The sequence below is a fragment of the Variovorax defluvii genome, from assembly GCF_039541515.1.
Classification (GTDB): Bacteria; Pseudomonadota; Gammaproteobacteria; order Burkholderiales; family Burkholderiaceae_C; genus Variovorax; species Variovorax defluvii.
Genome location: NZ_BAABGJ010000012.1, coordinates 1 through 165,456 on the forward strand (window position 1 = coordinate 1; position 165,456 = coordinate 165,456).

At 67.2% G+C, this 165,456-nt stretch carries 156 protein-coding genes and 3 pseudogenes; 89 read left to right on the plus strand and 70 right to left on the minus strand.

The window, feature by feature from the left end; all coding sequences use genetic code 11:
- Window positions 1-215: 215 nt before the first annotated feature.
- The 5 genes from ABEA07_RS07640 to ABEA07_RS07660 form a co-directional block, all read right to left on the minus strand.
- Window positions 216-1,160 carry a branched-chain amino acid ABC transporter permease gene (locus ABEA07_RS07640; RefSeq protein WP_345536951.1) on the minus strand — a complete coding sequence of 315 codons (945 nt, stop codon included), beginning with the start codon at window positions 1,158-1,160 and terminating at the stop codon, window positions 216-218.
- Window positions 1,157-2,440 carry a metal-dependent hydrolase family protein gene (locus tag ABEA07_RS07645; protein WP_345536952.1) on the minus strand — a complete coding sequence of 428 codons (1,284 nt, stop codon included), beginning with the start codon at window positions 2,438-2,440 and terminating at the stop codon, window positions 1,157-1,159. The genes ABEA07_RS07640 and ABEA07_RS07645 overlap by 4 nt, the downstream gene beginning before the upstream one ends.
- A 104-nt stretch (window positions 2,441-2,544) precedes the next feature.
- Window positions 2,545-3,834 (minus strand): metal-dependent hydrolase family protein, encoded by a 1,290-nt coding sequence (locus tag ABEA07_RS07650; protein ID WP_345536953.1) that lies wholly within the window; start codon window positions 3,832-3,834, stop codon window positions 2,545-2,547.
- 1 nt (window position 3,835) lies between these two features.
- Complete coding sequence (locus ABEA07_RS07655; RefSeq protein WP_345536954.1) at window positions 3,836-4,633, minus strand: alpha/beta fold hydrolase; 798 nt, start codon at window positions 4,631-4,633, stop codon at window positions 3,836-3,838.
- A 6-nt stretch (window positions 4,634-4,639) separates the two neighbouring features.
- On the minus strand, window positions 4,640-5,506 hold the full coding sequence (locus tag ABEA07_RS07660; RefSeq protein ID WP_345536955.1) for a fumarylacetoacetate hydrolase family protein: 867 nt from the start codon (window positions 5,504-5,506) through the stop codon (window positions 4,640-4,642).
- Between the two features lie 180 nt (window positions 5,507-5,686).
- On the opposite strand from ABEA07_RS07660, the gene ABEA07_RS07665 reads away from it, so the two are divergent.
- The 4 genes from ABEA07_RS07665 to ABEA07_RS07680 are packed head-to-tail and all read left to right on the plus strand — an operon-like array spanning window position 5,687 to window position 8,372.
- Window positions 5,687-6,397, plus strand: coding sequence for a TetR/AcrR family transcriptional regulator (locus tag ABEA07_RS07665; protein WP_345536956.1), 711 nt, complete (start codon window positions 5,687-5,689; stop codon window positions 6,395-6,397).
- Between the two features lie 35 nt (window positions 6,398-6,432).
- A complete protein-coding gene (locus ABEA07_RS07670) occupies window positions 6,433-7,296 on the plus strand; it encodes an alpha/beta hydrolase (protein ID WP_345536958.1) in 864 nt (287 codons plus the stop codon).
- A 36-nt stretch (window positions 7,297-7,332) separates the two neighbouring features.
- Window positions 7,333-7,797, plus strand: a complete 465-nt coding sequence (locus ABEA07_RS07675) for a type II toxin-antitoxin system Phd/YefM family antitoxin (protein ID WP_345536959.1) — start codon at window positions 7,333-7,335, stop codon at window positions 7,795-7,797.
- A gap of 20 nt (window positions 7,798-7,817) precedes the next feature.
- Entirely contained in the window at window positions 7,818-8,372 is a 555-nt protein-coding gene (locus ABEA07_RS07680; RefSeq protein WP_345536960.1) for a DUF6036 family nucleotidyltransferase, read from the plus strand.
- 69 nt (window positions 8,373-8,441) lie between these two features.
- On the opposite strand, the gene ABEA07_RS07685 is transcribed toward ABEA07_RS07680, so the two are convergent.
- The 4 genes from ABEA07_RS07685 to ABEA07_RS07700 form a co-directional block, all read right to left on the minus strand.
- Window positions 8,442-9,953: a tripartite tricarboxylate transporter permease gene (locus ABEA07_RS07685; RefSeq protein WP_345536961.1), complete on the minus strand. Its 1,512-nt coding sequence runs from the start codon at window positions 9,951-9,953 to the stop codon at window positions 8,442-8,444.
- Between the two features lie 17 nt (window positions 9,954-9,970).
- Window positions 9,971-10,459, minus strand: coding sequence for a tripartite tricarboxylate transporter TctB family protein (locus ABEA07_RS07690; RefSeq protein ID WP_345536962.1), 489 nt, complete (start codon window positions 10,457-10,459; stop codon window positions 9,971-9,973).
- 145 nt (window positions 10,460-10,604) lie between these two features.
- The gene (locus ABEA07_RS07695; protein WP_345536963.1) at window positions 10,605-11,765 is read right to left on the minus strand and encodes an acyl-CoA dehydrogenase family protein; all 1,161 of its coding nucleotides are present in this window, start codon (window positions 11,763-11,765) and stop codon (window positions 10,605-10,607) included.
- A 6-nt stretch (window positions 11,766-11,771) separates the two neighbouring features.
- The gene (locus ABEA07_RS07700; protein ID WP_345536964.1) at window positions 11,772-12,545 is read right to left on the minus strand and encodes a type III pantothenate kinase; all 774 of its coding nucleotides are present in this window, start codon (window positions 12,543-12,545) and stop codon (window positions 11,772-11,774) included.
- A 140-nt stretch (window positions 12,546-12,685) separates the two neighbouring features.
- Here ABEA07_RS07700 and lysM point away from each other — a divergent pair, with 140 nt between their 5' ends.
- The gene (gene lysM, locus ABEA07_RS07705; RefSeq protein ID WP_345536965.1) at window positions 12,686-13,147 is read left to right on the plus strand and encodes a peptidoglycan-binding protein LysM; all 462 of its coding nucleotides are present in this window, start codon (window positions 12,686-12,688) and stop codon (window positions 13,145-13,147) included.
- 136 nt (window positions 13,148-13,283) lie between these two features.
- Here the strand turns inward: lysM and ABEA07_RS07710 are convergent, their stop codons facing one another.
- Window positions 13,284-13,754 carry a rhodanese-like domain-containing protein gene (locus tag ABEA07_RS07710; RefSeq protein ID WP_345536966.1) on the minus strand — a complete coding sequence of 157 codons (471 nt, stop codon included), beginning with the start codon at window positions 13,752-13,754 and terminating at the stop codon, window positions 13,284-13,286.
- Window positions 13,755-13,915: 161 nt separating this feature from the next.
- Between ABEA07_RS07710 and ABEA07_RS07715 the strand changes: the two genes are divergently transcribed.
- The 6 genes from ABEA07_RS07715 (at window position 13,916) to gorA (ending at window position 22,240) form a co-directional block, all read left to right on the plus strand.
- Window positions 13,916-15,031 (plus strand): TRAP transporter substrate-binding protein, encoded by a 1,116-nt coding sequence (locus ABEA07_RS07715; protein ID WP_345536967.1) that lies wholly within the window; start codon window positions 13,916-13,918, stop codon window positions 15,029-15,031.
- Between the two features lie 69 nt (window positions 15,032-15,100).
- Window positions 15,101-15,721, plus strand: coding sequence for a TRAP transporter small permease subunit (locus ABEA07_RS07720; RefSeq protein WP_345536968.1), 621 nt, complete (start codon window positions 15,101-15,103; stop codon window positions 15,719-15,721).
- Window positions 15,718-17,673: a TRAP transporter large permease gene (locus ABEA07_RS07725; RefSeq protein ID WP_345536969.1), complete on the plus strand. Its 1,956-nt coding sequence runs from the start codon at window positions 15,718-15,720 to the stop codon at window positions 17,671-17,673. Before ABEA07_RS07720 ends, ABEA07_RS07725 begins: the two co-directional genes overlap by 4 nt.
- Before the next feature lie 107 nt (window positions 17,674-17,780).
- Window positions 17,781-18,698, plus strand: coding sequence for an extracellular catalytic domain type 1 short-chain-length polyhydroxyalkanoate depolymerase (locus ABEA07_RS07730; RefSeq protein ID WP_345536970.1), 918 nt, complete (start codon window positions 17,781-17,783; stop codon window positions 18,696-18,698).
- Window positions 18,699-18,816: 118 nt separating this feature from the next.
- Window positions 18,817-20,820 (plus strand): DUF6600 domain-containing protein, encoded by a 2,004-nt coding sequence (locus ABEA07_RS07735; protein WP_345536972.1) that lies wholly within the window; start codon window positions 18,817-18,819, stop codon window positions 20,818-20,820.
- A gap of 61 nt (window positions 20,821-20,881) precedes the next feature.
- Window positions 20,882-22,240 (plus strand): glutathione-disulfide reductase, encoded by a 1,359-nt coding sequence (gene gorA / locus ABEA07_RS07740; protein WP_345536974.1) that lies wholly within the window; start codon window positions 20,882-20,884, stop codon window positions 22,238-22,240.
- Between the two features lie 125 nt (window positions 22,241-22,365).
- Here gorA and ABEA07_RS07745 read toward each other — a convergent pair whose 3' ends face one another.
- Window positions 22,366-23,274 carry a LysR substrate-binding domain-containing protein gene (locus ABEA07_RS07745; protein WP_345536976.1) on the minus strand — a complete coding sequence of 303 codons (909 nt, stop codon included), beginning with the start codon at window positions 23,272-23,274 and terminating at the stop codon, window positions 22,366-22,368.
- Between the two features lie 198 nt (window positions 23,275-23,472).
- Between ABEA07_RS07745 and ABEA07_RS07750 the strand changes: the two genes are divergently transcribed.
- The 7 genes from ABEA07_RS07750 to ABEA07_RS07780 all read left to right on the plus strand — a co-directional run bounded on the left by ABEA07_RS07750 (window position 23,473) and on the right by ABEA07_RS07780 (window position 30,384).
- Window positions 23,473-24,240, plus strand: a complete 768-nt coding sequence (locus ABEA07_RS07750) for an ABC transporter permease (RefSeq protein ID WP_425584085.1) — start codon at window positions 23,473-23,475, stop codon at window positions 24,238-24,240.
- Window positions 24,237-25,265, plus strand: a complete 1,029-nt coding sequence (locus ABEA07_RS07755) for an ABC transporter ATP-binding protein (protein ID WP_345536978.1) — start codon at window positions 24,237-24,239, stop codon at window positions 25,263-25,265. Before ABEA07_RS07750 ends, ABEA07_RS07755 begins: the two co-directional genes overlap by 4 nt.
- Window positions 25,266-25,324: 59 nt before the next feature.
- Complete coding sequence (locus ABEA07_RS07760; protein WP_345536979.1) at window positions 25,325-26,413, plus strand: extracellular solute-binding protein; 1,089 nt, start codon at window positions 25,325-25,327, stop codon at window positions 26,411-26,413.
- Between the two features lie 12 nt (window positions 26,414-26,425).
- Window positions 26,426-27,247: an ABC transporter permease gene (locus ABEA07_RS07765; protein ID WP_345536980.1), complete on the plus strand. Its 822-nt coding sequence runs from the start codon at window positions 26,426-26,428 to the stop codon at window positions 27,245-27,247.
- On the plus strand, window positions 27,198-27,746 hold the full coding sequence (locus tag ABEA07_RS07770; RefSeq protein WP_345536982.1) for a TIGR00725 family protein: 549 nt from the start codon (window positions 27,198-27,200) through the stop codon (window positions 27,744-27,746). Before ABEA07_RS07765 ends, ABEA07_RS07770 begins: the two co-directional genes overlap by 50 nt.
- A gap of 13 nt (window positions 27,747-27,759) precedes the next feature.
- A complete protein-coding gene (locus ABEA07_RS07775; RefSeq protein ID WP_345536983.1) occupies window positions 27,760-29,277 on the plus strand; it encodes an AMP nucleosidase in 1,518 nt (505 codons plus the stop codon).
- A 123-nt stretch (window positions 29,278-29,400) separates the two neighbouring features.
- On the plus strand, window positions 29,401-30,384 hold the full coding sequence (locus ABEA07_RS07780; RefSeq protein WP_345536984.1) for a Bug family tripartite tricarboxylate transporter substrate binding protein: 984 nt from the start codon (window positions 29,401-29,403) through the stop codon (window positions 30,382-30,384).
- A gap of 44 nt (window positions 30,385-30,428) precedes the next feature.
- Here the strand turns inward: ABEA07_RS07780 and ABEA07_RS07785 are convergent, their stop codons facing one another.
- On the minus strand, window positions 30,429-31,388 hold the full coding sequence (locus tag ABEA07_RS07785) for a pyridoxamine 5'-phosphate oxidase family protein (protein ID WP_345536985.1): 960 nt from the start codon (window positions 31,386-31,388) through the stop codon (window positions 30,429-30,431).
- A complete protein-coding gene (locus tag ABEA07_RS07790; protein WP_345536986.1) occupies window positions 31,385-32,029 on the minus strand; it encodes a glutathione S-transferase family protein in 645 nt (214 codons plus the stop codon). Before ABEA07_RS07790 ends, ABEA07_RS07785 begins: the two co-directional genes overlap by 4 nt.
- Before the next feature lie 119 nt (window positions 32,030-32,148).
- Here ABEA07_RS07790 and ABEA07_RS07795 point away from each other — a divergent pair, with 119 nt between their 5' ends.
- The 3 genes from ABEA07_RS07795 to ABEA07_RS07805 are packed head-to-tail and all read left to right on the plus strand — an operon-like array spanning window position 32,149 to window position 34,838.
- Window positions 32,149-33,033, plus strand: a complete 885-nt coding sequence (locus ABEA07_RS07795) for a LysR family transcriptional regulator (protein ID WP_345536988.1) — start codon at window positions 32,149-32,151, stop codon at window positions 33,031-33,033.
- A 17-nt stretch (window positions 33,034-33,050) separates the two neighbouring features.
- Window positions 33,051-34,010 carry an ATP-binding cassette domain-containing protein gene (locus tag ABEA07_RS07800; RefSeq protein WP_345536990.1) on the plus strand — a complete coding sequence of 320 codons (960 nt, stop codon included), beginning with the start codon at window positions 33,051-33,053 and terminating at the stop codon, window positions 34,008-34,010.
- Window positions 34,011-34,838 (plus strand): ABC transporter permease, encoded by an 828-nt coding sequence (locus ABEA07_RS07805; RefSeq protein ID WP_345536991.1) that lies wholly within the window; start codon window positions 34,011-34,013, stop codon window positions 34,836-34,838.
- A gap of 36 nt (window positions 34,839-34,874) precedes the next feature.
- On the opposite strand, the gene ABEA07_RS07810 is transcribed toward ABEA07_RS07805, so the two are convergent.
- From ABEA07_RS07810 to argE, 4 genes are all read right to left on the minus strand, one after another.
- The gene (locus ABEA07_RS07810; RefSeq protein ID WP_345536992.1) at window positions 34,875-35,060 is read right to left on the minus strand and encodes a hypothetical protein; all 186 of its coding nucleotides are present in this window, start codon (window positions 35,058-35,060) and stop codon (window positions 34,875-34,877) included.
- Between the two features lie 211 nt (window positions 35,061-35,271).
- Window positions 35,272-35,769, minus strand: coding sequence for a hypothetical protein (locus ABEA07_RS07815; protein ID WP_345536993.1), 498 nt, complete (start codon window positions 35,767-35,769; stop codon window positions 35,272-35,274).
- Window positions 35,770-35,868: 99 nt separating this feature from the next.
- Entirely contained in the window at window positions 35,869-36,996 is a 1,128-nt protein-coding gene (locus ABEA07_RS07820; protein ID WP_345536994.1) for a DUF445 domain-containing protein, read from the minus strand.
- A gap of 89 nt (window positions 36,997-37,085) precedes the next feature.
- The gene (gene argE / locus ABEA07_RS07825) at window positions 37,086-38,294 is read right to left on the minus strand and encodes an acetylornithine deacetylase (RefSeq protein ID WP_345536996.1); all 1,209 of its coding nucleotides are present in this window, start codon (window positions 38,292-38,294) and stop codon (window positions 37,086-37,088) included.
- Window positions 38,295-38,375: 81 nt separating this feature from the next.
- On the opposite strand from argE, the gene ABEA07_RS07830 reads away from it, so the two are divergent.
- The 5 genes from ABEA07_RS07830 (at window position 38,376) to ABEA07_RS07850 (ending at window position 44,368) form a co-directional block, all read left to right on the plus strand.
- On the plus strand, window positions 38,376-39,593 hold the full coding sequence (locus tag ABEA07_RS07830) for a M20 aminoacylase family protein (protein ID WP_345536997.1): 1,218 nt from the start codon (window positions 38,376-38,378) through the stop codon (window positions 39,591-39,593).
- Window positions 39,590-40,708, plus strand: a complete 1,119-nt coding sequence (locus tag ABEA07_RS07835) for a M14 family metallopeptidase (RefSeq protein ID WP_345536998.1) — start codon at window positions 39,590-39,592, stop codon at window positions 40,706-40,708. The genes ABEA07_RS07830 and ABEA07_RS07835 overlap by 4 nt, the downstream gene beginning before the upstream one ends.
- Window positions 40,709-40,843: 135 nt before the next feature.
- Entirely contained in the window at window positions 40,844-42,868 is a 2,025-nt protein-coding gene (locus ABEA07_RS07840) for a molybdopterin-containing oxidoreductase family protein (RefSeq protein WP_345536999.1), read from the plus strand.
- Entirely contained in the window at window positions 42,865-44,040 is a 1,176-nt protein-coding gene (locus ABEA07_RS07845; protein ID WP_345537000.1) for an aminopeptidase, read from the plus strand. The genes ABEA07_RS07840 and ABEA07_RS07845 overlap by 4 nt, the downstream gene beginning before the upstream one ends.
- The gene (locus ABEA07_RS07850) at window positions 44,033-44,368 is read left to right on the plus strand and encodes a polyhydroxyalkanoic acid system family protein (protein ID WP_345537001.1); all 336 of its coding nucleotides are present in this window, start codon (window positions 44,033-44,035) and stop codon (window positions 44,366-44,368) included. The genes ABEA07_RS07845 and ABEA07_RS07850 overlap by 8 nt, the downstream gene beginning before the upstream one ends.
- Before the next feature lie 18 nt (window positions 44,369-44,386).
- Here ABEA07_RS07850 and ABEA07_RS07855 read toward each other — a convergent pair whose 3' ends face one another.
- The 4 genes from ABEA07_RS07855 to ABEA07_RS07870 all read right to left on the minus strand — a co-directional run bounded on the left by ABEA07_RS07855 (window position 44,387) and on the right by ABEA07_RS07870 (window position 46,835).
- Window positions 44,387-44,641 (minus strand): acyl-CoA-binding protein, encoded by a 255-nt coding sequence (locus ABEA07_RS07855; protein ID WP_345537002.1) that lies wholly within the window; start codon window positions 44,639-44,641, stop codon window positions 44,387-44,389.
- Window positions 44,642-44,685: 44 nt separating this feature from the next.
- Complete coding sequence (locus ABEA07_RS07860) at window positions 44,686-45,516, minus strand: tetratricopeptide repeat protein (protein WP_345537004.1); 831 nt, start codon at window positions 45,514-45,516, stop codon at window positions 44,686-44,688.
- A 33-nt stretch (window positions 45,517-45,549) separates the two neighbouring features.
- Window positions 45,550-46,224: a TetR/AcrR family transcriptional regulator gene (locus ABEA07_RS07865; RefSeq protein WP_345537006.1), complete on the minus strand. Its 675-nt coding sequence runs from the start codon at window positions 46,222-46,224 to the stop codon at window positions 45,550-45,552.
- A gap of 134 nt (window positions 46,225-46,358) precedes the next feature.
- A complete protein-coding gene (locus ABEA07_RS07870; protein WP_345537007.1) occupies window positions 46,359-46,835 on the minus strand; it encodes a phasin family protein in 477 nt (158 codons plus the stop codon).
- Window positions 46,836-46,987: 152 nt separating this feature from the next.
- On the opposite strand from ABEA07_RS07870, the gene rfbB reads away from it, so the two are divergent.
- Genes rfbB through ABEA07_RS07960 form a run of 18 tightly spaced genes read left to right on the plus strand, consistent with a single transcriptional unit; the run spans window position 46,988 to window position 62,487 of the window.
- A complete protein-coding gene (gene rfbB / locus ABEA07_RS07875) occupies window positions 46,988-48,052 on the plus strand; it encodes a dTDP-glucose 4,6-dehydratase (RefSeq protein ID WP_345537009.1) in 1,065 nt (354 codons plus the stop codon).
- On the plus strand, window positions 48,049-48,939 hold the full coding sequence (rfbD, locus tag ABEA07_RS07880; protein ID WP_345537011.1) for a dTDP-4-dehydrorhamnose reductase: 891 nt from the start codon (window positions 48,049-48,051) through the stop codon (window positions 48,937-48,939). Before rfbB ends, rfbD begins: the two co-directional genes overlap by 4 nt.
- Window positions 48,940-48,955: 16 nt before the next feature.
- Window positions 48,956-49,843, plus strand: a complete 888-nt coding sequence (gene rfbA, locus ABEA07_RS07885; protein WP_345537012.1) for a glucose-1-phosphate thymidylyltransferase RfbA — start codon at window positions 48,956-48,958, stop codon at window positions 49,841-49,843.
- The gene (rfbC, locus tag ABEA07_RS07890; RefSeq protein WP_345537013.1) at window positions 49,840-50,388 is read left to right on the plus strand and encodes a dTDP-4-dehydrorhamnose 3,5-epimerase; all 549 of its coding nucleotides are present in this window, start codon (window positions 49,840-49,842) and stop codon (window positions 50,386-50,388) included. Before rfbA ends, rfbC begins: the two co-directional genes overlap by 4 nt.
- The gene (gene rfbG / locus ABEA07_RS07895; protein ID WP_345537014.1) at window positions 50,385-51,470 is read left to right on the plus strand and encodes a CDP-glucose 4,6-dehydratase; all 1,086 of its coding nucleotides are present in this window, start codon (window positions 50,385-50,387) and stop codon (window positions 51,468-51,470) included. The genes rfbC and rfbG overlap by 4 nt, the downstream gene beginning before the upstream one ends.
- Window positions 51,467-52,300 carry an NAD-dependent epimerase/dehydratase family protein gene (locus tag ABEA07_RS07900; protein ID WP_345537016.1) on the plus strand — a complete coding sequence of 278 codons (834 nt, stop codon included), beginning with the start codon at window positions 51,467-51,469 and terminating at the stop codon, window positions 52,298-52,300. Before rfbG ends, ABEA07_RS07900 begins: the two co-directional genes overlap by 4 nt.
- Complete coding sequence (locus tag ABEA07_RS07905) at window positions 52,297-53,280, plus strand: glycosyltransferase family 2 protein (protein WP_345537018.1); 984 nt, start codon at window positions 52,297-52,299, stop codon at window positions 53,278-53,280. The genes ABEA07_RS07900 and ABEA07_RS07905 overlap by 4 nt, the downstream gene beginning before the upstream one ends.
- 17 nt (window positions 53,281-53,297) lie before the next feature.
- Window positions 53,298-54,068, plus strand: a complete 771-nt coding sequence (rfbF, locus tag ABEA07_RS07910) for a glucose-1-phosphate cytidylyltransferase (RefSeq protein ID WP_345537019.1) — start codon at window positions 53,298-53,300, stop codon at window positions 54,066-54,068.
- Window positions 54,058-54,816: a class I SAM-dependent methyltransferase gene (locus tag ABEA07_RS07915; protein WP_345537021.1), complete on the plus strand. Its 759-nt coding sequence runs from the start codon at window positions 54,058-54,060 to the stop codon at window positions 54,814-54,816. Before rfbF ends, ABEA07_RS07915 begins: the two co-directional genes overlap by 11 nt.
- Window positions 54,813-55,220, plus strand: a complete 408-nt coding sequence (locus ABEA07_RS07920; RefSeq protein ID WP_345537022.1) for a GtrA family protein — start codon at window positions 54,813-54,815, stop codon at window positions 55,218-55,220. The genes ABEA07_RS07915 and ABEA07_RS07920 overlap by 4 nt, the downstream gene beginning before the upstream one ends.
- Window positions 55,180-57,393 (plus strand): hypothetical protein, encoded by a 2,214-nt coding sequence (locus tag ABEA07_RS07925; protein ID WP_345537023.1) that lies wholly within the window; start codon window positions 55,180-55,182, stop codon window positions 57,391-57,393. Before ABEA07_RS07920 ends, ABEA07_RS07925 begins: the two co-directional genes overlap by 41 nt.
- A gap of 27 nt (window positions 57,394-57,420) precedes the next feature.
- Window positions 57,421-58,116: a WbqC family protein gene (locus ABEA07_RS07930; protein WP_345537024.1), complete on the plus strand. Its 696-nt coding sequence runs from the start codon at window positions 57,421-57,423 to the stop codon at window positions 58,114-58,116.
- Window positions 58,113-59,057: a glycosyltransferase family 2 protein gene (locus ABEA07_RS07935; RefSeq protein WP_345537026.1), complete on the plus strand. Its 945-nt coding sequence runs from the start codon at window positions 58,113-58,115 to the stop codon at window positions 59,055-59,057. Before ABEA07_RS07930 ends, ABEA07_RS07935 begins: the two co-directional genes overlap by 4 nt.
- Window positions 59,054-59,878, plus strand: a complete 825-nt coding sequence (locus tag ABEA07_RS07940; RefSeq protein ID WP_345537027.1) for a phytanoyl-CoA dioxygenase family protein — start codon at window positions 59,054-59,056, stop codon at window positions 59,876-59,878. Before ABEA07_RS07935 ends, ABEA07_RS07940 begins: the two co-directional genes overlap by 4 nt.
- The gene (locus ABEA07_RS07945; RefSeq protein WP_345537149.1) at window positions 59,878-60,516 is read left to right on the plus strand and encodes a methyltransferase domain-containing protein; all 639 of its coding nucleotides are present in this window, start codon (window positions 59,878-59,880) and stop codon (window positions 60,514-60,516) included. Before ABEA07_RS07940 ends, ABEA07_RS07945 begins: the two co-directional genes overlap by 1 nt.
- Complete coding sequence (locus tag ABEA07_RS07950; protein WP_345537028.1) at window positions 60,513-61,178, plus strand: acetyltransferase; 666 nt, start codon at window positions 60,513-60,515, stop codon at window positions 61,176-61,178. The genes ABEA07_RS07945 and ABEA07_RS07950 overlap by 4 nt, the downstream gene beginning before the upstream one ends.
- Window positions 61,175-61,612, plus strand: coding sequence for a GtrA family protein (locus ABEA07_RS07955; protein WP_345537029.1), 438 nt, complete (start codon window positions 61,175-61,177; stop codon window positions 61,610-61,612). Before ABEA07_RS07950 ends, ABEA07_RS07955 begins: the two co-directional genes overlap by 4 nt.
- Complete coding sequence (locus ABEA07_RS07960) at window positions 61,609-62,487, plus strand: methyltransferase (RefSeq protein ID WP_345537031.1); 879 nt, start codon at window positions 61,609-61,611, stop codon at window positions 62,485-62,487. The genes ABEA07_RS07955 and ABEA07_RS07960 overlap by 4 nt, the downstream gene beginning before the upstream one ends.
- Window positions 62,488-62,491: 4 nt before the next feature.
- Here the strand turns inward: ABEA07_RS07960 and ABEA07_RS07965 are convergent, their stop codons facing one another.
- The gene (locus ABEA07_RS07965) at window positions 62,492-63,427 is read right to left on the minus strand and encodes a glycoside hydrolase family protein (RefSeq protein ID WP_345537032.1); all 936 of its coding nucleotides are present in this window, start codon (window positions 63,425-63,427) and stop codon (window positions 62,492-62,494) included.
- Entirely contained in the window at window positions 63,427-64,443 is a 1,017-nt protein-coding gene (locus tag ABEA07_RS07970) for a class I SAM-dependent methyltransferase (RefSeq protein ID WP_345537033.1), read from the minus strand. The genes ABEA07_RS07965 and ABEA07_RS07970 overlap by 1 nt, the downstream gene beginning before the upstream one ends.
- Window positions 64,444-64,578: 135 nt before the next feature.
- On the opposite strand from ABEA07_RS07970, the gene rffA reads away from it, so the two are divergent.
- The 6 genes from rffA (at window position 64,579) to ABEA07_RS08000 (ending at window position 73,801) form a co-directional block, all read left to right on the plus strand.
- Complete coding sequence (gene rffA / locus ABEA07_RS07975) at window positions 64,579-65,724, plus strand: dTDP-4-amino-4,6-dideoxygalactose transaminase (RefSeq protein WP_345537034.1); 1,146 nt, start codon at window positions 64,579-64,581, stop codon at window positions 65,722-65,724.
- 147 nt (window positions 65,725-65,871) lie between these two features.
- Window positions 65,872-66,924: a polysaccharide biosynthesis protein gene (locus tag ABEA07_RS07980; RefSeq protein WP_345537035.1), complete on the plus strand. Its 1,053-nt coding sequence runs from the start codon at window positions 65,872-65,874 to the stop codon at window positions 66,922-66,924.
- A 4-nt stretch (window positions 66,925-66,928) separates the two neighbouring features.
- Window positions 66,929-68,056 carry a UDP-2-acetamido-2,6-beta-L-arabino-hexul-4-ose reductase gene (gene wbjC / locus ABEA07_RS07985; RefSeq protein WP_345537036.1) on the plus strand — a complete coding sequence of 376 codons (1,128 nt, stop codon included), beginning with the start codon at window positions 66,929-66,931 and terminating at the stop codon, window positions 68,054-68,056.
- 3 nt (window positions 68,057-68,059) lie between these two features.
- Entirely contained in the window at window positions 68,060-69,196 is a 1,137-nt protein-coding gene (wecB, locus tag ABEA07_RS07990) for a non-hydrolyzing UDP-N-acetylglucosamine 2-epimerase (RefSeq protein WP_345537037.1), read from the plus strand.
- Between the two features lie 4 nt (window positions 69,197-69,200).
- A complete protein-coding gene (locus ABEA07_RS07995; protein ID WP_345537039.1) occupies window positions 69,201-72,137 on the plus strand; it encodes a tetratricopeptide repeat protein in 2,937 nt (978 codons plus the stop codon).
- Window positions 72,138-72,163: 26 nt separating this feature from the next.
- Entirely contained in the window at window positions 72,164-73,801 is a 1,638-nt protein-coding gene (locus ABEA07_RS08000; RefSeq protein ID WP_345537040.1) for a hypothetical protein, read from the plus strand.
- A gap of 10 nt (window positions 73,802-73,811) precedes the next feature.
- Here the strand turns inward: ABEA07_RS08000 and ABEA07_RS08005 are convergent, their stop codons facing one another.
- The 7 genes from ABEA07_RS08005 to gmd all read right to left on the minus strand — a co-directional run bounded on the left by ABEA07_RS08005 (window position 73,812) and on the right by gmd (window position 80,891).
- Entirely contained in the window at window positions 73,812-75,161 is a 1,350-nt protein-coding gene (locus ABEA07_RS08005; protein ID WP_345537042.1) for a glycosyltransferase, read from the minus strand.
- Window positions 75,158-76,195 (minus strand): glycosyltransferase family 4 protein, encoded by a 1,038-nt coding sequence (locus ABEA07_RS08010; protein WP_345537044.1) that lies wholly within the window; start codon window positions 76,193-76,195, stop codon window positions 75,158-75,160. Before ABEA07_RS08010 ends, ABEA07_RS08005 begins: the two co-directional genes overlap by 4 nt.
- On the minus strand, window positions 76,192-77,223 hold the full coding sequence (locus ABEA07_RS08015) for a glycosyltransferase family 4 protein (RefSeq protein ID WP_345537046.1): 1,032 nt from the start codon (window positions 77,221-77,223) through the stop codon (window positions 76,192-76,194). Before ABEA07_RS08015 ends, ABEA07_RS08010 begins: the two co-directional genes overlap by 4 nt.
- Window positions 77,220-78,323, minus strand: coding sequence for a DegT/DnrJ/EryC1/StrS family aminotransferase (locus ABEA07_RS08020; RefSeq protein ID WP_345537047.1), 1,104 nt, complete (start codon window positions 78,321-78,323; stop codon window positions 77,220-77,222). Before ABEA07_RS08020 ends, ABEA07_RS08015 begins: the two co-directional genes overlap by 4 nt.
- On the minus strand, window positions 78,320-78,955 hold the full coding sequence (locus ABEA07_RS08025) for an acetyltransferase (protein ID WP_345537048.1): 636 nt from the start codon (window positions 78,953-78,955) through the stop codon (window positions 78,320-78,322). The genes ABEA07_RS08020 and ABEA07_RS08025 overlap by 4 nt, the downstream gene beginning before the upstream one ends.
- Entirely contained in the window at window positions 78,952-79,647 is a 696-nt protein-coding gene (locus ABEA07_RS08030; RefSeq protein WP_345537049.1) for a hypothetical protein, read from the minus strand. Before ABEA07_RS08030 ends, ABEA07_RS08025 begins: the two co-directional genes overlap by 4 nt.
- Before the next feature lie 206 nt (window positions 79,648-79,853).
- Window positions 79,854-80,891 carry a GDP-mannose 4,6-dehydratase gene (gene gmd, locus ABEA07_RS08035; protein ID WP_345537050.1) on the minus strand — a complete coding sequence of 346 codons (1,038 nt, stop codon included), beginning with the start codon at window positions 80,889-80,891 and terminating at the stop codon, window positions 79,854-79,856.
- 245 nt (window positions 80,892-81,136) lie between these two features.
- Here gmd and ABEA07_RS08040 point away from each other — a divergent pair, with 245 nt between their 5' ends.
- From ABEA07_RS08040 to ABEA07_RS08050, 3 genes are read left to right on the plus strand one after another with little or no spacing between them, the layout of a single operon-like run.
- Window positions 81,137-83,644 (plus strand): glycosyltransferase, encoded by a 2,508-nt coding sequence (locus tag ABEA07_RS08040; protein WP_345537051.1) that lies wholly within the window; start codon window positions 81,137-81,139, stop codon window positions 83,642-83,644.
- Between the two features lie 4 nt (window positions 83,645-83,648).
- Window positions 83,649-84,782 (plus strand): glycosyltransferase, encoded by a 1,134-nt coding sequence (locus ABEA07_RS08045; protein WP_345537053.1) that lies wholly within the window; start codon window positions 83,649-83,651, stop codon window positions 84,780-84,782.
- Window positions 84,775-86,925 carry a glycosyltransferase family 4 protein gene (locus ABEA07_RS08050; RefSeq protein ID WP_345537054.1) on the plus strand — a complete coding sequence of 717 codons (2,151 nt, stop codon included), beginning with the start codon at window positions 84,775-84,777 and terminating at the stop codon, window positions 86,923-86,925. Before ABEA07_RS08045 ends, ABEA07_RS08050 begins: the two co-directional genes overlap by 8 nt.
- 18 nt (window positions 86,926-86,943) lie before the next feature.
- Here the strand turns inward: ABEA07_RS08050 and ABEA07_RS08055 are convergent, their stop codons facing one another.
- The 3 genes from ABEA07_RS08055 to ABEA07_RS08065 are packed head-to-tail and all read right to left on the minus strand — an operon-like array spanning window position 86,944 to window position 89,880.
- Entirely contained in the window at window positions 86,944-87,651 is a 708-nt protein-coding gene (locus tag ABEA07_RS08055; protein WP_345537056.1) for an ABC transporter ATP-binding protein, read from the minus strand.
- A 7-nt stretch (window positions 87,652-87,658) separates the two neighbouring features.
- The gene (locus ABEA07_RS08060; RefSeq protein WP_345537058.1) at window positions 87,659-88,462 is read right to left on the minus strand and encodes an ABC transporter permease; all 804 of its coding nucleotides are present in this window, start codon (window positions 88,460-88,462) and stop codon (window positions 87,659-87,661) included.
- Window positions 88,459-89,880 (minus strand): mannose-1-phosphate guanylyltransferase/mannose-6-phosphate isomerase, encoded by a 1,422-nt coding sequence (locus ABEA07_RS08065; protein WP_345537059.1) that lies wholly within the window; start codon window positions 89,878-89,880, stop codon window positions 88,459-88,461. The genes ABEA07_RS08060 and ABEA07_RS08065 overlap by 4 nt, the downstream gene beginning before the upstream one ends.
- A 164-nt stretch (window positions 89,881-90,044) precedes the next feature.
- Between ABEA07_RS08065 and ABEA07_RS08070 the strand changes: the two genes are divergently transcribed.
- The 3 genes from ABEA07_RS08070 to ABEA07_RS08080 are packed head-to-tail and all read left to right on the plus strand — an operon-like array spanning window position 90,045 to window position 94,937.
- Window positions 90,045-92,063: an acyltransferase family protein gene (locus ABEA07_RS08070; RefSeq protein WP_345537060.1), complete on the plus strand. Its 2,019-nt coding sequence runs from the start codon at window positions 90,045-90,047 to the stop codon at window positions 92,061-92,063.
- A gap of 28 nt (window positions 92,064-92,091) precedes the next feature.
- Window positions 92,092-93,954 (plus strand): glycosyltransferase family 2 protein, encoded by a 1,863-nt coding sequence (locus ABEA07_RS08075; RefSeq protein WP_345537061.1) that lies wholly within the window; start codon window positions 92,092-92,094, stop codon window positions 93,952-93,954.
- Window positions 93,954-94,937 (plus strand): glycosyltransferase, encoded by a 984-nt coding sequence (locus tag ABEA07_RS08080; protein WP_345537063.1) that lies wholly within the window; start codon window positions 93,954-93,956, stop codon window positions 94,935-94,937. The genes ABEA07_RS08075 and ABEA07_RS08080 overlap by 1 nt, the downstream gene beginning before the upstream one ends.
- A gap of 25 nt (window positions 94,938-94,962) precedes the next feature.
- On the opposite strand, the gene ABEA07_RS08085 is transcribed toward ABEA07_RS08080, so the two are convergent.
- Window positions 94,963-95,739 (minus strand): glycosyltransferase family 2 protein, encoded by a 777-nt coding sequence (locus ABEA07_RS08085; protein WP_345537065.1) that lies wholly within the window; start codon window positions 95,737-95,739, stop codon window positions 94,963-94,965.
- A 54-nt stretch (window positions 95,740-95,793) separates the two neighbouring features.
- On the opposite strand from ABEA07_RS08085, the gene ABEA07_RS08090 reads away from it, so the two are divergent.
- Both ABEA07_RS08090 and argB read left to right on the plus strand, forming a co-directional pair.
- On the plus strand, window positions 95,794-96,888 hold the full coding sequence (locus tag ABEA07_RS08090; protein WP_345537067.1) for a glycosyltransferase family 4 protein: 1,095 nt from the start codon (window positions 95,794-95,796) through the stop codon (window positions 96,886-96,888).
- Window positions 96,889-96,942: 54 nt separating this feature from the next.
- Window positions 96,943-97,836: an acetylglutamate kinase gene (argB, locus tag ABEA07_RS08095; RefSeq protein WP_345537068.1), complete on the plus strand. Its 894-nt coding sequence runs from the start codon at window positions 96,943-96,945 to the stop codon at window positions 97,834-97,836.
- 13 nt (window positions 97,837-97,849) lie between these two features.
- Here the strand turns inward: argB and galE are convergent, their stop codons facing one another.
- The gene (gene galE / locus ABEA07_RS08100; RefSeq protein WP_345537070.1) at window positions 97,850-98,878 is read right to left on the minus strand and encodes a UDP-glucose 4-epimerase GalE; all 1,029 of its coding nucleotides are present in this window, start codon (window positions 98,876-98,878) and stop codon (window positions 97,850-97,852) included.
- A gap of 127 nt (window positions 98,879-99,005) precedes the next feature.
- Here galE and slmA point away from each other — a divergent pair, with 127 nt between their 5' ends.
- Window positions 99,006-99,659, plus strand: a complete 654-nt coding sequence (gene slmA, locus ABEA07_RS08105) for a nucleoid occlusion factor SlmA (RefSeq protein WP_425584089.1) — start codon at window positions 99,006-99,008, stop codon at window positions 99,657-99,659.
- A 20-nt stretch (window positions 99,660-99,679) separates the two neighbouring features.
- On the opposite strand, the gene ABEA07_RS08110 is transcribed toward slmA, so the two are convergent.
- From ABEA07_RS08110 to fusA, 3 genes are all read right to left on the minus strand, one after another.
- Complete coding sequence (locus tag ABEA07_RS08110; protein WP_345537072.1) at window positions 99,680-100,258, minus strand: BON domain-containing protein; 579 nt, start codon at window positions 100,256-100,258, stop codon at window positions 99,680-99,682.
- On the minus strand, window positions 100,255-100,530 hold the full coding sequence (locus tag ABEA07_RS08115; RefSeq protein WP_345537074.1) for a hypothetical protein: 276 nt from the start codon (window positions 100,528-100,530) through the stop codon (window positions 100,255-100,257). The genes ABEA07_RS08110 and ABEA07_RS08115 overlap by 4 nt, the downstream gene beginning before the upstream one ends.
- Window positions 100,531-100,646: 116 nt before the next feature.
- Entirely contained in the window at window positions 100,647-102,707 is a 2,061-nt protein-coding gene (gene fusA, locus ABEA07_RS08120; protein WP_345537075.1) for an elongation factor G, read from the minus strand.
- Between the two features lie 426 nt (window positions 102,708-103,133).
- Between fusA and ABEA07_RS08125 the strand changes: the two genes are divergently transcribed.
- Complete coding sequence (locus tag ABEA07_RS08125) at window positions 103,134-103,439, plus strand: hypothetical protein (RefSeq protein ID WP_345537076.1); 306 nt, start codon at window positions 103,134-103,136, stop codon at window positions 103,437-103,439.
- A 70-nt stretch (window positions 103,440-103,509) separates the two neighbouring features.
- Here ABEA07_RS08125 and ydiK read toward each other — a convergent pair whose 3' ends face one another.
- Window positions 103,510-104,589 carry an AI-2E family transporter YdiK gene (gene ydiK, locus ABEA07_RS08130; protein ID WP_345537078.1) on the minus strand — a complete coding sequence of 360 codons (1,080 nt, stop codon included), beginning with the start codon at window positions 104,587-104,589 and terminating at the stop codon, window positions 103,510-103,512.
- Between the two features lie 176 nt (window positions 104,590-104,765).
- Here ydiK and ku point away from each other — a divergent pair, with 176 nt between their 5' ends.
- From ku to ligD, 3 genes are read left to right on the plus strand one after another with little or no spacing between them, the layout of a single operon-like run.
- Window positions 104,766-105,668, plus strand: coding sequence for a non-homologous end joining protein Ku (ku, locus tag ABEA07_RS08135; RefSeq protein WP_345537079.1), 903 nt, complete (start codon window positions 104,766-104,768; stop codon window positions 105,666-105,668).
- Window positions 105,665-106,525, plus strand: coding sequence for a tetratricopeptide repeat protein (locus ABEA07_RS08140; protein ID WP_345537080.1), 861 nt, complete (start codon window positions 105,665-105,667; stop codon window positions 106,523-106,525). Before ku ends, ABEA07_RS08140 begins: the two co-directional genes overlap by 4 nt.
- Before the next feature lie 6 nt (window positions 106,526-106,531).
- Window positions 106,532-109,057, plus strand: a complete 2,526-nt coding sequence (gene ligD / locus ABEA07_RS08145) for a DNA ligase D (RefSeq protein WP_345537081.1) — start codon at window positions 106,532-106,534, stop codon at window positions 109,055-109,057.
- Window positions 109,058-109,090: 33 nt separating this feature from the next.
- Here the strand turns inward: ligD and ABEA07_RS08150 are convergent, their stop codons facing one another.
- Window positions 109,091-109,459, minus strand: coding sequence for a hypothetical protein (locus ABEA07_RS08150; RefSeq protein WP_345537082.1), 369 nt, complete (start codon window positions 109,457-109,459; stop codon window positions 109,091-109,093).
- A gap of 218 nt (window positions 109,460-109,677) precedes the next feature.
- Here ABEA07_RS08150 and ABEA07_RS08155 point away from each other — a divergent pair, with 218 nt between their 5' ends.
- Window positions 109,678-110,619 carry a D-2-hydroxyacid dehydrogenase family protein gene (locus ABEA07_RS08155; protein ID WP_345537084.1) on the plus strand — a complete coding sequence of 314 codons (942 nt, stop codon included), beginning with the start codon at window positions 109,678-109,680 and terminating at the stop codon, window positions 110,617-110,619.
- A gap of 82 nt (window positions 110,620-110,701) precedes the next feature.
- Here the strand turns inward: ABEA07_RS08155 and ABEA07_RS08160 are convergent, their stop codons facing one another.
- The 4 genes and pseudogenes from ABEA07_RS08160 to ABEA07_RS08175 form a co-directional block, all read right to left on the minus strand.
- Window positions 110,702-112,051: a M16 family metallopeptidase gene (locus tag ABEA07_RS08160; protein WP_345537085.1), complete on the minus strand. Its 1,350-nt coding sequence runs from the start codon at window positions 112,049-112,051 to the stop codon at window positions 110,702-110,704.
- Between the two features lie 56 nt (window positions 112,052-112,107).
- Window positions 112,108-112,272 carry a hypothetical protein gene (locus ABEA07_RS08165; protein ID WP_345537086.1) on the minus strand — a complete coding sequence of 55 codons (165 nt, stop codon included), beginning with the start codon at window positions 112,270-112,272 and terminating at the stop codon, window positions 112,108-112,110.
- Window positions 112,273-112,343: 71 nt separating this feature from the next.
- Window positions 112,344-113,318, minus strand: a pseudogene (locus ABEA07_RS08170) (acetyl-CoA C-acyltransferase); the annotation flags it as partial.
- Window positions 113,315-113,599: a tripartite tricarboxylate transporter substrate-binding protein gene (locus ABEA07_RS08175; RefSeq protein WP_345537087.1), complete on the minus strand. Its 285-nt coding sequence runs from the start codon at window positions 113,597-113,599 to the stop codon at window positions 113,315-113,317. The gene ABEA07_RS08175 and the pseudogene ABEA07_RS08170, both read right to left, overlap by 4 nt.
- Window positions 113,600-113,675: 76 nt before the next feature.
- Between ABEA07_RS08175 and ABEA07_RS08180 the strand changes: the two genes are divergently transcribed.
- On the plus strand, window positions 113,676-114,575 hold the full coding sequence (locus tag ABEA07_RS08180; RefSeq protein ID WP_345537089.1) for a LysR substrate-binding domain-containing protein: 900 nt from the start codon (window positions 113,676-113,678) through the stop codon (window positions 114,573-114,575).
- Window positions 114,576-114,719: 144 nt separating this feature from the next.
- Here ABEA07_RS08180 and ABEA07_RS08185 read toward each other — a convergent pair whose 3' ends face one another.
- From ABEA07_RS08185 to ABEA07_RS08230, 10 genes and pseudogenes are all read right to left on the minus strand, one after another.
- On the minus strand, window positions 114,720-115,505 hold the full coding sequence (locus tag ABEA07_RS08185) for a class II aldolase/adducin family protein (RefSeq protein ID WP_345537090.1): 786 nt from the start codon (window positions 115,503-115,505) through the stop codon (window positions 114,720-114,722).
- Window positions 115,502-116,479 (minus strand): NAD(P)-dependent oxidoreductase, encoded by a 978-nt coding sequence (locus ABEA07_RS08190; RefSeq protein ID WP_345537091.1) that lies wholly within the window; start codon window positions 116,477-116,479, stop codon window positions 115,502-115,504. The genes ABEA07_RS08185 and ABEA07_RS08190 overlap by 4 nt, the downstream gene beginning before the upstream one ends.
- Window positions 116,480-116,512: 33 nt before the next feature.
- Window positions 116,513-116,821 carry a Clp protease/crotonase-like domain-containing protein gene (locus ABEA07_RS08195; RefSeq protein ID WP_345537092.1) on the minus strand — a complete coding sequence of 103 codons (309 nt, stop codon included), beginning with the start codon at window positions 116,819-116,821 and terminating at the stop codon, window positions 116,513-116,515.
- Between the two features lie 65 nt (window positions 116,822-116,886).
- Window positions 116,887-117,276 (minus strand): annotated as a pseudogene (locus ABEA07_RS08200) (adenine nucleotide alpha hydrolase family protein); the annotation flags it as partial.
- A gap of 14 nt (window positions 117,277-117,290) precedes the next feature.
- Window positions 117,291-117,732: pseudogene (locus ABEA07_RS08205) on the minus strand (electron transfer flavoprotein subunit beta/FixA family protein).
- A 53-nt stretch (window positions 117,733-117,785) separates the two neighbouring features.
- Window positions 117,786-118,658, minus strand: coding sequence for an alpha/beta fold hydrolase (locus ABEA07_RS08210; RefSeq protein ID WP_345537095.1), 873 nt, complete (start codon window positions 118,656-118,658; stop codon window positions 117,786-117,788).
- A gap of 1 nt (window position 118,659) precedes the next feature.
- Window positions 118,660-120,747 carry an acetate--CoA ligase family protein gene (locus ABEA07_RS08215; protein ID WP_345537096.1) on the minus strand — a complete coding sequence of 696 codons (2,088 nt, stop codon included), beginning with the start codon at window positions 120,745-120,747 and terminating at the stop codon, window positions 118,660-118,662.
- A 2-nt stretch (window positions 120,748-120,749) separates the two neighbouring features.
- Entirely contained in the window at window positions 120,750-121,718 is a 969-nt protein-coding gene (locus ABEA07_RS08220) for a Bug family tripartite tricarboxylate transporter substrate binding protein (RefSeq protein ID WP_345537097.1), read from the minus strand.
- A 31-nt stretch (window positions 121,719-121,749) separates the two neighbouring features.
- Window positions 121,750-122,709 (minus strand): Bug family tripartite tricarboxylate transporter substrate binding protein, encoded by a 960-nt coding sequence (locus ABEA07_RS08225; protein WP_345537098.1) that lies wholly within the window; start codon window positions 122,707-122,709, stop codon window positions 121,750-121,752.
- Window positions 122,710-122,755: 46 nt separating this feature from the next.
- Window positions 122,756-123,913 carry an acyl-CoA dehydrogenase family protein gene (locus ABEA07_RS08230; protein WP_345537099.1) on the minus strand — a complete coding sequence of 386 codons (1,158 nt, stop codon included), beginning with the start codon at window positions 123,911-123,913 and terminating at the stop codon, window positions 122,756-122,758.
- 121 nt (window positions 123,914-124,034) lie between these two features.
- Here ABEA07_RS08230 and ABEA07_RS08235 point away from each other — a divergent pair, with 121 nt between their 5' ends.
- Window positions 124,035-124,979 (plus strand): amidohydrolase family protein, encoded by a 945-nt coding sequence (locus ABEA07_RS08235; RefSeq protein WP_345537100.1) that lies wholly within the window; start codon window positions 124,035-124,037, stop codon window positions 124,977-124,979.
- 694 nt (window positions 124,980-125,673) lie between these two features.
- The gene (locus tag ABEA07_RS08240) at window positions 125,674-125,976 is read left to right on the plus strand and encodes a hypothetical protein (RefSeq protein WP_345537101.1); all 303 of its coding nucleotides are present in this window, start codon (window positions 125,674-125,676) and stop codon (window positions 125,974-125,976) included.
- Between the two features lie 175 nt (window positions 125,977-126,151).
- Here the strand turns inward: ABEA07_RS08240 and ABEA07_RS08245 are convergent, their stop codons facing one another.
- From ABEA07_RS08245 to ABEA07_RS08255, 3 genes are all read right to left on the minus strand, one after another.
- Window positions 126,152-126,469, minus strand: coding sequence for a helix-turn-helix domain-containing protein (locus ABEA07_RS08245; protein ID WP_345537102.1), 318 nt, complete (start codon window positions 126,467-126,469; stop codon window positions 126,152-126,154).
- A 113-nt stretch (window positions 126,470-126,582) separates the two neighbouring features.
- Window positions 126,583-127,479: a DUF72 domain-containing protein gene (locus ABEA07_RS08250; RefSeq protein ID WP_345537104.1), complete on the minus strand. Its 897-nt coding sequence runs from the start codon at window positions 127,477-127,479 to the stop codon at window positions 126,583-126,585.
- 211 nt (window positions 127,480-127,690) lie between these two features.
- The gene (locus ABEA07_RS08255; RefSeq protein WP_345537106.1) at window positions 127,691-127,894 is read right to left on the minus strand and encodes a hypothetical protein; all 204 of its coding nucleotides are present in this window, start codon (window positions 127,892-127,894) and stop codon (window positions 127,691-127,693) included.
- 74 nt (window positions 127,895-127,968) lie between these two features.
- Between ABEA07_RS08255 and ABEA07_RS08260 the strand changes: the two genes are divergently transcribed.
- Entirely contained in the window at window positions 127,969-128,355 is a 387-nt protein-coding gene (locus ABEA07_RS08260) for a hypothetical protein (RefSeq protein ID WP_345537107.1), read from the plus strand.
- A 19-nt stretch (window positions 128,356-128,374) separates the two neighbouring features.
- On the opposite strand, the gene ABEA07_RS08265 is transcribed toward ABEA07_RS08260, so the two are convergent.
- On the minus strand, window positions 128,375-128,749 hold the full coding sequence (locus ABEA07_RS08265; protein WP_345537109.1) for a hydroxyisourate hydrolase: 375 nt from the start codon (window positions 128,747-128,749) through the stop codon (window positions 128,375-128,377).
- 339 nt (window positions 128,750-129,088) lie between these two features.
- On the opposite strand from ABEA07_RS08265, the gene ABEA07_RS08270 reads away from it, so the two are divergent.
- The 6 genes from ABEA07_RS08270 to ABEA07_RS08295 all read left to right on the plus strand — a co-directional run bounded on the left by ABEA07_RS08270 (window position 129,089) and on the right by ABEA07_RS08295 (window position 134,307).
- Window positions 129,089-131,314, plus strand: coding sequence for a TonB-dependent receptor (locus ABEA07_RS08270; protein ID WP_345537111.1), 2,226 nt, complete (start codon window positions 129,089-129,091; stop codon window positions 131,312-131,314).
- A 12-nt stretch (window positions 131,315-131,326) separates the two neighbouring features.
- Window positions 131,327-132,013, plus strand: a complete 687-nt coding sequence (locus ABEA07_RS08275; RefSeq protein WP_345537112.1) for a Fe2+-dependent dioxygenase — start codon at window positions 131,327-131,329, stop codon at window positions 132,011-132,013.
- A 36-nt stretch (window positions 132,014-132,049) separates the two neighbouring features.
- Window positions 132,050-132,355 carry a PepSY domain-containing protein gene (locus tag ABEA07_RS08280; RefSeq protein WP_345537113.1) on the plus strand — a complete coding sequence of 102 codons (306 nt, stop codon included), beginning with the start codon at window positions 132,050-132,052 and terminating at the stop codon, window positions 132,353-132,355.
- Between the two features lie 10 nt (window positions 132,356-132,365).
- Window positions 132,366-132,911 carry a cytochrome b/b6 domain-containing protein gene (locus ABEA07_RS08285; RefSeq protein ID WP_345537114.1) on the plus strand — a complete coding sequence of 182 codons (546 nt, stop codon included), beginning with the start codon at window positions 132,366-132,368 and terminating at the stop codon, window positions 132,909-132,911.
- Window positions 132,912-133,116: 205 nt separating this feature from the next.
- The gene (locus ABEA07_RS08290; RefSeq protein WP_345537115.1) at window positions 133,117-134,031 is read left to right on the plus strand and encodes a hypothetical protein; all 915 of its coding nucleotides are present in this window, start codon (window positions 133,117-133,119) and stop codon (window positions 134,029-134,031) included.
- A 3-nt stretch (window positions 134,032-134,034) separates the two neighbouring features.
- On the plus strand, window positions 134,035-134,307 hold the full coding sequence (locus tag ABEA07_RS08295) for a hypothetical protein (RefSeq protein WP_345537116.1): 273 nt from the start codon (window positions 134,035-134,037) through the stop codon (window positions 134,305-134,307).
- On the opposite strand, the gene ABEA07_RS08300 is transcribed toward ABEA07_RS08295, so the two are convergent.
- From ABEA07_RS08300 to ABEA07_RS08315, 4 genes are read right to left on the minus strand one after another with little or no spacing between them, the layout of a single operon-like run.
- The gene (locus ABEA07_RS08300) at window positions 134,304-135,533 is read right to left on the minus strand and encodes a hybrid sensor histidine kinase/response regulator (protein ID WP_345537117.1); all 1,230 of its coding nucleotides are present in this window, start codon (window positions 135,531-135,533) and stop codon (window positions 134,304-134,306) included. The two genes, ABEA07_RS08295 and ABEA07_RS08300, sit on opposite strands and share 4 nt — an antisense overlap.
- Complete coding sequence (locus ABEA07_RS08305) at window positions 135,523-136,134, minus strand: chemotaxis protein CheB (RefSeq protein WP_345537119.1); 612 nt, start codon at window positions 136,132-136,134, stop codon at window positions 135,523-135,525. The genes ABEA07_RS08300 and ABEA07_RS08305 overlap by 11 nt, the downstream gene beginning before the upstream one ends.
- The gene (locus ABEA07_RS08310) at window positions 136,131-136,955 is read right to left on the minus strand and encodes a CheR family methyltransferase (protein ID WP_345537150.1); all 825 of its coding nucleotides are present in this window, start codon (window positions 136,953-136,955) and stop codon (window positions 136,131-136,133) included. Before ABEA07_RS08310 ends, ABEA07_RS08305 begins: the two co-directional genes overlap by 4 nt.
- Before the next feature lie 17 nt (window positions 136,956-136,972).
- Window positions 136,973-140,425 carry a response regulator gene (locus tag ABEA07_RS08315; RefSeq protein ID WP_345537120.1) on the minus strand — a complete coding sequence of 1,151 codons (3,453 nt, stop codon included), beginning with the start codon at window positions 140,423-140,425 and terminating at the stop codon, window positions 136,973-136,975.
- A gap of 467 nt (window positions 140,426-140,892) precedes the next feature.
- Here ABEA07_RS08315 and ABEA07_RS08320 point away from each other — a divergent pair, with 467 nt between their 5' ends.
- On the plus strand, window positions 140,893-141,294 hold the full coding sequence (locus ABEA07_RS08320) for a hypothetical protein (RefSeq protein ID WP_345537121.1): 402 nt from the start codon (window positions 140,893-140,895) through the stop codon (window positions 141,292-141,294).
- Between the two features lie 167 nt (window positions 141,295-141,461).
- Here ABEA07_RS08320 and ABEA07_RS08325 read toward each other — a convergent pair whose 3' ends face one another.
- Window positions 141,462-142,247 (minus strand): phosphatase PAP2 family protein, encoded by a 786-nt coding sequence (locus tag ABEA07_RS08325; RefSeq protein ID WP_345537122.1) that lies wholly within the window; start codon window positions 142,245-142,247, stop codon window positions 141,462-141,464.
- A 227-nt stretch (window positions 142,248-142,474) separates the two neighbouring features.
- Between ABEA07_RS08325 and ABEA07_RS08330 the strand changes: the two genes are divergently transcribed.
- Together ABEA07_RS08330 and ABEA07_RS08335 are read left to right on the plus strand one after the other, a co-directional pair.
- A complete protein-coding gene (locus ABEA07_RS08330; protein WP_345537123.1) occupies window positions 142,475-143,983 on the plus strand; it encodes an ATPase domain-containing protein in 1,509 nt (502 codons plus the stop codon).
- Window positions 143,980-145,515, plus strand: coding sequence for a hybrid sensor histidine kinase/response regulator (locus ABEA07_RS08335; RefSeq protein WP_345537125.1), 1,536 nt, complete (start codon window positions 143,980-143,982; stop codon window positions 145,513-145,515). The genes ABEA07_RS08330 and ABEA07_RS08335 overlap by 4 nt, the downstream gene beginning before the upstream one ends.
- A 23-nt stretch (window positions 145,516-145,538) precedes the next feature.
- Here the strand turns inward: ABEA07_RS08335 and ABEA07_RS08340 are convergent, their stop codons facing one another.
- From ABEA07_RS08340 to ABEA07_RS08365, 6 genes are read right to left on the minus strand one after another with little or no spacing between them, the layout of a single operon-like run.
- The gene (locus ABEA07_RS08340) at window positions 145,539-146,597 is read right to left on the minus strand and encodes a malate/lactate/ureidoglycolate dehydrogenase (RefSeq protein ID WP_345537126.1); all 1,059 of its coding nucleotides are present in this window, start codon (window positions 146,595-146,597) and stop codon (window positions 145,539-145,541) included.
- A gap of 57 nt (window positions 146,598-146,654) precedes the next feature.
- Window positions 146,655-148,181, minus strand: coding sequence for a UxaA family hydrolase (locus ABEA07_RS08345; protein WP_345537127.1), 1,527 nt, complete (start codon window positions 148,179-148,181; stop codon window positions 146,655-146,657).
- Between the two features lie 19 nt (window positions 148,182-148,200).
- Window positions 148,201-149,595 carry a TRAP transporter large permease gene (locus ABEA07_RS08350; RefSeq protein WP_345537128.1) on the minus strand — a complete coding sequence of 465 codons (1,395 nt, stop codon included), beginning with the start codon at window positions 149,593-149,595 and terminating at the stop codon, window positions 148,201-148,203.
- 29 nt (window positions 149,596-149,624) lie between these two features.
- The gene (locus ABEA07_RS08355) at window positions 149,625-150,182 is read right to left on the minus strand and encodes a TRAP transporter small permease (protein ID WP_345537129.1); all 558 of its coding nucleotides are present in this window, start codon (window positions 150,180-150,182) and stop codon (window positions 149,625-149,627) included.
- A gap of 7 nt (window positions 150,183-150,189) precedes the next feature.
- Window positions 150,190-151,212 carry a sialic acid TRAP transporter substrate-binding protein SiaP gene (locus ABEA07_RS08360; RefSeq protein ID WP_345537131.1) on the minus strand — a complete coding sequence of 341 codons (1,023 nt, stop codon included), beginning with the start codon at window positions 151,210-151,212 and terminating at the stop codon, window positions 150,190-150,192.
- On the minus strand, window positions 151,209-151,952 hold the full coding sequence (locus ABEA07_RS08365) for a FadR/GntR family transcriptional regulator (protein ID WP_345537133.1): 744 nt from the start codon (window positions 151,950-151,952) through the stop codon (window positions 151,209-151,211). The genes ABEA07_RS08360 and ABEA07_RS08365 overlap by 4 nt, the downstream gene beginning before the upstream one ends.
- A gap of 137 nt (window positions 151,953-152,089) precedes the next feature.
- Between ABEA07_RS08365 and ABEA07_RS08370 the strand changes: the two genes are divergently transcribed.
- The 3 genes from ABEA07_RS08370 to ABEA07_RS08380 are packed head-to-tail and all read left to right on the plus strand — an operon-like array spanning window position 152,090 to window position 154,435.
- Window positions 152,090-152,824 carry an SDR family oxidoreductase gene (locus ABEA07_RS08370; protein WP_345537134.1) on the plus strand — a complete coding sequence of 245 codons (735 nt, stop codon included), beginning with the start codon at window positions 152,090-152,092 and terminating at the stop codon, window positions 152,822-152,824.
- Window positions 152,821-153,567, plus strand: a complete 747-nt coding sequence (locus tag ABEA07_RS08375; RefSeq protein ID WP_345537135.1) for an SDR family NAD(P)-dependent oxidoreductase — start codon at window positions 152,821-152,823, stop codon at window positions 153,565-153,567. Before ABEA07_RS08370 ends, ABEA07_RS08375 begins: the two co-directional genes overlap by 4 nt.
- Before the next feature lie 19 nt (window positions 153,568-153,586).
- Window positions 153,587-154,435 carry a fumarylacetoacetate hydrolase family protein gene (locus ABEA07_RS08380; RefSeq protein ID WP_345537136.1) on the plus strand — a complete coding sequence of 283 codons (849 nt, stop codon included), beginning with the start codon at window positions 153,587-153,589 and terminating at the stop codon, window positions 154,433-154,435.
- Between the two features lie 227 nt (window positions 154,436-154,662).
- Here the strand turns inward: ABEA07_RS08380 and ABEA07_RS08385 are convergent, their stop codons facing one another.
- On the minus strand, window positions 154,663-156,180 hold the full coding sequence (locus tag ABEA07_RS08385) for a CoA-acylating methylmalonate-semialdehyde dehydrogenase (RefSeq protein ID WP_345537137.1): 1,518 nt from the start codon (window positions 156,178-156,180) through the stop codon (window positions 154,663-154,665).
- 120 nt (window positions 156,181-156,300) lie between these two features.
- On the opposite strand from ABEA07_RS08385, the gene ABEA07_RS08390 reads away from it, so the two are divergent.
- The 9 genes from ABEA07_RS08390 to ABEA07_RS08430 all read left to right on the plus strand — a co-directional run bounded on the left by ABEA07_RS08390 (window position 156,301) and on the right by ABEA07_RS08430 (window position 165,182).
- Window positions 156,301-157,239: a LysR family transcriptional regulator gene (locus tag ABEA07_RS08390; RefSeq protein ID WP_345537138.1), complete on the plus strand. Its 939-nt coding sequence runs from the start codon at window positions 156,301-156,303 to the stop codon at window positions 157,237-157,239.
- A 297-nt stretch (window positions 157,240-157,536) separates the two neighbouring features.
- Window positions 157,537-158,319 carry a GntR family transcriptional regulator gene (locus tag ABEA07_RS08395; protein ID WP_345537151.1) on the plus strand — a complete coding sequence of 261 codons (783 nt, stop codon included), beginning with the start codon at window positions 157,537-157,539 and terminating at the stop codon, window positions 158,317-158,319.
- Window positions 158,320-158,334: 15 nt separating this feature from the next.
- The gene (locus ABEA07_RS08400) at window positions 158,335-159,540 is read left to right on the plus strand and encodes an ABC transporter substrate-binding protein (protein WP_345537139.1); all 1,206 of its coding nucleotides are present in this window, start codon (window positions 158,335-158,337) and stop codon (window positions 159,538-159,540) included.
- 20 nt (window positions 159,541-159,560) lie between these two features.
- Window positions 159,561-160,433: a branched-chain amino acid ABC transporter permease gene (locus ABEA07_RS08405; protein WP_345537141.1), complete on the plus strand. Its 873-nt coding sequence runs from the start codon at window positions 159,561-159,563 to the stop codon at window positions 160,431-160,433.
- The gene (locus ABEA07_RS08410; protein WP_345537142.1) at window positions 160,430-161,407 is read left to right on the plus strand and encodes a branched-chain amino acid ABC transporter permease; all 978 of its coding nucleotides are present in this window, start codon (window positions 160,430-160,432) and stop codon (window positions 161,405-161,407) included. Before ABEA07_RS08405 ends, ABEA07_RS08410 begins: the two co-directional genes overlap by 4 nt.
- Window positions 161,400-162,155, plus strand: a complete 756-nt coding sequence (locus ABEA07_RS08415) for an ABC transporter ATP-binding protein (protein WP_345537144.1) — start codon at window positions 161,400-161,402, stop codon at window positions 162,153-162,155. Before ABEA07_RS08410 ends, ABEA07_RS08415 begins: the two co-directional genes overlap by 8 nt.
- Before the next feature lie 34 nt (window positions 162,156-162,189).
- On the plus strand, window positions 162,190-162,900 hold the full coding sequence (locus ABEA07_RS08420) for an ABC transporter ATP-binding protein (RefSeq protein WP_345537146.1): 711 nt from the start codon (window positions 162,190-162,192) through the stop codon (window positions 162,898-162,900).
- Window positions 162,901-162,963: 63 nt separating this feature from the next.
- Window positions 162,964-163,920 carry a tripartite tricarboxylate transporter substrate binding protein gene (locus ABEA07_RS08425; RefSeq protein ID WP_345537153.1) on the plus strand — a complete coding sequence of 319 codons (957 nt, stop codon included), beginning with the start codon at window positions 162,964-162,966 and terminating at the stop codon, window positions 163,918-163,920.
- Entirely contained in the window at window positions 163,917-165,182 is a 1,266-nt protein-coding gene (locus tag ABEA07_RS08430) for a 3-isopropylmalate dehydratase large subunit (protein ID WP_345537148.1), read from the plus strand. The genes ABEA07_RS08425 and ABEA07_RS08430 overlap by 4 nt, the downstream gene beginning before the upstream one ends.
- Window positions 165,183-165,456 lie beyond the last annotated feature (274 nt).

Below are 165,456 nucleotides of genomic sequence, written 5' to 3' on the forward strand. Positions count from 1 at the left end.
ACTCGCCCGCCGGGGCGAATTCCCGGCTCCTGCGCCAAACAACAGGCAAGGCCAAAACAAGGGCCCAAGAAGCGAATTCCCGGCTCCTGCGCCACACAACCAGCAAGGCCAAAACAAAGCCCCCCGTGGCAAGCCACACCAAGAGCAACCCCAAACCAAAGGCCGCCCAGAGCCCTCACCCCTACCCAGAGGAAGCCATCCCGAGCAAGCGCCTCTCATGCGACCGCCTTCCCCATAATCCCCCGAGGCCGAAACGCCAGCACCAGAATCAGGATCACGAAGGTAAACACCACGCTGTAAGTCGGCGCATAAGCCAAGCCGTAGGTCTCCGCCAACCCGAGGATGGCCGACCCGATCGCCGCCCCCGGCACGCTGCCCATCCCCCCCACGATCACCACGATCAGCGAGGCCAGCAGGAGCCGCGTGTCCTCCCCCGGCACCATCGACAGCTCCACGGCACCGATCACGCCCCCCAGCCCCGCCAGGCCCGCGCCGAGCATGAAGGTGATGGCAAACACCATGTTCACGTTCACGCCCGAAGCGGACAGCATCCCGCGATCGTCCACGCCCGCGCGAATCATCATCCCCACCCGCGTGCGCGTCAGCAGCCACCACAGCCCCAGCCCGATCACGACGCCGAAGCCGAGCAGGGAAAGCCGGTACGCCGAATAGGCGCGAATCAGCGGAAGGTCGCGAATCGGCCCCTGCAGCCATGCCGGGGCCTCCATCTGATGCACCTGCCCGGTAAAGGTCCACAGCAGCAGATCGGCAATGACGATCGACAGCGCGATCGTCACCAGTGTCTGCCGCAGTTCCTGCCCCTGCATGTGCCGCAGCACCAGCAGCTGGATCAGCAGCCCCCCCAGCGCCGCCACCGCGAAGCCGGCGGCCAGCGCGAGGATCCACCAGCCGGTGCGATCCGCGACCACGTAGGCGACGTAGCCCCCCAGCAGATAGAGCGAGCCGTGCGCGAGGTTGACGTTGCGCATCAGGCCGAACACCAGGGTGAAGCCGCTGGCCACGATGAAGTAGAGCGAAGCCAGGGTCAGGCCGTTGAGCAGGGTGATCACGTACAGGCGCGCGTTGTCCACCAGCGCCCAGATGGAAAACACCGCGATCGGCCCGCCGACCAGCAGCCACAGCAGCCATCGCCATTTCATGCGGCGTGCTCCCAGGCCCGCTGCGACGCGATCTCCGGCGCCTTGGCGAACTCGCCGTCCTTCATCACCGCGAGGATGCGCTTCGGGTCCCGCAGGATGGCGATGTTGGCCAGCGGATCTCCGTCGACCAGCAGCAGGTCGGCGAGATGGCCGTCCTGGATGGTGCCCAGCTCGTGGCCCCGCATCATGATCTGGCCACCGTAGAGCGTGGCACTGCGGATCGCCTCCATCGGCGTGAAGCCCAGGTACTTCACGAAGAACTCCAGGTCGCGCGCGTTCTGGCAATGCGGCGTGAAGGCGAAGCCGTAGTCGCCCCCGGGCAGGATGCGCACGCCGCGCCGGTGCATGGCCTGGAGCGATTCGAGGGCCGCGTCCCATTCGATCTGGTAGCCCATCGCCACCGCCTTCTCGTGGGTGATGCCGTAGGGCTCGGCCTCGTGCAGCATGGCGTAGAGGATCGCGATGCCCGGCGCGACGAAGATGCGGTCCTTCGCGGCCTCCAGCATGTCCAGCGTCTCCTCGTCGGTGAAGCTGGCGTGGTAGATGACGTCGATGCCGTGGCGCAGCGCCTGCCTGACGGAGGCCGCCGAGCGCGCATGCGCGGTGCCGCGCTTGCCGCGCACGCGCACCTCGCGCATGGCAGCGTCGACCTCTTCGTCGCTCATCCAGGTGGTCTCGGCCGGCGAGTCGGGCGTGAAGTTGTCGCCCGAGAGGTTGAGCTTGATCGAATCGACGCCGTACTTGAGGAACATGCGCACCACCTTGCGCATCTCGTCGGCGGAGTTCACGTTCACGCCGAAGCTGAACTCGGGGAAGGGCAGGTGCGGCAGGGTCTCGTCGCCCAAGCCGCCGGGCACGGTGATCTCCTGGCTCGCCGCGAGGTAGCGCGGGCCGGGGATCTGGCCGGCATTGATCGCGTTGCGGATCACCACGTCCAGCCGCGGCTTGGCGCAGGCCGCGCCCACGCAGGAGGTGAAGCCGGCCTGCAGGTAGCGCTTCGCCACCTTGGCGCACCACAGCACGTGCTCTTCCAGCGGCATGCGCTGGATGGCGGAGAGGGTGGCCGCGTCGTTCCACGAGAAGTGCGTGTGGGCCTCGCACATGCCGGGCATCAGCGTGGCGCCGGCGCCGTCGACCACCATCGCGCCGCCGGGTGCGATCGGCGCCGTGCTGCGGCCCACCTGGCGGATGCGGTTGCCGCGCACCAGCACGCTGCCGGCGTAGGGGTTCTGGCCCGTGCCGTCGAGGATGCGGACGTTGGTGAACACGACGTCACTCATGGGCTTCTCCTGTGGGACGCACAGTTCGGGGAACACCGCGGAACCGGCCCCCGGGGAGGGGGTTGGCGGACCACACGGAGTGGCGGAGCCCGGGGGTGAACATGTCAGGCTGCCCAGCGCGTGGTGTGCGACCGGCGCACCGGCGGCGCGCGATGGAACTCGCCGTCCTTCATCACGGCCAGGATGCGCGTCTTGTCCTGCAGCACGGTGATGTCGGCCAGCGGGTCGCCGTCGATCAGCAGCAGGTCGGCCAGGTACCCCTCGCGCACGTAGCCCAGCACCTTGCCCATGCGCATCATCGGCCCGCCCCAGGCGGTGGCCGAGAGCAGGGCCTCCATGGTGCTCATGCCGATGTACTTGACGAAGTACTCCAGGTCCTTCGCATTGGTGCCGTGCGGCGTCCAGGCGAAGCCGTAGTCGCCGCCGGGCAGGATGCGGATGCCGCGCCGGCGCATGGCGCGCATGCTCTCGATCGCGGCCTCCAGCTCGCGGTGGTAGCCCATGCGGCGCGTCACCTCCGGCGTCAGGCCCCATTCGCTCGCGTGGTGGCAGGTGTTGATCAGCCAGGCCAGCCCGGGCGCGACGAAGTGCTCGAACTTGTGCGCCTCGAGCATGTCGAGCGCCTCTTCGTCGGTGAAGCTGGCGTGGTAGATCACCTCGATGCCCTGCTTCACGCATTGCTTGATCGACCAGGTCGAGCGCGCATGCGCGGCCACCCGCTTGCCCCAGGCCTTGGCCTCCTGCACGCAGACGGCGATCTCCTCCTCGGTGAACTGGCTCATCTCGCTGGGCATGCCGGTGATGGATTCGCCCGAGAGGTTGATCTTCAGCGAGTCGACGCCGTACTTGGCGAACATGCGCACGCAGCGCCGCATCTCCTCCGCGCCGCTGACCACGGCGCCGAAGGCGAACTCGGGCTGCGGCAGGTGCGGCTGGGTGGTGTCGCCCAGGCCGCCGGGCACGGTGATCTCCTGGCTGGCCGCGAGGTAGCGCGGGCCGACGATGGTGCCGTCGTTGATGGCGTTGCGGATCACCACGTCCAGCCGCGGCTTGGCGGTGGCGGCGCCGACACAGCTGGTCCAGCCCATGTCGAGGTAGCGCCGGGCCACCTCGGCGCACCAGAGGATGTGCTCCTCGGGCGGCATGCGCTGGATGGCGTCGAGGCTGGGCTGGTCGTTCCACGAGAAATGCGTGTGCGCCTCCACCATGCCTGGCATCAGGAAGGCGCCGGCGCCGTCGATCAGCTGCGCGCCCATGACCGGCGCGGCGCGGCCGCCGTAGCCGGTCTTCACCACGCGGGCGATCTTGTTGCCCTCCACCAGCACGTCGCCGGTGAAGGGCGCCTCGCCCCCGCCGTCGAAGACACGCACGTTGGTGAAGAGCACATCCGCCATGTCATCTCCTCGCGGTCTCGGCCAGGAAGTCGCGCAGTTCGCGCTGGCATTCCTCCGGCCGTTCGATGGGCGTCCAGTGGCCGCAGCGCGGCAGCACCACCACCCGCTTGCTCGCGGCCTGGTGCAGCCGGTCGGCCATGGCGCGCACCGCCTGCGGCGGCGCCACGCCGTCCTCGTCCCCGCTGACCAGCAGCACCGGGGCCTCGATGCGCTCCACCGCTGCCGCGGGCGCGCCGGCCAGTGCCTCGCAGCTGCGCGCATAAGCCTCGCCATCCTGTCGCATCAGGCTCTCGCGCACGAAGGCCACGGCCAGCGGCAGGCGCTGGCGCGTATCGGCCGAGATGGCGGTCTGCAGCAGGCCCTGAACGATCTCCTGCATGCCGGCCGCACCTTCCCGTGCCTTGGCGGCGCGCGCTCGCATCGCCGCACGGGCCGCGTCCGGCGGCGCGATCAGCGGGCCGAAGAGGGCGAGGCTGGCCGTGCGCTTCGGATGGTCGGCCGCGATGTGCTGGCAGACGATGGTGCCCATCGAGTGGCCGATCCAGTGCGCGCGCTCCACGCCCAGGCGCTCGCAGACGCGCAGCAGCGTGTCCACGTAGCGTTCGATCGAAAGCGCCCCCTCCGCCCGCTGCGAGCGCCCGCTGCCGGGCAGGTCCACCCGGATCACCCGGTGCCGTGCCAGCGCGGGCATGAGCGGCGTGAAAGTGTTGGCGCTGCCGCCCAGGCCGTGCACGCAGACCACGGCGGGGCCCTCGCCTTCCTCTTCCACCGCGACGCGGTCGATCGTCTGGAATGCCATGGCCGCCTACTCGAAGGGGTTCTCGATCACGCCGATGCCATCGATCTCGATGCGCACCACGTCGCCCGGGCGCAGCCACTGCGGCGGGTCCATGCCCATGCCGACGCCGGCCGGCGTGCCGGTGGCGATCACGTCGCCGGGAAAAAGGGTGATGCCGCGCGAGCAGGTCTCGATCAGCGTGGGGATGTCGAAGATCATGTCCTTCGTCAGCCCGTCCTGGCGCAGCGCGCCGTTGACCCAGCCGCGCACGCGGGTGGCGCGGCCGTCCATCTCGTCGGCCGTCACGATCCACGGGCCCATCGGGCAGAAGCCGTCGAAGCTCTTGCCCAGCTCCCACTGCTGGTGGCGCATCTGCACGTCGCGGGCGGTCAGGTCGTTGACGATGGTGTAGCCGAACACGTGGTCCATCGCGCGCGAGCGCGGGATGTCGCGCCCGCCGCGGCCGATCACCACCGCCAGCTCCGATTCGTAGTCGATCTGCACCGTGGTGGCGGGCGAGGGCAGTCGCACCGCGTCGCGCGGCCCGACCACGCATTCGCCCAGCTTGCCGAAGACGATCGGCCAGGGGTCGCTCTGCGGCATGCTGTCGCGGAACACCGTGCCGGCCAGCTCGTTCGCGTGCGCGCGGTAGTTGCGGCCGACGCAGAACAGGCTGCGCAAGGGGCGCGGCAAGGGCGCACGCAGCGACAGCACTTCGACGGGAAGCCGCGCGCCGGAAGGGGAAGGAAGGGGGTCGCCCTGCGCCAGGGCCTGGATCAACGGCAGCACGCCGGCGGAAGCATCGCGCAGCGCGAGGGGCGTGGCCTCGCGCCCGTCGGCCGAGATCGTGCCGACGTGCTCGCGTCCACCCCAACTCCAGCTGGCCAAGCGCATCGCCTTTGTCTCCGTCTTGTCCTGCGGTCACGCGCCGCTCGTGCCGGCCGCCGCAGGATCGATCGAGGAACTGTCGTCATGCTTTGAGACTTGCGTCTCAAATCGGGATCGGTGCATCATACGTTCCGACCTTGTCCCACCACAAGAAGACCCAGGGCCTTCCGAACCCGTAGAAACCCCATGGCGCGACTGAAGCACAAGCTGAGCGAAGCGCCCGCGCCGCCCGAGCGCGGCGTCAAGGCGGCGACCTTCAAGCTGCTGCTCGACACCGCCATGGACATCATTCGCCAGAGCGGCCACATTCCCTCGGTGGCCGAGGCGGCGGCCCGTGCCAAGGTCTCGCGCGCGACCGCCTACCGCTACTTTCCCAGCCGCAGCGCGCTGATCACCGCCGTGGTCGACAGCTCGCTCGGCCCGGTGCGGCGGCTGGCGTCGGACAACCCGAACGGGCGCGAGCGCGTGCACGAGCTGTTCGTGCGGACTTTCCCGCGCTTCAAGGAGTTCGAGGCGCAGATGCGTGCGGCGGCGCAGCTGTCGCTGGAGCAATGGGGCCTGGAGCGCGCCGGTCTGCTGGAGGAGGAGCCCTACCGGCGCGGCCACCGCGTGCGCATCCTCGAACACGCGATCGAGCCGCTGGCGCCGCAGCTGAGCGCCACGGTGCGCAAGCGGCTGCACCATGCGCTGTCGGTGGTGTACGGCATCGAGCCCTACGTGATCCTCAAGGACATCTGGGGCCTGGGCGACCGCGAGGTGGAGCGCACCGCGCTGTGGATGGCCGATGCGCTGATCGACGCGGCCCTGCGGGAATCGGAGCAGAAGCAGTCGGCGCGCGGGCGGCCGAAGCCCAACGGCACGCGGGTCGCCGCAGCGGCGGCGGCGAAGCGGCGCTGAGGCCGGCCGAAGTTCCGCCGAAGCTGGACCTGCGAATGGCCGAAGCATCCCGTTCGCCTGCCTGGTACGACGCGCAATACAACAACCGCGCCCGCATTCCGGAGCATCCCGCCATCCTGGCGCATTGGGCGGAAGCGTCGGCACGCGCCTACGAGCGCCCGGGCTGGGTGCTCGACGTGGCCTACGGCGGAGGCGCGGGTGAGCAACTGGATCTTCTGCCGGCCGGCCGCGCCGGCGCGCCGGTGCTGGTCTACATCCACGGCGGCTACTGGCGCGCGCTCGGCAAGCGCGACCAGAGTTTCGTGGCGCCGCCCTTCGCGGACGCCGGTGCGCTGGTCGTGCTGCTGGACTATGCGCTGTGCCCGGCCGTGAGCATCGAGCACATCGTGCTGCAGACGGTGAGGGCGCTGGCCTGGGTGCATGCGAATGCCGCCGCGCACGGCGGCGATCCGGCGCGCATCGTGGTGGCCGGCCATTCCGCGGGCGGGCACCTGGCGACGATGCTGCTGGCCTGCGACTGGCCGGCGGTGGCGCCGGGCCTGCCGCCGGACCTGGTCAAGGGCGCGCTGTCGATCTCCGGCCTGTACGAGCTGGAGCCGCTGCGGCATGCGCCTTTCCTGGCGGCCGACATCGGCCTGAGCGCTGCGTCCGCGCTGCGCTTGAGCCCCGCGGCGATGCCCGTGCCGGAGCGTGGCGAACTGGCAGTCGTGGTCGGCGGCGAAGAGAGCGAGGAGTTTCTGCGCCAGGCTGAACTGATCGCGCAGGCATGGGCCCCGCGCATCATGGACACCGAGCGGGTACAGGGTTGCAACCATATGGATGTGCTGCACGAGCTGGCGGATCCGGGGTCCAGGACGCACCGGCTGGGCCTGGCGCTTTTGAGGTTGCCTGAGAGCTAGTTTGTCCAAAATGGACAAATTGGTATATTGCGCCCCATGCAACAGGTAACGTCCAGCTACGCCAAACAAAACTTTGGCGCACTGCTCGAATCCCTCGCTCAGGGTCCGGTGGTCATCGAACGGCACAAGAAGATCAGGGCCATCGTGTGTTCGCCAGAGATGTTCCGGGATCAGTCGTCAGCGGACCGCGTCCTGGCCGAACGACGTGCCGCACGGGCTGCGCAACTGCTGGTCGAGAAGGATCGCCTCATCAAGCATCAGAAGGTGGCGATCGACTTGCTGCTGATGCCCAAGGCGAAGCGTGTTGAACTCATTCGGCGCGCGCGTGCCGAGGTGGCGAGGTGGCGCCGCGACCGTCTCTGCAGTCCCGAATACGCGGATCGCTGGGACGATTTGCTTAGCCGCCCCGTCGAGGAATTGGCCAGGGCCATGGGTTCCGATTCGCTCGATTGGGGCCCCGCGCTGCGGCAGAACTCTCCATGGCATGTGGTGGTGCCATGAAGCGCGCGTACCTTTTCAAGTTGTTCGAGGAAGCCCGCCGGCTGACCGGCCACGAGAACTACGTCGTCATCGGCAGTCTCTCGATTCTCGGGACCCAGGACGAGGACGAACTGCCGACGGAAATGTCCATGTCGAACGACATCGACTGCTACACCAAGGCCGATCCGGCACGCATCAACGACGCGAAGAATGCGCTGGGCGAAGGCTCGGAGTTTCACCGAGCCAACGGCTACTTCCTGGATCCGGTCTCGCCCAGCCTCCCCAGCCTGCCCGACGGCTGGGAAGCCAGGATGACGTGCATCGAGCAGGACAAGGTCCGCGTCTGGTTCTTGGACCCGGACGATGCCGCCGTTTCGAAATATGCCCGAAGCCAACCCAACGATCTTCGCTGGATTCGCTCCGGCATCCTGTCAGGGCACATATCGCTGCCCAAGGTCAAGGCCAGGATCGCTTCCACTCTCTTCCTCGATGCCGAAGAAGAGGCACGGGTCAGGACGCAGGTCGACGCGGATGTGTCCTGGTTCGGGACCGTGAAGGGTCGCCGCAAGAAAACGGTAAAGCCCGAACGCTCTTGAGCTTGTGGTGTGCGGGCGCACAAAAAAAAAGCCGCCCTCTCGGGCGGCTTTCTTGTCCCTTGCGAATACTCAATCCTCGACGAAGGCTTCCTCCCGCTTCGACTTCACCGCCGGCAGCAGCACGATCCCCAGCAGCAGCACCGCGCCCACCAGCAGCCCGGCCGAGAGCGGCCGCGTGACGAACACGCTCCACGAGCCGCGCGACAGCAGCAGCGCGCGTCGCAGGTTCTCTTCCATCATCGGCCCCAGGATGAAGCCCAGCAGCAGCGGGGCCGGTTCGGCGCGCAGCTTGATGAAGAGGTAGCCGACGAAGCCGAAGATCGCCACCATCCACACGTCGAAGGTGTTGTTGTTGGTCGAGTACACGCCGATGGCGCAGAACAGCACGATCGCCGGGAACAGGAACTTGTAGGGCACCGTCAGCAGCTTGATCCACATGCCGATCAGCGGCAGGTTCAGGATGATCAGCATCGCATTGCCGATCCACATCGAGGCGATCAGGCCCCAGAACAGTTCCGGGTTGCTGGTCATCACCTGCGGGCCGGGCTGGATGTTGTGGATGGTCATCGCGCCCACCATCAGCGCCATCACGGCGTTGGGCGGGATGCCCAGCGTCAGCAGCGGGATGAAGGAGGTCTGGGCGCCGGCGTTGTTGGCCGACTCGGGGGAGGCCACGCCGCGGATGTTGCCCTTGCCGAAGGCGGTCTCGCCCGGGCGCATCTTGATCTTCTTCTCCAGCGCGTAGGCCGCAAAAGCCGCCAGCAGCGCGCCGCCGCCGGGCAGGATGCCCAGGGCCGAACCCAGCGTGGTGCCGCGCAGCACGGCGGGCGCCATGTTCCGGAAGTCTTCCTTCGTCGGCCACAGGCCCTTGACCTTGTTGGTGAAGACCTCGCGCTCGTCGTCCGGGTGCGAGAGGTTGCCGATGATTTCGCCGTAGCCGAACACGCCCATGGCGATCACCACGAAGCCGATGCCGTCGGTGAGTTCCGGGATGTCGAAGGAGAAGCGCGCCACGCCGGAGTTGACGTCGGTGCCGACGATGCCCAGCAGCAGGCCCAGCACGATCATCGCCACCGCCTTCAGCAGCGAGCCGGAGGCCAGCACCACGGCGCCGATCAGGCCCAGCACCATCAGCGAGAAGTACTCGGCCGGGCCGAACTTGAAGGCCAGCTCGGTCAGGGGCGGCGCGAAGGCGGCCAGGATCAGCGTGCCCACGCAGCCGGCGAAGAAGGAGCCCAGGCCGGCGGCCGCCAGGGCGGGACCTGCCCGTCCCTGCCTGGCCATCTGGTAGCCGTCGATACAGGTCACGACCGAGGACGATTCGCCCGGCAGGTTGACCAGGATGGCGGTGGTGGAGCCGCCGTACTGGGCCCCGTAGTAGATGCCCGCGAGCATGATCAGGGCCGACACCGGCGGCAGCGCGTAGGTGGCCGGCAGCAGCATCGCGATGGTCGCGACCGGGCCGATGCCCGGCAGCACGCCGATCAGCGTGCCCAGGATGCAGCCGATCAGGCAGTACAGCAGGTTGGTGAAGGTGAAGGCGACGCCGAAGCCGGTCGCCAGGTTGTGAAACAGTTCCATGATGTCCTGGCCTTCTTTCAGCCCGAGATGAAGGTCGGCCAGACCTGGATCTGCAGCTTGAGCGCCCAGATGAAGGCCACGTAGCTGCCCACCGCGAGGATGGTGGCGAGGATCAGCACGTCACGCAGGTTGAAGTGCTCGCCCGCCATGCTGGAGATGATGGTCAGCGCGTAGATCGCGATGATCATGCCCATGGCCGGCAGCCCGATCGAGGGCAGGCCCCCCAGCAGCACGCCGAAGGCCAGGTTGGCCCCCAGCACGAAGGCCAGCGGCTTCCAGGCCCACTTGCCGATCTTCTCGCCGTCGACCGTCTCGACCACCAGGCCCTGGAACATGATGAACACGCCCAGAAGGGCCAGCAGAATGCCCAGCATGAGGGGGAAGTAGCCGGGACCCATGCGGGCCCCATCGCCAATGTTGTAGTTGGTGGCGCCGATGGCGAACACGCCCCCCACCACCGTGAACATGACTCCCGAATAGAAGTCGGCCTGACTCTTGATACGCATCGTCTCGATCCTCGTTGTGAACATCCGAGGGTCGTTTCCGGCGCCTGACCGCTGGCTGACCAGGGCTGTACGGACTACCACGTAAATGCGGTGCGAGCTCCTGGTTTTCCCTGATGAAAAGGGGGGTGGAGGTGCCGGGCGAAGCTCAGTTCCTGGTCGGCCGCCTCGCGATGCCCATCGTCTTGGCCAGGATGCCCAGCATCACCTCGTCGGCCCCGCCGCCGATCGAGGCCAGGCGGCCGTCGCGGTAGAGGCGCGACACCCGGTTGTCCCAGGTGAAGCCCATGCCGCCCCAGAACTGCAGGCAGGTGTCGGCCACCTCGCGCGTGAGGCGCCCGCACTTGAGCTTGGCCATCGACGCCAGGGTGGTCACGTCCTGCCCCTGGACGTAGAGCTCGCAGGCGCGGTAGGCGAGGGCGCGCAGGGCCTCCACCTCGGTCTGCAGCTCGGCCAGCTTGAACTGCACCCATTGCTGGTCGGCCAGGGTGCCGCCGAAGAGCTGCCGCTGCTGCGCCCACTCGATGGTGTCGCGGATGCAGGCTTCCATCGGCTCCAGCGAGCTGGCGGCGCACCACAGGCGCTCCTCCTGGAACTGCTGCATCTGGTAGATGAAGCCCTGGCCCTCCTCGCCGATGCGAAAGCGCTGCGGCACGCGCACCTCGTCGAAGTGGATCAGGCCGGTGTCGCTGGAATGCATGCCGATCTTGCGGATCTTCTTCGCCTTCTCGACGCCGGGGCTGTCCATGGGCACGATGACCAGCGACTTGTTGCGGTGCGCGGGACCGTCGCCGGTGTTCACCAGCATGCACATCCAGTCGGCCTGCAGGCTGTTGGTGATCCACATCTTCTGGCCGCTGATGAGGTAGTCGCCGCCGTCCTTGCGCGCACGGCTCTTGAGGCCGGCCACGTCGCTGCCGGCGCCCGGTTCGCTCACGCCGATGCAGCCCACCGCCTCGCCGGCGATCGCGGGCGCGAGGAACTCGCGGCACAGTTCGTCGCTGCCGAAGCGGGCCAGCGCCGGCGTGCACATGTCGGTCTGCACGCCGATGGCCATGGGCACGCCCCCGCATCGCACGTGGCCCAGGGCCTCGGCCATCGCCATCGAATAGGAGTAGTCCAGCCCGCCGCCGCCATAGGCCTCGGGCTTGTTCAGGCCCAGCAGGCCCAGGGCACCCAGCTTCGGGAAGATGGCGTGGGCGGGGAAGGCCTCCGCGGTCTCCCATTCGTCCACGCGCGGGTTGATTTCCTCGTCGATGAAGCGCCGCAGGGTCTTCTGGATCTCGAGGTGTTCGTGCGTGTATTCCATGCGTTGCTAGGACGCCAGCAGGCGCTCCTGCGCGATGACCAGCAGGCCGTCCATGATCAGCCCGTCCACCAGCTCGAAGTTGCCGTTCATGCTCGGCGCCATCTTCCAGGCCGCGCCGCCGGTCATGTAGCAGGCGGGCTCGGCGCCTTCGTGGGCGCGGACGTGCTGCACCATGCGCTCGATGGCGCCGGCGATGGCGTAGGTGCCGCCGCTGGTGAGGGCGTCGCTGGTGTTGGTGGGGAACTCGCGCACCTCGCCGGTCGGCACGTGCAGGCCGGCGGTGCCCGACTCCAGGGCGCGCAGCATGATGCCGTGGCCCGGAAGGATCAGCCCGCCGAGGAAGCGGCCGTGCACGTCCACCGCCTCCACCGTGACCGCGGTGCCGATCATCACCACCACCATCGGCCGCGCAGGGCCTTGGGACAGCATGCGGTGGCGCGCACCGATCATCGCGACCCAGCGGTCGGCGCCCAGGCGGGTGGGGTGGTCGTAGCCGTTGACGATGCCGGCCTCCGCGGCGCTGGAAACCACCCAGCGCGGCGAGCAGTCGAAGCGCTCGGTCACCTGCTCCTCGGCGCGGCGCCGCACGGCGTCGCCGGCCACCACGCAGCCGAGCATGGAGCTGGGCGCCGGCAGTTCCGCCCAGGGGCCGTCGGCCAGCCGCTCGATGTGGTCGAGGAACTCGGCGCCGTGGGCCAGCAACTGCGCGCCGGGACGGGCCGCGTCGAAGAGAGACCACTTGAGCCGCGTGTTGCCGATGTCGATCGCGAGGAATGCCATGCGCGGCATTATTGCCAGTTGCGTTCGCCGGTGCTCGCCATGGCGCGTGGGTGCCGGTTGTAATCGCGATGGGCGCCTACGCGGGGCCCGGCGTGCGCCCGTTAAATTCGCGCTTCCATCCACCGCACAAGGAGAAAACCATGGGTTTGCTGAGTTTCATCAAGGAAGCGGGAGAAAAGCTGTTCGGCGGCTCTTCGGCCCAGGCCGCCGAGCCGGACGCGAACAAGGTGGCGGGCGACGCCATCAAGACGTACATCGAAACGCAGAACCTGGGCCTGACCAACCTGGAGGTGAGCTACACCGCCGCGGACGGGCTGGTCACGCTGAAGGGCAACGCGCCGTCGCAGGAGGCCAGCGAAAAGGCCTTGCTCGCCGCCGGCAACGTGGCCAACGTGACCAAGGTGGACAACCAGCTGGTCGCGCCCGCGGCCGATCCCGCCCAGTACCACGACGTGGTCAAGGGCGACACGCTGTCGGCGATCTCGAAGAAGTACTACGGCGACCCGAACAAGTACAACGCGATCTTCGAGGCCAACAAGCCGATGCTGACGCATCCGGACAAGATCTATCCCGGTCAGAAGCTTCGTATCCCGAAGATTTAGCTCTCCCCCAGGCTCCCCCACTTCGTGTGGTCCGCCAACCCCCTTCCGGGGGCGACACCAGCGGCCCGGCAAAGCCGGTTCCGCGGTGTCTCCCGAACAGTCGGCCCGCCTTTGGCGGGCCTTCTATTTTTGTGGGTTAGTTTTGTTTCCAAGGGAGGCCGCGCAGGCGCCAGCCGCCTTTGCGGCCGCGGTGGCCTTCCGCGTCGGCGTCGCCCTCGAAGCCCTCAAGGATGTTGTAGGCCTCCACGCCCAGCGCCGCGGCGCGGCGGGCGGCGGCGATCGAGCGCACGCCGCTGCGGCACAGCAGCACCGCCTTCTTGCCGGCCGGCACCGCCTGGCGCAGGCCCTCGTCGAAGTCGGGATTGAGCGCCATGCCGGGCCATTGCTTCCAGGCCAGGCCGACGGCGCCGGGCACGTAGCCCACCCATTCGCGCTCGGCGTCGCTGCGCACGTCGATCAGCACCGCCTCGCCGTTCGTCATCCAGGCATGGGCCAACTCGGGTAGCACGTCGCCTGCGTAACCCTCGGCGGGGCGCACGCCCTCCGGCTGCTGGCCACCACCCGGCGCATGGGGTGCCACCGTCGGGCTCGAATCCACTTTGCTCATCGCTCGATCTTTCAATTCAGGGTAAATGCGGAGGGATTGCGGTCATTCGCTTCAATGATTTTTCACCAGTTCGTGAAAACCCTCTTTGTGACGTTTGTTCACGTGTCAAAGATCGGAAGTCTGGACTTTCCAGAGTCAGCTTAACGATGGAGACACACGCAATGACCGAGAACAAACCGAACCGCCGCCGCAGCCTGCTCAAAGGTGCCGCCGTGGCGGCCGGTGCCATGTCCGCACCCATGGTCAGCATGGCGCAGACCACGACGCTTCGCTTCCAGAGCACCTGGCCTGCGAAGGACATCTTCCACGAATATGCGCAGGACTTTGCCAAGAAGGTGAACGACATGGCCGGCGGCCGCCTCAAGATCGACGTGCTGGCCGCCGGGTCCGTGGTGCCGGCCTTCCAGCTGCTGGACGCAGTCGCCAAGGGCACGCTCGACGGCGGCCACGGCGTGGTGGCCTACTGGTACGGCAAGAACTCCGCACTGGCGCTGTGGGGCTCGGGCCCGGGCTACGGCATGGACGCCAACATGGTGCTGGCCTGGCACAACTACGGCGGCGGCAAGGCGCTGCTGGATGAGATCTACAAGGGGCTGAACCTCGACGTGGCCTCCTACCTCTACGGCCCGATGCCGACGCAGCCGCTGGGCTGGTTCAAGAAGCCGGTGGCGAAGGTCGAGGACATGAAGGGCCTCAAGTTCCGCACCGTCGGCCTGGCGGTGGACGTGTTCACCGACATGGGCACGGCCGTCAACCCGCTGCCCGGCGGCGAGATCGTGCCGGCGCTGGACCGCGGGCTGATCGACGCGGCCGAGTTCAACAACGCCTCCAGCGACCGCGTGCTGGGCTTCCCGGACGTGGCGAAGAACTGCATGCTGCAGAGCTTCCACCAGTCGGGCGAGCAGTTCGAGATCCTGTTCAACCGCGGCAAGCTCAATGCACTGCCGGCCGAGTTGAAGGCGATCATCGAGTATGGCGTGCAGGCGGCCAGCGCCGACATGAGCTGGAAGGCCATCGAGCGCAATTCCGCGGACTACATCGAGCTGAAGAAAGCCGGCGTCAAGTTCTACAAGACCCCTGATGCCATCCTGCGCGCGCAGTTGGCTTCGTGGGACAAGACGGTGGCCAAGAAGTCGACCGAGAACCCGATGTTCAAGAAGGTGCTCGATTCGCAGCGTGCCTTCGCCGAGCGGGCCGGCCAGTGGCAGAACGACTACAGCGTCGATTTCAAGATGGCCTACAACCACTACTTCGGACGGCAGGCCAAGAAGTCCTGACCATTCCAGCAGGGAGGGGCACCACGGTGCCCCTTCTTTTTTCTCATGCCCTGCACGGCAGGATTCCCGATGCAATCTCTTCTTCTGGCGGTCGACCGTTTCTCGACCTGGGTCGGCAAGACCTTCGCCTGGTGCGCGGTGCTGCTGACGCTCCTCATCAGCTGGGAGGTGTTCTCCCGCTACGCGCTCAACCGGCCGCATGCCTGGGTGCTCGACATGCAGATCATGCTGTACGGCACGCTTTTCATGACCGCCGGCGCCTACACGCTGGCCAAGAACGGCCATGTGCGCGGCGACGTGCTCTACGGTTTCTTCCGTCCGCGCACGCAGGCCAGCTTCGACCTGCTGCTCTACATCCTCTTCTTCCTGCCCGGCATCGTGGCGCTGACCTGGGCCGGCTGGGTCTATGCGGGCGAGTCGCTGGCGATTCGCGAGCAGACCTTCTCGGCCGAGCCGCTGCCGCTCTATCCCTTCAAGTACGTCATTCCTCTGGCCGGCGTCACGCTGATGCTGCAAGGACTGGTGGAGATCGTGCGCTGCGTGCAATGCATCCGCGACGGCGCCTGGCCCTCGCGCGAGGAAGACGTGGAGGAAGTCGACGTCGAGAAGCTCAAGGAGATGGTGCACGTGGACGACGCCGACATCCAGGCGCTGGACGCCGTGGTGGTCTCGAAGGAGCACAAGGCATGATCCGGCGCGAACTGTGGTTCGGCCTGAGCTTCATGGCGCTGATCGTGATCGCGGCCACCGTGATGCTGCTGCGCGTGGAAACGATCACCAACGGCCACCTCGGCCTGCTCATGCTGACACTGGTGGTGGTCGCGATCATGCTGGGCTTTCCCACGGCGTTCACGCTGATGGGCATGGGCATGATCTTCACCTGGTTCGCCTACGACCGGAACACCACGCACACGCTCGACCTGATGGTGCAGGCCGCCTACAAGACCATGGCGAACGACGTGCTGATCGCGGTACCGCTGTTCGTCTTCATGGGCTACCTGGTCGAGCGTGCCAACCTGATCGAGACGCTGTTCAAGAGCCTTCACCTGGCGCTGGCACGGCTGCCGGGCGCGCTGGCGGTGGCCACGCTGGTCACCTGCACGGTGTTCGCCACCGCCACCGGCATCGTCGGCGCGGTGGTCACGCTGATGGGCCTGCTGGCACTGCCGGCCATGCTGCGCGCGGGCTACAGCATTCCGCTCGCGGCGGGCTCGATCACGGCCGGCGGTTGCCTGGGCATCCTGATCCCGCCCTCGGTGCTGCTGATCGTCTACGGTGCCACGGCGGGGGTGTCGGTGGTGCAGCTCTATGCGGGCGCCTTCTTTCCCGGCGTGATGCTGGCCTCGCTCTACGTGGCGTACGTGATCCTGGTGGCGAAGCTCAAGCCGGACTGGGCGCCGCCGCTGTCGGCGGCGGACCGCGCGGTGAAGCTGCCTGCGCAGACGCAACGGCTGACCGCCGACGCCGGGCGCCACGCCTTCGCCGGGTTGATCGGTGCGCTCAAGGGCCGGCGCAATGCCGACGTGTCGACCGGCTTCCTGCTGCGGCAGCTGTTCATCGTGCTGCTGCCGGGCGTGCTGTTCGCCCTGCTGGCGTACACCAGCTATCGGGCCGTGACCACGGTGGCGGCGGTGGAGCAGTACGAGATCCAGGAGATCGGCAGTGCCCGCGGCGGCGCGGGCGAGGCCGCCAGCAGCGGTGTGCAGGAGCCGCCGGCGGAAAGCGAGGGTGGGCTCCAGGAGCCTGCGTCGCAAGGCCAGGGCGGCCTGGCCGAGCCGCCCGGCGCGGGCGCGGTGCAGGAGCCGCCGGGCGCTGAAACCAAGGCCGCGCCAGCGGGGGGCGCTGTCAAGTCCGAGGCCGCGGCGGCACCCGAGGAGGCAACGACCCGCCCGGCGCCCACCTGGTGGTGGGTCTGCTTCGCCGTGTTCGGCGCCATCGTCGCGCTGTTCTATCTGTTCCTGAGCTTCGCCAGGCTCGAGATCTTCAAGATGCTGCTGGCGTCCTTCTTCCCGCTGATGATCCTGATCCTCGCCGTGCTGGGGTCCATCGTGCTGGGGCTGGCGACGCCGACGGAGGCGGCGGCCATGGGCGCCCTGGGCGGCTTCCTGCTGGCGGCGGCCTACCGGCGGCTGACGCTCGGGGTGCTGAAGGAATCGGTGTTCCTCACCGCGAAAACGTCGGCCATGGTGTGCTGGCTGTTCGTCGGCTCGGCCATCTTCTCGGCCGCCTTCGCGCTGCTCGGCGGGCAGCAACTGGTCGAGGAGTGGGTCCTCGGCATGAACCTCACGAAGATCCAGTTCCTGGTGCTGAGCCAGGTGATCATCTTCATCCTGGGCTGGCCGCTGGAGTGGACCGAGATCATCGTGATCTTCATGCCCATCTTCATTCCGCTGCTGGACAACTTCGGCGTCGACCCGCTGTTCTTCGGGCTGCTGGTCGCACTGAACCTGCAGACGGCCTTCCTCTCGCCGCCGGTGGCGATGGCGGCCTTCTACCTCAAGGGCGTGAGTCCGCCGCACGTGACGCTGAACCAGATCTTCCTGGGCATGCTGCCCTTCATGGGGATCCAGGTGCTGGCGATCCTGTTGCTGTACATGTGGCCGCAAATCGGGCTGTGGCTGCCGCAGCTGCTCTACAAATAGGGTCGGGCCACCGGGAGGGCTTGTAGCGCGGGGAAGGGCGCAGAGGGGCGACGTGTCGCGGCGGCCGCCGACAATCGGCCGTTTCCGCCGACCCGAGCCCCGCCGCGATGCCCCCGATCGATCTGCTGTCCCGCCTGACACGCGCCCTGCGGCGCGTCGGCTTGCTGAAGCCCGCCACGGGGCGGTGGACGGCCGGCCGCTTCGAGCACCGGCACCGGCCCATCGACTACAGGCTCTTCGTGCCCGCGCGCAGCGTGCGCGGCCGGCGGCCGCTGCTGCTGATGCTGCACGGATGCACGCAGGACCCGGAAGATTTCGCGGCCGGCACGCGCATGAACATGCTCGCGGCCGAGCATGGCGTGCTCGTCCTCTACCCGACCCAGACGGAGACGGAGAACGCGGCACGGTGCTGGAACTGGTTCCTGCCCCAGAACCAGCGGCGCGAGCGCGGTGAGGCCGCCCTGTTGGCGGCGCTCGCACAGGCGATGGTGGACGAACACGACGCCGATCCGGCGCGTGTCTATGTCGCTGGCCTCTCGGCCGGCGGCGCGATGGCGGACATCCTGGGGCGCACGCACCCCGAGCTCTTCGCCGCCGTGGGCGTGCATTCCGGCGTGCCCCATGGCGCGGCGCGCGACCTGTTTTCAGGCATCGCGGTGATGAAGAGCGGTCCCGGTGCCCACCATGCGCCGGCGGGGCCGATGCCGCCCGTCATCGTCTTCCACGGCGACGCCGACGAGATCGTGCATCCGCGCAACGGCGAGCAACTGGTGGCCGATGCGCTGGCCGGCGGCGGCCTGCGGCCGGCCGGCGAGACGCGAGGGCTTTCGAAGGGCGGCCGGGCGTTCACGCGCCGCAGCTACGCCGATGCCCATGGCCGCCCGAGGGTCGAGCACTGGGTGGTGCATGGCGGCGGGCATGCCTGGGCGGGCGGCAGTGCGGAAGGGTCTTTTGCCGATCCGGCGGGGCCGGATGCGAGCGCCGAGATGCTGCGCTTCTTCCTCGCGCATCCGGGGCAGCCCTGAGTCCCTGGCTTACACATGGTTGCGCCGCTGGCGCGATAGTTCCAGAACTTTGCAATGCAGAAGCCGACGTGCGCCAGGGCTGGCGCGTTGGAAGGGGAGTTTGCCCCGAGGACCGATCATGACCCGACCCCACCTGCATCCCGCCGCTGCGCGCCGCGCCGGCGGCTGGCTGACGCGCCTGCTGATGCTGTCGATGCTGCTGCTGGCCGGCGCCGCCGCCCGGGCCCAGGAAGACCCGCCGGGCCGCGTGGCCCGCCTCAACGAGCAGCAGGGCGCCGTCAGCTTCTCGCCCGCCGGCGACGACGGCTGGTACGACGCGGTACCCAACCGCCCGATCACCACCGGCGACCGGCTCTGGACCGACCGCAACGCGCGCGCCGAATTGCAGGTGGACGCCGCCGCGCTGCGGATGGACGAGCAGACCCAGCTCGCGGTGTCCGAGCTCGACGACGAAGCCGCCCGCTTCACCCTGAGCCAGGGCCGCGTTCAACTGAGCGTGCCCGAGCTGCCCGACGGGCAGCGCCTGGAGATCGGCACCGCCAACGCGGCGGTCGTCGTCGAGACGCCGGGCGACCTGCGCATCGAGACCGATCCGGCCGCCGGCACCACCCGCGTGGCGGTGGCGGAGGGCAGCGTCACGCTCTATGGCGAGAACGGCGAATCGGTGGCGCTGGGCGCTCATCAGCAGCTGACCGTCTCGGGGCGTCAGCTCGCCGCGGTGAGCGGCGCACCGGTGCGCGCCGGCGACGCCGCCTTCGATCGCTGGGTGGCGGAGCGCGAGCGGCTGGCGGAGCAGTCCGTCGCGGCGCGCTACGTCCCGCGCGAAGTGCCGGGCTACCAGCAGCTCGATCGCTACGGCGACTGGCAGAACGATTCGACCTACGGTGCCGTCTGGTATCCGCGCAGCGTCGATCCCGACTGGGCGCCCTACCGGGACGGCCAGTGGGCCGAGATCGCGCCCTGGGGCTGGACCTGGATCGATGCGGCACCCTGGGGCTTCGCCACCTCCCACTACGGGCGCTGGGCGCGCGTCGGGCCGCGCTGGGGCTGGGTGCCGGGGCGCATCGGCCGGCGACCGGTCTATGCGCCGGCGCTGGTCGGCTTCGTCGGGGGTGGCGGCGCGCATGGCGACGTGGTGGCCGGCGGCCGCCCCGGCGTGGGCTGGTTTCCGCTCGCGCCCGGCGAGGCCTGGCGGCCCGGCTACCGCGCCAGCCAGCGCTACGTCGACGAGGTCAATCGGGCCATCGCCTACCAGCGTCAGCTCGCGCGCGCGGACTACCTGCACCGCAACACGCCGGGCGCGCTCTCGCTGGTGCCGGTGGACATCTTCGGCCGTGGTCCGATCGCGCGACGCGACTTCCTGCGCGTGCCGGAAGACCGGGTCGCCCAGATGCAGATCGCGCCGGCGGTGCCGGTGCCGTTGCGCGGTGACCGGCACTTCGGCGGCTTCGGCCGCTCGGCCTCGGCGCTGCCGCCGGCGGACCTGCGGCCGCGGCAGATCCAGGACCTGGAAGCGCGGCGGATGCAGCAGGGGCAACTGGCCCAGCAGCAGCTCCAGTTCCAGCAGCGGGCGGTGCAGGCCCAGCCGCAGATGCAATGGCAGCAGGCGCAGCGCCTCCGGGAGGCCCAGCAGATGCAACAAATGCAGCAGATGCAGCAGATGCAGCAACGGGATGCATGGCGCCAGCAGCAGGAAATGCAGCAGCGTGCCGCTCAGGCACAGGCCGAGCAGCAGATGCGCATGCAGCAACAGATGCAGATGCAGCAACAGCAGCAGCAACAACAGCAGCAGGCCCTGCGCGCCCAGCAGGAGATGCAGCAGCGCGCGGCCCAGGCCCGGCAACTCCAGATGCAGCAACTGCAACTGCAGCAGGCACAACAGGCACAGCAGGCACAACAGGCACAGCAGATGCAGCAAGTCCAGCAGATGCAGCGCTTGCAGCAGATGCAGGCCCAGCAACAGCAGGCCCAGCAACAGCAAATGCAGCAGCACAACGCACTGCGCCAGTCGCAGGAGATCCAGCAGCGCACCATGCAGCAGATGCAGCAGCGCGCCGCTGACGCGCGGGCGCAGCAGATGCAGCGCGCCATGCGGGATCCGCAGGGCGGCGACAGGCCCTGAAGGCCCGCGCCAGCAGTCCGTCCTTCGGCCGGCTAAAGTCGGCCGCAAGGAGCGGACACCCATGCGCACATTCGACTTCGACCTTTTCGTGATCGGCGGCGGCAGCGGCGGCGTGCGCGCCGCGCGCATGGCGGCCCAGCGCGGCGCCCGCGTGGCGCTGGCGGAATGCGCCGAACTCGGCGGCACCTGCGTCAATGTCGGCTGCATTCCCAAGAAGCTCTACAGCTACGCGGCCGGCTATGCCGAGTCCTTCGAGGAGGCCGCGGGCTTCGGCTGGCAGCTCGCGGGCGCGCCGCGCTTCGACTGGAATGTGCTCAAGGCCAACCGGGCGAGGGAGATCACGCGCCTGAACGGCATCTACAAGAGCCTGCTCGAAGGCGCGGGTGTGACCCTCATCCAGGGCTGGGCCCAGCTGGCCGACGCGAACACGGTGCAGATCGGCGAGCAGCGCCGCACGGCCCGGCACATCCTGGTCGCCACCGGCGGCATGCCCTTCCTGCCCGAGTTGGCGGGGCGCGAGCACGTGGTGGTGTCGGACGCGATGTTCGACCTCGACCCCTTTCCGAAGCGCCTGCTGGTGGTGGGCGGCGGCTACATCGCCTGCGAGTTCGCTTCCATCTTCAACGGCCTGGGCGCCCAGGTCACGCAACTGCACCGCAGCGCGCACCTGCTCAACGGCTTCGACGAGGACCTGCGCCAGTTCCTGGCCAAGGAGATGACGCGTTCGGGCGTCGACATCCGCTTCAACAGCGAGATCGGGATGATCACCCGCCAGGACAGCGGCCTGTGCGCGCTGCTCTCGCGCGGCCAGCGGGTCGAAGCGGACACCATCCTCTACGCCACCGGCCGCATCCCCAACACCCAGGGGCTCGGGCTGGAGGCGGCCGGCGTCGCGCTGGACGAGCGCGGCGGCGTGGTGGTCGATGCGCACTACCGCAGCTCGGTGCCTTCCATCTTTGCCGTGGGCGATGTCTCGACCCGCCAGCAGCTCACGCCGGTGGCGCTGGCCGAGGCCATGGCGGTGGTCGACGCCCTGTTCGGCGCCGGCCCGCGCGAACTGGACTACGAATTCACGCCGACAGCGGTCTTCACCCATCCCAACATCGGCACCTGCGGCTACACCGAGGCCGAGGCGCGTTCGAAGTTCGGCAAGCTCGACATCTACAACAGCGAGTTCAAGGCCCTGCGCCACACGCTCTCGGGCAGCGGCGAGCGCACCTTCATGAAGGTCATCGTCGAACGCAAGACCGATCGCGTGATCGGCCTGCACATGGTGGGGCCGGACGCAGGCGAGGTGGTGCAGGGCTTTGCAGTGGCGATGCGCGCCGGGGCCACCAAGAAGGTGTTCGACAGAACCATCGGCATCCATCCGACCGTCGCGGAAGAGTTCGTGACGATGCGTCAGCCGATGCCGGGCTGAGCGAGTCGGCCGCCAGCGGAATCAGCCGGTGCGAAGGTGGTCGTTGGGCGCGTTGCCTGAAAAACAGCAACTGTCGAATTGACAGCAACGAACTACCAAGGGTCGTGCCGGCGCCCGCGAGTGCTTCATCCTTCCGCCCCGCGCGACCGGTGCCCCTCCGCCAGCACCCAGTCCCGGAAGGCCGCGAAGCCCGGCATCTCCAGCCGGTCCGGCCGGTAGCAGAGGTAGTGGCCCTGGTCCACGCTGACGGGCGTGCCGCAGGGGCTGGCCAGCGCCCCGTCGGCGAACTCCGCCTGCACCAGCAGGCGCGGCACCAGGCCGATGCCCAGGCCGTTGAGCGCGGCCTGGATGAGGGCCGAGTACTGTGCGAAGCGTGGCCCGGCCACGGTGTGCACTTCCGGCACGCCGTGCTGCGCGGCCCATTGGCGCCAGGCCGTGGGCGCGCCCTCGTGGTGCAGCAGCGTGTGGCCCACGATGTCGGCCGGCCGGCCAATGCGGTGTGGGCCGGCCAGCAGCGCGGGTGAGGCGATCAGCACGAACTCTCGCCCGGCGATGTACTCGGAGACCACGCCCGGCCAGCCGTCCGGCCCATAGCGGATCGCGGCATCCACGCCGGCCGGAATGCCGTCGGTGGGCTCCAGGTGGCGGCTGAAGCTCAGCGTCACGTGGCGGCTCTTGCGGCTGAAGTCCGGCAGGCGCGGGATCAGCCACTTGGTCAGGAAGGTGGGCACGCTCGCCAGCGTGAGCAGGCCCGCGCCGGCATCGCCCGAGCGGGCCTCGAAGGTGGCGGTCTCGATGGCCCGCAAGCCGCCCGCGATCTTCTGCCAGTAGACCCGGCCCTGGGGCGTGAGCTGCACGCCGCGGCCGTTCTTCTGCAGCAGCTCGCGGCCGAGGAAGGACTCGAGCCCGGCGATCTGCTTGCTGACCGCGCTGACAGTGATGCACAGGGCCCCGGCGGCCAGCGTGATGCTCTGGTGGCGCGCCACCGCGTCGAAGGCCAGCAGTTCCTGGATGGTGGGGCAGTCACGCTTCATGCAGGGCCTCCGATCATGAAAGCTCGATGAAAAACAGTTTCCAAATGCTCAAGCGATCTCATCCAACTTTCACCCATCCGTGCGAAGCCGCTTTCTAGAATCCAGCCCGGAAGGCGGCACACGGCCGCCAAGACGCCAGAGACACTGGCGCATCCGGAAAGTATGCCGGGTGATCACGATGCTTCGGAGACATTCCACTTGATCCGCGCCCTCGCGCTCGTCTACGGCCTGTACCTGCTGCTGCCCATCGCCCTGCTGGCGATCGGCAGCGTGGGCGGCAGCTGGACCAACACGTTGCTGCCCAGCGGCGTCACCGGCCAGTGGTACCTCGACCTCTGGCAGGACACCTCCTTCCGAAAGGCCTTCGCCAGCAGCCTCGTGGTGGCGCTGTCGGCGTGCGCGATCAACACCGTGCTGGCGCTGCCGCTGGCCTATGCGCTCTACCACGGCGCGCGGCGCGGCAGCGGGCTGGCTTCGCGCATCGTCAGCGCGATGCCGATCGCGGTGCCCACGATCACGCTGGGCTTCGGCTACATGATCGTGTTCAACACCGACTGGATGCCCTGGCTGGGCTCGATGCCGCTGCTGATCGCCGCGCACGCGATCCATACCCTGCCTTACCTGACCAACACGCTGCTGACCGATCTGCGCCACCTCGGGCTGGAGCGCCTGGAGCAGGCGGCTTCCACGCTCGGCGCCTCGGGGTGGCAGCAGTTCACCGGCATCGTGCTGCCCAGCCTGCGCCAGAGCCTGGTCAGCGGGCTGGTGATGGTGGCGGCGATCTCGGTCGGCGAGTTCGGCCTGTCCAACCTGCTGACCAGCTTCCAGAACCGCACCTACCCGGTGGTGCTGCTGCAGGCCTTCTACGGCGCCACCGGCTTCGCCTGCGCGGCGACGGTGATCCTGCTGGTGCTGGCGAGCGCCTCGGCCCTTCTGTCTTCCTCTCTCGTCAGGCAACGCTCATGAGTCTCGTCCTGGACAACGTCAGCTACAGCTACCCCGGCAGCACGCAGGGGCTGCACGAGGTCTCGCTGGACGTGCGGACCGGCGAACTGGTGGCGGTGATCGGTCCGAGCGGCTCGGGCAAATCGACGCTGCTCAAGCTGGTCTCGGGCCTGGAAACCGGGCACGCCGGCCGCATCGCCCTCGATGGCGAGGACCTCTCGCACACGCCGGTGCACCGCCGCCACATCGGCATGGTGTTCCAGAGCTACGCGCTGTTCCCGCACCTGGACGTGCTGGACAACGTGGCTTACGGCCTCAAGCTGCGCAAGGTGCCGGCCGAGGCGCGGCGCCGGCGTGCGCGCGAACTGCTGGAGCTGGTCGGCCTGGGCGAATTCGCCGCACGCGCGGTGGCTCGCCTGTCGGGCGGGCAGCAGCAGCGGGTGGCGTTGGCGCGCGCCCTGGCCATCGATCCGCGCGCCTTGCTGCTCGACGAGCCGCTGTCGGCGCTGGACGCCAGCGTGCGCGGCCACCTGCGCGACCAGATCCGCGCCATCCAGCAGCGCTTCAACGCGACCACGCTGCTGGTCACCCACGACCAGGAAGAGGCGCTCACCATGGCCGACCGCGTGGCGGTGCTCAAGGACGGCCGGCTGCTGCAGATCGCCGCGCCGCGCGAGATCTACGAGCGCCCGGCCAGCCGCGCGGTGGCCGAGTTCGTCGGCCTCTCGACCCTGCTGCCGGCCAAGGTGGCGGCGCCCGGCCGGCTGGACCTCGGCTTCGCGGAACTGGCCGCGCCCACCGGGCAGCGCGCCGCCGGCGCGGCGGTGCACCTGTTGGTGCGGCCCGAGCACATCCGGCCCGACCCGCCGCCGGGCAGCCCCAACCGCCTGCCGGGCCGCGCCGGCGCGCAGCGCTACCTGGGCGCGCTCACGCGCTACGACTTCGAGGTGGCGGGCGCGCCCCGGCCCTTCCTGGCCGAGTCGGCGGCGCCGGCCGCCGAGACCATCGGCATCCCGCCGGAACACATCCGCCTGCTCGACGACTGAGCAGCTGATTCATTCACAGCTTTCGCGCGTCCTTCAACCATCCACCCGAGGAGCCCACCATGCAACGCAGACAACTGATCCAGGCCGCCGGCGTCCTGCCGCTGGCCACGCTGAGCACGCTCGCGGCACGCACCGCCTTCGCCTTCGACGGCCCCGAACTCTATGCCGGCGAGAAGGCGCTCTACGCCGAGGCGCAGAAGGAGGGTCTGTGCGTGTCCTTCGACACCGGGCCCGAGTGGGCCAACTGGAAGTCGCTGTTCCGTGACTTCAAGAAGCGCTATCCGGAGATCGAACTCACCTACAACGACATCGGCTCGGCCGCCACCGTGGTCGCCCTGGAGAAGACGCGGCGCCGCCCCCAGGCCGACACGGCCTATTACTTCGCGGCCTCGGCCGTCGATGCCGCGAAGAAGGACGTGGTCGCGCCCTTCAAGCCGGTGAACTTCGACAAGCTGCCGGAGGTCTTCCGCGAGGCCGAGGGCCGCTGGTTCACCATCCATACCCTCAACATCGCCTTCCTGGTCAACAGGAAGCTGGTCAAGAACGTGCCGGCGGGGTGGGCCGACCTGCTCAAGCCCGAATACAAGAGCACGGTGGTCTACCTCGATCCGCGCTCCACCGGCATCGGCCAGGTGCTGACCTTCGCGGCGGCCTATGCCAACGGCGGCGGCGTGGACAACGTGAAGCCGGGCACCGATTACCTCGGCAAGCTGCATGCGGCCGGCAACATGCTGCGGGTGGAGGGCACCACGCCCTACGCGAAGTTTCTCAAGGGTGAGATCCCGATCTGGATCAGCTACGAGAACGACGGCCTCAAGGCCCGGCACGTGGACGGCATGGGCGACGCCGTCGAGGTGGTGATCCCCAAGGAGGCCAGCGTGGCCGCGCCCTATGCGATCAGCCTGGTCAAGAACGGGCCCAACCCGAACGCCGGCAAGCTGTGGCTCAACTTCATCATGAGCGAAGCGGGCCAGTCGCTGTTCGCGCAGGGCTTCGTGCGGCCGGCCGTGCCCGGCACGCCGCTGGCCGCCGACGTGGCCGCGAAGATGCCGGCGGCGCCGCAGATCCGCCCGCTCGACGTGGTCAAGGCCTCGGAGCGCAAGGCCGAGGTCGACCGGCTCTGGGCGCAGGCCGCGCTCGGCAAGTAAGGCAGGCCCGGCATGCGACGCTTCGGTGCCTGGCCCGCATGGGTCTTCATGGCTCTGTTCTTCGTCGCGCCCCTGGCCGCGCTGCTGCCTGAGGCCTTCGGTGCGGGCGGACAGGCCTTCGCGCGCCTGGCGGGCAATCCGCTCTTCGGCGCGGCGCTGCGCAATACCCTCGTGCTCGGCCTGTCGGCGGGCGCGCTGTCGGCGCTGGTGGGCACCTGCATCGCGATCGAGCTGGCCCGCCAGCCCGCCTCGCGGCGGCAGTGGATGATGACCTTGCTGGGCTTGCCGCTGGCCTTCTCCGGCCTGGTGATCGCCTACGGCTTCATCCTGGCTTTCGGCCGCGCCGGCTTCGTGACGCAGTTGCTGGCGGGCCTGGGCGCGGACCCGGCGGCCATCGGCAGCTGGATCTACAGCGTTTCGGGGCTGGGCTTCGCCTATGCCTACTACCTGATCCCGCGGGTGGCGCTCTCGCTCTACCCCGTGTTCGCCAACCTGGACTTGCGCCCGCTGCTGGCCGCGCGCACGCTGGGTGCCTCGCGTGCGCGGGCCTTCTGGGACACGGTGGTGCCGGAAGTCGCGCCCTCGGTCTTCGCCAGCGCCTGCCTGGTCGCGGCGATCGCCATGGGCACCTACGGCACGGCGCTGGCGCTGGTGGGCACGCAGCTCAACATCCTGCCGCTGATGCTGCTGGCGCAGGTGAGCGACGGAGGCTCGGATTTCGCCGTGGCAGCGGCGCTGTCGCTGGTGCTGATGGTGCTCTGCGTGATCGTGATGGGAGTAGGCGATGTCGTTACGCGCAAGCGCGAACGCGGCGCTGTCGGCGCCGGTCATTGAGGCGCTGCAGCGCCTCGCGCAGCGGCAGCAGGGGCCGCGGCGGCACCGGCAGCCGGTGGGCATCATCGGGCCGGGCGACGGCGGGCCGCTCGAATGCGAGGCCGCGTACGCAGTCGCCGCCGCGCTGGCCGGCGCCGGCATGGCCGTCATCTGCGGCGGCCGCGGCGGCGTGATGGCCGCCGCCTCGCGCGGCGCCACCGAGGCCGGCGGCGTGGCCGTGGGCATCCTGCCCGAGGAGGACGACCGCAACGCCAACGAATGGCTCACCGTGGCGGTGCCCACCGGCATGGGCGAGATGCGCAACGCCATCATCGCCCGCAGCGCGGTGTGCCTGGTCGCCATCGGCGGCAACATGGGCACGCTCTCGGAGATGGCGCTCGGGCTCAAGTGGGGCAAGCCGGTGTTCGTGATGCACGGCGACGTGGCGCTGCCCGGCGCGGTGCAGGTCGGCGGCGTGGACGAGATGCTGGCGCGGGTGCTGGCGGTGCTTCTCGCATAGCACAATGTCGGACATGCCCTACATGCCCACCTTCGTCGCCCCGGCCCGCTTCAACGATCCCGTCGCCGCTCTCGAACAGGTGCGGCTGATCTACGACGGCGGCCTGACGCACCTGCGCGACGCCATGGCGCGCTTCGTCGCCGGGGAAAGCCTGCCGGGCCGGGTGCGGGCCTGCTACCCCTTCGTGCGGGTGCACACGCACACCGTCTCGCGCCGCACGCCGGCGGCCAACGCCTGGTTGAGCTACGGCTTCGTGGCCGGCCCCGGCCGCTACGAGACCACGCTGACGCGGCCGGACCTCTTCGAGCGCTACTTCCGGGACCAATTCCGGCTGCTGCTGGAGAACCACGACGTCGAGCTGGAGATCGGCACCAGCACCCAGCCGATCCCGATCCACTTCTCCTTCGCCGAGAACGATCACATCGAGGGCGACCTGAGCCCCGAGCGGCGCGCTTTGATGCGGGACGTGTTCGACCTGCCCGACCTGGCCGCCATGGACGACGGCATCGCCAATGGGACCTTCGAAGCCCGGCCGGGCGAGGCGCAGCCGCTGGCGCTCTTCACCGCGGCCCGCGTGGACTACTCGCTGCACCGCCTGCGCCACTACACCGGCACCGCGCCGGAGTGGTTCCAGAACTTCGTGCTGTTCACCAACTACCAGTTCTACATCGACGAGTTCGTGCGGCTGGGCCGTGAGGCCATGGCCGACGAGAAGAGCGAGTACATCGCCTTCATCGAGCCGGGCAACGTGGTCACGCGCCGGCGCGGGCTGGCCGCGGGTTCGAGCGCCGTTTACGGCTCGCTGCTCGACGGCTCGCAGGGCACGCCCCCCGGCCGCCTGCCGCAGATGCCGGCCTACCACCTGGTGCGCGAGGACTGCAGCGGCATCACGATGGTCAACATCGGCGTCGGCCCGGCCAACGCCAAGACCATCACCGACCACGTGGCGGTGCTGCGCCCGCATGCCTGGATGATGCTGGGCCACTGCGCCGGCCTGCGCCAGGGGCAGCAGCTGGGCGATTACGTGCTGGCGCACGCCTATGTGCGCGAGGACCACGTTCTGGACGAGGAGCTGCCCCTGTGGGTGCCGATCCCGGCGCTGTCGGAGATCCAGCTCGCGCTGGAGAAGGCCGTGGCCGACGTCACCGGCATGGAAGGCCCGGCGCTCAAGAAGATCATGCGCACCGGCACCGTCGCCAGCACCGACAACCGCAACTGGGAGTTGCTGCCGGGCAACCAGCCGCAGCGCCGCTTCAGCCAGAGCCGCGCGGTGGCGCTGGACATGGAGAGCGCCACCATCGCGGCCAACGGCTTCCGCTTCCGCGTGCCCTACGGCACCCTGCTGTGCGTCAGCGACAAGCCGCTGCATGGCGAGATCAAGCTGCCGGGCATGGCCAACCACTTCTACCGCGAGCGGGTCGAGCAGCACCTGCGCATCGGCATGGCGGCCATCGATGTGCTGCGCAGCGAGGGCAGCACGCGGCTGCACAGCCGGAAGCTGCGCAGCTTCGCGGAGGTGGCGTTTCAGTAGGCGCTTTCGCCGCGTTTCGTGAATTCCTGGGGCCGGCCTGACATTTCTTCGCCCCGGGCCTCACCCCATCTCCGGGCGCCCTGGCTACGATCGATGCCGGTCGGCAAGCATTGGAGATACCTCATGGTTCAAACGACGCGGCGCACCTTCACCTCGTGGCTTGCCGCCATGGCTGCCGGCGCCCTGCCGGCCTCGGGCCGGGCCCAGGCGACGCGTTCGGCGCCCGCCATCCCGAAGCTGCGCATCGTCATCCCCGCCAACGAGGGCGGCGGCTGGGACCAGACCGGCCGCGCCCTCGGTGCCGCCATGACGGCCGCAGGCGCGGTGGGTCAGGTCGAGTACGAGAACATCGGCGGCAAGGGCGGCACCATCGGCCTGGCGCGCTACGTCGAGAAGTACGACGCAGACCCCGACACCGTGCTGATCAGCGGCATGGTGATGGTCGGCGCAGTCGCGCTGCAGAGGCCGGCGGTCGACATGAGCCGCATCGCGCCGCTGGCGCGCCTGACCAGCGACTACGAGATGGTGGTGGTCAAGGCCGACTCCCCGATCGTCACGGCCAGGGACCTGATCGCGAAGCTGCGCAGCGACGCGGCCGGCACGGCCATCGCCGGCGGCTCTGCGGGCGGCGTCGACCATATGTTCGCCGGCATGCTGGCGCGCGCGGCCGGCAACGCCGCGGGCCTGGTCTACCAGCCCTTCGCTGGCGGTGCGCAGGTCGTGTCGGCGGTGGAGTCGGGCAAGGCGCTGGCCGGCGTGTCGGGCTACAGCGAATTCAGCGAGCACATCGCCAGCGGCAATCTGCGCGCCATCGGCGTGTCGTCGAAGAACCCCTTCCTCGGCGTGCCCTCGGTGCGGCAGCAAGGCGTGGATGCGGACCTGGCGAACTGGCGCGGCGTCTTCACCGGCAAGGCCGTGCCGGCGCAGCGCCAGGCCGTGCTGCTCGACGCCGCTCGGCGTGCGGTGGCGACGGAGGTCTGGCAGAAGACCGTCAAGCGCAGCAACTGGGACAACTACTGGATGGAGGGCAAAGACTTCCAGTCCTTCCTCGAGTTGAACCAGGCGATGGCGGGCGCGCTGACCTACATCCTCAAGCTGAAGGCTTGATCCGGGCGTTCACACTTTCTCGGGCCAGCCCGAAGCGCTCCCGATCACGGCGTCGCGCCCGCCTCGGGACAGCACACCAGGAAGGGCGAGAGGCTCGCTCGACCGAAGCGCAGCGGTAGCGCGTTCGGCGCCATCCGGGCCGCGACAACCTGCATGCGCAGCAGCCGTTCGGCACCGTCGAAGGACGCGAGTTCCGGACCGTCCCACAGCACCTGCGCCTTCACTGCGACCTGGAGCAGGTCGCCGCGGTCGAAGTCCACGAACAGCAGTCCGGCCACCGGGTTCACCGCGATGTTGCCCAGCGTGTTGAAGAAGAAGTTGCCGATGAACTCCGGTGCCGTCAGCGTGCCGTCACCGTCCAGGCGCACGAAGCCCGGCCGGCCGCCGCGGTGCGAGACGTCGACGCCCTGGGCTGGCTCGCCGGCCTCGCCAGCGGACGGGTGCGCGGTGGCGATGAAGAAGGTGTCGGCGGCTCGGACCATGGCCTGTGCCCGCGCGTCCAGCCTGTCCGCGAGCGGCCCGAAATGCGCGGCCTCCCCACCGCCCACGAACACTGGCTCGCGCGCCTGGATGTACTTGGGGCAGTTGCCGAAGCTCTGGCCGACCTCGACCGAGAAGCCGCGGCCGTCGAGCGCATCGACCGTGCCGTTCATGCGATTGCGCCGGCGCGTGTGCGGCTCGATGCCCAGCAGGGCGACCGGGGCGCCCGGGGCCAGCGCGCCGGCCAGCGGATCGCCCGGCATCGGCAGGGCGTCGATGCGCAGGTGGCGCGGATCGGGCGAATGCGCGAAGCCGGGCGGGGCCGCCAGCATGCTGGCCCAGGGCTGGCGCTCGTCGTCGAGGCTGCCCGTGACCAGGAAGGGCAGTTGCGCGAAGAAGCTGCGATGCTGGTCCGGCATGAAGTCGCGCAGCACGCGCGGCCCGATCTCGGCCATGCGCCCGGCGACGCCGGCGCGTGCCTGCAGCTGCCGCTCGCCTTCGTGCCAGGCTTGCGCGGTGCTCATGCTGCCAACCCGATCGGTGAACGCACCATGGGCACGAAGCCGGGCAGCGCCTCGACGCGCGCCAGCCATTCGCGCACCTTCGGATAAGGGGCGAGCGACACGTTGCCCTCGGGGACGTGGGCGACGTAGCTGTAGTTGGCGATGTCCGCCAGCGTCACGCTGTCGCCGGCAAGGAAAGGCCGGTCGGCGAGTTCCCGCTCCATCACCGTCAACAGGCTGTGGGAGCGCGCGATCACGTCCGACGGGTCGGTGGCCAGGCCCAAGAGCACGATGATGCGGGCCATCGACGGCCCCTGCGCGAGCGGACCTGCGGCCACCGACAGCCAGCGCTGCACGCGGGCCGCGCCCAGCGGGTCGCGCGGCAGCCAGCGCGCCGGGTCGGGGGCGTAACGTTCGTTGAGGTAGAGCAGGATCGCGTTCGAATCCGCGAGCGTCACCTCGCCGTCCTGGATCACCGGGACCTGGCCGAAGGCGTTGAGCGCAAGGAACCGGGGGCTGCGCTGTTCTCCGGCGCGCAGGTCCACCTCGACGGTCTCGAAGGGCAGGTCCAGCAGCGAGAGGAACAGGCGCACGCGGTGGCAATGGCCCGAAATGGTCGAGTTGTAAACAGTGATCGGGTGCGCGGGGTGTGCAGCGGACATCGGCTTTCTCCGGTGGGATGTGGAACGGATTGCAGTGAGGGCTATTGTTCTTTGTTGCCTGCGTTGGAGTAATGGGGTGGATCGAACTTCACTCCTGCGATTTCCGGTTTAATCGCGCCATGGACCGCCTCAAAGCCATGCACACCTTCGTGCAGATCGCCGACCACGGCAGCCTGACCCGCGCGGCCGATGCCATGGACAGCTCCCTGCCCGCCGTGGTGCGCTCGCTGGCGGCGCTCGAGGCGCACCTGGGCGTGCGGCTGTTCCACCGCACCACGCGCCGCATCACCTTGACCGAAGAGGGGCGCCAGTACCTGGCGAGTGCGCGGGAGATCCTGTCCGCGGCCGATGCGGCCGACCGCGCGCTCTCGGTGGAGGCGGCCGAACCGGCCGGGCAGCTCACCATCACCGCGCCCGTGCTGTTCGGCCACATGTACGTGGCGCCGGCGATCGTGCGTTTCCTGAAGCGCTACGACAAGATGCGCTGCAGCGTGCTGCTGCACGACCGCACGGTGAACCTGCTGGAGGAGGGCATCGACGTGGGCATCCGCATCAGCCCGCTGGAAGATTCGTCACTGGTCGCGCAGCAGCTGGGCAGCATTCGCCGCGTGGTGGTGGCGAGCCCGCAGTACCTTCGCGCGCACGGCGTGCCGCGCCATCCGCGCGAGCTGCTCGATGCCAACTGCGTGCGCGTGATGCCCGGCGCGCCCGTGTCGTTCCGCGAGAACGGCCGCAGCTTCACGGTCGCGGCGCGCGGCAACCTGGAGTTCAACCACATCGCGCCGGCGGTGGAGTCCTGCGCGGCGGGCGTGGGCTTCGGCATCTTTTTCTCCTACCAGGTGTTGCCGCTGGTGCGGGAGGGGCGGCTTCGCATCGTGCTGGAAGACTTCGAGCCGGCCCCGCGGCCGGTGAGCGTGATCTACCCGCACGCCCGCCTGCTGCCGGCGCGCACGCGCGCTTTCATCGACTGGATGAAGGACGAATTCCAGGGCTTGAAGCTGTGAGGCGCCCGCCGTCGGCCTTGAGCCACAATGCCCAGGTGCCTTCATCTGCCACGCCCTCTCCACTCTTCCAGGCCAGCCACCTCTTCAAGCGCTATGGCGACGCCACGGTCGTCAACGATCTTTCCTTCGCCATCGCGCCGGGCGAATGCCTGGGCGTGATCGGCCCCAACGGCGCGGGCAAGACCACCACCATCCGCATGTGCCTCGGACTCACCGCGCCGGACAGCGGCAGCATCGAGGCGCTGGGCGGGCTTTCGATGCCGCGCGACGGGCGCGCGATCAAGGCGCAACTGGGTGTGGTGAGCCAGTTCGACACGCTGGACCCGGACTTCAGCTGCGCCGAGAACCTGATGGTGTACGCGCGCTACTTCGGCATGAGCCGGCGCGAGATCACGCCGCGCATCCCTCAACTGCTGGATTTCGCGGCCCTGTCGCACAAGGCCGATGCGAAGCCGGGCGAGCTGTCGGGCGGGATGCGCCGCCGGTTGTCGCTGGCGCGGGCACTGGTCAACGACCCCAAGCTCCTGATGCTCGACGAGCCGACGACCGGGCTCGATCCGCAGGCACGGCACCTGATGTGGGAGCGCTTGCAGCTGTTGCTGCAGCAGGGCAAGTCGATCCTGCTGACCACGCACTTCATGGACGAGGCCGAGCGCCTGTGTTCGCGGCTGATCGTGATCGACCACGGCCGCAAGATCGCCGAAGGCCGGCCGCGCGACCTGATCGCCGAGCACCTGGAGCCCGATGTGGTCGAGGTGTATGGCAACGGTGCGCTGTCGCTGGCGGAGTCGCCGCTCAAGGCCTTTGCCGCGCGCGTGGAGGTGAGCGGCGAGACGGTCTTCTTCTACACGCAGGATGCGCGCGGCCTGCTGAATGCGCTCGATGCGCACAAGGGCCTGCGCACCTTCCACCGGCCGGCCAACCTGGAGGACTTGTTCCTCAAGTTGACGGGCCGCCAGATCCGGGAGGACGGCTGAATGAGCACGATGGTCCATGACACACCACCGCCCGCGCCCTCGGTGTGGCGTCCGCCCGAGCTGTCGATGCGCTGGTGGCCGGTTTTCCTGCGCAACCTGCTGGTGTGGCGCAAGCTCGCCATTCCCAGCCTGATCGGCAACATCGCCGAGCCGCTGATCTGGCTGGTGGCTTTCGGCTACGGCATGGGTGCGCTGGTCGGGCAGGTGGAGGTGGCGGGCACCGCCGTGCCCTACATCCTGTTCCTCGCCAGCGGCTCGATCTGCATGAGTTCGATGAACGCGGCCTCTTTCGAGGCGCTGTATTCGGCCTTCTCGCGCATGCATGTGCAGAAGACCTGGGACGGCATCATGAACGCGCCGGTGGGGCTGGACGACGTCGTCATGGCCGAGATGCTCTGGGCCGCCTTCAAGGCGATCTTCACCACCACCGCGATTCTCTTCGTGATGCTGGGGCTGGGCATCAGCCACAGCCCCAAGCTGCTGGTGGCCTGGCTGGTGCTGGCGGGCGTGGGCGTGACCTTCTCATGCATCGCGCTGATCTTCAACGCGCTGGCCAAGGGCTACGACTTCTTCACCTACTACTTCACGCTCTTCATGACGCCGATGATGTTCCTGTCGGGCGTGTTCTTTCCGCTGGAGCAGCTGCCCGAGGTGATCCACCGGATCGCGAACTGGCTGCCGCTGGCCAACGCCGTGGCGTTGGTGCGGCCCCTGTTCATGGACCAGTGGCCGGCCGATTGGTGGCTGCATGCGGCCGTGCTGGCGGGCTACACGGTGGCGGCGTACTGGGTGGCGCTCGCGCTGACGCGGCGGCGCTTCCGGAGCTGATGAGACGCTGTGCACGAACCTGCCGCGGTCGAAGCTTCAGCTCTGATGCGCCAGGGCGCTGATCGCTGCGTTCACGATGAGGCTCGTGGAAATGCCGGCGGGCGCGCCCTCCACGCCGCCGGCCAGCGCGTCGGTGACCATGGCGTCCAGGTCCGGAGTGCCGAGCCGGGATGGGCGCAGGGCCGGCGCTGCTGCCGCTGCCGCTGCCGCTGCCTCTTTCATGTGCCCGAGGGCCTCGCCGGCGATTCGGGCCGCTTCGGCGGGCGGGAGCCTGTGGGTGCTGCTGCGCGTTTCGAGGGGTTGATCGCGCGACAGAGGCTGGCCTCGCCAGGTGTCGCCCGAGGATGCCGGAGCACTCTCTTTCGAGGTGGACGAAAAAGCGTTGTGCGGGCGTGAGGGGGGTGTCAGTCGGTTCATGGGGCTCGTGGATCGGTCACATCGTCGAGCGCAGCCGCTCGATGGCCTGCGTTGCGTGGTCCTGCAACTGGCGGTAGTGTTCTTCGCCCCGTGCCAGGTCGAAGGCCGAATCGAAGAATCGGAGGGCTGTTTCGGCCTGGCCGAGCCCGGCCAGGCATTCGCCCAGCCGGTACAGCGTGGTCGGCGTTCGTTGCTGCTGCAGACTCAGGCAGTACAGCATGGCCGCCACATTGAAGATGGCCAGCCGCTGGAAGGCGAGGCCCGCCGTGAAGGCATAGCGGCTGTCCTTCGGATGATGAACCGCGAGCTGCAGCGCGAGAGGTGCAGCCTGCAGGAAGCGCCCTTCGTCGTTCAGCTGCTGGACGATCTGGAAGAGTGCGTCCTGTTGCACGTCGGAGAGCACGCACGACTCCTGCGGCACGAAGCCGGCTTCGAGCGCCCTGTGGAGTTGCGGCAGGCTGGTCGCAGCGGAGCGGGCCAGCGCGTCGATCATCGGGTCGGGGTGGTGTTTCAACGTCAAGCTCCCTGGTGAGCGCCCGTGTCGGGCCTGGATCGGTAACGGGGGTCTCGCCAAAGTTCCAAAATGTTCTGGCCATTCGACAAATGGCGGAGATCAGCCCAGCGCCTGCGTGACGGCGTGGATCGCGAGCCCGACCAGGCCGCCCACCAGCGTGCCGTTGATCCGGATGAACTGCAGGTCGCGGCCGATGTGCTTCTCCAGCTCGATGCTCATCTCTTGCGCATTCCACTGGCCGACCCGCTCCACGATGTAGCGGCGGATGTCCTCTCGGTAACGTTCGATGGCGCGGGGTGCAGCGTCGATCAGTTGTTCGTTGATCCAGCGCCGCATCGCCTCGTCGGCCGACAGCCGGTCACCCAGCCCTCCGGCCAGCTCGACGATGCGCTGACGGATGCCCGATTCGCTGCTGGCCAGGTCTTTGTTCAGCCAGGCCAGCACTTCGCTCCACAGCCCGTGCAGGTAGTCGGCGATGGCCGGGTGGGCCTGCAGCTCGGCGCGGATGGCCTCGCCACGGCGCTGGAACTCGGGGTCGGTCTTGAGCCGGTCGACGAACTCGCGCACGAAGGCGTCGAAGCGCAGCCGCATCGGGTGGGCGGGGTCGCCCGCCATTTCGGCGACCGTGCGCGCCGCCGCCGCCACCACCTTGCGCGTCGCCAGCCGGGCCGTGACCTGGTCCAGGCCCACGTAGCGCAGGGCGCGGATCTCGCGGGCGATGGCCTCGGTGATCTGCTCCTGCACTTCCTCGCCCTCGACCGCGGCGGCGACCTGGGCCAGCACGTCGTCCAGCAGCGCCTGGTGGCGCCCGTGCGCGGTCAGCGCGTCCAGCGCCTGGCCGGCCAGCCGCGCGATGTCGAGCCGCGCCAGGCCGGCCGTCGCCATGCGACCGAGGAAGTCGCGCACCCGCGCGTCGTCGAAGGCCGCCAGGCCATAGCGCGCCGCCGCCACCAGGTGCTCGCCGACGCGAGCCGCATGGGCGGGCTGCGAGAGCCAATGGGCCAGCCGCGCGGCCGGGTCGAACTGCTCGAGCTTGGCCAGCACCTGCGGCGTCGCCAGGAAGTTGTTGCAGATGAAGCCGGCCAGCCGCGCGCCGATGCGGTCCTTGTTGGAAGGGATGATGGCGGTGTGCGGGATCGGAAGCCCCAGCGGATGCCGGAACAGCGCGACCACCGCGAACCAGTCGGCGATCGCGCCCACCATCGCCGCCTCGGCGAAGGCGGCCACGTAGCCCCAGGCCGGGTGCCGGGCCGCGAGCGCCGTCGCCGCCGCGTAGAGCAGGGCGGCGGCGCCGAGCAGGCCGAGGGCGACGCGCTTCAGCGGATCTCCCGGGTGGCGGCCAGCCCCAGCAGGAATTGCTCGCAGCGCGCGAGCTGGGCCAGTGTGACGTACTCGTCGGGCTGGTGCGCCTGTGTGATGCTGCCGGGGCCGCACACCACCGTCGGGATGCCGGCCTGCTTGAAGAGCCCGGCCTCGGTGCCGAAGGCGACCAGCGCGGTGCCCGCCTCGCCGGACAGGCGCTGCGCCAGCCGCGTGACGGGGTCGTCGGCGCGGGTCAGGAAGCTGGGGATCTCACAGATGGTCTCGAAGCTGAAGCCGGCCTCCGGCGCGATCTTCTTCATGCCGGCCTCGAGACGGTTGGCGTGCAGGCGCATCTCCTTCTGCATGCGCTGCGCGTCGGCCGTGGGCAGGTCGCGGAATTCGTAGCGGAACTCGGCGTCGCGCGGCACCACGTTGTCGGCGATGCCACCGTGGAACTGGCCGACGCTGGCGGTGCTGTAGGGCACGTCGAAGCCGGCGTAGCGCGGCTCTTCGCGCTCGAAACCGTCGGCCATGTCGCGCAGCTTGCCGATCAGGCGCGCCGCCATTTCGATGGCGTTGACCGATCGCGGGGTCAGCGAGGAATGTGCCTCCTTGCCGCGCACGCAGCAGCGGTAGCGGTACACACCCTTGTGGGCGATGGCGGGGACCATCATGGTCGGCTCGCCCACGATGCAGGCCAGGGGCCGGATGTCCTGCTCCTTCATGTCCGCGATCAGCTCGCGCACGCCGAAGCAGCCGACCTCCTCGTCGTAGCTGAAGGCGAAGTGCACCGCGAACGGGGAACTGCTTTCGAGGAAGTGCTCTGCGTTGGCCAGGGCAATGGCGATGAAGCTCTTCATGTCGGCCGAGCCGCGGCCGTAGAGCCGGGGCTCGACCTGCATGGCCTGGCCGTCGTGCTCGTCCTGCGGCCAGTCCTGCACGATGGCCGAGAGCGGGTCCACGCTCCAGGCCTGGCCATCCCAGGGCACGGTGTCGGTGTGGCCCGAGACGATCACCCCCGCCGGTTTGCCCGCCCCCAGAGTGGCGAACAGGTTGGCCTTGGTCTTGTCGGCGTTGTAGGTCAGGCGGCTGCGAACCCCGAGGCCGGCCAGGTGATCGCGAGCGAAGGCGATCAGTTCCAGGTTGCTGCGGTGGCTGACGGTGTTCATGCGCACCAGCGTCTGCGCGAAATCGAGGCTGCGGGTGGAAAGCGGTGGGGGCATTCGATGATTGTGAGGGATGTTGTTCTCCGCATCCTTCCGTTCGAAGAGCATTTTCTTCCGGGTGCGCCTAGACTCGCCTTCATGAAACTCATCGACTCCCTGGTCACCCAAGCGGCCGGCATCGCGGCCGTCCGGCGTGACCTTCATGCCCATCCGGAACTCTGTTTCCAGGAAGTGCGCACCGCCGACGTGGTGGCGGCCAAGCTGACCGAGTGGGGCATCCCCGTTCACCGCGGCCTGGGCACCACCGGCGTCGTCGGCATCGTCAGGAACGGCACCAGCACCCGCGCAGTCGGACTGCGCGCCGACATCGACGCCTTGCCCGTCACCGAGCTGAACACCTTCGCGCATGCGAGCAAGCACCCCGGCAGGATGCACGCCTGCGGTCACGACGGCCACACGGCCATGCTGCTTGCGGCGGCGCAGCATCTGGCCAGGCACCGCAACTTCGACGGCACGGTCTACCTGATCTTCCAGCCCGCGGAGGAGGGCGGCGGCGGCGCGCGCGAGATGATCAAGGAAGGACTGTTCGAGCAGTTCCCGATGGAAGCCGTGTTCGGCATGCACAACTGGCCGGGCATGAAGGTCGGCCAGTTCGCGGTCAGCCCCGGGCCGGCGATGGCCTCGAGCAACGAGTTCACCATCACCATCCGCGGCAAGGGCGGCCATGCGGCGCTGCCGCACACCGGCATCGACCCGGTGCCGGTCGCCTGCGAGATGGTGCAGGCCTTCCAGACCATCCTCACCCGCAACAAGAAGCCCAGCGACGCCGGCGTGATCTCGGTCACCATGGTCCATGCGGGCGAGGCCAGCAACGTGATCCCCGACACCTGCGAGCTCAAGGGCACGGTGCGCACCTTCACGCTGGAAGTGCTGGACCTGATCGAGGCGCGCATGCGGAAGATCGCCGAGCACGTGAGCGCTGCCCACGACGCGCAGTGCGACTTCCACTTCCACCGCAACTACCCGCCCACCATCAACACGGCGGACGAGGCGAACTTCGCCCGCCGGGTGATGGCCGACATCGTCGGCGAGGACAACGTGCTGGTGCAGGAGCCCGCCATGACTGCCGAGGACTTCGCCTTCATGCTGCAGGCCAGGCCGGGCGCCTATGCCTTCATCGGCAACGGCGACGGCAGCCACCGCGACCTGCACCATGGCGGCGGCCCGTGCATGCTGCACAACGCGAGCTACGACTTCAACGACGATCTGATTCCGCTGGGCGCGACCTGCTGGGTGCGGCTGGCCGAGGAATTCCTGCGCAGCAGCCCCGGCACGGCCGAGGGGCGCTCCGCATGATCGGGGTCGGCGAGGCCTTCGCACCTCGCTACGCCGAAGCCCGACGCAGGTTCCTCGAAGGCTGCGCGGCGGCAGGGCTGGCCGTGCAGTCCCACGTGCATCCGCTGCACGGGCGCGACGGCGAGGAGTTGGCGCTGGACGTGGCGCTCGACGGTGCGCCGGATGCGCAAGCCCTGCTGATCGTCAGCAGCGGCTGCCATGGCATCGAGGGCCATTGCGGCAGCGGCGTGCAGGTGTTCGCCCTGCACGACGCCGAGTGGCGCGAGCTGGCGCGGGACCGGGGCGTCGCGGTGCTGTACCTCCATGCACTCAACCCGCACGGCTTCTCGCACGGCCGGCGGGTCACGCAGGAGAACGTGGACCTGAACCGCAACTTCCTCGATTTCTCGAAGCCTTTGCCGGTCAACGCGGCCTACGCCAGCCTGCATGCCCTGCTGCTGCCCGAGACCTGGCCGCCGACCGTGGTCAACCAGGCCGAGATCGACGCCCTGATCGCGCGCGAGGGTCTGGACTTCTATCAGGCGGCCGTCAGCCGCGGGCAATACCAGTACGCCGACGGGCTGTTCTACGGCGGTGCCGCACCGACCTGGAGCAACCGGACCGTGCGCGAGGTGCTGCGCACCCACGCCGGCCGCGCACGCTGCGTCGGCTGGATCGACATCCACACGGGACTGGGGCCGAACGGCATCGGCGAGCGCATCTTCGCCTGCCGCGACGATGCCGCGGCCTATGCGCGCGCCAATGCCTGGTGGGGTGCGCCGGGCGCGCCGGTGACCTCGATGTACGACGGGTCCTCCACCTCGGCCTTCCTGACCGGCCTGATGGCCTTCGCGCTGGAAGAAGAATGCCCGCAGGCGGAGTACACCGCGATCGCGCTGGAATACGGCACCGAGCCGATGCTGGAGGTGATGTCGGCGTTGCGCGGGGACCATTGGCTGCACCGGCATCCCGGGGCGCCGGCCGAGCTGGCGCAGGCGATCCGGGCGCGGATGATGGCCGCCTTCTACAGCGACACCGACGCCTGGCGCGGCCAGGTGATCAGCCAGGCGCGGCAGGCGATGTTCCAGGCGGCGGATGGACTCTCTCCCTCTTTCTCCGGGAGAGGGCAGGGGTGAGGGCATCGGGCGATCGGTCGAGCGCAGCGCGTCATCGAAGCTTGCGTGCCCTCACCCCGACCCTGTGACAAGCTCTTCAGCGCATCGTCGGCGCAGAACTTAGACTTGGCCGGATTCCTGCTCCCCAGCCAACCCATGAATTCGCCCTCTCAGGTGCTCGGCGCCTGCCCTCACGACTGCCCCGACACCTGTTCCTTCGTGACCACCGTCGAGGACGGGCGGGCCGTGAAGCTGCAGGGCAATCCGGACCATCCGCATACCGCCGGCGCGCTGTGCACCAAGGTCTCCCGCTACATCGAGCGCAACGCGCACCCCGAGCGCCTGGTGCAGCCACTGAGGCGGATCGGGCCCAAGGGCAGCGGACGCTTCGAACCTGTCAGTTGGAACGCTGCCCTCGATGACATTGCCCGCCGCCTGAGTGTGTTCAAAAGTAACGATCCGGAGGGCATTCTGCCCTACAGCTACGCCGGCACCATGGGCTTGGTGCAGGGCGAATCGATGGATCGTCGTTTCTTTCACAAGCTCGGCGCGTCGCTGCTGGACCGCACCATCTGCTCGACCGCGGGCAGTGAGGCCTTGGGCTTCACTTTGGGCGGCAAGGTCGGCATGCGGGTCCAATTCTTCGCCGAGGCGAAGCTGATCCTGATCTGGGGCAGCAACTCGATCGCGAGCAACCTGCATTTCTGGCGCCATGCCCAGGCCGCCAAGCGGGCCGGCGCCCGGCTGGTGTGCATCGATCCGCGCCGCACCGAGACGGCCGACAAGTGCGACGAGCACGTTGCGCTGCTGCCGGGCACCGATGCCGCCCTGGCCCTCGCGCTGATGCACGAGCTGATCGTGCACGACTGGCTGGACCAAGACTACATAGAGCGTCGCACCCTTGGCTGGGAGGCGCTGCGCGAGCGCGCCCTGCAATGGCCGCCTTCGCGCGCCGCCGCGGTGTGCGGCGTGCCGGAGGCGCAGATCGTCGCGCTGGCGCAGGCATACGGGACGACACGGCCGGCCGCCATTCGCCTCAACTACGGCATGCAGCGGGTGCACGGCGGCGGCAACGCGGCGCGCGCCATCGCCTGCCTGCCGGCGCTGGTCGGCGCCTGGCGCGAGCGCGCGGGAGGTCTGCTGCTGAGCAGCTCGAGCCTGTTCCCGGTGGACCGCGCCGCGCTGCAGCGGCCGGACCTGCTGGCGGGGCGGCGGCCGCGCACCATCAACATGAGCACCATCGGCGATGCGCTGCTCGACAAGGCCCGGCCCGTCCAGGCCCTGATCGTCTACAACAGCAACCCGGTCGCGGTCGCGCCGGAGTCGGGCAAGGTGGTGGCGGGCTTCGCGCGCGAGGACCTGTTCACCGTGGTGCTGGAGCAGTTCCAGACCGACACCGCCGACTATGCCGACTACCTGCTGCCGGCCACCACCCAGCTCGAGCACTGGGACATCCACACCAGTTACGGCCACACCGACGTCCTGCTGAACCGGCCCGCCCTGCCGCCGCGCGGCGAAGCGCGCAGCAACGCCTGGGTGTTCCGCGAGCTCGCGCGCCGCATGGGCTTCGACGAGCCCTGCTTCTCGGACGAGGACGAGGCGCTGTGCCGCCAGGCCTTCGCGCCCGGCGTGATCGACTTCGAGCAACTGCAGGCACAGGGCTTCACCAGCCTGAAGCTGCCCGATGCGCCCTATGCCGAGGGCAACTTCCCCACGCCCTCGGGCCGCTGCGAGTTCTTCAGCGCGCGCCTGGCGGCGCTGGGGCAGGACGGCCTGCCCGACCATGTGCCCAACCACGAGCCGGCCGGCAGCTCGGCCGAGTTTCCGCTCGCGATGATCTCGCCGCCGGCACGCAACTTCCTCAACTCCACGTTCGTCAACGTGAAGAGCCTGCGCGCCATCGAGGGCGAGCCGCTGCTCGAGATCCACGAGAGCGACGCCGCCGCGCGCGGCATCGTCGACGGCGCCATGGTGCGCGTCTTCAACCGCCGCGGCGAGCACCGCTGCCGTGCCCAGGTCTCGCGCCGCGCGCGGCCGGGCGTGGTGCACGGCCTGGGTATCTGGTGGCGCAAGCTGGGCGTGGACGGCACCAACGTCAACCAGCTCACCAGCCAGCGCTTGACCGACATCGGCCGCGGGCCCACCTTCTACGACTGCCTGGTCGAGGTGGCGCCGGCATGAAGCCCAGCCGGGTCCGCCGCCTGTCGCGCGTGGGCCTGACCCTGGCCGGATCGGCCGCACTTGCCTTGCTGGCCGGCTGCGCCGACCTGCGTTACTACTGGCAGTCGGCCAGCGGCCACCTGGGCCTGATGCGCGCGGCGCGCCCGGTGCCGGAATGGCTGCACGACTCCGGCACATCCGAGGCGCTCAAGGCCAAGCTGGAACTGGCCCAGCGCATCCGCCGCTTCGCGGTGACCGAGCTCGGCCTGCCCGACAACCCCAGTTACACGGCCTATGCGGACCTGCACCGCAGCGCCGCCATCTGGAACGTGGTGGCGGCGCCGCCGTATTCGCTCACCCTCAAGACCTGGTGCTTCCCGGTTGCCGGCTGCGTGGGCTATCGCGGCTACTACGACGAGGCCGCGGCGCGGGCGGAGGCGGGTGCCCTGCGTGAGCAGGGGCTGGAGGCGGCGGCCTATCCGGTCCCTGCCTATTCCACCCTGGGCTGGATGAACTGGGCCGGCGGCGATCCGCTGCTGTCCACCTTCATCGGCTACCCGGAGGGCGAACTGGCCCGCATCGTGTTCCACGAACTGGCCCACCAGGTTGTCTACGTGGCCGGCGACACCATGTTCAACGAGTCCTTCGCCACCGCCGTGGAGCGCCTTGGCGGCGCGCGCTGGCTGCGGACGCAGGCCGGCGCGGCGGCGCGCGAGGAGTACGCGCAGTTCGACGCCCGGCGCCAGCAGTTTCGCGCCCTGACCGCACGCACGCGGCGGGTCCTCACGGACGTCTACGCCTCCAAGGCGGCGCAGGAGCAGGACTGGGCGACGGTCGACGCGCAGAAGAACGCGGCAATGGACGACTTCAGGCGCCGCTATGCCGAACTGCGTGCCGGCTGGAGCGGGCCGCGCCAGGGCGCCTACGACGGCTGGGTGGCGCGGGCCAACAACGCGCTCTTCGGCGCTCAGGCCGCCTACGACCATCTGGTGCCCGGCTTCGAGGCCCTGTTCGAACGCGAGGGCCGGGACTGGCCGCGCTTCTACGCCGCGGTGAAACGCCTGGCCGCGCTGCCGCAGGACCAGCGCCTGCAGGCGCTGCGCGCGGACGAGGCGCCACCGGCCGCGGCCGGCCTGCCCGCCGCCGCGCCCCCACATCCACAGCAGCAACAACAAGGAGGGCCCGGTGCCTGACATCCAGATCGAACGCCGCCATGAACTGGGCCTGAAGGCCGCGCGTGACATCGCGCGCCGATGGGTCCGGCAGGTCGAAGAGGACTACGGGCTCAGCTGCAGCTACCAGGAGGGGGAGACGCAGGATCTCGGCCTCTTCAGCCGTGCCGGCGTCGAGGGCCGCGTCGAGGTCAGTGCGGACCGTTTCCGCCTGCACGCCACCCTGGGCGGCCTGTTCGGCGGCTTCAGCGAGCAGCTCGAGCAGCGCCTGCGCAAGAAGCTCGACGAACTTCTGGGCGGGGCCGGGGACGAGGAAGACGACGCCTACAACGACAAGGACTGGTTGTAGGGCGTAGCCCGGCCTGCTTCAGCGCAGGGATTCGATCAGGTCGATGTATTTCTGCTTGGCCTCGTCGGAGCCCAGGCCCTTCTGGGCCGTCCAGGCGTCCCACTTGGCCCGCGCGACGATGTCGCTGAAGCTGGGCTTCTTCTCGGTGTTGTCGCCCACGGTCGCCTGCTTGAACAGGCCGTAGATCTTCAGCAGGGTCGGATTGTCGGGGCGCTCGGGGAGCAGGCGCGAATTGGCTTGGGCGGCTTCGAACTGGGCGTTCAGGTCTGACATGGCAGGCGTTGTATTGCGAAGCGCCGCATCTTAAGTCTCGCGGGTCAGTCCGAGAGACCGGCCCGCGCGAGTTCGACGTCCAGGCGCTCGCGGGCATCGACCGGATCGATGCTGGCCGCGCGTTCGTACAGGCGGGTGGCATCGGCCGTGCGTGCCTCGCCTTCCAGCATCAGCAGCCCGCGTGCGTATTCCATCAGGGCGCTGGCCGAACGGGGGTGCAGCGACAGGCCGCGCTCGAAGAGCTCGATCGCGGTCTCGGCCCGCACGCCATAGGTCATGCGCCCCACCAGCGCGCCCACCTTGTCGATCACCTCGGCATGGAAGGCGGCGAGCGCCACGTGGGCGGCGGCGTGCTGCGGCTGCAGCTCGATCACGTGCTCCAGCGCGCCCTTGAGCTTGCTGCCCAGGCCTTGCGCCAGCGCCCGGGCAACGCTGATGCCCTGGCTGTAGCGGCCCAGCGCGTAGGCTTGCCAGAAGAGGGCCTGGCAGTCGTCCGGCTCCTCGTCGATCTGCGCGCCGGCACGCTCGGCCACCTGCTTGAAGAGGGCTTGCCGGGTGGCTTCCCGCGGTTCCAGGTAGGTGGCGTAGATGGCGGTGGCCTGGTTGGCCAGCACCAGCCCCTCGCGGCCGAGGCGAAGGCCCAGGTTCGCGGCCCGCTCGAATTCGCCGCTGTGGTAGTGCGCCCAGCCGTCCGCCAGCGGGCCGGGCGCAGGCGGCGGCATGCCTTGGCCCACGTGCAGCCTGTCCCATTGCCTGATCACCTTGGCGGCGTCGTAATGCGGGGCGTCCCGATAGGGCATCTGGGTCCAGGGCACCGAGGCGGACACCGTGCCGCCGGCCATCAGCGAAAGGGGGTGAAGGTCGGGAGGGGCCATGTGAACTGGTGTTCTTGTCTTCGGCACTGTCTTTCAGACTGTTGCAGTCTGGTCTTCGCCGGCGTAGGCACTGCTGAGCGTCAGCAAATGCCGCCGCTGCTCGGGTGCCAGGTAGGGCGCGAGCAGGTGCAGCGTGTGATGCGCCCCGCGCAGCAGCGCGCCCTGCGCATGGCCGGGCTCGAGGGCTTCGCGCGGGTTGCGCACGTACTCGTAGTTCAGCCAGTAGGTCAGCACCACCACCATGCTGCGGGCCAGCGGGTCCAGCTCGCGCTCGTCGATGCTCAGGTGCCCGGCGCGGCTCATCCCGGTGAGCAGGGCGCGGATGGCCCTGGCCTTGTTGTGCAGCACCAGCTGGAACTGCGTCTCGAGGTGGCGGTTCTTCGAGAGCAGGTCGTTGAGGTCGCGGTAGAGGAAGCGGTAGCGCCAGATCAGCTCGAACAGGCTGTGCATGAAGAACCAGGCGTCCTCCACGTCGCGCACGCCCTCGCTCGCATGCAGCAGCTCGTTGAGCTCGACCTCGTAGCTCTCGTAGAGCTTGTTGATCAGCTCGTCCTTGGCGGGGTAGTGGTAGTAGAGGTTGCCGGGGCTGATGTTGAGTTCGCCCGCCACGAGTGTGGTCGACACATTGGGTTCCCCGAACCGGTTGAACAGGTCCAGAGCGGCTTCGAGGATGCGTTGAGCAGTGCGGCGTGGCGCTTTCTTGGCCATGAACTCGTGGCCTCCGGTTTGTCTCTGGAGGCCACTCTAACGCAAGTCCCGTGCCGTGGGGCGATTGCTGCGCTGCGGCGATGCGTCGATCCGGGCTGATGCGGCGATGCGGCCGCGCGCCGGTCAGGTGCAGGTCAGGTGGCGGCCGGCGGCTTGCGCCGGCGCGAAGGTTTGGCTGCGGCCTCGCCCGGATGGCGCGCGGCCGTCTTGCGTGGGGCGCGGGCGGATCGCACCGCACCATCCTTGCGCTTGAGCTGCGCCTCGAGCGCCTCTACACGGGCCTGCAGCGCCGCGACCTCGTGGGCGGAGGGCATGCCGAGCTTTTCGAGCGCGCGGGCCACGCGCTCCTCGAAGATCGACTCCAGCTTGCCCCAGCCGCCCGCGGCCCGGCTGCCGAACTCGCTCGCGAAGCCGGCCATGCGGGCCTGGGCCTGGGACAGCGTCTCTTCGGCGGCCTGCTGGGTCTTCTTCTGGACACCGAGGCCGTCCTTCACCAGCGCCTCGAAGGCCTTGCTGCCTTCCTGCTGCATCTTGGCGAAGGCGCCGAGGCCGGCGAGCCAGATCTGCTGGGCGGAGTCCTTGATGCGGTCGGTCTTGTCGTCGTCGGGCATGGGAGTGAGTCCTTGGGGGCTATCGATCGGAAGCACTCTAGCGGGGCCCGGGCCGATCCGTTAGGCGCGGGTCTCTAGCCGCAGACGCAGGATGGGATAATCAGGCCGCGACCGCCTCGAGGCGGTTTTTTTCCATTGCAGAGAAGACCCCCATGATCCTCGTTACCGGCGGCGCCGGCTTCATCGGCGCCAATTTCGTTCTGGATTGGCTGGCTCAGGTCGACGAGGCCGTGGTCAATATCGACAAGCTGACTTACGCCGGCAACCTCGAAACCCTGGCCTCGCTCAAGGGCAATCCCCAACACATCTTCGTGCAAGGCGACATCGGCGACAGCGCTCTGGTCGACCGCCTGCTCGCCGAGCACCAGCCGCGCGCGGTGCTCAACTTCGCGGCCGAATCGCATGTGGACCGGTCGATCCATGGCCCCGAGGACTTCATCCAGACCAACGTGCTCGGCACCTTCCGCCTGCTGGAGTCCGTGCGGGGCTACTGGAATGGCTTGCCGGCCGACCGGAAAGCGGCTTTTCGTTTCCTCCATGTTTCGACCGACGAGGTCTACGGCTCCCTGGCGCCCACCGATCCGGCCTTCACCGAAGAGAACAAGTACGAGCCCAACAGCCCGTACTCCGCCAGCAAGGCCGCCAGCGACCACCTGGTGCGGGCCTGGCACCACACCTACGGCTTGCCGGTGCTGACCACCAACTGCTCGAACAACTACGGTCCCTTCCATTTCCCGGAGAAGCTGATCCCGCTGATGATCGTCAATGCGCTGGCCGGCAAGCCCCTGCCCGTATACGGCGACGGCATGCAGGTGCGCGACTGGCTTTATGTGAAGGACCATTGCAGCGCCATCCGCCGCGTGCTCGAGGCCGGCAAGCTGGGCGAGACCTACAACGTGGGCGGCTGGAACGAGAAGCCCAACATCGAGATCGTCAACACCGTGTGTGCGCTGCTCGACGAACTGCGCCCGCGTGCCGACGGCCGCAGCTACCGCGAGCAGATCAGCTACGTGACCGACCGCCCCGGCCACGATCGCCGCTACGCCATCGACGCGCGCAAGCTGGAGCGCGAGCTCGGCTGGAAGCCGGCCGAGACCTTCGACAGCGGCATACGCAAGACGGTCGAGTGGTACCTCGACCATGCCGAATGGGTGCGCAACGTGCAAAGCGGCGCATACCGCGACTGGGTCAGGAAGCAGTACGAGGCCGGCGCATGAAGCTGCTTCTGCTGGGCAAGGGTGGCCAGGTGGGCTGGGAGCTGCAGCGCAGCCTGGCGCCCCTGGGCGAGCTGGTGGCGCTCGACTTCGACAGCACCGATTTCCATGCGGACTTCAGCCAGCCCGAGCGGCTGGCGGACACCGTGCTTCAGGTCAAGCCCGACGTCATCGTCAATGCAGCCGCCCACACGGCGGTGGACAAGGCCGAGAGCGAACCCGAGCTGGCGCGCAAGCTGAACGCGAGCTCGCCCGGCGTGGTGGCGAAAGCGGCGCAGCAGATCGGCGCGCTCATGGTCCACTACTCGACCGACTATGTGTTCGACGGCAGCGGCAGCCAGCCCCGGCGGGAAGACGATCCCACCGGCCCGCTCAGCGTCTATGGCCAGACCAAGCTCGAGGGCGAGCAACTGGTGGCTTCGAATTGCAGGCGCCACCTGATCTTTCGCACGAGCTGGGTCTATGCGGCCCGTGGCGGCAATTTCGCCAAGACCATGCTGCGCCTGGCCAGGGAGCGCGATCGCCTGACGGTGATCGATGACCAGTTCGGTGCGCCGACGGGGGCCGAGCTCCTGGCCGACGTGACGGCGCATGCGATCCGCGAGACGGTGCGCGACCCGTCGAAGGCCGGTCTGTACCATGTGGTGGCCGGCGGCGAAACCACCTGGCACGGCTATGCACGCTTCGTGCTGGAGCAGGCCCTGGCAGCCGGCGTCGCACTGAAGGCGCAACCGGCAGCCGTGGAGGCGGTGCCGACCAGTGCCTTCCCGACGCCGGCACGCCGCCCCCACAACTCACGCCTGGACACCGGCAAGCTGCGTACCGCGTTCGGGCTGGTACTGCCCGACTGGCGGATCGGCGTCGCCCGCATGCTCCAAGAGACGCTCTGACTCGACAAGGGACGACATGACACAACGAAAAGGCATCATCCTCGCCGGTGGCTCGGGCACCCGCCTGCACCCGGCCACGCTGGCGATCAGCAAGCAGTTGCTGCCGGTGTACGACAAGCCGATGATTTACTACCCGCTGAGCACGCTCATGCTGGGCGGCATGCGCGACATCCTGGTCATCAGCACGCCGCAGGACACGCCGCGCTTCCAGCAGTTGCTGGGAGATGGCAGCCAGTGGGGCATCCACCTGCAGTACGCGGTGCAGCCCAGTCCCGACGGGCTGGCGCAAGCCTTCATCATCGGCGACAAGTTCATCGGGAATGCGCCGAGTGCGCTGGTGCTGGGGGACAACATTTTTTATGGGCATGACTTCGAGCCTTTGCTCATGAAGGCGGACGCCAGGCAGAAGGGTGCGACCGTTTTTGCCTACCATGTGCATGATCCGGAGCGCTATGGCGTGGTGGCCTTCGACGCCGAGGGCAAGGCCAGCAGCATCGAGGAAAAGCCCGCCAAGCCCAAGAGCAGCTACGCGGTCACCGGCCTCTACTTCTATGACAGCCAGGTGGTCGACATTGCGAAGGCAGTGAAGCCCAGTGCCCGCGGTGAACTGGAGATCACGGCGGTCAACCAGGCCTATCTGGAGCGCGGCGAACTCAGCGTGCAAATCATGCAGCGCGGCTATGCATGGCTGGACACTGGCACGCATGAGAGCCTTCTGGAGGCCGGGCAATTCATCGCGACGCTCGAACATCGGCAGGGGCTGAAGATTGCCTGCCCGGAAGAAGTGGCGTGGCGCAACGGCTTCATCGATCGCGAGCAGCTGGCCCGGCTGGCTGCACCTCTCGAGAAGAGCGGCTACGGCAAGTACCTGAATCATCTGCTGGCGGACGAGGTGCGCCGATGAAGGTCACGCCGACCGAAATTGCCGACGTGCTGCTGATCGAGCCGAAGGTGTTCGGCGATGCGCGCGGGTTCTTCATGGAGAGCTTCAATGCCAAGGCCTTCGACGAGGCCGTCGGGCGCAGCGTGAACTTCGTGCAGGACAACCATTCCCGGTCGGCGAAGGGGGTCCTGCGCGGCTTGCACTACCAGATACAGCAGGCGCAGGGCAAGCTGGTGCGTTGCGTGCGTGGTTCGGTCTTCGATGTGGTGGTCGACATTCGCAGATCGTCCGCCACTTTCGGTCGCTGGGTCGGCGTCGAGTTGACCGAGGACAACCACAGGCAGCTCTGGGTTCCGGAGGGCATGGCGCACGGGTTCCTGGTGCTGAGCGAGTCTGCCGACTTCCTCTACAAGACGACCGACTACTACGCGCCGGCCCATGAGCGCGCCATCCGCTGGAACGATCCGAGCCTGGGCATCCGATGGCCCGACACCGGCGTCGCCCCGCAGTTGTCGGCAAAGGACCAGCAGGCTTCGACGATGGATCGAGCTGCGTTCTTCGCATGATGCCGGGCATCGATTTCGAGAAAGCGCTGGCGGGTCGCAAGGTGTTCGTCACGGGCCACACCGGCTTCACCGGGGGATGGGCGTGCCTGTGGCTGCGAACGATCGGTGCGACCGTCGCCGGCTTTGCCCTGCCTCCGGACACCAGGCCATCGCTCTTCTTGGCGGCGGGCGTCGAAGCGGACCTGCACGCGAGCACCCTGGGGGACCTCTGCGACTACGACGCGCTGCTCGGCGCGATGGGCGCATTCGAGCCCGACCTGGTACTGCACCTGGCGGCACAACCGCTGGTGCGGCGCTCGTATCGCGAGCCTCTGCGCACCTTTGCCGTCAACGCACAGGGCACGGCCCATGTGCTGGAAGCGGCCCGCACCACCGGCAGCGTCCGGGGCGTCGTCTGCGTCACGACGGACAAGGTCTATCGCAACAACGAGTGGCCTTGGCCGTACCGTGAGAACGATCCGCTGGGTGGCAAGGACCCCTACAGCGCGTCCAAAGCTGCGGCGGAAATGGTGATCCAGAGCTATGCGGCCTCCTTCCCCTACGCCGAGCAGAAAGGACCGGCCATCGCGACGGCGCGCGGGGGCAACATCGTCGGCGGCGGCGACTGGTCCGAGGACCGGCTCATCCCGGATTTCGTGCGCAGCGTCGTCGACGGCAGCCGCCTGACCTTGCGCTATCCTGAGGCGACGCGGCCCTGGCAGCATGTGCTTGCCCTTGTGCACGGGTACCTGATGCTCATGGCGAAGCTCATCGGGCCGCAGGCCGGGGAGTTTGCAAGGGCCTGGAACCTCGGTCCCCAGGATCTGAAGCACTATGCGGTGCGGGACGTTCTGGAGCTCATGAGCGCGGCGTGGCAGCGCCCGGAACTCGAATACATGGACGAGCCGCTGCCCGAGGCCGGTGCGCTCTCGCTCGACAGCTCGATCGCGCGCAACCTGCTGGGATGGCAGCCCGCATGGGACACGGAGCGCGTCATCCGCGAGACCGCTGCCTGGTACCGCAACTACTACGCATCGCCCGAGTCCTGCCGTGCCTTCACGAAAGGCCAGATCGAGGCATGGCGCAAGGACCTCGCCGCATGATGATCCTGATCGGGGGGCGCGGCCGGCTGGGCCGGGCGCTTCGCGCGGCGCGTCCGCACGGCGAGGTCGTGGCGCTGGATCGCCGGGTCTACGAGAACTGGTGGCGGGACGACGCCGGTCCGGACATCGATCGCTGCCTCGAGGCTGCGCCGCCCGGCTCGGTCATGCTGGTCGCCGCCGGCGTGCTCGACCCGGCTTTGCCGCAATCCGATCATCAGCGCGTGAATTTCGAGCTTCCGGTGCGGGTGATGGAGCGCGCCGCCGCGGCGGGTTTGCGCGTCGTTACCTTCGGTACGGTCATGGAGCGTCTCGTCGATCATCCCAATCCCTACGTCGCCTCCAAGGCCAGGTTGGGGCGCCACGTGGCGCAACGCGCTGCGGCGGGCGACGCGGTCACGCATCTGCAGATCCACACCCTCTACGGCGGCGGTGAGCCGGCTTCCTTCATGTTCCTGGGCCAGATGTGCAGCGCTCTGCGCGCTGGTCGTCCTTTCGAGATGTCGCCCGGCAGGCAACTGCGCGAGTACCACCACGTCGACGACGACGTGGCTGCGATCCATGCCGTGCTCGCGACGGGCGTCGACGGCGTGCTGGCCCTGAGCCATGGGGCACCCACGACCCTGCGCGAGCTGGCGCTCCACGTTTTCGGCGGGCTCGGCCGCGAGGAACTGCTGCGCTTGGGCGCGCGGCCGGAGCCACCGGACGACAACTACGCGACCGTGCTGCAGCGGCCGGCAGTGCTCGAGGGCGTGTTCTTCCGCTCCGCACGGGACGGCGTGCTCGACCACGTTCGATCCGTGCTGGGCGCAGCGCGGGAGCCTCGGGCATGAACGCTGCCTCGCCTGCCGCATCGATGCGCAAACCCCTGGTGTCGATCGCAATTCCGGTGCTCAATGAGGCTGGCAACATCGACGCGCTCTACGCACGCCTCGTCGCGCTCGGCGACCGCATGGCCGACAGATGCGATCTCGAATTCGTGTTCACCGACAACCATTCCAGCGACGACACCTGGTCCATGCTCACCCGGCTGGCAGCTGTCGACCCGCGCGTTCGCGGGATGCGCTTTTCACGTAACTTCGGATTTCAGGGTTCGATCCTGGCGAACTACCTGCACACGCGGGGCGATGCCGTCATGCAGATCGATGCGGACCTGCAGGACCCCCCCGAGCTGCTGGAGCAGTTCTTCGAGCTCTGGCAGCAGGGCGCACATGTCGTTTACGGAGTCCGCCGCAAGCGCCCCGAAAGCTGGCTCTTGCGCACGTTTCGCCGCCTGGGCTACTGGGCCATCGACAAGGTCAGCGAGCATCCGATTCCACGGGACGTCGGAGACTTCAGGCTCGTCGATCGCGCGGTCATCCGTGCCATCTCGAAATTTCGCAGCGCCAACCCATACCTGCGGGGAATGATCGCCGGCCTCGGGTTCAACCAGGTGGGTGTGCCCTATGACCGGGACGCACGCACCGCCGGCGAGAGCAAGTTCAATGTGACACGGCTCCTGCGCCTCGGGTTGACCGCGGTGTTCAATCACTCGACCGTGCCGCTGCGGATGGCCTCATTCCTGGGCGTCGTGATGCTGATCGGCAGCATGCTCGGCGCTTCTTATTACCTCTACGTGCGCTGGACCCAGCCAGATCTCCCGCGTGGCTTCATCAGCATCCAGCTGATGGTCCTTTTTGCCATCGGGCTCAACGCCTTTCTGCTCGGCATCATCGGGGAGTACATCCTGCGCATCTATCGCATGCTGCGCTCGGACCCCATCGCCATCGTCGAGAGCAGCTTGAACATGACGCCGGAAGAGCTCACGCTCTGATCAAGGAGGAAACATCTATGAAGGCTGTGATCCTGGCCGGAGGCCTCGGCACCCGCATTGCCGAAGAATCCGATACCAAGCCGAAGCCGATGGTCGAAGTGGGCGGACGTCCACTGCTGTGGCACATCATGAAGATCTACGCCTGCCATGGCGTGAAGGACTTCATCGTCTGCCTGGGCTACAAGGGCTACGTCATCAAGGAGTTCTTCTTCAACTACTACCGGCACATGTCGGACATGCGCATCGACCTGCGCACCGGCGATGCGCAGATCCTCGACAGCCACGCCGAGGACTGGCGCGTCACGCTGGTCGACACCGGCCCCGAGACGATGACGGGCGGTCGGCTCAAGCGCGTCGCGAAATACCTGGACAACGAGACCTTCTGCCTGACCTATGGCGATGGTCTGTCCGATGTCGACATTGCCGCGGAAATCAACTTTCATCGCCGGCACGGCAAGCTGGCCACGGTGCTGGCCGTGCAGCCGCCGGGGCGCTTCGGCGTGCTGAATCTCGATCCCGAACAACAGGTGACGTCCTTCGAGGAGAAGCCCAGCGACGAGATCGGCTGGATCAACGGCGGGTTTTTCGTGCTCGAACCCAAGGCTATCGACTATGTCGCCGATGACGCGACGTCCTGGGAACGGGCTCCGCTCATGAACCTCGCGCGCGACGGTCAGCTCAAGGCCTGGCGGCACCACGGCTTCTGGCAGCCCTGTGACACGCTGCGCGACAAGCGCGCGCTCGAGCAGCTCTGGAACACCGGACGGGCGCCCTGGCATGTCTGGTGATCGAGGCGCGGCGGAGGCGAGCCGCGGGACTGCCGGCGGAGCGGCTGCGGATACGCAGCCCGGGGACAAGGTGGACTTCGACGACTACTCGGCCAACTATGACGAACTTCTCCGGGAGAGTACGAAGCTCTACGCGGACGATTCCGAGTACTTCGCCAGGTACAAGGTCGACCTGATCCGCAAGGCCGCTGCCGGCTCGGGCGCGTCCGTGCGGCGCGTGCTGGAGTACGGATGCGGCACTGGCCGCAACATCAGTTATCTGCGTGCCGCCTTTCCAGGCGCCGAGGTAGTCGGCACCGACGTCTCGGCCGAGAGCCTTCGCGTCGCACGTGCCGGCAACCCGCAGCAGCGCTTCGAGGTCGAGCAGGAAGGCCTGGAACTCGGCCGCTTCGACCTGATCTTCGTGGCCAGCGTGTTCCATCACATTCCCCCGGCCGTGCGTGCGACCGTGATGGGCACGCTTTCGCGGCGGCTCGAACCGAACGGCTCGATCGACGTGTTCGAGCACAACCCCTACAACCCGGTGACGCGCCGCATCGTCGACAACTGCCCGTTCGACGCCGACGCCATCCTGCTGAAGCCGCCCGAGTTGCGCGACCTGTTCGCCGGCGCGGGCCTGAAGCTGCAGCGGCAGACCTATTGTCTTTTCGTGCCTCCCCGCCTCAAGTGGTTTCTCCCGCTCGAGCGATTTCTGGGATGGCTGCCTCTGGGCGGTCAGTACTGGATGAGCGCTGGCCGCGAAGCATGATGGAACTGATCCGCTATGCGTTCGTCGGTGTCCTGAACACCGGGCTGGGCTACGCCGTCATCTTCCTGTGCATGGGGGTCCTCGACTGGAGCCCCGTTGCCAGCAACATCGCCGGGTATGCAGTGGGCTTCGTCGTGTCGTTCACGCTCAACCGCAGCTTCACCTTCCGCAGCAAAGGCCCTGCGCGCAGGGAGCTCAGACGCTTTCTCCTGATCTTTGCGCTGGCCTACCTGGCCAATCTCGCCGTGCTCGTGTTGTGCGTCCATGCGATGGGCCTGGACGGCGGATGGGCGCAGGTGATTGCAGGCTTCGGATATTTCGGACTGTCCTTCGCGCTCAGCAAGTATTACGTTTTCGCGGAGGGTGCCGGGCATCGGGATGCCGGCAGCACGGGCCATGTCTAGCCCCGCCGTCCGTGCCGTCGCAGGCAGCCTCGGTTCTGCCCGGCGCATGCTGCTTCCGTCCGTCGCGGTCGTGGTTTTGCTCTGGATGCCGTTCGGGTTCGCGATGACGGGCTTGATCGAGGAATGGGATCTTCTGGGTCTGTTCGCCGAACATGGCACCTTCTTCTACACGCACCTGGACGGACCGCTGGCGGCGCATGCGCTGCGGCCGCTGATGCCGTTCAGCTTCGCCTTGGCGCACACCCTGTCGCCGGACTCGTTTGTCGGCTGGCATGTCGTCACGATGGTAGCCCTGGTGATCAAGGGCGCCGCCATGAGCTGGTTGGGATGGCGTGCGACGGGGTCGCTCGCGGCCGGCATGCTGGCCGGCGTGCTCACGCTTCTGTATCCGGCCGACACGATGCAGCTGTCGTTCCGCAGTATCCACATCAATGTGGCGGGCGCGCTGGCCCTCACCGGGGCCCTGTTCGCGGTGAAGGCATTCGATGCGCGCCGACCGGCGCTTTCGATGGCCTTTGCCTCGGCCGGCAGCCTGCTCTTTCTCTGGGCGGGTCTGATCTACGAAGTCGCGTTGACCCTCGTGGCCTTGCCGCCGGCCGTGCTGTTCGCCCGGCATGGCCTTCCGCGTCCCTGGACGGTCCAGCGCGCGGTGGCTGCGCTGCTGTGGCTCGGGGCACCGGTGGCTTACGTTGCGTATGCGATCTGGATCAGCCGCCACATCTCGAGTTACCAGGGCGCCGTGACCGGGCAAGGGTCGGCCCTTCGCCATGCCTTGTCGGTCTGGCCGGATCTCTTCGACGTCGGCGCTGCACGGGCACTTTTCGGCGGGTGGGTCGATGCGGTGAGGATGACCGCCCGCACCTTCCAGAGCTACACCTACCTTGCCTCGGCATCCGTCGCGCTCGCCGCGGTCTGCCTGCTTGCCATCGCTGGAGGCTCACGCGGCAGGAGGGCAGGCGTGGTGCCGGATGCGCAGGCCATCGGGTCGCCGACGCGGCTGGTGGTCGCGGGCCTCGCACTCATGCTGGTGGGTTATCTGCCCTACATGACATCCGGCGCGCACATGGTGATCAGCCAGCGAACCTACCTGTGGGCGACGCCCGGTGCCGTGTTGGCGTGGGTGGGCATGCTCCTTCTCCTGGGGCGCGCGGCGCGGCCCGTCGCCGCGGGGGCCGCGATGGTGCTGATGGTGCTGGGGTTGGGCGCGCAGCTGTTTCAATTCCACCACTACGTGGACCTGTCGGAGCGGCAGCGCACGCTGCTGCGGGCGGTGGTGGAGAATTTCGACGGCAACGCGCCCCGCGAAAGCCTGCTGGTGCTCGACGGCACGTCCCAGATCGGGCACACGTGGATGTTCCACCAGGATGGGCTTCGCTACACGCTGACCTACCTGTATGGGCGCCCGACAGGTCCCATAGAGGTGTGCCGCGTTCCCAGCATGGAGTGGCAGCGCTGGGATGCCTTCGGCCGGCCGGGCCGGTGCAGCGAAGACCGGCTCGGTTGGACGCTGTCATACCCTGCGGCGGCGGTCGGCCCGGGCGACATGCGGTCTTCGCCCAAGCCGCCGCAGCACATCGATGCGCGGCAGCTGGTGCTGGCGCCCATCGCAGCCGACGGGACCGCCATCCGCCTGACGTCGTCGAATGCCTGGCGACAGCAGCTGCGAGAGAGCGACACCATCGCCGGGCGCCGCTACCGCGCGTTGCTCGAGGAGCGGCGGCATGGTTTCGTGGCGCCGATGTTCAAGGATCAGTTCCCCTCCGCGCGTTTGCGCTACGACTTCGGTGACTGGTGGAGCCTTGAAGTCGTGCCCTCCGGGGCCGGCTGGCTCGAAGCCGAATGGGCGGCCAAGGGGCGCGGGCATGTGTCCATGTCCTGGAAGACAAGCAGAGAGGCAACCTTGTACGTGCCGCTGCGGCCTGCCGGCGGACCCTACATGCTCACGGGCCGGTTCGTCCACTTCGCCAACGACGGCGTTCGGACCGGCATGCAGGTCAGGATCAATGGACAGGAGGTCCCGCTGACGTGGGCAGAGGGATACTTTGCAGCGCCGGTGCCGGCCGGACTGCTGTTCGACGGCCGCAACGAGCTGCTCTTCGAGTCGGCCGTCGACCTGCACTACTACGGCCGCTCGGCCATGATCGACTGGGTCGCGCTCGACCCTGCCCGATGAGCCGGCCTTTGCCCGAGGGAAGACGAATTGAAGAAGATCGCCATCGTTCAGTCCAACTACATCCCCTGGAAGGGCTATTTCGACCTCATCGCCTGCGTCGACGAGTTCATCCTGTTCGACGACATGCAGTACACGCGCAGGGACTGGCGCAACCGGAATCAGATCAAGACGCCGCAGGGCCTCCAATGGCTCACGGTGCCGGTGCGGGTCAAGGGAAAGTATTTCCAGACGATCCGCGATACCGAGCTCGACGGCCAGGAATGGGCATCGGCGCACTGGAAAGCCTTGGTCCAGAACTACAGGCGGGCACCTCATTTCGAGGCCGTCGCAGAATGGCTGGAGCCCTTGTACCTCGGGCCGCAGGAGACACTGCTGTCGCGGCTCAACCGCCGCCTGATAGAGTCCATCTGCCGCTACCTGGGTATCGACACGCCCGTGCGCAATTCCTGGGACTACCGACTGCACGAGGGCAAGACGGAGCGTCTGGCACATCTGTGCCGCCAGGCCGGTGGACAGGAGTACGTGTCGGGTCCGGCCGCCAGAGAGTACATCGATGAACAGGTGTTCAAGGACATGGACATCCGTGTGAGCTGGTTCGACTATGCGGGCTACCCGGAGTATCCGCAGCTGTGGGGTGCCTTCGCGCACAACGTCAGCATCCTCGACCTGCTGTTCAATTGCGGGCCCGAAGCGCATCGTTACATGAGATACGTCCAGCCATGAAGCTGTCAGTTGTTGCCACGCTCTATTGCTCCGCCCCGTACCTGGACGAGTTCCACGCACGTGTTACGCAGGCTGCGCGGCAATTGGCCGGTGACGACTACGAGATCGTGCTGGTGAACGACGGGTCGCCCGATGACAGCCTCGAGCGGGCCATCGGTCTGACCCGCATCGACCGGCACGTCGCGGTCGTGGACCTGTCGAGGAACTTCGGCCACCACAAGGCCATGATGACGGGGCTGGCCTCATCCAGGGGGGAACTGGTGTTCCTGATCGACAGCGATCTCGAGGAAGAGCCCGAATGGATGGGCGACTTCGCCTTGCAGATGGAGGCGCAGTCCTGCGACGTGGTCTATGGTGTCCAGGCCAACCGTCGAGGAGGATGGTTCGAGCAGTTCAGCGGCGCGCTGTTCTACCGCGCCTTCCGCCTGTTGACGGGCGTCGGTCAGCCCGACAACATCGTCACCGCGCGGTTGATGTCCCGGCGGTACGTCGATGCACTGTTGCTGCACGAGGAGCGTGAACTCAACATCGGCGGCCTGTGGGTGGTAACGGGTTTCAAGCAGGTGCAGCGCATCGTCAAGAAGCACGCGACCAGCCCGACCACCTACTCCTTGTCGCGAAAGATCAGTCATCTTGTCAACGCTGTCACTTCATTCAGCAGCCTGCCGCTGGTATTCACCTTCTATTCGGGCCTCGTGATCTCGTTGTCCGCACTCGTGTATATCGTCTATCTCTCCATCAGGTACGCATTTATCGCCGCGCCGCCCAGCGGCTACACGTCGATCATCGCGTCGGTCTGGCTGTTCTCGGGTCTGATCATCTTCTTTCTCGGGATACAGGGAATCTACATTTCCAAGGTGTTCTCCGAGGTGAAACGCCGTCCGTACACGATCGTGCGCCAGATCTACGGCCATCACGATGGCGAGGGCCCGCGTCCATGACAGACCGGCAACATATCCCGACGCAGTCCTACGGTGTACTCCACCGCAGGGAAGCGCAGACACCAGAGGCCGAAGCCGTCGAACAGATTCTCGACCTCGGATACGCCGTCCTGAGTGCAGGCTTCTCATCCGAAGAAATCGGCCATGTCCGGCAGGAGTTCGATCGCGTGCGTTCCGCTTATGTCGGAAGACATGGCGAGGCTTTCCTCAAGAAGCTGGGCGAATTCGATACGATCCGCGCCCTGCTGACCCAGGGCAGCAAGGTCTTTCTCGATCTCGCACTCAATGCCTCGCTTATGTCCTTGCTCAAACGCCTCATCGACGGCAAGTTCATCCTCAACCAGCAAAACGGCATCGTGAATCCGCCGCGGCAAGATTACAGCCAGAGCGCATGGCACCGCGATCTGCCGTACCAGCATTTCGTTTCCACGACGCCACTGGCCATCAATGCGCTCTACTGCGTCGACGACTTCACCGTCGACAACGGTGCCACCTTCGTGCTCCCTGCCTCGCACAGATCCCCGGCGCTCGGTTCTCGTGCCTATGTCGAGCGCAACGCTGTCCAATTAATAGCGCCCGCGGGTTCGTTCATCGTGCTGGACTGCATGGTCTTCCACGCGGGCGGGTTCAACGGCACCGGCGAGGCGAGGCGCGCAGTCAATCACATGTTCAACATCCCCTATTTCAAGCAGCAGATACAGCTTCCGAGGAACCTCGATCCGGAAAGCCTTTCGCCGGAGGCGCGGGATGTGCTGGGTTTCAACTACACCGAGCCGGACTCCGTCGAGGACTACCTGAGCCGGCGCGCGGCGAGGACATGATGGAGCCCGACAAGACCGAGGCGATGCTCGCGGAAGTGGCGGGCTACTACGATGGCAAGCTGGCATTGCACGGCGAAAGCGCACGGGGTGTCGATTGGAACGGCGAGGCCGGACAGGTCTTGCGCTTCGAGCAGCTGTGCAAGGTCATCGGCCTCGAACGGGACTTCTCTGTCAACGACCTGGGATGCGGTTACGGCGCACTGTGCGACTTCCTGCGGGCCGGCCGAGAGGATTTCCGCTATACCGGAATCGACGTTTCCGAGGCCATGATTGGCGCTGCCCGGCGTCGTTACGCCGGCGAGGCGCATGTGCGATTCGTGGTCGGGGGCCAGCCTGACACCGTCGGGACCTACGGCATTGCCAGTGGAATCTTCAATGTCCGGCTGGGGCGCTCGGATGCCGAATGGCGCCGCTACATCGAGTCGACGCTCGAGGTGTTGGACCGCACCAGCGAGCGCGGCTTCGCGTTCAACTGTCTGACCAGCTATTCCGACAAGGACAAGATGCGCGGCGACCTCTACTACGCAGATCCGTGCGAGCTGTTCGACCTGTGCAAGCGTCGTTTCGCGCGGAACGTGGCGCTCCTGCACGACTACGACCTCTACGAGTTCACGATTCTTGTGCGGAAGGCCCTATGAAGCCCCAACTCGTCATCTTCGGCTGCGGCGACATCGGGCAACTCGCGCATTTCTACTTCAGCGCGGAATCCGAGTACGAGGTGGTGGCCTTCACCGTGGACGCGGCGTTCATGCCCGGCCCCGATTTCTGCGGCCTTCCCGTGATCCCATTCGAAGAGCTGGCTTCGCGCTTGCCCCCCGATCAGGTCCATCTGTTCGTGGCGCTCAGCTATTCGAAGCTCAACGCGGTGCGGAAGGAGAAGTTTCTTGCAGCCAAGGCGAAGGGCTATCGGCTCGCCAGCTTCGTCAGCACGCGGGCGAGCGTGCTCAACGATGGCCGCATCGGCGAGAACTGCTTCATCTTCGAAGACAACACGATCCAGCCCTTCGTTTCGATAGGCGACAACGTGACTTTGTGGAGTGGCAACCACATCGGCCATCACTCCGTCATCGGCAACCATTGCTTCATCGCGTCGCACGCGGTGGTCTCGGGAGGCGTCGAGATCGGGGAGCAATGCTTCATCGGCGTCAATGCCACGCTGCGCGACCACATCAAGATCGGCCCTCGATGCGTCATCGGTGCCGGCGCATTGCTGCTGTCGGACGCCGATCCCGATGGCGTCTACCTGGGCGCAGCGACCGAGCGGTCGAAAGTGCCGAGCAACCGCTTGCGTGGCATATGACAGCCATGGATGCGGCCGCGACGGCCGGCCGGTTCGGTTCATTCAAGCAGTTGATCCGCTACGGCCTCGTCGGTCTGGCTGTGAACCTGATCGGCTATGCGCTCTACCTGCTTGTCACTTTCCTCGGGGTGCCGCCCCGGCTTGCGATGACCGTGCTTTATGCCTTGGGTGCGGCCGCTGGCTTCTGGGGCAACAAGCGCCTGACCTTTCGGCATCGAGGAGGCGTCGCATCGAGCGCGGCCCGCTACGTGCTGGCGCACGGCGTGGGCTATTTGATCAACCTTGCGGTGTTCGGCATCGTCATCGACAAGCTGGGGTATCCCCACCAATGGGCGCAGGCGATCGGGGTCTTCGTCGTGGCGGGGTACCTGTTTCTCGCTTTCAAGTTCTTCGTGTTCAGGCAGGACGCTTTCACTCGAGGTGAAGGCAGATGAGACGATGTCTTGCTTGTGGTGCGACGCATCCGTCGACAGAGCGGCTGACGTGCCCGGCCTGCGGCGCGGAGCCTTTGCGGGTCGACGGCTTCGTGTCCTTCGCGCCAGCATTGGCACACGGCGGGGGTGGATTCGATGCTGCCTATTTTTCTGAACTGGCCGATCTGGAAGGCGCGAACTTCTGGTTTCGGGCGCGCAACGAGATCGTGCTCTGGGCGCTCGAGCACTACGGCAAGGGCTTTCGCAACCTGCTGGAGATCGGTTGCGGAACGGGCTTCGTCCTTCGGGGCATTGCCGATCGCTTTTCCCGCTCGAAGCTGCATGGAAGCGAGATCTTCACAGCGGGTCTGGGGTTCGCTGCGCGCCGTCTGCCCCATGTCGACTTCATGCAGATGGATGCGCGGGACATCCCGTATCGGGACGAGTTCGATGTCATCGGCGCATTCGATGTGGTCGAGCATATCGAGCAGGATGTGCAGGTGCTGGCGCAGGTCCGTGACGCATTGAAGCCGGGGGGGATTTTCCTGCTCACGGTGCCGCAGCATGCATGGCTGTGGAGCGCAGCCGATGACTATGCACACCACGTCCGCCGCTACGCACGCGCCGACCTGCACGCCAAGATCGAGAGCGCCGGGCTTCGTGTGATCAGAAGCACATCCTTCGTGTCTTTCCTTCTGCCGGCCATGCTCGTGGCACGCCTTGCCCGGCGAAAAACCCGCCTGGAGGAGTTCGATGCCGGCAAGGAATTGAAGATCTCTCCCTGGATGAACCGGACATTCTTCCAGCTGATGATGGCCGAGCTGGCGTTGATCAGGCGCGGGGTCGACCTTCCCGCGGGCGGGTCGAGGCTCGTGGTCGCCCGGAGAGCAGCATAGCCGCTCAAGCGCCTGCCTCGTCCGGGTCGCGCAGGACCGCGATGCCGAACCCGGTCTTGCCGTAACCGTTGCCGTTGTAGAGCATGTAGCGCTCTCCCGCGTGATCGAACACGAAGGGATATTCGATCATGTCGGCGTCCCAGCCCTCGGGCGACACGTCGATCCCGACCTCGTCCAGCCGCAACTGCCAGTGGTCGGCATCGGGACTGGTCGCATATCCGATGCGATAGCTGCTGCGCCCATCGCCGCGATAGGAGAACCACATCTCGTAGCCGCTCTCCGGGTTTCCCTGAACGTTGGGTCGCGAGAAGGCCTGGGCTCGTCCGAGCTCGTAGGGCACGCCAAGACCGCGGCGAACCCATCGATGCCCGTCTTCGGAGTCCGCCGTGTGCAGCACAGCCAGCATCTCTCCATTGCCGGCCGACCATGTGACAGTAGATGGATACCACATCTTGAACCGCCCAGGCGACAGTTCCATCACCCAGGGATAAGAGAGGCTGATCGGATCGACCGGATCGGAACCGAGAAGAGGCGCCGCCGTGTCGAGCGCCAGGGACAGGTCGGGGCGGACCGTCAGCCGCCCGATGTCGCCACGCCAATGGCCACCCGCCGGGTTCTGCCATCCCATGAAAAGCATGTAGCAGGTATCGTCCACCACGTAGCAGTTGCCGATGCTGACGCCGTCCGCATAGAAGCTCCCCTTGGGGCCGTGTTCGAAGAAAGGATGCGCGTGTTCATGCACGATCTGCCTCGATACGATGTCGACGTCGACTGCGCCGATCGAGGATCGGTTGAAGGCATCCCTCGCGCTGAAGAAGATTCGATAGATGTCGCCCGACAGATGCACTGGCAGCGGGTTTGCCGCGTGCGTCAGCAGCTTCGGATGCAGACCGCCTTCGGGCAAGGCGTACAGCAGCCCCTGCTTGACCCAGGCTTTCATCACGTTTGCGGCGAACGGGGTTGCGCGTCGGCAAGCTGCGCGCCGATGACCTGTTCGAGAAGGTCATGCATCGAGATACCACGCGCTTGCGCAGCATCGAGCAGCTTGCGCTTCGTCTCGACGCTGACGCCCTCCAGCCGCCCGTAATACCGTGTCCGGGCGGAGCCCCCCCTGGCGCCGACGTGAGGAACATCCAGGTTCACCTTCGGGAATCCCTCGCCCGGCGTGAACGTGATCAGGTAGAAGCAGTTGCCCAGCAAGTACTCGAGCGTGACGGCATCGGCGTTGGAAGGCAACTCACGCATCGGCGCTTCGAGCGCCCACAGCGGATTGTTGTGGATGAGAACGTCGGCATATTCCGTTCCCCTCAGGTGAGGCGCGATGCCTTCGTCGCCGAACACGACCCGGCCGCCGATCTTGCACACCCGCTCCAGTTCTGAGATGGCCTGCTTCAGATCGCCGAACAGATTGATACCGCCGAAATGAAAAACTACGTCGAAATACCTCGACTTGTAAGGCAGCTTCAATGCATTGGAAACTGAAAAGCAGACGTTCGGTGCATGAATCGAGGCGCGTGCTGCCTTTACCATGGACTTGCTGATGTCCTGCGCGTGCACCTGGCCGGTGGCGCCGATGTCGTTCTGGATGAGCGCAACGTCTTCTCCGAGGCCGCACCCCACCACCAGGACTTTCATTCCGTCCGTGATGGCGAGCCGGGAGAGCAAGTCGGCCCTGAACCAGTCCTCGTCGACTTCGAAGGTCTTGAACAGCCACCGCAGGAAGTTGCGATACTTTTCCGTCGAGCTTTCGTCGTTGTACATCTTCAGGTTGGCCTCGTCGGCCGCGGAGGCCGGCGAGGGCGCCATGAAATCGACCACCCCCGGATCGCCGTCCATGAACTCGAAAGCCGTCGAACTTCCATTGGCCAGGCCTTCCCGGACCGGTTGCAGGTCAACATGCGTGACGGGATCGCGAAACGCCTCGTAAAGAGAGGCGTGGGGAGAGTTGGCGCTCATGGTGTGGATCTGGCTGTTTCGAGGCATTTTGCCCTTGTCTCCATGCCTGCTCCGGCATCGCGCGCGCCCGATGTCGTCTGGTGGCCTAGGCTTGTTAAGCTCGCTGCTTCTCCAAGAGCCTCTTGTCTTGATCTCATGACCGAACGTATTCCCTTCAACTGGCCGCACATGACCGGCAAGGAGCTCTACTACATCGCGGAGTCCCACTTCAACGGCCGCCTGGCAGGCGATGGCCCGTTCACCCGCCGCTGCCACCAATGGATCGAGGCGCGCGCGGGCTGCAGCAAGGCGCTTCTGACGCACTCGTGCACGGCCGCCCTGGAAATGGCCGCGCTGCTGATGGACATCCAGCCCGGCGATGAAATCATCATGCCTTCGTACACCTTCGTTTCGACCGCCAACGCGTTCGTGCTGAGAGGCGGCGTGCCGGTGTTCGTCGACATCCGGGCCGATACCCTGAACCTGGACGAATCGTTGATCGAAGCCGCGATCACGCCGCGCACGCGTGGCATCGCGGTGGTCCACTACGCAGGCGTCGCCTGCGAGATGGACGCGGTCATGGACATTGCCAAGCGGCATGGCTTGGTGGTGGTCGAGGATGCCGCGCAGGGCGTGATGGCGAGCTACAAGGGCCGTGCCCTGGGCAGCCTGGGCCACCTGGGGACCTACAGCTTCCACGAGACGAAGAACGTGATTTCGGGAGAGGGGGGAGCGCTGCTTGTCAACGATCCGGCCCTGGCCGAGCGCGCGGAAGTCATCCGGGAGAAGGGCACGAACCGCAGCCGCTTTTTCAGGGGCGAGGTCGACAAGTACACGTGGCAGGAGGTCGGTTCATCCTTCCTTCCGGGCGAGCTGGTCGCCGCGTTTCTGTGGGCCCAGCTCGAGGAGGCCGAACGCATCACGCAGATGCGCCTGGATGCCTGGAACCGCTACCACGGCCTGCTCGAGCCCCTGGAGTCGTCCCGGCAACTGCGACGGCCCACGGTGCCCGCCGGCTGCCGGCACAACGCCCACATGTACTACGTCCTCATCCAGCCGGAAATCGATCGCCAGAAGGTGTTGGACGCGCTGAAACTGGCTGGTATCTCGGCCGTCTTCCACTACGTCCCCTTGCATTCCTCGCCCGCGGGCCGGCGGTATGGCAGGACACACGGGGCGCTGGACGTCACCGACCGCCAGTCCGAATGCCTGGTCCGGCTGCCGCTCTGGGTCGGGCTGAGCCCCGAAAAGCAGGAACTCGTCGTCCAGGTGCTCGCAGACGCCATCTCGGCCCAGTCCTGAGGGTCGGGGACGGGGATTGCGCTAAAGTGCGCGGTTGGCTGCCGTCATGCCAGAGAAGAGACATCCATACGGCCTCGGCGTGGGAAGCTATCGCCCCGCCGGCCTGGTCCACCATTCCACTATCGGGCCTCGAGCCCTCAGTTTCAAATGCAAACGCCGTTCAGCAACAAGACCCTATTGATCACGGGCGGGACCGGATCCTTTGGAAACGCCGTCATCAAGCGCTTCCTCCAGACGGACATCGGCGAGATCCGGGTTTTCAGCCGCGACGAGAAGAAGCAGGACGACATGCGCAAGCGTTACAACAACGCGAAGCTCAAGTTCTACATCGGCGACGTTCGCGATGCGCACGGCCTGGCCGCTGCCATGCGGGGCGTCGATTACGTGTTCCATGCAGCCGCCCTCAAGCAGGTGCCATCGTGCGAATTCCATCCCATGCAGGCGGTTCGCACCAACGTGCTGGGCGGTGAGAACGTTCTCGAGGCGGCGGTGGCGGCAGGCGTCAAGCGGGTGGTGTGCCTGAGCACCGACAAGGCTGTCTATCCGATCAACGCCATGGGCATCAGCAAGGCCATGATGGAGAAAGTCATGGTGGCCGCGAGCCGAAACCTCGAAGGCACCGGCACCGTGATCTGCGGCACGCGCTACGGCAACGTCATGGCGTCGCGCGGTTCGGTCATTCCGCTGTTCGTGCAGCAGGTCCTCGACGGCCAGGACATCACCATCACCGACCCGACCATGACGCGGTTCATGATGACGCTGGCGGACGCGGTCGACCTGGTTCTCTACGCGTTCACGCACGGGCAGAACGGCGACATCTTCGTTCAAAAGTCGCCTGCCGCGACCATGGAGGTGCTCAGCCAGGCCATCCTGGATCTGATGGGAAAGAAGGACCACCCGATCGCCATCATCGGCTCCCGCCACGGCGAAAAGCTCTACGAGTCGCTTCTCAGCAAGGAAGAGCGCGCCTGTGCGGAAGACCTCGGCGACTACTTCCGTGTGCCGCCTGACGGTCGCGACCTGAACTACGCGAAGTTCGTCGAAGAAGGCGAAAGCCGCATCACGCGGGCCCTGCATGGGGAAGAGTACAACTCGCACAACACCACGCGGCTGGATGTCGAAGGCATGAAGAAGCTGCTGCTGCGGCTCGAGTTCATGCAGAAGGTGGCTCGAGGCGAGCCTGCCGTTCTCGAAGGGTGAACCGGTGAAGGTCCTGATCACCGGCGCCGGCGGCTTCGTCGGCAGGAATCTCCGCCTGGCGCTGTCCGAGCGGAAGGATGTCGAGGTGGTCGCGTACGACTCCGGCCACGACGTCTCGCAACTGCCGGGCATGCTGCGCGGCGTGGACTTCGTCTTTCATCTCGCGGGCGTGAATCGACCGCAAGATCCGAAGGAGTTCGCCAGCGGCAACTTCGAACTCACGCGATCGCTGTGCGACGCCGTCGTGGCGGAAATGGAGGTGAGCGGCAGGAAGATCCCCGTCGTCCTGACCTCCTCCATCCAGGCAGAGCGGGACAATCCCTACGGGCAGAGCAAGCGCGCAGCCGAGCAGGCGGTGTTCGCCGCCGCCGAGCAGCACGGCTTCGCGGCGCACGTCTTTCGTCTTCCCAACGTGTTCGGCAAATGGTGCCGGCCGAACTACAACTCCGCGGTGGCGACTTTCTGCCACAACATCGCGCGGGGCCTGCCGATCGAAGTCCGCGATGCGGCCGCGCCGCTGACGCTGGTGTATATCGACGATCTTGTGGCGCGCTTCATCGAACTCCTGGACGGGGCCGATGCATCGGTGGATGCCTCCGGCTTCGAGACGGTGACGCCTTGCTATTCGACGACCGTGGGCGAGGTGGCGGACTTGATTGCCCGCTTCAAGGAAAGCCGCAAGACGCTGTTGACCGAGCGAGTCGGTACCGGGCTCGTGCGGGCCTTGTATTCCACCTACGTGAGCTACCTCCCGGTGGAGGAATTCAAGTACACCGTGCCGCAGCACGCAGACCCCCGCGGGGTGTTCGTGGAGATGCTGCGCACCCCCGACAGCGGTCAGTTCTCCTACTTCACCGCCCATCCCGGCATCACCCGAGGCGGGCACTACCACCACAGCAAGACCGAGAAGTTCCTGGTCATCAAGGGGCAGGCGCGCTTCAAGTTTCGCCACATGCAGACCGGTGAAACCTACGAATTGATCACGAACGGCGACCAGGCCGAGATCGTGGAAACCGTGCCCGGCTGGACGCACGACATCACCAACATCGGGCAGGACGAAATGGTCGTCATGCTGTGGGCCAACGAGATTTTCGACCGCGCCAAACCGGACACCTTCGCCAGTCCGCTCTGAATCATGAAGAAGCTGAAAGTCATGTCGGTGGTCGGAACCCGGCCCGAGATCATTCGCCTGTCCCGCGTGTTCGCGGCGCTCGATGCGCACTGCGAGCACGTGCTGGTCCATACGGGGCAGAACTACGACTACGAACTGAATCAGGTTTTCTTCGACGACCTGAAGATCCGCAAGCCCGATCATTTCCTGAACAGCGCGGCCAACAGCACCGGCGCCGCACATACCATCGGCAACCTCATCATCGAGGTCGACCGCGTTCTTGGCGAAGTGCAGCCCGAGGCCATGCTGGTGCTGGGTGACACCAACAGCTGCCTGGCCGTGATCCCCGCCAAGCGGCGCAAGATCCCTATCTTTCACATGGAGGCCGGCAACCGCTGCTTCGACCTGCGCGTGCCGGAAGAGATCAACCGCCGCATCGTGGACCACACGGCCGACATCAATCTCACCTACAGCAGCATCGCGCGCGATTACCTGCTGCGCGAGGGCCTGCCTCCGGATCAGGTCATCAAGACCGGGAGCCCGATGTACGAGGTGCTGCACCACTACATGCCGCAGATCGAGGCGTCCGACGTGCTGAAGCGGCTCGACCTGACGGAGGGCCGCTACTTCGTGGTCAGTGCGCACCGCGAGGAAAACATCGAGTCCGAGGCTTCTTTCGGAAAACTGGTCTCGACCCTGAATGCAATCGCCGGCGACCACGACGTGCCCGTGATCGTGTCCACGCACCCGCGCACGCAGAAGCGCATCCAGGCGACCGCCACCAGTTTCCATCCGCAGGTACGCCTGCTGAAGCCGCTGGGCTTCCACGACTACGTGCGGCTGCAGAAGTCGGCCAAGGCGGTGCTGTCGGACAGCGGCACCATCAACGAAGAGTCCTCGATCCTCAACTTTCCGGCGCTCAACCTGCGCGAGGCGCACGAGCGGCCCGAAGGCATGGAGGAGGCTGCGGTGATGATGGTGGGCCTGGGCGTCGAGCGAGTCCGCCAGGGGCTGGCCATCCTCGACTCGCAGCCCCGCGGCGCCGACCGCGGCCTGCGCCTGGTCGCGGACTACAGCATGCCCAATGTGTCGGACAAGGTGCTGCGGATCGTCCACAGCTATGTCGACTATGTGAATCGGGTCGTGTGGAAGAAGTACTGAAGACATGAGCAAGCTCAAGGCGTTGCTGCGCCCTCTGCTTTTTCGCTCGGACGGCCCCGGCTCCTTGTGGACGCAGGCCGATCACGCTCTTGCAAACGGCGATCATTCGCGGGCCACGGAGATCTATCGTCAGTTGGCGGGCGCGAAGCTGTCGAGTCCTGAAAGTTATCTCTATGCAGGTCTTGCGCAGCAGCGGCTGCACCGGCCAAGCGAGGCGATTGCCGCGCTGGAGTCAGGGCTTGCGCAATACCCGAACTTGCCGCTCCTCATGGAGCACTACCTTCGCGTCTGTGCCGAGCTCGACCAGGTCGACCGGGCGATCAGGCGTCTTGCCATGGGCCATGCAGACGAACGGCAGGTGTGCGAGGAACTGTTCGTCCGATATCCTGATCCTCACGTTCAATCGAACCTCATTGGCCACGCACTGCGCACCGGATGGACGGATCTGGCCGAGGCCAAGATTGAAGCGCTGCTACAGCACTCCGACGACAACGTGCTGCTGTGGCGACTTGCTGATGTCCTGCTGCAATACCAGCGCGATGAACAAGCCAGGGTAATCTACCGGCGCCTGGCCGTGCGAACACCCGAGAATCCTCTCGGTGTTCTGCATTCGGCGCTCGCGGAGCATCGCCTGGGGAACTCGGAGCGTGCCGCCGATATCTTCGAGGCAGGCATACGGAGCTTTCCCCAGGCTGCCGAACTGATCGAACACTTTGCGCTCATCTGCGCTCAGCTTCGGCAAATGCGTCGCGTCATTCGCGTGGCCGTGCCCGATGCGCATTCGGAACAGCAGGCTTGCGAGGCGCTTTTCGCTCGGTTCCCTGATCCGCAGATCCAGGTTGGACTGATCGATCACTGCCTGGACGCCGGGCTCGATCAACTGGCCGAGCAGAAGATCCGCGCGATACGCGAAATGTCGGACGACGCCCTGGCGCTGTGGCAAGTGTCGGAGTTGCTCCTTTCCAGGGAGCGCACGGAAGAGGCCAATGCCCTTCATCGCAAGCTGGCTGGCCGCGAGCCGAAGGACGTCGAGGACTATCACCTGTCGAGCCTGGCCTTTGTTTGTCTGTCTGAACTGGACGAGTGCCTGGAGTGCCTTGAACGCGGGCTTCTTCACTATCCGGCGGCAGGCAAGCTGCTTGCGCTCTACATGAAGATCTGCGCCAAGCGATTCGAATACGACCGCTATCGCGATTTCCTCGGTTCGCTGGAGGCGGCGGATTTGCCGCCACCTGTTTCCATGCTGGATTTCTACCGGGCCAGCATGAGCGCGCCGGTTGATTTCGTCATCAATCTGCAGGACATCGAACTGCGGATCGAGCCCGGCGACGTGTCTGTCCTGAGGCAGGATTTCCACGTCTATCTGCGCAAGAATCCCCAGCCGATCAAGATCGCCAGGGTGCTGGTCTTCTTTTGCCGCTATCTGCACCTGCCCGGCGACTTCGCCGCGGGTGTTTGCGCTGCGTTGCAACTCGCCTTCGAGGGTGAAGACAAGGCGAGCCGCTCGCTTCGAATCCTGGATGAGATGACGCCGCCCATGATCCCGCGCCATGCGATCCAACCCGCGGACGACGTTCGCAGGTTCATCGAGGCTGGACAGCGGCTTGCTGCCGATCCGCTGTCACTGGACGAGCCGATCGCTGACATGACCAACAACTGGACGCCCTGGCAGTACATCTTCTGCCTGGTGGCGCCCGAGTTGTACGGCACAGCCATCAGCGCTTTCGAGAAGATGGTCTTCAGTACTTGGCCCAGGCTCGACTTCACGGCTGGACACGTCGCCGATGCCGTCGATTCGCACAAGCGCGCCGGCAAGAAGCTGCGTCTCGGCTTCATCGTTCATGATTCGATGCCGATGATGTCGGGCTTTTTGCCGCGGCTCGACCCGCAGCGGTTCGAGACCGTGTTCCTGCGTCCTGGCAAGTCCGGCAAATCTGCAGCCGCGCAAGGCTGGCTCGACCGCGCCGGCAAGGTCGTGCAGTACTCGGATGTCGACATGGATGCCGCCATCGAGACCATTGCCGGCGAAGCGCTGGACATCATTGTGTCGGGCCCTTCCATTGCGGCGGTGTACTACCCCATGATGGCGCGCCTTGCGCCGCTCCAGATGGTCTTGCTGGAGCCGAACTGGACGGACGGTCTGACCAACGCGGATTACTACATCTCGTGGGCCCCTGCCGAGCCTGCCACTCCGTCCGACTTCTACAAGACGAAGGTTGCGCTCTTCGAGCATCCTCCCTATTGGATCGAAAGGCCGGAGGTCGGGTCCAAGGGGCCGATCAGTCCGCAGGCGCGTGCGGAGGTCAGGCGAAGGCTCCTGAACGTCGGGACCGACACGCGCGTCTACCTGTGCGCCAACACGCCGCCCAAGATCCATCCGGACATGGACGGCATCTTTCACGAGATCCTCGAACGCGACCAGGATGCCATCCTGGTCCTTCTTCGCGGCGAGTACCCTCCTGCCAAGACCTTGAGAAACCGGCTGCGCGAGACATTGGGCACCCTTTATGACAGGGTCGTCTTCATGTCCACGATGAGCAAGGACGATGCGCACATGCTTCTGCAGGCGGTGGATTGTTGCGTGGACTCCTACCCGCTTTGCGGGATGTCGTCGAGCTTCGATGGCGCCATGCTCGGTATCCCGACAGTGACGCTTCCCGCCAACATCCCCTTCGGTCGGTGGACTGCGGCGATCTACGAGTACATCGGTGCAACGACCCTGATCGCGAAGGACCGTGAAGACTACGTCGAGCTGGCGCTGAGAGTGGCTTCCGACAAGGAATGGCGGGAGCAACTGTCGCTGGACATCAAGCGAAAGTCGTCGCGCTACGTGGAAAGTGAGCAGAGCAGTCGTGAGTTCGAGGCTTTTCTGCTGAAGGCGTGGGACCGCAAGCGACAAGGCCAAGCGCCGGCCAATTGGTTGAACGGCCGGTGGCAGTAGCAACTCGGCCCGCAGCGGCCCGGTCCATGGATTGGGTCTCGCGCGCCGTTCTCGTGCTTGCACTCGCGGTGGCCATCGTCGCCACGATGATCCCGATCTATTCGGACGAGATCGCCATCCAGATGGCGCGGGCGCGTTTCTTCATCGAAGGGGGCGCACTGCTCAACCTGGTCCCGCAGTGCCGTCCCTTGCAGAGCTTCATCCCGCTGTCCCTGTACCCCGGCGCGGTTTTCAACGCCATCGTCTACTCGGGCGCGGGTGATCTGGGCCTGCGCCTCAGAGGCATCGGGATCTGCGCGGCCTGGCTGTCGCTGGTCTGGATATGGGCCGGTCGGCATCCGCAGGCCCTGGTGTCAAGGCGCAGCTTTCAGGTCCTGGCACTGTCGTTCAACTTGCTGGGCGTTTTGCCCTTCGTGCTGGCGCTGGCGCGGTCGGAGCAGTTGCTGGTGTTCGCGCTCGTGGCGTACTGCATGCTTGCCCTCTTCTGGCGGGTCCGGGCGTCCGACCGCATGCATACGAAGGTTCTGAAGGCGGGGCTGCTGTTTCTGGTGACGTCGGTCTTCCTGCTGACGCATCCCAAGGCGGTCTTCTTCGCGCCCGTCGTCCTGGCCTCGGGTTGGCTGACGTTCAGGGACGCGGGCAGGTCCTGGTGGATGGGGGTGCTGCTCATGATGGGCCTGGCCATCGTCCAGGCCATCCGCTACGTCCTGGCCACCTCGGCCTGCCCCGGAGCGCCGGCGATGGCCAAGGTGCTGGCACAGCACACGCTGGACTTCCAACTGCTCGCGACCGACCCGCGTGCGCTTCTCCAGGCCGGCTTGCACAACTTGGCCGCCTCGCTCGGCCTTGTCATGGATCGGGTGCCGGCCACCCTCGCGTACCAGTCGAATTGGCTGCCGTCGGTGCGGGGCGAATGGATGCAGCCATGGCTGCAAGGATTCGGCAAGCTGCTCAAGGCCAGCCTGTACCTGCTGGCCTTGCTGTTGCTGGTGGCGGCGATCGTGCGCTTCGTGGTTCAGCTCCTGCACAGGCGCCTCGACGGGGAGGTCCTTCTCGGCATCGCTCTGGTCGCCGGCCTGGTGCTGCATGGCATCGTCTACAACACCAATGCGTGGCATTTCTATACGCCCGGACTCGTCGTCCCTGCGCTGGTCGTTCTGCTGCTGCTCGTGTGGCCCACGCGGGGCGCGCCTCCGAACTGGTTGCGGCAGGCCTCGGGGGTCTTTGCGTCCTATTGGATGCTGCTCGCCCTGGCCAGCATGGTGCTGCTGCTGGCCATCCAGGCGCCGAGATTGCTGCAGATCGCTCGCGCCGGCGAGTACGTGATCGAGGGGCAGCTTCTTTCGACGCCGGTCTTCGTGCGCGACGACGAGCGGGCGCGCCTCCTTGCGCTGGCGCGGCGATGCGATATCAAGGACGGCGATGCACGGCTGGTGCTCGACGGGCCTGCCTACCTTCGTTTCCAGCACGGCCGACAGCCGATCAACGTGTTCTACGTGTCCGATTTCGCCTTCGGCATGGACATCGGCAAGCGGCTGCCGCAGTTCCTGAAAGAGATCGACAGCGGGGGCGTCCTGTCGCGCTGCGATTTCCTCCCGCAAGCGCTGCGGGACAAGTCGGTCGTCTCGGGCACGATGTGTTGCGTGTCGAAGGCCGGCCTGTAGCGCGGCGCGTTCAGAGGCTCGCGCTTTCGCCTGGATCCGCCGAGGCCGCGCCCGGTGGCAGTCGGCCGACCACCTGGAACAAGGCCAGCGGGTCGGCGATGTCGTCGGCTGCCATCAAGGCGGAAGACGCCTGCCAGCTCGCCAACAGCCCGCTCAGCGTCTCGGCCATATCGAGCACCGGCCACGCGGCGGCGGCGTGGCGCGCCATCCCGACCAGCTCGGCCGCGTAACCGTCGGCGCTGAAGGTCCGCGCCGCCCAGGCCTGGCCGCGTCTTGCCATCGCCACGCGCGCCGGCGCATCGGCGACGAGATCTTCCAGTACGGCTCGCAGCCCTGCATCCTCGTCGATCGGCGCCACCTTGCGCACGCAATCGTCCGGCAATTCGGCGTAGAAGGCCGCATCGGTGACGACCACTGCCTTGCCGTAGAGCAGGCCTTCGATGGTCGTGGCTGAAGCAGCCTCGAAGCTGGGCCAGCGCAGGCAGCAGGCGATGTCGGCCTCCAGCATCGCCCGTTGCAAGGCTGCATCGTCGGTTTCGCCCGACACCAGCAGTTCGACGCCCAGCGACGAGGCCAGCGCGGACAGTTCTTCCTTCACGGCGGACTGGATCAGGCCGCACAGCTGGTAGGTGACGGCGTCGCGGAGCAGAGGGCTGGCACCGATGGCGCGTATCACGCTGTCGATCCGTTTGTTGGAATTGACATGGCCCACGGTCAGGATGCGCACCTTGTCATCCTTGCGCATGCCGGGTGCGCGCGCGGCACCCGGGGCGTCATAGGGCAGTGGCACCACGCGCAGGGGGCCGGCACAGGCGTTGGCGACCCGCTGCATGCCCCAATGGCTGTGCGACACAACGGCCAGGGCTTGCGCGCAGATCCACTCCGTCATGGGGTAGTGGCGCGCGGCCGTGTCCGCGAATCCTTCCGGCGTCGAGCAGGCGGCTTCGAAGAATTCGATGGGCGCCTGCTCCCCGTACCAATGATCGAGCACCGATTCGGCCTGGCTGCGGTGAAAAGCGGCCCAGTCCGCGAAAAGGTGCGCGAGCAGGAAGTCGTGCAGGCAGACGATGCCGGGCAGTCGCGCGAGCCAGTGCAGGCCCCCATGATGAAACGCGTAGTTGTTGCCGATCTGGTAGATCAAGGCGTCGGCGTCGCGCGTGGTCGACAGCACCTGGCTTTCATCGTCCCAGGGCAGCACCGGAGCGGGGGACGCGTGCGCCGGGCTGCCCAGCAGCTCCTGCCGCTCGGTGCGCACCACCACGGCAGAGTGGCCCATGCGGTCGAGCGCGCCGATCAACAGTGCCGTCACCCGCCCGATGGCCGAGTTGACGGCGAAGGGCGTGAAGAACACGAACTTCATGACAGCAGCGTCCCGACCGTGGCCTGCCAGTTGATGCCGAAGCCTTCCCACCGAGCCTTGGCCGCGCGGCCGAGATCGCGTGCGCGGGCGGGGTCGGCGCAGGCTGCGCTCATGGCACCTGCGAGCGCCTCGCTGCTGGGCTCGCAGACCCAGCCGGTCTCGCCGTTCTTCACGAGGCCGAGGACACCGCCGCTGTCGGTGGTACTGATGAGTGCCTTGGCCGCCGTGGCGCCTTCCATCGCGACATAGCTGTACGACTCTTCGTCGAAGGGCAGGGACGCCACCGCCGAAGACCGGTTGACGTAGTCGGCGTATTCCTGGCGCGACAGGAAGCGCAGGTCCAGCCGGACGCGGTCCTGCAAGCCGAGTCGTTCGACGGCAGCCCGCAGGCGTGCCGCATCCGCCTCGGTGTCCGGTGGGCCGCCGACCACCAGGCGAACGTTGCCCGCGGCATGCGCCATGGCTTCCACCAGAAGATGCTGGCGCTTGGCGCCGTTGACGCGGCCGCCGGCAAACACATAGCCTTCAGAGGGCGCATCGACGAAGATTTCCGGGTCGTTGATGGGTGCGCGCAGGATCTGGGAGTCGAAGCCGTTGTAGTGCGCCAGCCGCTTCTGCGTGACGTCCGAGATCGAGAAGATGCGGCGGGCCTGCCTGAAGCACTCGTCGTCCGCGTTCTTGATGAGCTGGCGGATGTCTTCGCCGAGCTCTCCGGGCGGCAGGTTGGTCTGGCCCGCATCGTACAGGTCGTAGGCCTGGCGGTACTGGTGCACGAGCCACATCGTCTTGCGGGGGTGCGGTATGAGGTATGCGGGAAACTTGAGGGCGATCACGTGATCGACGTTCTGCAGCTCGAAGGCGCGCGCCATGAGCATCTGCGACGGAATGCGCGTGGCCGGCTCCCACTGGAAGGGGATGCGGAGGATCTCCGCCTCGTGTCCCGCCACCTGCAGGTGATGACGCAGGTGCTCGGCCATGGCCTCGGCGCCGCCGGAGACGAAGGGAGCCATGTTGTTGACGACCAGGACCTTCACGCGAGCAGCCTTTCGATGACATGCGGCCAGCCGATCTTCAGCGCCTCGATCCTGGCCTGCGCCGCGCGGCCCATGCGGCGAGCCTCGTCGCGGTCGCGCCAGAGGCGGTCCATTGCCTCGGCGAGTGCAGCGGGCGTCGGCTCGCAGATCAGCCCGTTCGATGCATGCTGCACGAACTCGAGCGGCCCGCCAGAGTCGGTGGTGGTCAGGAGCGGCTTCTGTGCGTGCGCGGCTTCGAGGACCGGGTACCCATAGGAGTCCTCATCCAAGGGGACATAGGCGGCGGCGAGGCAGTCGGCCAGCGCGTGCTCCTTTTCTTCTTCGCTGATCCAGCGCTCCTTGAGCGTGACCTGCTCCTGCAGGCCATGGGCCTCGATCAGTGCATGAAGCTCCCGCGCATACCCCGCGCCGCCGACGCCCGCCAGCTGCAGCTTGACCGGCGTCGTGCAGTGTGCAAGGGCCTCGAGCAGGAGGTGCTGCCGCTTGTGGTGCTCGATCCGGCAGATGCAGACGATTTCGTCGTTCATCGAGCGAAAGTGAAATCGCTCGGGCTGGTACACCGGTGGAAACAGCGGCTCGCTGTCGACGCCGTTGTAGCGCTTGAGGCGCTCAGTCACCACCTGGGAATTGGAGAAGACCCGACGCGCTTCGGCCAGCGCCGCGGTGTCGACAGCGCAAAGCGCATCGCGGATGCCCCGGTGCCTGGCGTCGTCGGGAAAGCTGCGGTACTCGCTGTCCCACAGGTCATAGAAGACGCGCAGGTGGTGGATGAACCAGACCACCTTGTTCGGATGGGGGATGAGATGCGACTGCGGCCGGAAGCAGATCACGCGGTCGGCGGCCGACAGGTCCACGAAACGGTAGGCGGCCATCTGCTTGAACAGCAGCTGCGGCTCGTCGGCCTCGGGCAGGTAGATCCGCTCCACCTGGTGGCCCTGCTCGAGCAGCATGGCTTCAAGCCACTCGACGATGTTCCGGTAGCCGCCGTTGACGAACGGAACGAAGGACGAGCAAAGAGCAATCTTCATCGACCCAGCGCGCTGCGCAGCGCCGCCGCGATGCGCTGGATGTCGGCCTCGACAAGGAACTGGTGCGTCGGAAGGTTGATGCCTCGCTGGGCCCATGTGTCGGCCACGGGGTAGGACTTGTCCTCGCGGTACGGCGGCAGCACATGCATCGGATGGAACACGGGGCGTGTCTCGATGCCTTGCCCGTCGAGCGCGCTCATCACCGCGTCGCGCTGAGCTTCACCGCCCTTGCGCAGGTAGACGGTGTACATCCAGAAGACATGGCGGGCGCCCGGCCGGACCACGGGAAGCACGAGCTCGTCGGCGAGGGGCGCCAGGGCCTGGTCGTACATGCGCGCGAGTTCCTGCCGGTCGCGCAGCGCGGTCTCGATCGTTTCCATCTGGGCCAGCCCGATGGCGGCCTGGATGTTGGTCATCCGGTAGTTGTAGCCGATCACCGGGAACCAGTAGCGCCGCGTCGGATCGACGCCCTGGCCGCGGTACAGGCGCAGTCTGGCGGCGAGCGCGTCGTCGTTGGTGGTGACCATGCCGCCTTCGCCGGTCGTCACGATCTTGTTGCCGAAGAAGCTGAAGATCGCGCAATCACCGATCGCCCCGATGCGCTTGCCGTCGATTTCCGCGCCGTGCGCCTCCGCGGCATCTTCGAGCAGCCACAGCTTGTGGCGGCGGGCGATGTCCTGCAGCGGCGTCATGTCCGCCGCGTGGCCGTAGAGGTGGACGGGAATGATGCCGCGCGTGCGCGGCGTGATCAGGCGTTCGACATGCGCGGGATCGATGTTCATCGTGTCCGGGCAGACGTCGGCCAGAACCGGCGTCGCGCCGCAATACCGTACCGCGTTGGCGGTGGCGATATAGGTGACCGTCGGAATGATTACTTCGTCGCCGGGCTGCAGGTCGAGTGCGACCAGGGCCAGATGCAGTGCCGTGGTGCCGTTGTTCGCGGCCACCGCGTGCTTGACGCCGCAGAATCTGGCGAACGATTCCTCGAAGGCGCCGATGTACTTGCCGTTCGACGAGATCCAGTTCGTGTCCAGGCAGTCCAGCACGTACTTGCGCTCATTTCCCGCCAACTTGGGCTGGGCGACTGATATACGGTTCATGGGGCTTTCTTTCTCATGGTCTTGGCAGGGATGCCGGCGATTCGGGCGTTCTGCGCCACGTTCGAGATGATCACGGAACCAGCGCCCGCCACCACGTCGGCGCCGATCGAGACGCCGGGGATGACCCGGCTGCCGATGCCCAGGAAGGAGCGCGGCCCGACATGGACATTGCCTGCGAGGCCGCACTGGGGCCCGATGTGGGCCGCCTCGCCGATGACCCCGTCATGGTCGACACTGGCGGCCGTGTTGATGATGGCGAGGTCGGCGATGGAGCTGTCCGCGTTGATGACTGCGCCGGCCATGATGGCGACGCCGTGCCCGATTGTTGCGGACGGCGACACCATGGCCCGCGGACTGACTGCATTGACGAGCTCGAAACCGAGCGCACGAACGGCCGCTGCGAGCCGTTGCCGCAATGCATTGGCGCCGATGGCCACGAATGCCCGGCGAAATCCTTGTCGGGCGAGAGCTTCGAGGTGCTCGTCGCCATGAAGAACAGGCACGCCGAGGCAGATATCGCCGCTGTCGGCGCCGCCCACGCAAAAAGACACGTGCTGACCTGTGTCACGCAGCAACTCGATGCAGACCTTGGCGTGGCCGCTCGCACCGATCACGATCAAGCCGTCGCTCATGCCGTATGCCGGGCGAGGGTCCAGGCCTTGGCATCGGCAGGTGTGACCAGCAGGTCGATTCCGCGCTCGCCGGGCAGATCCAGACGCGCCGTGCCGAGCGCGCCCGTCTCGGGGTGGATGACGCCGACCGCGATGCCGGGTTGGGCGAAAAAGCGGAGCCAGTCCGCTGCATTGGGCAGGGCCTGCCGCTCGCGGTGGCCTGGCCAGGCAATGATCAGGACTCCATCGGGAGCACTTTCCGCGTCCGCCAGCAGGCTCGCCGCGCGGCGCAGCGCCGCCTCGCTGTCTCGGCGAGGGTCGATACGCGTGATGGAAAGGGGCTCGGACGCCAGCAGTCTGCTCAGCAGCAGGGCCAGGCCGCAGCGGCTCGCCGCATCTCCGTGCAGGGCCGTCTTGGCGGACTCGGCGGGACGGGCTGCGCCCATGGATCGAAGCTCCTGCAGCAACTGCGTGTGCGTTGCCAGCGTTCGTTCCGTGGCATCCCGCCATCGCCGCTGGGCGGCCCGTTCCTGCGCCAGGTTCTGCCGCAGCTGTTGCAGCTCCGCCTGCAGCGGCGCCCCTAGGTAGGCACGAAAACGGAAGGCCACCGGTCGCACAACAGGCTTGCCCAGCCTGAAGAGCATCCGTGCGCACCGCCGGACCCAGGACTTGAGCAGGCCGCCGGCGCCCTGCGGTGTGTCGTGTTGTGCCATGCGTCCAGCAGCCTGCGCGCCCGGTGCCGCGGCCCGCGCGCCAAGGCGGGCGCCCGACCTCAGGGCGACGCGTATGTCCACTCCGGCTCTCTCTGTATCTCTCATGTGTCGCCTGAACGATCCGTCACCCGAATCCGCCCTTCCCCCCCGACTGCTTTCATCCAGCGGCAGTCACTGCATGCGCCTGCCCTCGAACCAGCGCTCTTCTAGAACGAGCGCCCTTGCGCGTTGCGACGCAGGTCGGCCTCGTACATCATCGTGCACAACTGCTCGAGTGTTGTCTTGGGCTCCCAGCCGAGCTTCTCCTTGGCCCGCGCCGGATTGCCGATCAGCAGATCGACCTCGGCGGGGCGATAGAACCGGGGATTGACGCGCACGAGCGTCTTGCCGGTCTTGACGTCGATCCCGACTTCGTCCTGTTCCTCGCCTTCGAAACGCAGCTCGTAGCCCGCCGCCTTGAAGGCCATCTCCACGAAGCGCCGCACGGTTTCGGTTCGGTTGGTCGCCAGCACGAAGCTGTCGGGTTCGTCGGCCTGGAGCATCATCCACATCCCCTCGACGTACTCGCGCGCGTAGCCCCAGTCGCGCTTCGCGCTCATGTTGCCGAGTTCGAGAGCTTCGAGTTTGCCCAGCTTGATCTTGGCCACCGCGTCCGTGATCTTTCGGGTGACGAACTCGCGGCCGCGCAGCGGGCTTTCGTGGTTGAACAGGATGCCGCTGCAGCCGAAGATGTCGTAGCTCTCGCGGTAGTTGATCGTCATCCAGTGGGCGAACAGCTTCGCCACGCCGTAGGGGCTGCGAGGATAGAAAGGCGTGTCCTCGGCCTGGGGAATGGCTTGCACCTTGCCGAACATCTCCGAGGTGGAAGCCTGGTAGAAGCGGATCTTCGGGTTGGTCAGGCGAATGGCTTCCAGCAGGTGCAAGGCGCCCATGCCGGTGATCTGCGCAGTCGCATCGGGTTGGTTGAAGCTCACGCCGACGAAGCTCTGGGCCGCCAGGTTGTAGACCTCGTCGGGCGCGGCTTCCTTGATCAGCGTCAGCGAGCTGCCGAGGTCCGTGAGGTCATACTCGACCAGGTGAAGGTTGGGATCTTCCTGGATGCCCAGTTCCTCGATACGCCAGAAATTGACCGAACTGGTCCTGCGGTACGTGCCGTAGACAACATAGCCCTTGCTCAACAGCAATTCGGCCAGGTAGGCGCCATCCTGGCCTGTGATTCCGGTGACGACAGCACGTTTCTTCATTGAGTGTTCCCGATCCAAGAGAAGCGGCGCCTTGCAGCGCCGGACCCGGGATTTTGCCTGAAGTCGGAAAGTGAACTTTTGTGGCTGAGGCCGGCACAGCCCGGAACATCTGCCGAAGCCTCTTAATACATCTTCCAGCGCGGCGCACTTGGCGGCATGGTGCTTCGCGATTTCGAAGACGCGCGTGGCGCAGATATGTTTGTCTGAAGGCTTTTTCGCGAGGAATCGTCCAGCGAATCAGGGACTTGCAACGCATTCTTCACGGTATGGCGGCAAAAATTCAGTCCGGTGGCGCAAGGGGCTGTCCGTTTCGTCTGGCAGACTCCACGGCGCTCACCCCCGATGCTTCGAAGATGAAAGAGATCAAACCGCGGCTTGCGCTGGATGCCTATGTGCTCGCGCAAGGTGTCAAAACCGGCGTCTACCGGGTATGCGACGAGCTGTTCCCCCGGCTCGCGACCTCGGGGCGAGTCGACGTTCGCTTCGTGGCGCGGGAGGGGCAGGAAGCGGCCATCGCCGACTACCTGCAGTCGAACGAGATCCCGGTTTCGCTGCACACCACGCCCGCCGCGCCTTCTGCCGACGCGGACGTTCTGCTGTGTCCTTTCGGGGTCGCGCCCGCGAACTGGCGAGCCGACGACCAGGTGCTCAAGGCGCACATCATTCACGACCTCATCGCCATCCATCGGCCTGAGTACTTCAGCCAGGAAGCATCGGCCGAGGTCCGCGACATCGTCGCTGGCCTGACCGAGGAGACGGTGATCTTCACGATCTCCGAGCACACGCGCAAGGATCTCCTGGAATGCCGGCCGGATCTGCGGCCGGAGCAGATCACGGTCGCTCCCCTGGCCGCAAGCAAGATGTTCAGGCCCTGCTCCGACTTCGCCATCCGGGCGGCGATGCGCGAGAAGTACGGTATTCCGGCCGGTGTGCCCTATCTCCTGAGCGTGGCCACGCTGGAGATCCGGAAGAACCTCGACCAGGTCGTGCATGCCTTTCTGCGCTTCTGCGACCAACACCCCGAGAGCGAGATGCACCTGGTGCTGGCCGGCATGGCGGGATGGAAGCTGGAGAAATTCGACGATGCCCTCAGCGCAGCGGATGACAGGGATCGCGGGCACCGCATCATCGCGACCGGCTTCGTGGACGACGCCGATCTTTCGGCGCTGTACAGCGACGCGCAATGCTTCGTCTATCTCTCGCGGTACGAAGGCTTCGGTCTGCCGCCTCTCGAGGCCATGGCCTGCGGCACGCCCGTGATCTGCGCGAACAACTCCTCGCTTCCCGAGGTGGTAGGCGACGCCGGCCTGTTGCTCGACACGGATGACCTGCAGGGTGTCGTGCAGGCCATCGGCCAGGTGGCCGCATCGGAGACCTTGCGGCAAGAGCTTTCCCGCAGGGGCCTGGCTCGTGCCGGGCAGTTCAGCTGGGATCGCTGTGCCGCTCTCGTGGCCGACACGCTTGTGCGAGCGCACGCGCAGCGCCAGGCCGCGCGGGGAGGGGCGGCACCCGGTCGGAAGGTCGAGGCGAGCCAACCCTTGGGTTCCCGACCGGAGCCCTTGGCGGGCTTCCTCGGATACGACGACGGCGCCGTGGGCCCGTCCTTCGAGGCGCATCTCCTGAGCGTACCTGCGCGGATTCGCACGGATCGGCCGGGCTGGCCAGCCTGGACGGACCGCCTGCCGTCGACCACGGGGTCCGCCGCGCAGGAAGGTGGGCTGCGGACCCGGGGAAGCATGAAGCAGGATCGCCCTGGGCAGCCGCTGGTGAGCTACGTCACCGTCGTGCGCAACAACGTGGCGACGCTCGCCCGCACCATCGAGAGCGTGCAGGCGCAGACCTATGGCAATGTCGAGCACATCGTGCTGGACGGTGCCTCGAGCGACGGCACGTTCGAGCTCGTCAAGGCCCACGGCGACCGCCTGGACTACTTTGCGTCGGCGCCGGACGAGGGTCTTTACGACGCACTCGACAAGGCCGTGCAACTGGCCCGCGGCAGCCTGATCTGCGTGCTCAATTCCGATGATTGGCTGGAGCCGCAGGCAGCCGAGATCGCTGTGCAGCGCCTGGGCGCGGACACAGGCAGGGCGGCTTTGCTGTTGTCGGCCGCGCTGGTGCATGCGGAGGGCATCGACCACCCGTGGCGGCCCGCCTTCGTCCATCCAGGGAGCTATTTCACCTGTGCCCACGTCTGCCACAATGCGATCTACGCGACGCGCAAGGCCTACGAGTGCTCCGGAGCCTATGACGCCTCGCTCAAGATCGCCGCGGATTTCCGATGGATCATGACTTGCCTCGAAGCCGGTGCGAAGTTCGTCTACACGAAGGAGGCGACCCTGAATTACTCGCTCGGCGGCACCTCGAGCAATATCATGAAGCACAGCCTGGAGTGCATGCGGATCGTCGCGGAGCGCTTCCCCTGTCTGTCCGCCGCAGAGGTGAAGGGCCTTTACGACAGCTTTTTCTCGTTGCCGGGCGCGGTCGTCAAGGGGCATGCCGAGCGTGCCGAAAGCCACATGGATTTCCTGAGGCAGCTGAAGGCGCGGCATCACGACCGCGCGGATTTGCTGAGTGCCGTGGGTTGGGCCTCGGTGGCGGTCATGCAGCACCCCGAAGATGTTCCCGATGAGTCTGCGCCGGCGCCGCGCGGCAGATTCGCGCGCCGGCTCAAAGACGCCGGAAAGTCCCTGCTGGTCCGCTACCCCCGGCTCTATGGAGCGGCTGCCGGCGGCTACCGGCGGCTGAAAGGCTGAAGGCGTGGCACGCATCGCCTACGTCGACCATTCCTTCCACCAGACCACGCGTTCGACGGACTTTCTTCCCGATCTGCTGACGCGCCATGGTCATGTCGTCGAGCGCTTCTGGGACGAGGCATGGCGAGGCGGTGCGCCCATCGAGTTCGAGCGGGTCGCCTCGCACGAAGTGGTTCTCATGTTCCAGTCGTACTGCCCGCCGCGCGGACGGTATTTCCGTCACCTCCACCCCAACGTCATCTACGTCCCGATGCTGGACCAGTTCGGCCTCTGGCGCGGTCCGCATCAGAATCTCTCGGCGTTCTGGGAGCCGTTCCAAGGTTCGAAGGTCCTCAATTTTTCGAGCGCTGCACATTGCATGACCGGCGGCTTCGGCATCGTGAGCCACGTTGTCCGTTACTACCGGCCGGTGTCCCCGGCGCCGCTGCCTTGGCGGGAGGGTTTGCACGGTTTTTTCTGGGTGCGGCGTGAACTGGAACTGCCGTGGCGGACCATCCGGCGGCTGATCGAGAACACGCGCTTCGACAGCTTTCACGTGCACATGGCGACCGACCCCGGCACGCCCGAGGCCGAGCAGCCTTCGTCGGAGGAGATGGCGAGGTACAACATCACACTGTCGACCTGGTTCGAGAGCAAGGCCGAACTCGACGCCTGCCTGGACCGCGCCAACATCTACTTCGCACCGCGACCGGAGGAGGGCATCGGTCAGTCCTTCCTGGAGGCCATGGCGCGTGGCCAATGCGTCGTGGCGCCCGATCAGGGGACGATGAACGAATACATCGTCGCCGGTGACAACGGGCTGCTGTACGACGTGCACGATCCCCGTCCGCTCGATCTTTCACAGGCCGCGCGGCTCGGTGCGAACGCGCGGGAGAGTGCGCGCGCGGGGCGCGAGCGCTGGGAGCAGGCCGAGTCTGCGCTGGTCCGCTATGTCCTGACCCCGAGCGAGGCGCTCTACGAAGGACGCTATCGCCATCCTTTGCCGGAACGGATTCCGGTGGCGCTCGGCGGGCCCGCGCCACCGCCCAGCGGCTTGCGCCGGCTCGTCAGGGAGCATGCCATCTTCAGGTCCACGCGCTTCATGTGGCATCCGATGGTGCAGGCCGCGCGGCAGTGGCTCGGTCGTTCCCATGGCTGAGCGCAGCATACCGCCGCTTCTGCGTCGCCTGGCCAAGGGCGCATGGTGGCTCGCCACGCCGTGGCGCACCGGCGAGCGGCTGCGAGCGCGGCGCGAACATGCACGGGCCGCCGCGGATGCGGCTGCGCTCTCGCCGTTCGAGGAGGCGGAAGCGGTGCGCTTCGCGCATCGTCGCCGGGGCGACCCGGTGCTCCCCGCGCCCTCGCTCGATCTGTTCGACGATGCCGACATCGCTGCGGCCGCCGGGCTGCCTGCACAGGCGATCCATTGGGGGCTGGTCTCCGCCGAGAGCATCCGGGATACCGCAACGGGCGCGCGCTTTCTGGTAGACCTTTGGCGCACCCGCGCGGATCTGCGGGAACGCTTCCCGCAAGGCTGGACCGAGCGCGGGCGGGCGGCGTTCGAAGCATGGCTGGGATCGGAGGGTGCGCAGGCGCTAGGCCTGGACGGCGCCCGCCTTGCCCGCCTGGTTGCCGCACTGAACGCCGATCTCGGCGCCCGTGCGCGGCAGGCGTTTCTGTCACACGACAGGGCAGGGCGGCTTCTGCCCCACGGCCTGACGCCGGCGGGCATGCGCAGCCTGTGGCGGTGGTTCATGCGAAGGGATCGGCAGCTCGACGGCTTGCGCCTGGAGGAAATCTGGTGGCTGTTCCTGCAGGCGGCGCAGAACCCCGGACGCGAGCTGATGCTGGCCTATGCGTTCGCGCCTGCGTGGCAGCGCGCACGGCCGGAAGGCATGACAGTCTTCGGGCGAGCCGGCTTCGTTGATTGGTTCGTGGCTGAATACGGCGCAGCGGGAGCGTGGCTGAACCCTGCGACCTGGCCCGACTTCTATACGCCTGCCGACCAGGTCCGCGTTGCCTATCGGAACCGGCCGGCCTGGCGGCAGGCGCACCCCCGGGCTTTCGCCGGGCTCGTGCATGCGCAGGCCTTCCTGTCATGGCTGACAACGGACCAGGCCGGCCTTGACGTCGAAGCAAAGAACTGGCTCCGTAGTCTCGACGCGTCGGCCATCGCCGCGGAGCTGGCGAGCTGCGGTGCGAACGTGATTGGCCATTTCTGCTATCCGTCGGGATTGCGCGTTTCGGTGGAGTCGATGGTGGAAGGGATGCGTGTCGCCGGCGTCCCCACCTCGCTTCGCGACGTGCTGACCGACGCGAGGGACGAACCGCGGCATGCCGAGTACCACGGGCTCGAGTGCCACGACATCACGATCCTCCACACCCAGCCCGAACCCTTCTTCGACGTCGCTTACGAGCGGGCGCATCTGGCCGAGAGCCCGCTGCGCAGCTATCGCATCGCCTACTGGTACTGGGAATTCGACCGCATTCCCGAAGCCTGGGTTGCCCATGCGGCCCAGGTGGACGAGGTCTGGGCCGCAACCGAATTCGGCGCGCGCGGGCTGCGAGAGCGCCTGCAGATACCGGTCCGAACGCTGTTCCCCGGGGTGCGCCTGGCCCCATTCACCACGCGCTCGAAGTCGCATTTCGGGCTGCCGGAGGCCGAGTTCACCTTCCTTTTCAGCTTCCACATGGTGAGCGTGATGGAGCGCAAGAATCCGCTCGGGCTGATCCGCGCATTCCGGCAGGCCTTCCGCAAAGGCGAGGCGGTGCGGCTGGTGCTCAAGACCTCTTTCGGCGATCGGCATCCCGTCCAGATGCGCGAGCTGCGCGCCGCTGCGGCGGGGGCGCCCATCACCCTCATCGACGAGGTTTACTCCCCCGACGAGGTCCTGTCCTTGATGAACGCCTGCGATGCCTATGTGTCCCTGCATCGCAGCGAAGGGTTGGGACTGACGATGGCCGAAGCCATGCTGATGGGCAAGCCGGTCATCGCGACCGGCTTCTCCGGCAACGTCGATTTCATGGATGCGGACAACAGCCTGCTGGTGCCCTATCGCCTCGTTCCGCTGGGCACCTCGATTCCTCCTTACGACGCCGGCCTCCACTGGGCCGAGCCTTCCTTGGCTGAAGCCGCTCGCATGATGCGTCGGCTGTACGACGATCGAGGCTGGGCGCGCGAGCTGGGGGTGCGGGCATCGGCGAGCGCGCGTGCCAATCTCTCGCTGGAGGCTGCCGGGCAAAGGATCGCAGCCCGGCTCGCGGAGATCAGGGAATTGCGGACGGGATCGCTCGCGCGTTGAGACCCTGCCGCCGGGGCATCAAGGCGTCTGGCTGACGATGCGCCCATGCTCGAGGTGGACGACCCGGTTGCACTCCTTGGCGATCAGGTCTGGCGAGTGCGAGGCCAGCACCAGGATGCCCGATTTGCTCACCACGTCCCGCATGCGTTGCTCGGCTTTCTCGGTGAACTCGGCATCGCCCACCGACAGCCATTCGTCCATCAGCAGGATGTCGGCCTCCACGCTGGTCGAGATGGAGAAGGCCAGGCGCATGAGCATCCCGGTGGAGTATGTGCGCACCGGCATGTGGACGTATTCGCCCAGGCCGCTGAACTCGCAGATCCCGGGGGTCAGGTCGTCGATCTGCTTCTTGCTCATGCCCATGACCAGGCCGCGCAGCATGATGTTTTCGAGCCCCGTCGCATCGTGCTCGATGCCCAATGCCGGATCGATCAGGCTGGCCACCGTGCCTTGGCGAACGAATTCACCGGAAGAGGGCTCGTAGACACCGGCCAGCGTACGCAGCAGCGTGGACTTCCCGGCGCCATTGTGGCCCACCAGCCCCAGCCTGTCGCCGCTCTTGAGCTCCAGGTTGATGTTGCCGAGCGCCTGCACGACGTTGACGCCTGTTTCCTTGCCGAACCGGCCGCCCGTGACGGAGGCCGCGAGCGTCTTTTTCAGCGATGCGGCACCGGCGCCGTAGATGGGAAAGTTGACCGAGACATCCTTGAGGGAAATAAATGCCATTTTCTTGTTAGAGCCAATAGACCACGCGGCGCCGGTACTTCGCGAACAGCATGCTCGACGCTGCGACGCTCAGGATCGTCCAGATGCCCATTCCCCACCAGTTGTGGGCATCGGCGACGCCACCCATGAGCGGCGTGCGCAACAGTTCCAGCATCTGGGCCAGGGGGTTGTACAGCAGGTATTGCGCGCGTCCCGGCAGGCTTTCGGGCAGCCAGAAGACGGGCGTGAGGAACATGAGCATCTGCATCACGCTGGTCACGATCTGCGTCACGTCACGAAAGCGCGTGCAGACCAGTCCGAGGGCCAGCCCGAGCGCCTGGGCATTGATGAGCACCAGCAGAAAGGCCGGGATCACGAGCAGCGCGGACCACGACAGCGAAACGCCGGTCCAGAGCGCCACCGGGATATAGAGCACGATGTGGTGCGCGAACTGGATCAGGTTTCGCGCGATGCTGCGCCAGACGAACAGGCTGATCGGAAAGTAGCCCTGCTTGAGGTAGTTGCTGGAGCCGATGAAGGCGTTGCACGAGTCGACCACCATGGTCGAGAAGAAGGTCCAGAAGATGATGCCCAGTGCCAGGTGCGGAAAGAACTTGGACAGATCCGCGCCGAACAAGGAGCTGTACAGCGGGCCCATGCCGGCGATCATCGCGCCCATGCTGAGGGTCAGCCAGAGCGGGCCCAGCATGGAGCGCCGGTAGCGCAGCAAGATGTCGAACCAGGCGAGCGTCCACCAGATGTCGGTGCGTCGGGTTCCCTCCCACCAGTCGCCCCAGGCGCTTCGGTGAAGATTCGAGTGCGCCTGGCTCATACGCGTCCGTAGGTGTCGATCAGGCGGACGATGTCGTCCTCTCCCAGGTAGCCGCCGCACTGCACCTCGATCAGCACCAGTTCCTCTTGCCCGATGTTGGTCAGGCGATGTTTTTCCTTGAGCGGGATGTAGCGGTATTCGCCGGGCAGCGTCTTGTGCTCGACGTCACCGATTTGCACGATGGCCGTTCCCTGAACTACGACCCAGTGTTCGGCGCGCTGGTGGTGGTACTGCAGCGACAGCGCTTCGCCCGGCTTCACCGTGATGCGCTTGACCTTGTAGCCGTCCTCCTCCTTGAGCGAGGCGTAGGTACCCCACGGCCGATGCACGACCGCCGGCAACTGCACGGTCTCGTGCTTGCGGGAATGAAGAATGTCGACCACCTTCTTGACTTCCTGCGCGCTGTTCTTGTGCGCCACCAGCAGGGCATCGGGCGTGTCCACGATGACGAGGTCGCGCAGGCCCAGCGCCGCGACGATCTTGGGGCCGTGGCTCTCGACCTGGATGTGCGTCCCCGTGGTGTCCACGGCCACCACGTGGTCGTCGGGAAAGGTGTTGCCGCTGGCGTCCGAGGGCTGTGCATTCGCGACCGCGGGCCAGGAGCCGACGTCGCTCCAGGCGAAGCGCGCGGGCACCACCCGCACGTTGTCGGCACGCTCCATGACCGCGTAGTCGATGCTGATGTCGGGCTGCAGGCCGAAGGCGTGCAGGTCGAAGTTGACGGCGTCGCCCTTGGACTGCGATGTGTCGAGCGCATGGCGCGCAGCGCTCAGGACCTCGGGCGCATGTCTTTCCATGGCCGAGATGATGGCGGCGGCGGTGAAGCAGAACATGCCGCTGTTCCAGTAATAGCGGCCGGTAGCCAGGTACTCCTGGGCGGTGGCCAGGTCCGGTTTCTCGACGAAGCGCAGCGCCTTCTGGCTGTCGCGCGATACGCGCTCGACCTCGACGTAGCCGAAGCCCGTCTCGGGTGTACTCGGCATGATGCCGAACAGAACGAGCGAGCCCTCCTGGGCAAGCCTGAAGGCCTCGCTGGCGCTGGCCACGAAAGCCTCGACATCTGGGACCAGGTGATCTGCCGACAGGACCAGCATCACCGTTTCCGAACCGAACTGGCGCTCGCACTGCAGGGCGGCCAGCGCGATCGCGGGCGCCGTGTTGCGGCCCCTCGGTTCCAGCAGGAAGGTCGTGGAAGGCGGATCGCTCAACTGCCGCAGCACATCCTTGGTGAGGAAATGATGTTCCTTGTTCGTCACCACCATCAGGTCGCCCGTACCGCACGCCTGACCGCGTTCGATGGCCTGCTGCAGCAGGGTGCTGCCCCCCAGCTTCATGAAAGGCTTCGGAAAGGCTTGTCTGGAAAGCGGCCAGAGTCTGGAACCGGCTCCCCCCGACAGCACCACAGAGAGCAATCGCATTGGTTTCCTTCTCTTCGGACAAAAGGGGGCGATTTTACCGGTGGCGCCTGGCGGCGCTGCGCACGACCCTGAACGAAGCGATTCCCGAACGGAAGATAATCACGCGCGGCGCCACGACAATGACAACGGGTCGCCGCTGCCGCCCCAGACTCCCCAGCGCCCGCATGTCGACGCAAGAAGAACAGCCCCATCTCGCCCACCCCAAATACCGCCCCGACATCGACGGCCTGCGCGCCATCGCGGTGTTGTCCGTCGTCGCCTTCCATGCCTTCCCCAAGTGGATGCCGGGCGGTTTCATCGGTGTCGACATCTTCTTCGTCATCTCCGGCTACCTGATCTCCACCATCATCTTCGGCAGCCTGGCGGGCGAGGGCTTCAGCTACCGCGAGTTCTACGCCAGGCGCATCCGCCGCATCTTTCCGGCGCTGCTGGTGGTGATGGCGGCGACCTTTGTCTTCGGCTGGTATGTCCTGCTGGCCGACGAGGCCAGCCAGCTCGGCAAGCATCTGCTGGCCAGCGCCGGCTTCGTCGTCAATCTCGTGCTGTGGGGAGAAGCCGGCTACTTCGACACCGCCGCCGAGGTCAAGCCGCTGCTGCACCTGTGGTCGCTCGCGGTCGAGGAGCAGTTCTACATCTTCTGGCCCGTGCTGCTGGGCCTGGCCTGGCGCTTCGGTGGCGGCAAGGGACGCACCGTGCTCATCTGGATGTGGGTGGTGACCATCTTGTCCTTCCTTCTCAACGTGCTTGGCGTGCATCGCTACGCCACCGCCACCTTTTATTCGCCGCTGCCCCGCATGTGGGAACTGGCGGCCGGCGCGCTGCTGGCCTGGGGGGCGCTGCGCCGGGAGCCGCACCGCAACGTCTTCCGGCGCGAGCTGCGCAGCATCGCGGGGCTGGCGGTGGTCGGGCTGGGGCTGCTTCTGATCAGCCGGGGCAAGTCTTTCCCCGGTTTCTGGGCACTGCTTCCGGTGGTGGGCGCATGCCTGTGCATCTCCGCGGGGCCGGGGGCCTGGCTCAACCGGCATGTCCTGGGCTCGCGGCCGATGGTATGGGTGGGCCTTATCAGCTACCCGTTGTACCTGTGGCACTGGCCGCTGCTGGCCTACGCGCGCATTTTGGAGGGCCATGAGCCCTCTCGGGAGATCCGCATCGTGGCGGTGATCGCCGCGGTCGTGCTGGCCTGGCTCACCTACCGCTTCCTCGAACTCGGCCTGCGCAGGCGGCAGGGGGCAGGTGTCGTCAAGGCCCTGGCTTCGGGGATGGTGGCGCTCAGCGTTGCCGGCCTGGTGCTCTACGGCCGCGTTCTGCCCCCGCGCAACAACGATCCCGCGGTGCAGTCGATCGTCGCCGCCAACGCCGACTGGGCCTACCCGGACGGCATGAAGGAAGTCAAGGAACGAGGCGAGTTGATCTACCGGATCGGCAACGGCAAGGAACGTGTGCTGCTGCTGGGCGACAGCCACGTCGAGCAGTTCGCACCGCGGGCGGTCGAACTGGATGGGACCGAGCCCGACCGGCTCAAGACGCTCTACTTCGGCACCCGCGGCGCCTGCCCGCCGGTGCCGCAGCTGTTCGAAGACCGCGATCCGCTGTGCGGGCCCCGGCGCGACGAACTGCTCAAGTTCGCTTTCAGCTCCGACATCGATACCGTGATCCTCGGCGGCTGCTGGACCTGCTATTTCGACGTTGGCGAGGCCATGCCCGGTGCGAGCGCGCCGCCGCCGCCGGACCGGTACTACTTCCTCGATGTCCAGGGCCGCCACTACCTGCGCGGCGGCGACGGCGTGGCGCGGTCGCTGGTCTCGCTGGAAACGCTGATCAAGCTGCTGCGCGCGGCCAACAAGAAGGTTTACCTGATCCTCAATCCACCGCTGTCCGCGGAATTCGAGCCCCGGCTGCTGATTCACGGGAGCCGGCTTGGGAAGATGAGCGCGTCGTCTCTGCCCTCGTCCGCACCCTTCCCGCCGGCCCAGAAGGCATTGCAGGAACGGCTGCGCAAACTGGCCGAGGGGGCCGGCGCCATCGTTCTCGACCCAGCCCCCGCCGTCTGTGTGAGCGACCAGCAATGCATGCGCAGCGGCACCGGCGGCGATCCCATCTACAAGGACGGCGCCCACCTGCGCGCGGGCTTCGTCCGCCACGCCGCCACCTTCCTCGATCCGGCGATCACGGCGCCGCGATGAAGTATCTGCCCCTCAAGGACGAGCGCCCATGAAGAGCCTGGTCTATCGATTTCTCGTCAGTCCGCTCGCGCTTCTGCGCGGCCCGGGCTTGTTCGGGCGCCTGCAGCGGGCCTGGCGCATCTTCGGCAAGTCGGGCTGGGCCGGTGTGCGCTGGGAGCTGGGTCGCCGCATCGGCGGTTACAACGACTACGACAAATGGGTCCGCCGGTACGACACGATCACGCCGGAACTGCGCGAGAAGATCGCGCAACGCGTCGCGAGGTTGAGGGACCGGCCGCTGATCTCGGTAGTGATGCCGACCTACAACCCTCATCCGGGCTGGTTGCGCGAGGCCATCGAGTCGGTGCGTTCGCAGATCTACCCCGATTGGGAGCTGTGCATCGCCGACGACGCATCGTCCAATCAGGAGGTGCGCGACATCCTGCGTGCCTACAGCGAAGGCGACGCGCGCATCAAGGTCGTTTTCCGGCCGAAGAACGGCCACATTTCGGCGTCGTCCAACAGCGCGATCGAACTGGTGAGCGGGGGCTGGATCGCATTGATGGACCATGACGACTTGCTGCCGCCCCATGCGCTGTTCTGCGTGGCCGACTGCATCGCCGAGCACCCAGACGTGCGGCTGATCTATTCGGACGAAGACAAGGTCGACGAGCGCGGCCACCGCTTCGGACCCTATTTCAAGCCGGACTGGAACCCCGACCTGTTCCGCTCGCAGAACATGTTCAGCCACCTCGGCGTGCTGGCCTCCGACCTGGTGCGAGATGTAGGCGGCTTCCGCGTCGGCCTCGAAGGCTCTCAGGACTGGGACTTGGTGCTGCGCTGCATGGAGCGTGTCGAGCAGCGGCAGATCCGTCACATTCCCCGGGTGCTTTACCACTGGCGCGTGCATGGTGAAAGCACGGCCAAGTCAATGGCTGCCAAGCCCTATGCCGCGGTGGCGGGAGAGCGGGCGCTCAACGAGCATCTCCAGCGCACCGGCGTGCGCGCCAGCGCGGAATTTCAGGGTTTCGGCTACAGGGTGCGCTATGCGCTGCCCGACGACCCGCCGCTGGTCTCGCTGATCATTCCCACCCGCAACGCGCTCGAGCTGGTACGGCAGTGCGTGAGCTCGATCCAGGCGAAGACCACTTACCCGGCCTACGAGATCCTCATCGTGGACAACGCGTCCGACGATCCGGCCGCGCTCGACTACTTCCGCTCCCTGGCGCAGCAGCCGAACATCCGCGTGCTGCGGGACGAACGCCCCTTCAACTACGCCCAGCTCAATAACGGCGCCGTCGCGCAGGCGAGGGGGGAATTGGTCGCATTGGTCAACAACGATATCGAGGTGCTGTCGCCCGACTGGCTTTCCGAGATGGTCAGCCTGGCGTTGCAGCCCGGCGTCGGCGCGGTCGGGGCGCGCCTGTGGTACCCCAACATGACGCTTCAGCATGCCGGCGTGATCCTCGGGCTCGGCGGCACCGCCGCCCATTCGCACCGCGGCATGCCGGCCGGCCGCGAGGGCTATGGCGGGCGGGCGGCGCTCATCCAGTCCTTTTCGGCCGTGACGGCAGCTTGCCTGGTGGTGCGCAGGGCCCTCTACGAGCAGGTGGGAGGCCTCGACGAAGTGCGCTTCGCCGAAGCCTTCAACGACATCGACTTCTGCCTGCGCCTGCGCGAGGCGGGCCTGCGCAACGTCTGGACGCCGTACGCGGAATTGATCCACCACGAGTCTGCCACTCGCGGCAAGAACGTCTCGCCCGAGCGCGAGGCGCGCTTCCAGCGCGAGTTGGCCGCGATGCGCGAGCGATGGGGGGCGTTACTGGAGAACGACCCCGCTTACAGCCCTAACCTCATGCTCGAGCGCGAAGACTTCAGCTACGCCTGGCCCCCCCGCCTCCCCCCCTTCTGATGCCGCTCGACATCTCCGTCGCCCTCTGCACCCGCAACGGCGCGCGCTTCCTGCCCGCGCAGGTCCAGAGCATCTGCACGCAGGATCGGCTGCCGCGCGAGATCGTGCTGTCCGACGACGGCTCCAGCGACGACAGCGTGGCGCTGGTGCGCCAGACCATGGCCGCCTGCGGCGTGGCCTCCAGCATCGCGCTGACCGTCTTCGAGAACCGCACCCCCCTGGGCGTCACGCGCAACTTCGAGCAGGCCGTGCGCGCCTGCCGGCACGAGCTGATCGCGCTCTGCGACCATGACGACGTGTGGCACCCCGGACGCCTGGCGCGCATGGCGGGTGTCTTCGAGGCGCGGCCCGAACTGCTGCTGCTGCACACCGATGCCCGCCTGGTCGACGAGGAGCTCCGCTCCCTGGGCAGCACGCTGTTCCAGGCGCTGGAGGTCCAGCCCGCCGAGCTGGAGGCGATCGCGAGGGGCGATGCCTTCGACGTCCTGCTGCGCCGCAATCTCGTGACCGGCGCCACCACCCTGTTCCGCCGCACCCTGCTGAAGGCTGCGCTGCCTTTCTCCGAGGAGTGGGTGCACGACGAATGGCTCGGCGCGATCGCCGCCGCCATCGGCCGCATGGACGTGCTGCCCGAGCCCTTGATCGACTACCGCCAGCACGGCCGCAACCAGATTGGCGCCAGGCGCCCGACGCTGGCCGACAAGCTGCGCAAGGCCACGGATACGCGTGGCGGCAAGCACCAGCAGCGCCTGCGCCGCGCCCAGGCCCTGCTCGAGCGGCTGGAGTCGCTGCCCGGCCCCGTGCCCGAGGCCCGGCTGCAGGCCCAGCGCGGGAAGGTGGCCCACCAGCGCTTCCGTGCTGAGCTGCCGGCCTCGCGCCTGGCCCGCCTGCTGCCGGTGCTCCGCGAAGCCGCCCGCGGCCGCTACGACCGTTTCGGCCGCGGCAAGCAGGCCATCGCGCAGGATCTGCTGGAGCGCGGCTGAGGTCCGCGGAGTGCGGGCGCTGCGCTCAGGTGTCAGCCTGCGACGCAGCGCGCGTGGCGGCCTCCAGCCGCCGGTAGCGCCAGAAGGCGGGTGAGGTCCATACCTTCAGCAGGCTGGTCAGGTGCCAGTACAGGTGCCGCTTGCTGCTGTGGCTGGCGCGCTGGGCGTCGTGGCGCGTGCGCAGGTGCTCGGCGATGCGGATCTTCCAGCCCGCCAGGCGCAGGCGCGCGCAGATGTCGAAGTCTTCGCCGTACATGAAGAAGCGCTCGTCGAAGCCGCCGATCTGGCGATAGGCCTCGCTGCGAAAGAGCATGAACAGCCCCGGGATCCACGCCGGCTCGGCGGGAATGGCATAGCCCGGGCGGCGGCGCGACACGATCTCCTGCGGCGTGATGATCGCCCGGTGCTGCTCGGGCGTGGTCTTGCCGGGCTCCAGGATGCGCGGTGCCATGAGCCCCGCATCCGGCGTCGCATGGGCCAGCAGCGGCGCCAGCACGTCGGCGTCGAGGCGGATGTCCGGGTTGAGCACCAGGAACCAGGGCGTCTCGCAGCGCGCGAAGGCCTGGTTGTGGTTGGCGCCGAAGCCCATCGGCCGCGCGTTCTCGATGCGCTCCATCGGAAAGCCCCAGCGGCCGCTGGCGAGTGCGTCGGGCTCGGGGATGTTCAGCGTCAGCAGCACCTTCGCGATGGTGCCGCGGCTGAATTGATCGAGCTGGTCCAGCAGCGGGCGGATGAGTTCGAGCTGGCCATGGCTCACGATCGACACCGTGATGGCAGGAGGGGGCGGCAGGGGAGAGGGCATGGTCTAATTTCGCCCGGGAATTCTAGGGTTCCCCAAGGTACCGTCCTCCCGCCCATGCTCACCCTGATCGTCATCAGCTTCCTCCTCTCCGCCATCGCGGTGCAGATGTTCATGCGCCGGGCGCGCCGCCATGCGCGGCGCTATGGCAGCGACATGCCGCAGCGCTTCCACAAGGGCCACGTGCCCCGGCTCGGCGGTGCCGGCATGCTGTTGGGCACGGGCGTCGCCTGGCTGGTGGCAGGCTGGCCCTCCGACCCCTTCAACGTCAACTGGCCGGTGAAGGTCTCGAGCATCGCGCTCGTGTGCATTGCACCCGCCGTGATCGCCGGCATCGTCGAAGACCTCACCCAGCGCGTCTCGGTGCGTTACCGCCTGGGCATCACCATCGGCTCCGCGCTGCTGCTGTGCTGGCTCCTGAAGCTGGGCGTGGCACGCATCGGCATTCCCGTCGTCGACGGCTGGCTGCAGGCCTGGCCCTGGGTCGCGATGCTGTTCGCGGTGGTCGCCATCGGCGGCCTGCCGCATGCCTTCAACATCATCGACGGCTACAACGGGCTGGCCGGCACGGTCGCCATCCTGGTGTGCCTGGCGATCTCGCACGTGGCCCTGCAGGTCGGGGACCGGCAACTTGCCGCGATGGTGATCTGCCTGGTGGGCGCCACTGCCGGCTTCCTCGTATGGAATTACCCGCGCGGCAAGATCTTCGCGGGCGATGGCGGCGCCTACGTATGGGGCATGGTGATCGCGCTCGCGGCGGTCACGCTGGTGCAGCGGCACCGCGTGGTCTCGCCCTGGTTCCCGATGCTGCTGCTCATCTACCCCGTGTGGGAGACGGTGTTCTCGATCTACCGCCGCTTCGTGCGCGGCCAGTCGCCGAGCGACCCGGATGCGCTGCACTTCCACCAGCTGATCTTCCGCCGGATCGTGCGGGTGGCGCTCGCCGACGACGAGGCACGCCAGCTGCTGGCCCGCAACAACCGCACCTCGCCCTACCTCTGGATCTTCGCGGCCCTGACCGTCGTGCCGGCCGTGCTGTTCTGGAACAACACGCCGGTGCTGATGGCCTTCAGCGCACTCTTCGTGGCGACCTATGTCGCCGCCTATTTCATGATCGTCCGCTTCAAGGTGCCCCGCTGGCTCCGGCCCTAGCATGGCCCCGGCTCCCTCACAATCCTGCAGCATCCGTCAAATCCACTCCAGACCATGACCGATCCCGTCCTCAACATCCCCCCTCGCGACAAGGCCGAGATCCTGGCCCAGGCGCTGCCCTACATCCGCAAGTTCCACGGCAAGACCATCGTCATCAAGTACGGCGGCAACGCCATGACCGACCCGGCCCTGCAGGCCGACTTCGCCGAGGACGTGGTGCTGCTCAAGCTGGTCGGCATGAACCCGGTGGTGGTTCACGGCGGAGGCCCCCAGATCGAGACGGCGCTCAACCGCCTGGGCAAGAAGGGCCAGTTCATCCAGGGCATGCGCGTGACCGACGCCGAGACCATGGAGGTGGTCGAATGGGTGCTGGCCGGCGAGGTGCAGCAGGACATCGTGGGCCTGATCAACCAGGCCGGCGGCAAGGCGGTGGGCCTGACCGGCCGCGACGGCGGACTGATCCGCGCGCAGAAGCTCAAGATGGCCGACCGCAACGACCCGAGCATCCACCACGACGTCGGCCAGGTGGGCGACATCGTCGCCATCGACCCGGGCGTGGTGAAGGCGCTGCAGGACGATGCCTTCATCCCCGTCGTCAGCCCGATCGGCTTCGGCGAGGAGAACGAGAGCTACAACATCAACGCCGACGTGGTGGCCGGCAAGCTGGCCATCGTGCTCAAGGCCGAAAAGCTCATGCTGCTGACCAACACCCCCGGCGTGCTGGACAAGGACGGCAAGCTGCTGACCAACCTCAGCGCCCGCGAGATCGACGACCTCTTCGCCGACGGCACCATCTCCGGCGGCATGCTGCCGAAGATCGAGGGTGCGCTCGACGCGGCCAAGAGCGGGGTCAACGCGGTGCACATCATCGACGGGCGGGTGCCGCACGCGATGCTGCTGGAAATCCTGACCGACCAGGCTTACGGCACCATGATCCGTGCCCGCTGAATCGAGGGTTCGTTCACAGCTTCTCAGATTCGTAGCCGCGCGGATTCCCCTGCTGCCAGCGCCAGCTGTCCTCGCACATCTGGTCCAGGTTGCGGTGCGCGCGCCAGCCCAGCAGCGATTCGGCGAGCGCCGGATCGGCCCAGTTGGAGGGCACATCGCCGGGCCGCCGCGGTCCGATCTCGTAAGCGATCTCCTTGCCGCTGGCCCGTTCGAAGGCCTTCACCACCTCCAGCACCGAGGCGCCCTGGCCGGTGCCCAGGTTCAAGGTGACCAGGCCGGGCTGCTTCTCCGCGTGCCTTAGCGCCGCCACATGGCCTTCGGCCAGGTCCATCACGTGGACGTAGTCACGCACGCCGGTGCCGTCTGGCGTCGGGTAGTCGCCGCCGTGCACCATCAGCTTGTCGCGCAGGCCCACCGCGACCTGGCTCACGAAGGGCATCAGATTGTTGGGCTTGCCCTGCGGGTGCTCGCCGATCAAGCCGCTCTCGTGGGCGCCCACCGGGTTGAAATAGCGCAGCAGCGCGATGCGCCAGGCCGGATGCGCCCGGTGCAGGTCGCGCAGCGACTCCTCGACCATGAGCTTGGAGCGGCCGTAGGGATTGGCAGGCCGCAAGGCCGCGGTTTCGGGGACCGGGGAACGGTCCGGGTCGCCGTACACCGTCGCGGAGGACGAGAAGATCAAGGTGCGCACGCCCGCCGCCTGCATGGCCTCGGCCAGCACCCAGCTGCCGTGCACATTGTTCTGGAAATAGCCGAGCGGATCGGCGACCGAGTCGCCCACCGCCTTCAGACCGGCAAAGTGGATCACGCCGCCGATGGACTCCTCGCGCAACAGCCTGTCGAGCAGGGCCCGGTCGCGCACATCGCCCTGGATGAAACGCGGCGCCTGGCCCGTGATGCGCGCCAGCCGGTCCAGCACCCGCGCGTCGCTGTTTGCCAGGTTGTCCAGGACCAGCGGCGTATAACCTGCTGCGGCGAGCGCCACGCAGGTGTGGCTGCCGATGAAACCGGCGCCGCCGGTCACCAGAATGGTTGGGCTCATCAATCTTCTTTCTTACACCGAACTGTTGAAAAAGTCGCCAATTCTGCGCGACGCAGGGTGGAGTCCCGGTTGGCACGCGCTCACTGCGCTGTGCGAGAATCAAATTTTTACATTTTGCACGTGCCCCATGCAGAACGACGAGACAGGCGCAGCGAGCACTCCGGTGAGTTCCATGAATCTTGAGGCGGCAGGTGCGCCGGTGCGCAAGCGTCCCAAGCCGGGCGAGCGGCGCGTGCAGATTCTCCAGGCCCTTGCCTCGATGCTCGAGCAGCCCGGCGCAGAGCGCGTGACGACGGCGGCTCTGGCGGCCCGCCTGGCCGTGAGCGAGGCGGCGCTCTACCGGCATTTCGCCAGCAAGGCGCAGATGTTCGAAGGCCTGATCGACTTCATCGAGCAGAGCGTCTTTACCCTGGTCAACCAGATCACCGAGCGCTCCGAGCCGGGCCGTGAGCAGGCTGCGCGCGTGGTCGCCATGCTGGTGCAGTTCGCCGAGAAGAACCCGGGCATGACGCGGGTCATGGTAGGCGACGCGCTGGTCTATGAGAACGAGCGCCTGCAGAACCGCATGAACCAGTTCTTCGACAAGATCGAAGCCACCTTGCGCCAGGCGCTGCGCGGCGCCGCCGCGGACGAAGGCTCGGCCACGCCGACAGTCGACGCCCAGGTGCGTGCCTCCGCGCTGACCGCCTTCGTGGCAGGGCGGCTGCAGCGCTTCGCGCGTTCGGGCTTCCGGCGCGCGCCCTCCGAGCACTTGGACGCCGCGATCGCGTTGATGCTCTGAGCCTCCCGGGCGTGGGCGGGTCACTGGGTCGCGGTCACCGCGATCTGGTTGTCGACCGCGTCCACGCCTTGGACGGTCCGCGCGATCTGCTCGGCGCGGGACCTGGCTTCCGCACTCGGCGCCGAACCGCTCAGGCGCACCGTGCCGTCCTGTGACGCCACGTCGATGTGGCGCGGGCCCAGTTCCGGGTCGCGCGCGATCGCGGCCGAGACCGAGGCGGTGAGCGCGGCGTCGTTGGTCTTGGATCCCAGCTGCGCGCCGGCATTCTTCACCGCCTGCTTTGCCGCCTCGACGTCCTGCTTGACCTCGGGCGACTTGAAGAAGGACACGGTGTTGTCTCGCGCCTTTTCGGCCAGGTCGGCGGCCTTGCGCGCGGCGGCGGCCGTGGCGTCCTTTGTTTGCTCCACCGCGTTGTCGATGTTCTGCCGGGCCTGTTCCTTGCCGGCTTCCGGGCGTTCGCCGCAGCCGGCCACGGTCAGCGAAAAGACCAGCACACCGGCCAGCAGGAAGATGCCGTGAAGGCGGAGCAGCCGTGCCGTGGGCGCGGGGCGAGGAAGCGCCGTGCGTGTCTTGCGTGTCGTCGGTATCGGGGTCGTCACGGGCCATCTCCTTGCGGCAACCGCGTCGGAGCGCCACGCATCGATTCCAGCATGGCCGCCAGACGCGCAACGCCACCCGTTCCACTGGCCGCGCGGCCGATGAAGGCGCCGGCCGCGGCCGCGATCAAGGCCCGGCCGATCAGCGATCGGCTGCGGCCGGTCGCCATCAGCAGCAGAACGCCCGTGGCCAGCACGATCAGGTGCTCGCCGGGCAAATCGGGGCGGCGTGCGTCGGCTTCCTTGATGGCGGCAAGGCAGGCTCGGATGTCCATGCGGTGGCTCCTCGTTGCGGAACTCCTTCATAGGCGCGGCTCCCGCCCGCCGATGTAGGCGACCGTCCACGATCCGGCGTGGAATGCGCCGTCCTTCCCAGCGTGTCCAGGCGGCCCTAATCGGTGTCGCGCACCTTGTGCTGCGCCATCAGCTGCTGCTGCGTGGCCGGCGGGACGGCTTCGTAGTGCGACAGCTCGATGCTGTAGCGCCCCTGGCCGCTGGTCATTGCGTTGAGGCGCGACTGGTAGCCCGAGAGCTCCGACATCGGCACCTGCCCGCGCACCAGCACCGTCCCGGCCGCGGCATTGGCAGTGCCCGTGACCAGCCCGCGCCGCGACGACAAGTCGCCCGTGATGTCGCCGATCGCCCCGTCCGGCGCCGCGATGTCGATCTTCACCACCGGCTCCAGCACGATCGGCCGCGCTTCCTGGATCGCCGCGATGAAGGCCTTGCGCCCTGCGGTGGCGAAGGCGATGTCCTTGCTGTCCACGCTGTGGCTCTTGCCGTCGTACACCGTCACCCGCACGTCCACCACCGGGTAGCCGGCGATCGCGCCATGCTCCAGCACGTCCCGCACCCCCTTCTCGACCGCGGGAATGAACTGGTAGGGGATCGCGCCGCCCTTGACCTCGTCCCTGAACTCGAAGCCCGCGCCGCGCTCCAGCGGCTCGATGCGCAGGAACACCTCGCCGAACTGGCCGGCGCCGCCGGTCTGCTTCTTGTGGCGGTGGTGGCCTTCGGCCGGCGCCGTCACCGTCTCGCGGTAGGCGATGCGCGGCGGCCGGGTGTTGACCTCGAAGCGGTACACCTCGCGCAGCCGGTCCAGCAGCACGCGCAGGTGCAGCTCGCCCAGTCCGTAGACGATGGTCTCGTTGGTCACCGCCACGTGCTCCACGCGCAGGCACGGGTCTTCGTCCACCAGCTTGCCCAGGATCTCCCACAGCCGTTGCTCGTCGCCGTGCCGCTGCGGCTCGATCGCCAGCCCATGCACCGGGATCGGAAAGTCCAGCGCCGCCAGGTGCACGTGGTCGTCCTCGGCCGCGTCGTGCAGCACCGCATCGAAGTGCATCTCCTCCACCTTCGCCACCGCGGCGATGTCGCCGGGCAGCACCCGCTGCACCTCCACGTACTCCTTGCCCTGCAGCATGAACAGGTGGCCCACCTTGAAGGGCTTGCGCCCGTCGCCCACGAAAAGCTGGCTGTCCCGCGTGACCGTGCCCTGGTGGACGCGGAAGATGCCCATCTTGCCCACGTAGGGGTCGACCGTGACCTTGAACACGTGCGCCAGCACGTGCAGCGACGGGTCGGGCTTGGCCTCCATCGGCCGGGCCTCGTCGCCCTCGCCGAGCAGGAAGGCCGGCGGGTTGGCCTCGGTCGGGTCGGGCAGGAGCTTGACGATCACGTCCAACAGCTCGGCCAGGCCCGCCCCGTTGCGCGCGGAGACGAAGCACACCGGGATCAGGTGGCCCTCGCGCAACGCCTGCTCCAGCGGGGCATGCAGCTCGTTCGCGTCCACGTCGCCTTCCTCGAGGTAGCGGTCGACGAAGGCCGCGTCCACCTCCACCACCTGCTCCACCAGCTTGCGGTGCGCGGCCTCCACGTCGCCCATGCTGCAGCCACCCTCGCGGTTGTAGAAGCAGTCCAGCACCTTCGTGCCGCTGTCATCGGGCAGGTTGACCGGCAGGCACTCGCGGCCGAAGGCCGCCTGGATCTGCGTCAGCAGCCCCGCCATGTCCACACCCTGCGAGTCGATCTTGTTGACGATCACCATCCGCGCCAGCTTGCGTTTGGCGGCGTGCTCCATCATGCGCACCGCCATCGGCTCGATGCCGGTCGCCGCGTTGATCACCACCGCGGCCGTCTCCACCGCCTCCAGGGCCGGCAGGCTCTGGCCCAGGAAGTCGGCGCCGCCGGGCGTGTCGATGAAGTGGATGCGCGTGCCCGCGTGGGCCAGGTGCATCACGGAGGAGTTGAGAGAGTGCTGTATCCGTTTCTCGAGCGGGTCGAAGTCGCTGACCGTGCTGCCGCGCTCGACACTGCCCGGCGTCCCGATCGCGCCGGCCTTCAGCAGCAACGCCTCCGCCAGGGTGGTCTTGCCCCCGGCGGGCGGGCCGACCAGCGCCAGGGTGCGTACCGCTTCCATCTCGGCCAGGAGGCCGTTCGTTCGGCTTGGCATGGACATCTCCTTTGCGCCTGGCAAGGCGCTTTCGGGCGGCCCGGTGGAACGGGCGCTGCGCCCCTCTCGCGGTTCAGGGTACGGGATTGAACGGTCGGGCGCAAGGCGGGGAACCGTTGAAGCTGCCGCGCCCGCCCCTGCCGAGCGATGGCTTCGAGGGTCCTGCCGTGACCCTTGCCACCCTTGCTTTTCGCCACCGTGGCCGTGGTACTCGCCGTTCCCGCAGGAATGACCCGGTGAGGCCTGCTGCCGGCACGTCGCGAGGATCCGCCGCAACAGGACGGCGAGACTTTCCTCACGCCTTTGCGCGTTTTGCGGGGGCGGGCAGGCGTGCCGATCCCGATTTCAGCGACGCTTAAGTTTCCGTCGGGAGACTGATTCCATGCAGGAAGCCTCCTGAGCCCCCGAATGAAAAGGAAGGATGTCATGAAGCCGTACACCGCACCCGCACCCCTGACGCCCTCGCAGATCGAGTGCGTGCTCGAACTGCTCGAGTGCCGCGAACTGGCGCCCAAGGAAACCGCCGCCAGGTTCGACCACCTCGCGAAGGCCGGTACCTTCTCCGAGGCCCAGCAGGAGGCGATCGAGATCCTCTTCGCACTCGAAGAGGACGAGATTCCCGACGCGCTGCTCGAGTTTGCAGACGACGAGGCCCGCGACCTCGTGCGCCATGGCCTCGCGCACGAGGCCCGCATGAGCTACGTGGGCCGCGCCGCACGGCGCAGCGCTTGAGACGCTGCGGGGCACGCCCCCGCCGTGTGGTACCCGCGTCGTGGCGGTCCGTCCTGCCTGTTCGCCGTGCCTATTGCCGCGTGACTTCCGGTGCCGCCAGCGGCTCCGCATCCCTCAACCACGCATCGATCAGCGTGTAAGACACCGCCAGCATCACCGGCCCGACGAAGATTCCCACCAGGCCGAAGCCCAGCAGCCCGCCGATCACGCCCGCGAAGATCAGCGCCAGCGGCAGGTCGGCGCCGCGGCGGATCAGGAAGGGGCGCAGGAAGTTGTCCATCGTCCCCACGATGATGGTCCAGACCAGCAGGAACACGCCCCAGCCGGTCGAACCGTTCCAGAACACCCAGATCGTTGCAGGCGCCAGCACCAGCGTCGGCCCCACCTGCACGATGCACAGCATGAACATCACGGCCGTGAGCAGCGCCGCGAAGGGCACGCCCGCGATCGCCAGGCCGATGCCGCCCGTCACCGCCTGAACGAAGGCCGTCACGCCCACCCCCAGCGCCACGCCGCGGATCGCCTTGCCGGCCAGGATCACCGCGTCCTCGCCGCGCTGGCCCCCCAGCTTGAAGCCGAAGCGCCGCACCACCGCCGCCGCGGATTCGCCACCCGCGTACATCATCCCGGCGATCACCACCGTCAGCAGGAACTGCAGCGTCAGCGCGCCCAGTACGCCGGCCTGCGCGAACAGCCAGGTCGTGACCTGCCGTGCATAGGGCGTGAGTTTTTCTTCCAGTCCCGCCACGCCCGAGGCCACCAGGTCGGTCCAGGCCGCGGCGATGCGCGAGCCCACCAGTGGCAGGCCCGCGACCCAGTCGGGCAGCTTCGGCGGCCCCTTGCTGATCAGCGAGCGCACCCAGGCCACCACCTCTTCCGCATTCGCCGCGATGGTCGAGATCGCCAGTGTCAGCGGCAGCACGAACAGCAGGAGCAGGATCAGCACCATCGCCAGCACAGCCAGCCAGCGGCGCCGCCATAGCCGGGCCTGGATCCACAGAAAGGCCGGCCAGGTCGCCACCACCACCATCGCAGCCCAGATGGTTGCGCCCAGGAAGGGCCGCAGGATCCACAGCGAGGATCCGATCAGCAGGACCAGGGTCAGGACGCCGAAAGTGGTCTTGGCGAGATCGGAGTGGGGGAGGGACATGGCTGCGCCTGGACTGCGGTGGAATGAGCGCAGTGTGCGCGAAGTGCCGCGCAGCGGGGAGGCCCTGAGCCGGGTGCAGCGGCGGTACGAGCGAGCGGGGGGCGGAGATTGTGTCCTATTCTCACATTCACGAAAAACTGGCATGCTGTTTTTTCCGCGTTCGCCAGAGGACCCCCATGGCTGCCCGTTCCATCGCCTCGCTGTCGCTCGGCTTCGGCCTGGTCTCGATTCCCGTGAAGCTGTATTCGGCCACGGAGAGTTCGTCGGCCGTGCGCTTCAACCTGCTGTCCAAGGACGGCTCGCGCGTGAAGCAGCAGTACATCTCCGAAAAGGACCAGTCCGTCGTGCCACGCAGCGAGATGGTCAAGGGCTACGAGTTCGAGAAGGACCGCTACGTCATCTTCGCGCCCGAGGAGCTCAAGGCGCTGGAGGAGGGCGGCAGCCACCTGATCGACATCGTCTCCTTCATTCCGGAGAAGGCGGTGGACCCGATCTACTTCGACAAGGCCTACTTCCTCGCCCCCGACAAGCGCGGCGGCAAGCCCTACAACCTGCTCAAGGCCGCCATGCAGGAAAGCGGGCGCTGCGCACTGGCCCGCTGGGCCTGGAAGTCCAAGCAGTACGTCGTGCAAGTGCGCGCGAATGACGACGGCCTGGTGCTGCAGCAGTTGCTTTTCGCCGACGAGGTGCGTTCGCAGAAGGACCTGGACATCGAGCAGCTCCCGCCGCCCTCGGCCGCCGAGCTCAAGCTCGCCCTGCAGCTCATCGACCAGATCTCGGCCGACGAATACGACCCCACGCTGTTCGAGGACGAAGAGAAGAAGCGCATCCTCGCCGCCATCGATGCGAAGATCGCCGGCGAGGAAGTGGTGGCCGTCGAGCACCCCGAAGATGCCCCGGGCGCCCAGGTCATCGACCTCACCGAGATGCTGCGCGCCAGCCTCGGCCGCACGGCCAAGCCCGCGGCCAAGCCGGGCGCCAGGCAGCCTGCAGCCGTGCAAAGCAAGGGCGCGAAGCGTGCGCCGCGGGCCGCCAAGGAGGCCGAGCCTGCGCCGGCACGCGCGCGCATGAAGAAGTGACGAACAACGACGACGCCCCGCTCGAGCACACCCATCCCTACACCCTGCGCGTGGTCCGGCAAATGCTGGGCCTCACGCGCCATGCCGTTTCCAAGCTGATCGAACTCGGCTTCGTCGATCCCTCCCGCGGGCCGGGCCGGGCCTGGCGCTTCTCCTTCCGCGACGTGGTGCTGCTGCGCTCCGCGCACGACCTGCGCGCGGCGCGCATCCCCACCCGCCAGATCCTGCGCACCTTGCGTCGCCTGCGTGAAACGCTGCCCCCGGAGGCGCCCGTCAACGGCCTGCGCATCACCGCGGTGGGCGACCGCATCATCGTGCGCGAGGAGCATGCCCAGTGGGAGCCGGACACCGGCCAGCTGGTGATGGACTTCAGCGTCGCCCCGGCCACCGGCAGCGTCACCTTCATCGCCCAGCGGCCGGCGGAAACCGAGGCCTCGCCGTCCCACGACGTCGACGAGCTGTTCGAGGCGGCCGAAGCGCTGGAGTCCTCCGACCCCGCGGCCGCCGAGCAGGCCTACCGCCGCATCCTCGCGCAGGAGCCGGCCCATGCCCATGCCTACCTGAACCTCGGCTTCATGCTGTGCGAGGCCGGCCGCAGCGGCGAGGCCGTGGCGCTGTACGACGAGGGCGTCGAGCACTGCCCCGACGACCCCCTCATCCACTACAACCGCGCCGTGGCGCTGGAGGACATTGGCCGCGTCTCGGATGCGCTCGCCGCCTACGAACAGTGCCTGCGCCTGCAGCCAGACTTCGCCGACGCGCACCAGAACGCCGCGCTGCTCTACGCCCAGTCGGGCCAGAAGCAGCTGGCGATCCGGCACTTCAGCGCCTACCGGCGGCTGCAGCCGCGCAACTGAAGATCCATGGCCCGCACCACCGCCGACCCGCTGCAGAGATACAAGGCCAAGCGAAACTTCGCCGTCACGCCCGAACCCGCCGAGGGCGGCCGGCAGAACGAGCAGGCGCGCCAGTTCGTCGTGCAGAAACACTGGGCCAGCCGCCTGCACTACGACCTGCGGCTGGAGCTCGACGGCGCCATGAAGAGCTGGGCCGTCCCCAAGGGCCCCAGCTACGACCGCCACATGCGGCGCATGGCCGTCCACGTCGAGGACCACCCCATCTCGTACAACAGCTTCGAGGGCACCATCCCGCCGAAGCAGTACGGCGCCGGCAAGGTCCAGATCTGGGACAAGGGCACCTGGACACCGGTCGGCGACCCGCACGAGGGCTACCGCAAGGGCGACCTCAAGTTCGAGCTGCACGGCCACAAGCTGCACGGCCGGTGGGTGCTGGTGCGCATCAAGAGCAAGGACGGCAAGGACAACACCTGGCTGCTCATCAAGGAGCGCGACGGCTACGAGCGGCCCTCCGCCGAGTTCAGCGTGGTGGACGAGTTTCCCGACAGCGTGGCCGCGCTGCCCATGCCCGAGCCCGAAGCCGCCCCCGGCCCCGCGCCCGCGTCCGCGCCGGCGCGCCGGGCCGCCCGAGGCCATGCGCGCGGCATGCCCGAGGGCGCCGTCCGCGCCGAGCTGCCGCACAAGCTCGCGCCGCCCCTCGCCACCCTGGTCGACGCGCCTCCGGGCCAGCCGGGCGACTGGGTCTACGAGATCAAGTTCGACGGCTACCGCATGCTGGCGCGCGTCGACGCCGAGGGCGTGCGCCTCATCACCCGCAACGGCCACGACTGGAGCAGCCGCATGCCGCACCTGGTGAAGGCCATCGCGCGCATGAAGCTCAAGCCCTGCTGGCTCGATGGCGAAATCGTCGTTCTGAAAGAAGGCGGCAAGACGGACTTCCAGGCCCTGCAGAACGCGTTCGACAGCAGCCGCACGCAGGACATCGAGTACTTCCTCTTCGACCTGCCGTACTACGACGGCCACGACCTGCGCGCCGTGCCGCTGCTCGAGCGGCGCGAGCAGCTGCGCACGCTGCTCGCCGAGGCGCCCGCCGGCATCCGCCTGAGCGAGTCCTTCGACGCACAGCCGCGCGACATGCTGGCATCGGCCTGCCAGATGGGCCTGGAAGGCATCATCGGCAAGCGCAAGCAGAGCGGCTATGCCTCGCGCCGCACGGGCGACTGGATCAAGCTCAAGTGCAACCGCCGGCAGGAGTTCGTCATCGGCGGCTACACCGATCCCAAGGGCTCGCGCGTAGGCATCGGCGCGCTGCTGCTGGGCGTACACGATGCGAACGGCGAGCTGGTATATGCCGGCAAGGTCGGCACCGGCTTCGACGATCGCATGTTGCTCGACATCCACAAGCAGCTGCAGAAGATCGGCATCGACCAGCGGCCCTTCAAGGACAGGACCGAGGACGAACGCCACGCCCGCTGGGTCAAGCCGCAACTCGTGGCCGAGGTCGCCTATTCGGAGTGGACGGCGGGCGGCCACATCCGCCACGGCGTCTTCCACGCCTTGCGCAGCGACAAGCCGGCCAAGGCCGTCGTGCGCGAGAAGGCCGTCCACCTTCCCGAGGCCGTGGCCCCTCCTCCCGTGGCACACACCCTGCCCGCGAAGCTCAAGGTGACCAACCCCGAACGCGTGATCGACCCCAAGAGCGGCGTCACCAAGATCGAGCTGGTGCGCTTCTACGGCCTGATCGCACCGCTGATGATGGAGCACCTGCGGGGCCGCCCCGTCTCCTTCGTGCGGGCGCCCAACGGCGTCGACGGCGAACTCTTCTTCCAGAAGCACCTGGAGAAGGGCGGCATGGAAGGCGTGCGCCAGCTCGACCCCGCCATCTGGCCTGGCCACGAGCCGATGATCGAGGTCGCGACCCCGGAGGGCCTGGTGTCGGCCGCGCAGATGAACGTCATCGAATTCCACACCTGGAACGCGGTGAAGACCGCCACCGCCAAGCCCGACCGCATGACCTTCGACCTCGACCCGGGCGAGGGAGTCCCGTGGTCCGCCATGCAGCAGGCCGCCGAGGTCGTGCGCGTGTTCCTGGGCGAGCTGGGGCTGGAGAGCTTCTGCAAGACCAGCGGCGGCAAGGGCCTGCACGTGGTGGTGCCGCTGCGCAAGCACTACGGCTGGGACCCGGTGAAGGACTTCTCCGAGGCCATCGTGCAGCACCTGGCGCGCACCCTGCCGAAGATGTTCGTGGCCAAGAGCGGACCGCGCAACCGCGTGGGCCGCATCTTCATCGACTACCTGCGCAACGGCTTCGGCGCCACCACCATCTGCGCCTGGTCCGCGCGCGCGCGGCCGGGGCTGGGCGTCTCGGTGCCGGTCTCCTGGGGCGAGGTGCAGAGCCTGACGAGCGGGGCGCAGTGGACCGTGCAGAACATCCACACGCGGCTCGACAAGGGCAACGAGCCCTGGAAGGGCTACGCGAAAGCAGCGCAGGGGCTGGCGGGCGCGATGAAGCGGCTGGGCTTCAAGGCCTGAAGTTCAGGGCCCGGGCCCGATCGCCGCCACGCCTTACATGAGCTCCTTGCTCGTGATCGCCGCGGCCTGCAGCTCCGGCACCAGTGTCAGCAGCCGGCGCGTGAGCCAGTACAGGTGCGAGGGATCAATCGGGTTCGGGTGGCGCAGGATCTTGATCAGGCGCTGCGGCCGGTCCCCGAAGGCCGGCGCGGCCAGCGGCTCGAGCATCGCGGCGAGATCGGCCCGCACCTGCTCATCGAGGAGATTGTGCTCGTCCAGCACATGCCAGATGGCCTGCACGGCCAGCTCGCACTGCTGGGCATGCGAGGGCGGGGCCAAGGCCTCGGCGTAGATCGTCGGGCCCTGCAACATGACGCGCGTGCCGTGCGTCATGCCGCGGGCGGTGCTTCGTGTTGGAGGCATGAGACGCTCCTTCCAATGCGCCCACGATACGCCCCGCTTCCGCTGGTGGCAACTCTGTCGGGCGGCCAGGCCAGGCGGCCAGCCTGCTCGCCCCGTGACCGAGGCGAGCGCCTGCGGCCGGAGGGGCGGCTCGGCCGGCGGTAGGGCATCATGGGCGAGGAGCGGCCTGCCGATGTCCGGCGGGCGCTTCCGGCGGCATTTGCACGGAGAGTTCGACGATGAGCCCATTGAAGATCGCGATCCTGGACGACTACCAGCGCGTGGCCCGGTCCATGGCGGACTGGTCCGAGGTGGAGAAGTTCGCCGAGCTGCACGTCTTCCACGACCACGAACCCGACGAGGACCGCGTGGTCGAGCGACTGCTGCCTTTCGACGTCGTCTGCGTGATGCGCGAGCGCACGCCCTTGCCCAGGTCGGTCATCGAACGCCTTCCGCGCTTGCGCATGATCGCCTCGACCGGCCCCGTCAACCGGTCCATCGACCGCCGAGCCGCCGAGGAGCGGGGCATCAGCGTGATGGCGACCGGGTACGCGTCCCAGCCTGCCGCCGAGATGACCTGGGCGCTGATCCTGGGCAGCGTGCGGCACCTCGCGGACGACGCGGCCAGCATGCGCGCGGGCGGCTGGCAGACGAAGCTCGGCGGCGACCTGGCGGGCCAGACCCTCGGGGTCCTGGGCCTGGGCCGCATCGGACGCCAGGTGGCCGCCGTCGGCGCCGCCTTCGGCATGCACGTCATCGCATGGAGCCAGAACCTCACCGTGGAGAAGGCGGCCGAGTCGGGGGTGCGCCATGTCGACAAGGAAGAACTGTTCCGTACCGCCGACATCCTCACGGTCCACGTGCTGCTCAGCAGCCGCACCGAGGGCCTGGTCGGAGAAAGCGAGCTGGCACTGATGAAGCGCAGCGCACGGCTGGTGAACACCTCTCGCGGCCCCATCGTGAACGAATCGGCCCTGGTCGCCGCATTGCGACGCGGCGAACTGGCCGGCGCCGCCCTCGATGTGTACGACCAGGAGCCCTTGCCCGCGGATCATCCTTTCCGCACGCTCCCGAATGTCCTGGCCACGCCCCATGTGGGTTACGTGACAGAAAGCCTGTATCGGACCTTCTACGGCGACACCGTCAAGAACGTCCTGGCCTGGGCGGCTGAGCACGGTTGATCGGGACGCGCGATCGTGTGCGTCGCCTCCAAGCGATCAGCGTCTGGTCCCTGCCAGACCTGCCTCCGTGGGCAGGCTCCGCCTAACCAACGCCGGCCGCCAGTGACGCAGCCAACTGCCGCGCCGCTCGCGCGCTGGCGCCCTTGCCGGTGATCGCGAGGGCCGGGGCGTGGCCCAGCATCCTCCCGAAAACCGCCTGCACCTCTTCGGCGCGGATGTCGTCGATCATGGCGATCGCTTCGGAAATCGGAGTCACGGTGCCGTTGGCGAAGAGCTCTTCCACCGCCTGCTCCATCGTCGCGTAGGTGCGCTCTGCGGCGCGCACGCGCGACACGGTCAGCTGGTTCCTGGCCCGCTCCAGATGCACGGGATCGATGGACCTGGCCTGCGCACGCAGCAGGCCGCCCGTCTCGGTCGCCAGTGCCTCGAGCTGGTCCGGCGTCGTGACCGCATGCACCACCAAGTTGGCCCACGCGTCTCCGCTGTCGATCGTGGACTCGGCGGTGTAGGCCAGGCCGAGCTGCTCCCGGACCCTGTCGACCCAGGGTGACGACATCCCGCCTCCGAACAAGTTGGACGCCAGCGCTGCCGTCACGCGCCAGCGCCGCTGCGACATCTCTTCCTGCCGCGCAGGCGCCATCGGGTAGGCGATGTTGAGGAACACCTGCGACACCTGCGAGAAGCGTCGGGCCATGGCATGACCGACATACTTCGCGGGCGCTTGCGACAGCGGCACGGGTGGCGCGGCCGACCGGGGCATCGCGGCAAAGAGCTCGTCCGCCAGCGCCACCCAGGCTTCGACGTCGAAGTTGCCGGCCGCGGCGACCACGGTCTTCTCCGCGACGTAGTGGGATTGAACGTGGCGGACCAGGTCCTGCCGTGTGAAGCCTTCGATGTTCCCGACGGTGCCGATCACCGGCATGCCCATCGGGTGGTCGCCCCAGATGGCGCGGTCGAGCAGGTCGCTGCAGGCATCCTCCGGATCTTCCTCGTACTCGGTCGCCTCCTGGCGAATCACTTCCAGCTCGCGCTGCAATTCAGTATCGGGGAACGTGCTGTTCAGGACGATGTCCGCCGTCATGCGCAGCAACTGCTCCGCGTGGCGGCCCAGGCCGGTCATGAAGTAGCCGGTGCTGTCCTTGCCGGTGAACGCGTTGACATCGGCGCCCAGCCGCTCCGCATCGAGGTTGATGGCCTGCACGGAGCGGGTGGTGGTCCCCTTGAACGCCATGTGCTCCAGGACATGCCCGATGCCGTTCGTGCCCGGCGTTTCGTCGCGCGAGCCGACTTGCAGGAACACGCCCACGCTGGCGCTCTGAACGTGGGGCATGGGGATGGCGAGCAGTCTGACGCCGTTCGCCAGCGTGTGAAGGTGGATGGAATGCAAGGCGTTGCCGCCGATGTCTGCAGAAAATCTCTTGGCTCGCGTCATGGACGCATTGTCGCGGTGCCTGCGGCCTGGGTGCGCGGCGGCGCCTGATGCGAAGGCTAGCTCGCCGGAATGCACGCTGCGGCGACGAGCTTCGCCTTCTCCCTCAAGTACACGGTGGCGGCGGCCGCACTGTGGGCCGCATACTGAAACAGAGGCACGAGCACGCGGGCGTCGACGTAGACCATGCAGTACCTGGCATGGCGGCGCACTCCTTCCATCATGGGTGCGCTCATCCGCATGGCTTTGCGCGCCTCGGCCAATTCGAGAGCGAAGGCCTTGCGATCCCATTGCGCTGGCCGAGTTCGATTGCGTCGATCTGGTCGAGCTTGAGTCCCGTCAGCGCGAGCACCTTCTGCGTAGCGGGCGCGGGGCCGATGCCCATGATGCGCGGCGCGACGCCGGCGGTCGCCATGCCGACCACGCGGGCGCGCGGCGTGAGGCCGTTCTTCGCGGCGGTCGCTTCATCGGCGAGCAGCAGCGCGCAGGCGCCGTCGTTCACGCCGCTGGCGTTGCCCGCGGTCACGGTGCCGTCGGGGCGCACCACGCCCTCGAGCTTGGCGAGCGCCTCGAGGCTGGTGTCCCGCGGATGCTCGTCCTTGGAGACGATGATCGGATCGCCCTTCTTCTGAGCGACGCTCGCGGGCACGATCTCGGCATCGAAGAAGCCGGACTTCTGCGCGGCAACCGCGCGCTGCTGCGAAGCCAGCGCCATGCGGTCCTGCGCCTCGCGCTCGATCTTGTAATCGGTCGCGACGTTGTCGGCCGTTTCGGGCATCGAGTCGACACCGTACTGCGCCTTCATCAGCTTGTTGACGAAGCGCCAGCCGATGGTGGTGTCGTACACCGCGTTGTTGCGGCTGAAGGCGCTTTCGGCCTTGGGCATCACGAAGGGCGCGCGGCTCATGCTTTCGACACCGCCGGCGATCATCAGGCCGGCTTCGCCCGCCTCGATGGCACGCGCTGCGCTGCCGACCGCATCGAAGCCCGAGCCGCAGAGTCGGTTGATGGTGCCGCCGCCCACTTCGATCGGCAGTCCAGCCAGCAAGCCGGCCATGCGCGCGACGTTGCGGTTGTCTTCGCCGGCCTGGCTGGCGCAGCCGTAGAGCACGTCGGCAACGGCTTGCCAGTCCACGTTCTTGTTGTTGCGCTCCATGAGCGCCCGGATGGGCACCGCGGCGAGGTCGTCGGCGCGCACGCTCGACAGCGAGCCGCCGTAGCGGCCGAAGGGCGTGCGGATGGCGTCCCAGATGAAGGCTTCTTTGGTCATTCACAGTACTGCTTTGAAGCTGAAATCCGGTCCTGAGACTGGTCATTGGGGTCATCGGGCGAGCGTCGTAGCTGATCCCACGGTACGTCTGACGATTCGAATGGGCGCTTCCCCGGCTGCAGTTTCGGCGTCACGACGAAACTCCCATTGGCCGTCGCCGTCAAGGTGTACCCATTGGGCTGAGCACGAGCGCCAGCCGCGTGACCAATCACGCCACCTGCACCCGCGCGGTTGTCGACCACGAAGGGCTGAACCAGCGTCTTCGCCATCTCTGCGGTCACAAGCCGTGTGGTGACATCGACTTCTCAATGAGGCGTGAGGCATGCTAGAAACGCATCCCTAAAGAGTGACTGCTCAATGAGCCGTAGATACCCTCCTCTGAATCCGCTGCGCGTCTTCGTCGTGGTGGCGCGCCTCGAGAACCTGACCGCAGCGGCTCAGGAGCTTCATGTGTCTCAATCCGCGGTGAGCAGGCAGATTGCCGCTCTGGAGTCCTACCTCGGTATCGAGTTGCTTCGTCGAGAGCGTCACGGCGTCACCTTGACGCGCGCCGGAGCCAACTACGCCAAGCGGGTGATGCCGGCATTCGACGAGATCGCCACCGCGACGGAGAAGGTCTTGCGCGACACCTCGCATGGCGTCCTGCGCGTGCGCACGTACACCACCTTCACCGCCAAGTGGCTCATTCCCCGGCTCCCTGACTTTCATGCAAGGTATCCGGACATCGAGGTCCTGGTGAGCAACGCGGTCCCCGACGTCGATTTCGACCGGGATGCTGTCGACCTTGCCATCCAGTTTGGGGACGGTCACTGGCCGCGGGTTCAGCTGGATCTGCTATTTCCCGACGAGATCGAACCCGTCTGCTCGCCCCAGTACCTGAAGAGTCTTCCGCGCGGCGCAACCAAGGACGTCCTTCTCGGGAAGCGACTCCTCGTTTCACACTATCGGCGCACAGACTGGGACGACTGGCTCTCGGCCACCGGTAAGACGCAGGCCGCCGTTTCCGCCGAGAGAATGAGCTTCAGCACATCGGTGCTCACCTGGCAGGCCGCGCTGGATGGACTGGGCATGGCGATTGGACAGTCGGCCATGTTGCAAGCCGAGTTCGAGAAAGGGACGCTGATCCGACCCTTCAACCAACCGCTGCGGCGCGAGAAGGCCCATTACCTCGTCCGGCCTGCAAGCCAGCGATTTTCGAGACGGGTCGAGGTGTTTCGGGGCTGGCTTTTGGCCGAGGCCGCCAAGGTCGTCGACTGAACCAGATCCCGCACCGGCCAGCGAGAATGCAATCCGCTCGGGATCGGGTTGACTCAACCCGCTTGTTGGGGCGCTTACGCCCCCACATTGGCGAGGGTGGGGCGATCGGCGTTCGAGGCGGGAGCTGAAAGCCGTCCGGGCGTGCTAGTCAGCGTAGCTAGGGTCGATGCGATTGAGCTTGCGCAGCATGGCCGGCCACTCCATGACGCCGAAGGGACGGCGGGTGCCGGGGAGGTAGTTGCGCCGCGTGCTCTCGACGATGTCGGCGGGCACCATCGTCATCTCTCTGCCGCATGCCAACGCGGCCAATTGGGCGCGGCATACCTGTTCAAAGCGGTGCATGGCGTTGAAGGCTTCGGCGACAGTGCCGGTTGCCACCAGGAGGCCGTGGTTGCGCAGAACCAGATGGGTCTCCTGTCCCATGTCACGCAACAGCGACTCTTTTTCCTTCCCGTCGAGGACGATGCCCTCGAAGCCATGATAGGCCGCCGTTGCGAAACGCATTGCCGTCTGATTCAAGGGCAAGATCCCTTCAGCCAGCGACGAAACCGCCATGCCCGCCACGGTATGCGTGTGGGCGACGCAGGCGACGTCCTCGCGCGCCGCATGGATGGCGCTATGGATGACGTAGCCAGCGCGATTGATCCCGTACCCGAGGTCCCCGAAGTCAGGGCTGTACAGCACTTCGCCACACTCGTCGACCTTGATCAGGCTCGATGCCGTGATTTCGTCGTACAGCATTCCATACGGATTGATCAGGAACGCGTTCTCCCCGGGTACTCTGGCCGAGATATGGTTCGCTGTCAGGTCGGACAAGCCGTAGATCTCGAAAAGTCGATAGCACGCCGCGAGGTCAACGCGAGCTTTCCATTCTTCGGGAGCGACGGCGCCCTTCAGAGAAGGAAGCTTGAGACGGGTTTGGTCGGTCATGAAGAGCCTTTCGTTCTGCGTTTCGTTTGGGGTATCGAGGACTGGAACTGCTGACGTGCGGTTGCAAGCATGCTCAGGAGATTGTTTGCGGCGGTGAGACCCAAGTTCACATACGTTTCGACCGAGACACCGCCTACGTGGGGGCTGAGGACCACGTTTGCCTCCTTGAGGAACGGGTGATCGGCGGCCAGGGGCTCTTGCGCAAAGCTGTCGAGACCCGCAGCAAACACTTGACCCGAGCGCAGTGCGTCGAGCAGCGCATCCTCATCGACGAGACCACCGCGGGCGGTATTGACGAGCATCACGCCGCGCTTGCATTTGGCGAGCACGTCGGCATTGATCATCATGCGATTCGAATCGGTCAACGGGCAGTGCAGGGAAATGACGTCCGACCGCGTCCAAATGTCGCCCAGTGAAACTTTTTCAACGTAGTCCGGGAGATCGCGCGCGCCCGGGTCAAAGCCGATGACCTTCATGTCCATTGCGTCGGCAATACGGGCAAACCTGCGGCCAATCGCACCCAACCCGACAAGTCCGACTGTCTTGCCCCCGAGTTCCTGGCTCTTGTGCGTCGATTTGTCCCAATGGCCCTCACGCATCCGTTCATCGAGCTTGACGGTCGACTTGGCACTTGCAAGAAGAAGTGCTGCCGCGTGCTCTGCAACGGCGGCCGCATTCACTCCCACGGCGGCGCGAACATCGATGCCCAAGGCCCGGGCAGCGTCGAGGTCAATGACATCCACCCCTGCGCCATGGCGAGAAATCACACGCAACGCCGGTGCGGCCTCCATCGCCGCGCGTGCAAACTTGCCATAACGAACGATGACGCCGATGGGATTGTGCCTCTTGCACAGTGCAATCACGTCGTCCTCGGTGGGCGCCTTGCCCGCAAAGATCAGCTCAAAGTTGCTCAAGAGCTTGAGAGCCGGGGGAGCCAGGTCGGCGCCAGTGACAAGGATGGTTTCCATATTCATTTCTTAGGTCTTGTGAATGAGAGTTGCGAGGTTTCACGCGAGGAAGGTCGAATCGCCGAGCTTGAAACCAGGGCCGCTCAGCTTGCGTAGCCACTTGAGTTGAGGGTCCTCCAGCGGCATGCCGAACTCCCGCAGGTCGGAGCCCGCGATGAACGTCTCGCCCGCGCCCACGATCACGCCCGCGACGAGCGTCGCGTCACCATCGAGTTGCTGGACCGCCTCCAGGAGCCCTCGCCTGACTTCAATGGAGCCCTCGTTGATGGGAGGATTGTTGATGACAATTGCGAGCACATCGCCATGACGTGCGGTCGAGACTTTTGAAGGGTTAGCCTGGCCGATCATCAGAGCATCTCCACGAGTTCCGGCACGGCCGTCAAGAGGTCGGCCACGAGGCCGTAGTCGGCCACCGAGAAGATCGGGGCCTCTTCGTCCTTGTTGATCGCGACGATCACCTTGTCGCTGATATGGGCGACATCGAGCTTGGCCGCTACGCGGGGAGCCACGTTCTTGCCGTCGGCGGTCGCCGGGAACAGGATGTGACTGTATTTCTTGGCGATCCCGAGGACTTGGGCCGCGACGTTCTCGGCGAGGTTCTCAGCCAGGCTCGGGCTGTCGGCCACGATCACCTTGGCAACGCCCGCGACTTGCGCTGCGGCCTTGGCGGCTTCAACGGCATTGGCACCAGCCACCAGGACGTGCACATCGCCACTTTGGCAAGCTGCTGCAGCGGTCACCGTGTTCAGGGTCGCCGGCTTGAGCGTGGCGTGGTCGTGTTCGGCAATAACAAGTACGGTCATGACAGTCTTCCTCCTCAGATCACCCTGGCTTCGTTCTTGAGCTTGTCCACCAGCGTGGCCACATCGGGCACCTTGATGCCGGCACCGCGCTTAGGCGGCTCCGCAACCTTCAGGGTCTTCAGGCGCGGAGCGACATCGACGCCTAGATCCGCCGGGCTCACCGTGTCCAGCTGCTTCTTCTTGGCCTTCATGATGTTGGGCAGCGTCACGTAGCGCGGCTCATTGAGGCGCAGGTCGCTGGTGATGACGGCGGGAAGCGAGAGGGACAGGGTTTCCAGGCCGCCATCCACTTCACGGGTGACGCTCACCTTGTCGCCAGCGACTTCAACCTTGCTGGCGAAGGTGGCCTGGGGCAGATCAGCCGACGTTGGCAATGTCCACTCCGGTGCCGTCGCTCTTCACGCGCACCTTCACGTTGTAGTCGACGACCCGTTTGACGGGGACCAGGATGTTCATTGCAGTCTCACTCGGTAGTCATGGAATAGGTTGTTGCCTGTGGCAGATCAGCTTCAGATCTCAGGCTTGAACCAGCTGAGCAGAAGCTCGTTGACCCGATCGGCGCTCTCGTACTGCACCCAGTGGCCGGCGCCTGAGATCAGGCACCACTCACGGTCCGAGCGGCCGTTTCGCAGGAGTTCGGCAACGGATTCGGGATGGGCAGTCACATCGTTTTCGCCCCACAGCGTCAACACTGGCACATCGATGCGGTCCAGAAGTCCCGTCAATCCGCCCGCACGAGATAGCGCCTTGCTTCGGAATCGAGTGCGCACGCACGATCGTTCGTGGACGGTCAGCGCGAGTTCGTCGTCGCCATCTCGCGAATGCAGCATGAAGCTGTATAGGTTCTGTCGCAGGGCTTCACGACGCGCAGAGGGGCTGTCCGCGGCTCGCCAGTCCTCAAGGGGCGTGAGTTGGCGTCTCGCCCTACCGTGGCCAGCAGGGCCGATGAGGGCAAGTCGACGAACGATCGGCATCTCCGATGCCCATCGCGTAGCGACGAGGCCGCCGAAGGAGAAGCCGACGAGATCAATCGGCGTGTCCGGACCGATCAGTGACGCGATGCCGCAGCGCAAGGCAGCTACCACGTCTGCCAGAGGGTCGGAACTCCGCGGTGATGAACGAAGGTCTTCGGAGTCATTGAAGCCTGGCATGTCGGGAACGAGGACGCGATGCCGCGTTGCCAGCCCCGAGACATTCCGCACCCAGTGGAGCCAGCTCCCGTGACCGCCGTGCAGCAGTACAAGAGGCGATCCCGATCCGAAGATACGCCATCGGACAACGCTACCGCCGCAGTCCACGTCCCGCACACAACCGCTTGATTCCATGCGAAAGATGATCTCGGCTGCTTCAGCGTGGCGCTCGACCGTGTGCGGAGGGTGCATTTCACTTCCCCTGAAGGACCAGCGCGTCCACCGCCATCACGCCCTGCCCCTCCGGCATCACCATCAGCGGGTTCACTTCCGCTTCATGGATCCCGAGTTCGGGACGCAGTGCCAGTTGGGAGAGCGATGACACCGCACGCGCCAAGGCTTCCAGATCGCCGCGTTCCTTGCCGCGAAGTCCGCTGACCGTCTTCAGGGCTTTCACCTCGGAGATCATCTCCCTGGCGGTTTCCACCGATACGGGTGCCAGGCGAATGCTGCGGTCTCGAGTGATCTCGGCCCAGATGCCGCCCGCAGCCAACATGACGATGGGACCCGCGGCGACATCGATCTTGTAGCCAACAAGCACCTCCGTCAGGCCCTTGCGCATCGGCTGGACAAGGAACTCGTCACACGCCACACCCGGCGCACGGGTACGAAGATTCGTCCGCAGCGTGATCATCGCCTGCCGGAGTTCATCGGTGCTCTTGATGCCCAGCACCACACCGCCCACTTCTGTCTTGTGTTGAATCTGGGCGGAGCACACTTTTGCGACGACAGGGAAGTCGAATGGCAATGCAGGTGCCGATCCGCTCAACGGGGCAGTGACCGCCGGAGCATGCGGAACGCCAAGCTCGTCGAGCACCGCATAGGCGGCTGCTTCACTCAAAGACGATGCCGAGCCGGCGGGCTGCGCCGGCAGCGTCAAAGTGCCAGGAATGCGACGTGCGAAGACGGACGCGATCGCGTCGGCACACGCTTCCGGTCCGCGAAAGCACGGTACGCCTGCAGCAGTCAGTGCCGCCAGCGCCTCCGGCGCGTCGGGGACCATCATGGCGGCCAGTGGCGTTGTATGGTGGCTGCTGTCGACGATCGGCTTGACCGCCAGTTGCGGCTGGAACCGCGCCGAGGAGCCGATCGTCGCAAGCACCAGATCAAACTCCGGCGCTTCTAGCAACACGTCCAATGCGGCTTTCATGACTTCGTACTTGACGCCGGCGAGGGTCAGATCCACGACACGACCCGGCGAAACATGGATGCCCTTTTCACGCAAGCGCTGCAGCGTTTCCGGCGAAGGCGCCTGGACCGTGACATCGCGGATGCCCAGTTGATCCACCGCCATCGCGGCGCCGCCTCCCGTCGTGGTCACGACGCCGACGCGTGGCGCCCTCTTCCACTTGCGCAAGGGAATTCGCCGCGCGAGAGGCGCTGCCTCCAGCAGTGCATCCAGCACGCCGACGCGAGCCACGCCGCAATCCTTTAGCAGTGCGTCCGCGATGTCGTCTTCACCTGCCAGTGCACCCGTGTGCGTGGCCGCCATTTCCGCGGCTGCGTCGGAGCGACCAAGCTTGTAGGCGAGCACCGGTTTGCCGCGACGGGCTGCTTCGGCGGCGAACTGCTTGATCGTGTCGCCATGGTGCAGGGACTCGAGGAAAAGCAGATAGCCGTCAATTCCATCGTCGTCGAGGGAAGCCGCGCAGATTTCCCCGAGGCTCAGTTCGGTCTCGCTGCCGACCGACACCAGTCCGGCGAAGCCGACACCTCGCGCGATACCGCGCGACACGAGCGCTCCGATCATGCTCCCGCTGTGGGATGCCACGAGGAGGCCGCCCTTCGGGAGGTTGGGGTCTGCGAAGGCAGCGTTGGCGGTCAGGACCAGGCCGTTGCGAGGATTGACCACGCCGATGCTGCTGGGACCGACAAGACGCACGCCACCGCGCCGGGCGGCATCGCGCACTTTGGCTTCGAGCGCAGCCCCCTCCTTGCCGGACTCCGAAAAGCCGCTCGCAAGAATGGTGACCACCTTGACTCCGAGCCTGCCGCATTCCTCTACGACCGGCAGGACACTCGAGGTCGGCGACAACACGAAGACGTGTTCGGGCACTTCCGGCAAGTCAGAAAGCGAGGGATAGGCCTTGTGACCCTGGACCGTCGCTCGGTTCGGATTGATCGGATAGACCGCCCCGCTGAACTGCGCCCGGGAAAGGTACTGCTGTGGCCTGCCCGCCGTCTTCGTCGCGTCGTCGGAAGCACCCACCAGTGCCACGCTACGCGGGTTGAAAAGAGCAGCGTGCAGATCACCACCCCGGGTCGAAGTCTTGGTTTCCATGTTCAATCCAGGCTCACTTTGACGGTCTTCAGGAGGCCTCCCCAGCGCTCCACTTCCTTGACCAGGTACGAGCGGAAACTCTGGGAAGTTCCACCCACGACAACTGCTCCTTGCGAAGTGAGCTTGTCGCGCACTTCGGGGTCTTGCAGGGCCTTGTTCACCTCGGCGTTCAGCTTCGCGACGATTTCCGGCGGGGTCTTTGCCGGCGCGAACAACCCGTTCCAGGATTCGGCTTCGAAGCCGGGATAGCCCATCTCCGCGACCGTCGGAACATCGGGCAGCTGCGGCAGGCGCTTCTCCGATGCAATCGCAATGGCCCTCGGGTTGCCCGATTTCAGATGGGGAATTGCGGACATGGAGGTCATGAAGGACATGTCCACATGACCAGCGATCAGGTCGTTCAACGCACCAGATGCGCCCTTGTAAGGCACATGCACGATGTCGATGCCAGCTCGCTGCTTGAGCAATTCGGCGGCCAGATGAGGCGAGCCGCCGGCGCCGCTGGAGCTGTATGAAAGCTTGCCCGGCTGCTTCCTGGCGAGCGCGACCAGTTCCTTCAGGTCCTTCGCCGGAAGCTTCGTGGACACTGCCAGGACTTCCGGCGCCGTCATGACGTTGGCGACCGGTTCGAAGCCTTTCAGGACGTCGTACCGGACGTTCTTGTAGACCAGGGGGTTCCAGGTGATGGGCGCAGCCGCCAGCAGCAGCGTGTAGCCGTCCGGCTTCGACGCAGCCACGAACTCAGAGGCGATGTTGGAGCCGGCGCCAACCTTGTTCTCGACAAGGACCGGCTGGCCCATCGACGTCTGCATCTTGGCCGCGATCAGCCGCGCGGTGAGGTCGGTAGGTCCGCCGGGTTGGTATCCGACGATGATCTTGATAGGCTGGCTTGGATAGCCTTCGGCAAGCGCGCAGGTGTATGAGCCTACGAGCGCAGCACCCACGCAAAGCAGTTTGGTTGCGGTGTTCACATGTGTCTCCGTTTCGATTGCGTGGCTGCGCTCAGTCCACCTTCAGGTTGGCCGACTTGATGAACGCGTTGTTGCGTTGAACTTCGGTTTGAAGCTCGGCAGCAAATTCACCGGCCTTGTTGCCGATCGGCTTGGCAGCCTGCTCTTCGAACACTTTCTTCACGTCAGGCTCTTTCATGATCTTGACCACCGCATCGCTCAGCTTCTGAACAATGGCCGGCGGCGTGCCCGCAGGCGCGAAGAGCCCATTCCATGATTCGAGGTCCACTCCTGTGACGCCCGCCTCCTTGAGCGTCGGCACATCGGGGAGTTGAGGCAGACGTTCATTGGAGACCACCGCAAGGGCGCGCAGCTTGCCATCCTTGACGAATTGCAGCGCCGACAGCGCGGTAAGGAATGACATGTCCACGTTTGCGCCCAGGAGGTCGTTCAGGGCTGGCCCGGCGCCCTTGTACGGGATATGTGTCATCTGCACACCCGCGGCGGCCTTGAAGAGCTCGCCGCTGAGGTGAGGGACCGTTCCATTGCCCGAGGATGCGAAGCTCAGCTTGTTGGGCTCCCGCTTCGCAAAGGCAACAAGATCCGGCACGGTCTTGAACGGCAATTTGGGATTGACCACCAGGACTGCTGGGGAACTCATGATCTTGCTGATCGGCACGAAGCTGCGGATCGGGTCGTACTTGACGGTCTTGTACAGGCCGCTGTTCCACGTCATCTGCGAAGCGGCGACAAGCAAGGTGTACCCGTCAGCCGGGCTGGCCGCCGCTGCCTCGGAAGCGATGTTCGAACCCGCACCGGGCTTGTTATCCACTACAAAGGCCTGCCCCAGGGCCGTCTGCAGCTTGCTGGCGATTACACGTGCGGTTAGATCGGTCGGGCCGCCAGCCTGGTAGCCCACGAGGATCTTCACAGGCTTCGAGGGGTAGTCCGAACCTGCTTGGGCGAATGCCATCGCGGGCATGACCGCGAACGTCGTGAGGACGAGCTTCACTGATAACTTCATGAGATTTCTCCTGATGGTTTTGATCGTTGCGGAGTTAGGCAGCCTTCGGCGGGCGCTGAGAGAAGGACCGACCGAAGACGCCCTCGGCGATCCGGTTCTTCAGCATCTCAATGGACCCGCCGGCGATCATCCAACCGCGAATCCGGCGCACGCAGTACTCGACGATGGCCTCCTGACTGAAGCCCATTCCCCCCATGACTTGAAGCGATTCGTTTGCGACGAACCAGCCAGCTTCGTTGCACGCCAACTTGGCCATGGCAGTGCTCTGCGCCGAGGGGAGTCCATGCTCGCCCTCCAACGCAGCGCGATAGAGCAGCAGTTGCGCCTGTTCCAGCTTCATCCACATGTCAGCGAACTTCCACTGCAGCCCCTGGAACTCGCAGAGTTCGCGGTCGAACTGCTTGCGGGTCATCGCGTGCTCCTTGGCGATGTTGAAGGCATGGCGACCCAGCGCCAGCGAGCGCGAAGCGTTGCCAAGGCGCTCGACGTTGAAGCCGGAGATCTGCTTCTTAAACCCCCCCGGGCCGAGGAGGACATTCCTCGCAGGAATGCGTGCGTCTTCGAAGTACAACTGCGACCACTGTTCACCGTTCATGAAGCTGGCGGGCTTGCCAACGGTGAATCCGGGGGTCCCACGCTCGACGAGCACGGAACCGATTCCGTCCAGACCGGGACCGAAGCGAACGTAGACGAGGAAGAGTTCTGCCTCGGGGCTGTGGGTCGAGAAGATCTTGCTGCCGTTGATGAGGTAGTGATCCCCGTCCTGGCGCGCGCTGGTCTTCAATTCCGTCACGGCCGAACCTGCGTCAGGTTCGGTCATGCCAAGGGAGATCAGCTTGCGGCCCCCCAGCAGGTCTGGCAGGAATCGGTCTTTCTGTTCGGGCGTCGCGTACTCGACGAACGTGCGGATAGGCCCGAAGTTGCCAGCCTGCACGATGTCGGCACTCTTTGGGCACACCAGTGCAATCTGCTGTATCGCCAGCACGGCGTGCATGAGCGTGCCGCCCTGTCCGCCGTCTTCTTCCGGGAATGCAATGCCGAGAAGACCTTGCGCCGCCAGGAGCTTGGCCACCTCCCAGGGGTATTCCCCGGAGTGTGCACGCTCCAATGCGCCTGCGGCGAGCTTGTCTTTCGCGAATCGGCTCACCGAATCGGCAAACGCCTGGTGCTCTTCACTCAGTTCGAAGTTCATACGTCTTTTTCGTGGGGTGGACTGGCATGAATGGTCTTGCTTTTCCGTCCAGACGAGAACTTCAGATTGGGTCTCCAGGAATGACTATTTGGTATGTCGCAACCGGCCTTGCAGAAATCGCATGCCCGATGGCCAATCTGGAAGTTCTCTCTTTGAGCGGGCGATCGCACCATCGACTCATGCCAAACACCATCCAGCCGGCGTCGACGGCCCCACTCCCGCATTCCCCGAAGAATCCAGTGCCGGCCGGATCCTGCGACTGCCATTCGCACGTCTTCGGGCCTCACCTGTCCTTCCCTTTGGCGAGCGAGCGACCTACACGCCGCGGGAGGCGCCACCTGAGAGATACCTTCAGATGCTCGATGCGATCGGCTTTACGCGTGGCGTACTGGTTCAACCGTCGGCACATGGTCTCGACAATCGTGCCCTCCTGAATGCTCTGTCGGTCGATCCTGCGCGGGTGCGTGGCGTGGCCGTGGTGGACCAAGGTGCCTCGGTCGAATCCCTGGCGGCGCTGAAATCGCGAGGCGTGCGCGGCTTGAGGTTTTCCAGATTGCTGGATGCCCACGGTGCGTCGCGCTACAAGAACACTGTTGACGTCTCTGCGATCGACGAACTCCTGCCGAAAATGCTGGAGGTCGGCTTGCACGCACAGCTCTGGCTTGGCGTTGATGAACTGGCCGAACTGTCACCGCTGATTCGATCGGCCAGCATCCCGTTCGTCATCGATCACCTGGGTCGTTGCGATGCGCGCCGAGGCGTTGGGGACACCGCATTCCAGCTGATGTGCGACCTTGTGCGCGAAGGGCACCTCTGGGTGAAGCTCACGCCCTATCGGGCATCGACCGAATTCCCGCACTACCAGGACATGCGCCCGTTCCATGAGCACCTTGTCGCCACGCGACCCGATCGGCTTCTTTGGGGATCAGACTGGCCTCACGTCAATATTCAACGTCACGTACCGGATGCCGGACATCTGGTCGACCTGCTCGATTCATGGACACCCGACCGGAGTACTTGGCGCCAGATACTCGTTAGCAACCCCTCGCAGCTGTACGATTTCTGACGGGCCATCTCGTCAGCGGGCTGCTCAAACTTACCAAGGCACCCTGATGCAGCAGGCTCGCTGGACGCCGTTGAGGAACAACCCCCTACTGCCGCGCAAACTGCGTTCGCCCTGGCCGCCAGTTCCTCAGAACGGACTTTGTTGGTCGAGAAGGTGAGCTTCCGCAATTTGGCGAAGGAACTGGCCTCGTGGCCGACAGGCCCAGGGCGCCCCATTTTCACAATTATCCGGGGCGCATCGCGCAATACCGTTTGAAGCGATGCGCACGAAAACGCCCCATACACAGCGAGGCTACGGCGGCTCGAGCGTCTTGTTGTGAAAAGAGTCAATACGGGTCTTGCGCCTTTTGCGGAGCAGTCTATTTCGCCCAGGGGACGACCCCAAGAGTCGCCACGAGCATCGGCTTTCCGAGGCCACTACTTCCGCAAAGGGCACGTACCGGCGGAGGGGATTCCCTCTTCCGTTGGCCGCTGTGTGGCAGTCACCGGACATTGGAGCCATTCATGCGAGCGGCCGCTTGTGGCCGACAAGAGAAATCCACGTCGCACTGATCGAGTGGCCGCTCCCAGTCTAAACCGCGCAACACGTACTATGGTCTCTGGTCTTCCGGTCTCCTCCAAGCGAGACTGGCCGAATGAGACGCCCCTCTGACCCAGAGACACCCCGCACCGCGCCCTTGCGCCCCATCCGCCAGATGCTCGACCAACTTTCTCGACTTCGCCTCTCAGCGGATGGGACCATCGACGTCTCGCATTCCTCCCCAGCTACCCTTCGCTCCCTCGCCGAAGACGCCGAGACAACGCTCTCGACCATCCACCAAGGCCTGGGTGCCCTCGGCCACCTGCTCGCCCATTCCGCCGTCCCCATCGAAGACGGCACCATCGGCGCCGACTCGTTGGAAAGCCTCGGCTTCCTGATGGCGGAAATGGGTGACCTGGCGGCCGTCTGCGTCACCGTCGCCGCACAGTGCCGGCGGGCGGCAGCGTCGAAAGCTTAGGAAGTTGGCTCACTTCAGCGCTTAGCTCGCCAGCACCGCTTGCACCTCGTAGATGCTGAGCTTCTTGTTGAACTGCTCTTGGATCGGCGTCGCGGTCCCCGAGATCCAGCGGCGGCGCCCGGCTTGCCGGACGAAATCCTCTCGATGGGAGGGTTAGGCGCCTCTATTCGCACGCCTACTTGTGGCCGGCCACCGCAAGCACGGCCTTGGGATTGGTGCTGGCGATGGCCAGGAGCGTGCGCGCTGCGCCGCTAGGCTGCTTGCGACCTTGTTCCCACCCTTGCAGGGTGCGAACCGACACGCCCATGAGCGCGGCGAACTGCGACTGGGAAAGACCCGTCTTCTTTCGTGCCTCGGTGACTGGAGATGACACAACGCTGACTTGGCCAGCCTTCATCTCGCGCACCGACTGCAGCAACTCCGCCGCCAGATCGCGCTTTGCTTCGTATGCGGCCAGTTCCTTGGCACTCAGCGGTTTACTCTTCGAGGGCACGGCGAATCTCCTTCAGCTTGGGACCAGTGAGGTTGTCAGTCTTGGCTTGGCGTACAGCGTTAGAAGTAAGGCAGGATCTGGCTGAACTCCCGTTGAATCGTCGTCGGATCCCCTCACCCATACGCCAACAACATCTTCAAGAAACTGATCCCATTGCGCTGCCCCTTGTCCTCATCACAGTTGTTGAAGACGATGTGCGCGTGCCTGGCCTTGTACGCCAGCCGCACCAGCTCATAGACCAGTTCCTTCAGCTCCTGATCCGGGTAGTCGTAGTCGAAGCGCTCCGCCGCCGACGCCGCGCCCTTGATGTTGTAGGTGTCGGTATTCCGCCCATGCAGCCGCAGCAGCAAATAGTCCGGGTGCGTGCCTTCCCACACCGCCGGCACGCTGTTGTCCGCCCCTTGCGGCCCGTCGACGATGGTGTGCACCAGCCGGTGCTCGCGCAGAAAGGCCAGCGTGCTCGCCACGCGCTCCGGGCTCTCCCACCACGACTTGTGGCGGAACTCGATGCTCAGCGTGTGCTGCGGCAGCCAGGCCATGCAGCGCTCGATGTGCGCCATGGCCTCGGGGCTGTACTTCAGGCGCGGCGGAAACTGGAAGTGCACCAGCCCCAGCTTGCCGGCCAGGCGCAGGGGCTCCAGGGCTTCGGCAAAGCGCTTCCACAGCTCGGCGCGGATCTCTTCCGGCACCTCCTTGTAGACGAACTTGCGGCCCAGGCCCATGGCGGGTTGCAGGTCCTTGTGCAGCACCTTGGTCTCGGTCAGGTGGCCGGTGAAAAGCCGGAAAGCCTTGACGTTGAAGACGAAGTCCGGCGGCGTGCGCTCCACCCACAGCTGCGCGGTCGCGGGCGCGGGCACGGCGTAGTAGCTGCTGTCCACCTCGACCAGCGGAAACTGCGATGCGTAGTAGCGCAGGCGCGCCTCGGGCGTCTTGCAGTCCGGCGGGTAGAAGCGGCCGCAGTCGATCAGCGTCTTGTCGGTCCAGGAGGCGGTGCCCACGAGGTAGCGCATGGGCGCATTCTGGCCGCCCGGGCCGGATTGCGCGAGGGCACCGCCGGGGCTTGCTCCGGCGCGGGCAGACAAGGGAGATCGGGCTAATGACGCTTCAGCGCATCCGCCTTGTGGATCGCCGTGCTCCAAGCTACCCGGCTCCCGCCCGCCCGGTGTAGGTGGGCGCCGCCCGGGAAGGGCAGGGCGATGGCCAGGGATGCGCGCACCGCGTTCAGCCAGACGCGTCGCGCGCCGACGGGGCGACCGGCTCCAGCCACGCGCGCGCGGCCTCATCAGGGGTCATGCTTCGCAGCCGTTCGTCGCGCCAGAGATCGGCGGCAACCTCCTCGAGCTGCAAGGGGTCGACGGTGCGCCACTGCTGCTGCAGCCGGTGCGCGCAGGCGGCGATCCAGATGGTGGCTGCGGTTTCATGCATACCAATACTGTACATTTATCCAGTATTCTGTGCATGTGTTTTCTATCGTTTACCGTTGCCGCCGGGAGGGACACTTGTTGCCCCCGGAATCGATTCACGCCGATTTCGCGCGGGGAGAATTGCAGGTCTATCGCAAGGGCATGAAGCGGGTCGCGGTGCTGCTGGCGCCGGATGGCGAGACCTATGTGCTGCCGCTGCTGGACAAGGTGAAGCTGCTCGCCATGAACGAGTGCGGCGTGCTGCTGACGGGCACGGAGATCTATCCCGCCCGCGGCGCCAAAGGCACGGGGCCGATGTACCGCCAGACGTGGTGGTGCGAACTCAACCCCAAGACCTACACGACCATCGCCGATCCGGCGCAGGCGCGCCGCCGGGAGAGGGAGCGTCAGGCGCGCGAGATCGGCGCGTCGCTCCTGCGCAGGCCCACCCGGCGCGGCCGCTTCGAACCGGACGGGGCCTGACCGGGCCGGCGTGTCGACGTCAGGCCGCGCCCCGAAAGCAAGAAAGCCCCCAGGGCGTGAGCTTCACCGGCAGGTGGTAGTGCTGCGTCGGATTGGCGATCCCGAAGCGAAAGCACTGCACCTCCATGAAGGCCGGCTCGGGCAGCGCCTGGCCGCGGGCGCGGTAGTAGTCGCCGACGTGCAGGCGCAACTCGTAGACGCCCAGGTCGAAGGCCTGCGGGTGGCCCTCGATGCCGTCCACCACGCCGTTGCGCCCGACGGTGCCGCTGACCATCGGTGCCCAGACCTCGGGCCGGCCCCGTTCGGCGGGCTCCCGGCGCAGGATTTCGACCTTCATGCCGGTGGCGACCACCCCGTTGGCGACGTCGACGACGTGAATCGATACAGCTTGCATTCGTGGCTCCTGGCGTATGCGCGGGTTCGCGTGTTCGTTCGCTCGGGTGCGAATGTAGTGGATCGCGGAGGCGGCGCCGCCACGCCGCGGAACAAAAAGTAGGTCGTCGGCGTTCGACTTGGTACACTTGCGCCGATTTTTTTGGCAAGCCAAGACCACCGCCTCGGTGGATAGCCAGCCTTCCAACCCTCGCAGGGCATCGCGCGCCGGTGCCGGCGCGAACCCATGGAGGCCCTCTTGGCTTGTACCCCTCGTCGCCCGTCAGCGACTGTCCGTTCCACCCCTCGCGCGGCGTCCGCGCGCACAAGTGAATCCGTCGCCTTTCCCCTGGGCGCGCTGATGCTCGCGGCCTCCGTCAGCAGCTGGGCGCAGACGCCGCCCGCAGATGCCCCGGCGCAGGGCGGCACGCTCGGCACGGTGACGGTGACCGGAGAGGCCGAGGTGCAGGGCAAGGCGCAGCTGCAGACCAGGAAGACCAACATCGGCAAGGGCACGCAGGACATCCGCGACATCCCCCAGTCGATCAACGTGATCACCGAGAAGCTGATCGACGACGCCCGCCTGGACACGCTGAAGGAGGCGCTGCACTACTCGGCGGGCATCACCTTCGCGGCGACGGAGAACGGCACCGACCAGGACATCCGCCTGCGCGGCTTCCCGGTCGCGACGGTGGGTGACCTGCTGATCGACGGCATGCGCGATCCCTCGCAGTACGACCGCGACACCTTCAACCTCGACCGCATCGAGGTGCTGCGCGGCTCGGCCTCGATGATCTTCGGGCGCGGCTCCACGGGCGGCGTGATCAACCAGGTCACCAAGAAGCCGCTGCTGCTCGACCAGACCGACCTGGTGGGCACGGTGGGCTCGCGCGGCTTCAAGCGCACCACCATCGACCTGAACAAGCGCGTCGGGGAAGACGCCGCCTTCCGTCTGAACGGCATGTTCAACAAGGCGGACAACGGCGGCGCCCGCATCGACAAGAGCGGCATCGCACCCTCGTACAGCTGGGGCATCGGCACGCGCGACGAGTTCACCGTCGGCGCCTTCTACCTGGACGTGAACAACGTGCCGCCGCCCGGCCAGCGCTACCTGTCCAACGGCACCTACGCCAACGGCGTGGCCCAGAGCAGCATCGGCGACATCCGGCCCGGCAACTTCTACGGGTCTGCCAGTGACTACCTGCGCGGCAAGGCGCAGTACGGCAACGCGTCCTGGCTGCACACCTTCGACGATGGCGGCCAGTTGCGCACGCAGCTGCGCAGCGGCACCTTCGAGCGCTCGCAGTGGGGCACCACCGCCAGCTTCTGCAACCGCGCACCGACCGCCGGCAACGCCTGCCCGGCGGGCGCGACCGCCACGGCCGCGACGCTGAGCCCGCTGACCTATGTGCTGCGCAACGGCCTGGCGCCGCGCGCCGACAAGTACAAGGGCACCTACCTGCAGAGCGACTACACCAACACCTTCACGCTGGGCGGCCAGAAGCACGAGATCATCGCCGGCGTCGACGCTTCGCGCGAGGAGGCCGACCGCTTCGGCGCCTGGGGCCCGGTGGGCACCAATTACTACAAGGGCGCGACCTGGGTCGGCCTGCCCGACGACGACCGGCGCACCGCGCTCGTCCCGGCCTTCCGCCAGACCAGCGACTACGCCTCGCACAACTTCGGCGCCTACATCCAGGACCTGTGGCAGGTCGCGCCCGACTGGAAACTGCTCGGCGGCCTGCGCTGGGACCGCTTCCGCGGCGACTTCAGCCAGACCACCTATGCGAACGCGAACACGGTGGTGCCCAACGGCAGGACGACCACCAGCCTGTCGGACTCGCTGTTCAGCTACCGCGCCGGCGTGCTCTACCAACCCTCGCCGACGCAGTCCTACCACCTGTCGTACAGCACCTCGTTCAACACATCGGCCGACACCTACCAGTACGTGACGCCGCAGAACGCCAACACGCCGGCCGAGAAGAGCCGCAACATCGAGCTGGGAGCGAAGCTCGACTGGCTGGAGGGCAAGCTCTCGACCCGCGCGGCGCTGTTCCGCACCGAGAAGTACAACGAGCGCACCACCGACTCGGACTTCGCGGGCAGCAGCTACCTGCTCTCCGGCAAGCGCCATTCGCAGGGCCTGGAGCTGGAGGTGGTGGGGCGCATCACGCCGCAATGGGAGATCTATGCCTCCTACGCCTACATTCCCACGGCGAAGATCGATCAGGCCGGCAGCACGCAGGCGAACATCGTGGGCTCGCGCGTGGGCCTCACGCCCAAGCACAGCGGTGCGGTGTGGCTCAGCTACCAGGCCACGCCCAAGCTGCGCCTGGCCGGTGGCCTGCGCGGCGCGTCGCAGAACCGTCCGCTGCAGGGCCAGACCGGCGCGGCCTCGACCACGGCCTACGTGCCCGGCTACGTGGTGGGTGACATCATGGTCGAATACAAATTCACGCCCGACGTGTTCGCCCAGCTCAACATCAACAACGTCACCAACAAGCTCTACGGAGACCAGCTCTACCCCGGCTTCGTGATCCCGGGCACCCAGCGGACGGTGCAGGCGACGGTCGGCGTGCGCTTCTGAGGAACCTGCCCCATGCTGCTGCATCTTCGCGCCGTGCTCACTCCCGAGGAGGTCGCTCGCGCCAACGAGATCCTCGCGGGCGCGCCGTGGGAGGACGGGCGGCTGACGGCCGGCGAGCAGTCCGCGCGCGCGAAGAACAACGAGCAGTTGCGCGAGGACTGCGAAGAGACGCGCGCCGTGCAGCAGCTGTTGCTGCGCGGGCTTGAGCGGCACCAGGTCTTCTTCTCGGCCGCGCTGCCCAAGCAGATCTCGCCGCCGCTGTTCAACCGCTACGGCGGTGCGGCCAACAGCTTCGGCAACCACGTGGACAGCGCGGTGCGCTTCCTGCGCGACGGCTCGGGGCGGGTGCGCACCGACGTGTCGTGCACGCTCTTCCTGAGCGACCCGGACAGCTACGACGGCGGCGAGCTGGTGGTCGAGGACACCTTCGGCGAGCAGCGCGTCAAGCTGCCCGCGGGCGACATGGTGATCTACCCGGGCACCAGCGTGCACCGCGTGCTGCCCGTCACCCGCGGTGCGCGCGTGGCCAGCTACTTCTGGATCCAGAGCATGATCCGCAGCGACGAGCAGCGGCGTCTGCTGTTCGACATGGACAACCACCTGCGCCACCTGCGCAGCACCTACGGCGAGACCGACCCCGGCGTGATCGGGCTCACCAGCACTTACCACAACCTGCTGCGCATGTGGCTCGACGTCTGAGCACGAGGCGCGGCATCCTGCATCGAGGAGTCTTCAATGTTTGCAACTTCTTTTCGCACATGGCTGGCTGCGGCCGCTTTGCTGGGCGGGCTCTGCGCCGGCGCGGGCGCGCAGATCGTCGATCATCACAAGGTGCGCTGCGAAGCCGTTCCCAAGGAAGAGATGAAGCCGCAGATGGAACTGCAACGCAAGTTGACCGCGGAGGGCTGGAAGATCCGCCAGGTCAAGAATTTCAACGGCTGCTACGAGGTCTACGGCTTCGATGCGTCCGGGCGCCGGACCGAGGCTTTCTTCAACCCGAAGACCTTCGTCAAGGTCGGCGAGGTGAAGCAGCCCGAATAACGCGGGACGCATGCCGGTCTCGCGCGGTTCTCGCGGCATCGTCCGTGTGTGGGACCCGCTCCAGCGGGTGCTGCACTGGGCCCTGGTGGTCAGCGTCTGCGTCTGCTGGTGGGCCGGCGAGGCGCGGCTCTCGCTGCACATCTTGACCGGCTATGCCGCCCTCGCCATCGCCGCAACGCGCGGCGCCTGGGGATTCGTCGGCAGCCGCCACGCGCGCTTCACTGCCTTCGTGCGCGGCCTCGGGCCGGTGCTGGCCTACGCACGCGACATGCTGCGCGGGCGCGAGCCCCGCTACCTCGGCCACAACCCGCTGGGCGGCTGGATGGTGCTGGCGTTGCTGGCCTGCCTGATGGTGGTCTGCGTCTCGGGCATCCTCTACACCACCGACCGCTTCTGGGGCCTGGCATGGGTCGAGCGACTGCACCGCATCTCGGCCTGGACGCTGGTCGGGCTGGTGGCGACGCACCTGTCGGGGGTCGCGGTCATGAGCTGGCGCCATCGCGAGAATCTGGTCGGCGCCATGGTCGACGGCCGCAAACGCGCCCTTGGCGAATGACGTGCGCATGGCGGCTGCTCGACGACAGCCGGAACTTCTGGAAGGTGGTGCGCGGACAGATCGCAGGTGTGTGCAGCGCGGAGGCCGAGGCGTTGCCGCGCTGACCTGGTTCCGGGATGGCACCGTCGATGCGACAACCCGGAGGGAACGATTGCCGAGCCCGGGTTACGCACCTGGCGCTGGCAACTCTCTCAGGAGCTCGACGATGCATTGGCCCGCAAGCCGCTCACCCCTTTCCGTGACCACCGCAGCCGACGTGCCGCCGGTGCCTGCCCCCAAGGGCGCGATGCCTCAAAAGCTGTCGACCTTCAGAAGGCCGGCGGAACAGCAGCAGAACTTCAGGGAGGTGATCGACACGCTCTCGCACAGGCTCGCGGAGATGGGACTTCCTGAGGAACCCAACCATCGGGTAGGAGAGTTCGAGCTTTTGCGACACGGGAGGACCGGCGTCCATCTGAGCAAGTTCAAAGGCACTGGTGTCGAGTTCTTCGAGCCATCTGGCGATGCCGCGCACAAGCTCGAGCAACTGACTGCATGGACCATGAAGGATCTGAGCGTCCAAGCCTTTGTCGAGGAGCATCTTGATGGGCTGTTTGCCGACGGCAGGCGACCGGTGATCGAGATCTGGTACAGCGAGGCTCGCGACCCGGTCAAACATAAGCGTCTTCACAAGGACGTCGGCGAACCGATATTCACCTCCCTCCACTACGACACCGACCGACCCACCGACGGGGTGGAGTTCACCGTCAACGATGCGTCGGTGGCGAAGGTTCTGGACCGGAACCCCAACAACTTGCCAGCTTCCATCATTGCGACGTTGCGCACGGAGCAACAGAGCTTGCCGCCGGCGGACAAGATCTACGAATCGACGATCGATCCGGAAGGTGGCATTCTCTTCAACAACATCCTTCTCTCTCATAGCACGCCGGGTCCGAAGTCCCGGGCGATCGATCCACTCGTACTCAAGAACCGCTTGCCGGGGTTTTTCGAGCGGCAGGGGCAGAACGCAAAGCAAGCCTACGAAAGCTGCTTGCGGCTGAGGCAGGTGCGGCTCACGGACGGCCTGTCGCTCGCCCAAAGCAAGTTTCTCTATGAGAGCCCGGTCGCCCGGGTCCTCTAGGTCGTGGAAGCCGCAATCTCTGATGGTGTGCACAAGCTGTACATCCAGGACTTCGCCAAGGCAGGGCTTTCGGACGCATCTGCCCGGCTCCTGTTCGCGGATGCGGGCGTCGAGTCACTGGACGTCGTGCAGGTCGGCGACCAACTGGTGCCCGTTGGCGATCGCATGAAGACGCTGCCGCGCGAAAGGAGCGTCACCCTCGAACAGCGACGTGAACAGTCCTTTGAAGAAGCGCCCAAGCGTCCGCGCTTCCTCTTGATGGAGTTCAAGCTCTAAGAACGGGGTCCGCCCTCGGCCTCCGGTGGCACACGCGGCAGGCGCACCCGAAACAACGCGCCTTCGCCCAGCGCACTCTCCACCATCACGTCCCCGCCGTGCCGCCGCACGATCTCGCGCGTGATGTACAGCCCCAGTCCCAGCCCCGCGGCGTGCTGCCGCCCGTCGGCGCTGCGCTCGAATTGCTCGAAGATGCGCTCCTGGTCTTCCGGTGCGATGCCGGGGCCGTGGTCGCGCACGCTCAATTCGGCCATGCCATCGCGCAGCGCTACGCTCACTTCGATCTGCCCGCCGCCGCCGTAGCGCATGGCGTTGGTCAGCAGGTTGGTCAGCACCTGCTCGATGCGGAAGGCATCCCACACGCCTTCGACGCGCGTGTCCTCGCTCGGCAGCACGTGCAGCCGGATGAAGGCGTTGGCCGCCTCGGCCTGCTGGGCCATGCCGTCCACCACGCGGCGGGCCAGGTCGGCCAGGTCGGCCGGTTTCGGCTGGATGGAAAGGGCACCCCGGCGCAGGCGCGTGACGTCGAGCATGTCGTCGATCAGCCGCACCATGTTGCGGATCTGATGCTGGTCGCGCGCGACCATGGCCGCCAGCCGGTCGGGCGCGAAGGTGGCGAGGTTGCCGCGGTCCAGGTGCAGCTTGCGGACCTGGGCCTCCAGATAGAGCGTGTGCAGCGGCGTGCGCAGCTCGTGCGACACCATCGACATGAAGTCGTCGCGCATGCGCACCGCGCGCTCGAGCTCGGCCTGCGCGCAGCGCAGCTCCTGCACCAGCTCTTCCTGCTGGCGGTGCGCGGCGGCCAGGGCTTGCATCTCGCGGTCGAGCGCCTTGCGATGGCGGTACAGGTCGACGAAGACGTTGACCTTGCTGCGCACGGCATGGGTGTCCAGCGGCTTCTGCAGGAAGTCGACGGCGCCGCTTTCGTAGCCTTTGAAGGCGTAGTTCATCTCGCGGCCCGCGGCGCTGACGAAGATGAGCGGGATGTGCCGGGTGCGCTCGGTGCCGCGCATCATCTCCGCCAGCTCGAAGCCATTCATGCCGGGCATCTGCACGTCGATGAGGGCGAGGGCGAACTCGTGCTCGAGCAGCAGTCCCAGCGCCTGCTCCGCGGAGCCGGCCTGGAACACCTGCCGTCCCTCGCCGCGCACCAGGGCTTCCAGCGCGAAGAGGTTCTCGGGCAGGTCGTCGACCAGCAGCAGTTTGCTCAGGACTTCATGGGGCATGGTGGCGGTAGACAGCATCCAGTTGGAGTAGCAGGGCGCGAAGCTCGCGCAGGGGGCGTACGAAGTCGGGTGTGTGGCGGTCGATGGCGGCCTGGGGCATGGTGGGCACCTGGGCCTCGGCCGGGTCCTGCACGGCGCTCAGGCCACCGGCCCGGTGGATGTCGTGCAGGCCCTGGGCACCGTCCTCGTTGGCGCCGGTGAGCAGCAGTCCGGCCAGCGACGGGCCGTAAGCGTCGGCGGCCGAGCTCATCAGCACGTCGATGGACGGGCGCGAGAACAGCACCGGCGGCTCGCAGCTGAGCGAGAAGCAGCGGCTGCGCTCGATGGACAGGTGGTAGCCCGGCGGCGCGAAGTAGAGGCAGGCCGGCGCCACCGGGGCCTTGTCCTGCGCCTCTCGCACGGCGAAGGGCAGGCGCTGGCGGAAGATCTCGGGCAAGCGGCTTTCATGCTCCTCGGGCAGATGAAGCACCACGACGAGCGGCAGGTGCCATTGCGCCGGCAACTCGGCGAAGAGCAGTCCCAGTGCATCGACGCCACCGGCGGAGGTCCCGATGACCACCGCGTCGACGCGCCGGATGCGGGAGCGTTCGTCCTGCTTCATGTGGCCTTGCGGAAGATGCGCTCGGCGCGCGACAGCGCTTCGAAACGGTCGGCGTAGGCGGAGAAATCGATGCTCTCCTTGTTGCCCAGGCCCAGGAAGCCGCGATGGCACAGTGACTCGTGGAAGAGGCCGAGCGCCCGGTCCTGCAGCTGGCGGTTGAAGTAGATCAGCACATTGCGGCAGGAGACGAGCTGCGTCTCGGCGAACACGCTGTCGGTGGCCAGGCTGTGGTCGGCGAAGATCACGTCGGCGCACAGCGAGAGGTCGAAGCGGGCGGCGTCGTAGGCGGCGGTGTAGTAGTCCGAGAAGGCGCCGGTGCCGCCGGCGCGCTGGTAGTTGGCGGTGTAGCGCCGCACTGCCTCCAGCGGGTAAATGCCCTGCCGCGCCTTCTCCAGGGAAACCGGGTTGATGTCGGTGGCATAGATCTGGGTGCGCGAGAGCAGCCCCTCCTCGCGCAGCAGGATGGCCAGCGAGAACACCTCTTCGCCGGTGCTGCAGCCGGCGATCCAGACCTTGATGGTGGGATAGGTGTGCAGCAGCGGCACCACCTGGCGGCGCAGCGCAAGAAAATACGCCGGGTCGCGGAACATCTCGCTGACCGGAATGGTGAGGAACTGCAGCAGCTGGCTGAACAGCTGCGGCTCGCGCAGCACACGCTCCTGCAGGGCCGAGATCGTGGGCAGGCCCAGCTGGTTCAGGGCATGCAGCACGCGCCGCTTCTGCGAGGAGCCGGTGTAGTCGCGGAAGTCGTAGCTGTACTTGAGGTAGATCGCCTCCATCAGCAGGCGCAGCTCGATGTCGCTGTCGCTGGGTGGCTGCATCGGTGGCGGGGCGCTGGTCACAGGCGCTCCATCGGCGGCATCCACACGCGGATCAACGAGAACAGGCGGTCCAGGTCCACCGGCTTGGCCAGGTAGTCGCTGGCGCCGGCGGCGAGGCATTGTTCCTGGTCGTCCTTCATGGCCTTGGCGGTCACGGCGATGACGGGCAGCTTCGCGAAGCGCGGGTCTTGGCGCAGGCGCCGCGTGGCTTCGAGGCCGTCCATCTCCGGCATCATGACATCCATCAGCACGAGGTCAATGTCGGACACCAGGTCGAGCTTTTCCAGGGCCTCGCGGCCGTTGCGGGCCACTTCGATCCGGGCGCCGCGCTGCTCCAGGGCGCTGGTGAGGGCGAAGATGTTGCGCACGTCGTCGTCCACCAGCAGGATGCGGCGGCCCTCGAAAACGCGGTCGCGCCCGCGCACGGCGCGCAGCATGCTGCGGCGCTCGCTGGAAAGGTCGGACTCCACCTTGTGCAGGAAGAGCGTGACCTCGTCCAGCAACCGCTCCGGCGAGCGCGCGCCCTTGATGATGATGGAGCGCGAGTAGCGCATGAGCTCGGCCTCCTCGTCGCGCGTGAGGTTGCGGCCGGTGTAGACGATGACGGGCGGGAAGGACACGATCTCCTCGGTCGCCATGCGCTTGAGCAGCTCGCCGCCCTGCATGTCGGGCAGGCGCAGGTCGGTGATCATGCAGTCGAAGACCTTGCGCTTCAACAGCTCCAGCGCCTCGCCGCCGGTCGCGACCGCGGTGATGGCAATGTCGTCGTCGCCGATCAGCCGCACCACGCTCTCGCGCTGGAGCGGGTCGTCTTCCACCAGCAGCACCGCCTTGACCTTCTTGGCGAGCCGGTCCTCGAACTTCAGGAAGACCTGCTTGAGCTGCTCGCGCGTGGCCGGCTTGAGGGCGTAGCCGATGGCGCCCATGTGCAGCGCCGCCTCGGGGTTGTCGTGGGCCGAGATCACGTGCACCGGGATGTGCCGGGTCCGCGGGTCGTCCTTGAGCCGCTGCAGCACCGACAGGCCCGGATCGTCGGGCAGCCGCATGTCGAGCAGGATCGCATCGGGCTGGAACTGGGCCGCCATGCCATAGCCTTCGGCCGCGCCCTGCGCCACCAGGCAGCGGTAGCCGAGCTCGTGGGCCAGGTCGTAGAGGATGTGGGCGAACTGCGGCTCGTCCTCGATCACGAGCACGCGCCGCGCCTGGTCGCGCGGAAGGGCGCGGTCGTCGGCGAAGGCGGGCTGCTCGGCCGGCGCGGGTGCTGCGGACGTCCGGGCCGGCGGCGGCGCGACCGGCGGCGCGGGCGGCTGGGCCGCGGCCTTGGCCTGGGGCGCCTCGGCTGGCAGTTCCAGTGTGAAGGTGCTGCCCTCGCCCGGAGCGCTCTGCACGGTCAGCGTGCCGCCGAGCAGTTGCGTCAGGTCGCGCGAGATCGAAAGGCCCAGGCCGGTGCCGCCATAGCGCCGGCTGGTGGTGCCGTCCGCCTGGCGGAAGGCCTCGAAGATGAGCGACTGCTGGTCGGCCGCGATGCCGATGCCCGAGTCGCGGACCGCGAAGCGCACGCCGCCGCCCGGCACGGGCGACAGCGCGAGCCGCACTTCGCCGCGCTCGGTGAACTTGAGCGCGTTGGACAGCAGGTTCTTCAGGATCTGCTCGGCGCGCTGCCGGTCGGTGACGATGACCGAAGGCAGGTCTGGCGCCAGCTCGAGCGTGAAGGCGAGGTCCTTCTGCGCCGCCAGCGGGGTGAAGACCGACTCCAGCCCCTGCGCCAGCCGCGCGACCGACACCGGCTCGGGCACCACTTCCAGCTTGCCCGCCTCGACCTTCGAGATGTCGAGGATGTCGCTGATCAGCATCAGCAGGTCGTTGCCGGAGGAATAGATGGACTCGGCGTACTTCACCTGCTCCTCGTTGAGCGTGCCGGGCGCGTTGTCCGCCAGCAATCGCGCCAGGATCAGCGCGCTGTTGAGCGGGGTGCGCAGCTCGTGCGACATGTTGGCGAGGAACTCCGATTTGTAGCGGCTGGCGCGCTGCAGCTCCTCGGCCCGCTCCTGCAGCTCGCGCTGTGCTTGGCGCAGCGCCGCGTTGCGAAGGTCCAGCGCCTCCGTGCGCTCGGAGAGCTGGCTGTTGGTCTGTTCCAGCTCGGCCTGCTGGTTCTCCAGCGAGAGCTGCGAGGCGCGCAGGGCACGCGACTGCTCCTCCAGTTCCTCGTTGGCGGTGCGCAGCTCTTCCTGCTGCACCTGCAGCTCTTCGTTGAGCTGCTGCGTTTCGGCCAGGGCCTGCTGCAACTGCTCGCGGTAGCGCACGGAGGCGACGGCGCTGCCCACGTTGGCGGCGGTCTGGGCCAGCAGCTCGCGCGTGCGCTCGTCGGGCGCGCGCGGCAGGCCGAGTTCGACCACGCCGTTGACGATGCCGTCGTGCGTCAGGGGCAGCAGCATGGCGGCTGCCGGTGCCATCTCGCCCATGCCGGAGTTGATCCGCAGGTAGTCGGACTGCACCGGCTCGACCAGCAGCATGCGCTTCTCGGTGGCGGCTTGGCCGACCAGGCCTTCCTGGGGGCCGAGCACTTGCGGCGTGGCGTCGGCCTCCTTCGAAAAGCCGTAGCTGGCCACCCGGCGCAGGGTGCCGTCGCGCTCGCGCAGGTACAAGGCGCCGACCGCGCTGCCCACGTGGCGCGAGAAGAAGGCCAGCACCTTGGCGCCCAGCACCTGCGCGCCCAGTTCGCCCACCAGCTCGGCCGCCAGCTCGGTGCGGGCGTCGCGCAGCCAGGCCTGCTGCTGCAGGGTGCGGGCGTATTCGTGCTGTTCCTTGAGCACGGCGTCGTAGCTTTCCGACAGGCGCATCAACTGGCGGCGGCCGAAGTAGCCGAGCAGGCCGGTGGTGAGCAGCGTGAAGAAGACGAACGCGAGGACGATCCACAAGGCCGTGCGGCTGGACTCCCGGCTGCGCTCGGCGCGCAGCGCCTGCTCGGCGTCGGCGAAGGCGTCGTACTCGGCGCGCATGCCGTCCGTGAGGCGCTTGCCGCGGCCCAGCCGCACGGATTGCTGGTAGTCGCCGCCGGCGCGGCGCAGGGCGATCATCTCGCGCGCGAAGTCGTTCCAGGCCGCCTGCAAGGCGGCGATGCGCTCCACCCGCGCCGCCTGAGGGGGGTTGTCGGCGACCATTGACCGCAGGCCGCCGAGGTCGTTGCCGATGCGCCGCGACGCGTTGTCATAGGGTTCGAGAAAGCTGTCGTCGCCGGTGATGAGGAAACCGCGCATGCCGGTTTCCATATCGGTGCTGCGGCGCTGGACCTCGGCCGCGGTGCGGGTGACCCGGTCCGAATGCTCGACCCAGCCGATCACCGACAGCAGGTAGAGGATCAGCGCGACGAAGACCACCACCCCCAGCAGGCCGCCGGCCAGCGGCAGCTTGAGGTTGCGGCTCAGGAGGCGCTGGAACTCGTCAGGGTCGATCGCGGATGTCGTGGGCATGCGGCAGGGCTGAAGCAAGCAAAACCGGTGGAGCATGCCCGACATCGGGCTTCTTGAGTGTCGGAAAAGGCCGCAACACGAAGGGCGCGCGCTCCAGGCGGGTCGAGGGCGATGCTCGAGTGACTGGGTCGATCGGACATCCCACGCGCCCGGTGAAGGCTGCGAAATTTGCGCGACGAAAAGCGAGTCTCTCTCGGCGGGGTTTGGACTACAGTCCGCGCCACGTCAAAAAAACACAGGGAACCCATGAGAACGAAGAGCTTGGCTGCATCGCCAGCGCACGCATCGAGATCGCACGCATCGATGCCGATCGAGCCATGTGCCAATGCGCACGCTGAGCGGTGCGACAACACTTCGAATTGAAGGCCCCATCGCCAATGAGCGGCTATACGATGTCCTGCAGCGGCGCTATGGCCTCGGTTCAGGTGGGGCGACCGATTTGATAACCATCCCCTTAAGGTAGATGTATGGATACTGCTGTTCGAGCCCATCGCATCTTGGGTGCGATGGCAAACTGCCAGAAGGCGAATTCGCCGGGTGACACGCTTCCGAAGCTTGCAGATGTGCGACTTGGTGACCTCATCGGCTGCTATCAAAATCCGGGGCCTGAAGGCGAGACGATCGGCATATTTGCGGATGGATTGGCGTGGAATGAGGGAGGGCGCTTGATCGAGCTTTCCTTTGCTGACGTGCAGGAAGGATCGTTGCCAAGTGAGAAAGCAAGCGAAGGAGTGCTCTTGACCATGCGGGATGGCAAGCAGTTCCGGCTCCCGGTTAGGGGGCAGCGAGGACGTTTCTTCGATTCGATGGAAATGCTGAGATTTCTGGATCGCGTGATTCAAGATCTGCGAGGGCAGGCACATTGCTGACCGATGATCGCGATGCAGGGTGTGCTGCCCGAACCCTCACCTCAACATCGCCGACATCGCCGAGCAGCAGTTCACCATCCACACCGCCGCCTCGAAGCGCAATTTATTCGCCCCGCCGCGCTTGAACGAGCACAGGGCCTGCAGGCCGACCCCATTGCCCCAGCCTTCTAACCCCGCCTGCCGTCGCCCGCATCCGTCCTCTCGGAGCGCCTGGCCCGATGCGCCACCAGCAGCCAGCCCGTGGCCCAGGCTGCCCCCAGCGCCCACCCGGCCAGCACATCGGTCGCCCAGTGCACGCCCAGCGCCACACGGCTCATACCCACCAGGAAAGCAGCCCCCGCCGCGACCGCCAGGATGAAGATGCGCTCGACCCAGCGGCTGCGTGTGTCGGCGACGAGCGCGCCCAAGGTCAGGAAGACGATGGCCGACATGCTGGCATGACCGCTGGGAAAGCTCATCCCCCAGGCCGCATGGTCGGCAAAGGCAAGATCGGGGCGCGCCCGGCCGAAGGCAGGCTTGAGCAGCAGGTGGACCAGCGCGGCGCCGCTCAGCGTGGAGGCGGCCACCAGCAGCGCGGTGCGGCGTGCCGACAGCAGCGCGAGGTAGACCATGGCGGCGATCACGAGCAGGCTCAGCACCACGGAGCTGCCCAGCCCGCTCAGGTCGCGCATGACCTCGCCGAAGCGCGGATGCGCCGTCCGGTAGCGCTGGGCCGTTTGCAGCAGCCAGGCGTCGAGGCCGCGGGTGTCGCCCTCGAAGACCTCGCTCGCCACCAGCGCGAACACCAGCAGCAACAGCGCCACACCGAGCCCGGCAAGCAGTGGCAGGACGAGCGAACGCAGGGTGTCGAGCTGGTGGGGCGCGAACCGGGCCAGCACTGCGCGCGGCCAGGGCTCGCGCGCCACGGATGCGGGGTGCCGGTCGGCACGGTCGGGAGAGGGCTTGATCGTCACGGGCGTTGCGGGCCGAGGAGGGCCGGGGCGAAAAGCGCATGGTACGGCCGGCGCGCCCTCGGCATGCATCGCCGTGCGGAAGTCGCCTCGCCGCGCAGACCGCCCACAGCGGCTGCCGGAGGGACAGAGCGGAAAAACGCGCCGCCAAATCGGGATCGCCCCCTACAAGACGCCGGGTCTGCGGCAAGTAGATTGCGGTCTGGCAGAAGTTGTTTACCTTTGGGCATATGGACAAGACCACAAGCTCCCCGGCCGCGGGCGGCGATGCCGCCCCCCGCCTGTTGAAGATGGGCGTCCCCGGCCTCGACGACGTGCTCGGCGGCGGGCTCGCGCCGCAGCGGCTGTACCTGCTCGAAGGCGCGCCGGGCGCGGGAAAGACCACGGTGGCGATCCAGTTCCTCCTCGAGGGCGCGGCACGGGGCGAGCCGGTGCTGTATGTCACGCTTTCCGAAACGGCGACCGAATTGCAAGGGGTGGCCGCCTCCCACGGCTGGGACATGGCGGGCGTCGAGGTCCGCGAGATGCTGCCCTCGCATGCGACGCTGGAGCCGGACGAGCAGTACACGCTGTTCCATCCGTCCGAGGTGGAGCTGGGCGAGACCACGCTGCGCATCCTGGCCGATGTGGACAAGATCAAGCCCAGCCGCGTCGTCTTCGACTCGCTGTCCGAGCTGCGCCTGCTGGCGGGCGGCTCGCTGCGCTACCGGCGGCAGATCCTGGCGCTGAAGCAGTTCTTCACCGGCCGGCAGTGCACCGTGCTGTTGCTGGACGACCTCACCGCCACCGACCAGGATCTGCAGGTGCAGAGCATCGCCCACGCCGTGATCCGGCTGGAGCAGGTGCACCCGGACTACGGTGCGGCACGGCGCCGCCTGCTGGTCAGCAAATACCGCGGCCAGGCCTTCCGCGGCGGTTACCACGACTACCGGATCGTGCGCGGCGGCCTTCGGGTGTTTCCGCGGCTGGTCGCCTCCGAGCACACGCCGCCGCTGACGCAGACGCGCATCCCCAGCGGGCTGGCGCCGCTCGACATGCTGCTGGGTGGCGGCATCGAAAAGGGCACCAGCACCCTGTTCGTGGGCGCACCGGGCACCGGCAAATCGAGCATTGCCGCGCAGTTCGCCTATGCGGCCGCCCAGCGCGGTGAGCGTGCGGCGCTGTTCATCTTCGACGAGAGCATCAGTACCTTGCGCACCCGTTGCGAGGGGCTGGGCATGGACCTGGCGCCCTTCATCGAATCCGAACAGATGCACTTGCGGCAGGTCGACCCGGCGGAGTTGTCGCCGGGTGAGCTCGTGCACGAGATCCGGCACCAGGTCAGCGAGCGCCAGGTGGCGGTGGTGATCATCGACAGCCTCAATGGCTATCTGAACGCGATGCCGGACGAGCGCTTCCTCATCGCCCAGTTGCACGAACTCCTGACCTACCTCGGGCAATGCGGCGTGGCCACCATGCTGGTGGGTGCGCAGCACGGCTTGATCGGCACGCAGATGCAGACACCGGTGGATGCAAGCTACCTGGCCGACTCGGTGGTGATGCTGCGCTATTACGAGGACGAGGGCGAGGTCCGGCAGGCCATCTCGGTGCTCAAGAAGCGCGGCGGGGCGCACGAGCGCACGATCCGTGCCTTTTCGCTGGGCCAGGAGGGCATCCAGATCGGGGAGCCGCTGCGCAACTTCCGGGGCATTCTCACAGGCGTTCCGATCCCGATCGACGGAGCGCGGTCGCCATCGTGAGCGCGGAGGCCGCAGAGCTGGAGCAGCGCATCCTGCTGCGGACCGCGACGTCGAGGGACGCCACGGTCGCCGGCGCCGTCCTGAGCCGCGCGGAGTTCGCGCCCTGCGCCTGCGCCGACATGGCCGCGCTGGTGCACGAACTCCAGCGCGGCGCGGGCGCCATCCTGCTGGCGGAGGAGGTGATGGATCGCGCCTCCATGGCCAAACTGGCCGGCGCACTCGCCGCCCAGGAGCCCTGGTCCGACCTGCCGGTGATCGTGCTGGCCCGGCAGGGGGCCGACTCGCACGCCGTCTCGGTGGCGATGGACGAGGTTTCCAACGTCACGGTGATCGAGCGGCCGATGCGCGTGGCCGCATTGGTGAGCGCGGTGCGCACCGCGCTGCGGGCGCGCCGCCGGCAGTACGAGATGCGCGCGCTGCTCGCCGGGCTGCGCGATGCCGACCAGCGCAAGACCGAATTCCTCGCCACGCTCGCGCACGAGCTGCGCAATCCGCTGGCCCCGCTGAGCACGGCGCTGTCGCTGCTGGCACGCAAGCGGCCGGCGCCCGAGGAGGCCGCCAAGTACTACGAGCTGATGGGCCGGCAGGTGGATCACATGGTGCGCCTGGTCAACGACCTGATGGAGGTGTCGCGCATCACGCGCGGCAAGATCGAGCTGCACCTGGGGCCGGTGCTGCTGGATGCGGTGATCGACGATGCGATCGAGCTCAGCCGCCCGGCGATCGAGCGGGCCGGCCACGCGCTGGAGGTCGATGTCTCCGGCGAGCCGCTGGTGGTGCGTGGCGACGCGGTGCGCCTGACGCAAGTCTTCTCCAACCTCCTGAACAACGCGGCAAAGTACACGCCGGCCGGCGGCCGCGTGAAGCTGGCGGCGTGGCAGCAGCAGCGGCAGGCGGTGGTCCAGGTGAGCGACACCGGCGCCGGCCTGGCGCCCGAGATGCTGAACGCCATCTTCGAGATGTTCGTGCAGGTCAGCGGCACGGCCAAGGAGGCGCAGGGCGGGCTGGGCATCGGCCTGACGCTGGTGAAGAGCCTGGTCGAGCTGCACGGCGGCAGCGTGGAGGCGGCGAGCGAGGGCGTGGGCCGCGGCGCCACCTTCACGGTGCGGCTGCCGCTGTCGAAGAACGGCGCCGCTCCCGCCCCCCAGCGTTCGCAGGACAGCTGGGCCGCGGTCATCGAGCGCGTGGTGCTGGTGGTCGACGACAACCGCGACGCGGCCGACAGCCTGGCCGAGCTGCTGCGCACCCTCGGGGCGACGGTGCTGGTGGCTTACAGCGGCGAGGAGGCGCTGCAACTGGCCCGCGGCCAGGGGGTGGAGATCGCCGTGCTCGACATCGGCATGCCCGGCATGGACGGCTGCGAACTCGCGCGCCGCCTGCGGGCCTCGCCCGGCGGGGCGGCGATCCGGCTGGTCGCACTGACCGGCTGGGGGCAGCAGGGCTACCGCGAGCGCATCGCGGCGGCGGGCTTTGACCACCACCTGCTCAAGCCGCTGAACCTGGCGGAGTTCATGCGGCTGCTATCGCGCTGAATGCGGTGCCGGCCGCCGCGGCCTCAGCGGACGTCGACCCCCACCTTCGCCCCCGCCGCCACGATCTCGCCCCAGGTCGCGTCGTCGATCCAGATGCCCTCGCGCTCCCGTGCCGCGCGCGCGCGGCGTTCGGGCTCGCCGGCGATCATCACGCCCTCGAAGCCCTGGCCGGGCGGGCTCTGGCGCAGCCAGTCGACGAAGGCGCGCGCCTCCTGCTCGAAAGCGGCCTGTGTGCCCAGCTTCGCCGGATCGATCACGATGGCCAGCATGCCGTTGAGCACGGTGCGCGCATTGTCGGCCGGCCGGTGCCAGGTGCCGCTGCCGGTGAGTGCGCCGCCCAGCAGCTCGCAGGCCACCGCCATGCCGTAGCCCTTGTGCTCGCCGAAGGTCATCAGCGCGCCGAACAGGCCATTGCTCTGCGGCACCACCACCACGCCGGGGTCGTCGGTGGGCGCGCCGTGCTCGTCGATCAGGTAGCCGGGCGGCACGCGCTCGCCCTTGTTGTGGGCCACGCGCATCTTGCCCTGGGCCACGCGGCTGGTGGCGTAGTCGAGCACGAAGGGCGCTTCACCCTGGAGGGGGATGCCGATGCAGCACGGATTGGTGCCGAAGCGCCCGTCGCCGCCGCCCCAGGGCGCGACCACCGGCCGCGACAGCACGTTGACGAAGTGCATCGACACCAGGCCCTGCGCCGTCGCCATCTCGGCGAAATGGCCGATGCGGCCGAGGTGATGCGTATTGGCCAGCGAGAGCACGCAGGTACCGTGCTGCTTCGCGCGCGAGATGGCCATCTCCATCGCCTGTACGCCGACGACCTGGCCGTAGCCGCGCTGGCCGTCGAGGGCGAGCATGGGGCCGGTGTCGAGGTTCACCTTGACGGACGCGTTGGGTTGGAGGCCGCCCTCGGCCGCGGCATCGACATAGCGCGGCACCATGCCGACGCCGTGCGAGTCATGGCCGCTGAGGTTGGCGAGCACGAGGTTGGCGGCCACCTGCTCGGCTTCGGCCGGGGTGCTGCCGGTGCCGGCGATGATGGCGGCGATCTGGGGGCGAAGGGTGGAGGCTTGTATGGTTTGCGGCATCGAAAGGTTCCTTCAAGGTCTTGCTTCCTCTCTCTGGAGAGAGGGCGTAGGGGAGGATCACATCACCGCACCCACCTGCCACGGCACGAACTCGTTCTGCCCGTACCCATGCCGCTCGCTCTTGCTCGGCGCGCCCGAGGCCGTGGCCAGCACCAGCTCGAAGATGCGCTGGCCCATGTCCTGGATGGAGACGGTGCCCTCGACGATCTCGCCGCAGTTGATGTCCATGTCCTCCTCCTGCCGCTGCCAGAGCGCCGAGTTGGTCGCGAGCTTGAGCGAGGGCGAGGGCGCGCAGCCATACGCGGAGCCGCGACCGGTGGTAAAGCAGATCATGTTGGCCCCGCCCGCCACCTGGCCGGTGGCACTCACCGGGTCGTAGCCCGGTGTGTCCATGTAGACGAAGCCGTGCGCACGCACCGGCTCGGCGTACTCGTACACCGCCTCCAGGTTGCTGGTGCCGCCTTTGGCCACCGCGCCCAGGCTCTTCTCCAGGATGGTGGTCAGCCCGCCCGCCTTGTTGCCGGGCGACGGGTTGTTGTTCATCTCGCCCTCGTTGATGGCGGTGTAGTGCTCCCACCAGCGGATGCGCTCGACCAGCTTCTCGCCCACCTCGCGCCGCACCGCCCGGCGAGTGAGCAGGTGCTCGGCGCCGTAGATCTCGGGCGTCTCCGACAGGATGGCGGTGCCGCCGTGCGCCACGAGCAGGTCCACCGCCGCGCCCAGGGCGGGGTTGGCGCTGATGCCGGAATAGCCGTCCGAGCCGCCGCACTGCAGGCCGATGGTGATGTGCGCCGCGCTGCAGGGCTCGCGCTTCACCGCGTTGGCGCGCGGCAGCATCTCTTGGATGAGCGCGATGCCCTTCTCGACCGTCTTGCGGGTGCCGCCGGTGTCCTGGATGTTGAAGACGCGCAGGTTCTCGCCTTCGCGCAGGTTGCCGGTGGCGAGCCAGGCGTTGATCTGGTTGGCCTCGCAGCCCAGGCCCACCACCAGCACGGCCGCGAAATTGGCGTGCGTGGCATAGCCGGTGAGGGTGCGTTCCAGCAGCTGCATGCCCATGCCCTGCGTGTCCATGCCGCAGCCGGTGCCGTGGGTCAGCGCGACCACGCCGTCGACGTGCGGGTAGGCCGCCAGCGCCGCCGGGTTGGTCTGTCGCGAGAAGTGGTCGGCGATGGCGCGTGCCGCGGTGGCCGAGCAATTCACGCTGGTCAGTACGCCGATGTAATTGCGCGTGGCCACGCGGCCGTCGGCCCGGACGATGCCCATGAAGCTGGCTTCACGCCGCGCCGGTGCCGGCTTGACGTCGGCGCCGAAGGCGTAGTCGCGTTCGAAGTGGCCCTTGTCGGGGCCCATGTCGAGGTTGTGCGTATGCACGTGTTCGCCGGGCGCGATCGGCTTGCTCGCGAAGCCGATGATCTGGTTGTAGCGGCGCACCGGCTCGCCTTGGGCGATGGCGCGCACGGCGACCTTGTGGCCGGGCGGCACCAGGCCGCGCGTGGTCACGCCTTCGACCTGCGTGCCGCCGACCAGCTGGCCGCGCGCGATCACCACGTCGTCGGCAGGATGAAGGCGAATGAAAGGGTTCATCGTGAAAGTCCCAGGGAGGTCAGAAGAACATTCTCGGCAGCCACAGAACCAGTGACGGCATGTAGGTGATGACCGCCAGGCTCGCCAGCAGCGGCACCAGCCAGGGCAGGATGGCCATGGTGGTGCGCTCGAAGCTCAGGTGGGCCACCCGCGCCAGCACGAACAGCACCATGCCCATGGGCGGGTGCAGCAGGCCGATCATGAGGTTCAGCACCATCACCAGGCCGAAGTGGACCGGGTCCACGCCCAGCTGCGTGGCGATGGGCAGCAGGATGGGCACGAGGATGGTGATGGCCGCGGTCGGCTCCAGGAAGCAGCCGACGAACAGCATCAGCAGGTTGGCCAGCAGCAGGAAGACCCAGGCCTCCTTGGTGAAGCCCAGCACCCAGCTGGCGATGTCGGTGGTCACGCCGGTGGCGGTGAGCATCCAGCCGAAGATGGAAGCGGCCGCGACGATGAAGAGCACGGTCGAGGTCGTCTCGATGGTGTCGAGGCAGACTTTGACGAACATCTTCCACGACAGCGTCTTGTACCAGCCGAAGCCGAGGATCATGGCCCACACGCAGGCGGCGATGGCGCCCTCGGTCGGCGTGAACAGGCCGGTGCTCATGCCGCCGATCAGCAGCACCGGCGTCATGATGGGCAGCAGGGCCTCGAAGCGGAAGATGCGGTCCAGCACGAACAGCAGGGCCAAGGCGGCGAACACGGTCAGCTGCGCCGGCGCCCCCAGCTTCGCCACCGCCCCCCACACCAGCAGCGGCCAGCCGACCACCACGGCCAGCTCGCTCAGCGCCTTGAAGAGCCGCGTGCTGGAGAACCTGACGTCGCCGCCCCAACCGTTGCGGTGGGCATAGTAGGCCACGGTGAGCATCATCAGGATGGCCATCATCGCCCCGGGCAGGATGCCCGCGAGGAACAGCGCGCCCACCGAGACGTTGGCCATCATCCCGTAGATCACGAAGGGCAGGCTGGGCGGGATGATCGGGCCCAGCGTCGCCGACGCGGCCGTCACCCCCACCGCGAACTCGGTCGCGTAGCCGTGCTCCTTCATCGCCTTGATCTCGATCGTGCCCAGGCCGGCCGCGTCGGCGATGGCGGTGCCGCTCATGCCGGCGAAGATCACCGAGCCCAGCACGTTCACGTGGCCGAGGCCGCCCTTGAGCCAGCCCACCAGCGCCAGCGCGAAGTTGTAGATGCGCGTGGTGATGCCGGCGTTGTTCATCAGGTTGCCGGCCAGGATGAAGAAGGGCACGGCCAGCAGGGGGAAGCTGTCCACGCCGCTGACCATGCGGTGAATGACCACGAAGGGCGGAAGACTGCCCGAGGTCAGGATGTAGACCAGCGAGGCACCGGCCATGGCGATGGCGACGGGAATGCCGCCGGCCATGAAAAGCAGGAAGAAGATCTTGAGCATCGGTCGGGTTCTTGTCGTTCTGCCGGGTCCTATCGGTCCGACGGGCCGGACTCGGGCCGCTCCAGCACGCTGTAGCCACGCTGCCAGTGCAGGCGCGCCACCTGCACCGAGCGCCAGGCCATGGCCGCGAAGCCGATCAGGCACAGCCCGTAGACGATGTTCATCGGCAGGTCGACGATGGTCATGCGGGTCTGGTTGCCGATCTTCATCATCATCTGCACCGTCATCACCACTGCGGCGGCGAAGAAGGCGATGCGCAGCAGGTCCACCATCCGCGAAAGCCAGCGGCCGACGACCTTCGGCAGGTAGCGATAGAAGAAGTCGACCTGGATCGCGTTGTTCTTGGCCACGCCGATGGCCGCGCCGATGAAGACCACGCCCACCAGCATGTAGCGCGCAAGCTCCTCGGTCCAGGCGGCGGAGTCGTTCATGACGTAGCGCGTGACGAACTGGTAGAAGACCGTCAGGCCCAGCAGCCAGAACAGCGCCAGCGCGGCCCAGCCCTCGGCGATGGTGCCCGACAGGTCCACCGCCTCGTCCTCGGCGTGGAAGTGGCCTTCGTCGTCGATGATCTTGGGGTCGCTCATCGGCCGGTCACTTGATCGCGGTGATGCGGTCGTAGTCCTGCTGGCGATAACCGTGGTCCGTCGGCTTGGTGTTCTTCAGCACCGCCTCGCGGAAGGCGTTCCTGTCCACCGTGATGACGTTGTTGCCCTTCTTCTTGAACTCGTCCACCAGGCGGGCTTCGGAGGCGATGATCTCGCGGCCGGTCTTCTCCGCGGCCTCCTGCATCACCTCGGTGAAGATCTTCTTCTCGTCGGCCGAGAGCTTGCCCCAGGTCGAGCCCGACACGATGGTCAGCAGCGAGTCGACGATGTGGCCCGTCAGCGAGATGTTCTTCTGCACCTCGAAGAACTTCTTGGCCTCGATGGTGGGCAGCGGGTTCTCTTGCGCGTCGACGGTGCCGTTCTGCAGGGCGAGGTAGACCTCGGCGAAGGCGATCGGCGTGGGGTTGGCGCCCAGCGCCTTGGGGAAGGCCAGGTAGGCCGGCGCGTCGGGCACGCGGATCTTCAGGCCCTTCATGTCCTCGGGCTTCGCGACCGGCCGGGCCGCGCTGGAGGTGACGTGGCGGGCGCCGTAGTAGGTCAGCGCCGTGATGTGATTGCCGCTCTTGTCGTCGTAGCCCTTGGCCAGCTCCTTGAAGACATCGCTCTTCGCGTACTTCAGCTGGTGCTCCGCGTCGCGGAAGATGAAGGGGAAGTACGACACGGCCAGCGGCGGCGAGGTGCGGCCGGCGAAGCTCGCGCCCGAAAGGATGATGTCCACCGTGCCCAAGGTCAGGCCCTGGTTGATGTCCGACTCCTTGCCCAGGCTCGAGGCGGGGAAGACCTGCACCTCGTACTTGCCGTTGGTGCGCTTCTTGATCTCCTCGCCGGCCCATACCGAGTACTTGTGGAAGGGCTCCGAGGTCTCGTAGACGTGCGCCCACTTCAGCTTGGTCTGCGCCTGGGCCGCGCCGAGGGCGCCGGCGGCGAGCAGGCAGGCGGCGATCGTCTTCATCGCCATGCGCCTGGTGCTCTGCCTGGCGTTCGCTTGGATGGTCGGCTTCTTGCTCATCTTCTTGTCTCCGTCGGTGGTTGAAGGATCTGGTTGGCGCGGCGCCAGCTCGCGCTGAAGCGCTGGTGCGACTTGTCCATGTGCGCGTGCATGGCGGCGCGCGCGGACGCGGGGTCGCGGGAGGCGATGGCGTCGCGGATCGCCTCGTGCTCGGCGATCGCGCTGCGCCAGGACTTGACGCTCTCGAAGTAGCCGCCCAGGCGCATGAAGATCGGCCCGCGGCGCGAATCCCAGAAGCCCTGCACCGTCTCCGACAGCACCACGTTGCCGCAGCAATCGACGATGGCGAGGTGGAAATCGCGGTCGCCTTCCAGCGGCATCACGCTGCGGTCGGCCAGATCGCGCATGCGCTCGATGGCGCGGCTCATGGCCTCGATGTCCTTGCGCCTGGCCGACCCGGCGGCGATGGCCGCGGTCTCTCCCTCGATCACGCGGCGTGCGCGGATCAGCTCCAGCGGGCCCCATTCGGTGCTGGCCGGCGCAGGGAGTCCGGCGGCGCCCGGCGGCGCGCGGTCCCGCACGTACACGCCGGAGCCGGTGCGCACCTCGACCCAGCCCTCCACCTCCAGCGCGATCAACGCCTCGCGCACCGAGGGCCGGCTCACGCCGAGCTGCCGGGCGAGGTCGCGCTCGGCCGGCAGCCGCGAGCCGGGCGCGAACTCGCCCTGGGCGATGAGGGCGCTGAGCTGGTCGGCGATCTGGCGGTAGAGCCGCCGGGGTTCGAGGGTCTGCAGAGGCACTGGGGTTAGGGGTTGCCCTGAATTGGCCAAGTGGTCAGGCCAATTCAGAATACGGCCCGCTGGGCGGCGCGGACATCGGGCCAAACCCTGAACGCCGAACGTGCCTCGCATCCCCGACAACAGCTGGAAGGATTCCCATGAGATTGAAGGGCAAGACCGCGCTCGTCACCGCGGCGGGCCAGGGCATCGGCCATGCGAGCGCGCTGGCGCTCGCGGCCGAGGGCGCGCAGGTGTGGGCCACCGACGTCAACGAAAAGCTGCTCGAGCGCTACGCGGGTGTCGCCGGTGTCACGGCCGCGAAGCTGGACGTGCTCGACAAGTCGGCCATCGGCGCTTTCGTGGCGACGCTGCCCACGCTCGACATCCTGTTCAACTGCGCGGGCGTGGTGCACAACGGCGCGGCGCTGCAGGCCAGCGACGAGGACCTGGACTTCGCCTTCCGCCTCAACGTGCGAGCGCAGTTCTGGACGATCCAGGCCGTGCTGCCCGGCATGCTCGCGGCCGGGCGCGGCAGCATCATCAACATGGCCAGCGTGTGTTCCAGCATCAAGGGTCTGCCTAACCGCTGCGTCTACGGCACCACGAAGGCGGCCGTGCTGGGGCTGACCAAGAGCGTCGCGGCCGACTATGTGGGGCAGGGCATCCGCTGCAATGCGGTCTGCCCCGGCACGGTGGACACGCCCTCGCTGGCCGAGCGCATCAATGCCAACGCCGACCCGGTGGAGGCGCGCAAGGCCTTCATCGCGCGCCAGCCCATGGGGCGCCTGGCGCAGGCCGAGGAGATCGCGCCGCTGGTGGTCTTCCTGGCCAGCGACGAGTCGCAGTTCGTCACCGGCCAGGCCTACGCGGCCGATGGCGGCATCACCATATGAACCAGCTCGACTTCGCCGGCCGGCACGCGGTCGTGACCGGCGGCGCATCGGGGCTGGGGCGCGGCATCGCGCAGCGGCTGATCGCCTCGGGCGGCAGCGTGACGCTGTGGGACCGCGACGCCGAGGCGGCCGAGAAGACCGCCTGGTCGCTCGGGCCCCGAGCCTTCGCGCTCAAGGTCGACGTGGCGCAGCAGCCCTCGGTCGCGAAGGCGGTGGCGGGCACGCTGGCGCGGGCCGGGCGCATCGATGCGCTGGTCAACAGCGCCGGCGTTCTCGGGCCGAACCTCCAGCTGTGGAATTACCCGGTCGATGCCTGGCGCGAGGTCATGGCGATCAATCTCGACGGGGTCTTCATCTGCTGCCGCGAGGTGGTGCCGCAGATGCGCAAGCAGGGCTGGGGCCGCATCGTCAACATCGCCTCCGTGGCCGGCAAGGACGGCAACCCCAACGCGAGCGCGTACAGTGCGAGCAAGGCGGCCGTGATGGCGCTGACCAAGTCCCTGGGCAAGGAACTGGCCGACACCGGCATCCGCGTCAACTGCGTGACGCCGGCGGCGGTGAAGACGCCCCTGTTCAACCAGATGACGCCGGAATACATCGCCTTCATGCTGTCGAAAATCCCCATGGGCCGCTTCGGCACGGTGGAGGAGGTGGCGGCGATGGTCTGCTGGCTCTGCACCGAGGAGTGCTCTTTTTCCACGGGGGCTGCGTTCGACTTGTCGGGCGGGCGCGCCACCTACTGATCTTCCAAGAAAGGACAACATGAAACTCGTTCGCTATGGCAACCCCGGCAAGGAAAAGCCCGGCCTCGTCGACGCCGGCGGCCAGTTGCGCGACCTGAGCGCGGTCATCCCCGACATCGGCGCCGAGCAGCTCGGCGACGCCGCGCTCGCCAGGCTGCGCAAGCTCCAGGCCGAGAAGCTGCCGCTGGTCAAGGGCAAGCCGCGCTACGGCTGCCCGGTGGCCCACGTCGGGAAGTTCATCGCCATCGGCCTGAACTATGCCGACCACGCGGCGGAATCCGGCCAGCCCATCCCGGCCGAGCCGGTGGTCTTCATGAAGGCCAACAGTTGCGTTCAGGGCCCGAACGACCCGGTGATGCTGCCCAAGGGTTCGGTCAAGACCGACTGGGAGGTCGAGTTGGGCGTGGTGATCGGCGCCACCGCCCGTTACGTCACGCAGAAGAGCGCGCTGGACTACGTGGCCGGCTACTGCGTGATCAACGATGTGAGCGAGCGCGAGTACCAGATCCAGCGCGGCGGCACCTGGGACAAGGGCAAGGGCTGCGACACTTTCGGCCCCATCGGCCCCTGGCTGGTGACGCGCGACGAGGTGCCCCATGTGCAGAAGCTGTCGATGTGGCTGGACCTCAACGGCAAGCGCATGCAGACCGGCAATACGAGGACCATGATCTTCAACGTCGCGAAGATCGTGAGCTACGTCAGCCAGTTCATGACGCTGATGCCGGGTGACGTCATCACCACAGGCACCCCGCCCGGCGTGGGCCTGGGGATGAAGCCGCCGCTCTACCTGAAGAAGGGCGACGTGATGACGCTGGGCATCGAGGGGCTGGGCGAGCAACGTCAGGAAGTGATCGCGTTCAAAGTCTGAATTGGACTGGTGACTTGTTCCTCTTTCTTTAGGAGGGGCGCGGGGTGTTCGTTTTTGCCTTGTTGGGTGTTTGGCGCAGGAGCCGGGGCGAATTCCCGGCTCCTGCGCCACCGCACCCGCAATGCCGACTCAAGCGCCCGGAGCCGCCACCCCCAACCCTCTCCCAGAGCCAGAGGAAGCAATACCTCCGTGCCTCGACCCTCTCTCTCCGGGAGAGAATGCCATACCTACTTCGCCGTCGGCATCACGAACTCGGCCCCCTTGCCGATGCTTTCCGGCCAGCGCTGCATGATCGATTTCTGCTTGGTGTAGAAGCGCACGCCTTCCTCGCCATAGGCATGCATGTCGCCGAAGAGCGATTTCTTCCAGCCGCCGAAGCCGTGCCAGGCCATGGGCACCGGGATCGGCACGTTGATGCCCACCATGCCCACCTCGATGCGGCGCGAGAACTCGCGCGCCACGTTGCCGTCGCGGGTGAAGCAGGCCACGCCGTTGCCGAACTCGTGCGCGTTGATCAGGTCGACCGCTTCCTTCAGGTCGCGCACCCGCACGCAGGAGAGCACCGGGCCGAAGATCTCTTCCTTGTAGATGCGCATCCCGGGCGTGACGTGGTCGAACAGCGTGCCGCCCATCCAGAAGCCGTTGTCGCAGCCTTCGCCGGCCTGCCTGGCTTCGAAGCTGCGGCCGTCATGCACGAGCTTCGCGCCTTCCTTCTGGCCGGCATCGATGTAGCCGCAGATGCGCTCGTGCGCGGCGCGGGTGACGATCGGGCCCATCTCGGCCTCGAGGTTGGTGCCGTTGAGCACCTTCAGCGTGCGGGCGCGCTCGGCCAGCATGGGCACCAGCTTGTCGGCCACGTCGCCCACCAGCACCGCCACGCTGATCGCCATGCAGCGCTCGCCGGCCGAGCCGTAGCCGGCGCCGATCAGCGCATCCACCGCCTGCTCCAGGTCGGCATCGGGCATCACCACCATGTGGTTCTTCGCGCCGCCCAGGGCCTGCACGCGCTTGCCGTGGCGCGCGCCGGTCTCGTAGATGTAGTTGGCGATCGGGGTGGAGCCGACGAAGCTGATCGCCTTGACGTCGGGATGCTCCAGCAGCGCATCCACTGACTCCTTGTCGCCCTGCACCACGTTGAACACGCCGTCTGGCAGACCGGCCTCCTTCAGCAGCTCGGCCATGCGCAGCGACGGGCTCGGGTCGATCGGGCTGGGCTTGAGCACGAAGCAGTTGCCCGCCGCGATGGCGACGGGGAACATCCACATCGGCACCATCACCGGAAAGTTGAAGGGCGTGATGCCGGCCACCACGCCCAGGGGCTGGCGCATCGTCCAGTTGTCGATGCCGGTGGAGACCTGGTCGGTGTAGTCGCCCTTGAGCAGTTGCGGAATGCCGCAGGCGAACTCCACGACGTCGATGCCGCGCGAGACCTCGCCCTGCGCGTCTGTGAAGACCTTGCCGTGTTCGGCGGTGATCAGGTGGGCCAGCTCGTCGCGGTGCTTGTTGAGCAGCTCCAGGAACTTGAACATCACCCGCGCGCGCCGGATCGGCGGGGTGTCGGCCCAGGCCGGAAAGGCGGCCTGCGCGGCTGCGACCGCGGCATCCACGTCGGCGCGGTTGGCCAGCGCCACGCTGCCGGTGGCGGCGCCGGTGGCCGGGTTGAACACGTCCTGCGTGCGTGCGGACTGGGGCGCGGCGATGCGGCCGCCGATGTAGTGGTGGATGGGGGTCTTGCTCAGTTGCATGAAGGTCTCTCCTGCGTTCGGTGCGGGCCGTGATGGAAGGCGCCAGTCTAGAAAGGCATGCGGCGCATGCCAAGCCACTCGGCGCTGAATTGATTGTTCACGATGGTGAACAATAGGTGCATGGAAACCAAGAACATCGAATCGCTGTGGACCCATCTCCACTGGCTCAACGTGCTGGCGCAGCAGGGCAGCTACACGGCGGCGGCCGCGCGCCTGGGAGTGAGCAAGGCCGCGATGAGCCAGCGCATCGCCGAGCTGGAACGTGCCGCCGGCGTGCCGCTGGTGCGGCGAACCACCCGCAGCGTGCGCCTCACCGAGGCCGGGGGGCGCCTGGTGGACGACACCCGCGCACCCTTCGAGCAGATCGCCCACAGCTTCGCCGGCGTGCGCGACCTGGCCGGCGTGCCGCGCGGCCTGCTGCGGGTGACGGCGCCGGTGGCGCTCGCACGCCAGCAGATCGTGCCGCGGGTGGCGGATTTCCTGCGCGCGAATCCGCAGGTGCGGCTGGCGCTGGACCTGTCGGACCGGCTCAGCGCGCTGGCGGTGGAGGGCTTCGACCTGGCGATCCGCCACGCGGCCTCGGTGCCCGACACGCACGTGGCCTGGCGGCTGTGCGACACCCATTCCCTGCTCGTCGCCAGCCGGTCCTACCTGCGCCGCCGGCCCGCGCCGCAGTCGCCGCAGGAACTGTCGGCGCACGACTGCCTGCACTACCCGCGCGCCCAGGAGCAGCCGGCCTGGACGCTGGAGTCCACGGGCGGGCGCCGCGCGGTCGAGCGGGTGACGGTGCCGGTGGCTGGCCCCTTCGCCGCCAACAACAGCGAGGCCCTGCGCGACGCGGCGCTCGCCGGGCTGGGCATCGCGCTGGTGCCGGACTTCAGCGCCCAGGCCGCGCTGCAAAGCGGCAAGCTGGTGCACGTGCTGCCGGACTGGCGGCCCGTCGGTGCCTTCGCGGAGCAGCTCTACGCCATCCGCCCCTACGCGACCCACGTGCCGCGGGCCGTGACGGTGTTCGTGGCGTGGCTGCGGGAGGTGCTGAAGGACGGGTTCGGGGCCTGATGGCCTGCCAGGCCCGAGCTCAGATTTCGAGGATCGAAGCCAGCTCTTCGCAGGCCGATCGGAAGACGGCCGGCGGAGCCTGCTTCCAAGGGTGGGCACGAGCGCCGCGAGCGCGCCAGTCGAAGGACTTCGGCTGGTGACACAGGACGTAGCAGGCTTCGTTCCTGGGGCCGAGAAATTTCACGGCGAACGGGTTGTCTTCGTTCAGCTCCGGTCCGGCGGCAGGCCGCCGGCGACGCTCCAAATGTCCCATTGACAGAACATTCGAAGTGTTCAACGATGCGCTCCATGTCGCAGATGCCGCTGCCCAAATACCACCAGATCTACCTGGTCCTGCGCGAGCAGCTCGACGAAGGCCGCTTCGCCGACGGGGTGCCCGGCGAGCTGGCGCTGATGCAGCAGTTCGGCGTGGCGCGCGTGACGGTGCGGCGCGCGCTGGAGCGGCTGTCCTCCGAGGGCCTGATCTCGCGCAACCCGGGCCGGCGCACGCGTCCGGTGCGGCAGGTGGCGGCCAATGAACCGCGTGCGAGCGAGAGCACGGAACGCGCCAACCTGCACGGCCTGCTGGAGAACCTGGTCACGATGGGCCTGCGCACCTCGGTCAAGGTGATCGACGTGGCCACCGTGTCGGCCTCCAGCCAGGTGGCGGAGGCGCTGCAGCTGCAGCCGGGCGATCCGGTGCAGAAGGCGGTGCGGGTGCGCTCCACGCGCGAGGGGCCGCTGTCGCACATCACCACCTATGTGCCGGGCGACGTGGGCCGGCGCTTCGGCCGGCGCGAGCTGGCGAAGAAACCGATCCTGGTGCTGCTCGAGGAGGCCGGCGTGAAGGTCGGCCGCGCGCACCAGACCATCTCCGCGCGCCTGGCGGACAACGTGCTGGCCGAACACCTGGAGATCTCGGTCGGCTCGGCCCTGCTGGCGGTGCGCCGCCTGGTGTACGACCAGGACGAGCGGCCGGTGCAGTGGCTCCATGGCTTCTACCGCCCCGACCGCTATGCCTACGAGATGCAGCTGTCGCGCGTGGGCAGCATCGATGCCAAGGTCTGGGTCAGCAAGGACGTCGCAGCCCCTTTCAACTAAGCAAGAGGAAAACCCATGAGCACTCGCCGCCGCTTCATCTCGCAATCCGCCGCGATGGCCTCCGCCGTCGCCTTGCCGCTCGTGGCCGGGGCGCAGCCCAGGACCGTGAAGGTCGGCGTGCTGCATCCGGTGACCGGGGCGCTGGCGTACTCGGGGCAGCAGTGCCGCCTGGGCGCGCAGATGGCCATCGAGGACATCAACAAGGGTGGCGGCATCAAGTCGCTGGGCGGCGCGCAGATCGAGGCATTGCTGGGCGACGCCCAGTCGCAGCCGCAGGCCGGCACGGCGGAAGTGGAGAAGATGAACGAGGCCGGCGTCAGCGCGATCGTCGGCGCCTTCGCCTCCGCCATCTGCCTGGCGACCACCCAGGCGGCAGCCAAGTACAACCTGCCGCACGTGGTGGACGTGGGCGTGGCCGACCAGATCGTGGAGCGCGGGCTGAAGAACACCTTCCGCTTCGGGCCCGGCTACAGGAAGTCGACCGAGCTGTCGATCGCCAACCTGCTGGTGCTGAACAAGGCCGCCGGCAGCCCGGCGAAGACGGTGATGATCATCCACGAGGAGTCGCTGTTCGGCACCGGCACCGCGCAGCTGCTGTCGCGCGAGCTGCCGGGCTACGGCTTCGAGGTGAAGGAGGTGGTCAAGCACGCCAATCCGACGCGGGACTTCAACAACATCGTGCTGCGCATGAAGTCGGTCAACCCCGACATCGTGATCCCCGCCAACTACTACAACGAGTACGCGCTGCTGGTGCGCACCATGCAGCAGCAGAAGGTGGCGCCCAAGGCGATCTTCTCGGTGCTGGGCGGCGCGGCCTCGAGCTACAAGTTCGTCAAGGAGTTCCCGGATGCGGCCAACGGCATCATCGACTGCAACCACTGGTTCAACCCGAAGGACAAGCGCTCGCACGAGCTGAAAAAGCGGGTGGAGGCCAAGGGGCAGTACTTCAGCTACGAGGTGTTCATGACCTACACCGCCATGGGGCTGCTGGCCGATGCGCTGGAGCGGGCGAAGTCGGCGGACCGGGCCGCGATCATCGAGGCGCTGGAGAAGAGCACCTTCTCGAACCACATCATGCCGTATGGGCCCACGAAGTTCGTCAACGGGCAGAACGAGGGCGCGCAGCCGCTCATGACGCAGGTGGTGAAGAACGACATCAAGGTGATCATTCCGCGGGACTACCGCGAGGTGGAGCCGGTGTTCCCGCTCAGATCCGCCTGAGCCCGCGCGCGCCTGGCAGCATGCTCGATTTCGGCATTCTTTTCCCGTCCGTGCTGAACGGGCTCACCACCGGCGCGGTGTACGCGCTGATCGCCCTCGGCCTCACGCTGATCTACGGCGTCCTGCACATCATCAATTTCGCCCATGGCGCCTGCCTGATGCTGGCGCTGTACGCGGTGTACTTCCTCAAGGAGCGGCTGGGCATCGACCCGTATCTGGCCCTGCCCATCGTCGTGCCCGCCATGTTCGCGCTGGGCTACGCGCTGCAGCGGATCGTGATCAACCGCGCCGGCCACGGCAAGGACGAGAACATCCTGCTGGCCACGCTGGGCATCGCGATCGTGATGGAGAACCTGGCGCTGATCTTCTTCAAGTCGGACACGCGCACCATCGACACCGCCTACTCGCTCGCCACGGTCGCCATCGGCCCCGCGATGATCGCCGTGCCCAAGCTGGTGGCCTTCGCTGGCGCGCTGGTGGTGTCGGCCCTGCTGTTCTGGGTCATGGGCCGCACCGACCTCGGCCGTGCCATCCGCGCGGTCGCCAGGGAGAAGGAGGGAGCCAAGCTCATGGGCATCGACGTGGACCACGTCTACGCGATGAGCTTCGGCATCGGCCTGGCCTGCCTCGGCGCGGCGGCCTGCTTCCTGCTGCCGGCCTACTACGTCAATCCGCAGGTGGGCAGCGGCTTCGTGCTGGTGGCCTTCACCATCGTGGTGCTGGGCGGCATGGGCAGCTTCGTCGGCGCGCTGGTCGGCGGCTTCCTGGTGGGGGTGGTGGAATCGCTGGGCGGCCTCTACCTGGGTGAATCGCTGGGGCAGATCGGCATCTTCGCGATCTTCATCGGCGTCGTGCTGTTCCGGCCGCAGGGGCTGTTCGGAGCCCGCGCATGAGCGGCGGCCGGCAACTGGCGCTGATCGCGCTGTTCACCCTCGCCGTCGCCTGCGTGCCGTGGGTCACCCGCTCGGGCAGCGCGCTCAACTTCGTGATGATGGCGCTCTACGCCACGCTCATGGCGCAGGCCTGGAACATCCTCGGCGGCTTCGGCGGACAGTTCTCCTTCGGGCATGCGCTGTTCTTCGGCACCGGCGCCTACGTGCAGGCCATCGCCCAATTGCAGGGTGGCTTCAACGCCTGGGTGGCGCTGCCGCTCGCGATTCTTGCCGCGGCCTTGGTGGGCCTGTTCGTCGGGGCGCTGAGCTTTCGCTACGGCCTCAAGGGCTCTTACTTCGCGCTGGTCACGCTGGCTTTCGCGGAGGTGTTCCGCATCCTGGCGCTGTCGGTGCCCTTCACCGGCGGGGGGGTAGGGCTGATGGTGCCGCTGCGGGAGGCGGCGTCGAATTTCCAGTTCGGCTCGCGCGCCGGCTACCTGTGGGTGATGCTGGGCTTCGTGCTGGCGGCCCTGCTGGTCAGCTGGTGGCTGCGCCATGGCCGCTTCGGCGCCTGGCTGCAGGCGGTGCGCGACAACGAGGACGCGGCCCGTGCCGTCGGCGTGAACCCGGTGCGCGTGAAGCTCGGCGCGATCGGCCTGTCGGCGGCCTTCATGGGCGCGGCCGGCGCCTTCTACGTGCAGGTGTTCCAGTACATCGACCCGGGCATCGCCTACGGCCCTTCGACCTCGGTGGAGGCGCTCGTGGCGGCCATCGTGGGCGGCATGGGCACGCTCTGGGGGCCGGTGCTGGGGGCGGTGGTCCTGCACGTGCTGGCCGATCTCACGCGCAACCTGTTCGGCGAGCTGCCGGGCATCAACATGGTGATCTACGGCGTGGTGCTGGTGCTGATCGTGATCTTCCTGCCGCGCGGCATCGCGGGGCTGGGGCTGTCGGTGCGCCAGCTGTGGCCCGGCAAGGGCGGCCGCAATGGCTGAGCCGCTGCTGCACCTTGCGAAGGTGTCGCGCGCCTTCGGCGGGTTGAAGGCGGTGCAGGACGTGAGCCTGGCCGTGACCGAGGGTCGCCTGTGCGCGCTGATCGGTCCCAACGGCGCCGGCAAGACCACGCTGTTCGCGCTGATGTCGGGCTTCCTCCGGCCGGACAGCGGCACCGTGCGCTTCGCCGGCCAGGACATCACCGGCCGCGAGCCGCACCGCAACGCGCGGGCCGGCATGACCCGCACCTTCCAGATCGTGCAGCCCTTCGCGGCGCAGACGGTGCGCGAGAACGTCGCCGTGGGCGCCCACCTGCACGTGCGCAGCCGGGCGCGGGCACTCTCGCAAGCCGAGCAGGTCGCGCACCAGGTGGGCCTGGGGCCGCAGCTCGACAAGCCCGCCTCCGACCTGACGGTGGCCGGCCGCAAGCGCCTGGAGCTGGCCCGTGCGCTGGCCACGCGCCCGCGCCTGCTCTTGCTCGACGAGGTTCTGGCCGGCCTCAACCCGCAGGAGATCGCCGAGATGATGCCGGTGGTGCGCGGCATCGCCGACAGTGGCGTGACGGTGCTGATGATCGAGCACGTGATGCAGGCCGTGATGCACCTGGCCGAGCACGTGTGGGTGCTGGCCCAGGGCCGGCTGATCGCCGAAGGCAGCCCGCAGGATGTCACCTCGAACGAGCAGGTGATCGAGGCCTACCTGGGTCAGGGCACGGCCGCGCGGCTGCGCAAGGCGCAGGTGCCGGCATGAGACGCACGGCCGTTCCGAAGGCGAGGGTGTTTCAATGACGGTGCTGCTCGACATCCGGGCCCTGCGCGGCGGCTACGGCCGCACCGAGGTGCTGCGCGGCGTGGACCTGCAGGTCGGCGCCGGCGAGATGGTGGCGCTCCTGGGCAGCAACGGCGCGGGCAAGTCCACGCTCAACAAGATGGTCTGCGGGCTGTGCCCGGCCTGGAGCGGCACGGTGCGCTTCGACGGCCGGGACCTGAGCGGTGCGCATTACCGCGAGGTGGTGAAGGCCGGCCTCATCCAGGTGCCCGAGGGCCGCAAGGTGTTCCCCAACCTGAGCGTGCTGGAGAACCTGGAGCTCGGCTCCTTCACCCGCGCGCGCGAGCGGCGCGCGCTCAACCTGGAGCGCGTGTTCGCGATCTTCCCGCGCCTGAAGGAGCGGCGCGACCAGCATGCCGGGACCATGAGCGGCGGCGAGCAGCAGATGCTGGCGATCGGCCGCGGCCTGATGGCCGAGCCCGTGCTGCTGATCCTGGACGAGCCTTCGCTCGGCCTGTCGCCGCTGCTGGTGGAAGAGATGTTCTCGCTCATCCGCCAGTTGCGCGAGGACGGGCTCGCGGTGCTGCTGGTCGAGCAGAACGTGGGCCAGTCGCTGGAAATCGCGGACCGCGCCTACGTGCTGGAGAACGGCAGCGTGCGCTTCTCGGGCGAGCCGCAGGCCCTGCTCGCGACCGACGAGCTGCGGCGCGCCTACCTGGGCCTCTGAGAGGCTTCATTCGCCGCGATCTGACCAAGGGCCCTTCCCAAGACATCAAGGAGACACGACATGATGAAACGCCGAGACATCCTCATCGCATCCGCGTCGGCGGCGCTGGCGGCCGGCGCGCGCGCCCAGGTCGGCGGCGCGCCCGTTCGCATCCTGGTCGGCGCGCCGGCCGGCGGTTCCACCGACACGCTGGCGCGCACGCTGGCCGCCAGCATGGGGCCGGTGCTGAGCCGCACGGTGATCGTCGAGAACCGGCCCGGCGCCGGCGGCAACATTGCGGCCGAGGCAGTGGCCAGGGCGGCGCCGGATGGCAACACGCTGCTGATGAGCTTCACGAGCCACGCGATCAACGCCACGCTCTACCCGCAGCTGCCCTTCGATCCGGTCAAGGACTTCAGCGCGCTGACCTGCGTCGCGACTTCGCCCTCGGTGCTGGTGGCGCACCCGTCCGTGCCGGCGAACAACGTGCGGGAGCTCATCGCGCTGGCCAAGGCGAAGCCGGGGCAGCTCAACTTCGCGATCGGCGGCATCGGCTCCTCGCTGCACATGGCGGGCGATGCCTTCAAGATGCAGTCGGGCACCTTCATCGTGAACATCCCTTACCGCGGCACCGCGCCCGCGGTGCAGGACGTGCTGGCCGGCCAGGTGCAGCTGATGTTCGCCGCCGTGGGCAACGTGCAGTCCCACGTGAAGGCCGGCAAGCTCAAGGCCCTGGGCGTGACCACCGCGAGGCGCCTGCCTTCGCTGCCGGAGGTGCCGGCCATCGCCGAGACGCTGCCGGGCTACGAGTCCAGCGCCTGGTTCGGCCTGTTCGGCCCCGCCGGCCTGACGCCGGACGTCGCCAGGCGCCTGAGCGATGCGGCGCGCCAGGCCATCGCCCAGCCCGAGATGCGCAAGCGCCTGGAAACCGAGGGCGCGATCCCCGTGGGTAATTCGCCCGATCAATTCACCGAGTTCGTGAAGAGCGAGATCGTGCGCTGGGGGAAGGTCGTGAAGTTCTCCGGAGCGAAGCCCGAATGACCGCCGCGCCCCAGACCCTGGCACAGAAGCTGATCGCCCGCGCCTGCGGCCGCGAGCGGGTCGCGGTGGGCGAGATCGTGACCTGCGCGGTGGACCTCGCGATGTTCCACGACTCGTCCGGCCCGCGTCGCCTGCAGCCCATGCTGGAAGAACTGGGTGCGCAGATCTGGGACAAGTCGCGCGTGGTGCTGGTGATGGACCACTACGTGCCCGCGCGCGACGAGGATTCGCGCCGCATCGTGCGCATCGCGCGCGACTGGGCGCAGGCGCAGCAGTTGCCCCATGTGTACGACAGCCAGGGCATCTGCCACGTGGTGGTGCCTCAGCACGGCCACATCCGCCCCGGCATGCTGTGCGTGGGCGGCGATTCGCATTCGCCCACCGGCGGGGCCTTCGGCGCCTACATGTTCGGGGTGGGCAGCACCGAGATGCTGGGCGTGGTGGTGACGGGGGAGATCTGGCTGCGCGTGCCCGAGACGATCCGCATGTGGTGGGACGGCGCGCTGCCGGCCGGCGTCACGGCCAAGGACATGATGCTGGCGATGATCGGGCGCTTCGGCATGAACGGCGGGCGCTACCAGGCGGTGGAGTTCTGCGGCCCGGCGGTGAGGGCGCTGTCGATGCAGGAGCGGATGACGCTGTCGAACATGAGCGCCGAGCTGGGGGCGCAGGCCGGCCTGGTCGCGCCGGATGCGACGACGGCCGCCTTCCTGGCCGAGGCGGGTGTGCCGGCGGTCGATGCGGCGCCCTGGTTCACCGACGAGGGCGCGGCCTGCGAACTGCACCGCTTCGACGCGGCGACGCTGGAGCCGCAGGTCGCGGCGCCGCACAGTCCGGCCAATTCGCACGGTGTGAGCCGCGATGCGGGCACGGTGGTGGACGTGGCCTACATCGGTGCCTGCACCGGCGCCAAGCTCGAGGATCTGCGAGCTGCCGCGCAGGTGCTGCGCGGGCGCAAGGTGGCGGCGGGCGTCCGGCTGATGGTGGCGCCGGCCAGCCTGCAGGACCAGGAGCGCGCGCGCGAGGAGGGCGTGCTGCAGGTGCTGCTCGACGCCGGCGCCGAGCTCTTCGCCACCGCCTGCGGCGCCTGCTCGGGCTATGGCGACCCGCTGGGCGACGTGACCGTGATCTCCACCACGGCGCGCAACTTCAAGGGGCGCATGGGGTCGCCGAATGCACAGGTTTACCTGGGGTCGCCCTATACCGTCGCGGCGTCGGCGCTGCGCGGGCGGGTGACGGACCCGCGGGAGGTGCTGGCATGAGACATCGTGGGTGGGCTTCGGTGTTGCTCGCTGTTTCTCGGGCGGGTGGGGGAGAGGGGTGGGGTGAGGGCTCTGGGCCTTTGGTTTGGCGTTGTTCTTGTTGTGGGTTGGACTTGGCGTTCGGGGCTTTGTTTTGGCCTTGCTGGTTGGGGGGCGCAGGAGCCTTGAATTTGGCTCTTGGGCCTTTGTTTTGGCCTTGCTGGTTGTGTGGCGCAGGAGCCGGGAATTCGCCCCGGCGGGCGAGTTACTTTCTTTGTCTCGCCAAAGAAAGTAA

Excerpts from the sequence above, each read along its gene's own strand:
- ABEA07_RS08425 (WP_345537153.1), top strand. The coding sequence starts at position 162,964 with ATGAAACGCCGAGACATCCTCATCGCATCCGCGTCGGCGGCGCTGGCG.
- gmd (WP_345537050.1), bottom strand. The coding sequence starts at position 80,891 with ATGAAGAAACGTGCTGTCGTCACCGGAATCACAGGCCAGGATGGCGCC.
- ABEA07_RS08180 (WP_345537089.1), top strand. The coding sequence starts at position 113,676 with ATGAGCCGTAGATACCCTCCTCTGAATCCGCTGCGCGTCTTCGTCGTG.
- ABEA07_RS07840 (WP_345536999.1), top strand. The coding sequence starts at position 40,844 with ATGAATTCGCCCTCTCAGGTGCTCGGCGCCTGCCCTCACGACTGCCCC.
- ABEA07_RS07715 (WP_345536967.1), top strand. The coding sequence starts at position 13,916 with ATGACCGAGAACAAACCGAACCGCCGCCGCAGCCTGCTCAAAGGTGCC.
- ABEA07_RS07690 (WP_345536962.1), bottom strand. The coding sequence starts at position 10,459 with ATGCGTATCAAGAGTCAGGCCGACTTCTATTCGGGAGTCATGTTCACG.
- rffA (WP_345537034.1), top strand. The coding sequence starts at position 64,579 with ATGACCGAACGTATTCCCTTCAACTGGCCGCACATGACCGGCAAGGAG.
- rfbC (WP_345537013.1), top strand. The coding sequence starts at position 49,840 with ATGAAGGTCACGCCGACCGAAATTGCCGACGTGCTGCTGATCGAGCCG.
- ABEA07_RS07745 (WP_345536976.1), bottom strand. The coding sequence starts at position 23,274 with ATGAAGCGTGACTGCCCCACCATCCAGGAACTGCTGGCCTTCGACGCG.
- ABEA07_RS07845 (WP_345537000.1), top strand. The coding sequence starts at position 42,865 with ATGAAGCCCAGCCGGGTCCGCCGCCTGTCGCGCGTGGGCCTGACCCTG.
- ABEA07_RS08215 (WP_345537096.1), bottom strand. The coding sequence starts at position 120,747 with ATGGAAACCAAGACTTCGACCCGGGGTGGTGATCTGCACGCTGCTCTT.
- ABEA07_RS07735 (WP_345536972.1), top strand. The coding sequence starts at position 18,817 with ATGACCCGACCCCACCTGCATCCCGCCGCTGCGCGCCGCGCCGGCGGC.
- ABEA07_RS07805 (WP_345536991.1), top strand. The coding sequence starts at position 34,011 with ATGAGCACGATGGTCCATGACACACCACCGCCCGCGCCCTCGGTGTGG.
- ABEA07_RS07765 (WP_345536980.1), top strand. The coding sequence starts at position 26,426 with ATGCGACGCTTCGGTGCCTGGCCCGCATGGGTCTTCATGGCTCTGTTC.
- ABEA07_RS08125 (WP_345537076.1), top strand. The coding sequence starts at position 103,134 with ATGAAGCCGTACACCGCACCCGCACCCCTGACGCCCTCGCAGATCGAG.
- ABEA07_RS08310 (WP_345537150.1), bottom strand. The coding sequence starts at position 136,955 with ATGCAGCCACCCAGCGACAGCGACATCGAGCTGCGCCTGCTGATGGAG.
- ABEA07_RS08050 (WP_345537054.1), top strand. The coding sequence starts at position 84,775 with ATGGCTGAGCGCAGCATACCGCCGCTTCTGCGTCGCCTGGCCAAGGGC.
- ABEA07_RS07970 (WP_345537033.1), bottom strand. The coding sequence starts at position 64,443 with ATGAGCGCCAACTCTCCCCACGCCTCTCTTTACGAGGCGTTTCGCGAT.
- ABEA07_RS07770 (WP_345536982.1), top strand. The coding sequence starts at position 27,198 with ATGTCGTTACGCGCAAGCGCGAACGCGGCGCTGTCGGCGCCGGTCATT.
- ABEA07_RS08300 (WP_345537117.1), bottom strand. The coding sequence starts at position 135,533 with ATGCCCCATGAAGTCCTGAGCAAACTGCTGCTGGTCGACGACCTGCCC.
- ABEA07_RS08265 (WP_345537109.1), bottom strand. The coding sequence starts at position 128,749 with ATGCAAGCTGTATCGATTCACGTCGTCGACGTCGCCAACGGGGTGGTC.
- rfbD (WP_345537011.1), top strand. The coding sequence starts at position 48,049 with ATGAAGCTGCTTCTGCTGGGCAAGGGTGGCCAGGTGGGCTGGGAGCTG.
- wecB (WP_345537037.1), top strand. The coding sequence starts at position 68,060 with ATGAAGAAGCTGAAAGTCATGTCGGTGGTCGGAACCCGGCCCGAGATC.
- ABEA07_RS08345 (WP_345537127.1), bottom strand. The coding sequence starts at position 148,181 with ATGAACCCTTTCATTCGCCTTCATCCTGCCGACGACGTGGTGATCGCG.
- ABEA07_RS07940 (WP_345537027.1), top strand. The coding sequence starts at position 59,054 with ATGACAGACCGGCAACATATCCCGACGCAGTCCTACGGTGTACTCCAC.
- ABEA07_RS08255 (WP_345537106.1), bottom strand. The coding sequence starts at position 127,894 with ATGCATGAAACCGCAGCCACCATCTGGATCGCCGCCTGCGCGCACCGG.
- ABEA07_RS08430 (WP_345537148.1), top strand. The coding sequence starts at position 163,917 with ATGACCGCCGCGCCCCAGACCCTGGCACAGAAGCTGATCGCCCGCGCC.
- ABEA07_RS08065 (WP_345537059.1), bottom strand. The coding sequence starts at position 89,880 with ATGCGATTGCTCTCTGTGGTGCTGTCGGGGGGAGCCGGTTCCAGACTC.
- ABEA07_RS08230 (WP_345537099.1), bottom strand. The coding sequence starts at position 123,913 with ATGAACTTCGAACTGAGTGAAGAGCACCAGGCGTTTGCCGATTCGGTG.
- ABEA07_RS08020 (WP_345537047.1), bottom strand. The coding sequence starts at position 78,323 with ATGAACCGTATATCAGTCGCCCAGCCCAAGTTGGCGGGAAATGAGCGC.
- ABEA07_RS08090 (WP_345537067.1), top strand. The coding sequence starts at position 95,794 with ATGCTCACCCTGATCGTCATCAGCTTCCTCCTCTCCGCCATCGCGGTG.
- galE (WP_345537070.1), bottom strand. The coding sequence starts at position 98,878 with ATGAGCCCAACCATTCTGGTGACCGGCGGCGCCGGTTTCATCGGCAGC.
- ABEA07_RS08015 (WP_345537046.1), bottom strand. The coding sequence starts at position 77,223 with ATGAAGATTGCTCTTTGCTCGTCCTTCGTTCCGTTCGTCAACGGCGGC.
- ABEA07_RS08030 (WP_345537049.1), bottom strand. The coding sequence starts at position 79,647 with ATGGCACAACACGACACACCGCAGGGCGCCGGCGGCCTGCTCAAGTCC.
- ABEA07_RS07645 (WP_345536952.1), bottom strand. The coding sequence starts at position 2,440 with ATGAGTGACGTCGTGTTCACCAACGTCCGCATCCTCGACGGCACGGGC.
- ABEA07_RS07915 (WP_345537021.1), top strand. The coding sequence starts at position 54,058 with ATGTCTGGTGATCGAGGCGCGGCGGAGGCGAGCCGCGGGACTGCCGGC.
- ABEA07_RS08390 (WP_345537138.1), top strand. The coding sequence starts at position 156,301 with ATGGAAACCAAGAACATCGAATCGCTGTGGACCCATCTCCACTGGCTC.
- rfbG (WP_345537014.1), top strand. The coding sequence starts at position 50,385 with ATGATGCCGGGCATCGATTTCGAGAAAGCGCTGGCGGGTCGCAAGGTG.
- ABEA07_RS07640 (WP_345536951.1), bottom strand. The coding sequence starts at position 1,160 with ATGAAATGGCGATGGCTGCTGTGGCTGCTGGTCGGCGGGCCGATCGCG.
- ABEA07_RS07655 (WP_345536954.1), bottom strand. The coding sequence starts at position 4,633 with ATGGCATTCCAGACGATCGACCGCGTCGCGGTGGAAGAGGAAGGCGAG.
- ABEA07_RS08405 (WP_345537141.1), top strand. The coding sequence starts at position 159,561 with ATGCTCGATTTCGGCATTCTTTTCCCGTCCGTGCTGAACGGGCTCACC.
- ABEA07_RS08375 (WP_345537135.1), top strand. The coding sequence starts at position 152,821 with ATGAACCAGCTCGACTTCGCCGGCCGGCACGCGGTCGTGACCGGCGGC.
- ABEA07_RS08240 (WP_345537101.1), top strand. The coding sequence starts at position 125,674 with ATGCTCGACCAACTTTCTCGACTTCGCCTCTCAGCGGATGGGACCATC.
- ABEA07_RS08360 (WP_345537131.1), bottom strand. The coding sequence starts at position 151,212 with ATGAGCAAGAAGCCGACCATCCAAGCGAACGCCAGGCAGAGCACCAGG.
- ABEA07_RS08150 (WP_345537082.1), bottom strand. The coding sequence starts at position 109,459 with ATGCCTCCAACACGAAGCACCGCCCGCGGCATGACGCACGGCACGCGC.
- ABEA07_RS07730 (WP_345536970.1), top strand. The coding sequence starts at position 17,781 with ATGCCCCCGATCGATCTGCTGTCCCGCCTGACACGCGCCCTGCGGCGC.
- ABEA07_RS07870 (WP_345537007.1), bottom strand. The coding sequence starts at position 46,835 with ATGCCCGACGACGACAAGACCGACCGCATCAAGGACTCCGCCCAGCAG.
- ABEA07_RS08280 (WP_345537113.1), top strand. The coding sequence starts at position 132,050 with ATGTTTGCAACTTCTTTTCGCACATGGCTGGCTGCGGCCGCTTTGCTG.
- ABEA07_RS07965 (WP_345537032.1), bottom strand. The coding sequence starts at position 63,427 with ATGAAAGCCTGGGTCAAGCAGGGGCTGCTGTACGCCTTGCCCGAAGGC.
- ABEA07_RS08005 (WP_345537042.1), bottom strand. The coding sequence starts at position 75,161 with ATGAAGTTCGTGTTCTTCACGCCCTTCGCCGTCAACTCGGCCATCGGG.
- ABEA07_RS08290 (WP_345537115.1), top strand. The coding sequence starts at position 133,117 with ATGCATTGGCCCGCAAGCCGCTCACCCCTTTCCGTGACCACCGCAGCC.
- ABEA07_RS07760 (WP_345536979.1), top strand. The coding sequence starts at position 25,325 with ATGCAACGCAGACAACTGATCCAGGCCGCCGGCGTCCTGCCGCTGGCC.
- ABEA07_RS07720 (WP_345536968.1), top strand. The coding sequence starts at position 15,101 with ATGCAATCTCTTCTTCTGGCGGTCGACCGTTTCTCGACCTGGGTCGGC.
- ABEA07_RS08190 (WP_345537091.1), bottom strand. The coding sequence starts at position 116,479 with ATGAATATGGAAACCATCCTTGTCACTGGCGCCGACCTGGCTCCCCCG.
- ABEA07_RS07810 (WP_345536992.1), bottom strand. The coding sequence starts at position 35,060 with ATGAAAGAGGCAGCGGCAGCGGCAGCGGCAGCAGCGCCGGCCCTGCGC.
- ABEA07_RS08420 (WP_345537146.1), top strand. The coding sequence starts at position 162,190 with ATGACGGTGCTGCTCGACATCCGGGCCCTGCGCGGCGGCTACGGCCGC.
- ABEA07_RS08235 (WP_345537100.1), top strand. The coding sequence starts at position 124,035 with ATGCCCGATGGCCAATCTGGAAGTTCTCTCTTTGAGCGGGCGATCGCA.
- ABEA07_RS08195 (WP_345537092.1), bottom strand. The coding sequence starts at position 116,821 with ATGATCGGCCAGGCTAACCCTTCAAAAGTCTCGACCGCACGTCATGGC.
- ABEA07_RS08000 (WP_345537040.1), top strand. The coding sequence starts at position 72,164 with ATGGATTGGGTCTCGCGCGCCGTTCTCGTGCTTGCACTCGCGGTGGCC.
- ABEA07_RS08410 (WP_345537142.1), top strand. The coding sequence starts at position 160,430 with ATGAGCGGCGGCCGGCAACTGGCGCTGATCGCGCTGTTCACCCTCGCC.
- ABEA07_RS07725 (WP_345536969.1), top strand. The coding sequence starts at position 15,718 with ATGATCCGGCGCGAACTGTGGTTCGGCCTGAGCTTCATGGCGCTGATC.
- ABEA07_RS08155 (WP_345537084.1), top strand. The coding sequence starts at position 109,678 with ATGAGCCCATTGAAGATCGCGATCCTGGACGACTACCAGCGCGTGGCC.
- ABEA07_RS08085 (WP_345537065.1), bottom strand. The coding sequence starts at position 95,739 with ATGCCCTCTCCCCTGCCGCCCCCTCCTGCCATCACGGTGTCGATCGTG.
- ABEA07_RS08400 (WP_345537139.1), top strand. The coding sequence starts at position 158,335 with ATGAGCACTCGCCGCCGCTTCATCTCGCAATCCGCCGCGATGGCCTCC.
- ABEA07_RS07955 (WP_345537029.1), top strand. The coding sequence starts at position 61,175 with ATGACAGCCATGGATGCGGCCGCGACGGCCGGCCGGTTCGGTTCATTC.
- ABEA07_RS08070 (WP_345537060.1), top strand. The coding sequence starts at position 90,045 with ATGTCGACGCAAGAAGAACAGCCCCATCTCGCCCACCCCAAATACCGC.
- ABEA07_RS07665 (WP_345536956.1), top strand. The coding sequence starts at position 5,687 with ATGGCGCGACTGAAGCACAAGCTGAGCGAAGCGCCCGCGCCGCCCGAG.
- ABEA07_RS07900 (WP_345537016.1), top strand. The coding sequence starts at position 51,467 with ATGATGATCCTGATCGGGGGGCGCGGCCGGCTGGGCCGGGCGCTTCGC.
- ABEA07_RS08355 (WP_345537129.1), bottom strand. The coding sequence starts at position 150,182 with ATGAGCGACCCCAAGATCATCGACGACGAAGGCCACTTCCACGCCGAG.
- ABEA07_RS08370 (WP_345537134.1), top strand. The coding sequence starts at position 152,090 with ATGAGATTGAAGGGCAAGACCGCGCTCGTCACCGCGGCGGGCCAGGGC.
- ABEA07_RS07920 (WP_345537022.1), top strand. The coding sequence starts at position 54,813 with ATGATGGAACTGATCCGCTATGCGTTCGTCGGTGTCCTGAACACCGGG.
- ABEA07_RS07755 (WP_345536978.1), top strand. The coding sequence starts at position 24,237 with ATGAGTCTCGTCCTGGACAACGTCAGCTACAGCTACCCCGGCAGCACG.
- ABEA07_RS08285 (WP_345537114.1), top strand. The coding sequence starts at position 132,366 with ATGCCGGTCTCGCGCGGTTCTCGCGGCATCGTCCGTGTGTGGGACCCG.
- ABEA07_RS07835 (WP_345536998.1), top strand. The coding sequence starts at position 39,590 with ATGATCGGGGTCGGCGAGGCCTTCGCACCTCGCTACGCCGAAGCCCGA.
- ABEA07_RS07710 (WP_345536966.1), bottom strand. The coding sequence starts at position 13,754 with ATGAGCAAAGTGGATTCGAGCCCGACGGTGGCACCCCATGCGCCGGGT.
- rfbA (WP_345537012.1), top strand. The coding sequence starts at position 48,956 with ATGACACAACGAAAAGGCATCATCCTCGCCGGTGGCTCGGGCACCCGC.
- ABEA07_RS08055 (WP_345537056.1), bottom strand. The coding sequence starts at position 87,651 with ATGGCATTTATTTCCCTCAAGGATGTCTCGGTCAACTTTCCCATCTAC.
- ABEA07_RS08160 (WP_345537085.1), bottom strand. The coding sequence starts at position 112,051 with ATGACGCGAGCCAAGAGATTTTCTGCAGACATCGGCGGCAACGCCTTG.
- ABEA07_RS07670 (WP_345536958.1), top strand. The coding sequence starts at position 6,433 with ATGGCCGAAGCATCCCGTTCGCCTGCCTGGTACGACGCGCAATACAAC.
- ABEA07_RS08185 (WP_345537090.1), bottom strand. The coding sequence starts at position 115,505 with ATGACCGACCAAACCCGTCTCAAGCTTCCTTCTCTGAAGGGCGCCGTC.
- ABEA07_RS08385 (WP_345537137.1), bottom strand. The coding sequence starts at position 156,180 with ATGCAACTGAGCAAGACCCCCATCCACCACTACATCGGCGGCCGCATC.
- rfbF (WP_345537019.1), top strand. The coding sequence starts at position 53,298 with ATGAAGGCTGTGATCCTGGCCGGAGGCCTCGGCACCCGCATTGCCGAA.
- ligD (WP_345537081.1), top strand. The coding sequence starts at position 106,532 with ATGGCCCGCACCACCGCCGACCCGCTGCAGAGATACAAGGCCAAGCGA.
- ABEA07_RS08315 (WP_345537120.1), bottom strand. The coding sequence starts at position 140,425 with ATGCCCACGACATCCGCGATCGACCCTGACGAGTTCCAGCGCCTCCTG.
- ABEA07_RS07950 (WP_345537028.1), top strand. The coding sequence starts at position 60,513 with ATGAAGCCCCAACTCGTCATCTTCGGCTGCGGCGACATCGGGCAACTC.
- ABEA07_RS08320 (WP_345537121.1), top strand. The coding sequence starts at position 140,893 with ATGGATACTGCTGTTCGAGCCCATCGCATCTTGGGTGCGATGGCAAAC.
- gorA (WP_345536974.1), top strand. The coding sequence starts at position 20,882 with ATGCGCACATTCGACTTCGACCTTTTCGTGATCGGCGGCGGCAGCGGC.
- ABEA07_RS07775 (WP_345536983.1), top strand. The coding sequence starts at position 27,760 with ATGCCCTACATGCCCACCTTCGTCGCCCCGGCCCGCTTCAACGATCCC.
- ABEA07_RS07905 (WP_345537018.1), top strand. The coding sequence starts at position 52,297 with ATGAACGCTGCCTCGCCTGCCGCATCGATGCGCAAACCCCTGGTGTCG.
- ABEA07_RS08250 (WP_345537104.1), bottom strand. The coding sequence starts at position 127,479 with ATGCGCTACCTCGTGGGCACCGCCTCCTGGACCGACAAGACGCTGATC.
- ABEA07_RS08380 (WP_345537136.1), top strand. The coding sequence starts at position 153,587 with ATGAAACTCGTTCGCTATGGCAACCCCGGCAAGGAAAAGCCCGGCCTC.
- ABEA07_RS07860 (WP_345537004.1), bottom strand. The coding sequence starts at position 45,516 with ATGGCCCCTCCCGACCTTCACCCCCTTTCGCTGATGGCCGGCGGCACG.
- ABEA07_RS07995 (WP_345537039.1), top strand. The coding sequence starts at position 69,201 with ATGAGCAAGCTCAAGGCGTTGCTGCGCCCTCTGCTTTTTCGCTCGGAC.
- argB (WP_345537068.1), top strand. The coding sequence starts at position 96,943 with ATGACCGATCCCGTCCTCAACATCCCCCCTCGCGACAAGGCCGAGATC.
- ABEA07_RS07785 (WP_345536985.1), bottom strand. The coding sequence starts at position 31,388 with ATGAGCACCGCGCAAGCCTGGCACGAAGGCGAGCGGCAGCTGCAGGCA.
- ABEA07_RS08060 (WP_345537058.1), bottom strand. The coding sequence starts at position 88,462 with ATGAGCCAGGCGCACTCGAATCTTCACCGAAGCGCCTGGGGCGACTGG.
- ABEA07_RS07830 (WP_345536997.1), top strand. The coding sequence starts at position 38,376 with ATGAAACTCATCGACTCCCTGGTCACCCAAGCGGCCGGCATCGCGGCC.
- ABEA07_RS07695 (WP_345536963.1), bottom strand. The coding sequence starts at position 11,765 with ATGGAATACACGCACGAACACCTCGAGATCCAGAAGACCCTGCGGCGC.
- ABEA07_RS07660 (WP_345536955.1), bottom strand. The coding sequence starts at position 5,506 with ATGCGCTTGGCCAGCTGGAGTTGGGGTGGACGCGAGCACGTCGGCACG.
- ABEA07_RS08025 (WP_345537048.1), bottom strand. The coding sequence starts at position 78,955 with ATGAGCGACGGCTTGATCGTGATCGGTGCGAGCGGCCACGCCAAGGTC.
- fusA (WP_345537075.1), bottom strand. The coding sequence starts at position 102,707 with ATGCCAAGCCGAACGAACGGCCTCCTGGCCGAGATGGAAGCGGTACGC.
- argE (WP_345536996.1), bottom strand. The coding sequence starts at position 38,294 with ATGCCCCCACCGCTTTCCACCCGCAGCCTCGATTTCGCGCAGACGCTG.
- ABEA07_RS07960 (WP_345537031.1), top strand. The coding sequence starts at position 61,609 with ATGAGACGATGTCTTGCTTGTGGTGCGACGCATCCGTCGACAGAGCGG.
- ABEA07_RS08305 (WP_345537119.1), bottom strand. The coding sequence starts at position 136,134 with ATGAAGCAGGACGAACGCTCCCGCATCCGGCGCGTCGACGCGGTGGTC.
- ABEA07_RS07795 (WP_345536988.1), top strand. The coding sequence starts at position 32,149 with ATGGACCGCCTCAAAGCCATGCACACCTTCGTGCAGATCGCCGACCAC.
- ABEA07_RS08275 (WP_345537112.1), top strand. The coding sequence starts at position 131,327 with ATGCTGCTGCATCTTCGCGCCGTGCTCACTCCCGAGGAGGTCGCTCGC.
- ABEA07_RS07865 (WP_345537006.1), bottom strand. The coding sequence starts at position 46,224 with ATGGCCAAGAAAGCGCCACGCCGCACTGCTCAACGCATCCTCGAAGCC.
- ABEA07_RS08115 (WP_345537074.1), bottom strand. The coding sequence starts at position 100,530 with ATGGACATCCGAGCCTGCCTTGCCGCCATCAAGGAAGCCGACGCACGC.
- slmA (WP_425584089.1), top strand. The coding sequence starts at position 99,006 with ATGCAGAACGACGAGACAGGCGCAGCGAGCACTCCGGTGAGTTCCATG.
- ydiK (WP_345537078.1), bottom strand. The coding sequence starts at position 104,589 with ATGTCCCTCCCCCACTCCGATCTCGCCAAGACCACTTTCGGCGTCCTG.
- ABEA07_RS08350 (WP_345537128.1), bottom strand. The coding sequence starts at position 149,595 with ATGCTCAAGATCTTCTTCCTGCTTTTCATGGCCGGCGGCATTCCCGTC.
- ABEA07_RS07980 (WP_345537035.1), top strand. The coding sequence starts at position 65,872 with ATGCAAACGCCGTTCAGCAACAAGACCCTATTGATCACGGGCGGGACC.
- ABEA07_RS07780 (WP_345536984.1), top strand. The coding sequence starts at position 29,401 with ATGGTTCAAACGACGCGGCGCACCTTCACCTCGTGGCTTGCCGCCATG.
- ABEA07_RS08165 (WP_345537086.1), bottom strand. The coding sequence starts at position 112,272 with ATGATGGAAGGAGTGCGCCGCCATGCCAGGTACTGCATGGTCTACGTC.
- rfbB (WP_345537009.1), top strand. The coding sequence starts at position 46,988 with ATGATCCTCGTTACCGGCGGCGCCGGCTTCATCGGCGCCAATTTCGTT.
- ABEA07_RS08395 (WP_345537151.1), top strand. The coding sequence starts at position 157,537 with ATGCCGCTGCCCAAATACCACCAGATCTACCTGGTCCTGCGCGAGCAG.
- ABEA07_RS07675 (WP_345536959.1), top strand. The coding sequence starts at position 7,333 with ATGCAACAGGTAACGTCCAGCTACGCCAAACAAAACTTTGGCGCACTG.
- ABEA07_RS08075 (WP_345537061.1), top strand. The coding sequence starts at position 92,092 with ATGAAGAGCCTGGTCTATCGATTTCTCGTCAGTCCGCTCGCGCTTCTG.
- ABEA07_RS08340 (WP_345537126.1), bottom strand. The coding sequence starts at position 146,597 with ATGCCGCAAACCATACAAGCCTCCACCCTTCGCCCCCAGATCGCCGCC.
- ABEA07_RS07700 (WP_345536964.1), bottom strand. The coding sequence starts at position 12,545 with ATGGCATTCCTCGCGATCGACATCGGCAACACGCGGCTCAAGTGGTCT.
- ABEA07_RS07650 (WP_345536953.1), bottom strand. The coding sequence starts at position 3,834 with ATGGCGGATGTGCTCTTCACCAACGTGCGTGTCTTCGACGGCGGGGGC.
- ABEA07_RS08210 (WP_345537095.1), bottom strand. The coding sequence starts at position 118,658 with ATGCACCCTCCGCACACGGTCGAGCGCCACGCTGAAGCAGCCGAGATC.
- ABEA07_RS08330 (WP_345537123.1), top strand. The coding sequence starts at position 142,475 with ATGGACAAGACCACAAGCTCCCCGGCCGCGGGCGGCGATGCCGCCCCC.
- ABEA07_RS07685 (WP_345536961.1), bottom strand. The coding sequence starts at position 9,953 with ATGGAACTGTTTCACAACCTGGCGACCGGCTTCGGCGTCGCCTTCACC.
- ABEA07_RS07945 (WP_345537149.1), top strand. The coding sequence starts at position 59,878 with ATGGAGCCCGACAAGACCGAGGCGATGCTCGCGGAAGTGGCGGGCTAC.
- ABEA07_RS07855 (WP_345537002.1), bottom strand. The coding sequence starts at position 44,641 with ATGTCAGACCTGAACGCCCAGTTCGAAGCCGCCCAAGCCAATTCGCGC.
- ABEA07_RS07790 (WP_345536986.1), bottom strand. The coding sequence starts at position 32,029 with ATGTCCGCTGCACACCCCGCGCACCCGATCACTGTTTACAACTCGACC.
- lysM (WP_345536965.1), top strand. The coding sequence starts at position 12,686 with ATGGGTTTGCTGAGTTTCATCAAGGAAGCGGGAGAAAAGCTGTTCGGC.
- ABEA07_RS08270 (WP_345537111.1), top strand. The coding sequence starts at position 129,089 with ATGCTCGCGGCCTCCGTCAGCAGCTGGGCGCAGACGCCGCCCGCAGAT.
- ABEA07_RS08415 (WP_345537144.1), top strand. The coding sequence starts at position 161,400 with ATGGCTGAGCCGCTGCTGCACCTTGCGAAGGTGTCGCGCGCCTTCGGC.
- ABEA07_RS08080 (WP_345537063.1), top strand. The coding sequence starts at position 93,954 with ATGCCGCTCGACATCTCCGTCGCCCTCTGCACCCGCAACGGCGCGCGC.
- ku (WP_345537079.1), top strand. The coding sequence starts at position 104,766 with ATGGCTGCCCGTTCCATCGCCTCGCTGTCGCTCGGCTTCGGCCTGGTC.
- ABEA07_RS07935 (WP_345537026.1), top strand. The coding sequence starts at position 58,113 with ATGAAGCTGTCAGTTGTTGCCACGCTCTATTGCTCCGCCCCGTACCTG.